This window comes from Maribacter sp. MJ134, assembly GCF_003970695.1.
Classification (GTDB): domain Bacteria; phylum Bacteroidota; class Bacteroidia; order Flavobacteriales; family Flavobacteriaceae; genus Maribacter.
In genome coordinates this window covers 3,633,304-3,863,989 of sequence record NZ_CP034570.1, presented here as the reverse complement: position 1 = coordinate 3,863,989, position 230,686 = coordinate 3,633,304, and the positions used below count along the sequence as shown (strand labels likewise).

The 230,686-nt window shown below is 39.5% G+C and carries 196 protein-coding genes and 1 tRNA gene (2 of these 197 running past the window's edge); 99 read left to right on the top strand and 98 right to left on the bottom strand.

Annotated elements, in window-relative coordinates; genetic code table 11:
- From EJ994_RS16705 to EJ994_RS16680, 6 genes are all read left to right on the top strand, one after another.
- Window positions 1-366 carry the 3' portion of a RagB/SusD family nutrient uptake outer membrane protein gene (locus EJ994_RS16705; protein WP_126593524.1) on the top strand. It extends 1,155 nt beyond the left edge of the window, so 366 of the gene's 1,521 nt are visible here — the last part of the coding sequence; its start codon lies beyond the left edge, outside the window; it ends in the stop codon at window positions 364-366.
- Window positions 367-574: 208 nt separating this feature from the next.
- A complete protein-coding gene (locus EJ994_RS16700; protein WP_099572543.1) occupies window positions 575-1,276 on the top strand; it encodes a FadR/GntR family transcriptional regulator in 702 nt (233 codons plus the stop codon).
- Between the two features lie 228 nt (window positions 1,277-1,504).
- Window positions 1,505-2,800 carry an MFS transporter gene (locus tag EJ994_RS16695; protein ID WP_126593523.1) on the top strand — a complete coding sequence of 432 codons (1,296 nt, stop codon included), beginning with the start codon at window positions 1,505-1,507 and terminating at the stop codon, window positions 2,798-2,800.
- A gap of 22 nt (window positions 2,801-2,822) precedes the next feature.
- Window positions 2,823-3,584: an SDR family NAD(P)-dependent oxidoreductase gene (locus EJ994_RS16690; protein ID WP_126593522.1), complete on the top strand. Its 762-nt coding sequence runs from the start codon at window positions 2,823-2,825 to the stop codon at window positions 3,582-3,584.
- 98 nt (window positions 3,585-3,682) lie between these two features.
- A complete protein-coding gene (locus EJ994_RS16685; protein WP_126593521.1) occupies window positions 3,683-4,723 on the top strand; it encodes a sugar kinase in 1,041 nt (346 codons plus the stop codon).
- 2 nt (window positions 4,724-4,725) lie between these two features.
- The gene (locus EJ994_RS16680) at window positions 4,726-5,394 is read left to right on the top strand and encodes a bifunctional 4-hydroxy-2-oxoglutarate aldolase/2-dehydro-3-deoxy-phosphogluconate aldolase (protein WP_126593520.1); all 669 of its coding nucleotides are present in this window, start codon (window positions 4,726-4,728) and stop codon (window positions 5,392-5,394) included.
- A 202-nt stretch (window positions 5,395-5,596) separates the two neighbouring features.
- On the opposite strand, the gene EJ994_RS17500 is transcribed toward EJ994_RS16680, so the two are convergent.
- The 6 genes from EJ994_RS17500 to EJ994_RS17495 are packed head-to-tail and all read right to left on the bottom strand — an operon-like array spanning window position 5,597 to window position 11,630.
- Window positions 5,597-5,734: a hypothetical protein gene (locus tag EJ994_RS17500; protein ID WP_164721493.1), complete on the bottom strand. Its 138-nt coding sequence runs from the start codon at window positions 5,732-5,734 to the stop codon at window positions 5,597-5,599.
- A gap of 34 nt (window positions 5,735-5,768) precedes the next feature.
- Entirely contained in the window at window positions 5,769-5,981 is a 213-nt protein-coding gene (locus EJ994_RS16675; protein ID WP_126593519.1) for a hypothetical protein, read from the bottom strand.
- 19 nt (window positions 5,982-6,000) lie between these two features.
- A complete protein-coding gene (locus EJ994_RS16670; protein ID WP_126593518.1) occupies window positions 6,001-6,435 on the bottom strand; it encodes a PepSY-like domain-containing protein in 435 nt (144 codons plus the stop codon).
- A gap of 11 nt (window positions 6,436-6,446) precedes the next feature.
- Complete coding sequence (locus EJ994_RS16665) at window positions 6,447-7,655, bottom strand: Pycsar system effector family protein (RefSeq protein ID WP_126593517.1); 1,209 nt, start codon at window positions 7,653-7,655, stop codon at window positions 6,447-6,449.
- A gap of 27 nt (window positions 7,656-7,682) precedes the next feature.
- Entirely contained in the window at window positions 7,683-11,414 is a 3,732-nt protein-coding gene (locus EJ994_RS16660; protein WP_126593516.1) for a metallophosphoesterase, read from the bottom strand.
- Between the two features lie 48 nt (window positions 11,415-11,462).
- Window positions 11,463-11,630, bottom strand: a complete 168-nt coding sequence (locus tag EJ994_RS17495; protein ID WP_164721492.1) for a hypothetical protein — start codon at window positions 11,628-11,630, stop codon at window positions 11,463-11,465.
- Window positions 11,631-11,911: 281 nt separating this feature from the next.
- On the opposite strand from EJ994_RS17495, the gene EJ994_RS16655 reads away from it, so the two are divergent.
- From EJ994_RS16655 to EJ994_RS16645, 3 genes are read left to right on the top strand one after another with little or no spacing between them, the layout of a single operon-like run.
- On the top strand, window positions 11,912-12,244 hold the full coding sequence (locus EJ994_RS16655) for a YtxH domain-containing protein (protein WP_126593515.1): 333 nt from the start codon (window positions 11,912-11,914) through the stop codon (window positions 12,242-12,244).
- Window positions 12,245-12,592 carry a hypothetical protein gene (locus EJ994_RS16650; protein ID WP_126593514.1) on the top strand — a complete coding sequence of 116 codons (348 nt, stop codon included), beginning with the start codon at window positions 12,245-12,247 and terminating at the stop codon, window positions 12,590-12,592.
- Window positions 12,593-12,595: 3 nt separating this feature from the next.
- Window positions 12,596-12,790, top strand: coding sequence for a hypothetical protein (locus EJ994_RS16645; RefSeq protein ID WP_126593513.1), 195 nt, complete (start codon window positions 12,596-12,598; stop codon window positions 12,788-12,790).
- A 10-nt stretch (window positions 12,791-12,800) separates the two neighbouring features.
- Here the strand turns inward: EJ994_RS16645 and EJ994_RS16640 are convergent, their stop codons facing one another.
- The 3 genes from EJ994_RS16640 to EJ994_RS16630 all read right to left on the bottom strand — a co-directional run bounded on the left by EJ994_RS16640 (window position 12,801) and on the right by EJ994_RS16630 (window position 15,221).
- Window positions 12,801-13,847, bottom strand: a complete 1,047-nt coding sequence (locus EJ994_RS16640; RefSeq protein WP_126593512.1) for a helix-turn-helix transcriptional regulator — start codon at window positions 13,845-13,847, stop codon at window positions 12,801-12,803.
- Between the two features lie 173 nt (window positions 13,848-14,020).
- Window positions 14,021-14,512, bottom strand: coding sequence for a Dps family protein (locus EJ994_RS16635; protein ID WP_126593511.1), 492 nt, complete (start codon window positions 14,510-14,512; stop codon window positions 14,021-14,023).
- A gap of 94 nt (window positions 14,513-14,606) precedes the next feature.
- Window positions 14,607-15,221, bottom strand: a complete 615-nt coding sequence (locus tag EJ994_RS16630) for a DUF2652 domain-containing protein (RefSeq protein WP_126593510.1) — start codon at window positions 15,219-15,221, stop codon at window positions 14,607-14,609.
- 289 nt (window positions 15,222-15,510) lie between these two features.
- Between EJ994_RS16630 and EJ994_RS16625 the strand changes: the two genes are divergently transcribed.
- The 3 genes from EJ994_RS16625 (at window position 15,511) to EJ994_RS16615 (ending at window position 18,162) form a co-directional block, all read left to right on the top strand.
- Window positions 15,511-16,092 carry a hypothetical protein gene (locus EJ994_RS16625; protein ID WP_126593509.1) on the top strand — a complete coding sequence of 194 codons (582 nt, stop codon included), beginning with the start codon at window positions 15,511-15,513 and terminating at the stop codon, window positions 16,090-16,092.
- 250 nt (window positions 16,093-16,342) lie between these two features.
- Window positions 16,343-17,281, top strand: coding sequence for a DNA topoisomerase IB (locus EJ994_RS16620; RefSeq protein ID WP_241240811.1), 939 nt, complete (start codon window positions 16,343-16,345; stop codon window positions 17,279-17,281).
- Complete coding sequence (locus EJ994_RS16615; protein ID WP_126593507.1) at window positions 17,278-18,162, top strand: mechanosensitive ion channel family protein; 885 nt, start codon at window positions 17,278-17,280, stop codon at window positions 18,160-18,162. The genes EJ994_RS16620 and EJ994_RS16615 overlap by 4 nt, the downstream gene beginning before the upstream one ends.
- Window positions 18,163-18,194: 32 nt before the next feature.
- On the opposite strand, the gene EJ994_RS16610 is transcribed toward EJ994_RS16615, so the two are convergent.
- Entirely contained in the window at window positions 18,195-18,407 is a 213-nt protein-coding gene (locus EJ994_RS16610) for a DUF2945 domain-containing protein (protein WP_126593756.1), read from the bottom strand.
- 285 nt (window positions 18,408-18,692) lie between these two features.
- Here EJ994_RS16610 and EJ994_RS16605 point away from each other — a divergent pair, with 285 nt between their 5' ends.
- On the top strand, window positions 18,693-18,956 hold the full coding sequence (locus EJ994_RS16605; RefSeq protein WP_126593506.1) for a hypothetical protein: 264 nt from the start codon (window positions 18,693-18,695) through the stop codon (window positions 18,954-18,956).
- Window positions 18,957-19,018: 62 nt separating this feature from the next.
- Window positions 19,019-19,468 (top strand): ferritin-like domain-containing protein, encoded by a 450-nt coding sequence (locus tag EJ994_RS16600; RefSeq protein ID WP_126593505.1) that lies wholly within the window; start codon window positions 19,019-19,021, stop codon window positions 19,466-19,468.
- A 51-nt stretch (window positions 19,469-19,519) separates the two neighbouring features.
- Here EJ994_RS16600 and EJ994_RS16595 read toward each other — a convergent pair whose 3' ends face one another.
- The gene (locus EJ994_RS16595; RefSeq protein WP_126593504.1) at window positions 19,520-20,539 is read right to left on the bottom strand and encodes a helix-turn-helix transcriptional regulator; all 1,020 of its coding nucleotides are present in this window, start codon (window positions 20,537-20,539) and stop codon (window positions 19,520-19,522) included.
- A gap of 224 nt (window positions 20,540-20,763) precedes the next feature.
- Here EJ994_RS16595 and EJ994_RS16590 point away from each other — a divergent pair, with 224 nt between their 5' ends.
- Complete coding sequence (locus EJ994_RS16590) at window positions 20,764-21,456, top strand: SOS response-associated peptidase (protein WP_126593503.1); 693 nt, start codon at window positions 20,764-20,766, stop codon at window positions 21,454-21,456.
- On the opposite strand, the gene EJ994_RS16585 is transcribed toward EJ994_RS16590, so the two are convergent.
- Both EJ994_RS16585 and EJ994_RS16580 read right to left on the bottom strand, forming a co-directional pair.
- Window positions 21,453-22,493, bottom strand: coding sequence for a helix-turn-helix domain-containing protein (locus EJ994_RS16585; protein ID WP_126593502.1), 1,041 nt, complete (start codon window positions 22,491-22,493; stop codon window positions 21,453-21,455). The genes EJ994_RS16590 and EJ994_RS16585 overlap by 4 nt on opposite strands.
- Window positions 22,494-22,648: 155 nt before the next feature.
- Window positions 22,649-23,695 (bottom strand): helix-turn-helix domain-containing protein, encoded by a 1,047-nt coding sequence (locus tag EJ994_RS16580; protein WP_126593501.1) that lies wholly within the window; start codon window positions 23,693-23,695, stop codon window positions 22,649-22,651.
- Between the two features lie 225 nt (window positions 23,696-23,920).
- Between EJ994_RS16580 and EJ994_RS16575 the strand changes: the two genes are divergently transcribed.
- Window positions 23,921-24,082, top strand: a complete 162-nt coding sequence (locus tag EJ994_RS16575; RefSeq protein ID WP_126593500.1) for a DUF1328 family protein — start codon at window positions 23,921-23,923, stop codon at window positions 24,080-24,082.
- Window positions 24,083-24,131: 49 nt separating this feature from the next.
- A complete protein-coding gene (locus EJ994_RS16570; protein WP_126593499.1) occupies window positions 24,132-24,314 on the top strand; it encodes a hypothetical protein in 183 nt (60 codons plus the stop codon).
- Between the two features lie 116 nt (window positions 24,315-24,430).
- Here EJ994_RS16570 and EJ994_RS16565 read toward each other — a convergent pair whose 3' ends face one another.
- The 3 genes from EJ994_RS16565 to EJ994_RS16555 form a co-directional block, all read right to left on the bottom strand.
- A complete protein-coding gene (locus EJ994_RS16565; RefSeq protein WP_126593498.1) occupies window positions 24,431-25,945 on the bottom strand; it encodes a hypothetical protein in 1,515 nt (504 codons plus the stop codon).
- Window positions 25,946-26,011: 66 nt separating this feature from the next.
- Window positions 26,012-26,536, bottom strand: a complete 525-nt coding sequence (locus EJ994_RS16560) for a hypothetical protein (RefSeq protein ID WP_126593497.1) — start codon at window positions 26,534-26,536, stop codon at window positions 26,012-26,014.
- 5 nt (window positions 26,537-26,541) lie between these two features.
- Window positions 26,542-26,946 (bottom strand): arsenate reductase family protein, encoded by a 405-nt coding sequence (locus EJ994_RS16555; protein WP_126593496.1) that lies wholly within the window; start codon window positions 26,944-26,946, stop codon window positions 26,542-26,544.
- Window positions 26,947-27,079: 133 nt separating this feature from the next.
- Here EJ994_RS16555 and cls point away from each other — a divergent pair, with 133 nt between their 5' ends.
- Together cls and EJ994_RS16545 are read left to right on the top strand one after the other, a co-directional pair.
- Complete coding sequence (gene cls, locus EJ994_RS16550) at window positions 27,080-28,504, top strand: cardiolipin synthase (RefSeq protein WP_126593495.1); 1,425 nt, start codon at window positions 27,080-27,082, stop codon at window positions 28,502-28,504.
- Between the two features lie 56 nt (window positions 28,505-28,560).
- On the top strand, window positions 28,561-29,133 hold the full coding sequence (locus EJ994_RS16545) for a hypothetical protein (RefSeq protein WP_126593494.1): 573 nt from the start codon (window positions 28,561-28,563) through the stop codon (window positions 29,131-29,133).
- Between the two features lies 1 nt (window position 29,134).
- On the opposite strand, the gene EJ994_RS16540 is transcribed toward EJ994_RS16545, so the two are convergent.
- Entirely contained in the window at window positions 29,135-30,655 is a 1,521-nt protein-coding gene (locus EJ994_RS16540; RefSeq protein ID WP_126593493.1) for a GH3 auxin-responsive promoter family protein, read from the bottom strand.
- A 219-nt stretch (window positions 30,656-30,874) separates the two neighbouring features.
- On the opposite strand from EJ994_RS16540, the gene EJ994_RS16535 reads away from it, so the two are divergent.
- Window positions 30,875-31,105: a hypothetical protein gene (locus EJ994_RS16535; RefSeq protein ID WP_126593492.1), complete on the top strand. Its 231-nt coding sequence runs from the start codon at window positions 30,875-30,877 to the stop codon at window positions 31,103-31,105.
- A 187-nt stretch (window positions 31,106-31,292) separates the two neighbouring features.
- Complete coding sequence (locus tag EJ994_RS16530; protein ID WP_126593491.1) at window positions 31,293-31,973, top strand: head GIN domain-containing protein; 681 nt, start codon at window positions 31,293-31,295, stop codon at window positions 31,971-31,973.
- Between the two features lie 4 nt (window positions 31,974-31,977).
- On the opposite strand, the gene EJ994_RS16525 is transcribed toward EJ994_RS16530, so the two are convergent.
- The 9 genes from EJ994_RS16525 to EJ994_RS16485 form a co-directional block, all read right to left on the bottom strand.
- Window positions 31,978-32,160, bottom strand: coding sequence for a CPXCG motif-containing cysteine-rich protein (locus tag EJ994_RS16525; RefSeq protein ID WP_126593490.1), 183 nt, complete (start codon window positions 32,158-32,160; stop codon window positions 31,978-31,980).
- 28 nt (window positions 32,161-32,188) lie between these two features.
- Complete coding sequence (locus EJ994_RS16520; RefSeq protein WP_126593489.1) at window positions 32,189-32,860, bottom strand: hypothetical protein; 672 nt, start codon at window positions 32,858-32,860, stop codon at window positions 32,189-32,191.
- Window positions 32,861-32,882: 22 nt separating this feature from the next.
- Window positions 32,883-34,274 carry a TolC family protein gene (locus tag EJ994_RS16515; RefSeq protein WP_126593488.1) on the bottom strand — a complete coding sequence of 464 codons (1,392 nt, stop codon included), beginning with the start codon at window positions 34,272-34,274 and terminating at the stop codon, window positions 32,883-32,885.
- A gap of 1 nt (window position 34,275) precedes the next feature.
- A complete protein-coding gene (locus EJ994_RS16510) occupies window positions 34,276-37,557 on the bottom strand; it encodes an efflux RND transporter permease subunit (RefSeq protein WP_126593487.1) in 3,282 nt (1,093 codons plus the stop codon).
- Window positions 37,557-38,687: an efflux RND transporter periplasmic adaptor subunit gene (locus EJ994_RS16505; protein ID WP_126593486.1), complete on the bottom strand. Its 1,131-nt coding sequence runs from the start codon at window positions 38,685-38,687 to the stop codon at window positions 37,557-37,559. The genes EJ994_RS16510 and EJ994_RS16505 overlap by 1 nt, the downstream gene beginning before the upstream one ends.
- A 9-nt stretch (window positions 38,688-38,696) precedes the next feature.
- Window positions 38,697-39,155 (bottom strand): MarR family winged helix-turn-helix transcriptional regulator, encoded by a 459-nt coding sequence (locus EJ994_RS16500; protein ID WP_126593485.1) that lies wholly within the window; start codon window positions 39,153-39,155, stop codon window positions 38,697-38,699.
- Between the two features lie 141 nt (window positions 39,156-39,296).
- The gene (locus tag EJ994_RS16495) at window positions 39,297-40,178 is read right to left on the bottom strand and encodes a hypothetical protein (RefSeq protein ID WP_126593484.1); all 882 of its coding nucleotides are present in this window, start codon (window positions 40,176-40,178) and stop codon (window positions 39,297-39,299) included.
- A gap of 176 nt (window positions 40,179-40,354) precedes the next feature.
- Window positions 40,355-41,230 carry a hypothetical protein gene (locus EJ994_RS16490; protein ID WP_126593483.1) on the bottom strand — a complete coding sequence of 292 codons (876 nt, stop codon included), beginning with the start codon at window positions 41,228-41,230 and terminating at the stop codon, window positions 40,355-40,357.
- 160 nt (window positions 41,231-41,390) lie between these two features.
- A complete protein-coding gene (locus EJ994_RS16485) occupies window positions 41,391-43,304 on the bottom strand; it encodes an ABC-F family ATP-binding cassette domain-containing protein (protein WP_126593482.1) in 1,914 nt (637 codons plus the stop codon).
- A gap of 123 nt (window positions 43,305-43,427) precedes the next feature.
- Between EJ994_RS16485 and EJ994_RS16480 the strand changes: the two genes are divergently transcribed.
- Window positions 43,428-43,820, top strand: coding sequence for a DUF983 domain-containing protein (locus tag EJ994_RS16480; protein ID WP_126593481.1), 393 nt, complete (start codon window positions 43,428-43,430; stop codon window positions 43,818-43,820).
- 6 nt (window positions 43,821-43,826) lie between these two features.
- On the opposite strand, the gene EJ994_RS16475 is transcribed toward EJ994_RS16480, so the two are convergent.
- The 7 genes from EJ994_RS16475 to topA all read right to left on the bottom strand — a co-directional run bounded on the left by EJ994_RS16475 (window position 43,827) and on the right by topA (window position 53,536).
- Window positions 43,827-44,864: an NAD(P)/FAD-dependent oxidoreductase gene (locus EJ994_RS16475; RefSeq protein ID WP_126593480.1), complete on the bottom strand. Its 1,038-nt coding sequence runs from the start codon at window positions 44,862-44,864 to the stop codon at window positions 43,827-43,829.
- Between the two features lie 81 nt (window positions 44,865-44,945).
- Window positions 44,946-45,833, bottom strand: coding sequence for a gliding motility protein GldN (gldN, locus tag EJ994_RS16470; protein WP_126593479.1), 888 nt, complete (start codon window positions 45,831-45,833; stop codon window positions 44,946-44,948).
- A gap of 60 nt (window positions 45,834-45,893) precedes the next feature.
- Window positions 45,894-47,456, bottom strand: coding sequence for a gliding motility protein GldM (gldM, locus tag EJ994_RS16465; RefSeq protein WP_126593478.1), 1,563 nt, complete (start codon window positions 47,454-47,456; stop codon window positions 45,894-45,896).
- Between the two features lie 52 nt (window positions 47,457-47,508).
- Window positions 47,509-48,162 (bottom strand): gliding motility protein GldL, encoded by a 654-nt coding sequence (gldL, locus tag EJ994_RS16460; protein WP_099572494.1) that lies wholly within the window; start codon window positions 48,160-48,162, stop codon window positions 47,509-47,511.
- Window positions 48,163-48,260: 98 nt separating this feature from the next.
- Complete coding sequence (gene gldK / locus EJ994_RS16455; RefSeq protein ID WP_126593477.1) at window positions 48,261-49,625, bottom strand: gliding motility lipoprotein GldK; 1,365 nt, start codon at window positions 49,623-49,625, stop codon at window positions 48,261-48,263.
- Between the two features lie 122 nt (window positions 49,626-49,747).
- Window positions 49,748-50,905, bottom strand: a complete 1,158-nt coding sequence (locus tag EJ994_RS16450; protein ID WP_099572496.1) for a formimidoylglutamase — start codon at window positions 50,903-50,905, stop codon at window positions 49,748-49,750.
- 132 nt (window positions 50,906-51,037) lie between these two features.
- On the bottom strand, window positions 51,038-53,536 hold the full coding sequence (topA, locus tag EJ994_RS16445; protein WP_126593476.1) for a type I DNA topoisomerase: 2,499 nt from the start codon (window positions 53,534-53,536) through the stop codon (window positions 51,038-51,040).
- A gap of 190 nt (window positions 53,537-53,726) precedes the next feature.
- Here topA and EJ994_RS16440 point away from each other — a divergent pair, with 190 nt between their 5' ends.
- On the top strand, window positions 53,727-56,870 hold the full coding sequence (locus EJ994_RS16440; protein WP_126593475.1) for a WD40/YVTN/BNR-like repeat-containing protein: 3,144 nt from the start codon (window positions 53,727-53,729) through the stop codon (window positions 56,868-56,870).
- Window positions 56,871-56,930: 60 nt separating this feature from the next.
- On the opposite strand, the gene EJ994_RS17665 is transcribed toward EJ994_RS16440, so the two are convergent.
- From EJ994_RS17665 to EJ994_RS16430, 3 genes are all read right to left on the bottom strand, one after another.
- Entirely contained in the window at window positions 56,931-57,386 is a 456-nt protein-coding gene (locus EJ994_RS17665) for an LVIVD repeat-containing protein (RefSeq protein WP_241240810.1), read from the bottom strand.
- Window positions 57,299-58,210 (bottom strand): hypothetical protein, encoded by a 912-nt coding sequence (locus EJ994_RS16435; RefSeq protein ID WP_241240809.1) that lies wholly within the window; start codon window positions 58,208-58,210, stop codon window positions 57,299-57,301. The genes EJ994_RS17665 and EJ994_RS16435 overlap by 88 nt, the downstream gene beginning before the upstream one ends.
- Window positions 58,211-58,284: 74 nt before the next feature.
- Window positions 58,285-59,016: a hypothetical protein gene (locus tag EJ994_RS16430; RefSeq protein WP_126593474.1), complete on the bottom strand. Its 732-nt coding sequence runs from the start codon at window positions 59,014-59,016 to the stop codon at window positions 58,285-58,287.
- A 167-nt stretch (window positions 59,017-59,183) separates the two neighbouring features.
- On the opposite strand from EJ994_RS16430, the gene miaB reads away from it, so the two are divergent.
- The 9 genes from miaB (at window position 59,184) to EJ994_RS16385 (ending at window position 69,633) form a co-directional block, all read left to right on the top strand.
- Window positions 59,184-60,629, top strand: a complete 1,446-nt coding sequence (miaB, locus tag EJ994_RS16425; RefSeq protein ID WP_126593473.1) for a tRNA (N6-isopentenyl adenosine(37)-C2)-methylthiotransferase MiaB — start codon at window positions 59,184-59,186, stop codon at window positions 60,627-60,629.
- 32 nt (window positions 60,630-60,661) lie between these two features.
- Window positions 60,662-61,930: a sigma-54 interaction domain-containing protein gene (locus tag EJ994_RS16420; RefSeq protein ID WP_126593472.1), complete on the top strand. Its 1,269-nt coding sequence runs from the start codon at window positions 60,662-60,664 to the stop codon at window positions 61,928-61,930.
- Between the two features lie 20 nt (window positions 61,931-61,950).
- Window positions 61,951-62,472, top strand: coding sequence for an LptE family protein (locus EJ994_RS16415; RefSeq protein WP_126593471.1), 522 nt, complete (start codon window positions 61,951-61,953; stop codon window positions 62,470-62,472).
- A 97-nt stretch (window positions 62,473-62,569) separates the two neighbouring features.
- The gene (locus EJ994_RS16410; protein WP_126593470.1) at window positions 62,570-63,427 is read left to right on the top strand and encodes a hypothetical protein; all 858 of its coding nucleotides are present in this window, start codon (window positions 62,570-62,572) and stop codon (window positions 63,425-63,427) included.
- A 5-nt stretch (window positions 63,428-63,432) separates the two neighbouring features.
- Window positions 63,433-63,792, top strand: coding sequence for a preprotein translocase subunit SecG (gene secG, locus EJ994_RS16405; RefSeq protein ID WP_099572505.1), 360 nt, complete (start codon window positions 63,433-63,435; stop codon window positions 63,790-63,792).
- Window positions 63,793-63,934: 142 nt separating this feature from the next.
- Complete coding sequence (groES, locus tag EJ994_RS16400; RefSeq protein ID WP_099572506.1) at window positions 63,935-64,213, top strand: co-chaperone GroES; 279 nt, start codon at window positions 63,935-63,937, stop codon at window positions 64,211-64,213.
- Window positions 64,214-64,325: 112 nt separating this feature from the next.
- Window positions 64,326-65,960 carry a chaperonin GroEL gene (groL, locus tag EJ994_RS16395; RefSeq protein WP_126593469.1) on the top strand — a complete coding sequence of 545 codons (1,635 nt, stop codon included), beginning with the start codon at window positions 64,326-64,328 and terminating at the stop codon, window positions 65,958-65,960.
- A 221-nt stretch (window positions 65,961-66,181) separates the two neighbouring features.
- A complete protein-coding gene (locus EJ994_RS16390) occupies window positions 66,182-67,384 on the top strand; it encodes a glycoside hydrolase family 18 protein (protein ID WP_206507155.1) in 1,203 nt (400 codons plus the stop codon).
- Window positions 67,385-67,401: 17 nt separating this feature from the next.
- On the top strand, window positions 67,402-69,633 hold the full coding sequence (locus EJ994_RS16385; RefSeq protein WP_126593468.1) for a DUF4838 domain-containing protein: 2,232 nt from the start codon (window positions 67,402-67,404) through the stop codon (window positions 69,631-69,633).
- 81 nt (window positions 69,634-69,714) lie between these two features.
- On the opposite strand, the gene EJ994_RS16380 is transcribed toward EJ994_RS16385, so the two are convergent.
- The 7 genes from EJ994_RS16380 to EJ994_RS16350 form a co-directional block, all read right to left on the bottom strand.
- A complete protein-coding gene (locus EJ994_RS16380; protein ID WP_126593467.1) occupies window positions 69,715-70,074 on the bottom strand; it encodes a heavy-metal-associated domain-containing protein in 360 nt (119 codons plus the stop codon).
- Between the two features lie 307 nt (window positions 70,075-70,381).
- On the bottom strand, window positions 70,382-72,619 hold the full coding sequence (locus EJ994_RS16375) for a TonB-dependent receptor (protein ID WP_126593466.1): 2,238 nt from the start codon (window positions 72,617-72,619) through the stop codon (window positions 70,382-70,384).
- Between the two features lie 9 nt (window positions 72,620-72,628).
- A complete protein-coding gene (locus tag EJ994_RS16370; protein ID WP_126593465.1) occupies window positions 72,629-73,348 on the bottom strand; it encodes a heavy-metal-associated domain-containing protein in 720 nt (239 codons plus the stop codon).
- Between the two features lie 4 nt (window positions 73,349-73,352).
- Entirely contained in the window at window positions 73,353-74,207 is an 855-nt protein-coding gene (locus tag EJ994_RS16365) for an NHL repeat-containing protein (protein WP_126593464.1), read from the bottom strand.
- Window positions 74,208-74,283: 76 nt separating this feature from the next.
- Entirely contained in the window at window positions 74,284-74,910 is a 627-nt protein-coding gene (locus tag EJ994_RS16360; RefSeq protein ID WP_126593463.1) for a heavy-metal-associated domain-containing protein, read from the bottom strand.
- 67 nt (window positions 74,911-74,977) lie between these two features.
- Window positions 74,978-75,748 carry a hypothetical protein gene (locus EJ994_RS16355; protein WP_126593462.1) on the bottom strand — a complete coding sequence of 257 codons (771 nt, stop codon included), beginning with the start codon at window positions 75,746-75,748 and terminating at the stop codon, window positions 74,978-74,980.
- Between the two features lie 107 nt (window positions 75,749-75,855).
- Window positions 75,856-76,236, bottom strand: coding sequence for an HYC_CC_PP family protein (locus EJ994_RS16350; protein ID WP_410504161.1), 381 nt, complete (start codon window positions 76,234-76,236; stop codon window positions 75,856-75,858).
- Between the two features lie 152 nt (window positions 76,237-76,388).
- On the opposite strand from EJ994_RS16350, the gene EJ994_RS16345 reads away from it, so the two are divergent.
- From EJ994_RS16345 to rodA, 7 genes are all read left to right on the top strand, one after another.
- Window positions 76,389-76,844, top strand: a complete 456-nt coding sequence (locus tag EJ994_RS16345; protein ID WP_126593460.1) for a GAF domain-containing protein — start codon at window positions 76,389-76,391, stop codon at window positions 76,842-76,844.
- A gap of 150 nt (window positions 76,845-76,994) precedes the next feature.
- On the top strand, window positions 76,995-78,527 hold the full coding sequence (gene purH / locus EJ994_RS16340; protein WP_126593459.1) for a bifunctional phosphoribosylaminoimidazolecarboxamide formyltransferase/IMP cyclohydrolase: 1,533 nt from the start codon (window positions 76,995-76,997) through the stop codon (window positions 78,525-78,527).
- Window positions 78,528-78,583: 56 nt separating this feature from the next.
- Entirely contained in the window at window positions 78,584-79,612 is a 1,029-nt protein-coding gene (locus EJ994_RS16335; RefSeq protein WP_126593458.1) for a rod shape-determining protein, read from the top strand.
- 35 nt (window positions 79,613-79,647) lie between these two features.
- A complete protein-coding gene (gene mreC, locus EJ994_RS16330) occupies window positions 79,648-80,472 on the top strand; it encodes a rod shape-determining protein MreC (RefSeq protein ID WP_126593457.1) in 825 nt (274 codons plus the stop codon).
- Entirely contained in the window at window positions 80,462-80,971 is a 510-nt protein-coding gene (locus EJ994_RS16325) for a rod shape-determining protein MreD (protein WP_099575151.1), read from the top strand. Before mreC ends, EJ994_RS16325 begins: the two co-directional genes overlap by 11 nt.
- The gene (gene mrdA, locus EJ994_RS16320; RefSeq protein ID WP_126593456.1) at window positions 80,968-82,836 is read left to right on the top strand and encodes a penicillin-binding protein 2; all 1,869 of its coding nucleotides are present in this window, start codon (window positions 80,968-80,970) and stop codon (window positions 82,834-82,836) included. The genes EJ994_RS16325 and mrdA overlap by 4 nt, the downstream gene beginning before the upstream one ends.
- Entirely contained in the window at window positions 82,826-84,109 is a 1,284-nt protein-coding gene (rodA, locus tag EJ994_RS16315) for a rod shape-determining protein RodA (RefSeq protein ID WP_099575153.1), read from the top strand. Before mrdA ends, rodA begins: the two co-directional genes overlap by 11 nt.
- Here rodA and EJ994_RS16310 read toward each other — a convergent pair.
- Window positions 84,106-84,918 carry a DNA/RNA non-specific endonuclease gene (locus EJ994_RS16310; protein WP_126593455.1) on the bottom strand — a complete coding sequence of 271 codons (813 nt, stop codon included), beginning with the start codon at window positions 84,916-84,918 and terminating at the stop codon, window positions 84,106-84,108. The genes rodA and EJ994_RS16310 overlap by 4 nt on opposite strands.
- Window positions 84,919-85,006: 88 nt before the next feature.
- Between EJ994_RS16310 and msrB the strand changes: the two genes are divergently transcribed.
- Both msrB and msrA read left to right on the top strand, forming a co-directional pair.
- The gene (gene msrB / locus EJ994_RS16305) at window positions 85,007-85,462 is read left to right on the top strand and encodes a peptide-methionine (R)-S-oxide reductase MsrB (RefSeq protein ID WP_099575155.1); all 456 of its coding nucleotides are present in this window, start codon (window positions 85,007-85,009) and stop codon (window positions 85,460-85,462) included.
- Window positions 85,459-85,998, top strand: a complete 540-nt coding sequence (gene msrA / locus EJ994_RS16300; RefSeq protein WP_126593454.1) for a peptide-methionine (S)-S-oxide reductase MsrA — start codon at window positions 85,459-85,461, stop codon at window positions 85,996-85,998. The genes msrB and msrA overlap by 4 nt, the downstream gene beginning before the upstream one ends.
- A 50-nt stretch (window positions 85,999-86,048) precedes the next feature.
- On the opposite strand, the gene EJ994_RS16295 is transcribed toward msrA, so the two are convergent.
- Window positions 86,049-88,199: a carboxy terminal-processing peptidase gene (locus EJ994_RS16295; protein WP_126593453.1), complete on the bottom strand. Its 2,151-nt coding sequence runs from the start codon at window positions 88,197-88,199 to the stop codon at window positions 86,049-86,051.
- A gap of 179 nt (window positions 88,200-88,378) precedes the next feature.
- Between EJ994_RS16295 and surE the strand changes: the two genes are divergently transcribed.
- The 5 genes from surE to EJ994_RS16270 all read left to right on the top strand — a co-directional run bounded on the left by surE (window position 88,379) and on the right by EJ994_RS16270 (window position 93,241).
- Complete coding sequence (surE, locus tag EJ994_RS16290; RefSeq protein WP_126593452.1) at window positions 88,379-89,155, top strand: 5'/3'-nucleotidase SurE; 777 nt, start codon at window positions 88,379-88,381, stop codon at window positions 89,153-89,155.
- Window positions 89,152-89,436 carry a hypothetical protein gene (locus tag EJ994_RS16285; protein WP_099575159.1) on the top strand — a complete coding sequence of 95 codons (285 nt, stop codon included), beginning with the start codon at window positions 89,152-89,154 and terminating at the stop codon, window positions 89,434-89,436. The genes surE and EJ994_RS16285 overlap by 4 nt, the downstream gene beginning before the upstream one ends.
- Window positions 89,436-90,560: a lipid-A-disaccharide synthase gene (gene lpxB, locus EJ994_RS16280; RefSeq protein ID WP_126593451.1), complete on the top strand. Its 1,125-nt coding sequence runs from the start codon at window positions 89,436-89,438 to the stop codon at window positions 90,558-90,560. Before EJ994_RS16285 ends, lpxB begins: the two co-directional genes overlap by 1 nt.
- A gap of 85 nt (window positions 90,561-90,645) precedes the next feature.
- Complete coding sequence (locus tag EJ994_RS16275; RefSeq protein WP_126593450.1) at window positions 90,646-91,212, top strand: C40 family peptidase; 567 nt, start codon at window positions 90,646-90,648, stop codon at window positions 91,210-91,212.
- A gap of 1 nt (window position 91,213) precedes the next feature.
- Complete coding sequence (locus EJ994_RS16270) at window positions 91,214-93,241, top strand: ComEC/Rec2 family competence protein (protein ID WP_126593449.1); 2,028 nt, start codon at window positions 91,214-91,216, stop codon at window positions 93,239-93,241.
- Here the strand turns inward: EJ994_RS16270 and EJ994_RS16265 are convergent.
- A complete protein-coding gene (locus EJ994_RS16265) occupies window positions 93,238-94,800 on the bottom strand; it encodes a peptide MFS transporter (protein WP_164721491.1) in 1,563 nt (520 codons plus the stop codon). The genes EJ994_RS16270 and EJ994_RS16265 overlap by 4 nt on opposite strands.
- 32 nt (window positions 94,801-94,832) lie before the next feature.
- Window positions 94,833-96,998, bottom strand: a complete 2,166-nt coding sequence (locus tag EJ994_RS16260; RefSeq protein WP_126593447.1) for a S9 family peptidase — start codon at window positions 96,996-96,998, stop codon at window positions 94,833-94,835.
- 211 nt (window positions 96,999-97,209) lie between these two features.
- Here EJ994_RS16260 and EJ994_RS16255 point away from each other — a divergent pair, with 211 nt between their 5' ends.
- Window positions 97,210-98,532: a hydroxymethylglutaryl-CoA reductase, degradative gene (locus EJ994_RS16255; RefSeq protein ID WP_126593446.1), complete on the top strand. Its 1,323-nt coding sequence runs from the start codon at window positions 97,210-97,212 to the stop codon at window positions 98,530-98,532.
- Window positions 98,529-99,437: a GYDIA family GHMP kinase gene (locus EJ994_RS16250; protein WP_126593445.1), complete on the top strand. Its 909-nt coding sequence runs from the start codon at window positions 98,529-98,531 to the stop codon at window positions 99,435-99,437. The genes EJ994_RS16255 and EJ994_RS16250 overlap by 4 nt, the downstream gene beginning before the upstream one ends.
- 49 nt (window positions 99,438-99,486) lie before the next feature.
- On the opposite strand, the gene EJ994_RS16245 is transcribed toward EJ994_RS16250, so the two are convergent.
- The 15 genes from EJ994_RS16245 to EJ994_RS16175 all read right to left on the bottom strand — a co-directional run bounded on the left by EJ994_RS16245 (window position 99,487) and on the right by EJ994_RS16175 (window position 118,099).
- A complete protein-coding gene (locus EJ994_RS16245) occupies window positions 99,487-101,607 on the bottom strand; it encodes a peptidylprolyl isomerase (protein ID WP_126593444.1) in 2,121 nt (706 codons plus the stop codon).
- Between the two features lie 91 nt (window positions 101,608-101,698).
- Window positions 101,699-102,985, bottom strand: coding sequence for a hemolysin family protein (locus EJ994_RS16240; protein WP_126593443.1), 1,287 nt, complete (start codon window positions 102,983-102,985; stop codon window positions 101,699-101,701).
- Window positions 102,985-103,191 carry a hypothetical protein gene (locus tag EJ994_RS16235; RefSeq protein ID WP_126593442.1) on the bottom strand — a complete coding sequence of 69 codons (207 nt, stop codon included), beginning with the start codon at window positions 103,189-103,191 and terminating at the stop codon, window positions 102,985-102,987. Before EJ994_RS16235 ends, EJ994_RS16240 begins: the two co-directional genes overlap by 1 nt.
- Complete coding sequence (lptC, locus tag EJ994_RS16230) at window positions 103,184-103,789, bottom strand: LPS export ABC transporter periplasmic protein LptC (protein ID WP_241240808.1); 606 nt, start codon at window positions 103,787-103,789, stop codon at window positions 103,184-103,186. Before lptC ends, EJ994_RS16235 begins: the two co-directional genes overlap by 8 nt.
- 1 nt (window position 103,790) lies before the next feature.
- On the bottom strand, window positions 103,791-105,161 hold the full coding sequence (locus EJ994_RS16225; RefSeq protein WP_164721490.1) for a tetratricopeptide repeat protein: 1,371 nt from the start codon (window positions 105,159-105,161) through the stop codon (window positions 103,791-103,793).
- A 38-nt stretch (window positions 105,162-105,199) separates the two neighbouring features.
- Entirely contained in the window at window positions 105,200-106,486 is a 1,287-nt protein-coding gene (locus EJ994_RS16220) for a hypothetical protein (protein WP_126593441.1), read from the bottom strand.
- Window positions 106,487-107,215 carry a type III pantothenate kinase gene (locus EJ994_RS16215; RefSeq protein WP_126593440.1) on the bottom strand — a complete coding sequence of 243 codons (729 nt, stop codon included), beginning with the start codon at window positions 107,213-107,215 and terminating at the stop codon, window positions 106,487-106,489.
- Window positions 107,216-107,261: 46 nt separating this feature from the next.
- Window positions 107,262-109,013 carry a hypothetical protein gene (locus EJ994_RS16210; RefSeq protein WP_126593439.1) on the bottom strand — a complete coding sequence of 584 codons (1,752 nt, stop codon included), beginning with the start codon at window positions 109,011-109,013 and terminating at the stop codon, window positions 107,262-107,264.
- Entirely contained in the window at window positions 108,991-111,216 is a 2,226-nt protein-coding gene (locus EJ994_RS16205; RefSeq protein WP_126593438.1) for a tryptophan-rich sensory protein, read from the bottom strand. The genes EJ994_RS16210 and EJ994_RS16205 overlap by 23 nt, the downstream gene beginning before the upstream one ends.
- Window positions 111,213-112,496 (bottom strand): BatA domain-containing protein, encoded by a 1,284-nt coding sequence (locus EJ994_RS16200; RefSeq protein ID WP_126593437.1) that lies wholly within the window; start codon window positions 112,494-112,496, stop codon window positions 111,213-111,215. Before EJ994_RS16200 ends, EJ994_RS16205 begins: the two co-directional genes overlap by 4 nt.
- A gap of 2 nt (window positions 112,497-112,498) precedes the next feature.
- Window positions 112,499-113,395, bottom strand: a complete 897-nt coding sequence (locus tag EJ994_RS16195; protein WP_126593436.1) for a DUF58 domain-containing protein — start codon at window positions 113,393-113,395, stop codon at window positions 112,499-112,501.
- A gap of 9 nt (window positions 113,396-113,404) precedes the next feature.
- A complete protein-coding gene (locus EJ994_RS16190; RefSeq protein WP_126593435.1) occupies window positions 113,405-114,400 on the bottom strand; it encodes an AAA family ATPase in 996 nt (331 codons plus the stop codon).
- A 9-nt stretch (window positions 114,401-114,409) separates the two neighbouring features.
- Window positions 114,410-115,030: a DUF4159 domain-containing protein gene (locus tag EJ994_RS16185; protein WP_126593434.1), complete on the bottom strand. Its 621-nt coding sequence runs from the start codon at window positions 115,028-115,030 to the stop codon at window positions 114,410-114,412.
- Between the two features lie 84 nt (window positions 115,031-115,114).
- Window positions 115,115-116,431 (bottom strand): TldD/PmbA family protein, encoded by a 1,317-nt coding sequence (locus tag EJ994_RS16180; protein ID WP_099575179.1) that lies wholly within the window; start codon window positions 116,429-116,431, stop codon window positions 115,115-115,117.
- Between the two features lie 27 nt (window positions 116,432-116,458).
- Entirely contained in the window at window positions 116,459-118,099 is a 1,641-nt protein-coding gene (locus EJ994_RS16175; protein WP_126593433.1) for a TldD/PmbA family protein, read from the bottom strand.
- 502 nt (window positions 118,100-118,601) lie between these two features.
- Here EJ994_RS16175 and EJ994_RS16170 point away from each other — a divergent pair.
- The 3 genes from EJ994_RS16170 (at window position 118,602) to EJ994_RS16160 (ending at window position 119,377) form a co-directional block, all read left to right on the top strand.
- Window positions 118,602-118,674: transfer RNA gene (locus tag EJ994_RS16170), tRNA-Phe, on the top strand.
- Between the two features lie 48 nt (window positions 118,675-118,722).
- Window positions 118,723-119,007: a GIY-YIG nuclease family protein gene (locus tag EJ994_RS16165; protein WP_126593432.1), complete on the top strand. Its 285-nt coding sequence runs from the start codon at window positions 118,723-118,725 to the stop codon at window positions 119,005-119,007.
- Between the two features lie 85 nt (window positions 119,008-119,092).
- Window positions 119,093-119,377, top strand: a complete 285-nt coding sequence (locus EJ994_RS16160) for a GIY-YIG nuclease family protein (protein ID WP_126593431.1) — start codon at window positions 119,093-119,095, stop codon at window positions 119,375-119,377.
- An 88-nt stretch (window positions 119,378-119,465) separates the two neighbouring features.
- Here the strand turns inward: EJ994_RS16160 and EJ994_RS16155 are convergent, their stop codons facing one another.
- Entirely contained in the window at window positions 119,466-121,037 is a 1,572-nt protein-coding gene (locus EJ994_RS16155; protein ID WP_126593430.1) for a glycoside hydrolase family 32 protein, read from the bottom strand.
- An 82-nt stretch (window positions 121,038-121,119) separates the two neighbouring features.
- On the opposite strand from EJ994_RS16155, the gene EJ994_RS16150 reads away from it, so the two are divergent.
- Genes EJ994_RS16150 through EJ994_RS16135 form a run of 4 tightly spaced genes read left to right on the top strand, consistent with a single transcriptional unit; the run spans window position 121,120 to window position 123,899 of the window.
- Window positions 121,120-121,626, top strand: a complete 507-nt coding sequence (locus EJ994_RS16150; RefSeq protein WP_126593429.1) for a rhodanese-like domain-containing protein — start codon at window positions 121,120-121,122, stop codon at window positions 121,624-121,626.
- A 33-nt stretch (window positions 121,627-121,659) separates the two neighbouring features.
- Window positions 121,660-122,340, top strand: a complete 681-nt coding sequence (locus EJ994_RS16145; RefSeq protein ID WP_126593428.1) for a TIGR04282 family arsenosugar biosynthesis glycosyltransferase — start codon at window positions 121,660-121,662, stop codon at window positions 122,338-122,340.
- Window positions 122,333-123,148 carry a purine-nucleoside phosphorylase gene (locus EJ994_RS16140; RefSeq protein ID WP_099574580.1) on the top strand — a complete coding sequence of 272 codons (816 nt, stop codon included), beginning with the start codon at window positions 122,333-122,335 and terminating at the stop codon, window positions 123,146-123,148. The genes EJ994_RS16145 and EJ994_RS16140 overlap by 8 nt, the downstream gene beginning before the upstream one ends.
- 46 nt (window positions 123,149-123,194) lie before the next feature.
- The gene (locus EJ994_RS16135) at window positions 123,195-123,899 is read left to right on the top strand and encodes a TIGR04283 family arsenosugar biosynthesis glycosyltransferase (protein WP_126593427.1); all 705 of its coding nucleotides are present in this window, start codon (window positions 123,195-123,197) and stop codon (window positions 123,897-123,899) included.
- Between the two features lie 3 nt (window positions 123,900-123,902).
- Here the strand turns inward: EJ994_RS16135 and EJ994_RS16130 are convergent, their stop codons facing one another.
- The 7 genes from EJ994_RS16130 to EJ994_RS16100 form a co-directional block, all read right to left on the bottom strand.
- Window positions 123,903-124,931 carry an N-acetylmuramoyl-L-alanine amidase gene (locus EJ994_RS16130; RefSeq protein ID WP_126593426.1) on the bottom strand — a complete coding sequence of 343 codons (1,029 nt, stop codon included), beginning with the start codon at window positions 124,929-124,931 and terminating at the stop codon, window positions 123,903-123,905.
- Between the two features lie 52 nt (window positions 124,932-124,983).
- A complete protein-coding gene (locus tag EJ994_RS16125) occupies window positions 124,984-125,931 on the bottom strand; it encodes a hypothetical protein (RefSeq protein ID WP_126593425.1) in 948 nt (315 codons plus the stop codon).
- 33 nt (window positions 125,932-125,964) lie between these two features.
- Window positions 125,965-127,227 (bottom strand): POTRA domain-containing protein, encoded by a 1,263-nt coding sequence (locus tag EJ994_RS16120; protein WP_126593424.1) that lies wholly within the window; start codon window positions 127,225-127,227, stop codon window positions 125,965-125,967.
- Window positions 127,228-127,297: 70 nt separating this feature from the next.
- On the bottom strand, window positions 127,298-128,014 hold the full coding sequence (locus tag EJ994_RS16115) for a hypothetical protein (protein WP_241240807.1): 717 nt from the start codon (window positions 128,012-128,014) through the stop codon (window positions 127,298-127,300).
- Window positions 128,011-129,018 carry a glycoside hydrolase family 113 gene (locus EJ994_RS16110; RefSeq protein WP_126593423.1) on the bottom strand — a complete coding sequence of 336 codons (1,008 nt, stop codon included), beginning with the start codon at window positions 129,016-129,018 and terminating at the stop codon, window positions 128,011-128,013. The genes EJ994_RS16115 and EJ994_RS16110 overlap by 4 nt, the downstream gene beginning before the upstream one ends.
- A 45-nt stretch (window positions 129,019-129,063) precedes the next feature.
- Complete coding sequence (locus EJ994_RS16105) at window positions 129,064-129,948, bottom strand: hypothetical protein (protein ID WP_126593422.1); 885 nt, start codon at window positions 129,946-129,948, stop codon at window positions 129,064-129,066.
- Between the two features lie 30 nt (window positions 129,949-129,978).
- Window positions 129,979-130,698 (bottom strand): DUF547 domain-containing protein, encoded by a 720-nt coding sequence (locus tag EJ994_RS16100; protein WP_126593421.1) that lies wholly within the window; start codon window positions 130,696-130,698, stop codon window positions 129,979-129,981.
- 282 nt (window positions 130,699-130,980) lie between these two features.
- On the opposite strand from EJ994_RS16100, the gene EJ994_RS16095 reads away from it, so the two are divergent.
- The 20 genes from EJ994_RS16095 (at window position 130,981) to argH (ending at window position 153,011) form a co-directional block, all read left to right on the top strand.
- Window positions 130,981-132,327, top strand: a complete 1,347-nt coding sequence (locus EJ994_RS16095; RefSeq protein WP_126593420.1) for an NAD(P)/FAD-dependent oxidoreductase — start codon at window positions 130,981-130,983, stop codon at window positions 132,325-132,327.
- 12 nt (window positions 132,328-132,339) lie between these two features.
- Window positions 132,340-133,920 (top strand): 4Fe-4S binding protein, encoded by a 1,581-nt coding sequence (locus EJ994_RS16090; RefSeq protein WP_126593419.1) that lies wholly within the window; start codon window positions 132,340-132,342, stop codon window positions 133,918-133,920.
- A 4-nt stretch (window positions 133,921-133,924) separates the two neighbouring features.
- Entirely contained in the window at window positions 133,925-134,410 is a 486-nt protein-coding gene (locus EJ994_RS16085) for a toxin-antitoxin system YwqK family antitoxin (protein WP_126593418.1), read from the top strand.
- Complete coding sequence (locus tag EJ994_RS16080) at window positions 134,410-135,099, top strand: glycosyltransferase family 2 protein (RefSeq protein WP_099574593.1); 690 nt, start codon at window positions 134,410-134,412, stop codon at window positions 135,097-135,099. The genes EJ994_RS16085 and EJ994_RS16080 overlap by 1 nt, the downstream gene beginning before the upstream one ends.
- Window position 135,100: 1 nt before the next feature.
- On the top strand, window positions 135,101-136,585 hold the full coding sequence (locus EJ994_RS16075) for a cellulose synthase family protein (protein ID WP_099574594.1): 1,485 nt from the start codon (window positions 135,101-135,103) through the stop codon (window positions 136,583-136,585).
- Window positions 136,586-136,732: 147 nt separating this feature from the next.
- Complete coding sequence (locus EJ994_RS16070; protein WP_126593417.1) at window positions 136,733-138,382, top strand: ATP-dependent nuclease; 1,650 nt, start codon at window positions 136,733-136,735, stop codon at window positions 138,380-138,382.
- Between the two features lie 265 nt (window positions 138,383-138,647).
- Window positions 138,648-139,145: a hypothetical protein gene (locus EJ994_RS16065; protein ID WP_164721489.1), complete on the top strand. Its 498-nt coding sequence runs from the start codon at window positions 138,648-138,650 to the stop codon at window positions 139,143-139,145.
- Between the two features lie 381 nt (window positions 139,146-139,526).
- Window positions 139,527-140,309 carry an agmatinase gene (gene speB, locus EJ994_RS16060; protein WP_126593415.1) on the top strand — a complete coding sequence of 261 codons (783 nt, stop codon included), beginning with the start codon at window positions 139,527-139,529 and terminating at the stop codon, window positions 140,307-140,309.
- A gap of 55 nt (window positions 140,310-140,364) precedes the next feature.
- Window positions 140,365-141,708 carry a mannosyltransferase gene (locus tag EJ994_RS16055; protein ID WP_126593414.1) on the top strand — a complete coding sequence of 448 codons (1,344 nt, stop codon included), beginning with the start codon at window positions 140,365-140,367 and terminating at the stop codon, window positions 141,706-141,708.
- A 236-nt stretch (window positions 141,709-141,944) separates the two neighbouring features.
- Window positions 141,945-142,562, top strand: coding sequence for a GNAT family N-acetyltransferase (locus EJ994_RS16050; protein WP_126593413.1), 618 nt, complete (start codon window positions 141,945-141,947; stop codon window positions 142,560-142,562).
- Window positions 142,559-143,746, top strand: a complete 1,188-nt coding sequence (gene argG / locus EJ994_RS16045; protein ID WP_126593412.1) for an argininosuccinate synthase — start codon at window positions 142,559-142,561, stop codon at window positions 143,744-143,746. The genes EJ994_RS16050 and argG overlap by 4 nt, the downstream gene beginning before the upstream one ends.
- A 78-nt stretch (window positions 143,747-143,824) precedes the next feature.
- Window positions 143,825-144,799: an N-acetyl-gamma-glutamyl-phosphate reductase gene (gene argC, locus EJ994_RS16040; protein ID WP_126593411.1), complete on the top strand. Its 975-nt coding sequence runs from the start codon at window positions 143,825-143,827 to the stop codon at window positions 144,797-144,799.
- Window positions 144,800-144,904: 105 nt separating this feature from the next.
- Complete coding sequence (proC, locus tag EJ994_RS16035; protein WP_099574601.1) at window positions 144,905-145,699, top strand: pyrroline-5-carboxylate reductase; 795 nt, start codon at window positions 144,905-144,907, stop codon at window positions 145,697-145,699.
- 27 nt (window positions 145,700-145,726) lie between these two features.
- Complete coding sequence (locus tag EJ994_RS16030) at window positions 145,727-146,899, top strand: aspartate aminotransferase family protein (RefSeq protein WP_126593751.1); 1,173 nt, start codon at window positions 145,727-145,729, stop codon at window positions 146,897-146,899.
- Entirely contained in the window at window positions 146,896-148,092 is a 1,197-nt protein-coding gene (locus tag EJ994_RS16025; RefSeq protein ID WP_126593410.1) for a glutamate-5-semialdehyde dehydrogenase, read from the top strand. The genes EJ994_RS16030 and EJ994_RS16025 overlap by 4 nt, the downstream gene beginning before the upstream one ends.
- A gap of 2 nt (window positions 148,093-148,094) precedes the next feature.
- Window positions 148,095-148,859, top strand: coding sequence for a glutamate 5-kinase (proB, locus tag EJ994_RS16020; protein ID WP_126593409.1), 765 nt, complete (start codon window positions 148,095-148,097; stop codon window positions 148,857-148,859).
- The gene (locus tag EJ994_RS16015) at window positions 148,859-149,794 is read left to right on the top strand and encodes an acetylornithine carbamoyltransferase (RefSeq protein WP_126593408.1); all 936 of its coding nucleotides are present in this window, start codon (window positions 148,859-148,861) and stop codon (window positions 149,792-149,794) included. The genes proB and EJ994_RS16015 overlap by 1 nt, the downstream gene beginning before the upstream one ends.
- On the top strand, window positions 149,791-150,570 hold the full coding sequence (gene argB, locus EJ994_RS16010; protein WP_126593407.1) for an acetylglutamate kinase: 780 nt from the start codon (window positions 149,791-149,793) through the stop codon (window positions 150,568-150,570). The genes EJ994_RS16015 and argB overlap by 4 nt, the downstream gene beginning before the upstream one ends.
- 1 nt (window position 150,571) lies before the next feature.
- Window positions 150,572-151,639, top strand: a complete 1,068-nt coding sequence (locus EJ994_RS16005) for a M20 family metallo-hydrolase (RefSeq protein ID WP_126593406.1) — start codon at window positions 150,572-150,574, stop codon at window positions 151,637-151,639.
- 94 nt (window positions 151,640-151,733) lie between these two features.
- Window positions 151,734-153,011 carry an argininosuccinate lyase gene (gene argH / locus EJ994_RS16000; RefSeq protein ID WP_126593405.1) on the top strand — a complete coding sequence of 426 codons (1,278 nt, stop codon included), beginning with the start codon at window positions 151,734-151,736 and terminating at the stop codon, window positions 153,009-153,011.
- Window positions 153,012-153,014: 3 nt separating this feature from the next.
- Here argH and EJ994_RS15995 read toward each other — a convergent pair whose 3' ends face one another.
- The gene (locus EJ994_RS15995; protein ID WP_126593404.1) at window positions 153,015-153,329 is read right to left on the bottom strand and encodes a hypothetical protein; all 315 of its coding nucleotides are present in this window, start codon (window positions 153,327-153,329) and stop codon (window positions 153,015-153,017) included.
- A gap of 150 nt (window positions 153,330-153,479) precedes the next feature.
- On the opposite strand from EJ994_RS15995, the gene EJ994_RS15990 reads away from it, so the two are divergent.
- The 5 genes from EJ994_RS15990 to EJ994_RS15970 all read left to right on the top strand — a co-directional run bounded on the left by EJ994_RS15990 (window position 153,480) and on the right by EJ994_RS15970 (window position 166,733).
- On the top strand, window positions 153,480-155,114 hold the full coding sequence (locus EJ994_RS15990; RefSeq protein WP_126593403.1) for an AraC family transcriptional regulator: 1,635 nt from the start codon (window positions 153,480-153,482) through the stop codon (window positions 155,112-155,114).
- 282 nt (window positions 155,115-155,396) lie between these two features.
- The gene (locus EJ994_RS15985; RefSeq protein ID WP_126593402.1) at window positions 155,397-163,325 is read left to right on the top strand and encodes a BspA family leucine-rich repeat surface protein; all 7,929 of its coding nucleotides are present in this window, start codon (window positions 155,397-155,399) and stop codon (window positions 163,323-163,325) included.
- A 4-nt stretch (window positions 163,326-163,329) separates the two neighbouring features.
- Window positions 163,330-164,259 (top strand): PorP/SprF family type IX secretion system membrane protein, encoded by a 930-nt coding sequence (locus EJ994_RS15980; RefSeq protein ID WP_126593401.1) that lies wholly within the window; start codon window positions 163,330-163,332, stop codon window positions 164,257-164,259.
- Window positions 164,260-164,347: 88 nt separating this feature from the next.
- Window positions 164,348-165,022: a hypothetical protein gene (locus EJ994_RS15975; protein ID WP_126593400.1), complete on the top strand. Its 675-nt coding sequence runs from the start codon at window positions 164,348-164,350 to the stop codon at window positions 165,020-165,022.
- Window positions 165,023-165,143: 121 nt separating this feature from the next.
- Window positions 165,144-166,733 (top strand): M1 family metallopeptidase, encoded by a 1,590-nt coding sequence (locus EJ994_RS15970; protein ID WP_126593399.1) that lies wholly within the window; start codon window positions 165,144-165,146, stop codon window positions 166,731-166,733.
- Window positions 166,734-166,749: 16 nt separating this feature from the next.
- On the opposite strand, the gene EJ994_RS15965 is transcribed toward EJ994_RS15970, so the two are convergent.
- The 6 genes from EJ994_RS15965 to EJ994_RS15940 form a co-directional block, all read right to left on the bottom strand.
- A complete protein-coding gene (locus EJ994_RS15965) occupies window positions 166,750-167,823 on the bottom strand; it encodes a putative zinc-binding metallopeptidase (RefSeq protein WP_126593398.1) in 1,074 nt (357 codons plus the stop codon).
- 39 nt (window positions 167,824-167,862) lie between these two features.
- A complete protein-coding gene (locus tag EJ994_RS15960) occupies window positions 167,863-168,705 on the bottom strand; it encodes a pseudouridine synthase (protein WP_126593397.1) in 843 nt (280 codons plus the stop codon).
- Between the two features lie 64 nt (window positions 168,706-168,769).
- A complete protein-coding gene (locus EJ994_RS15955) occupies window positions 168,770-169,720 on the bottom strand; it encodes a carbon-nitrogen hydrolase family protein (protein ID WP_126593396.1) in 951 nt (316 codons plus the stop codon).
- Window positions 169,720-170,625: a geranylgeranylglycerol-phosphate geranylgeranyltransferase gene (locus EJ994_RS15950; RefSeq protein WP_126593395.1), complete on the bottom strand. Its 906-nt coding sequence runs from the start codon at window positions 170,623-170,625 to the stop codon at window positions 169,720-169,722. Before EJ994_RS15950 ends, EJ994_RS15955 begins: the two co-directional genes overlap by 1 nt.
- Before the next feature lie 14 nt (window positions 170,626-170,639).
- A complete protein-coding gene (locus EJ994_RS15945; protein WP_126593394.1) occupies window positions 170,640-171,578 on the bottom strand; it encodes a mevalonate kinase in 939 nt (312 codons plus the stop codon).
- Between the two features lie 97 nt (window positions 171,579-171,675).
- Window positions 171,676-172,776: a diphosphomevalonate/mevalonate 3,5-bisphosphate decarboxylase family protein gene (locus EJ994_RS15940; protein ID WP_126593393.1), complete on the bottom strand. Its 1,101-nt coding sequence runs from the start codon at window positions 172,774-172,776 to the stop codon at window positions 171,676-171,678.
- 80 nt (window positions 172,777-172,856) lie between these two features.
- Here EJ994_RS15940 and EJ994_RS15935 point away from each other — a divergent pair, with 80 nt between their 5' ends.
- Window positions 172,857-173,330 (top strand): TspO/MBR family protein, encoded by a 474-nt coding sequence (locus tag EJ994_RS15935; protein ID WP_126593392.1) that lies wholly within the window; start codon window positions 172,857-172,859, stop codon window positions 173,328-173,330.
- Between the two features lie 148 nt (window positions 173,331-173,478).
- Here the strand turns inward: EJ994_RS15935 and EJ994_RS15930 are convergent, their stop codons facing one another.
- From EJ994_RS15930 to EJ994_RS15900, 7 genes are all read right to left on the bottom strand, one after another.
- Entirely contained in the window at window positions 173,479-174,018 is a 540-nt protein-coding gene (locus tag EJ994_RS15930) for a DUF1697 domain-containing protein (RefSeq protein ID WP_126593391.1), read from the bottom strand.
- Between the two features lie 2 nt (window positions 174,019-174,020).
- Entirely contained in the window at window positions 174,021-175,286 is a 1,266-nt protein-coding gene (locus EJ994_RS15925; RefSeq protein WP_126593390.1) for an NAD(P)/FAD-dependent oxidoreductase, read from the bottom strand.
- A complete protein-coding gene (locus EJ994_RS15920; protein ID WP_126593389.1) occupies window positions 175,286-176,029 on the bottom strand; it encodes a glycerophosphodiester phosphodiesterase in 744 nt (247 codons plus the stop codon). Before EJ994_RS15920 ends, EJ994_RS15925 begins: the two co-directional genes overlap by 1 nt.
- A gap of 4 nt (window positions 176,030-176,033) precedes the next feature.
- Entirely contained in the window at window positions 176,034-177,905 is a 1,872-nt protein-coding gene (locus EJ994_RS15915; RefSeq protein WP_126593388.1) for an alpha-amylase family glycosyl hydrolase, read from the bottom strand.
- A gap of 11 nt (window positions 177,906-177,916) precedes the next feature.
- A complete protein-coding gene (locus tag EJ994_RS15910) occupies window positions 177,917-180,223 on the bottom strand; it encodes a glycoside hydrolase family 65 protein (RefSeq protein WP_126593387.1) in 2,307 nt (768 codons plus the stop codon).
- A gap of 69 nt (window positions 180,224-180,292) precedes the next feature.
- The gene (gene pgmB, locus EJ994_RS15905; RefSeq protein WP_126593386.1) at window positions 180,293-180,949 is read right to left on the bottom strand and encodes a beta-phosphoglucomutase; all 657 of its coding nucleotides are present in this window, start codon (window positions 180,947-180,949) and stop codon (window positions 180,293-180,295) included.
- Window positions 180,950-180,966: 17 nt separating this feature from the next.
- Window positions 180,967-181,992 (bottom strand): LacI family DNA-binding transcriptional regulator, encoded by a 1,026-nt coding sequence (locus EJ994_RS15900; RefSeq protein WP_126593385.1) that lies wholly within the window; start codon window positions 181,990-181,992, stop codon window positions 180,967-180,969.
- Window positions 181,993-182,357: 365 nt separating this feature from the next.
- On the opposite strand from EJ994_RS15900, the gene EJ994_RS15895 reads away from it, so the two are divergent.
- From EJ994_RS15895 to EJ994_RS15860, 8 genes are all read left to right on the top strand, one after another.
- Entirely contained in the window at window positions 182,358-185,450 is a 3,093-nt protein-coding gene (locus EJ994_RS15895; RefSeq protein WP_126593384.1) for a SusC/RagA family TonB-linked outer membrane protein, read from the top strand.
- Window positions 185,451-185,467: 17 nt separating this feature from the next.
- On the top strand, window positions 185,468-187,021 hold the full coding sequence (locus tag EJ994_RS15890; RefSeq protein ID WP_126593383.1) for a RagB/SusD family nutrient uptake outer membrane protein: 1,554 nt from the start codon (window positions 185,468-185,470) through the stop codon (window positions 187,019-187,021).
- Between the two features lie 310 nt (window positions 187,022-187,331).
- Window positions 187,332-190,547 (top strand): VCBS repeat-containing protein, encoded by a 3,216-nt coding sequence (locus EJ994_RS15885; protein WP_241240806.1) that lies wholly within the window; start codon window positions 187,332-187,334, stop codon window positions 190,545-190,547.
- Complete coding sequence (locus EJ994_RS15880; protein ID WP_126593381.1) at window positions 190,544-193,912, top strand: VCBS repeat-containing protein; 3,369 nt, start codon at window positions 190,544-190,546, stop codon at window positions 193,910-193,912. The genes EJ994_RS15885 and EJ994_RS15880 overlap by 4 nt, the downstream gene beginning before the upstream one ends.
- Window positions 193,902-197,153 carry a CRTAC1 family protein gene (locus tag EJ994_RS15875; protein ID WP_126593380.1) on the top strand — a complete coding sequence of 1,084 codons (3,252 nt, stop codon included), beginning with the start codon at window positions 193,902-193,904 and terminating at the stop codon, window positions 197,151-197,153. The genes EJ994_RS15880 and EJ994_RS15875 overlap by 11 nt, the downstream gene beginning before the upstream one ends.
- Before the next feature lie 6 nt (window positions 197,154-197,159).
- The gene (locus EJ994_RS15870; RefSeq protein ID WP_126593379.1) at window positions 197,160-198,503 is read left to right on the top strand and encodes a vanadium-dependent haloperoxidase; all 1,344 of its coding nucleotides are present in this window, start codon (window positions 197,160-197,162) and stop codon (window positions 198,501-198,503) included.
- A gap of 29 nt (window positions 198,504-198,532) precedes the next feature.
- A complete protein-coding gene (locus EJ994_RS15865) occupies window positions 198,533-199,435 on the top strand; it encodes a GyrI-like domain-containing protein (protein ID WP_126593378.1) in 903 nt (300 codons plus the stop codon).
- Entirely contained in the window at window positions 199,425-200,288 is an 864-nt protein-coding gene (locus tag EJ994_RS15860) for a hypothetical protein (RefSeq protein ID WP_126593377.1), read from the top strand. The genes EJ994_RS15865 and EJ994_RS15860 overlap by 11 nt, the downstream gene beginning before the upstream one ends.
- A gap of 7 nt (window positions 200,289-200,295) precedes the next feature.
- On the opposite strand, the gene EJ994_RS15855 is transcribed toward EJ994_RS15860, so the two are convergent.
- Entirely contained in the window at window positions 200,296-204,000 is a 3,705-nt protein-coding gene (locus EJ994_RS15855) for a metallophosphoesterase (RefSeq protein WP_126593376.1), read from the bottom strand.
- Between the two features lie 55 nt (window positions 204,001-204,055).
- On the opposite strand from EJ994_RS15855, the gene EJ994_RS15850 reads away from it, so the two are divergent.
- Window positions 204,056-205,258 carry a Pycsar system effector family protein gene (locus tag EJ994_RS15850; RefSeq protein WP_126593375.1) on the top strand — a complete coding sequence of 401 codons (1,203 nt, stop codon included), beginning with the start codon at window positions 204,056-204,058 and terminating at the stop codon, window positions 205,256-205,258.
- Between the two features lie 5 nt (window positions 205,259-205,263).
- Here the strand turns inward: EJ994_RS15850 and EJ994_RS15845 are convergent, their stop codons facing one another.
- Window positions 205,264-207,612 (bottom strand): GAF domain-containing protein, encoded by a 2,349-nt coding sequence (locus EJ994_RS15845; RefSeq protein ID WP_410504184.1) that lies wholly within the window; start codon window positions 207,610-207,612, stop codon window positions 205,264-205,266.
- Window positions 207,613-207,751: 139 nt separating this feature from the next.
- Between EJ994_RS15845 and EJ994_RS15840 the strand changes: the two genes are divergently transcribed.
- The 8 genes from EJ994_RS15840 to EJ994_RS15805 all read left to right on the top strand — a co-directional run bounded on the left by EJ994_RS15840 (window position 207,752) and on the right by EJ994_RS15805 (window position 215,059).
- Window positions 207,752-208,651: a metallophosphoesterase family protein gene (locus EJ994_RS15840; RefSeq protein WP_126593373.1), complete on the top strand. Its 900-nt coding sequence runs from the start codon at window positions 207,752-207,754 to the stop codon at window positions 208,649-208,651.
- Between the two features lie 183 nt (window positions 208,652-208,834).
- The gene (gene aqpZ / locus EJ994_RS15835) at window positions 208,835-209,524 is read left to right on the top strand and encodes an aquaporin Z (RefSeq protein ID WP_126593372.1); all 690 of its coding nucleotides are present in this window, start codon (window positions 208,835-208,837) and stop codon (window positions 209,522-209,524) included.
- Between the two features lie 111 nt (window positions 209,525-209,635).
- A complete protein-coding gene (locus tag EJ994_RS15830) occupies window positions 209,636-210,952 on the top strand; it encodes a gluconate:H+ symporter (protein ID WP_126593371.1) in 1,317 nt (438 codons plus the stop codon).
- Between the two features lie 10 nt (window positions 210,953-210,962).
- The gene (locus tag EJ994_RS15825) at window positions 210,963-211,430 is read left to right on the top strand and encodes a RidA family protein (protein WP_099572325.1); all 468 of its coding nucleotides are present in this window, start codon (window positions 210,963-210,965) and stop codon (window positions 211,428-211,430) included.
- A 5-nt stretch (window positions 211,431-211,435) separates the two neighbouring features.
- On the top strand, window positions 211,436-212,548 hold the full coding sequence (locus tag EJ994_RS15820; RefSeq protein ID WP_126593370.1) for a D-TA family PLP-dependent enzyme: 1,113 nt from the start codon (window positions 211,436-211,438) through the stop codon (window positions 212,546-212,548).
- 2 nt (window positions 212,549-212,550) lie between these two features.
- Entirely contained in the window at window positions 212,551-213,615 is a 1,065-nt protein-coding gene (locus tag EJ994_RS15815; RefSeq protein ID WP_126593369.1) for a dipeptidase, read from the top strand.
- Window positions 213,612-214,352 carry an SGNH/GDSL hydrolase family protein gene (locus tag EJ994_RS15810; RefSeq protein WP_126593368.1) on the top strand — a complete coding sequence of 247 codons (741 nt, stop codon included), beginning with the start codon at window positions 213,612-213,614 and terminating at the stop codon, window positions 214,350-214,352. Before EJ994_RS15815 ends, EJ994_RS15810 begins: the two co-directional genes overlap by 4 nt.
- Window positions 214,353-214,414: 62 nt before the next feature.
- A complete protein-coding gene (locus tag EJ994_RS15805; RefSeq protein WP_126593367.1) occupies window positions 214,415-215,059 on the top strand; it encodes a hypothetical protein in 645 nt (214 codons plus the stop codon).
- A 5-nt stretch (window positions 215,060-215,064) separates the two neighbouring features.
- On the opposite strand, the gene EJ994_RS15800 is transcribed toward EJ994_RS15805, so the two are convergent.
- From EJ994_RS15800 to EJ994_RS15785, 4 genes are all read right to left on the bottom strand, one after another.
- Window positions 215,065-217,251, bottom strand: coding sequence for an acylase (locus EJ994_RS15800; protein ID WP_126593366.1), 2,187 nt, complete (start codon window positions 217,249-217,251; stop codon window positions 215,065-215,067).
- Between the two features lie 46 nt (window positions 217,252-217,297).
- Window positions 217,298-218,341: a TPM domain-containing protein gene (locus EJ994_RS15795; RefSeq protein ID WP_126593365.1), complete on the bottom strand. Its 1,044-nt coding sequence runs from the start codon at window positions 218,339-218,341 to the stop codon at window positions 217,298-217,300.
- Window positions 218,342-218,511: 170 nt separating this feature from the next.
- Entirely contained in the window at window positions 218,512-218,820 is a 309-nt protein-coding gene (locus tag EJ994_RS15790) for a PDZ domain-containing protein (protein ID WP_164721488.1), read from the bottom strand.
- A gap of 20 nt (window positions 218,821-218,840) precedes the next feature.
- The gene (locus EJ994_RS15785) at window positions 218,841-219,614 is read right to left on the bottom strand and encodes a S1C family serine protease (protein ID WP_126593363.1); all 774 of its coding nucleotides are present in this window, start codon (window positions 219,612-219,614) and stop codon (window positions 218,841-218,843) included.
- Window positions 219,615-219,825: 211 nt separating this feature from the next.
- Here EJ994_RS15785 and EJ994_RS15780 point away from each other — a divergent pair, with 211 nt between their 5' ends.
- Window positions 219,826-221,565 (top strand): ABC transporter ATP-binding protein, encoded by a 1,740-nt coding sequence (locus tag EJ994_RS15780; protein WP_126593362.1) that lies wholly within the window; start codon window positions 219,826-219,828, stop codon window positions 221,563-221,565.
- Window positions 221,566-221,687: 122 nt separating this feature from the next.
- On the opposite strand, the gene recQ is transcribed toward EJ994_RS15780, so the two are convergent.
- From recQ to EJ994_RS15735, 8 genes are all read right to left on the bottom strand, one after another.
- Window positions 221,688-223,781 (bottom strand): DNA helicase RecQ, encoded by a 2,094-nt coding sequence (recQ, locus tag EJ994_RS15775; protein WP_126593361.1) that lies wholly within the window; start codon window positions 223,779-223,781, stop codon window positions 221,688-221,690.
- 51 nt (window positions 223,782-223,832) lie between these two features.
- On the bottom strand, window positions 223,833-224,165 hold the full coding sequence (locus EJ994_RS15770; RefSeq protein WP_126593360.1) for a 2Fe-2S iron-sulfur cluster-binding protein: 333 nt from the start codon (window positions 224,163-224,165) through the stop codon (window positions 223,833-223,835).
- Between the two features lie 2 nt (window positions 224,166-224,167).
- Window positions 224,168-225,226: an NAD(P)/FAD-dependent oxidoreductase gene (locus tag EJ994_RS15765; protein ID WP_126593359.1), complete on the bottom strand. Its 1,059-nt coding sequence runs from the start codon at window positions 225,224-225,226 to the stop codon at window positions 224,168-224,170.
- Between the two features lie 71 nt (window positions 225,227-225,297).
- The gene (locus tag EJ994_RS15760) at window positions 225,298-225,537 is read right to left on the bottom strand and encodes a NifU family protein (RefSeq protein ID WP_099572464.1); all 240 of its coding nucleotides are present in this window, start codon (window positions 225,535-225,537) and stop codon (window positions 225,298-225,300) included.
- Between the two features lie 11 nt (window positions 225,538-225,548).
- Window positions 225,549-226,688, bottom strand: coding sequence for an Mrp/NBP35 family ATP-binding protein (locus EJ994_RS15755; RefSeq protein ID WP_126593358.1), 1,140 nt, complete (start codon window positions 226,686-226,688; stop codon window positions 225,549-225,551).
- Between the two features lie 373 nt (window positions 226,689-227,061).
- The gene (locus EJ994_RS15745; protein WP_126593357.1) at window positions 227,062-227,727 is read right to left on the bottom strand and encodes an ABC transporter ATP-binding protein; all 666 of its coding nucleotides are present in this window, start codon (window positions 227,725-227,727) and stop codon (window positions 227,062-227,064) included.
- Window positions 227,728-227,747: 20 nt separating this feature from the next.
- Window positions 227,748-230,162 (bottom strand): ABC transporter permease, encoded by a 2,415-nt coding sequence (locus tag EJ994_RS15740; protein ID WP_126593356.1) that lies wholly within the window; start codon window positions 230,160-230,162, stop codon window positions 227,748-227,750.
- 41 nt (window positions 230,163-230,203) lie between these two features.
- Window positions 230,204-230,686, bottom strand: the 3' end of a protein-coding gene (locus EJ994_RS15735; protein ID WP_126593355.1) for an ABC transporter permease. The gene runs 1,878 nt beyond the window's last position; 483 of the gene's 2,361 nt are visible here — the last part of the coding sequence; its start codon lies beyond the right edge, outside the window; its stop codon occupies window positions 230,204-230,206.

Sequence of the window (230,686 nt, the reverse complement as noted above, 5' to 3'; positions counted from 1 at the left end):
TTGATAGCCGCAGAGGCATTGAACGAGACCAGTCCAGGTTCCGGTGAGGCAGCAGGTTATGTGAACAGGGTGCGCGCAAGGGCAAGAGCGGGTAACGGTTCCGCTTTTCCAGAAGATGTAACGGGAGGTATGTCGCAGGGAGACTTTAGGGACATGGTCCTAGAAGAACGCAAATGGGAACTTGCTTTTGAATACAAGAGATGGTACGATATTGCCAGAAGGCAATTGGGTGCAGAAGTATTCGGGGCCTCGGGACTGGAAGGATTAAAGGAAAACTTTGACCCGGGAAGGGACTACCTGTTCCCCATTCTAGCGGACGAACTGGCAAGAAATCCGAACCTTGAACCACAGAACCCAGGATATTAAAAAATTAGTTCTTCAAAACTACTTGAGTTAGTTTTTAAGCATTTTACCGGCTCGTTATCAGGGTCGGTAGAAATGCTCATATTCAAAAACAATTTTACCCTCTATTAAAGACGATTAGAGTATGGGTATTTTTCTTAAGACCGATTAAATTGGCTAATTTTAACAAACCAATCTGGTTAACCAATTTTAAAATGTCCTATAAGAACTTATGAAGATAGAAATACTAACAAGAGGGGAACATCAAGAAATTCAACATAAAATTATTTCTCAGATTAGAGATTTAATGAATTTTAAAAATTTAGAACCTGGGGATAAGCTTCCCTCGGAAAGAATGCTTTCTGAAAAATTTGGAGTAAGTAGAACAAATATTCGAGAAGCAATACAGAAATTAGAGTTTTATGGCTTGGTGTATTCTAAACCTCAAAGTGGAACCTTCGTGGCAGATATTGGTCAAGTTGCCATGAACGGAATGATCGAGGATATTTTGAGATTGGAAGAACCTGACTTTAAATCCTTGGTAGAAACGAGAATATTATTGGAACTCAAAACGGTAAGGCTAGCGGCGCAAAGGCGAACCAGAGCAGATTTAAATCAAATGCAAATGGCCTTGGAAGCATATGCGGAAAAGGTAACTAACGGAGAGGATGCGGTGCAAGAAGATCTTCTCTTCCATTTAGCGATTGCAAAGGCAAGCGGAAACAGCACCATGAATACGTTCATGTTAATTATCACGCCAGAAATCATTACCAATTTTGAAAAGTATCATGTGTGTGACAAAGGATTGGCGTTTCGAGGAATTGAAGAGCACCAAGAAATCTTCGATGCCATTAAGGAACAAAATCCACAGTTGGCGAAAGAAAAAATGAAGATTCATTTTAAAACCTTATATCAGTATTGTTACAATATATAGTGAACTAAAATTGAAATAAAAATCACGCAATTTAATCCTTTCTGTTGAAAAGATGAAGAGTACTAATACGTAGAAATTAACTAAATAAGAATGCATCGGTAATTAGCACTCCGTTAAATTACTTTCAGAAATTCTTAGCTAAATCATAAGTACTTATTAAGGCAAGTTGCTCGGGTACTCGTGTCGTAGAAATTTATCAATGTGCATTATTAAACAAATGAAAAGCCCATGAAAGTTAAAGGTTTAAGATGGTGGATTATCACATTGATTTTTGTGGCGACCGTTATTAATTACATTGATAGAACGGCTTTTGCACTTTTGTGGCCGCAAATGGGTGAAGATTTGGGCATGGATAATTCCGATTACGCCTTAATGCTCAATATCTTCATGGTAACATATGCCCTTAGTAAATTTTTATCCGGAAGATTGTATGACAAAATAGGCACTAGAATCGGTTTTATCCTTTCTATAGTGGTCTGGTCATTAGCTGCGACATTTCATGCGGTGGCTCAGGGAATAGTTTCCTTATCTGCAGTACGCGGAATGCTAGGGCTTGGAGAGGCAGGTTTATGGCCTGGAGCCGTAAAAAGTAACGGAGAATGGTTTCCTGTAAAACAACGAGCACTCGCACAAGGTATTTTTAACTCTGGAGCTTCCATTGGAAATGTCATAGCTCCGGTTATCATAGTTTATTTGTATGCGCAATTTGGATGGAAGTCCACCTATGTAATATTGGGGGTCATAGGTCTGCTTTGGGTAATTCCTTGGTTTATCCTAAACAAATCAAAACCAGAAGACCATCCATGGATTACCGAGGAAGAAAGAAATTTGATACTAAACGACAGGATAGAAAATAATGATGTTGTCGTCGAAGGTGCCAAAAGTCTAAGCGTGACCAAAATACTAAGTTATAAACAACCATGGGGAATATTATTGTGTAGGTTTTTCATTGAACCAATATGGTGGTTTTTTGCCGGTTGGATGCCTATTTATCTCAATTCAAAATTTGGATTAAGCATAGAAGAAATTGGAAAGACTATGTGGATTTCCTACCTAATGGCGGCCGCAGGAGGAATCTTAGGAGGAATGTTCACTGAGGCCATTATAAAACGTACATCCGTTGATGTTGGTAGAAAAGCAAGTATAGTAATAGGGTGTCTTTTAATCATTATAGGCTTTGTTTCCATTATAACGTTCGTCTCCGATTCTAACTACATGACCTTCATATATCTTGCAGGTTTGGCACTCTTCGGGTTCCAATTTGCCATCGGTAATATTCAGACCTTATCCAGCGATTTATTCAAAGGACCCTCTGTAGGCACCTTGGCTGGCTTAGCAGGGACGGTTGCCGCCGTATCTCCAATTATTATGAACTGGTTTATTGGAACTATTACCAAAGGAGGTTCTTATACGCCGGCCTTTGTAGCTATTACCGTATCAGTGGTTTTAGCAGTTCTAGCTATTTTCATCTTAATTAGAAAAATAAAATTAGTAGACACCACAATAGATAGAATAAGAAATTAAAATAGATTAAAATTAATAGCATATGAGTAATAAAGGAAAAGTTGCTGTCGTTACAGGGGCTACAGGAGGAATAGGTTTTGAAGTTGCCAAGAGATTGGGAAAAGATGGGTATACCGTCGTTTTAAACGGTATTGACGATGCAGCAGGAGCTGAAAGATTAAAGGAACTGACCACAGACGGAATTACTGCCGAGTACTTGGGTTTCGATGTAACGGATGATGACGCAGTAAGTACAAACATTAAAGCCATAGGGGAAAAATATGGCAGAATAGATGTACTTGTGAATAACGCAGGCGGTCTCGGCGGCAGGTCAAGATTCGAGGAAATGACAACGGAGTTTTACAGAAAAGTAATGGCACTGAACTTGGATTCTGTATTCTTCGCTTCAAGAGCCGCTATACCTTTCCTTAAGAAAGGGGAACACCCATCGATAATCAACTACACTTCTAACGCAGGTTGGACGGCCGGTGGTCCCGGTGCAGGTATCTATGGTACATCAAAGGCGGGAGTTCATGCCATAACCAGGGCATTGGCCAAAGATTTGGCTGAATACGGTATTCGCGTTAACGCAGTGTCTCCCGGCACGATAGACACTCCTTTCCATGCTCAGATTAAAGCTACAAAACCAGAAGTCTTTGCTTCTTGGGCAAATAATATTCTTTTAGGAAGATTAGGGCAACCGGAAGATGTGGCCGGAGTCATCTCTTTCCTAGCCAGTAAAGATGCTTCCTTCATAACTGCGGAAACTATTCAAATCGGTGGTGGACAAGCACTTGGTATTTAATAACTAATGATTTTAGTACTGCTTTTTTGCCATGTAGGTGTCTATAGAACTAACCGGACTTATGTGGTGAAAGGCAGTTTTAAACTAATATGATTCAAATGAAAAAAGTAGTAACCTTCGGAGAAATAATGCTACGTTTAGCTCCTCCGGGATTTTTAAGATTTTCTCAAACTAATAGTTTTGATGTAGTTTATGGAGGCGGTGAATCTAATGTTGCGGTATCTCTGGCAAATTATGGGGTCCCTGTTGATTTTGTCACAAGACTACCAAAGAATGACATCGGAGAATGTGCATTAATGGAAATGCGGAAGAGAGGCGTTAATACACAGAACATCATTTTTGGAGGAGACCGTCTTGGTATCTATTTTTTAGAAACAGGAGCCGTTAGTAGGGGCAGTAAAGTAGTTTATGACCGCGCACATTCTGCCATATGCGAAATAGAACCTGGAATGATCGATTGGAAGAATGTTTTCAAAGATGCAGGATGGTTTCATTGGACGGGTATCACTCCGGCTATTTCCCAAGGTGCGGCAGATGCGTGTTTGGAAGCGGTAAAAGCGGCCAGTGATATGGGCATAACTATCTCTACAGATTTAAACTACAGGGCTAAACTATGGAATTACGGTGGAGACCGAGAGGCCATAATGACAGAGCTTACCTCCTATTGCGATATTATTTTAGGGAACGAGGAAGATGCTGAAAAACACTTTGGAATACACCCAAAAGGCCTTGATGTGCATAAGCACGGCAGCGAAGTAAAAGCTGAAGCCTTTTTATCCGTATGTAAACAGATGATGAAAAAGTTTCCAAAGGCCAAGAAGGTAATCACGACCTTAAGAGGCTCCATATCGGCATCTCATAATACCTGGGCAGGTGTGCTTTATGATGGGGAGAAAATGTATGAAACGCGTCAATATCAAATTACGGATATCGTTGATAGAGTTGGGGGAGGCGATTCTTTTATGGGGGGATTGATATACGGACTGCTTCATTATCCCGAGGATGACCAAAACGCTTTGGATTTCGCCGTAGCGGCATCCTGTTTAAAACATACGATTAAAGGTGATGCCAATTTGGTAACCGTCGAAGAAGTAAATAAACTAAAAGGAGGGGATGCCTCCGGTAGAGTAGCAAGATAAATATGGCTCAATATTCGAGAATAGAAGTAGCAACCATAATGAAGGAATCGGGTATGGTTCCTTTATTTTATCACCCAGACATCGCATTGGGGAAAAAAGTTTTGAAAGCCTGTTATGATGGTGGCGCACGACTTATGGAATTTACCGCAAGAGGTGACTTTGCCTTTGAGGTTTTTTCCGAACTGAATAAGTACGCTATTGAAAAACTTCCGGGAATGGTTATGGGAGTTGGCTCGATAACCGATGCGGCGGCCGCATCGCTCTTTATGCAGATGGGGGCCAACTTTATCGTAACGCCGTCCCTAAGGGAAGACATCGCAATCGTATGTAACCGTAGGAAGGTCCTATGGTCCCCAGGCTGTGGTTCCCTGACCGAAATAAACCGGGCCGAGGAACTAGGTTGCGAAATTGTAAAACTCTTTCCCGGAGCTATCTATGGCCCTGGTTTTGTAAAAGGCATTAAAGGTCCGCAACCTTGGACAAGCGTCATGCCTACGGGAGGTGTAAGTACGGATGAGGAAAACCTAAAAGCTTGGTTTGGTGCTGGGGTTACCTGTGTTGGCATAGGTTCCAAACTCATAAGTAAAGAAATTCTAGCCAATGAAGACTTTAAGGAGCTTAAAAGAAAAGTAACTGCTACCCTAAAAATTATCAGTAGCATAAGGGCTTAAGTTATTTTGTATAAGTTTAGACCCTTCTTCTATTATTCAGCTTGTGGTATGCCCAACATTGATAGTAAAATACTGGTCATCAATATCCTGATAACGTGCAATCTGGAAAGTCTTTTCTAAAACGTTCTTCAAATCACCAATATACTAGTACCATAAAAACTGCTCGAAAATGGAAAATAAAGTTGGCAGCAACCGCTCAAATTTAAAAGTAGTTGAGCACGTAACCAAAAATCCAATATAGTATCAGGAATACAAAAACAGTTCCGATACAACCGCATTTACCTCCACCAATTTTCTTGGCTCCGTACCCTGCTCCTATAATTTGAATAAGTTTTTTCATTTGATATGTGTTATTTAATCTTGGAAAAGCTTAATTAATTATCGTCGGTTTCTCCATCAAGTTCTTCCTTTACGTCATCGTAAGCGCCTTCTACCTCTTCTGCAGCGCGTTCCACACCGTCCTCTGCCTCCTCCGCTGCCCTTTCAAGAGTACCTTTATCTTCTTTTACTTCTTTTTGTTCCCTACATGCACCCATGAACATGAAAGTGCTTAACGCCATGAATAGGAATAATTTACTAGTTCTCATAATGTTTTCGTTTATTAAATTAATTGATTCTTTTGCCATCGCTTGAAAATTCTAAATCCTTCTTCTTACCGTCAATCTTAATCTCGACGTCATAGAAGGTTCCTTTGGTCGCGTGGTCTACCTTTTCAATTTCAACGATTTTTATATCTTCAAAATCCGCTTCTAAGACCTTTAGAATGGCCTTTGGCAATTCTTTTTTCTTAATGTTCGATTCTGTTTCTATCCACTCACCGTTCGGTGCAAAATCTGCTCGGTAATGTTCCCCATCTTTCTTAAAATGAGATTCAAAATTTCCATTCTTGTCTTTTCTCCAATCCGGGTCGGACTCGTTGGGATATTTACTTTTAAATGACTTTTTTACGGCCTCGGGAGTCTGCCCTTTAGTTTCCGATTGGCATGCCAAAAGAAGACTCATGGTCATAATAGAAAGTACAAATCGTTTGATTAGTTTCATAGTTTTCATTTTTATTCCATGGTGGGTAATTCCAACATGCGTTCAGGACCGTAAAATTTTAGTGCAATCCCAAAAACTAGAACAGAAAGTATCATCCCTATCATAAAAACGGTGTAGGTCCACCGCAAGAGTCTGTACTTTCGCTCCAACACCACACCCAAGTAGTAGAGGTCTTTTGTTAAAGAATCATATATATAATCCCTGTCCTTCACTAACTCTTTCATTGCCCAACTGTATTTTGATAATTCCATCTTATGAAAATTTCCAAAAAATAAGAGGTTCACATTTTTATTGGCGACATCCTCATCTGTAAATTCACCACTAGTTACATTCGGTTTAGTGGCTAAAATGGACATCACCATAGAAACGACGCTAAAAACAATAAATATAAATGTTGGATAGATTAGGTAATCGTTGGAGGGATTATCCAATTTGGGAATCAAATTCGCAAGGGCCAAAGAAATAATAATGGCGTTTACGGAAAGTAATATATTGGCCTTAGTGTCCGCGATATCACTAAGCTTTAAATGATTTCTAAGGGTAACCCTGTACAACGTCTGTATACCTCTGTCCGGTAAATTTCCTTTAAACTTTGCCTTTAAAGTTTCTTTCTTAACCAGCTTCTTACTCTTTTTCTTCGCTTTTACCAGCTTTTTTACGTTCTTATCTTTCTCTTTTTGCCAGTTATCCTTGGCGTAATCCGTATAAAATCTATGTTTTACCCTTAGCAGTCTTATATTTTCTTCTCGCCATTCGTCATTGGAGTATTGTGCTACTCCCAAGAGCGAAAGCTCCTCTCTCAAAAGTTCCGTAGTGGCCATAAAACTTTTTTTCGCGAAATGAGAAGAATCGGCATCCCTGATAATTTCTTCCAATTTGTTTCTAGGTTCATAATCTTTTTTGGTGGCCCTAATTAAATCGCACACCTCATCCATGAAATCGGCATCAACAGCTTCTTGCTCTAGAAACTGTTTGGCCAAGGCGCAGCTGTGCTCCTCGTGGTCATTGATAGACTGTGTATAGCCCAAATCGTGAAACCAGGCTGCAATAAGCAACTTTTGACCATCATCCTCCGTAACCTTCTCCCCTTCTATTAATTTTTTCGCACTGTTAACAACCCGCTGTGTATGTCTTAGATTATGGTAAAGGAACGACCCGTTGGTCTCTGAACTTAACATTTCTACAGCGTATGCTTCTACTTTTGATATGATATCCGACATTGGTTTGTTTTTAGTTAAAAATCGATATTAGATAGCGAGATTGAAACCTACCTGAACCAAGTTACTTTCCCTTGAATTAAAATATCCTATGTTAAAGGTGAGTGCCTTTAAACTACTTATCCATAAACCCGCACCTTGAGAGGTATGCCACACCTTAGAATTTTCGCCCGGTTGCCAAGTGCGACCGTAATCGAACCCACCATAAAGACCAATAGTTACTGGAGATACGGCAGTGATGTAACGCTTTAATCTTAGCTTTAAATCCGAACTTTGATAAAAATAGGATTTTCCCATAAAACGTTCGTCCCTAAAACCTCTGAGCCCGTTGGCCCCTCCCAATGATGGCCGATGATAGAAAAAGACGTCTTTCTCGTTAATAAGCGACTTATATTCTGCTGTAGTACCAAAGACCAATGCTCCTGAAGAAGTAATTTTATGAGTGAATCCTACTTTTAAACTGGCGTAACCAAATGCATTGTCCGCTATCTCCAAATTTGATTTGTATCCCGCCTTAAGTCCTATATAAATGGACTTTGAAGGAAAGTCCTTGGCATCCGCATTATCATAGTATCCGCTTAGTTCTGCCCCGCCATAATTCTGATTCTCAAAGAGTACAGGATTTAAATTATTTCTATTGAACAGCCGTTGATCATTCTCATTTACCCTAAAGGATTCAAACAATCCTCTTAAACGTAGGGTATAATAGGCAATTCCCGCGCTGGCCTTAAACTGTTTTAGGCGAGCCCTATAAAAATCACGGCCTACGTTATCCTCGTTATTAACGGACTCATTACCCAAACCGAAAAAGTTCTTCGCATAACTGTCACTGGTATAATATCCGTTCAATTCAAAATTCCACTTTGGGATTACGTTTGCCCAGACTCCAGTGTATTGCAGCGCTACAGCCTCAAAACCAAAATAGTAATTGGCTTTCAATTGATGTTTCTGTACGAAAGGATTTCCATTTAAACCATTTTTGACGAAAGTATTTGTAGCACCAAGAAAAAACCCGTCATCGGTCCTAAAACCTATGGTCGGTGCAATTGTATTTGTATTGGGTTTAAAGTAACGCCAATGATAGGTATTGGTCTTATAGATATCACTCATTTGTGTTTTGGGCTCCTCCTTTATAAAATCTGACTTTTCATGCTCCCATTCAAAAACCTTAAGCTTGGAAGTATTGTCAATGCTGTAGCTATCCGCTCCGTAGCCACCCACTATCTTTATTTTGGTCTTTGAAGATTCCTGACCAGATAGTTTGTAATCATCATCATCCCCTAAACCATATAACCAAATTTCTTTGGTAATCTTATCCGTGAAAACCCGCTCGTATATTTTTTCGTTCTTCTCGTCGGACAACAGCCGTTTTACAATAACCTTTGTCTTTCCATTTGGCATTCTTTCGACTTCAAAAAGGTCGTCTTTTTCCGTTCCTGTTATCGCCACAACCTTACTGAGATAGTTACCATAATCCCTTGCCTTCTCCGGTAACTGTTGCAGTCTGGCCGTAAGGTTTGACTTTATTTGCTCTGCTGTCTCGTCCTGGACGGACTCAGGTAGTCTCTTGAAAGCCAAATCTATGATTTCCTTGGTAATATTCTCTTGAATTATCCTAGCTTCGCTTTCCCATACTTTGGCATCGTATCTAGTTAATAAGGCCCTATCCATTTTGTGGCCTCCCATGTTCTGCCACTTCACATTATTAATGTTATCGTCAAAGGTTTGCCATCTTCTTGCATTGGGCACAAAAAGCTTAATTAGTTTAAGTGCTGCGCCGTCAAATTTGGCAAAGGCATTATCTCTATCCCTCGGTATGGGCATAAACTCCTTATCTCCGTCTTCTCCTTCGTACTCGATCCATCGCCATTGGTCTTGATGTCTATCCCAATCCCCAATGAGCATATCGAAAATACGGGCCCTGATAAAGTTTTTCTCATCAATGGTATAAGACTCATCGCTTTTAATCTTCTCCAACATATCCGTGGTACTTTCATAATCCGTAACCACTCCGCTATTCGTATCCATGGTACGCCTGTAGCCCTTATAATTCAATTGTTCTTCAGACGGCCGTCTTTCTATAAAGTACAATTCATCACCAAAATCTTCATTGTACTTTCCTAAAGTTTCTTGCTTTGGCACATAAAAGAGTTCTGTATCGGAATGATTGATACCAACGGATTTTGCTAAGGGGTCTATCACCAACTGAATATAGGGGTGTGCTGTAGTAAAGAAATCTGAAATAACTTCTTCCGCCCAGGTATCCATGAAATCGTCTTCCGTATAGGCTACCCCTGGAAGTTTAAATTTCAAGAATTTTAATGCACTTTTCTTTAACGAACGCATTGCATACTGCTTACCGTTCTCATCCTCCAAACGTAAGGAAAAGGATTGGTGCCCACCACCTTCTTTTACTACATTTAGTCCACCGTACAAGGTATCCAAACGAACCACTGGCGCCTCAACAGGTTTTGTGAAATAGCTACGGTAGCGTTCTCCCCATAGAAACTCATAAAATCCGCTTTTGTCCATGTCCTCCGTAAACTCCAGTACTTGGGCGGTAACGGTCTTTTTACTTATTTTGTCAAAGTTAAACTTCTTTCCTGATGGATTTAATGAAGGAAGTACTTCAAAAGATTTGTCCGCACCATTCTCCCTTATAAACGTTACATCGGAAGACCCATCGCTATAATACATTAGTTTCGCAAAACCTCTTTCGCCTTGAGCGAAGTTACCTTGATACTCCAGCGAGCCGCCGATAGCTGTTATCCTATTCTTTCCGAGCTTTGTTGCACTTTTTGAACTTAACGAACCACTTACTATTTGATGTATTCCACCGCCAGAAAGTAATTGAAGATTTTCTTCATGACCTGATAATAGGGTAATTCTGTCATTTGCTTGGGCCAATGCACTTACGGCTATTCTAAGATAATTGTATCTACGAGAGTTCAAATGCTCAGGGTTAAACGCACCCAAATCCATTACGGTATTCCTAACAGTTCCTAGGACAGGTATTGGAGTCATGTGCTGCTTAAATGTCTCATTACCAGCATAAATGCCGTTGCTAAATACAGGATGATGCATAGCAATAACAATGTTCTTACCTTGCCCGTCGTTAATATAACCTTCCAATTCTTCCATGAAGCGCCTTCTGGTAACAATGTCCGAACACTTCCTATTGATATCCACCAGACGGGACCAGTTGGAAACAAACCACTTGGAGTCTATTAGTATTAAATCTAAATCATCGTTTATCACTTGGTGCTCAATGGGGCATCCATTCTCAGGGAAAACGGCAACGTTCTTTACATCCTCCTCTTTCAGGTAATCCTCTACACTTTCCATCTTATTAAGGTCATAACTTTTCCATTCGTTATTGCCAGGAAGAAAAATTGTTTTACCCTTGAACTCTGAAGCCAATGCCAGCTGGTCATCTATTAGCTGTTTATCCTCTTCCCATTTATCTGTAAGCGGAGAAACGTTATCACCCGTAAACAAGAGCGTACTGTTTTCGTTTGCCGAGGATAATTCCTTTTTAAAGGCATCTAATAAATTTTTATTGGAAGTTTCGGAAATATTACCATATCCGCCTGCAACATAAAAAGTATGCATTATTTCTTTTGTGCGCGGAATATTTGTCTGGTCTATATTGGATTGTTCTTTGTAAATGGCACAAGAAATAGGTAGTGTAGTGAGTACTATTAAAATAATTGTCTGGATTTTTGACGCTATAAAATTTACGAATATGGAGCACTTTGTCATATAAAGAATTTCGTTGAACAATAAAGTAAGAGCAAAATAAGAACTGGCTTAATTGAAGGATACTCCAGATAGGACAATGCCTAAAGTGATAAGTACTAGAAAAATAATGATAACCGCAGCACCGACCTTGGTTTTGTTATTTTTCTGAAATATGAACTTTGACGTTTCGTTTTCAGATTCCTTTACAAATTTTGTGTTTTCTTCTCCTTGCTTCATATTATTTTATTTTTTGTGATGAATTTTTATGGCACAATAGGGTACCGAATTTTTTTTTGACCGCATTTCACCTAAACTGTCCTACCGTTAACATGGCGTAATTACAAAATTAATTACAGCGTTTGTGCTTCCTTATTGCATTCCCTTAAAATCTTAACCCTTTTACCAATTGGGGTTTCCGTCAACATTTAAAGTATTTGAGCTAACGAAGCCGAGCAATAAAGCGCAACTTTGTGGTGATAAATGATGAAGGACATCATAGTTAACATTAAATACATGATATGAGTAATAACAGTAATACATTATTAGCAGTAATTGCAGGGTCCGCCATAGGAGCCGCGTTAGGAATTTTATATGCACCCGATAAGGGAACGAATACAAGAAGAAAAATTGCAGACCAAGCGGCCGCTACAAAAGATACTCTTGCAGAAAACGCCATAGACCTAAAAGAAACCGTGGTAAGTAAATTAATTTCAGAAAAAGATACTTTAGACACAAGAATGAACAATCTGGTATCTGACGTAAGCTATAAAACTGAAGACGTCATCACCACATTGGAAAAGAAATTGTCCGAGCTTAAAGCAAAGAACAAAAAATTACAGAAAACGTCATAGATGAGTGTAATTGAATCACTTAACGACACTTCCAACAAAGCTGTTGACACCGGTCAACAGCTTTACGAGAAGACCCGTGAATATTACAAGCTGAAAATATTTCAGCAGTTGGCAATGACTACGGGAATGTTCGGTAAAATGTTCCTCATAGGAAGTCTGCTACTCTTAGCTATGATATTCTTTATGGTTGCAGGTGTTGTTTACTTAGGCCAAGTCCTAGGGAGCGTAGCCTTAGCCTGCATTGTGATGGGAATGTTTCTACTCATAGTAGCTGCCATTACCTTCAAGGTTCGCAAAAGAATCGACAATGCCATAGTGAAAAAACTATCCGTAAAATTTTTCGATTAAGTTATGTACACAAATTTGGAGGAAGTAGAATACGATTTAAAACGCCTTAGTCTTGAGCGAGAAATTGCCTTAGAAGAGATAAAAGGGCTAAAGCAAGATGTTAAAGAAGATTTGAGTCCTTATAGCTGGATGTCTACCGTCATGTCAGCGGTCAAGAAATACGGTATTTTATACCTTATCAGAAAAATAACTAGATAACCTTTGGTTATTACAAGGCTGCCATTTCCAAATTCTGTTTTACATTGGCATGAAACTCACTGGGACTAATCCCGTATTTATTCTTAAAAATTTTAGAAAAATAACTACGGCTACTAAATCCTATGGTATAGACCACTTGGGAAACATTCATATCTGAATTACTTAGGTAGTCCCTGGCTGCCTCTAATCTCGCATGCCTTATGTATTCCGTAACCGTTCTCGCATACAACAGCTTGAATCCTTCCTGTAGTTTAGCCTGTGACAGACCGGATTCTAAAGAAAGTTTATCCAAAGTGTAGTCTTGGGCTACATTCTTCACTATTTTAGTAGCTAGAGACCTTACAATTTTCAACTCACTTCGTAACAATGACGTCGGTGGCAAATCTCCCTTATTATCTTTTTCGTGCTGAGCAATATGAAGGGCCAAGGTCTCATAGACCAGACCCTCTATCTGCATAATCCGAATCATTCCGTTTTTATTTCGCACCTTACGAAAAGCACCAATTTTATCAGCCAGTTTTAAGTTGTAGGAGCCATAATAAGCAAAAGCATTATCATGATCGGTATCTACAAAAACCTCGTAAAGTTTTTTATTAAGAGCATCGACCCCATTAAGGCGCTTATTCAAGAATTTCTTTCTTATTATTTGTATGACATTAATGGCAAGTTTCACATCTTTTGGGAAATAACCGTAATTATGACCTCCATCCCTACTCGTTATAATGACGGACTGAAACTGCTCCAGTGTCTTTATTTCCTTTTCAGTTTGGTATCCAAAACGATGTTTACAGTAACCCTCTAAACAATAGGTAAAATGGATGGGATTGTATTCTGAGGTATCCATTATAAGTGTTACTTCGTCATGAAAGTTAATTTCATATTCTAACAGACTTACCCCCCAATCAAAAGTTATAAAACGAATATTACCAGTAGCATATTTGCTATTTACGGTCAAAGTATATTCTCCCCATCTTTCGGTTATCTTACCTCCAATGACCTCTTGGATTTGCTTTACAGTACCTGCTGTACTTTTTGCTGTAATTTGAATCGTAATCATACCTATTTACCCCAGATATTAAGAAGAAATTATTTCCAACGTAGAAAGGTACATTATTTTAAGATTGAAAATTAAAACTGTTTCAAAAAAAACTGTATGGACAATTATTTTCATTTTATGAGCACAAAAAAAGTCCCGTATGCGGGACTTTTTAGTTTGTTATTTAGGCTGAATTATTTTCCTGCCAATTGGTCGTCTGTATCCTTGCTCCAAGCATTTAGCATCCAACTCACTTTTTCTAAACTACCAATATATGCTCCTATCATATCTATGGTTCCCTCATCGCCAGCATCCTCGGCTTTTTTAATTACTTTGCTTAATTGCCTAAGAATGGTTTCATGGTCTTTTAAAATACTTTTTACCATTTCGTGATCTGTAATCATTGACGATACTTCTTGTACGGAGGCATTTTTCAAATAGGAAGAAAATTTACTTTTGGGATGATGTCTAAGGGTAAGAATACGCTCCGCAATTTCATCTATTTTAATGCGTGCATCACCATACAATTCTTCGAATTTTTCATGAAGGTCGAAGAAATTCTTTCCTAGCACGTTCCAATGAAACCCCCTTAGGTTTTGATAGTATACATGATAATCTGCCAATAAGATGTTCAACTCTTCAATTATTGGTTCTATTTTGTCCGATTTAATATCCAAATAACTCATAATCTTTCTCTTTTTGTTACACCACGAAGTTATGAGAACAAAGTCTTAATGCTTGTCTTAGACCAAAGAGACTTTGACCCATTTAAAAAAGCGACTAGTACTTATCGCTTTCCACTAGTGGTTTTAAATCTATATAGGAATATTTTATCTCACCAACGTGATCGTATATTGTAGAACTCTCCTTTAATCTGGCCCATTCAAAGTCTTCATTCAGATTGTTGCGCTTATAATAATCGGTTAAGCCTTGCGAGAGCAATAAATATTCGTCAATTTCTATATCATTTTTAAGTAGTCTATGAGCGACTATTAAATCCTCTCCAAATAATTTAATACGAGTACCTACCTTAGTCAGTGCCACCTCTGCCCCATAGTGCAATATAATTTTTAATCCTAAAATTTCTGGAATTACAGTTGCATCTTTGCTGTCCCTATATTTTTCTCTAAGTACATCCATCTGTTTATAGAACTCTGTATAAAAATAGACACATTGCTTAATTAAATTTACAAGTGATGGCATCTCACCAGATTTATAGAACAAAACGGCATCGCCCTCAATTTCCGATACTTTTAGCCCTATTTCATTAGAGTAAATTATATTGTTCAATAATGTGGGTATCACTTTGGAGCTCAAATCAAAATCCGTCTCACTCATAAATTCAGTAAAACCACTGATATCCGGAATACAGATTAATGTAGGTAATCCTTTCATAATTTTATCTTTTAGGCAATTTATAAACGATTAGCAATCACAGAATAAAAGTTTCTAGTGGCACTATAAGTATTTCTAGACAATAATCGCCATTGCTCTTTTCGTATTAAGCTGCAATGTACATTGATTATAGGTTTGCAAATACCCTTAAAAAGAAAATTAATACTACGATTAAACCATAAGGGCCTTGATTGCATTTCAGCAAATAATGAAATGGATACAGCAAAGACAAGATTAGCTATGCTATTAGCTTTGCAGCAGACAAAATTTTAACCTAAAATATTAAGAAATGAGAAAATTAATGACCGTTGTTACCATAGCAGCTTTCATAGCTAGCTGTAATGTGAAAAAGGAAGAAAAAGGAGAATTACCCGATTTGGATATTGATGTCACGGCCGATGCCGGAGAATTACCAGAATATGAAGTAAACTGGGCGGACGTGAATGTCGGCACGACCACAAAAACGGTAAAAATACCGAAAGTAGTCATCGTTATGGAAGAGGAAGATGTTGAGGTACCATTCATAGACGTAGATATGCCTGATGGTGATGATGCCGATGTAGAGGAACGCACCATTATGGTGGAAGCAGAGGTTACGGATACCGAGCATACCATTGATATCCGAAAAATTTATGCTTCTGGAGAAAAGCTATTTGTGGTAGCTGAATTGTCCAAAACGGAAAGAAGTATAGGGGATAAAAAAATGCGCGTTTCTGACCAAGTTGTACTCAATGCACCTGATATGGATGTAAAATATTACGTTGTCGGTGAAAAACCAGACCGCATCTTTAATTCAAAATATACCTATGTCTCTGATATGGGCGAATTGGAAGCGGACATGAACGATTACAGTGTCATCTATCAACAATAGATTTCACTAGAGTTGGTTGGTTAGTTTATGGTCCTGATAACTATTTGTCAGGATCATATTTTTGATTAGATAATTTACTTGTACATAAAAACATAAGGCTTTCGACAATACTAAAATCATATATCAATTCATCAATGAACCTGAGGATGCCGTTGCACACCTGAACCTAAAATATGTGCATAAGGATGAGTTACCCATTCTACGCCTAAAAAATGGTAAGACCTTTGAGTATCTTTTTAACAACCGTCCTTTGGCAAAACAAGATGAGCTTCAACGTATTAAGGAACTGGTAATTCCACCAGCTTGGGAAAATGTTCAGATTTCTGATTTGAGCAATGCGCACTTACAGGCTTTTGGATACGATTTAAAAAAACGAATACAATACCGGTATCATCCGCTTTGGTTAAGAATAAGAAATAGGACCAAATTCTATAGAATGTCCGCCTTTGGCAAGGTCTTACCCGAACTAAGATCAAAAGTAGATACGGACCTAGCTCTCCCAGGTTGGCCCAGGAATAAAGTCTTGGCATTAGTGGTAAGACTTATGGAGGAGACACATATTAGGATAGGTAGCAGACAGTACGCCAAAAGAAATAAAACTTACGGCCTCTCTACACTTAGAACCAAACATGTCTCCGTCCATAAAGAGAAAGTCCGATTTAAGTTTACTGGAAAGAAGGGCAAGAAGCACGACATCACACTGAGGAATAAAAAGCTAATTAAACTTGTAAGTAAATGCGAGGAAATCCCTGGTTGGGAGCTATTCCAATTTTTTGATAAGGACGGAAGTAAAACGGCCATAGACAGTGGTATGGTCAATGATTATATACAACAAGCCGTTGGAGACGCCTTTACTGCAAAAGATTTCAGAACTTGGGCAGGAACCGTAATCTTCTTTGACTCACTTAGGTCGTTCCCAAAGACTTGTGATCCTAAAATATTGCATTCCAATACGCTAAGGGCTTACGACGTGGTAGCCAAGGAGCTCGGAAATACAAGAAATGTTTGCCGCAAATATTACGTACACCCGCTACTTCCACTGGAATATGAAAAGGGAAACTTGACTGAAGTTTTCGAGAACGTCGATACAACGACCCATAGTCCCAATCAATCGGCATCAGAAGCCGTTTTGCTGAAGTTAATACAAGAGTATAGTCCATTACAGGATATTAAGAAAAATATAGCATGACAAATCAATTTTCAGAAGCTTGGTCTAGAATGATCGAGAAGTTAGACGCTTGGTTCAACGCTCTTGTGGTAAACTTGCCCAATATCATTATTGCGGTGGTAGTTTTTACCATAAGTCTAATTGTATCGCGATATATAAGCAAGGTGGTCACTAAAATTCTGTCGAACACAAAGCTACAGGCTTCTGTGCGAAGTTTACTTTCCAAAATAGCATCCATAGTAGTGGTCCTTTTGGGCCTCTTTCTGGTATTGGGTATCCTTAACCTAAGTAAGGCCCTGAACACCATTTTGGCGGGTGCAGGTGTAGTTGGCTTGGCCGTAGGCCTAGCATTGCAAGGGGCCTTGGCCAATACCTACTCTGGTATAGTCCTCTCCTTCATAAAGCACATTAAATTTGGAGATTGGATAGAGAGCAATGGTTTTGAAGGCGAAGTAGTAGATTTAGATCTGCGCTCGGTAACCTTAAAACAACCTGATAATAATTTGGTGTACCTCCCTAATAAAATGGTAGTGGAAAACCCTATTAAAAATTACTCTACAACAGCACAGTCCCGAGTTATATTACAATGTGGGGTGGGTTATTCTTCCGATTTAGAGTTTGTGCGAAAATTAGTAAAGAAAACCATTTTAGAAAACTTTGATGCGGTAGAAAATAAGGAGGACATTATTTTCCTTTACCAAGAATTTGGAGACAGCTCCATTAATTTTGAAACTCGATTCTGGATTAATTCCACCTCAGCGTTAGAGGTTGCCAAGGCTAAAACCGATGCTATGATCGCTATCAAAAAAGTGTTCGATACAAACGAAATTAATATCCCGTTCCCAATACGGACGTTAAACCTTCCGGAAAGTCTTAAAATAGAAAAAACCAATTCCAACTAGGAATTGGTCTCGTTATATCAGTTTTTAAAGTGTTAGTCTACGCGTTCTACTTCACTTTCGCTTTTTAGAACATAATCTCCGTCCTCTTGAGAGATATATAGGGCTTTGTCGCCAGAACTGCCATTTCTGGTCACCTCAGTGCCCTTTATAGTCTTTGTCACCTTTGAGCTAAACGTTTCCTCAACAGTGCCTTCTGCACTTCCGTTGCCCCATTTCCACGAAACCTTTGTTCCTTTTCTTATCATAATAATGTACTCGTTAAAATTTGTGTTTCCCATCACATCTAATTTTTGGAGAACTGTGTGATGGGAAAATCATTTTGCAGTGCAAAATGCACAAATTTAGAAACTATGTGAATAACCAACGGTGTAAATATCTTTAAAATAAATATTTTTTTCAAAAACTAAAACCCTCATTTTTAACCCTATCGCTTTTAAAAATTAATCCAAAAGGATATGGGTTAACAGTTACGTTTTTTTGGGCAATCCTTTTCACCATACCGCGGTAATTTTAGCTAAAAACACCAAGCTATGATTACAACAATTCAAATTTTATCAGGTTTAGCCATACTATTAGCTATCGGATTTATAGCGCTCAACTTAAAAAACGCAATATTTGAAAAATCGAATTCAATGATGCAGGTATTTGAGGAAGAGCCCATGGAGGAGTCCTTTATAAGTGTAGACACGGAAGTGCCTCTTGCCAAAGAACCTAAAAATCCTCATGGCATACCTCAACTGAAAGAAAAATTAAGACAGTTCAAGAATAGAAATCGGTTTTACGATATACAATAAGGAGATGCAAATTGACCGGCATCTTTAAAGCAAACGGTCATTCACTTAAAACTTTACCTATTATGAGTACATACACAGAAGAAGTGGGAGAAAAATTAAACGACCTTTTAGAGAAAACCTATGATGCAGAAAAAGGTTTCAAGAAGGCTGCAGAAAATACGGAGCACAGTGCCCTAAAATCCTATTTTCAGGGAAAAGCACAACAGCGTTATGATTTTGGCCATGAGCTAAAATCAGAAATCAAATCCTTTGGACAAGAAGTAGACAAGGGCGATAGCCTAACCGGAAAAGCACACAGAGCATGGATGGACGTTAAAGCGTTGTTTTCTTCTGATAATGAGGAAGCTATGCTAGAAGAGGCCATACGTGGGGAAAAAGCTTCAATAGAGGAATATGACGATGTTCTAGGGGATACGTCCCTACCCTCTACTACATCCGCTATTTTAAGAAATCAAAAAGAGGCTATTGAAAAAGGGCTTTCTACCATTAAATCTTTAGAAGATATTAGCTAAGCAACAGTTATATCATTAACTAAAAAGAAGGTCTTTGTCAAGACCTCCTTTTTAATTTACAATTTGTAACGATTCATTTGTTTTCCTCTTGTACACTTTTGGACTACAACCATATTTCTTTTTAAAGATCTTACAAAAATAGCTTCTACTGGTAAACCCTATGGAGTATACCACCTGAGATATGTTCAAATCCGTAGTTCTTATGAGCTCTTCGGCTTTTTCTAGCCTTACCATTCTTATATATTCGCCTAATGTTTTTGCGTGCATAAATTTAAAACCCAATTGTAATTTAGAAGGCGAAAGTCCCGACTTAGAAGATATGCTGCTTATGCTATGTGGCATTTCAGGATAGTTGCGGATAAAGTCACTAATATCACTTATGGTCTCTAATTCTCTTTTTAGCAAGGAGGTAGAAGGCGAAATTCCCTGTTGAATGTCCTTCTTAAACTGCTCCAGTTGTTTCGCCAATATCATATGACACAGCCCGTGAAAATGAATCAGGGAGGAAACGGAATCTACAAACTTGGCATTTTCCAACTGTTTGATCAATTCCCCAATTTCAAGATTGAATTTTCCGTAGTGAAAGTATCCTAAACGCTTATTATAGGAATTTAATAAGGCGATTAGACCCCTGCCGGACTCAATAGTGTCGTCCTTGTATAAATCAAAGTCTATTTTAATACAATTAAGCACCACGCGCTCCTCCTTTTTAAAAAGAAATTTACTACGGTGATCACGGTCATTAAACAGCACCACGGTTTGCAACTCCTCTAATTTTGTTACCTGTGCCCTTCCTTTGAACTTATGAAAGCAATTGCCCTTTAAACAATAAAACAGATATGCACAATTACTATTATCGGGACCTAGAACTACTTCTTGGTCCTGTCCCAAGGTCAAATCAAACTCCATAGCCATTAGACCCCTGTCCATGGTAACACAATGTATCTGTCCACTGCCTATTTCCGCACTTAATTCTAGGTAAGGAATTGCATTTTTATCGGTAATGGTACCTGATAAATATTCCTTCAAAAGCGATAGCTCTTGTTGCGAAATTTTCTTTCTTGCTTCCATAACAGTTGTTTTAAGGTTGAACACATTGTTATTTTTACCAAAATTAGACTGCTTTTGAGCGGAGGCTTGCCGAAATAGAATAAATGTTTAACAATATCGCTCCTGTAGCACCTATTTGCCCATATGCATTAAACAACTTATTCTTAACGGGTTATAATTTTTACGATATGAAACAATAGCTCATATACAAATTTCCGACCTTGCCACATGTAAAAAGAGAGTAGATGTATTTTAAAATTTCAAATACGGCGAAGCGGGAGCAAATGGAAAAGTGGACGGATACCTCTTTCAAATACCCACATCTTTATGAACCACAAGTGGTTATAAACGGCTTAAACGAGGTATCCATACCTATTATCACTATAGATAAACCAGATGAAATGAATTTAGCCATCTGGGGTATGTTACCAGAGCGGTACGAAGAGGATTGGACTATTTTTCAGAATACCACCAATACGCTAAACCTGCACGAAGCCTCCATGAATTCTGATTTGTGGTATGTTGATGCCCTTAAATATAGAAGATGTCTTATTCCGGTAACCGGGTTCTTTACGTCTTACTTAAGTGAAGGAAAAGCATATCCTTACTATATTAGTCTTAAAAATAATGAACCGTTTTACCTGGCCGGTATTTATAATACGCTAGAGGATGGATTTATTACCTGTTCTTTATTGGTTGGTAAGGCGAACAAATTCATTAAAAAATATCAAAACCTAGTGGACTGTATGCCGTTGATAGTTACACCCAACGAAAAAGACGCTTGGTTAGACAAAAGCATCCCTCTAAAGGATATTAAACAATTTTTAAAAAGCCCGGTAGCTAATAAATATCAAGCAAATCCGATTGCTAAAGAACTGTTCAATAATGATATTACCTACGATAGTATGTTGCTACCCTACCAATATGACAAATCCTAACGATCAATACCTATCTTCCCCACAGATTTTAATTGTTTCCTATAATCCGTAGGTAAAATACCATAAGCATCATTAAAGATTTTAGAGAAGTAACTTCTACTCTTAATACCTATAGCGTATACTATCTCGGAAACCGAAAGATCTGTGTTTTTCAAATAATCCCTAGATATTTCCAATTTTAACTGTCTTACATATTCGTTCACGGTCTTAGAATACAGGACTTTGAAACCAAGTTGTAATTTCTTTGGGCTTAAACCAGATTCCTTTGCAAGCGCTTCTACCGAAAGATGACCGGAAATATTATCCAAAATATATTCGGACAGGGTATTGATTTTTTTAATATCCGCTCTGGAAAGAGCATCCGGCAGTGATTTGTTCGTTTCAAAATCATGATGCTCCAATAATTGAAGTGAAAGAATCAGGTAAATTCTTCCTTCTATGGACAGGGACCTAATGATCCCGTTGTCATGAACATTATCCAGGGCCTTTACCTGATCTTCGATTTTAAGACTAAAACTACCTCCATGCGTGTAAGGGAAACTATTCTCTTCATCATTGAAGACCGACAGCAAAAGCTCGTTCAGATACGTAACGTTATTGTTCTTCTTTTTCAAATAATCCTTGCGTAAAATCCTAATGAAATTCACCTTTAAATCTCTCCCTTTTGGAAAAACAAAGGTCTTCTTAGCATAGCGCTTGGGTGAAATAATGATATTCTGGTACTGTTCAAGGTCTAGGTACTCCTCATTGTCATCTTCACTATATTTGAAGGACCCTTTTGAAATAAAAATGAACTCTATAGGCGATACACTGGTAGTCCTGAATATCAATTTAATATTTTGATGAAAGGTAACGTTGCAATCTAAGAGGGATACGCCCCAATCGAATCCAATATTTCGTATAGTTCCTTTTCCAATCTCATTATCAAACTCTAAAATACGCTCTCCCCACTCCTCTGTCAGCTTTCCTTCTAGGCAAGAATTCAATTGATTTAGAATATGCTCATCCTTTATACTCGTTATTATAATTTCTCGCATTTCTTTGACTATAACACAATTAATTTTTGTGCTACAAAGAAATCCCAATACCTAAAAAGCGATTAACAATATTGAAACGTTAATTAACACTAATGGGCAGTTTTACGACTAAAGAATATGTTAAAAAGCTAAACAAAACATTCTTTTCCAAGGGTTTAAGCAGATTGTGGAGGTTCATTTTTTGGTTGGCTAAGCTTCTTTAGGTATTGTTTTGGGGTCATGGCGTACCGTTCCTTGAAAAGTTTTGAAAAGTAGCTCCTGGAGTTTATTCCTATCTTGTAAGTGATTTCAGTGATATTCAACCCTGTGGTCTCCATTAGATTTTTTGCCATTTCTAATCTAGCATTCTTGATGTATTGATTTACGGACAAACCAAATAAATGCTGAAACCCACTTTGTAAGGTATTCTGGTTTAGACCTACTCTTCTTGCCAGGGCCAAAATATTATCCATATGCTCTAGCTCGGAATTTATGATCTCCGCCGCCGCTTCTATTTTTTCTACAGTGGCCTGTCTTAGAATTTTTCGTTTATCGGGATCGGTAAGATCATCGAGGTACTGCCTCAAGTGATGTGCAAGTATCTCATAACACTTGCCTTCTATAAACACACTTTTGGTAAACCCCGTGTGTTCACACTCGTTACTTTCCTCGATACATTTTGCAATATCCAAACTATAGTGCCCTTTGTAAAAAAATAGATTCACCCCATTTACATCCCTAAAAAGAGCCTCTAGTTCCGCATTCATATCCGGTAAGAAAGATTCTATTTTTTCTTCAAAGCGTTTACGATTGATCTCCAGGTTAAAAAAGCAGATAGGTTCGTTTGCGGGAAGCGTAATAACATTACCATGTCTACTGTTACAACTTAGTATGGCACTCTCCAAATGGCGTATTTCCTGTATTTTTCCCTTACCATCGAATTCGTGCGTAAAAGCGGATTCGCTATTGAAAATAATTTCAAGTGGCTGCACAAGGGACTGGTTAAGCTCAAACCGTACCTCTTCCTTTAATCTCATATCCAAATTAATCATCCCCATGCCGTGAGAAAAGGCAATAGCCTTTATATTGCCCGTGCCAATGTGTTCTGGAATATCAACACACACTTCATTATTCTCTTCTTCATAATCCACACCTAATCGCTTGGCAATGTCCTTTACGACATCCACAACACTAAGTTCTCTGAGCTCTTTTTTGTTTCCCATGTTTTATTAAATACGATAGGTAATATACTATATTTTCGAATGAGTTAGATTGAAAAAATTGATGGAGTTAAAAATAGAGTCTTCTTCCACTATCCTAGTGAAATACAGGTATATGAGTCAATCATTACTGTAATACAACAAAGAAACCAGCCCAAATCCTAGCATCTTTGTATTGTAAATAAGGGGATAGACCCCAAAACACACAAACCTTAAAAACAATTATATATGTTACGTTGGACAATAACTTTTGTAGTATTAGCATTAATCGCCGGAGTATTAGGCTTTGGAGGAATAGCGGCAGGAGCTGCAGGAATCGCAAAAATTTTATTTTTCCTGTTCATTATTCTTTTTATAGTATCCTTATTAAGAGGAAAAAAGGTCTTATAAATCTGAGGCAAGACAATCATAGAAGAACTATTAACTTAAAACCATAAAAATGAAAAGGTCATTATATTTATTTGTACTCACGCTTTTTACCATAGGACTTGCCATGAGTTGCAGGGAAGAAAAGACAGCTGGGGAAAAGATTGAAGATGGAATAGAAGAAGTAGGTGATGGTATTGAAGACGGAGCAGAAGAAGTAGAAGATGCTGTAGAAGACGCCGCAGACGATAATTAAACAATTACACTAGCCTGAATTAAAGGATAAACTATATAGTTTATCCTTTTTTTGTACTGCTACCCGATCCCAGAACCTAAGAGACCAATTTGCATTGGTAATAGATTGTCCAAAAGTTAGCGGTTCTCTTTTTTTCCGTTTCCGGAAAGCACATCTAACATTCCATCCTGCAGAGAAATCCATAAATAGTTGAAAAAAGATTTGTTCTGGTGTCTCTCTACTTTTAAAGTGCCGTATCTATAACCGTTTTCATCTGCTCTGGAACCATCGTCCACAAATAAATTTCCTATGAAGGTAATCAGTTTATTCACCCTTAACTTATCCCGTTCCATAACACTAAACTTAAAATCATGATACCGCATTTTAACGTCTCCAATGGCGTTATGTTCATCTCCATCAATGGTGAAATAAAGATTTTGGATGTCTCCCTCCGTGCGAACCCTTAAATTTGGCTCCAAAAAATCGTTTAAACTAGAGGTATCAAAGTCTAATAGACTCCCTGATGCCAAAAATCGCTGATTAGGATTATTGACGTTAAAAGCCCAATTAAGCGCTAGTCTTCCCTTTCCCATTAGACTACTAACCAATGAAATTTCTAAATCTTTTTCTTGAGAAGAAAAATTGGAAACGTTGGTAATTTGACCACCAACATTCTCAAATCGAAGCTCCCCGGCTTTGGTCTTATGCCTCGCCTCCTCCTCATACACGACCGTACTATTGGAGATAGTGATAGTATCGAGCATTATTCTGAGCGGTAGATTTCGTAATACTTTGGCATATAAAGGTTTGTAGGTCATGTCATCCGGTAAGTTCTTATCCCGAAAAATATCCAAGGACAGACCGTTTATATCAGTATTTGGAACATTTATAAAAAGGCTATCTTTTTCGTAATACAATATTGGCTTTGTCATGTGCAACATGGGAAGTTTTAACTCAATATGGTCCCGTTCAAAACTGATTTGTTTACTTAATTGGTCTTTGGATAATTTTGTATTTAAACTAAGGTCAGTCAAGGTGAACTCTTGATCAGCAAAGGCAGTTTCCTTGATTTTCAATTCTTCGAATTCATTAATTGTACTCCTAAGATTTTTGAAACCATAGTTCAGGGAAGCAAAACGAAATGGAATTTTGGCATTGATTATTTCTGGATAAGTCTCTCCACCAGTTAACTTTAGATGTAAGGAATCTAACTGAAGATTTCTTTTTCCATTGCGCCATTTCGCCTTTACACTGCCGTTTTTTATAAGGATAGTCTCGATGCCAATTGTTTTCAGTAATTGCACATCCTTAATATCATTCTCCGCTACCGCCTCAGACTTTTCAAATACAATTTGCGGTCTACTAAAGATAACCTCAGCAATATCCAACTTTTGATTTACAATCAGATTCCAATAATCAATATCATTAATTTCAACGTCTTCCAAATCTATGGTTAGTGCTCCTGAATGCTGATTTTCTTTCGAAATGGATATCGATGGTGTAGAAAAAAATATACTACCCGTGAAAATATTTACTTCCAAGCCAGAGTAATCAAGGTTAACGTGCCTGGGCAATTTCTTTTCCAATATATCTTCCAGATAAGGTTTTGCTATTAATTGCAGCACAAAAGCGAGCACTAGTGTTGACGACACGATGGGGAATAAAATAGTTCTTATACGCTTTTTCGACATTATACAGTACTTCTGATTTTTACCTATCTATTCATCTTCAGTTTTCGCCAAAGGGTGGTCATCTAGTCCAAGACCTACTATTTTTATAATGTTTACAATGGTATTGTATAGCATTAAGACTACCACAATAAGTGCGGCACTTAGTACACTGGATATGAATAATGAAAGATAATAAACTATACTGAACCAATCATTTGGGAGAGCTTCTGACTGGGTTACTGGCAAATTGAACAATAAAAAGCTGATTAGCGAGCTTACAAAGACCACGGTATCTAGTTTGGCTATTTGTAGAATATGGAGGTAATGGTCCTTCTTTAATTTGGACTTGGCACCGGAACTTATTCCCAATACCGTTAACAACAGGGCAAGAATGGTCGCTGAAGCCAAACCAATGGTATTGCATAAAGTATTGATACCAGAAACAGAGTTTTTAATCAAGGCTTTTGCCTCGTAGCCACTTAATTCACCCAACAGAAAAGTCCCCAAGAGCATGACCATCATTGAAATTACTCCACCCGTTACGGCTCGCTTTGTATACCTGCTTAATTTCATAATACCTAGTTTTTCTCTAGGCCTGCACTATCGGGTTCAATGTACTTCTTAAATGCAGCTGCGGAATCCAAGTTCATGTGATGGTTGCCATTTATTGCAATTGGATTTTTGAGAACTTTGGGATTCTTTTCCAGCAACTGCAACCATGTTTTTTCGTCAAGATCAACACTATCCTCTCCATATTCTGATTTAAAATCAGGATGGTCCTGATCAATTAGCTCCGAAATTTTTTTCTCTAGTCCGTCAGCGATTTCTGCCCATTGTTTTGCGGTGACCTTAGTTTTACTAACATCAACGCCAAGCACTTCTTTTTCCGCTGAGTTTACGTAGGCATTGATCTGTTTACCCAAGGAACTCTCCGAATTATAAAAAAATGTAATTTGTCTACTATCTCTTGCTATGCTTCCCATAATTTGTTTTTATAGCAAACTAAGGGTTAAGAAGGGAATTTATTAACTCTTTTCAAATCAATACTGACCAGAATGCTATTTAAGAAAAATGTATGTCCAAAAAGACCTATATTGGCTTTAGATATCCGTTAACATGAATACTTATATTCTTATTGCATACCTATTAATTTCTGTATGGAGTGCCATAAATATTATATTCTACGGTTCTCGCCCAACTAAAATGGTGAGTTGGATCTTGGCCGTTTTCACCCTACCTTTTGCCGGGGCCTTGTTGTACTACCTCTTCGGTGTAAATAGAAGAAAGTTCAAACTTTTTAAACTGCGTCAGACGGAAAAAAGAAAGCATTATTCCGAAACCTACAAAGAACTTAAAAATGGCAAACATAGCGTTCACGAGTTTAACAGTTCCGCCGATAATAGAATTGCGAATCTCATCCGTAAGAACAGCTACTTTGCCCCCTATGAAGGCAATAAAATTACCTTGCTCAATACTGGCGAGGAAACTTTTAAATCTATCTTCGAAGCTATCGAGCATGCCAAAGAATCCATACATATTCAATATTACATACTAGAACAGGGTGAACTTCTGGACACCTTCTATGAGCTGTTTAAAAAGAAACGAAAAGAAGGAGTTGAAATAAGAATGATCTACGACTCCTTTGGAAGCTCAAAAATGCGAGGAAAGGTGGTCAAGAGATTCAGGGACCTTGGGGTGAAGGCCAGTTCTACGATGCCTATTCGTTTTGGGAATTTATTGTTCACCCTGAACTATAGAAATCATAGAAAAATTATTGTCATCGATGGTAGCATTGGTTTTACGGGTGGTTACAATGTATCCGACAAGTATATAAAACCTATTTCAGATTTAGGCGTTTGGCAAGATTTACATCTTAAAATTGATGGGCCTGCTGTAAATAGCCTTCAACGCGTGTTTGTTAAAGACTTTCATTTTGCCACCAAGGAGAAACTAATGGTAGAGGATGCTTGTTTTCCTAAAATTGCTGTCAAAGGTGAACATGTCGCCCAAATTATCAGCAGCGGCCCGGACTCCAAATATCCTTCTATAATGCAGCAATATTTGGCTATGATCAATGCTGCTGAAAAAAGCATCTGTATTGCCAATCCCTATTTTATACCCGGGGCACCAGTCTTAGAGGCTTTGCGCATTGCCGCGCTAAGTGGAATCGAAGTAAATTTATTGACACCAAAAAAATCTGACTCCCTCTTGGCAAAATATAGCATGTTTTCAAGATTTGAAGAACTGCTTCAAGTAGGGGTAAATATTTACCTGCGCCCAGATTTTTCCCATAGCAAGGTCATTGTAATAGATAATAGAATGGCTTCAGTAGGTTCGGGAAATTTTGACTATAGAAGTTTTGAGCATAATTTTGAAACCAATGCCCTAGTTTATGACAATACAATAGCCAAAACCATTGCAGAATTATTTAAATCACATTGTAAAAAAGAGATACAGTTAGAATATGTTGCTTTTAAAAATAGGCCTATCCTTACAAAGTTCGTAGAAGGCTTGGCTAAATTTTTTAGTCCACTGTTATGACGTATCGTTCAACTGTCCTAGTACTATTTAAACTTTTTTTTACTTTTCTTTTTTCTATGAAAACGCAAGCGCAACACATCATACCCCAAGAAATATACGAAGAAGCAAAGGTTGCTCTTTCTCATTATCCAGAATTGGCAAATACACCCATAGAGTTTAAGTTTAAGAGTAAAATAAGGAAGTCCACAATGCAAGCGCAACCTGTATTTGGACAGCTATTCAAATCCAAGAAAAAGCGTGGATATAAAATATTGATCAGCGAGGAAATAGTCATTAATGAAAAAGTCATAAAAACTGCGGAAATGCCTACTGATATCATGATTGGTTGGCTGGGTCATGAGCTAGGGCATGTGTTGGATTTTAAAGAAAGAAGCGGACTGAATCTAATCGGTTTTGGTATAGGATATCTTTTTTCAAAAAATTACATAAGAGAAGCGGAGCGCAGAGCCGATACTTTTGCGGTAGCTCACGGTATGGAAAAATATATTCTCGCCACTAAAGAATTCATACTCAAAAAAGCCGGACTCTCTAAAAAATATGTGGAGCGCATTAAGGATTTATACCTATCTCCCGAGGAGATAATGACGCTTGTGGAAGAACGCGATTTACCTCTAGAAGGCTCATCGTAGTTTATTGATTAGTTACAAATTCCTCCCATTCGCCAAACTTTTCTTCGCCCATCACCCGCTCCATTTTAACCTGGCCTCCCTTTTTCTTACTTGCATCGTTCCAAGCATAAAAAACTTCAGGATGTACCAAGTGTACCTTAACTCCCTCTAAGGCCTTAGACCGTGCTACCTTATAGTTCTTGTTCGCCTCTTTTAATGCGCTATCGAGGGCCTGAACGACTGTAGCATCGTTCATCTTAGCGGTAGTCCCAAGATACCACGTATGATAGAAACCATCGTCGTACTTTTTAGCGCATAAGGTGTACTCAGGTATAGTACAATTAAACTCCTTTTCCAGATGCTGCACGGCATCATCCATTTTGTTAACGGATAACTGTGAGCCAACCGTGTTCAGGAAAAACTTTGTTCTACCCGTTATCCTAATTTCTGCTCTGGACACATCAGTAAATTCAATTGTGTCCCCTATCATGTAGCGCCATGCGCCCGAAACCGTACTCATGATTAGGACATAATCCTGATTTTCTTCAACATCTGACAGCATTACTGCTGGCGCGTCTTGGATTAGCGAACCATCTTCATTAATATATTCTGCTTTAAAAGGAACGAACTCAAAGAAAATACCATTATCCGTCACAAGTTTCATAGCATCCGTTTCTGGCCTATTTTGAAAAGCGATAAATCCCTCCGAGGCCAAATACGTATCAATAACGGTTATAGGCTTACCCATAAGGGCATTAAAGCTTTTTTCATAGGGTCCAAAAGCTACGCCTCCAGAGGTATAGACTTCAAGATTGGGCCATATTTCATGGATATGGTTTAAACCATGTCCTTTAATGACTTCTTTCAACATTAATTCTATCCAAGAGGGTATTCCGCTAAGTGCGCCGATATCCCAATCGGGTGCCTCTTCTACAATCTTTTTTACTCGCTTATCCCAATCGTCTATTTCTGCAATTTCCTTACCCGGTTTGTAATACCCACGGAACCAAGAAGGAATATTACTAGCACTGATTCCGCTAATCTCGCCTTCCAAATGATCGTCTTTTTCTATTAAGTCCGTAGAGCTCCCTAGCATTAGGATACCTTTTTCAAAAAAATCTGCAGGAATATCAAAGTTACTTAGGGCAAGTACCTGCTTAATTCCGGCATTTTTGATAGCCGTAATCATATCCTCGGTTACAGGGATACGTTTACTGGTCTTTCCCGTGGTACCAGAACTTAGCGCAAAATAATTTGGATTTCCTGGCCAAGTAACATCTTCCTCATCGTCGTGAAGTCTACTCCACCAGCTTTGGTTTATAGAATTATAGTCAAAATAAGGCACCTTCTTTTTAAAAGCTTCATAAGTATTCTCCTCTTTTAGGATGCCATTAAAATTGTAATGTCTTCCAAAATCGGTATCAATCGCTTTTTTTAACAAAGAGGTTAGAACATCTTCCTGCTCTTGTACCGGATTAGAATCTCCAGTGACCCTATCCGCTACATCAATAATTCCTTTAATAAGACTTCCAATAACAGGCATATCAGTGTTTTTATGATTGCTCAAAATTACCATTTGGTAGTTATAGTACTTTACTCTAAAGAAGTAAAGCTTAACTGTAATGAAACCAAAGACTAAAAAGACTGGACTTTAAGCCACTGCAATTAATTGATTAAACCTGATTAAAAAAAGGTATTGGTTTATTAATTATCTCATTACGATTAAAAATTTCTTATATATTTGTTCGTACCAATACCAACCATGACCGAAAATATAAAGTCAATGTTCAGTAAGATGAACGACGAGACAAGAATCGAGGCTATTAAATGCCTTAGAAAAGAGTTTAATCTAGACTCTTCTACGCGTATTAAAAATACATGGCTTATTGGTGGCAGAATACCCCCTGCGTATCAGGAGCGAATAGTACATATATTTCAGGTTTTACTTAGACAACAGACCTTAAAAACACGTGAAATTATAGTGAACTTTTAAATTACACCCCACCTTAAAAATTAAGTATCACATTACTATTGCTCGTGTTGCTCCTACAAAAGGAGCATGTCCAAAATTTCTCATATATCTTTAATAATCGGGCGTACGTACGAAACGGTTTTGAATGCGAAAATTTTATTTATACTTGAGTTAATCTTATCTTGTTAATTCTTTAAATACTAATGAAATGAAAAGCAGGTATCTTTCAATTGGATTATTATTAATATCCGCGGTAGTCTTCGGACAACGCTCCACTACTATTGAACTAGAGGATTTTACGGAATTAAAGGTTTATGATAGAATCATAGTTACGCTGGTTAAAAGTGACGAGAATAAATTGGTCATTACCGGTGATGATAAAGATGAAGTAGAAATTTCCGAAAAGGGTGATTTATTGAAGATAAAGATGGAATTTGATAATTTCCTTGATGGCAATGAAGCCAAAGCAACATTGTTTTACAATCAAGAGCTTAGCTTGATAGATGCCAATGAAAATGCCAAAATCGTATCCAAGGAAACCTACCAAGGAAACAAGACCGATATTAGAGGTCAGGAAGGTGGTGTCATAGACCTCAAATTAGCGGTTGATTATGTTTATGTGCGCGCCATCTCTGGAAGCGAGATTACCCTTACCGGTAAGAGTAACGAGCAAGAAATAGCCGTAAATACGGGTGGCAAAGTCTACAATAAGGAACTCAATACTTCTAATACTACCGTAACGGTCCTAGCTGGCGGAAGGGCCGACATAAAAGCATCTTCAAAGGTTGTAGCCAAAGTAAAAGCGGGCGGCTCTATTTACATATACGGAAATCCTAAAAACATCGAAAAGAATAAGGTCTTTGGGGGTAAAATAAAGGTTATGGACTAACGGCCTATTGTCCTATTTCCATAGCTTCAAATCTCACAAGTTCATTTGCTCGGAAAGCTGGGGTAACCTGTATGGGATTGCAACAAACTTCACAGTCCTCTATATAGGTTTGTTCGTATACCGATGGGTCTAATAACATGGAAACGTTTTCCCAACAGTAGGGACATTGAAAGAAATGTTCGTACATTTTTGGTCTAGATTGTAGTTAGAACAAATCAGGCCTTTTTAAGTACCTTAATCAACTCTTCCAGCGTCATACGCTGTATAATGTTCTCGGCGTTAGCATTAAGAATAACATGTTCTCCCAAACGTAATAGCATCTCTTCTTCCTCCTCCTCTAATTGTAAATCCGATAATGCTCCCTTTACCTCTTCGAGCTTTAAATCAAAACGTTTTCTTAAACTGATGACACCGTTTTCGTTAGACAACCGAAACCCGCTGTAATCTATCAATCTCTTGATTCCGTTGAAAAATTTAAAACCGTTGAACACCAGACTCGCCATAGCAAAATTAATGGCCAATGAAAAGACATTGAAATCGTCTCCATTGACGAACATTGCCACCAGAGACCCAATACCATAGACACCAATAAAAAAGACTGCAATACCAATGATTATGGCCAAAACATCCATAATAACAGCTCTGGTATTCCTCGTCACCACAACACCTTGCTCTGTAAATTGGGCATTGAATCCCAAATCCATTAAATAGTCCAAATTCTTGATTCGATGTAGCTTTTCGCCAATAGCCGATTCCAGTTCACTACTATCAACCGCTGAGTTTCTAGTCGTCAATTCTTTACTCAACACTAACTGAGATTCAAAGGTTAACATCTGATACTGATCCAACACTTCTGTAAGTTCTTTTGTAGTTTTATCGCTATACATTAATTCACGTGTTTGGTGCTACTTAAAATTCTACATTTAACAACTGTCCTGTAAGCTGCAACAACTGAAGCTCCGCCAACTTTGCGTCATACTTGGCCAAATTCTTATTGGTCTGCGCGTTCAATAGATTTATCTGCGCCTGCCTAAATTCTATAGACGTTATTCTTCCCAACTGAAATTGTTCTTTAGAGCGCTCAAAGTTATTTTGATTGGTCAGTACGTTTTGTTCTTGTATTGCATAAATATTAAGTCTGTTCTCATATATGGCCAAGGCATTCTGAATATCCCTATTGACCTGCAATGCTACCTGTTCTTGCAAAATTTCTTGATTCGCATAGGCAATCTTTGCATTCTTGACCCTTACCGTGGTACCACCACCATCGAACAAATTCCAAGTCAACCGTGCGCCCAGCCCAAAACTTCTATCGTTATTTACATTTACCCCGGGAAAGAAAGCGGATGGAGCGTTCTGGTTAAGATTCCAACCATACGAACCGGTCAAATCTAAATTAGGAAGGTAACCTGCCGTGTTGACCTTGATATCATAGGCGTTGATCGCTAAATTTCTTTCGGTCTGTAAAATGGCCACATTATTCAAAGTGGCTTGGGCCACGTAGTCGTCCAACTTTATTTTAGGTATGAACGTAACCAAGGTATCTACCTCGAAGGTTTCGTTTAAATCCTGACTTAAGACAACATTTAAATCGCGCTTTGCGTTTGCCAGCTGCTGTCTCGTATTCAATAAATTTATACTATCGTTAGTGACATCTACCTGAGCGTTTAAAATATCCAGTTTCGTATTTTGCCCGTACTCAAAGGCGTACTCCGACCTCGTAATTCGTTGCTTGGAAATCTCCAGAGCCTCTTGTTGTACGTTTTTGTTTTCGGTTAACCGTGCAATCTCAAAATACACACTGAACATCTGAATCATGGTATTTTCAATGGTCTCCCTTGCCTGCAGACTTGTTAGCTGATATTGCTCCTTAAGTCGCTTAAAATTGTAGAACCTTCCCAATCCGTCAAACAAGGTATAATTGGCCGTTAAACCTGCATTATAGCGTTGTGCTTCGGCCTTGTAAAGATTCGTTGCAGGTCTGGGAACAGGGTTTCCGTCATCGTCCAATAAAGTTTCGCCACTGCTAGGATCTCTAAGAAACTGCCCTGGAAATTCAAACGTAGAATCATCTCTTTGATAATTGGCCCCTGCATTACCCACCAAGGAAGGTAGATAACCCGAGTTTAAAACGCTTTTATTATTCTCTGCTATTTCAACCTCGTTCTTGGCTACCTGGATACCAAAATTATTCTCCAAAGCCTTTACAACGGCCTCTTCCTTGGAAAGCATCGTATCCTGTGCAACAACACCTATTACCGACACTAAAAAAAGTAGGGAACATAGTCGTAATCGTTTCATTCTATTCTTCCTTAAGTTCTTTATTCGTAGCTACTCCGTTACTTTTAGCTTGCAATAAACCGTTAGTACCATGACTTTTTTGACCTTCTAGATGAAGTCCTTCTTTCTTTTCTTTTATAGCACGCTCTACTTCTTCCTTGGTAATTAAATGTCCAGAAGCCAAAAGTCTATTTTTAGATTTTAGATTATTGCTGAACGACAAAAACAACGGTAGCATTAAAAGGGTCAAGAGTGTCGCTATACCTATACCGTATGCAATGGAAATGGCCATAGGTTTTAAAAATTGTGCTTGTCTACTGGTCTCCAACATTAGCGGTGCCAAACCTGCTATCGTGGTGATGGACGTTAAGAAAATTGCCCTAAATCTTGAGCGGCCTGCTTCAAATATGGCATCGTCAAAGGTCATACCTTCCCTAAGGTTGGTATTGAACCTGCCTATGAGCACCAGCCCATCGTTGACCATAATCCCGATAAGGGCGATGATACCTAAAAGGGACAATACATTAATGGGAAAATCGTGAATCCAGTGACCCCAAGCAACGGCCGTAAGGCTAAAAGGGACTAATAGAAGTAACATTAGCGGTTGACTAAAACTTCTAAAAGTAAATGCGATGGTAATGTATATTAAAAGTAATACCGAAAAACCTACTACCTTTAAAGAGGCGGTTAGTTTACCCAGTTCTCTATTTTGCCCCTCGTAGGAAGGGGAGACCGTTGGATATTTTGATAGAATTTCTGGCATAATTACCGTTTGAAGTTCCACCATGATATCGGTAGGACTATCTTTAGGATTTTTCAAATCTGCCGAAACCTGTATTTCCCTTCTTCCTTCCAGCCTATTAATGGCCACATCTCCACGCTCAATCGTATACTCCGCAATCTCTTTTAATGGAACTCTATTTCCACTGGGGGTAACGATTCGCATCTCATCCAAATCAGCTATGGAAGAACGGTTTGCGCGATCATAACGGACCCAAACCCTGATCTCATCCTGTGATCTTTGAAAACGTTGTGCCTGTGTCCCGAAGAAACCGGCCCTTACCTGACTCATGACATTTCTTAAATCCAGTCCAAGCAAATAAGCGTTCTCCCGTAGCTCTAATCTTATTTCCTTAATTCCGGCCGGGTCATTGTCGGCAATATCCTTTAGTAAGGTATTGCTCTCCAAGGCTGCTTTAAGCTCCTTCTTTGCCGCTTTAAGTTCGGTAATGTTGTTACCCAACAACGAAACGGAGACAGGGGAACCACCAAAATTACCGCCTGAGCCATAAATAAGACTCTCTACGCCAATCACCGGACCAACTAGCTCTTGTAGTCTACTGGTCACCAAATCGGCAGCCACGGCATCTGGCCGCTCTTCTCCGGGTAATAAATTTATAGTCAATGTCGCCGTCGAGGAACCGGGACCTGCTCTTCTGATCATATTCTCAAAGAGCACTTTGTCAGTACCCTTTAAATACTTTTCGGTCAATTCTTTGTTAACGATTTCGGCCTTGTCCTCTATCATGGTAATGATAGAATCGGTAATCATTTCATTGGTACCATTGGGCATTTGAAGCTCTACCTGTACCCTATCACTGGCAATTCTAGGAAAAAAGGCGGTCCTGATAATTCCCCCACCTACAGAACCGAAGGTCAGAATCAATGCCACGGCGAAAAAACTGAACATTAGAATTTTGTATTGCATGGCAAAACGTAGCACAGGCGTGTAAAGTTTATCACGCATCCACCCCATAAACTTATCGCCAGATTCGTTTATTACCCTCAACTTGGCAAAGGCCTTACCTAGACCTTTTTTGGGTTTCTCGTTTACGGGCTGCAGCGCCTTGGAATGTGCCAAGTGTGCGGGAAGTATAATCAAGGCCTCAATTAAGGAAACCGCTAGCGTCAATATTACGATAACCGAGACCTCACCAAAAAATTCCCCTATTCTACTGTCCAAGAACAAGAAAATAGAAAATGCAAGGATAGTGGTGATAATAGCCGAAATTATGGGTGGCAGCACTTCCATAGTGCCATCTACCGCTGCTTGAACGGGCGATTTACCCTTTTCATAGTGTTGATAAATATTCTCAGCAATTACAATACCGTCATCAACTAAAATCCCGATTACGATAATCATCCCGAACAAGGAAAGCACATTTATGGTTACATCAAAAAAGCCAGCGAATATGAACATCCCCAAAAAGGCGACAGGCAGCCCAAAAGCAACCCAAAATGCCAAACGCGTATTTAAGAAAAGTGACAAGAATATCAACACCAAAATCATTCCCATGACGGCGTTCTCGGTCAACAATTGCGTACGCTGCACCAGAGTGGTAGAAAGATCGGATACAACATCTAGCTTTACGTTATTATATTTCTGATTGAAATCCTCTACATAGTCTTTTACCTTTTCGGCAGAACTTACTAAATCTTCCGTGTTTGTGCTGGTGATGGTCGTATTAACGGAAAGGTTTCCGTTAAAGTAGGAGGCATTGGGCGTCTCCGAGAAACGGTCTCGAATTATGGCTACATCCTTTAACCTTACCGTAGATCCGTTGGGGTCCGCTCGTACAATAAGATTAGACAGCTCATCCCCATAGTAAGACCTGTTATTGGCTCGTATAAGATATTCTTCCGTATCGGTCTTTATATTACCTCCCGTGACCAAAATATTGGCGTTACCAACGGCTTGCGCCACCTCTGTAAATGAAATACCGTAGGCCAACAGATTATTCTCGTTAACCGCAATTTCTATCTCTTCCTGCGGATAACCCGTAACCTCTATCTGAGAAATACCATCAATTGCCCTTAGATCGTTCTCTATTTGCCTACCAACATTCTTTAGGGTGGCTAAGGGAATATTCTCACCGCTTATGGCAAAGCTTATGGTTTGTCGTATCGCTTCCAGTTTGGAGACAATCAAAGGTTCCATACCCGTGGGGAAAGTTGGTACTCTATCCACGGCGTTCTTGACCTCTAGAAGCATAAAATCGATATCCCTGCCCTTTTCTATTTCTACATTTATGGTACCGCTATTTTCCCGTGAGGTAGACGTTACCCTATCTACACCTTCCAAACCTTTGAGGTTATCTTCTATTTTTAAGACGATACCCTCTTCAATTTCCTGCGGGGAAGCTCCTGGATAGGTTATGGCAATGGAAATGTTCTTAGAATCGGTTAACGGAAAAAATGAAGATTTTAAAGACTTTGCCCCTACGATTCCAAAAATTGCAAAAGCAATGATCACTACGTTTACCGCAACATGATATCTTATGAAATACTCAATTAACTTTCGCATTACCCTTTCGTATTTGCCGGTTGATCCTTAAAAACTTTTACCGCCATACCCGTATATGCCCCAATAAGTGGTTTGGACATAATAGTAGCTCCGTTGGGCACATCTTTCAGGACCACACGCTTATCGGAAAAATAGACAGGTTTTACATTGATGACGTCAAGGACGGAATCTCGTACTACAAAAATCCGATCACCTTCCATAAGTAAACTTCTATCAATTTCTATGGCGTTGTCCTCTTTTCGGGCATCTAGATAAGCTTCTAGATACATTCCCTCCCTTAAATTAGGTTCATTGACCTCTATATAAGCTTTTATGGTCTGTGTAGCTTGGTCTACCCTTCCGTTTATTCTAGAAACTTTTCCCGTATAGGTCTTAGTCTGATCCAAGGTACTCAGTTCCACAGATTCACCTACCTTTAATAAATCCGTATAGGTTTTACTCACGGACACCTCTAGTTCATAGACACCAGGATTGATAAACTCACCTAACTTCTGTCCCGCTCTTACCAAAGAACCCTCCGTAACGGAGGCCTCCGTTAAAATACCGGTAAATGGAGCTGCAATTCTATATTTAGATAAACGCTGCTCCAGATTCTTTACATTGTAATAGTTCGTAAGAATACCCCGCCCAGATATAAAAAAGCGCTCTTTCTCCGAAGTCATTTCAGGGAATGCAGGCGTGCTTTTGGCCATATCAAAATTGTTGAGATAGGTTTGCCATTTTGGAAAATACTCCGGGTAATCCAATCTTAAATCGGGCATGATTGAAGTAAGTTCATTATAGAGGTTACTTTTTGCGGATTGCACACTGGCAGCATATTCCGAAGCATCTATACTGATAATGGTTTCTCCTGCTCGGTAGGCTTGGCCTTCCTTGAACAACTTACTGCCTCTTCTAAAAACTCCTTGTACCTCTGCATAGAGCTCTACACGTTGTTTGGCACTTAGATTTCCGTTGGCGGACACTACTATAGGTACCGTTCCGTTCTTAACCACTTCAGTGAAAACAGTCTTGACCACTTTTCCGGCTTTAGGTCTAAAGCTTTTTTTGCTGTCCACTATTCCTTTTGCCACAAAAAAGGAACCCACGATTAGCAGGATTCCCAGAATAGATAGTATAATCTTTCTCATAGTAAGCGGTTATATCGATTTTAGATTGAAATTATTTTGAACTTTCTTGAGCGTATTTATAATAAGGGCTTTATCTTCTTTATTGATACCTTGCTCCATAACATCAATGACTTCTTGAATTACAGGCCTGGTTTCCGCAAGGATTTTTAATCCTTCTTCGGTTATAAAAATCTCGTTATTCCTTTTGTCCTCTTTACTCTGAACCCTGCGTATATACTTCTTGGACTCCATCTTGGAAATGAGTCTTGCAAGAGAGGACTTATCTCTGTAGGTAAGTGATGCCAGCTCATTTTGATTGATGCCATCTTGTTCGTGCAGCTTCTTTAGGATTACCATTTGTTCCTTGGTCATATCCAGACCATGCCTATCAAAAGCCTCCTGCAAATGGTAATCTACCATTTTGACCGTTCTCCCCAGCCAGGGACCTATTGAGGTTTCAAAATCTATTTTGAAAGTTTCGGCAGACATGGTGCGAAACTAATAAAAAGACATTAGTTGCACATGCAACCAATGTTAAAGTAATCTTAAATATGTTTAAAGGTTGATGTTATTTGCAAAACAAAAAAAGCTCCTATGGAAATAGGAGCTTTTTTCTATCTATTTAAAATATTAGTCCTTTGAATCTTCGAAGGTATTGGTTGCCATCCTCGTTTTAGAGCGGTTCTCTTTTCCAAATTGGATGTTGAGAAATTCGTCATCACTGTCAAATGTGGCCAAGCCTTCTGTTCTTAGATTCTGCAACGACCTGATTGATCTAAAGTTATTTCCCTGTAATTGCACAAACTCAAGATTTGCTAGGCTTGCCGTACTTTGAGGCAAATTGCCTTCAAATTGGTTGTATGAAAGCACCAATTCCTTTAAATTTTGCAACTCACCCAATTCTACATCTATAGCCCCACTCAACTTATTCCCAAACAGTTCAAGACTTTCTAGGTTTTTTAGTTGGGCAATGGATTTGGGTAGTTTCCCTTCAAGGTAATTGCTAGAGAGGTTTAAAATCCTCAAAGTTTCAGCATCACCTATTCCGTTAGGTATGGTACCTTCTAATTGATTATTGAATAGAGAAAGTTCCTCCAAACTCTTGGCACTTACAAAACTTTCAGGTAAACCCCCCGTAAGGGAATTCATCTCTAATCTTATGGATTTTAGCTTGGTCAATGCAAACAATTCTGCTGGAATTTCTCCATTTAGCTTATTGAAAGCCATGTTCAAAACCCTAAGATTCTTTAGATTTTTTATTGAGCTTGGGATTTTTCCCTCCAAACCGTTCTTATGAAGATGTAAGGCCACTACTTGGCCGTTTTCAATAACTACTCCTTGCCACGTTGTTTCACTTTTGGTCAAATCCCATGGGATATCCCATTGCTCACCAGAAGTTTGATCATATATATCTTTTAAAGCCTCTTTTTCAGCTTTTGAAGTTTGTCCCTCTAGGGAAAATGCGCAAATCATTAAAATGATAAGCAGGTACCGTTCAATAAATCCTTTCATAATATAATTAATTAACCCTTAGAACTAACTACAATAATCAAATAAATTCATCTTCTTTCTTAAGGGTATTACCCTACACTAACGTAAAAACTTTCAATTTATGATATGAATCTAAAAAAGAGGTACGATTAAATACCTCTTTTTTTCACCAAACTAACTAAAAGTGTAAACTACTCTTACTCATCTATATCTTCGAACTTTGTGTCTGCCATTCTGGTTTTCTCAAAGTTTATCTCTTTAAACTCTATTTTTCTATCGTCCCTGTCATAATCAAAAACCAAGAACGATCTGGTCTCTAACATTTCTAGATTTTTGAAAGAATCGAATTTATTATTCTGAATTTGAAAAACTTCTAAACTAGCCAATTGACCGAATTCCTCGGGAATATCCCCGTTTAAACTATTGTTGGCCAATACTAATTCCTTCAGGTTACTAAGTTTGCCCATCTCTCTGGGTATTGCACCTTCTAAAGTATTTTCAAAAAGGCCTAAAGTTTCTAACTGGGTCAGTTCTCCTAAGGAATTAGGAATTGAACCTTTCAAGGCATTACTGGATAAATTCAATACTTTTAATCCTTTGATATTACCAATACTTTCAGGAATTGTGCCGGACAAAAAATTATTGAAAACGGATAGTTCTTCCAAACTTACCAGATTACCGATTCCTGACGGAATAGCCCCTTTTATCCTGTTCATCTCTAACCTAAGAACCCTTAACCTAGAAAGCTTTGCGATTTGTTCCGGTAATTCTCCGGTCAATGAATTAAAAGCAAGATTTAGAATGGTTAAATTTTCCAAACCACTAATATCACCGGGGATGGCGCCCATTAGATTATTTCTAAAAAGATTAACCTCTACCACTTTATTATCCCTCACCTTAACGCCGTACCATTCCGAAACGGGAGCCTTTAAGTCCCATTTTTTCACCCAATGCATTCCATTGGTACTATTATAAAGACCAATTAAGGCCTTCTTCTCCTTTTTTGATACTTCTGCAATACAAACATTGCAAACTAGCATTGACATAAATAAGAGTGCGTACAGGTTTTTCATTGAAAATCGTTTTTAGCGTTAATTCTGACTTTACTAAGAATTATCCTACAAATTAATACTAATAACGATGAAAAATCAAAATTTATCGTTGAACGACATTGCTTTGTTGTGAAAGTGCCTGAAATTGTGGTGTACGGTCGTTTGTTGTTGGTGAAACTTTTTAGAGCGCTATCGTCTCTAATTCATTTGTAAGCTTTTCCCATTCTGTCATAAGTTTTTCAAGAGTATCTTTTTTAGCTTGATACGTATCAAAAAAGTTATTTTCCGCTATGGTTTCATCATAGTTCATCAACAAATTATGGTCAATGGTCTTTATATCTTTTTCCAAATCGGCAATTTTGGATTCCGTAGTACTAATTCTGTTCTTTAGACTCTTTACTTTCTTTTGATTTTCAAAAGAGTTATTCTTCTTAACAGCTTTTGGAATGACCGCTCCAGTATCTTTCTTTTCGATACTTCTGAAATTCTCTACTTTTCGCTGCTCCAGATAAAAATCTACATCTCCAAGATATTCTTTAATCTTTCGGTCCTTAAACTCATACACCTTGTTGGTTAGGCCTTGCAGAAAATCCCTATCATGCGACACCAATATTAGGGTTCCTTCAAAATTTTGGCAGGCCTGCTTCAGTACATTTTTGGACTTAATATCCAAATGATTGGTAGGTTCATCCATCACCAAGACGTTGAAAGGCTGTAAAAGCATTTTAGCAAGCGCTAATCTATTACGTTCCCCTCCGGATAACACCTTAACATATTTTTCTACCTCATCCCCTCTAAAGAGAAAAGAACCCAGAATATCCCTCACCTTGCTCCTGTTGGACTCGTTCGCGGCATCTATCATGGTATCCAAGATGGTCTTATTACCATCTAGATATTCTGCCTGATTTTGTGCAAAATATCCTATCTGTACATTATGTCCCAGCTTTAAATGCCCTTCGTAGTCCAGCTCCTTGACAATGATTTTTGCCAAGGTAGATTTGCCCTGTCCGTTCTGACCTACAAATGCTGTTTTACTGTCGCGCTCAATGAGTAAGCTTATATCCTCTAACACATGTTTATCTCCATAGCTCTTAGATAATTCTTCCATTTCTACGACCACCTTACCTGGGGTTACAGAAATAGGAAACCTGAGGTTCATAACACTGTTGTCGTCCTCATCTACTTCTATGCGTTCTATTTTATCCAGTTTTTTGATTAGGGACTGGGCCATGGATGCCTTTGTACTCTTTGCCCTGAACTTCTCTATTAACCGTTCTGCCTGCTGAATTTCTTTTTCTTGGTTCTTTTGAGCGTTCAACTGTTGTTGTTTCATCTCGTTTCTTAAAACCAGGTATTTCGAGTAAGGTTTGTTATAATCGTAAATACGTCCTAAGGATATTTCAATGGTCCTATTGGTAACATTATCCAGAAACATTTTATCATGGGATACGATCATGACCGCACCGGAGTAATTATTAAGAAATTGCTCAAACCATATAATGGACTCAATATCCAAATGGTTCGTAGGCTCATCTAGCAATAGCACATCGTTACTTTGCAATAATAATTTGGCCAGCTCTATACGCATGCGCCATCCTCCTGAAAACGTTTCCGTTTTTTTATCGAAATCTTCGGCCTTGAAACCTAGACCCAGTAATATTTTCTCCGTCTCACCTTGATAATTATATCCACCTAAAATCTCATAATGCTGGGTAATGTCACTTAAATCTACAATAAGCTGATTGTAGGATTCACTTTCATAATCGGTTCGTTCCGCAAGCTGAATATTAATATCGTCCAGCTTTTGCTCTAGGGCCTTGATTTCTTCAAAAGCTTGATAAGCCTCTTCTAATACGTTCCTCCCTTGAACAAAATCTATATCCTGCCTTAAGAACCCTATTTTAATATCTTTTTCTATTGCAATGGTCCCTGTATCCAAAGCCATGTCTCCCGATAGTAGTTTTAGGAGTGTTGATTTACCGGCCCCATTTTTACCCACTAAGCCTACTCTATTTCCTGCATTTAAGCGAAATGAAATTTCCTCGAATAAATATTCACCTCCAAAAGAAACAGAAAGGTTATGAATGTTCAGCATAATATTATTATAGTTCTGAGGCTCACTTCAAATTAAAATGGTTGTCATTTCAAAATAGGAATAAGACCGTTATTGCGCAGGTAAAACTACCCGTAATCTTTATCTTTGTGTAAAGTTTTGCAAATGTTAAAAAAAGGAAACAAACTCTACAGTATTTTAACAGGAAGTTGTCCCAAATGCCAGCAAGAAAGTATGTATGTTCATAAAAACCCATACAAACCAGGACATCTCTTTAAAATGAGAGAACGATGCGGTCATTGCGATACTAAATACAAGATAGAGCCCTCTTTCTTTTATGGTGCTATGTACGTAAGTTATGGCGTAGGAATTGCTTTTGCCGTAGCAGCATTTGTAATTGCCAAATTATTTATAGGTGCATCGTTGATGAACACCTTTATTGCCATTGTAGCCACATTAGTTGTTTTCATGCCCGTAATCATTAGGCTATCGAGAAATATTTGGATCAATATATTTATGAAATATGACCCAACGGCCGTAGACGCTACTAAAGCGTAAAATGTCTTAGTGAAATCGTTGAATATCCATCTCCTTGTTTAACGGCGTTCCGTTTTCTATATAATCATAGAGCCCCATTGCCGCCCAAGGTCCTATTAAAATTCCGTGAGAACCAAAACCGTTCAAGATATGTAATCTCGGATGCAATGGGTGTCTCCCCACCAATGGTCTCCTATCTTTTACCGTAGGCCTAACTCCTGCTACATGACCCACTATTTCATAATCACAGGTCAGCACTTTTTCCAACTTTTCTACAAGTTCTTTTTTAGCAGTATCCGTGGCATCATTGGACTTATCCGTTCTGTTGTAATTTGCTCCTACCTTATAAAGGTCACTACCCAAGGGTATAATAAATATTGATGACTTAATGGCGTTCGTTTCCTTGAGCTCCTTTGATTTAATGATCAAATATTCTCCTTTTGACCCTTGTAGCGGCAGCGTATTAAAAAATGGATTTTTTGCCAAACCATATCCTTCTGCAAAAACAATATGCTTTGCTTTGAAGCCCTTGTAGGCTACATAACCATCTTTGAACTCTAACTCTTCGTGAAGAAACGATTCCTTTTTTATAAGGTCTTTATTTAAAAGATATTGGGTGTAACCTTCAATGAAGGTTTTGGTATCTATTCTACCCGTTCGCAAGACACGACCGTAGCCTAACGGAGCGTTTATTGAAGTATTCTCGTTAGGAACCAAGGTCAATGACAGGTAGGATTTTAAGTTTTCCTTATCCGCAGCTTCGAACCAGAGATTTTGTTCTTCCGTACCGTGAAACCTTCTTAGGACTGGAAGCGTTTGGTCAAAGCTAATATCCAAATTTTCTTCTATCTCCCTATAAAACCTATTTGCAATTTCTAGTTGTTCCGTTACCTTCCAAGAAAGGGTGAATCTTTTTAGAATAACGGGATTATATAGACCGCCCGCAACAAGTGAAGCCTGTTGAGAGTTGTCATTATAACAAATAAAAGTTTTAGAATTCTTTCTTAGCGTTTCGCAGAATGATATTCCGGCCAAGCCCAGTCCTACGACAATGTAATCTAACATGCTACAAAGGTAGCTAATAACAAAAAAGCTTCGATACATGTACCGAAGCTTTTAATTATTCTTGAATTGGAATTTCTTTACCTAATATGCCCACATATCTTGCTCCCTGTCTCGGATAACCTCTTTGATGCGTTTTGCTTCTAACAATTGAAACAAGGCATTGTCGGCGATATAATCTTTAACCTCACGGTCACCATGCACATTATCTTCTTTATAGATAACAGCATTGAACCTTCTTGCATTCAACAACATATCAAAAGATATGGGTTGTGCGGAATTACGCTGGTTAAATACTTTGGCCTCATGCAGTACTTCACGCGCATCCGGGTACCATACCCAGAACAATTCTACTTTATCAGGATTTTCATCATCGATAAAGTTGACATCTGGCGCAACTGGTGCAATACCCAACAAACGATACTTAAGTTCGCCTTGGCGCTTGTCAAAATACCAAATACCTTTGATACGGTACTCTTCAATTTCAGCAGCAGTGATGTCCCTACGAGCAATAAACTCTTCAGAAACGGCCTCACCGGCGTTCATTTGTTCGTATCCAAAATCCAAAGTATCTGTTTTGGACAGTGCTGCGGTCAAATCACCAAAATTTCTCTTTTCGGTAAAATAAGAATCCGCATAAGCATCTAACTTTCCATTTTTGATATTCTTCATCAACACATGATATAAAGATCTTCTGTCAGAACCTATATCAATGGTATCCGTTGGATAGTATAGCGGAAAATTCACACGCTCGTCTAAATCTATAGTTTCCCATAGCGTTTTAGACCAGAGAATATCCCTGTCATCCACATAACCATAGGCTAAAGGAGCATCATTATCTACCTCCTTTTGAGCATCGGTTCTTACACCGACATCCTGTGGCTTTTTAGCGTTCAAGATATTCGCTTGGGCCATTATAGAAGCAGGTAATAAAACTACTGCTCCCACTATTAAAACATTTTTCCAATTCATGTTTGTTTCACTTTAAAATTAACCGAGCAGACATAGCTGCTCGGTATCCTTCAATTCGTATTAATTAGTTATCTCTATAACTACTGGAGATACTTTCTTCAACTTGTAACTTTTGTTATTAGTGATATAAGCGTTCACATCAAAAATCTGAACCACATCACCTCTTTTAGCACGCTTAAGTGCCGATTTTGCTCTAGAATCCAACTTATTACCTTTAACGCTAATCGTTGGTTGACCAGGAACTTTAAATTTAAATCCGCTTACCGCTAAGTTTAAATCAAAGTCAAAATCATCTAACTGAGCACTAATCGTAGCAATCTCAACATTTCTTCTTGGAAGTTTAATGCTACCGGCTTGCTTACTTACCGTACCTTCTGGTCTAGGAATATCCTTAATTCTAAATTTTGTATTAAAAGGACCAACTTTAGTACCTTCACTTGTAGTTCCAGATGCAGTAATAGTCACTTCTCGACCTTTTCCTGGTATCATAGTATAACTACTTCCCTGACGCCTCTTCAAACCAGTTGCACTAGCATTTACTTTGCTATCAGCTATTCCTGGTATGGATATAGACATTGGGTTAGCCACACCACGATAAACAACGTTCATCTTGTCTGCTGCTATCAACGCAGCGTTGGGCTTAGAAATCGTTGCAAAGGAATTCTCTACAGGAACTTCAACTTCTTCACCATCTTGTTTGAAATAGATATTACCAACAATTTGATGGTCACCTGGTCTTCCTGCACCAATCAGCATTTTAACGCCACCCGCTTCAAGTTTGTAATCCTTCCCATCTACTAGTTTTCTACCGTCTAAAGTTAACTCAGCTCTTACTGGAGTAGATGATTTATCCGTCTTACTGATGATAATTTTTCCGTCATACTTCTCACCGCTATAGAAAGCTGATTTGCTAGCTTTAAGTGATGTAGCAAAGTTTGATAGGGAAACCTGACTGGTCAATTCACCTGCCAACATTGATTTTAAAGCGGCTTCTTCAGTAATCTTAACATCGGCTTGAAGCGCTGTTAATTTAGCCAAAGATGCAACTAGAGGATAACCCTCGTAGTGATAGTTGATCCAATCTTGCTTTGTACCGTCTCTCTTTTCTACCTTACCGTTCTCATCTCCTGTCTGGAAACGATCAATAACGGATTGCTTAAGTGCCGGTGGTACTATTGCAGCTACTTGATCACGGTAACCTGTTAGGTTACTCATGAACTTTTTACCTTCCTCGGACAAGTTATCTCCTTGAAAAAGTGTTTGGTCCAAGTAATCTGAATTATCCATACGAGCGTAGTCCGTAGCATCTTCCAACCCTTCTTTCATGCCTGTCTTAAGGCCTTCCAAATAGTCATAATACTCTTGGGACATTGCTTTTATCTTCTGTGCATTTTGATACAGCTTGTCATACTTTGCCGCATCTTCAGATGCCTTAGTTCCAAGACTTTCCAAGAACGCATTGTTACTTGCTGTTGTCTGTTCGTTAGAAGTCTCTAGCTTTTCGTTCATAATACCGAATGCCGCTAGCACTTCTTTACTCATATTTAATGCCAACATCGCGATGAAGATCAAATACATAAGGTTGATCATCTTCTGACGTGGTGTTGCTTTTCCTCCTGCCATGGTTTCTAAATTAGATTTTAATTAATAATTTGGGTTTGGTTAAAATCCAATTTTAGTTTTTGCTCATTGCAGATAACATTCCACCGTAAACACCATTCAAAGAAGAAAGGTTGGTAGATAAGGAAGCCATCTGATCTTTAAGTGCACTTGCATTTTGCACAACTTCTTCGTTAACGGAAGCTTGTTTGCTAGCACTTTCTAATTGTACTTTGTAAAGGCTGTTCAAAGATTCCATCTGAGCGGCAGCGTGTACCATTTCTTCAGAATACTTCTTAGTAGATTCCATTGCATCTACAGTAGGAGCAATTCCTTTAGCCGCACCTTCAAAATTCTTGATACTAGAACCAAGACTTTCCATAAGGTTAGCGTCTACACCAGCTTCTTTTAACATGTTATCCAATTTAGCGGATAAAGATGCCTCTGCTTCTTTAATTTCAGCAGCTTCGTTGCTCTTCTTACCAGTGGAAGCACCACCTTGTAATTCTGGGTATACTAAAGACCAATCGTACTCATCGTCTACAGGCTCAAATGCACTAATAGCGAAAATAAGGGCCTCCGTAATAAGACCTACTGCTAATAAAAGACCACCTGTTAAGGGTCCAAATTCCCAGTGAAGGATTTTAAATAATGCACCAATAATTACTACAGATGCTCCAAGGCCATAGGCCATGTTAAATAATTTCTTTGTTGATTTTGACTGTGCCATGATTTAATTTTAATTTAAGGTTTAATACTAAAGATTTGGTTAAAAAATTGATTTGAAATTTGTGTTGAAAATTAACTTGTTTACTATCATATGATTATTTATTGGGTTGAATCTTCTTCACCCATATAGTCCTGTACTGTTCTAAAACCGATATAACTTCTTGCTGAATCCGAATACTCATAGTCCCTTGTACTTACTTGTAGAAAGTATGCTACATCTTTCCAAGAACCGCCTCTAATTACTTTACGTGTATTACTCTGGTCACCACCGTTAGGGTTCATGGTTGAAACATAGTCGTATGCACTAGGATCATAACTTGAGTTTGTCCACTCAGAAACGTTTCCGGCCATATTGTAAAGGTTAAAGTCGTTTGGTTCATAGGATTTGGCTTCTACGGTGTAAAGCGCTGCATCCGCTGCATAATCCCCACGTTGTGGTTTAAAGTTTGCCATGAAACAACCTGTATCAGAAATTACATAAGGTCCACCCCACGGGTACGTACCCCCTTCGATACCACCTCTGGCGGCATATTCCCATTCTGCCTCAGTTGGCAATCTAAATTGATTTACGAACTGCTTGCCTTTACTCTTCTGATCATCATTCTTGAACTTTGTTCTCCAATTACAGAACGCTTTAGCTTGCTCCCAGGATATTCCCACTACGGGATATTCGCTGTAAGCATCATGCCAGAAATAATCGTTGTGCATTGGTTCGTTGTAAGAATATTCAAAATCCCTGATCCACACTGTGGTATCTGGATATATCTCCAATTCCTCTGTACGGATAAAGTCTTTTCTACTTTTGTTTCCTTTAGTGGATGCTCTAGCAGCTGCTTCGATATCCATCCAACTGTATTTATATTTAAGTTTGGTAACATCGATGCTTCGTTGCCCATTGTAGGACTCCTCTTCCGGAATATATAACGAATCCATTACCTCAGCATAATATTCGTCTGGATAATCAGAAGTATCCCAAATAAGATTTTCATCCTTATTTAAAGCTCTTCCCTCGTATCCAGTCTCGCCCATACCAGAGTAATTATCCAACATGTATTTATCGTAAACAGATGATTTGGTCGTATCCGCATCTTTAAATGCAAAATCACCAATACCACCTTCTTCCGGGCCAATACCAAGTTCATCAGCCAAAATGGCCAATCTCGTTCTTGTAATGGAATCTTTTACCCATTCTACGAACTGCCTGTATTCGCTGTTGGTTATTTCGGTATCGTCCATGTAAAAAGAACGTACCGTTACTGTTTTTGTTGGAGCGTTCAAAACCTTGGCTTGGTCTTCTTCACTTTTACCCATGATATAAGAACCTCTTGGGATAAGTTCCATTCCATATGGTTTTTCCGGATACCATTTTTTTCCTTGGACTCCGACTAGCTCTCCTTTTGTTTTGGACCCACAACTCGTGAGCAAAAAAACAAACGCTATAGATGACAACAATAGCTTCTTCATACTTTAGGTTAAATTTCGATTTTGGTTATAACTGCAAATACAATTGTTTATTCTAACTTCTAAAACTACATTTTGAATAAATTATTGTACTAAAGCTATATTCCTTAATAAAATATTTTTATTTAGTTAAAGCCTTTTTTGTAAGCTTTAAACCACCTCTCAGGAATGTTCTGATCACATGCATCTAAATAATCCTCTTCGGTGCATGGTAATAACGCAGGTGTGTTTGCTTTAGTATGTGAAGTAAAAATAGATGGCACTTCTACCCACCATCTTTCTGTTAAGTGACTTTTGAAGAAAACAAGCTCTTCCGCATCTGTAGGCACGGTGTACTTGGTAAAGTCATCTGTTTTAGAATACGGAGATTCTTTTATTCTATAGGTTGTTCCTTCTATGAAATACCAAATGATCTGTGCAATAAGTTGTTGGGACTGTACATTATTCTCCATTTCATATATGCCGAACAGGGAAACTTTGTCACTGATACCGGCATATCTGGATATGGCACAAATCTCCCGACCAGTGAAACCATTGGGAGAAAAATTGGCCGACAGGCTTATTTCACTAGCTTTTATGGCCCTGACATCAATGCCCACCATATGGGCATTTCTAAGTACCGGTTCCGCAAGAGAAAGATTGTTTGCTATATCTCCCAACCTGTAGGCATCAAAAAACAAACGTTCCATTAAATCTACCTCCTCCTGAGCATTAAAATAGCTTTGGTAGCCAATATTGGAAAAATTGAAGAGATTATTGGGCTTGTCCGTAATAATCTTACTCATGTAGGAATGCGAAGATATTAACTCGTCCTCTATTCCAAAATCAAAACGGCTATCCACGGCCACAAGGTTGATCATATCCTTGATTCCGTCAAAAGCTCTATAGGCCGGGTAACAGATATCCTGTGTGGCACCAAGGATAATAGGAATTACATTTTCTTCTAACAGTTCCGCTACTATTTCCTTAACTACAAAATACGTATCCTCAACGGATTCTCCTTCCTCTATATCTCCAAGATCTACCAAAGTGGCGTTCCAGTTTCCAAGTAGTAGTTTATAGAACTGCATCCTAATGCCGGACACATCTAATTTTTCTAGTTTTTTCTCAAATGCGTTCCTAGACTCCCTAACGCCTAAAATTGCTACGGTAGCATTGGCCAGCACCGGCAAACCATCTTTAACAGTATGTATGTGTGTATTTCTCCCTATTGCCTGCGGGGGTAACAATTCGCAATGCGCCAAAACTTTATCTGCTACAGGAACTAAAAAATCAAAGGCCATTATGAGGTTTAGGGTTTAGGGTTTAGGGTTTAGGGTTTAGGGAGAATAGTGCTAAACTCACAAATAAACTTATCCTCTTTTTACCTATTACTATTTTCTGATTGTTATCTACTTTCTGCATAGTACTACTACCTACTTCTTTTTCGCTTTTGCCTTTGGTTTAGCTTTCGCCTTTTTTTTCGGGGTCTTTTTTTCTATTAATGCGGAAGCTTCTTTCAATGTCATTTTGGTTGCATCAACTGTTTTAGCAAGCTCTACTTTAATTTTTCCTTTAATAATATTGTGCCTACCCCATCTTGCCTTCTCTATACGAATACCTTCTTCTTCCCAGTTCTGTACAACTTTATCAATCTCTTTTTGCTTTTTCACTTCAATCAACTCTACGATATCATCGTAGGACAGATTATCAAAATCGTACTTCTTATTAACGTTAATGAACATTCCGTCCCATTTAATAAAAGGACCAAAACGACCTGTACCTTTTTGCACATCTTTACCCTCATACTGCGCTATTGGTGCATCTGCCTTTTGTTTTGCTACAATCAACTCTACTGCACGGTCCATATCGATTTCCATAGGATCATCACTTTTCTCCATGGAAATAAACTTCTTGCCAAATTTCACATAAGGACCAAAACGCCCAACGTTGGCTTCCACCTCTTCCCCCTCGTAAACCCCTAATTTTCGTGGCAGTTTAAAAAGGTCCATTGCTTCTTCATAGGTAATCGTATTCAAGGACTGGTCTGGCAACAGACTTGCAAAAGTGGGCTTCTCCTCATCGTCTACGGTACCCACTTGTACCATAGGACCAAATCTCCCCAAACGTACGGAAACCTGTTTTCCTGTCTTAGGGTCTTTCCCAAGAATACGCTCGCCGCTGGCACGATCCGCATTTTCCTCTACATCCAACACATTAGGGTGAAAATCTTTATAGAAGCTTTTCATCATTTTTTTCCAGTCCTCTTCGCCTGAAGCAATCTCATCAAAATCTTCCTCTACCTGTGCCGTAAAATTGTAATCCAAGATATTGGCGAAATTGGCCACCAAGAAATCCGTTACAATCATGCCGATGTCCGTTGGCACCATCTTACCTTTATCCGACCCTACGTTTTCTGAAAGATTTTTGACTTTAATGTTATCGGACTCCAATAGTAATTGTACGTATTTCCGCTCCTTACCTTCTATAGTTCCTTTCTCAACATAGCCTCTGTTAAGAATAGTAGAAATGGTGGGGGCATACGTAGATGGTCTTCCTATACCTAATTCTTCTAGCTTCTTTACCAATGATGCTTCGGTAAAGCGATAGGGTGCCCTAGAAAACCTTTCTGTCGCGGTTATGAATATGTTTTGCAAGGCCTCCCCAACCTTCATTGCTGGCAACATGCCCTCCTGCTCTTCAGCAAGGTCCTCCTCATCAACACCTTCCATATACACTTTTAGGAAACCATCAAACTTTATAACCTCTCCGTTAGCCGTAAATTCCTCCGGATGCTTGCTTGCCTTTATCTTCACATTGGTACGTTCCAATTCGGCATCACTCATCTGAGAAGCAATAGTTCTTTTCCAGATAAGGTCGTATAATTTAGATTGGTCCCGTTCCAAGGAAGGGGATTGATTCTCTAAATTGGTAGGTCTCACCGCTTCATGTGCCTCCTGAGCTCCTTTTGATTTTCCAGTGAAGCTTCTGACCTTACTATATTTTTCCCCATAGTTTTTTACGATAGCATCTTTGGCACCGTTCACCGCTTCCTTAGAGAGGTTCACACTATCGGTTCTCATATAGGTAATGAGTCCGGCCTCATATAAACGCTGCGCTACCTGCATTGTTCTTCCTACGGAAAAGTATAGTTTTCGCGAGGCCTCTTGTTGCAACGTTGATGTGGTAAAAGGTGCGGAGGGTGATTTTTTAGCTGGTTTCTTATCCAGTTTACTTACCGAAAAATCAGCACCAATATTCTTTTCCAAAAACGTTTGTGCTTCTTCTTTGGAAGCGAATGTCTTACCCAATTTGGCCGAAAAACTGCTTCCCGAGCTTGTTTTAAATTCTGCCGCTATTCTAAAGGAAGCTTCTGGAGTAAAAGCTTCGATACTTCTTTCTCGCTCAACAATAAGTCTTACTGCAACAGATTGAACTCTACCCGCAGATAGTCCGGGCTTTATTTTTTTCCACAATACAGGAGATAACTGGTATCCTACCAAACGGTCCAACACCCTACGGGCCTGTTGCGCATTTACCAAGTTATAGTTTATCTCCCTTGGATTCTCAATAGCTTTCTGGATTGCTGCTTTGGTTACAGAGTTAAAGACTATTCGTTTGGTCTTCTTTTTATCCAGACCAAGCTCTTCTGCCAGATGCCAAGATATAGCTTCCCCTTCACGGTCCTCATCACTCGCTAGCCATATAACTTCGGCTTTCTTTGCTAAATCCTTTAATTTTTTGACCAAGGCTTTTTTGTCCTTGTCCACAATATACTTCGGCTCAAAATCATTGTCCACATCTACACCCAATTCCTTCGACGGTAAATCTGCAATATGACCAAAGCTAGATTCCACCTTAAAATCTTTTCCAAGGAACTTTTCAATAGTCTTCGCTTTCGCGGGAGACTCAACAATTACCAAATTCTTAGCCATGCAGTAGTATATTTTGAGCAACAAAAGTAGTTGAATTTTTTAATTTCCTGCTATGACCTTATGATATGGCGTCATATTTAAAATTAAATAACTCCTGAATTGACCTTATAACCGAAAAGTGAAATTTACTGTTATACCGAGCAAAAAGCATATAATATCCTTATTTTTAAAGCACACTAGATTTTACAAAATGAAAAAAACTATCACGTATCTAACACTGAGCATACTTGTCTTAGCGGCAATACCATTAAATGCACAACGAAATAAGAAAACCTCCAATACCTTGGTCTTCGATGAATCTTTATATAATGGTATCGAATGGCGTTTGGTAGGACCGTTTAGGGGAGGTAGAGCAGGTACCGCTACAGGTGTGCCAAATGACCCAAACCTATATTATATGGGCACTGCAGGTGGCGGTGTTTGGAAAACTACGGATGCCGGTAGCACTTGGAGCTGTATTTCCGATGGGTATTTTGGTGGCTCTATAGGGGCTGTGGCCGTCGCGGAGTCCGACCCCAATGTAATATATGTAGGAGAAGGAGAGCAGACTTTAAGAGGTAATGTTTCTTTAGGAAATGGGGTGTGGAAAAGTGTTGACGCCGGAGAAAGCTGGACTTTCATTGGTCTCAAAGGCACCGAACACATCTCCCGTATTAGGATTCACCCCACAAACCCAGACATTGTTTATGTGGCTGCAATTGGTAATTTATGGAAACCCAATAACGAGCGTGGCGTTTTTCGCAGTATTGATGGCGGAAACAACTGGGAAAAAATACTATTCGAAAGTGAAAAAGCAGGTGCGGGAGACTTAATCCTTGACCCCAACAATCCAAGAATACTTTACGCCGCCACTTGGGAAATGAAACGTAACGGCTACCGGATGGATAGTGGCGGACCTGATAGCAAAATATACAAAAGTACGGACAGCGGAGATTCATGGACAGATATATCAAAGTTTGAAGGCCTACCCAAAGGGCCATGGGGAATTGTAGGGATAACAGTGTCTCCTTTAGACTCGGATAGAGTTTGGGCTATTATTGAAGCAGAGGAAGGTGGATTATACAGATCTGATGACGCAGGAAAAACATGGGAGAAAATCAATGAAAATAGAGCACTGCGCCAACGCGCTTGGTACTATAGCCGTATCTACGCGGATACGCAGAATAAGGACAAGGTCTATGTCATGAACGTTAGTTATGGGGTATCTACGGACGGAGGAAAAACATTTACTTTAAAAAATGCTCCTCATGGAGACCATCACGATTTATGGATAGACCCTAATAACAATAACCGTATGGTTATTGCTGACGATGGGGGCGCTCAGATATCTAATGATGGGGGAGATAACTGGACCACCTATCACAACCAACCAACAGCTCAGTTTTACAGGGTAACTACGGACAACTCTTTCCCATATCGTATTTATGGTGCGCAACAGGACAATAGTACCGTACGCATAGCGCATCGGGTTTCCGGTTCCACTATCGGAGAGCGTGATTGGGAACCCACAGCCGGAGGTGAGAGTGCGCACCTTGCGCCAGATCCAGAAAACAACGAAATTGTTTATGGGGGAACTTACAAAGGCTATATGATGAGACAAGACCATAGTGTGGACCAAACCAGGTCCATTAACGTATGGCCAGATAACCCGGCGGGGTCCGGAGCAGAAGTTATGAAATACCGTTTTAATTGGAACTTTCCCGTTAAGTTCAGCATACATGACCCCAACAGACTTTTCGTAGGGTCCAATTTTTTACATGAAACCACAAACGAAGGACAATCTTGGAAAACCATCTCGCCAGACCTTACAAGAGGCCTTCCCGAAACGATAAAATCTTCGGGTGGACCCATTACACAAGATAATACAGGAGCAGAATTCTATTCGAACCTATTCGCTATTAATGAATCTCCTTTGGAAGAAGGAGTCATTTGGGTAGGTAGTGATGATGGACTTATACATATAACCAAAGACAATGGCACAACTTGGGAAAATATTACACCTCCTGTTGGAATGAGCCCAAAACTAAATATGATCAATTGTATAGACCCAAGCCCTTTTTCAAAAGGCACGGCATATGTCGCAGCAACTTCCTACAAGTTTGGCGACTATACGCCTTACCTCTATAAAACATCTGATTATGGCAAAACTTGGAAGGTGATTACCAATGGTATTAAAAGTAATCATTATACAAGAGCAATTAGATCGGACAAAACTAAGAAAGGTCTTTTATACGCAGGTACGGAATGGGGTATGTATGTCTCTTTTGACGATGGCTTAAACTGGAATTCCTTTCAATTAAATTTACCTGTAACGGCTATCAGAGATCTTCATGTTCGAGACAATGATTTAATTGCGGCCACCCATGGTAGAAGTTTTTGGATGATCGATGATTTAACCCCATTACATCAGCTTTCAAAAGAAATGGCTATAAATGATTTTCACTTGTACAAACCAGATACTGCTTACAGAATGCAACAATCACAGGGATGGGGACCATCAAATACCAAACTGGAAGGCCAGAATCATCCAGATGGCGCCATTATCAACTACTATGTTAAAGACAGTAAAAAGACGGATACCGTTACGATTGATATTTTGGAGATGGATGGATCGTTAATTCAATCATTTTCAAATCACGCAAAGCAGGACAAGTTAAATCCTGCATCAACCAAATCCCTAGAAGTGAAAAGCGGAGGGAATAGACTTATCTGGAATATGCGCTATCCCGGTTACAGAACCTTTAAAGGTATGGTCTTTTATTCTTCACCGAACAGAGGCCCAAAAGCCGTACCTGGCCCGTATAAAGTAAGGCTCAACTATAACGGATCAACTTCAGAAGAAACGTTTACCATTGTAAAGGACCCTAGGCTACCGAATTCAGCATCGGACTACAAAAAACAGTTCGACTTTTTAATAGCTGTCAGAAATGAAGTTTCAAGGGCTAATGACGCCATAACCACAATCCGTGCGGTAAAGGAAGACTTAAACTACTTGAACAAGAAAGCAATTGGCAACGAAGACCTTAAAAATCTGCTTAGCGAGTTTGAAACGAAGATGACCGTAATTGAGAACAACATTCATATGACCAAAAACCAAAGTAGACAAGATCCTCTGAACTATGGAATCCGCATAAACAATAGATTGGCGTTTTTACTTGCGGACTCTCAACGTGGAGACTATCCACCTACCGATCAATCCTTAGCTTTCTTTGATGAAGTAACAAGGGAGTTAAATACGGAAATCAATGACTTAAATGAATTGCTGGATACTTATATCACTACAATAAACGAGAAGGTCACGAAAAATAAAATCAAGATGATTTCGCTCAAATAAATAACAGAATTGACAAAAAAAAGGCCGCTACGAAGCGGCCTTTTTTTTGATGTTATATCTCTAATTCAGCTCAAAAGTGCTAATTAGTTCTATATTATTTTCCACATAGTCATACTGATATAATATTTGCTCACCGATCATCAACAAGGAACCATCTAAAGGAATAACATCATAGGCGAAAATATCTTCAAAATGATCTATCTCGGTTACGTTTGGTGCATCACTTTTGTCAAAAACTTTTAGCCCTGCTTCCCCATCACATACAAAAAGCCTATCTCCTTTAATTCCTAGACCATTGGGACCGCTCATGGGATATATTACCTTTAATTCCGGATTTGCCAAATCAGAAACATCTACCACGTACAAACCACTGTCCGTATTTCCGCAAAAGTTCCCTCCTTTTAAAGTTACATAAGCGTAATCTCCATCTACGACCACCGGGTCGCATGCCGTGCCATGTCTAAATTCTGAAATAAAAGTAGGTTTTTGTGGCTCTGTAATATCATAGATATACATGCCCTGTCTACCTCCAATGAAAAGCACATCGCCTTGATTAAAAATTGTTTCATATCCCAAGCGACCTGCACATCCTCAAGTGTTTCCGGGTTGGCTACATCGGTAATGTCGAAAATATTGATATTACTATAATCTACCACATACAGATAATCACCAACTATCTTGAATCTGGCCAAGGAACCTCCTTGCCCTACAGATCTTCCAAGTCCACTATCGGAAGACGTGGTGTTGGCCAAAGAAGAATCCTCATAATAGCCCCCTCCATATCTGCTTTCATATTCAGAAACCAATCTTCTTTCCGTTGTAACAGTCCAACCCACTATCGCATCTTTTTGATAGTCGTAATTGCCATAATCATAAAAGTCTGCAGTAGGATATTCAAGGTCCGTTGCCCAGATACCCCCATTTTCGTAAATCGCATTTACAATACGATTGGAAACTTTAATGTCATTAATATTAGCTATATCAAAAATCACTAGATCTCCATAACTATCGGCATATAACTTGTCGTCCTTCACTGAAATATCATAATTTCCTTCTAACTTGATAAATGCAATACGCTCCGGAGCCGTAGGATTACTATTATCAATGACATGAAAACCACGATTTACATCGTTTACAAAAATGTAACTTCTGTACGTGTATATTTTTCCAGAAGAAATAATCGGTTCGGGTTCCGTCACAGAAACGGCTTGTGCCTTGAATTGTGCCACATCCATGGTAAGTGGTCTAGCTACTTGATAATCCTCATAGGCATCCTCGTTGTCACAGGAAACCAGAAAACCAACAGCAACCAAAACCAGTAAAAAAGCTTTCTTTCTCATTTTACACTATTTATTGGGTTATACCTTTAAGACGTGGCAACCGTCTTTTAGTTGCGTAGATTTCCATGGTAAAATTATTCGTTTAATGAATCGAAGCCAACACCATACTTATATATATAATACGTTGGTATTTTAGAAAGCATGGCAGTAAATAGCACTCCCACGCAAAAGAGGATAATGCCTAATTCTGCAACGATACCCATAACAATGAGAAGACCAAAAATAACGAGCCAGTTTTTATTTCCTAAAGCAAAACTAGCTTTTACAGTATCCATGGCGTTAAGCTCTTCATTAAAGGCCAAAAAGGCGGGGAACAGCGACATAGGCACTATTACATATAAAATGCCCAAACCACATAAGAGACTGCCCAACAAACTTAACCCAAGCATTATAAGGGCTACTATTACGATTTTCCCCAAACGCCCATCCTTGAAAAAGTAAAAGTAATCTTCACTCACTACTTCATTATTATCCTTCTGCCTACATATCCTAAGAAATGCAGCATTTAGCGCAATACCAAAAGTCATTACCCCAACCAAAAAAACAGGCATTAGTAGCACCATGGCCACAACAACCATCGGGGGCATTTCTTCGTTGCGTAACATATCCGGGTCAGTAATCCCTGCGGCGATCATAGGAATATAGATCATGATATAAAATGGCAGAATGGTGACCAGCGTTAACAAGAGCGTAATAAAACCTTGAAGCCATACTTTTTTAAAAAGTGCTATGGATTCACTAAATATTAACCCAAATTCCAAGGGTGGCTTTTCTGTTATTTTTTGGTCTAAGGTCTCTAAACTCATGTTGGTAGTTTAATTTAAATAAATTTAAGCATCTTAGTTCAAAGCTTAAAATTACACTAAATAAACTGCCAACTTGTCACATTTTTGAATATAGTATTATCTTTGTTATCCGCTACGTCTAAACGACACATTTAAAAGTACAGGGACGTAGAAGAAGTTTGGCATATATGGAGAAGACAATAGATGAAACTAAACAGGGTACAACATTAAAGCTTGAAAATTCGGTGCAGAACGGCCGTAAACTTTTTATTGAAAGTTATGGCTGTGCGATGAATTTTTCCGACAGTGAAATTGTTGCATCCATCTTGGCAAAAGAAGGCTTCAATACTACCCAAACCCTTGCCGATGCAGATTTGGTTTTGGTAAACACCTGCTCTATAAGGGATAAGGCAGAACAGACCATAAGAAAGCGATTAACGGAATATAATGCCGCAAAAAAATTACGCCCCCATTTAAAAGTGGGCGTTCTGGGCTGTATGGCAGAACGCTTAAAGGATAAATTGCTAGATGAGGAAAAAATAGTGGACATGGTGGTGGGGCCGGACGCCTACAAAGACCTTCCCAATCTGATCAAGGAAGTTGATTCTGGCCGGGACGCTGTAAATGTTATCCTTTCCAAGGACGAAACTTATGGAGATATCGCTCCCGTACGTTTAAATTCAAACGGTGTTACTGCTTTCGTATCCATTACAAGAGGATGTGATAACATGTGTACCTTTTGTGTTGTTCCGTTTACCAGAGGAAGGGAGCGTAGTCGCGACCCACAATCCATTCTTGCAGAAATTGCAACATTATGGGATAAAGGCTTCAAGGAAATTACCCTTCTTGGTCAAAATGTGGATAGTTATTTGTGGTACGGCGGAGGACTCAAAAAAGGTTTTGAAAAGGCAACCAAAATGCAGAAAGCCACAGCGGTGAGATTTGCTAGATTATTGGAAATGGTAGCGCAAGCGCATCCTAAAATGCGTATTCGTTTCTCAACATCCAACCCACAGGACATGACTTTGGACGTTATTGAAACCATGGCAAAATTTGATAACATTTGTAATCATGTGCATTTGCCCGTACAAAGTGGCAGTAATCGTATTCTAAAAGAAATGAACCGGCTTCATACTATCGAAGAATACTTTGAACTGGTAGACAATATCAGAAAAATCATACCAGACTGCAGTATATCGCAAGATATCATAGTTGGATTTCCTACGGAGACGGAAGAAGACCATCAGGACACTTTAAAGGCTTTGGATTATGTAAAGTACGATTTCGGTTATATGTACGCCTATTCTGAAAGACCCGGCACCATGGCGGGAAGAAAGATGGAAGACGATGTCCCTGCCCCGGTCAAGAAAAGAAGGCTATCCGAGATTATTGCCCTACAACGGGAACATTGCCGGTTTAGAACGGAAAAACATCTCGGAAAGATACAGGAAGTCCTCATTGAAGGTACTTCAAAAAAATCCGAAAACGAATGGATGGGAAGAAATTCACAAAGCACCGTAGTAGTTTTTCCAAAGGAAAATTATAAGGTGGGAGATTTTGTGAATATAAAGATTAATGATTGTACATCGGCAACACTGATTGGAGAAGCAGTAGGTTATTCCGATAATAATTAAAAGGAATACCCATGACTCTAATAGACTAATAAATGGAGAGTATACAAAACATAAAACAACGGTTTGAGATTATTGGCCAAGACCCAAAGCTGAATAGGGCTTTGGAAAAAGCCATTCAGGTAGCGCCAACGGACATTTCAGTTCTAGTTACCGGGGAAAGCGGTGTAGGAAAGGAATCCATTCCTAAGATCATACACTCCCTTTCACATAGAAAGCATGCAAAATATATTGCGGTAAACTGTGGCGCCATACCGGAAGGAACGATTGATAGTGAACTTTTTGGGCACGAAAAAGGGGCCTTCACAGGAGCTACCCAGACAAGAAGCGGTTATTTTGAAGTCGCTGACGGAGGTACTATTTTTCTAGATGAGGTAGGCGAACTACCACTTACAACCCAGGTTAGACTCCTACGTGTATTGGAAAATGGAGAATTTTTAAAGGTAGGTTCTTCGCAAGTACAAAAGACCGATGTACGAATCGTTGCCGCTACCAACGTAAATATGTTCGAAGCCATAAAAAAAGAAAAGTTCAGGGAAGACCTTTACTATCGTCTGAGCACTGTGGAAATAAATATTCCGCCTTTGCGTGAAAGACAGGAAGATATTCACCTGCTGTTCAGAAAGTTTGCTTCGGACTTTGGCCAAAAGTATAAAATGCCTACTATTAGGTTAGACGAGAACGCTGTAGCACTATTACTTAAATACAGGTGGCCGGGAAACATAAGACAACTCAGAAACATAGCTGAACAGATTTCCGTCCTTGAGGAGGGCAGGGCAATTTCTGGCGCTACACTGCATAGTTATTTGCCCAACAGTCAAGGGAATAATTTGCCTGCGGTAGTGAACAGTTCAAAGTCGGAGAGCGACTTTAGTAACGAACGAGAAATTCTTTACAAGGTTCTTTTTGACATGAAGGGGGACCTAAACGACCTGAAGAAACTGACCATGGAGCTTTTAAAGAACAACGATTCTCAAAAAGTCCAAGAGGAAAACGAAAATCTAATCCGCAAGATATACGGGGAAGAGGACGAAGAAATCGAGACTCAAGAAACAACCTCACTCAATGTGTTACAATTACCGGAACCAGCAATTGAAAAGCCATATGCGCCCGTAGCGCAAGAAGACAAATATCATTTTGCGGAGGAAATCGAAGAAGAGGAAACCCTATCTTTACAGGAAAAAGAAATTGAACTGATCAAGAAATCACTTGAGAGAAATAAGGGAAAAAGAAAAGCGGCCGCCTCCGAACTCGGAATTTCAGAACGTACCTTGTACAGAAAGATAAAACAGTACGACCTTTAAGGGTTTTCAAAATAGTATCGATGAAAAAACAAATTTCCATTTACACCCTTTTCCTATCCATCTTATTATTGAACGGATGCGGCATCTATAATTTTACAGGTGGTAATGTGGGGACAGCAACTACATTTCAGGTAAACTACTTTCAAAATTACGCTACGCAAAGTCCCGGTTCTACTTTTGAACCCGGAATGGATAGGGATTTTACCTTGGCACTTCAAGACCGTATCCTGAACCAAACAAGCCTGGATTTGGTAAACAACGGAGATGCAGATTTACTGTACGAAGGCGAAATAACGGAATATAGAATTTCTCCCATGACCGCTACCGCCCAACAGACCGCTGCCCAGAACAGGTTGTCCGTTAGGGTTAAATGTAGATTTTACAATAATACCAAGGAAGATGCCGATTTTGACCAAAGCTTTTCCTTCTTTTTTGACTACCCAGCGGACGCACAACTTGCCGCAGTGAAAAGCGAAGCACACGAAGTTATTTTTGAACGAATCACCCAAGATATTTTCAACGCTTCACTTGCAGATTGGTAAATAAAAACGTAAACCACTAAATCAAGGAATATAAATGTTACAAATCCTTAAGAGCATAGATTAACTTTAATTAGGATTTGACACTTGAACTTTTAAAATGAAAGTCTCCGATTTTACCTATTTTTTGGAACACCCTAATAAGGTGGTAGACCCGTTGCAGACAAAACAGCTGGAAGACATTTTAGAGGAGTACCCCTATTTTCAATCGGCCAGAGCACTACATTTAAAAGGACTTAAAAACCTTAATAGCTACAAATACAACAAGGCACTTAAGATTACCGCTGCCTACACAACGGACAGAGACGTTCTTTTTGATTTTATAACCTCCAAAGATTTCTTACATGATGATACTTTCAACAAACAGGTTATTACAGAAGAAGTATTAAAGAAGGAAGAGAAACCTCTTATCGAGGACTCAGCCGATAAACCGCTACCTCAGGACAAAAACGATGCAGAGCAAATATTAGACCCCGCACTTTTTAAGGCGAAAGAGAAACCTAAAAACGAAGCGGATACCTTAGAAATAGGAAAACCGCTGCCGTTTGACAAAAAAGAAAAGTATTCGTTTACGGAATGGCTACAATTAACGGCAAAGAAACCAATAGTCAGAAACCAATTGCCAGCCAAAGAACTCCCGGAAGAGAAAACTGAGGAAGAAGTCTTGAAAAAAGATGAAAAGCAAAGTAAGTTCGATAGAATAGATACGTTTATAGCCACTAATCCTAAAATAGTTCCCAAAGACAATATTCCACAGTCAGCCGCTGTTGCCAATTCTTCTAAATTAGACAAGAACGAACTAATGACAGAGACGCTTGCCAGGGTTTATTTAGAACAGAAAAAGTATAAAAATGCCATCCAAGCTTACAAAATTTTAAGTTTGAAATATCCGGAAAAAAGTGGTTTCTTTGCAGACCGAATTAAAGCGGTAGAAAAAATTAAACGCGAAAATAGCTAAGTATAATGAGTACATTTTCAATATTCCTGATTCTAATTATCATCGTTTGCTTTTTGCTTGTCTTGGTAATTATGGTGCAAAACCCTAAAGGTGGAGGCTTATCTTCCTCTTTTGGCGGTGGCGGCAACCAAGTTGTTGGTGGTGTTAAAAAGACAGGAGACTTTTTAGACAAAAGCACATGGACCCTTGCAGGGCTATTGGTTCTTTTGATATTAGCATCTAACATTGCACTCAAAGGTAATTTTGGTGACGCTGATTCTAAATTATTACAAGGAGACGATATTGAAACGGTTGTTCCAGAAACCTTACCCGAAGAAGTGACACCGGAAGTAACTCCCGATACTACTCCTACGGATAGTATATAAAACAGTGTACAATAGAATTGTATAGATGCCAGCTTGTCACTAAGCTGGCATTTTTTCATTAAATATGTCAGGTTTTGTGCAATGGCATAATTTCTGACTATTAATCGTCAAACTAAAAAATCAATTATAAATTCATACTATTATGGCTAAAGTTAATATTAAACCACTGGCAGACAGAGTTCTTATAGAACCTATGGCAGCTGAAACCAAAACGGCTTCAGGAATCTACATTCCGGACACCGCAAAAGAAAAACCACAAAAAGGTAAAGTAGTTGCTGTTGGACCTGGAACAAAAGATGAAAAAGTCACGGTCAAGGTAGGAGATACCGTTCTTTACGGAAAATACGCTGGAACGGAGTTGAAATTAGAAGGCACGGATTACTTGATGATGCGCGAAAGCGACATCTTGGCTATTATCTAAAAATAAATCTAGGCTTCTGGCTATTAGCCTATAGCCTCAACTACAAATTAATTCACTAATTAAAATACTAGCCCAAGGCAATCAGCCAAAAGGCTAAAAACTAAAACACAAAATGGCAAAAGACATAAAATTTGATATCGACGCAAGAGATGGCCTCAAGAGAGGAGTCGATGCATTGGCTAATGCAGTGAAGGTAACTTTAGGACCTAAAGGAAGAAACGTAATCATCAGCAAATCTTTTGGTGCACCACAAGTAACCAAAGATGGTGTAACGGTAGCGAAAGAAATTGAGCTTGCGGACGCTTTGGAGAATATGGGCGCACAAATGGTAAAAGAAGTTGCTTCTAAAACCAACGATTTGGCAGGTGACGGTACTACTACCGCAACTGTTTTAGCACAGGCTATCGTTAAGGAAGGACTTAAGAATGTGGCAGCAGGTGCTAACCCAATGGATTTAAAGAGAGGTATAGACAAAGCTGTTGAGGCTATCGTTACCGATTTATCAAAACAATCTAAAAAAGTAGGTGATTCTTCAGAAAAGATAAAGCAAGTTGCTTCTATCTCTGCGAACAATGACGATACCATTGGCGATTTAATAGCTCAGGCTTTTGGAAAAGTTGGTAAAGAGGGTGTCATCACTGTTGAAGAAGCTAAAGGAACGGATACTTATGTAGACGTTGTTGAAGGTATGCAATTTGACAGAGGCTACCTTTCTCCTTACTTCGTTACGGACTCTGAAAAAATGGTAGCGGAATTGGAAAGCCCGTATATCTTGTTATTCGACAAGAAAATATCTTCCATGAAAGATTTGCTTCCAGTTTTAGAGCCGGTAGCGCAATCTGGAAAACCGCTTTTGATTATCGCAGAAGATGTTGATGGTGAAGCCTTAGCTACTTTGGTAGTTAACAAACTAAGAGGTTCTCTAAAAATTGCCGCTGTAAAAGCTCCAGGCTTTGGTGATCGCAGAAAAGCAATGTTAGAGGATATCGCTATCCTAACAGGTGGTACCGTTATTTCTGAGGAAAGAGGGTTCTCTTTGGACAATACCACTATTGATATGTTGGGTACTTGTGAGAAGGTACAAATAGACAAAGACAATACAACCGTAGTAAATGGCGGTGGTGTTGCAAAGGATATCAAAACGAGAGTAAATCAAATTAAATCTCAGATTGAAACAACAACATCTGATTACGATAAGGAAAAACTACAAGAGCGTTTAGCCAAGTTGGCTGGTGGTGTTGCTGTTCTTTATGTGGGTGCTGCTTCCGAGGTAGAAATGAAAGAGAAAAAAGACCGTGTTGATGATGCGCTACATGCAACAAGAGCTGCTGTAGAAGAAGGTATCGTTGCCGGTGGTGGTGTCGCCTTGGTAAGAGCTAAAGCCGTTTTGACCAAAGTCGCTACAGAAAATGAAGATGAAGCCACAGGTTTACAGATCGTTGCGCGCGCTATTGAAGCACCGTTAAGAACCATTGTTTCTAACGCGGGTGGTGAAGGCTCTGTTGTAATCGCTAAAATTCTTGAAGGAAAAGGTGATTACGGATACGATGCCAAATCTGAAAAATACGTTGAAATGATGAAGGCTGGTATTATAGATCCTAAGAAAGTAACTAGAGTTGCATTAGAGAATGCTGCTTCGGTCTCTGGTATGATCTTAACTACCGAATGTGCTTTAACGGACATTAAAGAAGATGCTCCTGCAATGCCGCCTATGGGCGGTGGTGGCGGAATGCCAGGTATGATGTAGTGGTGATTCGCCACGGGCGAAATAGTAGCCCGTTTGCGAATAGCTATATAACTATTTTATTCAAAACCCCCTTTTGGAAATTCCAAAAGGGGGTTTTTTATGGTTATGATGATTATTATAGCTAAAACGTTGTTATTAATACTTTCCCAGTTGTTTTTGGTCTATAAATTTCTCTTAAACAAGAAAAATTATTTAGCTTTTACCTGCTTAAACCACTATACATGAAACACATACGATTACACATTGCCTTTTTAGTCCCAGTGCTCATTGCCATAGCACTACTATCCTTTGCCAAACCCGAAAAAAAAGACCCTATTGTAGTTATGGCATATTATGTTCCGGAAAAAAATTATAACCCAGAACAACTCCCGTTAAATCAGTTGACACATATTATATTTTCCTTCACCAACGTTATTGACGGGGAAATGAAATTTGGAAATTCAGAAGCAGGAGAAAAACTTGCACAACTTGTTGAAGAACGTAAAAAATATCCACATTTAAAGGTTATGATTGCCTGTGGTGGCTGGGGAGCGGATGGCTTTTCGGACATGGCTTCAACTAAAGAGAACCGCGCTAAATTCATAAATAGTGCTGTAGCCTTTAATAGAAAATATGAATTGGATGGCTTGGATATTGATTGGGAATATCCTGCTATACCGGCCGCGGGTACTGGGGCAAGACCAGAAGATAAGCAGAACTTTACTTTACTCATGAAGGAGCTGCGGGAAGCGCTAGACGTTTTGGAAAGAGAGCAGACCCTTACGTTCGCATCCGCAGGATGGAAAAGATACTATGACAATATAGAACTCTCCGAAGTGATGCGGTATGCAGACTTTATGAACGTAATGACATACGACCAGATAGGTGGCAATTCCCCATATACAGGACATCATACCGCCCTTGGCCTTATTCGGGACGATGATGTCAAAGAAACCCCGTTCTGGAATTATGTAAAAGAACGGAGAGCCGAGTCAAATAAAGGAGCCGCTAATTATGGCCCTAGATCAGTTGAGAGAATTATTAACTTTTGCATAGAAAAGGGTGTTAAACCCGAACAACTGGTGATTGGGGCTGCCTTTTACGGAAGAGCTTGGAAAGGAGTTCCGTCTACAAATAATGGCCTTTATCAACCCAATACAGGAACCCATATCGGTTGGAGCGCTTATGCTCAAATAAGAAGTGAATTTGAAACAGATGTGAACTATAAGAGATATTGGGACCCCGTAGCCAAAGCGCCATACCTGTATAGTGCTCAAGACGAAATTTTTATAACATACGACGATACGGTTTCCGTACGACTCAAAACGGCATACGCACTAAAAAAGAATTTGGGCGGCATCATGTTTTGGGAACTTGGTAATGATACCAAGGATGAAGACAGCTTATTAAAGTCCATATACCAGGCTTCATCACAAGAACGATAGCTTAAATTTTTAGTTTTATGAAGCGCATAGCACGTATTGTAATAGCAATAGCAACCTTATTGCTGACTTCTTGCTCTACCGAGGAACTGGTGTTGACGGAAAACGGTACAACTGTCTATGAAATAGTTCATTTGAATTCCGCCTCTGAAACTGCTTACAAAGCGGCTAGTAGTTTACAGGAATATATCTCAAAAATAAGTGGCGTTGCCATTCCTCTGGTTAGCGAAGATTCGCAAACCTTGAACACCCCAAAAATCTATGTCGGAAATATTAATGATGACAACCTAAAAGCACAGGAAATCCGTATCGTAACCAAAGAAAAGAATCTTTACATTAATGGTGGTTCTGACGAAGCTATCACTAACGCGGTATTCGTATTCTTGGAAAACTATATGGGTTGCAAATGGTACGCTCCCGATGCAGCTTACATACCAGTTTCCAAAACTGTTTTACTAGATGCTATCAATTATAGCTACACACCGGATATCGTTACCCGTACCGTACACTCTAGACTTTTTTATGAGAACAACGAATTTGCAAAACAGCATAAAGTGACCACGGAGGCCTTCCCCTATTATGTTCCCGAAGCAAAAGTCCACACCTTTCATCGATTTATACCAGAGGAAGTATTCTATAAACCTCATCCAGAGTATTATGCGCTGCGCGGGGATAAAAGACTCCCTACTCAATTGTGTTTGACCAATCCCGCCGTCTTGGAAATCATAACCGATTCTGTTTCGGCATTATTCAACAGAAATCCAAAAGCATCCGTGATTTCAGTAAGTCAAGACGATAACCAGCAATACTGCCAGTGTAAAAATTGTAGCGCCATTGATAGCGTAGAAGGTAGTCCATCCGGCACCATGATTCGTTTTGCCAACCAAATAGCCAAGGCTTTTCCTGAAAAAACAATTTCTACCCTCGCCTATCAGCACACAAGAAAACCGCCCAAAACGGCTCCTTTGGAAAATGTATTGATAACGCTTTGTAGCATTGAATGTGACCGAAGCGAAAGTATAGCCAAAAACTGCACGGATTTTGCTGCCGATTTAAAGGGATGGAGCACCCTTACGGATAATATAAGAATTTGGGACTATACGACTCAGTTCACCAACTTTCTGGCACCGTTCCCCAATATGCACACCTTGCAGCCCAACATTCAATTGTTTCGCGATAATAACGCCAAATGGGTTTTTGAACAGCACAGCAACAATCCAAGCGAGCTTTTTGAGTTACGCTCCTATATTACAGCAAAACTTCTTTGGAACCTTGACCTAGATTTTGATGCCCTTTTAACAGAGTTTACACATGGATATTACGGAGATGCAGGTCCCTTTATCAAAGAATATGTACAACTCATACACTCAAAAATCAAGGAAGAGGATAATTTTTTCTTGTTTTTATACGGAGACCCTTCTGAAGCTTTTTCTTCATACTTAAATCCGGACCTACTTCAAAAATATATGGCGCTATTTGATGCGGGCGAAAACGCCGTAACCGATAAACCAGAACTATTGAATAGAGTGAAAAAGGCGCGAATGAGCATTGATTTTGCGATTTTAGAAGCTAGTAGAAAAAATTTAACCCCAGAACTTAGTCTAACCAAGTTTAAAGAGGATGGAACGCTATTCACGAATCCCAAAGTTGCGGTTCTATTGGATAATTTCACGAATACCGCTAAGAAAAACAATATTACCTTAATGAATGAAATGGGATTTACGGTAAGTGAATATGGCATAAATTACCTATCCGCCCTAGAAATCGCTAAACGAAAAAACAAGGCCAAAGGAAAAAAAGTGGTCTCCATTACGCCTCCCAAAAAGTATGCAGATGAAAATCCGCAGGTATTGACGGATGCAGCTCTTGGAGGCAGTAGCTTTTATGCCAACTGGCTCGGCTATGAAGGAAATGACCTAGAAATTGTGGTAGACTTAGAGAAAGCCCAGACTATAAATACCCTATCTATGGCTTTCTTGCAGGTAACCAATCATGTGGTGTTTTTTCCTGGTAGTGTTCAATATTATGGCTCATTGGACAATGAAAAATTCAAGCTTCTAGGCACCATTAAAAACCCAGAACCCTTAACCAAAAGTAGCAAGGTGAACGATATTCATTATTTTGACCTTGAAATAGAACCAAAAAACTTCAGATACATCAAGGTGAAAGCGAAAAATACAGCGACACCCTATTGGCATCACGCGGCCGGTTTACCTTCTTGGGTTTTTGCGGATGAAATAATTATCGATTAATACATATTTGAATCTGTCTGATTTCTTAAATAAAAACCGCACTGATTACTCAGTGCGGTTTTTAAATAATTTTATATCTACCTAATTATGCTTACCACTATCATCCGAACTATCCTCACGATATTTACAACAGGGATGCACACCATCGTAGGCCTCTTGCGTGGCTTTTAATTCTTTGGTGTCATGGCCAACAGCAACTAAAGCCGCCTTCACTTGCATTGGGTCTGTTTTGCGCTCATCTATGATTAATGACAACTCATGAGAAGGAATATCCCACATGGCATATTTTACCCCTTTAACCCCTAAGGCCGCCTTTTCTATACGCGTTTTGCACATATCACATTTACCATCTACCTCCATAGTGAGTTTTTTGTTCTTTTCTTGAGCAAAAGTAACCCCTGTTACTAATACCATTAATACGGCTAAAACTATTTTTTTCATGCTATATCTATTTTTACTTTTAATTTAATCTCTAATATTTACACCTCCCTCAATCCCTCCTCATTAGGAGGGAGGCCTTTACTTTTTAAGTTGAACCTAACTACCTCTCGAAAGCACTTTGACTAACCCAAGTCTGATCTTTAGCCCGATAAAATCCTTCTGCAAAACTCAACTTAATAAGTCACAAATCAACCCCTATGTCTTCCTCACCCTGAACCGAGCGTTGGAGCCAAAATATTTTACATTTTTACTTCTTCACTTTTTACAAATTAACAAGCTCAACCCAAAAGACAACCTTCTGGGGCTTTTAGGGGACCTTAAACCGAAATCCGACATAAAACATTCTTCCCATAATGGGTGCGAACACTATACTTGTATCAAAATTCTCGCCAAAAGGGTTATCCGCACCCAAAACAGGGTTACTTTGTCTAAAATTAGTCAAATTTTCGCCACCTAGATAGACTTCAAATCTGTCGGAAAAGACTTTAGTGGCTTGAGCATTCATTAAACTATATCCTTCCGCCGTATCGCCTAGTCGAAATTGTGGTGGGTTTTCATCGGTATTTGGCAAACGTTGCTCTCCTAAGGTATGTACCGTATAATCAAACTTCCACTGCGCACCATTATCCTTTATGTTGGTTTGGTAACCCATATTGACAAAAAATCGGTGCTGTGCCTGTAACGGTTTTTGAAGGGTTCCACTTCTATAGTCCGTTTGCACATCGTAATATTTATAGGCCAAACGTACCTCTAGATTCTTTAGGACTTCTTGGTTTACCTCTACCTGAAAGCTATCCGCATAACTTTTCCCCTCTAAATTATAAAAAGAAACTGCTCTAGGATTCTCCCAATCTACTACCACCTGATTTATAAAATCGGTCTTATAATAGTCTAACGTAATATTTCCTTTTCGGTTCAAAAACAAAAAACCCTGTAAAAAGCTTACACCATAGTTCCATGCGTCCTCGGGGTCAAGGCCATAAACACTTCCTTCTGTATCCAATAGCTGAATTTGTCTTGAAGAGCCGAACAACTGTTGGTTCTCCGCAAAAATATTGGCCGCTCTCCTACCTCTACCAAAAGAAGCCCTTAAGCTTCCTAGTTCCCACGGTGTATAGCGCATGTGCAGCCGTGGAGTGACGAAAGTGCCTAAGCGATTATGGGTATCTACCCGAAGACCTGCGGTGAGACTAAGCTTTTCCAGATTTTCATAACTGTATTCAAAAAAGACCCCTCCGGAGGTGTCATCCCTTCCAAAATCTTGCGTATTTACCAATTCATCATAGGTATCATGGGCGAATGTAAGCCCGGTTTTAAATTTACTTCGTGTGTCGCCTATAATCGAATTGAAAATAAGGTTGGAGTAGATACTATTGTGGTTAATGTCATACCGATTAAATCCGTAGTAAGATTCCTGTTGATGATTGCTATACGAGGCTTGAAAACCAAAACTTTGAAAAGGTAGCTCAGGGAAAACATACCCAAGTTTAACGGAGGAATCAAACCTACGGGTATCTATTTCGCTCCCCCATGCATTGGTGGTAAACCTATCGGTATCAGGGTCAAAAACTACCTCGCCCACTTGTTTTTCATCGTTCAAAAAGCGAAAATTAACAAAGCTCACCCAGCCTGTTTCCGGATTTTGATATTGCCAGCGGTTCATAATATTTATCTGTTCCACTAAAGGAGCATCTAAAAAACCATCGTCATTCCTGTCTTCTTTCTGAGTTCTTAAGTTTCCATGGACGTACAATCCTGTACTCCACTTATCCGAAAGCTTGTGATTACTATGGGTATTTAATTCCAAACGTCCATTTCTATTGGCATATCCATTCACAAAGAAGGCCCTATCCGTTAAAGGCTTCACTAGTTCGGTATTTATTTGCCCCGAAATACTCTCATAACCGTTTACCACACTCCCGGCTCCTTTGGTAATCTGTATACTCTCTACCCATGTGCCCGGAGTAAATGTGAGTCCATACGCTTGGGATGCTCCACGTACCATAGGAATATTCTCCTGTGTAATTAACAAGTATGGACTTGTAAGTCCCAACATTTGAATTTGTTTGGTACCTGTTAAGGCATCTGAGAAGTTCACGTCAATAGCGGGATTGGTCTCAAAACTCTCGGATAGGTTACAGCATGCCGCTTTTAAAAGCTCGGCACTATTTACGGTTATCACATTCTGAGCACTGAAATATGCCTTCTCTACCGCATCTCGTTCTTGTTGCACAATTACCTCATCCAGTTGATTGGAAGGACTTAAAAAGTGATTTATCCTTTGCGCATTTGTAATGATAAGCGTATCGCTTTTATAACCCACATAACTGATTATTAATTTGTTATAGGCCTTGGAATAGGGAATACTAAAAATTCCCTCATCATTGGTTATGGTTCCGGTCTGAGAGTTCATCCAATATACATTTGCTCCGGACAAAACCTTATTTTGGTCTCCGCTCCGTTCCATAACCACACCTTCTAAGGTAGCTTGTGACACGGCGATAAGCGGTATGCATATCAAAAAAACAAAAATATACTGCTTCATAATTCCCTTTTAAACTAGTTGTAACAGCATAGCAAAAGCCATTACCAACATAATGGCATTTTCAATAAAGGTTGCTTCGGTCATCGGCAATTTTAAGGCCGTTCCCAAACAGGCACAACGAATGCTTTTTTTATCCAGCAGACTTTTGGTGACCCCAACGGTGGTAATTCCTAAAATAAGTATCGTTACCACTAAAGCTATGGGTATTTGTAAACGCATTAAGAACAACAATCCTAAAGCCAACTCAATAAACGGATACACCCAACCGTAGGCTGGAAGTATTTTTGCGAGGGGATCATACATGCGAAAGCTATCCGGAAAGCCTTTTAAATCGAGTAACTTAAAAAAACTGAACACGATATAGAACAGCCCCATAAAATCCAACATGGCCTCAGAAGTACTCCATGCTTTAAAATTCAATAAAAAGGCAGCGGCAAACAAATAGGCAAAAATGAGCAATAGGGGTTTTAACTGCTGTAATTTCGATTTCTCTTCTTCTTGCGCCAATGGGTCCGTGGTGAGTTTTCCCTTTTTAGAAATGGTATATTTTTCTGGCAAGGCCGATTTAAGTGTATCGAGGTCAATATGTACTCTCATTTCAACAACGGCCTCCGAGGTTTCCAGATTTACCGCCACATTTTCAACACCGTTAATTTCCGACAGGTATTTACTGACCGATGCCACGCAGCCATTGCAGGTCATTCCTGTTACTGTATAGGTATGTTTCATATTTCTATTCTTTGTTTTCTTGAGCCCCCTTTGGTTGGGTCACTTCTGCAAAATCAAACACATTGATTTCACCATTTCTATAGTTGATTACATAAAGTTGCGCATTAAAAATCATTAAATCGGTGGCCTTTTCAATATGCTCTGAGATTTCCTGTTGCAAGTTCCCATCATGGTCAAAAATGAGTATGCGGTCATTTTCAAAATCGGTCACGAACACCTCGGTGTCAGACACGAAAATACCCGTTGCGGCGTTCATCTTTTGATCTTGGCCCATAATCTTTACAAAGTTCCCCTTTTTGTCAAAAGCTTGAACCCTATTGTTATAAGCATCGGCCACCCAAATTAAGGAATCGGTGATTTGCACATCGGTTGGGTAATAGAATTCACCCTTAGCTTTACCTTCTTTTCCAAAGGATATCCAGTTGTTCCCGTCGGAATATAAAATTCTATTACTGTAGAAATCGGCTATCGCTTTCTCTCTTCCTAATACAGAAACACCCGCTGGTGCATCCAAACTATCCGTTAGACTAAGCACTCCACGCTCTCCGGACCTCAACATAACAATGTTATCCGCTCCGTATTGCGGAATGTAAATGGTTTCCTCAGCAGCATCAATATGCATAGGTCTTTCCAAAGAATCTATAGTTTGTTCAATATTGCCTTCTCCATCTATTTGAACCAAACGATTATGGTCTCCATCGGAAAGCCATAGCTTACCGTTTAGCTCGGTAATGCCAATTGGGTTTACTTCATTTAGCTGGATAGACTTCGCAAGGACCCATTCTTTTGGGAGCGACTCTTTTTGTTTACAAGAGATTACCAAAAGTGCTCCGAATAGTACTATGTATATATATTTCATTACTTAATTTTTAGTAGTTACGGCGCGATCCAAAAGGAAATTGGACAGTACTGACCGCGCCGATAACTTTATCTTCTTATTTGCCTATCCTATCATAATGACAGCAAGCAGGTAACTGGTCATATGTTCCTTTTTCCGCCTTATAATTTTTAGTATCGTGGCCCGCTTTTGCAATCGCCTTTTCTATTTCTGACAGTGTTGTTGCACCCGCGTCAAAGGACACCTGCATCATTTTGGTATCCTTGTCCCAAGAAATATCAGAAACTCCGGCTACACCTTTGGCCGCCTCGCTAATCCGTGCCTCGCACATACCGCAATTACCCACGACCATGAGTTTTTTGGTCACAGTCCCTTCCGTTTTAGCGGAGAGCGACTGTTTTTCCGACGCTTCAATCGTACCATCTGCTCGCTCTATTTTGGTAGTTATTGGGGTATACCCCGCTTTTTCTACCTGTTGTTGAACAGCAACCAAGGTCAGTTCTTTTTCCGCTGGATAAGCAAAACTGAAATCTCCAGTCTCAATATCAATCTTTACCTGTTTAATACCCTTGAACTCCTTGAACTTTTTCTCTAGTCCGTAAGCGCAAAAAGGACAACCAAGGCCGTCTACCTGCACCATAAATTTATCCATCGCTTTTTGAGCATTTGCTCCAAACACGGTCATCATCCCGACGACCAATGCTACTATTATTGTTTTTTTCATTTTTGTGTTTTTTAATAATTTAAATTCATCAACTTTATATGGTAATTAGGCCCTTTGGCGGTGCCAATTAAAATGTAAATCGACCTCCAAAAAATATGCTGTATCGCAGGTTTCTACCCACTTCAAAATCACTCACCAAAGGCACTTGAATCGCCAGCTCAAACGTAGTCGCCTTTCTTGCATATTGTATGCCTTGCGCATATAACAACTGATACCAATCTCTTTCTACTAGCCAAGAATTGGTATATTCAAAAAAGAGGTTCACTTGCTTGTTGGGATACTGTGGTTTTAAAAGTGGTAGTCCAAATCCTAATTTATAGCGGAACTCGTCCAAAGTACCATCGGGCACTGCATTGTAGCCGAACTCATTGGATATACCGTATTTTAGGGTTTCATATCCCGCAACGATACCGTAATACCCAGCATACTTGCCCGTACTTAATTCCATTAAATCTAGCTCTTCTCCCGTGGGCAAAGTCTGTACCGTCTTGGCTGATATTCTAAGAGTCTTGCCCGTGGCATCTTTTCGAAAAAATTGATATTTTCCTATTATTTTGATATCGGCCAGAGCACTGCCACTTGCCTGGTTATCGATATCATAATTCAAATAAGGAATATCTACACCTATTGAGGAGTTCGATGTTGGCAGGTAACGCATCATTAGCGGTACATAAACAAATGAACCTCGCTCCGTGTTTCGTAATTCCGTTAATGTTCTAGCGGTAAAACTGCCCGCCCCGAGCATAATTGGTTTATCAGCGGTTATTGGCGGACCCTGAGCTGCTGAGAATACTGCGGACAGTATGGATAAGGCTACTAACCTAAGTTTATATTTCATGAATGTTTAATTTGATGTTAACCCAGATCATTGGGTGCTTTTGTTTATTTCCATCCTAGGCTGACCTAGCAGGGTAAATCCAAAATATCCTCTAGCGAGGAATCACATCAAATTAAAAAAGTTTCGTCAAGTAACTGTATGTCCCTGACCAGAAGTGGTGGTGGGTAATACTCGTTTATATTCGTTTGCTGTTCACTACTAGAGAACAACGCAACGTAGGCCTTCGCAAAAACTGCGATAAAGACCTGCTGGTCTAAAGTAATATCGTTAAAAGAAATGTTGAGATCATCTTGACCTTGAATCGTCAGGATTTCCTCACCACAACAGTGGTTTTCATCAGAGTCTTCCTCCATCATCAGCATCGCTGCTTCCATACCACAATCCTGAGCCTTTGAGAATAAAGCAACATCCATTACACGACCCATACACGTGTGCTTTTCAATAGTCCATGAGACTGTTGAAAACAATACTAACACCGCCATGACCACGGACCATATGTGATGAGCTACACTTTTCACTCTACAAAGATACTATTTTAGAATTTTGGTTAATAGTACTTAACGAATTTTTAAGGCTGTTCTTATTGTTAGTTTCCTTTTAAAAATCGACTTTTGATTTAGATTATTGAAAATAAGAGACCATGTTAGATTCCCTGAGACCTAAAATAAAGAGCATCATCCACTCCAACCAAGAAACAGATACCAAGCTCCAAGAGATCTGTAATCTCCTTCAAGAAAGTGTTCCACATTATGACTGGGTAGGGTTTTATTTTAGGAATGGTGACAAAGAAGAATTAAAGTTAGGTCCCTATACGGGAGAACCAACGGACCACACGATTATACCGTTCGGGAAAGGAATATGCGGACAAGTGGCGGTCAGTAACGAAAATTTTGTTGTGCCTAATGTGCAAGCGCAAGACAACTATATTGCTTGCAGCCTTACCGTAAAATCAGAAATCGTTGTTCCGCTCTTCGTAAACGGTGAAAATATTGGTCAGATAGATATTGATTCCAATACACCCGACCCGTTTACAAAGGAAGATGAACGGTTCTTAGAATTCGTAAATGAAGAATTGACGAAGATTATGGAGCACTAGTATGGTAATTTAAACGCATACGGCTACGGAAATAGGACACAACCTCTTAACCGTTCAAAACTTTAGCCTATTTGTTGATAACCTCGCTGTTGTACTTCTCTTAAAAAAATTACTTTTGTGTGCTTAAATTACTAATCACAAGCACTACCCATGAGCACTGTTAAAAAAGCGACTTCTGCCTTAATTTCCGTTTTTCATAAAGACGGATTGGAACCCATAGTAAAAAAATTCAAGGAACTTGGCATTACCATCTATTCTACCGGTGGCACGGAGAAATTCATTAAGGACCTGGGCATAGACGTTGTTCCTGTAGAAGATGTCACCAGTTATCCCTCCATTCTAGGCGGTCGCGTTAAAACCTTACACCCAAAGGTATTTGGCGGTATCCTCAATCGACAGGACAATGATGGTGATGTTGCGCAATTAGCAGAATTCGATATTCCACAATTGGATATCGTAATCGTAGATTTATATCCCTTTGAGAAAACCGTTGCAAGTGGTGCCTCTGAACAGGACATCATAGAAAAAATAGATATTGGAGGTATCTCTCTAATACGTGCTGCCGCAAAAAACTTTAAAGACGTCATGTGCGTGTCTTCTATGGAAGATTATTCAGAATTCCTCGAAGTCATTTCTAAGGATAACGGAAATACCACGTTGGACGATAGAAAGCGTTTTGCCGCAAAATCCTTCAACGTTTCCTCGCACTATGATACGGCTATATTCAATTATTTTAACCAGCACCATGATATCGCCGCACTTAAGGTCAGTGAGACCAACGGAAAGGTATTGCGTTATGGAGAAAATCCGCATCAGAAAGGATTTTTCTTTGGAGATTTTGATGCCATGTTCTCCAAACTTCACGGCAAAGAACTCTCTTATAATAACTTGTTGGATGTTGATGCCGCTGTAAACCTTATGGGAGAATTTAAAAATGAAGCCCCAACCTTTGCCATTTTAAAACATAATAACGCATGTGGATTAGCGCAACGCAGTACACTTCACCAGGCTTACGTGGATGCTCTGGCCGGCGACCCGGTTTCTGCCTTTGGTGGAGTATTGATAAGCAATAAAGAAATTGATAAAGCCACGGCGGAGGAAATCCATAAATTATTTTGCGAAGTTGTTATTGCACCAAGCTATACAGCGGACGCCCTGGAAATACTTAAAGGCAAGAAGAACAGGATTATACTAGTTCAGAACGAAACCACTATGCCGGAAATGCTGGTAAGAACTTGTTTAAACGGCATGTTGCTTCAGGAGAAAGACCATAAGACAGATGCTATTGCAGATTTAAGCTATGCAACGGACACCAAGCCAAGCGAGCAAGAACTTGATGATTTACTGTTCGCTTCAAAATTATGTAAGCATACAAAGTCTAACACCATTGTGCTGACAAAGAACAAGCAACTGTGTGCTAGTGGTACGGGACAAACTTCGCGAGTAGATGCCCTGAACCAAGCCATACACAAAGCGCAATCCTTTAAATTTGACCTAAACGGTGCCGTAATGGCCAGTGATGCATTCTTCCCATTCCCTGATTGTGTTGAGATTGCAGGCCAAGCAGGAATTACAAGTGTTATACAACCGGGGGGCTCTATCAAGGACCAGTTGAGTGTGGATTATTGTAATGCGAACGGAATTTCAATGGTGATGACGGGCACCCGTCATTTTAAGCATTAATTTTACTACTTTTGTCGATGAAATGCACCCCTTAATCCATAACCAAACAAATTTATATGGGATTTTTTGATTTCTTGACTGAAGAGATAGCCATAGATTTAGGAACGGCGAACACGCTTATCATCCATAATGACAAGGTCGTAGTAGATAGCCCTTCTATCGTTGCTCGTGATAGAATTACAGGTAAAATTATCGCAGTTGGTAAGGAAGCCAACATGATGCAAGGAAAAACCCATGAAAATATAAAGACCATTCGTCCTTTAAAGGATGGGGTAATTGCCGATTTTGATGCATCTGAAAAGATGATCAACATGTTCATTAAAAATATCCCGGCATTAAAGAAAAAATGGTTCCCGCCTGCCTTGCGCATGGTCATCTGTATCCCATCTGGTATAACGGAAGTAGAAATGCGTGCGGTAAAAGAATCAGCGGAGCGCGTAAACGGCAAAGAAGTATATCTTATTCACGAGCCCATGGCAGCGGCCATTGGTATTGGTCTTGACATTATGCAGCCCAAAGGAAATATGATCGTAGATATAGGTGGTGGTACCACGGAAATTGCAGTAATTGCCTTAGGTGGTATTGTTTGTGATAAGTCGGTCAAGATTGCAGGTGACGTTTTCACCAATGATATTATCTACTACATGCGTACGCAGCATAACCTGTATGTGGGTGAAAGTACTGCGGAGGCAATTAAAATTGAAATTGGTTCGGCGACGGAAGACCTACAATCTCCCCCGGACGAAAAATCGGTTCAAGGACGAGATTTACTAACGGGTAAACCCAAACAAGTACAGATTTCTTATCGGGAAATCGCAAAAGCACTGGACAAATCTATTTTGCGCGTGGAAGACGCGGTAATGGAAACCCTATCGCAAACTCCACCAGAATTGGCAGCGGATATCTACAATACAGGAATTTATTTGGCCGGGGGTGGTTCTATGCTGCGTGGCCTGGACAGAAGGTTATCTCAAAAAACGGACCTGCCCGTATACATTGCAGAAGATCCTTTAAGAGCCGTAGTTCGTGGTACAGGAATAGCATTGAAAAACCTAGAACGATACAAGAGTATCTTGATCAAGTAATTTTTGAGTACTTCAATTTGAAAACGTAAAAGTGAATGCAGCAGATTATAAATTTTCTGATTCGGTATAAAACGTTCTTACTTTATGCCTTTCTGCTCTTTATTTCCTTGGTTTTCACTTTTCAATCGCATTCCTATCACCAGTCTAAATTTCTAAATTCCGCTAACTATTTTTCGGGCAGTATTTATGAGGCTTCCAATAATATCACCGCTTATTTTAACCTTCGCGAAGAGAACCGTAATCTCGTAAGGGAAAATGAATTACTAAGATTTCAACTTTATAACAAGCAAGAGGGCATCACCCCAATAACGGATTCCTTACTGAATAGCTATACCGTAGTACAGGGTACCATAGTAAAGAACAGCTTTTCCGACCAAAGAAACTATATCACCATAAACAAAGGTCGCTTAGATAGTGTAAAACAAGATATGGGCGTAATTACGGACAAGGGTATTCTGGGGATTATAGAGAATACATCTAAGAACTATGCCACGGTGCAGAGTATATTGAACGAAAAATCGAATATCAATGCTAAGATTAAAAATTCCAACCATTTTGGTTCGTTGGTCTGGAATACCAAAGACTATAACACCGTTCAGTTGATAGATATTCCCAGACTGGTTCAGTTAACGATTGGGGATACTATAGTAACCGGTGCAATGAGTAGTATCTTTCCTGAAAACATTCCCATTGGCACGATAAAGAAATTTGATTTGGACACGTCAAAGAGTTTTTATTTTATTGATGTGGCCTTATTTAACGACATGACCAATTTGAAACATGTATATGTTATTCAAAATTTGAATAGGAAAGAAGTTTTAGAACTGGAAACAGAAACACGAACAACCAATGATCAGTAGTTCCTTTTTTATAAATATCCTAAGGTTCATCTTGCTGATTTTGGTACAGGTGCTCGTATTCAACAGATTAAATTTCTTTGGCTTCATCAACCCCATGATTTATATTCTGTTCATCTATTGGTATCCGATAAAGGAAAACAGAACCACTTTTTTAATCATAAGTTTTATCCTTGGTTTTCTGATAGATATCTTTTCCGATACCTTGGCCATTAATGCAGCTGCCACAATTACCATAGCCTATTTAAGACCTACAATTATGCGGTTCGTATTCGGTGTAAACTATGAATTTCAAAGTTTTAAATTAAACAACAGTACCAAGGCACAACAATTTACTTTTTTGGCGTTATTAATTGTAATACATCATGTTGTATTCTTTACTTTAGAAATTTTTAGTTTTGCCAATAGTCTCTTAATCATACAAAAAACGTTTGCTATAGGCCTTGCTTCTTTGATATTGGGTCTATTGTTCAGCACCTTGTTTAGCACTAAGAAAGAATGAGGAAAATACTTTTATCATCAATTATCGTCATCATAGGAATTACCTTCCTTAGCAGACTTTCCTACCTTCAAATTTTCAGTTTTTCACCAGATCAAGTTTTAGAAGACCCTGCCATCAAGGCAATATACGATTACCCTGAACGTGGTTATATTTACGACAGAAATGGGGAGCTTTTGGTCGGTAACGACCCAGCTTATGATGTCATGGTCATACCCAGAGAGGTCAAAGCTCTTGATACACTAGAATTTTGCGGATTAATAGGGGTTGATAAGGAAAAATTCAAGGAAAAGCTTAGAAAAGCTAGAGTATATTCCCCGAGACTGCCATCGGTCTTGGTTCCACAATTATCAAAAGAAGATTACGCAAGACTTCAAGAAAAGATGCGTAAGTACAAAGGATTCTACATCCAAAAAAGGTCCTTACGTTATTATGATACGCCTAGCGCTGCCAATGTACTGGGTTATATTAGCGAAGTCAATGAAGGGGATTTGGCAAAAAACAAATACTACGTTCAAGGAGAACTAAAGGGGAGAACCGGTGTTGAACGCTACTATGAAGATCTCTTGCGCGGACGAAAGGGAGTTCAGTATATTCAAAAAGACAGATTCAATAGAGATATTGGCCCCTATAAAAATGGAGCATTGGACACACTTCCAGAGCAGGGCAAACAAATTAGTATTACACTTGACAAAAAGCTTCAAGAGTACGGAGAGCGTCTAATGAACGGTAAAAGAGGTGGCATTGTAGCCATTGAACCCGCCACCGGCGAGATACTTTCCATGATATCCGGCCCTACCTATGACCCTGCACTTTTGGTCGGACGGGAACGCTCTAAAAACTATACCAAACTTTATAACGACACTATAGCGAACCCTACTTGGGACCGATCAATTCATGCCCAACAACCCCCCGGGTCGCCATTCAAGACGCTAAACGCACTTATTGCGTTACAAGAAGGTGTTATGGACGAGTCCTCTACCATTCGCTGTTACAATGGGTTTTATGTCGGAAAAAAGAAAAGAGGTTGTCATTGCGGCGGAGGTCTTCGCAATATGAACAGTGGAATCTATCAATCTTGCAATGCTTATTTCGCAGGTACCTTTAGGAAGATTTTTGAAAAGTTCGATACCACCGATGAAGGAATGGACGTATGGGAAAAGCATATGAAGAGTTTCGGTTTGGGCAATTACCTTGGCTATGACCTTCCTTTTGGACAGAAAGGAAGAATCCCTAGTAAAGAGTATTATGATAAATGGTACGGAGATAATCGATGGAGCTCTTCTTTCATCATATCAAATTCCATAGGGCAAGGAGAAATCTTGGCTACTCCGGTACAACTGGCCAATATGACTGCGGCCATCGCAAATAAAGGCCATTATTTTACGCCGCATATCCTTAAAAAAATACAAGGAAAAGATATTAGCGACCCCAAATACACAGAACCTAAAAGGACAACTATAGATCGAAAACATTTTGACCCGATCATTCAGGGAATGGCCGATGTTTACAAAAAAGGAACGGCCAGATGGGTACAAGTACCAGGTATTAATATTGCGGGGAAAACGGGTACGGCAGAGAATTTTACAAAAATAGACGGCGTACGAACCCAACTTACGGACCATTCGGTGTTCGTGGCTTTTGCTCCAGTCGAAAATCCTAAGATAGCGATTGCAGTGTATATAGAAAATGGGTATTACGGCTCGCGTTATGCAGGACACATCGCCTCCTTAATGATTGAAAAATATATCAAGGGAACCATTACAAGAACCGACTTGGAAAAGAAAATGCTAGACAAAACTTTAGAACATGAATATGCGAAGCCCTACAGCGGTGAAGAGTTCAAGATAAACGAGTATGTCTGGTAGAAGTATCCTTAAACGAATAGATTGGCTTACGGTATTTATCTACTTTTCATTGGTGCTTATAGGCTGGTCCAACATTTACTCTAGCACCTTTACCGAAACACAGGACACACTTTTTGATTTTAGCACCTTACATGGAAAACAGCTTTTTTTTATTGGCGTAAGCTTAGTGGCCATTTTGGTAATCATGGCCTTGGAAGTGAATTTCTACGAACGTTTTTCCAGTGTTTTCTATCTATTTTCCATAGTCTCACTTTTAGGACTCTTCGTCTTTGGAAAGACCATCGCCGGAGCTACCTCTTGGTACAGTTTGGGATTTATGAATTTTCAACCCTCAGAGCTAGCGAAGATTACGACCGCCCTTGCTCTCGCTAAGTATTTAAGCGATATCCAAACGGATATTAAACGAAGAAAGGACCAACTCTATGCCCTATTAATTATACTTATCCCGGCGTTGCTCATCATTCCGCAACCGGACCCGGGAAGCGCGCTCGTATTCTTTGCCCTGGTCTTTGTTATATTTAGAGAAGGACTACCGTTATTTTATCTCGGAATCGGTTTTTTCGCCATTCTTATTTTTGTAACCACGCTCATGTTCGGAACCATTTGGGTTACCATTGGGCTAGCCTTGCTCCTAGTACTTCTGTTCGCATTAAAACGAAAGAGCTTTAAAGTTCCTATTTTTCCTTTGGTCATCGTGACCACAATCACAATACTGTTTTCGCTCTCCGTCAATTTTGTTTTCAACAATGTATTCGAACAACGTCACCGCGATCGTTTTAGCCTCTGGCTGCGACTAGAAAAAGACCCGGCCAAACTAGAACAGATTCGTAAAACAATTGGCTATAACACCTACCAGTCAGAAAAAGCCATCGAGTCTGGAGGCTTCTTTGGTAAGGGATTTCTAGAAGGAACAAGAACTAAAGGAGACTTTGTACCCGAGCAACATACCGATTATATTTTTAGTACCGTTGGGGAAGAATGGGGCTTCATTGGCACGGCTACTGTAATCATACTTTTCTCCATTTTATTTTTAAGATTGATTTCCTTGGCGGAGCGACAAAAAAACGATTTCTCTAGAATGTACGGATATGGTGTCATTTCAGTACTTCTTATCCACTATTTTATAAATATTGGAATGGTCATAGGTGTGCTGCCTACCATTGGAATTCCTTTGCCCTTTTTCAGTTACGGTGGGTCTGGTTTATTATTCTTTACCATTCTATTGTTCATATTTCTTAAGCTAGACACCAATAGATTAAAGGAAAGCTTTTAAAACTTCCAGTTTTTCAAGCGTACTCTAGATTCCATCACGGCCTGCTGCTCAACCGGTAGTTCTTTAAAGAAATCAATTCCGGTTCTCATTTCTATAGCATCAATGGTAACCGCAAAATTAGATAGTGGTGTTGTTTGTTCTTCATTCGGTAAGATAAACCCGACAGCCTCTAATTGATCCGGGCTTCCCTTTGCTACAATCTTATAAAAATACCTCGGAACCGCTACGTCTTCATCACCAATCTCATCCAAGCCATCCTCCAACACACCTCCAGTTATTATATATAATTTCCCGTATCTTTTTGCCCAAGACCTCGTCATCATTTCTAATCTATTCCAAACACCTGCGTTGAAATCCCTGTCCTGCGGACTTATGTTGCTGGTATAGAAAGTCTCGTTATAGGCCTGTTCTGAAAACCTACGGTCACCGGCAGGGACCAAGTGCCCACGATCATAACCGGAGCCTTTGTAGTTCTTCCAATCGGCTGATTTCGATTTTACCCATGGATCTTCAATAAAATAAGGTCTTTTTCTATCGTCATACGTCAAATGTTCTTTGTTCAAGACATAAGCCACCCATTCTGCCTGTTCAAAAGGCTCGTTATAGGACAAGGAAAAATAAGAATGGTGCACTATTTCATCTGTTGTAGAGCTAGGCAACAGGTTTTCAGGAAAATTCGCTTCTTTGAGAGCTTCTTTGCTTGTAGAATAGGTGCCGGGTGTATAAAAGTTTTCAAAAAGCCAAAAACCTACTACGCAAACAAGGATTAAAATTGAGTAAATAGTTCTATTTTTAGTATCAAATCTCATCGTCCGAATATAGCTTAATTTTGTAAGAAGCAATGTACTAAAACGACTAAGAAACTATAGAACAACTTTAAAGAAAGGAAGGAAAATTATGACTTTAACATGGAAAGATGTTATTCATTTCTCAGTGAACGGAAACCCTGTTCCTGATAAGAGAGTTGAGAAAACCGAGAGTGAATGGAAACAGATCTTAACTCCTGAACAATTTAGGATTACCCGAAAAAAAGGTACGGAAGCACCGCATACCGGAGCACTTTGTAGCGTACATGATGCAGGCAAATACGAATGTATCTGCTGTAATACGCCACTTTTTGATTCTACCATAAAGTTCGAATCCGGGACGGGATGGCCCAGTTTTACGCAACCGATAAAAGCCAACTCCATAAAATATATAAAGGATGTTAGTTTTGGAATGATACGGGTAGAGGTACTTTGCAATACTTGTGATGCCCATCTTGGCCACGTTTTTCCAGACGGACCGGAACCAAGTGGACTCCGCTATTGTATAAATTCTGAATCCCTAAAAATTACGAAAGAAGCTAAATGAAAAGCAATATAGAAGTTATAACCGTAGGTGGTGGATGTTTTTGGTGCACCGAGGCGGTTTTTCAAGAAGTAAAAGGTGTTGAAAAGGTAGTATCTGGATATACGGGTGGAAACGCTCCCGGTAAACCAACGTACAGAGAAATCTGTTCCGGTTTAACGGGGCATGCAGAGGTTGTGCAAGTAAGCTTTGATGCCTCCGTAATATCACTTTCGGATATCCTCATCATATTCATGACCACGCACGATCCTACTACGCTCAATAGACAAGGAGCGGATGCCGGAACGCAGTATCGTTCCGTAATTTACTATAAAAACGATAGGCAAAAGGAAACGGCCAATGCGGTAATTAAAGAACTAAACCCTTATTATGATAATTCTATAGTAACCGAGGTAAGTCCTTTAGGTATTTTTTATGATGCGGAAGAAGCCCATCAGAATTACTACAGAAATAATACATCCCAGGGCTATTGCCAAGTAGTCATTAACCCTAAGCTTTCTAAGCTACGAAAGCTACATGCGGACAAGTTGAAGGCGTAAAGAAAAAAGCCGCTCTATGAGCGGCTTTTTTTATATGTTATGGCATTGCACTAGCCCTTTACACTAGCTAATTTTCCGTTTTGTATGTTCTTTATATTGTTCATTTTTAAATCTTGTAATACATTTACGGCTTCCTCTACATAAACATCCTTTGCTAGGTTCTTATGCCAACGGTTTCTCTTTTCCCTGAGAACAGAATCTTTTGTAAACAAAGCTTCTTCATACTTCAGTGATTTAAAGGTAAGTTTAGAATCGTACTCGGAAAGACTCTTAAAGTAATTTGATTTTTCCTTGTCTTTAGATTTCTCTTCCTTGTAGGTTTCATAGTTCAAAGAAATCTCCGTTTCTTCCTGCTCCGCCTTAAGCCATTGTGCATTTTCCTCTATAAGTTTAATCTGGGCATTTGCAGCCATTCGCTTTTTACTATTCGCTATGGTCTGGTCATAATCGATATAGCCGTCCCATATTTCATATTCTGCAGGTGTAATCTTATCCCATTTTAAAGGATTTGACTGGTCTCTTTCTCCTAAATCTATATAACTGTACTTATCCGGAACCACGACGTCACTCTTAACGCCCTCTAGCTGTGTAGAACCTCCGTTAATACGATAAAACTTTTGCGTAGTTAATTTAATGGCTCCTAAATCTCCATGCTCGTTACTACGTACGATATTATCCAAAGGAATAACATTCTGTACGGTACCTTTACCAAAAGTTTGTTTGCTACCTATAACCACTGCGCGCTTATAATCTTGCATCGCTGCGGCCAATATTTCAGAAGCCGAGGCAGATAGTTCATTAACCAGTATTACAAGTGGGCCATCCCACTGAATTCTTTCATCTTTATCCTCGTACACATCTTTTTCCTTACTACTTGATCTTACCTGTACCACCGGACCCGATTTAATGAACAAACCGGCCATTTCAACTACAGTTTTTAAAGAACCTCCCCCATTATCCCGTAAGTCCAAGATAAGACCTTCTGCACCTTCTTGCTTTAAACGCTCTACCTCTTTGGCAACGTCCGAAGCCGCATTTCTCTCACTATAGTCTTCAAAATCTACATAAAATTTAGGCAGATTAATCAGTCCAAATTTTTCATCACCTCTAATAATATTGGCCGATTTCGCGTAAGATTCCTCTAACTCTACCACATCTCTGGTCAACGAAACCTCTTCCAAAGAACCGTCTACCTTTCTCACCGTAAGGTCAACAATCGTTCCCTGCGCACCTTTTATCAATTTAATGGCATCATCCAAACGCATTCCAACAATATTGATCGGCTCTTCTCCGTTCTGACCCACTTTTAATATCTGATCGCCCACTTCTAATCTGGCATCTCGCCACACTGGGCCGCCAGAAATAATTTCTACAATCTTAGCTCCTTCCGGTTTTTTTTGAAGTCTGGCTCCAATACCTTCAAACTTACCGGACATGTTCATATCAAACTTTTCCTTATCGTCCGGTGCAAAGTAGAAGGTATGCGGGTCAAATTCGTCCACTATAGTATTGATGTACTGTACAAACCAATCTTTACGGTCCAAATCTGCAATAAAATCGAAAAACTCGTCTAAAGTAGACTCTGTAGATTCCCGTGATTCTTTTTCTGCTTCTTCTGGAGAATGGGCTTTGTGATCATGATCGTCAAAAGCACCGTCGGCATTATCTTTCTCAGCATGTGCAACTTTAGAATCATAAGTTCCTAAAGTGGCATACTTCAACTGTTTTCTCCATCGTTCTTTTAATTCGGCTTTATTGGCGACAAAGTCTTCGTTTTCATATTTAATACTGATGCTTTCGTCCTGGTTATAATCGAAAGGGGTCTTTAGCACTTCTTTGTAGATTTCCTTTGCATCGTCCATGCGTTCAAGCAATCTATCGTAGACCATGTTGAAGAAAGTAATATCCGTATTTTTGATTTGATCGTCTATTTGAAACTTGTATTGCTCAAATTCCTTGATATCCGTCGCTAGAAAATAACGTTTTGTAGGGTCGATGACATCTATAAAATCCTCAAAGACATTAGCCGAAAAATCATCGTTGATACTTTTTGGCTCGTAGTGCCCTTTTTCTAAGACATAGGTTATAAGGTCTAACAATAGTTTATCCTTATCGTCATTCTCAAAAGTTTTATTGGTAAAGCTGCAAGAAGCAACCGCTATGAGCATTACTACTAAAACGTAGGCTAAATTTCTTTTCATAAAACTATCTTTTTTATTCCTTTTCAAAATCCTGAAATTAAAGCGTTAGAACGCGTCAGAATTCTCTAAGATAAAGAAAAAACCATGCCAATTATGGGACATGGGATTAATTTTTTGTTAAACGACTAAATCGAACAATCTTATTTAAAAACGTATTTTTACGTCATAAAGTATGTTTCATGAAAAAACCTTTGATACTGGTTACGAACGATGATGGAATAACCGCTCCGGGCCTTAGGTCATTGGTCTTGCTTATGAAAGAAATTGGGGATGTTGTGGTGGTTGCCCCCGACAGTCCGCAATCTGGAATGGGACATGCAATTACGTTGGACAGCACGCTTTATGCCACGAAGATGAGTTCCGATTTTGGAGCATCAGGAGTTGAGGAATATAGCTGTAGCGGCACACCCGCAGACTGCGTAAAACTAGCACTGCAGGAGCTCTTGGAAAGAAAACCTGACATCTGTGTAAGTGGCATAAACCATGGAGCCAACTCCTCTATAAACGTGATATATTCCGGAACTATGAGCGCTGCTATCGAGGCAGGTATCGAAGGAGTACCGGCCATTGGTTTTTCGCTATGCGATTACAGTTGGGACGCAGATTTCTCACAAGCCAAAGCATTTATTACAAACATCGTAAAAGAAGCCCTTGACCACGGCATACCAAAAGACGTAGTGCTCAACGTAAATATTCCTCGGTTAAAAACAGAGGAAATTAAAGGCGTTAAAATATGTAGACAGGCCAAAGCAAATTGGAAAGAAAAATTCGATAAAAGAACCAACCCCATGGGCAGGGATTATTATTGGCTCACAGGAGAGTTTGAATTATTGGACAAAGGGGAGGACACGGACGAGTGGGCCTTAGCCAACGGTTACGTCTCTTTAGTTCCTACACAATTTGACCTCACCGCTCACCACGCCATACAAGCTATAAACAACTGGAATTTAAAATGAACACTAAGAAAGAACTGCTCATAGGCTTTGCCGTAGGACTTATAGCCAATACGATTGGAACACTGTTGTATATACTCCTGTTTTCTGATCTGAGCATCACAGAAACCTATAATGCGGCAATAGCTCAAGGTCATGTGGGTAGTCTGCTTGCATTGGGCGCTATTTTGAACCTAGTGGCATTCTTTGGATTCTTAAGGATTAAAAGAGACCAACGCGCTAAAGGCGTATTGATCGCAACGCTGCTTACGGCGTTATTGATTCTCTACTATAAGATTTTCTAATGAAGTATTATATTATTGCTGGGGAAGCATCGGGTGACCTTCATGGTGCTAATCTTATCAAAGAATTGAGGCTCCAAGATAAGGATGCGAACATACGCTGCTGGGGAGGTGATTTGATGCAGAATGCCGGTGGAACCTTGGTCAAGCATTACAAGGAAATGGCCTTTATGGGCTTCTTGGAAGTACTATTGAACCTAAATTCAATTTTTAAGAACATTACATCCTGCAAGGAAGATATTCTTAATTTTAGTCCCGATATCCTAATCTTCATCGATTATTCCGGATTTAATCTTAGAATCGCTAAATGGGCGAAAGAAAACGGACTCAAAACCAATTATTATATTTCTCCCCAAATTTGGGCTTCAAGAGAAGGACGCATAGAAAATATAAAAAGGGATATTGATGCCATGCACGTGATTTTACCCTTTGAGAAGGATTTTTACGAAAACAAACATAATTTTCCAGTGAATTTTGTAGGCCACCCGTTATTGGATGCTATTGCTAATAGGCCAATACTCGATGAAGCACGTTTTAGACAAGAACATCAGTTACATCCAAACAAACCCATTGTAGCGCTACTACCGGGTAGCCGTAAACAAGAGGTGCAAAAAATGCTGCAGGTGATGCTATCACTTTCCGATGATTTTAAAGACTATGAATTTGTTATTGCCGGCGCACCTAGTTTGGACAGAACCTTCTATACCTCTTTCTTAGCTGACGAGAACGTGAAGTACGTACAGAGCAAAACCTACGATTTATTGTCGTTAGCCCATGCAGCGCTTGTTACGAGTGGTACGGCAACCTTAGAAACCGCTTTGTTCAATGTACCCCAAGTGGTGTGCTACAAAGCCAATTGGATATCTTATCAAATCGCAAAACGAATCATTACACTAGAGTACATTTCTTTGGTAAACCTTATCATGGGAGCGGAAATCGTAAAAGAATTGATACAGGACAAGCTCACGAAAGTTAACTTAAAAAATGAATTGAATCTCATCCTGTCCGGACCTAAAAGGGAAAAACAGATTAACGCCTACCAGCTATTAAGTCAAAAATTAGGAGGGCACGGAGCCAGTAAAAAGGCTGCTTCATTAATCATTTCCAACGCAAAACGAGAAGGGTGATTTAAACAATTACCCTCCGTATTTAAGCGCTTACAAAATAATTCTATAATTTTGATGTTCAAGTACTAGAGCACACTTGAACCCTATGCGACCATTTATCTGTATTTTTTTAGTGCTATGTTTAGCCAGTTGCGGAAGTGGCAAAAACAGCAAAACCATCGCACAGAAGCGCAAAATTTCTGTTGCTGCGGCGGATAATGCGCGGCGCGGAAACTCCTATTCCCCTAAGCCCCGTAAAGCTGTAGAAGTAACGAATAGCACCAGTTTGTCCAAAGCGGACAAGGTCATCAATACTGCTCTAACTTTTTCCGGAGTGCGGTACAAGTTCGGAGGTACCACCCAAAAAGGAATGGATTGTTCCGGCTTGCTCTACGTTTCCTTTGGGAAGCACGATATACAACTTCCAAGAACTTCCATACACATGGCAGAAGAAGGTAAAAAAATCAGGATCCGGGATGTGGAAAAAGGAGATTTACTGTTCTTTAAGACCAACAGGCGAGCTAAAAGAATTAATCATGTAGGTATGGTCGTAGCCGTTGAGAACAATGAAATTAAATTCATACATGCTTCTTCCTCTAGAGGAGTAACCGTTTCTTCCTTAAGGGAAGGTTTCTGGAATCAAGCTTTTGTAAAAGCTACTCGAATACTCTAGGATGAAGTTATTCGCGTTCGTTCCCGTAAAATTAGCGCTACTTCTCATTATCGGAATACTTATCGGTCGGTATTTTACGTTTGACATCAGTTGGACTCTTGGCTGTACCTTAGCCCTCATCATTACACTAAGTTTATATTATACTTTAACCAAACAACTAACTTCTACCCTATTCGGTAGTATTGCCGCGGCTACCACGATTGCATTAGGAACACTTACCTACCAACAGGCGCAACCCATAAATAATAGCGCACACTACAGCAAAGCTGCTTTTGAAAACAATGGCCCGTGGCAACTTAAAATAAAGGAGGTGCTGAAACCCTCTTCTTTCTCTCAACGATATATTGCCACGGTCAACAGCTTGGACCGTAATCTGGTCTCGGGGAAAATATTGCTCAATAAAAAGATGGACACTACCGCGCTTACGCTCCATGTTGATGATGAGCTTTGGGTGTACACCCGACCTATTGCCATTGGACCTCCATTAAATCCGCATCAATTTGATTATAAGCGGTATTTGGAACATATGGGCATCTACCATCAGTTGAACTTAAATACAACAAATTATATAAAAAGTAAGACCCACACTAGTACTGTTTATGGCCTGGCGGCCAAAGCAAGATTACATATTGTTGAGAAATTAAAAGAGCAGAATTTTGGAGCCGATGAACTCGGTGTTATCCAGGCATTATTACTTGGACAGCGTTCTGATTTATCTGAAGAAACCTATGATAATTATAAGAAAGCGGGTGCTGTACATATCCTTGCAGTTTCGGGATTACATATTGGGATATTGTTATTGTTAATTCAATTTTTGCTTAGTCCGTTAAGAACCTTGCCGAAAGGCAATATCGTTATCCTCGTCCTTTCTGTTGTGCTCCTTTGGGGATTTGCGTTTCTGGCCGGACTTTCCGCTTCAATTATAAGAGCATGTACCATGTTCAGCTTTATCGCCTACGCCCTCTCTTTGAACAGACCTAGTAACACCTCTAATATTCTTTCGCTCTCTTTGTTCTTTATACTACTATTCATAAACCCCAACCTACTGTTCCATATCGGATTTCAAATGAGCTACGCGGCCGTTTTTGCCATTGTTTGGATATATCCATTGCTACAAAAACTATGGTTTCCCAAACATAAAATAGTCCGTTATTTTTGGCAATTACTCTCGGTGAGTTTAGCCGCGCAGCTAGGTGTGCTGCCAATCAGTCTTTACTATTTTCATCAGTTCCCGGGTTTATTCTTTATTTCCAACCTACTTATCGTTCCCGTACTCGGAGCAATACTGGCTATCGGTATCTTAGTGATTTTACTCTCGCTTAATAACGCGCTACCGGATTGGTTGGTGTGGCTATTTAATAAACTTATCCTATGGATGAATACGGTAGTTGATTTGGTCGCGCAACAGGAGGCTTTTATCTTCAAGTCCATTCCCTTTGATCATATACAACTCGTTATTGGCTACATCGTCATTCTACTTATGATAGGTCTGTTGTCCAAGGTTACTTTTAAAAGATTGTCATTCTTTTTATTCGGCATTCTAGGCTTTCAACTTTGGACAATGTATGCTGATTACAATGCCAGCAAACAAAAGGACATTCTATTATTGCATCAAACTAGAAACACAGTTCTTATCCAAAGAAATGGTCGTTATTTGAACGTGTGGAGTAAGGACTCCCTAAAATCAAAGAACATCCTCACTAATTTCGAGGTACAGGAACGCATCTACAGAACAACGCACGATACACTGCGCCAAGCCTATCTTGCGGATAACCAGTCTTTCTTAATAATCGATAGCTTAGGCATATTTCCTGCAGCTAAAGAAAAAAATATTATACTATTGACCGATTCGCCAAAAATTAATTTGGAACGTCTGATACGGGATACACGACCAAAACTGATATTGGTGGACGGTAGCAATTACAAGAGTTACGTAGCCCGTTGGAAAAATACGTGTAAAAAAGCAAAACTCCCATTTCACTATACGGGTGAAATGGGAGCTTATTCTTTTATTTCCGAACCCTATTAGTGGTCAGATAGCTCAAAACCTTCGGTTTCATCGTCATGAATAACGGTTTCCTTATCCTCCGCCCCATGTGTAAGTCGTTTTAGAGGTTTCAATAGTAGTATCACTAAAAGTCCAAAAAGGACTGCAAAAACGAACAATCCTCCAAATACTTTAAATTCACCTGCCTGTACAGAGCTTTCGCCAATGACTCCCGCCACTTTGTTGCCCAATCCCGTGGCCGCCCAATAAACACCCATCATTAGGGCCATATACCTTGCCGGTGCCAACTTGGTAAAGAAGGATAAAGAAACAGGGGACAGGCACAACTCGCCCAAGGTGTGAAACAGATACGCCAATACTAGCCAATACATGGCCGAACTGCCATTGGCCTCGTACTGCATAGACGCAAATACCATATAAACAAAACCGATGCCCATAATAATAACACCGACCGCCATCTTAAATATAGAAGAAGCCTCTTTGCCCTTAAGTTTTCTTTTAGCCCAAAAATTGGCCACCAGTACGGCAAAGAGAATTATAAATCCAGCATTTGCCCCTTGAAACCAAGCCGCAGGTACTTCCCATCCCATAAGCATTCTATTTGTCTTTTCTTCAGCGTACAAATTCATTAATCCGCCCATTTGCTCAAATGACCCCCAAAAAACGACCACCATCAACAGGGATATCAACAATACTAAATACCTATCCTTTTCCACTTGGCCGTTCAAATTCTTATAGATCATCATCATTAATCCCGTTACTAGCGTCAATACAATAAACAAGGCTCCGTAACCCCAATGGTCCGGTCCTTCGAATGTAAATCCGGCATAGATGGACAAGGCCAATAACACCACTACAATTCCTAATTGTAAGGGCGACTTCAATAATTGAGAAAAAAGTGTCGCAAGACTAATATCTGATGACTTTTCTTCGACCGTTGGTTCGTTGCCCACATGGGTCAAGAAACGCTGTCCGTACAGATAAACTACTAGGCCAAGCAACATTCCAATACCTGCTAGGCCAAAACCATAGTGCCATCCATATAAGGCAGCCACTAACCCTACGGAAAGTGACGCTGTAAATGAACCTAAATTGATGCCAACATAAAATATACTAAACCCTTTATCCCTTCTAATGTCATTCTGTTTGTACAACCCGCCTACCATAGTGGAGATATTGGGTTTCAACATTCCAACACCTAAAATAACTAAGCCTAGACCTGTATAGTAAGCCCATATCGCATCTATAGCCAATACGCCATGACCAGCTGTTAAAAGAATCGCGCCAATGGTCACGGCTTTTTTTTGTCCTATTAATCTATCTGCAATAAAACCGCCGGGGATACTCATCAAATAAACCAACATGGTATACCAACCATATAGGGCAAGAGCCTCTGTCGTCGTCCAGCCCAAACCACTCTGCGGGTCATTTTCCAAAGTTTGCGCGGTCATATATAGCGTAAGCAATGCGCGCATGCCATAATAGGAAAAACGCTCCCACATTTCTGTAAAAAAGAGAACATATAATCCTACGGGATGTCCAAAAAGCTCTCTTTGATGTGCCGGTTTTGTACTTGTCATAATTGGGTTGGTTTAGTTATCGTATTTCTTGTTTAAAGATTTGATTTCAAAAAGTTAGTCATTTTATTGAACAGATGTATACGGGTGTTACCTCCGTAGATACCGTGGTTTTTATCTGGATAGATACCCCACTCAAATTGTTTGTTCGCCTGTATCAAGGCCTCTACCATACGCATCGTATTTTGCACATGTACATTATCATCCCCGGAACCATGAATGAGCAAGTACTTCCCTTTTAACAGTTCAGGATAATTAAAAGGAGAATTGTCATCATAACCGCTTGGGTTTTCCGCTGGGGTTCTCATAAAACGCTCTGTATATATGGTATCATAAAAACGCCAAGAAGTTACAGGTGCTACGGCAATAGCCATTTCAAAAGTATCGTTACCCTTTAAAATACAATTGGTGGCCATGTGCCCTCCAAAACTCCATCCCCAAATCCCGGTTCGGTTCTCGTCGATATAATCTAACTCGCTCAACTTTTTTGCCGCGGCTATTTGGTCTTCAGTTTCATACTTAACAAGGTTCAAATAGGTGACCTTTTTAAAATCACTTCCCTTAAATCCTGTTCCTCTTCCATCTACGCATGCAATGATATATCCTTCGGATACCAATTTTTGGTGCCAATAATCGTTTGCCCTCATCCAGCTATTGGATACATTCTGAGAGCCCGGGCCGCTATATTGATACATGAACAACGGATATTTTTTTGACGGGTCAAAATCCTTTGGTTTGATCATGTACATGTTCAGGTCATTTCCATTGATAGAAATTGTGCCGAACTCTTTTGGACTAATGGCATAAGCACTTAACTTCTTTAAAAGTGCGGTATTATCCTTGATGTCCTTTATTTTTTTACCGGTCAATGCTTTGTGTAGCGTATATATCGGTGGTGTAGTGGCGCTGGAATACGTATTTATGAAATAGGTGAAGTCCGCACTAAATGAAGCCGAGTTGCTTCCGCTCTCCGTTGCCAGCTCTTTTTTGCCCTTCCCATTACTTTCCACACTATAAATACCGCGGTTAATGGAACCGTTCTCCGTGGATTGATAGTAGATTTTATCTTCGTTCTGGTCATAACCATAATATCGGGTTACTTCCCAGTTTCCGCTTGTTACTTGATTCATTAATTCTCCATTGGAATTATAGAGGTAAATGTGATTCCACCCATCCTTTTCGCTCGTCCAGATAAAACTATCATCTGCCAAAAAAGTAAGGTTATCGTGAATGTCCACATAGGCCTTATCTTTCTCCTCTAACAAAGTAGAGACCGTATTGGTACGCGTATCCACCAAATGTAATTTCAAATGATTTTGATGTCTATTGATAGTTTGAACGCTTAAGGAGTTGGCGTCGTTCATCCATTTAATGCGTGGCACGTAGTAAGCATCACCTAAGTTAATGTCCGAGATTTCATTACTGACCACATCAAACATATGCAAACTTACCTTTGCATTGTCCTCCCCTGCTTTTGGGTATTTAAATACGTGTTGCCTTGGATATTTCTCCGTTCCGTAAACATCCATGGAGAATTGAGGAACATTGGTTTCATCAAACCGTAGAAATGCAATCTTAGAACTATTGGCATTCCATTCAAAAGCTCTCACAAAAGAAAATTCTTCTTCATAAACCCAATCCGTCACCCCATTGATAATTTTATTTTTTACACCATCCGTAGTAACCTGCTTTGTTGTACCGGACTGTAAATCCATTAAAAAAAGATTGTTGTTCAACACATAAGCCACATGTTTTCCGTCAGGGGACAAAGTTGGCTCCTGAATTTTGGCATCGCTTATCTTCGTTAAACTTTTTGTATTACTATCATAAATGTAAAAAACACCCAAGGTAGATCTCCTAAAAATAGATTCTACCTCAGTGGCCAAGAGTATTTTAGACTCATCATCACTGAACTGATAGGAGGAAAATTTTTGAATCCCCTCTAAAGAGGCCGAAGAAACTAAGGTCTCCACCTTTTTCAAGGTTTTGTAATCGTATTTATCAATGCTCGTATTTCCGGTCACGGCATCAACATTCAACACGGTATATTGTTCTCCGTTATTTAAAGAACGTAAAACATCTAATCCTTCGGTTTTAAATTCATTGCTATAAATTGCCTCGATAGAAATTTGCTTTTCCTGAGACAGGATGCTCATCTGAAAACTCAAAAAAAAGAGGGCTACAACGTATAATTTATACATAAGAAGTTGAAATTTGTTAAATCTTTCAAGTTTACTACTATTTCTGCTAAAAACAGCAAATTGTTTAAAAAAGAACCCAATTTTAACGCAGGTTTAGCTCCAATTTAGTTCTGACCAATATGCTTATCTTTACCTCTAAATACGGAGCAAATAACCTATAATTTAGTTGGAGCTTTTTAAAGAAGTAACACGAAATACAAACCATATATCCATGCCAAAACCAATAGCTGGTTTCTCCAAACTTTCCAAACAAGAAAAAATAGATTGGATCGTATCCAATTACACTCAAAATCCCCATGAAGCCGAACAGATTATCCGTAGTTATTGGAATACGGACGAAAAATTACAACAACTGCATGATGAGTTCATTGAAAATACCATTACCAACTTATATGTTCCGTTAGGAATTGCACCCAACTTTTTAATCAATGATAATCTTCTGGCCATTCCAATGGCCATTGAGGAAAGTTCTGTCGTTGCCGCCGCCAGTAAAGCTGCTAAATTTTGGCTTTCCAAGGGAGGATTCAAAACCGAAGTATTAGGAACGGAAAAGGTAGGGCAAGTACATTTTATATTTAAAGGCGATACTGCCAAATTGGAACTGTTCTTTAAAAAAATAAAACCGAAATTTTATACGGCTACCGAAAATTTAACCGCCAGTATGGCCAATCGTGGTGGTGGTATTTCTAATATAGAATTAAGGGACAAAACAGGAGATCTAGCCAACTATTACCAATTACATTGCACCTTTGAGACCAAAGATGCCATGGGAGCTAACTTTATCAATAGTTGTTTGGAACAGTTTGCAAGCACTTTAAAAAGTGAGGCTTTGGACTATAGTTTGTTCTCTGAAGAGGAAAGACAGCTAGAAGTGATCATGAGCATACTCTCCAATTACGTACCCAATTGTTTGGTAAAAGCCGAAGTAAGCTGCCCCGTTTCCGAGTTGAACCTTTCTAAAGAAATATCACCTGAACAGTTTGCCGAAAAAATGGTCAGGGCGGTACAGATTGCTAAAGTGGAACCCTATAGGGCAGTTACCCACAATAAAGGAATCATGAACGGTATCGATGCCGTCGTATTGGCAACTGGAAACGATTTTAGGGCAGTAGAGGCAGGTGTACATGCCTATGCCGCTAAGGACGGAAGCTATAGTAGTCTTACCCATGCCAGCGTTGAAGACGGTATTTTTAGATTTTGGATTGAATTACCTCTAGCGCTGGGTACCGTAGGCGGATTAACCAAACTTCATCCTATGGTTAAATTAAACCTTCAGCTGCTTAACGACCCGTCCGTAGAAGAACTGATGCAAGTCATAGCTGTTGCCGGTTTGGCACAAAATTTTGCCGCAGTAAGCTCTTTGGTCACTACTGGAATTCAAAAAGGACATATGAAAATGCACTTGATGAATATTCTGAACCAACAGCATGCAACGGAACCTGAAAAAATTGCTGCTATCGAACATTTTAAAACCCATACCATAACGCATCGTAGTGTTATTGATTTCTTAACCGGTCTAAGAAACCAATCATGACCAAGGAATTCTACAGTAACGGGAAACTACTATTGTCCGGCGAATACGCCATTTTAGATGGCGCAGAGGGCTGGGCAATTCCAACTAAATATGGTCAGTACCTAAAGGTTAACGAAACCAATACCAGAACACTTTCATGGCGTAGCATTGATGCGGACGGTACGGTTTGGTTCACAGGGTCGTACACCCTAAAAGATTTTAAGGAAATTGCTTCTACCAACGAAGAAATTTCTAAAAACCTTATTCATATACTCAATGAAATACGCAAGCTAGAACCAAATTTCCTTACTAATACCGAAGGTTGTAAAGTCCAGACTGAGCTCACTTTTCCGAGGGTTTGGGGTCTAGGTACCTCATCAACATTGATAGCGAACTTAAGTTCATGGGCCAAGGTTGACCCGTACACATTACTATCAAAAACCTTTGGCGGAAGCGCATACGATATTGCCTGTGCGCAAAATGACGGACCCATTATTTTTCAATTAAAAGATAAAGTACCGATCATTACCAACATAGATACCACCCCACCCTTTACAAAAGCACTTTTTTTCATTTATCTGAACCAGAAAAAGAACAGTAGGGAGGCCATAGCGGCCTACCGGAGTTTAAAAAGCGATAAAGCGAAATTGACCCAAGACATAAGTGAACTTACTAGAAAAATGATTTCATCACAAAACCTTAGGGACTTTGAAGAATTGCTAAACGCACATGAAAGAAGGCTTTCGCGGGTATTACAAACTACCCCAATAAAGGAAAAACTGTTTAAAGACTATCAAGGAAGTATCAAGAGTTTAGGCGCTTGGGGAGGTGATTTTATATTGGCAACAGGAAACGAGGAAACACCTGAGTACTTTAAATCAAAAGGGTATTCTGTTGTATTGCCCTTTTCCAAAATGATACTATAAAAAAGTCTCCGCTTGGGGAGACTTTTTAAAATGGTAAAACTATATTTTCCTAGTAGAATGTAGCTCTTTTATCCTCAATCTCAGCAGCTTCTTTTAAGGCCGTATATACTGCGGTATTCACTCTTGAGGCCGCATTGTTCTTTAGTGTATTGGCATAGGTACTGTAGTTCTCCAATTTTGGAGCTTCCGTTCTTTTTGTTACCTCTACCATAAAGATTCCTGAATTTCCTTCCAATAGTTCAGAAGTTTCCCCTTGTGCCATACCATACGCCGTACCTACTACCGCAGGTTCACTACCTGCTCCTGGTATTGTAGGTGTTTTTACACTTAGCGCAGATGCAGTGGACACTGTAACGTTATTATCCTTCGCGATAGCCTCCATTGTTTTACCTGCATTTGCAGCCATAATCTGTGCCGCCTTACGCTCTTTTCTAATAATAGGCAGTACCGTTGCAGAAGCGTCCTCTGCAGCCATTAGGCCTTCTTTATAGCTTCCTGTCAATTGTACCACAGCATATCCATTATTGATATTGAAACGTTTAATATCACCAACCTCGGTTTCATTATTAAAGGCCCATTGCACAATATTCCTTTGCGACCCCAAACCTGGAAGGTTCTCATCCAATTGCTTTATTTTGTTGACTGGTCTCACTAGATACTCGCTATCCTTTGCTATTTTGGAAAAACCACTTTCATCCGCTATTGTTTCCATTTCAAATTTGGTAGCGTCCGTAAATAAGGTATTGATAGTCTCTTCCGAAGCAACTATCTCTCTTGATAAGGTTGCCAGTTGAACAATATCTTCCTTATCGTCTACACGGATTACATGAAACCCAAAGTCCGTTTCCACTAGGCCAATAGTGCCAACAGCATTATTAAAGGCAAAATCATTGAATTTAGGAACCATAGTCCCCTCTTGAAAGTATCCCAAATCTCCTCCGTTTGGTGCCGATGGTCCATCAGAATTATCTCTGGCCAATTCTGAGAAGACAACACCCGATTTTTTAGCTTCGGCCAAAAGCTCTTTTGCTTTTTTCTCCGCCTCTTCCTTTGTTCTCTTAATTTCTGGATTAGCTCTCGTAGCCCCTTCGTAGGTCAACAATATATGACTGGCCTTAACGGAACCGTTAGCTCTTCTGCCCATCATCTTAGAAATCTGATAGGACCCACGCTCTTTATAGGGACCGTAAATCTCTCCAACCTTCAGGGTCATCAATGTGTCGGCAATACTGGAAGGAAGATTCTTTTTCGCCCTGTATACCGTATCAAACTTCGTATCGGAATAGCGATCTAGAAAAGCGGCCATATCCGTAGTATTTCTAAATCCTCTTATCGTGTCGTTCCTATCCGTTTTTGAATTGTACTCAACGGAGTCGTCCAACAACTTCATTAAATCCGCTTTTACGGCAGCATCATCCGCATCTGAAGGTTTTTCTTCAAAATACACGAATTGAATATCCCTTGCCGCATCCTGCTTAAAATCTTCTTTGTGTTCACTAATGTAGGCGGAGATTTCACTTTTAGTGACATTTATTGTGCTATCGGGAATTGAAGTATAAGGGACACGCACGTATTTTAAGTCAATTTTCTCGTTGGCCAATTTGTAATCTAATTCACCTTCTTTTAAGGTAGCACCTACACCTGCTTTAACCAAATTGAAATATTTTTGCTCCTTCGCCATCTGAATAATCTCCTGCTCCGTTTGCAACCATACCTCGTACTGTGCAGGATTATTCACTTTCCAGTCCATTACAGTTTGTTTGAACCTATTTGGGTCAAATATTCCGTTCTCATTTTGAAATTCAGGATTCTGGGCGTATCCGGTAGTTCTTAAAAAGTCAACTATTTGATCCTGCTCAATGCCTATTCCTAAATCCTCAAACTGCTCACTAAGGATACTGGCACGAACTTCCCTATCCCAAACTTGATTCATTACCTGCAGCGAAGTCGTTGTAGGACCTACTCTTCTTGAGGCGGACTCTACCTTTTGTCTAAAATCATCTATGGAAATTTCATTCCCGTTTATTTCCGCCACGGAAGAACCTACTTTTTCTCCTCCTCCAAAATTACTACTTGTAAATACTCCAGAAATAACGAATGCAAAGAGTGCAAGACCGATAATGAGTATTAAAACCGTAGTTCGTTTTCTTATATTTTCTAAAACTGCCATTCTATCGAAAAATTAAAATCAGTTGGCGAAATTACCATTTTTAATTGAAATAATAAAAACTAAAACACTTGCAATGATTGTGATAAGCGCATTAAACTTCCTCGAGAATTTCCATGGAAACCAAATCTATTTTGGTATTAGAAACTTCCAATATGGTAAACTTGAAATTCTCAATTAAAATCTCTACATCCTTTTCTGGGATTTCCCCTACTTGATGCACAATAAGCCCGCCCAGCGTCTCATATTCGTCAAGGTTGGGCAAGTTAAGCTTATAATTTTCATTGATAGCATCTACCTCTAATCTTGCGGAGAACAGGAAGTGCGTCTCGTCTATCTGTTCTTCCCTTAGATCAGTACTGTCATGTTCGTCCTCAATTTCCCCGAAGAGCTCCTCAACAATATCCTCCACGGTCATTAAACCACTAGTTCCGCCGTATTCGTCCAAAACCAAGGCCATACTTTTCCGCTTCTTAATAAGTGTGTTCAATATATCTTGAATAAGCATAGTTTCCGGGACAAACTCTACCGGCAGCAAAATACTCTTTATTGTTTTTGGCTTTTTGAACAACTCGTACGAATGTATATACCCGATGATATCGTCCACGGTTTCCTTGTACACTAAAATTTTCGAAAAACCTGTTTCCGTAAAAATCTTTGCCAAATTCTTAGGAGTTTCGTGCATCTCCACGGCCATTATTTCGGTTCTTGGAACCATTACCTCCCTAGCTTTTACGGCAGAGAACTCCAATGCATTCTGGAATATCTGAATTTCGGAATCCACCTCGTCTTCTTCCTTTACCGTTTCCATTTGTTCCGTGATATAGTCGCCAAGCTCAATCTTACTGAACGCAAGCTGCACCTCATCCCCCGGAGTCCTAAAGACATATTTTAAAATGAAGTCCGAAACCGCAATCACGAAATCCGAAATCAAGGAAAAAAATATATAAAATATGTATGCGGGAATCGCAAGTAGTTTTAAAAGGCTATTGGCATAAATCTGAAATAAGACCTTAGGTAGAAATTCTGCCGTTATCAAGATGACGAATGTGGAAATAACCGTTTGTGTCAGAAGACTGAAATCGGTTACCAGGGTCTTTATAACTGTATTTGAAGTAGGAATCCCAGCAAACCATTCCATAAGCAACTCTCCCATAAAAAGCCCATACACCACCAAGGCTACGTTATTGCCAATAAGCATTGTAGCAATGAACTTAGAGGGTTTTTTTGTGAGCCTTGTCAGTACCTTGGCCAGAAAACCTTCTTGCTTTTTCTCAATTTCAATATGTATTTTATTGGCCGAAAAAAAGGCGATTTCCATACCTGAAAAAAAGGCGGAAAATAGTAGCGAGACTATAATGATCAGTACGGAGCTATCCACTATTCGTTTTTAGAATCGTTCTGTCTTTTTTCAAACTTTTTGCGATAGGTTCTTCTAAAGAAAAACATCGCCGTAGAAATAACGGCAAAGAATAGGAATATATAAGCCATTGACCTGTCACTGTTCCAATCGGTAAAAATGCGGTAAGCAGAAAATACGGCCACAATGAGGTATAAATATTCCGTGTATCTTAAAATTTTAATCATCTTCACTTTCTTTAATGAGCATTAGCCCGTACGTTTTGTGTGCGTTTAAAAAGCTTAGGTCCTTTTTAATATCCATTCCTTCTCCATCCATCACCGTTCCATCTTCAGGATTGGTAAACTTAAACTTTTCCTGTGTAAAAGCCCACTCGTTACCTCTATCGTAATAGAGTTGGGGAGTTTCCAATTCTTTACCGTCATGCCCCTTGATCATAACATTGCCCTGTAAATCTACTATGGTCGTTGCCCCATAATATATTCCATAATCGGCCTCAATAGTGGTCTTTTCGTTTTTTTCGTTGAAAATCTCCACAAGCAGACCTTCAGGAAAAGTTTGATAGGGAAAAATCAAATTTTCGAAATCATTTCTAACCGGCCCTGAAAGGACGGCCAAAACCTCGGAAGAACCATTATCCTCGGCACCTATCTTCTCTGGAATTTCTGTATAAGTGAGGACAAAATTCTTGGCTATCCCTTGGGGATAAATTTCTTTCTTCGCTTCCTCTCCTACGCGCTTGTAATTATCCTGACAGCACAAAAAAAGCATTGCCATGGAAACCACGGCAATGCCCTTAAAAATATCTAGGATATATGTTATCATTTTACAAATTAGGAACTTTTACGCTTCCTCCTACCCAGCAAGAAAATGTTACCGTTTTACCGGCCATTGAGGAACTAAATATCATTTCCTTACTTGGCGCCTTTGCGTTATAACTTGCCGCTGCTTGGCTAGCCCTACCTCGTAACGAAGGGTCTACACGACCGGCCCTGTTCGCCATATCCGCTGCTTTCCAGTAAATAGCTCTCTTCTCAAAAGGTGTACTTCCACAGGCATTGGCACTACCGGCATACAAACTAGCAATTAACAAATAAGCTTTGCCGTTCGCAGGGTTGGCATCTATTGCCTTCTGAGCATAACTTCTTGCCGTAGACATGCTACCTCTTCTATATATTGTAGCCACTTTATAAGCAATATTGGATTTTTTCTTAGCATCGGTCTCTAACTCCAAAGCTTTGTTGAAATCAGCAACTGCTCCGCTTGTATCTCCACTCTTAGATTTTAACGAACCTAAATAAACATACACGTCTGCGGATGGGTCCAATTCTGCCTGTACCTCCACCATGGTTTTAAATAACGGATCGTCCGTACATTCTTTGCTGAACATTCTTCCCACGGCACTCTTTACCCATTTCACATCATTCTTTCTAGACTCGAAATTCTTCTGATATAGTGGAATTAAGTTCTCGCAATCTGCAAGCTTACCTAATTTAGAATCTATACTACCAGCAATCTTACCATAGTTTTCAGAATAAGAATTGTAAGATTTTAATCTCCTTTTCTCCTTTGATGTCAACGTACCGGCCTCTTCCTTTGGCAACAGGGTAGCAATTCTGTCCGTGAGTTTGTCATTTTCTTCATCAATCTTACTCGTTACCTCATCATACACATCAAAAACTTCCTGCAATTCTTTTTGACCGGCATTGTGCAAGTCAACCAGACTAGAGAAATAAAGATAAAGTGCTTTAGGGTTCTTAAAGTTTGCCTTGTCCTCCGTAAAAGGCATACTCAGACCTGCATATACCCCGGCATCATCCATCATCTTATTATCGTACTGCAACAAGACCTTGTCAATTTCTGTTTCCGCCATATTGGTCTTACTGGAAAAATATTTCATTTTATCGTCGTAAAGACCCATTAAATCTTTGATAAAACCATCTTTTTCAGCTCCTGAAGCTTTATCGATTTTATGCTTTAAGATACGTTCTCCATAAACATATATAGCGTTATTGAGCTGTGGACATGTTTCATAGACCTTTTTGAAAGGCTCATATGCCGCATCGTAGTTTTTGACTTTTGCGTGTTCCGAAAATATGGACAGATTAGTCATACATTCAGGATTTTGAGCCTGTGCATTACTTACCCCCATCATTCCTAAGAACATAATTGCCGTGAAGTAAAGTTTCATTTTCATCTTGCTTATTTTAAAGTGGTTAATGTACTAAATTTTTATCAATTTATTTTTCGTTTACGGAACCAAAAATCGTTTAAGGAAAGTCCTACGTTAATTTTAAAGTAGCTTTCTTCTATTAGATTTGCTCTTGTTGTTCCCCTTCTTCCGGCTTCAAAACCGATGTTAAGGTTAGAGTAACTTTGTCCCAATGGTAGTCCTAATCCAAAAGTTATGCCAAAGTTATTTATATCCACATCGTTCACCACCATTCCGGTCTTGTCCAAACGCAGCCCGGCGCGGTATGTAATTCTTTTTAAGTAGCTTGAAAAAGAACTGCGGTCCGGGGTGTAAAATCCTCCAAAAGCAAAAGAACTTGCATCTTTATAATCGATATTACCTATTCCCAAGAATGAATTTTCAAAAGAGCTTAAACCTTGAAAGCTATATTCTGCCCCCAAAAACCACTTTAAGTCCTCACCGTATCCCAATCCTAGGGTCGTGGTGGTCGGTATTTTTAATTCTGTATTTCTGAGGTTCAGCGCATCGAGGTTAACGTTTACCTCCTCAATATTTCCACCAGTCGCAACAGAAAAAGAACCGATACGCCTATCGTTCTTGGCCACTAGGTTTCCTTGCGTATTTATTCTCGCAGATGCGTGGAGGGTATATTTATCCTTTATCGTTGGAGTATAGTTGATCGCATAATTAAAATCAAAACCATTTACCCGGGACGTTCGCCGGTCAAACGTGCCAAATTGAACATCTTCTATTTGTTGTAGACGTTCACTTTCCAAAGTTCCATAATTAAAATTGGCGGTAACCCCAATACTAAAATCCTTGATGAATTGATATCCAATAGAATAGAAAACCCTATTAAGTCCGCCCTCGCCACTAAAAACGTTGGTAAGCGGCTGGGAACCACTTTGTCTTTCATCGACCAAATTGTAACCTACGGAAGAATAGGGCATAATTCCAAAACCCATACCCAATCCTTTACCTAGACTAAAACCAAGTGCCAAATAATCTACATTGGTCACAGAACTACTTTGCTCTTCCGTGAAACTTTTTAGTCTTAGCTGTCTGTTCGAAATACCTACGGTATAATTAACCAGACCTACCTTGTTATTCTGTTCTAGACCTAATTCCCCGTATGCTGCAGGATTTTGTAGATTTATATGAATGCTATCCGTAAAGACACCCATACCACCCATCATTTGATTCTCTACCGTACTTGTAGTTCTTAAATCACCGATACCGAAAACCGAATAGGGAGAAACCGTACCATCTTGAGCGTACAAACCAACCGTGGCGAAGCACACAATTGCAATTACAATTTTTTTGATCATCTAATGCTTGTTGTATTCCAGCAAATAATTAAGTCCTTTCAAGAGGAATTTGGAATCCGCAAAGATGGTATTTTTTAGTCGTTTAGACAAAAATTGCGCATCACCCCCTGTTAAAATAACTGTTAAATCTTTAAAACGGGAACCATATTGATGGACAACACCACTAATTTCCTGGGTAAGCCCATTAACAACCCCACTGTGCATACTGCTATTGGTAGCGTTCCCGATAAAGTCTATAATCTCCTCTTTTTCTAATAAAGGAAGATTTGCAGTTTGCTCGTGCATTGCCTTATAGCGCATCTGTAAACCGGGTGAAATTGCGCCACCCAGGTACTCATCAAAATCATTGATAATATCATACGTAACGCAAGTGCCCGCGTCGATGACAAGCGTATTTCGATGCGGATTATGATAATATGCTGCAGTTATAAGAGCAATACGATCAATACCTAAGGTATGCGGTGTTGCGTAACTATTTTTAAAAGGAACCTTAGACTTATGCGATAGAACGTGCACTTTCGCAAACAAGGAGAGTACAGCAAGATCTTTCTTATTCAATTCTCCCACCGTGGAAATAATAGCCCGGTTAATCTTAGGGTAGGATTTAAAAATTTCCTTCACCTTGTCAACGAATCGGTCGTATGTGAAGGATTCATCAAATAGTAGTTTTCCTTTATTAAAAACCGCAAATTTTACAAATGTATTTCCCTGATCTATTATCAAATTCATTTTACAAAGGTATAAAGGGAAAAGAACAATGTACAATCACATAATTTCAATCCCATAATTTTGGTGTAAGCCATAGATAACCCATACAACAAATGAAAACAAGAAGATACCAAAGCCTTGAAACCGATAGATAGATTTCCTTTTTTAACGTCTTCTTTTCTCCTTGATTAAAAAAACGTTTGTTCTCAGCTATAGAGTTCGCTGAGGCCAAGGCGTTCCACTTCGAAGTATCCATTACGAAATAGTTCATTGCTATAGTAGTATCCAACTGAAGATTTAAGCTATCCCAACCTTTCTGTTGTGGATATAGGGTTCCTTGCCACTTATCGTCAAGATTAATATGCTTTATCAACGGAATAGCATAACCAGAACTATGTTGCACTTGAGGCCTGTCCTTCTTAGTTCTCACTCCGAATTCAAAAGGTCTATTTACAAAAACTATCTCATCCGAGACATCGAAAATTGCCGCTGGTTCCGTTTTTTTAGAAATTCCGTTTAAGATAGATGACCAAATTTCTTTATACATATCGTTTTTTCCCCTCAAGACCAATTCATAGGAATTTTTTATTAAGCTAGTTCCAATAACACCTTTTCCCATTACGATACGTTTTGCGTAATCCCCAATGAGCGATTCATTTAAACTTGCAATATGGAACCTGTACGGGTGTTTTTCGATTGTATTTTTAGGCCATCCGGGCAGCGAAAGCTTTTCCTTTCCATCTGGCGAAGCATTAAAGTCTACCAAAGTATTCCTTGCCTTGAACAAGCCATTGTTTGGCTGCACAAAAACCCCTAAACCCTCCTGTGACATGCTATTGGCCACAATTCTTTCAGCACTTCGGGTTAATGCCAAGAAAGTTTCCGTATCCAGGATTAAAACATCAAAGGAAGCCAATGACTTTTCGGTAAACCCATAGATTGGCTCGCGTTTTGTATTGAAATACTCAAACTTGTACTTGCCACTAGTAATCTTACTTCTTACCACCAATTCGTGACCCGCTTCGGATAGATAGTTTTTTAGGTATTTTGTCTCAAAAGATGGGAACTGATTAACGATAAGTACTCTTAACACCTCTTTACCCGCTACTACAACTGGCAGCGGGTCCTTATGAATTGGGCTACCAACACTATCCGTTTCTACAAGCTGATACACAAATTTTCCTTCGGTCTTCAACTTCGCTTTTAAGGTGAATCCCTGTCTGCTGTCGCTTTTTAAAACAGTGGAATCAAGGCTTTCTCCTGCGGTACCCTGTAACAGCAACTTAGTGCCTGAGTTTGGCTCGTTATACATCCCCTGCACAATCAATTCCGTTCCAACACTACTTTCCTTGGGATAGTTTAATTTTACAATGCCGCTGGGAAACTGGCCCTCTAGATAGTCTACGGAAATGTCATCAAGTTGCCAATAATCATATGCGGCCACACCGTGCCCCAAAATAAATAATTCGTTCACTGAAGCTAGTGCCTCCTTTAGATTTTTCCCTGGAACGTAGTCGATTTCTTTTATGAACTGTTCCTGATTTTTTAGACTATCTAATCGAGTTTGACGAAATCCTTCCGTAAGCAATACCGCTTTCCCTTGAACTTCCTTTGCCCATGTTGGGTTAAGAAACATGAACAGTAGCGCAACCAGCCCTATCAAAGCTACGATACTATTGATGAAAAAAATACGATTAAAGCGTCCCGTCCATTCTTTCCAAATAAAGAGTAGCACTAGAACAAACATCACTAGAAGGGAGAGCCAAAGCCATTTTTCGTTTATAAATTGAATAGCGCTATTCATTGTTCTCCAGAGCATCTAACATTAATTCATTCAGCCTACTGCTGTAACTATCACCTTTAACAGGCTCCGCAGACAAATTGGGTAAGGCTTGCACCAAGCCTTTTTGAATTGCCTTTAAATCTTCTTCATTGCTGTTCTGGGCTTCGGAAAGCAACTTTAACCCTTGTAATGTGTTTAAATACTTACTTGGCTCTTTTATCGCCAAAAGAGCCAACTCCTCGCCGGCCTTTTGAAAAATTTCCCTATCCGTTGGCTGAAGCGAAACTTTTGTGGTCCGTAAAAGCTCCAGTCTTTCAATGGCCCTATTCATAAAAATATAGGGAAATTTCTTTTCCAAGTCCGCCTGTTTGCTAGAACTCTTAACTTCACCTAATTCGCCGGACAAGCGCTTACTTTCCTTGATCGGCGGAGGGTCAAAACCGATGCGATGCACATAAATACGGGCGCTGTTCTTTATTTCTTGAATCAGTTTTAGTGCTTTGTATTGGTAGGGTAGCGATTTCTCTGGCTCAAACAAGCGTAGGTACAACTCAGCATCCCACATTTCTGCCATGGCCTGTTTCAATTTACTTTTCAACGACTGTGCGAACAAGGTAGATGCTTCCGGGTCTTCATGATTATGAACATAAGCCTCCAAGGGATCTTCTTCCTGATCTTGACTTTCTTCGTGATCATGCTCATGATCGTGTTCTTCTTCCGCCACTAAATTGTGTTCATTATCCGAATCGTGCTTGTGGGAATAGGAGGCCAGAGGGTCTTCGGAATCTGTATCCGCCATAGTATTGGTCGTGGGAGCTACAGGTCCTTCGGTTTCATCACCCATAAATTTACCATACTTTAACCGAAGTGCTTTTTGGTCAAAACCCAACTCGTTACTCTTAAAATTATATTCTTTTTTTTCTAGCTTGCTTTCATCAGCAATTAGTTTTTCCGTATCGATAATCAATTGACGTTGACTTCTAAAATAATCTGGCATCAAGTCCGCACCCATGGTCCCTTCCACCGCAAAACCATCCTTAACCGTATCCCTTATTACCGAAAAAAAAGTTTCGGTTCTTGTGCTATTTGGTTTTGGGCTTTTGATATCAGTAGCTTCCACATAGAAATAAAGCTCATCTCCCGGCTCCATTTTTAGTGTTCTCAAATCCAGTTTTTTCTTCAGTAAAGAAGAGGTTGAAGCTTTTTTAAAGAAGTTGTCAAATGACAATCGCTCTTCCCTGAACTTAACGGACTCCCCCTTACCCTTACTCACCGTTGCTATAATCGCTACCTCAGTAAGACCAAAATCATCTTTTACATGAGCCGTAAACTCCAATAGCTGCGGTTCGGCAAAATCAAAAGATGTAAACGGTTGTAACCCTGTAATGTTAATTGATGGCGCTTCATCCTTATACACTTCAAGAGCGTACAAATCCGATATGTACCTATTTTCCAAAGTGTCTAAAAACTTAAGATTATAAAAACTAGAATTTTCAGCATTCCTAAGGGCAACGTAGGACGTATTTCTTTTTGACATGGATACGTTATCGGTGCCAAATTGCAACCAGGACGCCTTTATTTTTTGATTGTAATCTACACGCCACTTTACGGTCGACCCTTCCAAAGCCTTAATATTCATATCCGAAGTCACCAGCCGCCTTTTGTTGGTGTATTCAGGGTAATCTATGATGATTGCTTGCTTATTGATTTTGGGCGGAACAATCGCTACGGTTGCGGTATCCAAAGCTGTAATCACTATGTCATCTTTTTGCGTGGTCTGCGGTATTTGAGTTTTGGGGTTTTCCAATGCCCCATTAAAATAGCAGAACATTACTAATCCAGAACAACACAAGGTAATTAATGCACCTAGTCCAACCCTATTTTTAATATAAATGGATTTTTTATTGGATTTTAGGGTTTGGGCTATTTTGGATTGTTGAATTTTGGCCAGAAGGGTCAATTCTTCTTCAGGTCGTAACAGTAATGAGGCGCTATTTTCTAACACCCTCAAACTAGCATCCAAATGACTACAGATATCGGTTAAGCCATAATTCCATGGTTGGTAGTATAATGCTCCAATAAGACCTGCCACTACAAAGGCCGAAAGCGCTATCACCAAAGAAACCGATAATAGATAGGCAATCATCGCAAAACTTAAGGCAAGAAAGGCTATTTCCATGAACCGATATACCCGCCATTTCAGCAGTATTTTTTTCAGTATGTGCTGTGCTTCCATCATTGACTCCTTAATTTAGAAAGTACCCGTTCTACTACTAAAACCATTATGGCCAGCAACCAAAACCATGGTTCTAGAGCACTTTTTTTTACCTCAATTTCGCTCGTTAAACGTTCCGAATCCAATGGCACCAGTTCCTCGCTAGCCAAAACTCGCTTATCCAAGGAGGCGATCTTTTCTGTTAACTCAGGACTTGGAGAAATAATTTCCAGTAAGTTTTCTGCCAATTTACCCTCAAGGGTATTGGTAATAGACAGTCTTTCCGTTAAAAAGTAACTCTTGGCTTTATTACCCTTTGAAATTAACTGACCTGAAAGACTATCCGGCTTAAACATGAGATAGTTATTATCTGTTTTTGGAGGGAAATTACTTTTCAGCCAAATCAAAAAATCAAAGTCAGATACGGAGGATTCGGCTTCGTCTTTAAAGGCTTTAATAGTCATGGGGCGTTTCGCATAGGTTGAAACAGCGTCCAAGGCTGCCATCATATATTGCGCATCACGCGAAAAATCGGAATCATAAAACAATCCTATACCCAAGGTGTCTTTTCTCCATAGTTCTACCGTACTGCTCTTACCATTCTCCTCCAGTTGAAGGCTATCGCCCAATAATTGAGCAGACCTATTTTTATTTGCTGATAGGGGAATTTTTTGAATGTCTGTATAGCTATTATTACCCAACACACGAACTAAGTCCACATCCTCTTCTGTTTTATAGGCTCCAATAATCGTATCTAAGGTCGATTCTTGGTTCATCACCACCCAATTGATTGTAGGGGACATCTTGGGCCGTATTCCTCGTATCCCAGAAATTCGGGACTCCGAGAATATCACTATACTATCCGATGGAAAGTCCTTCAAAGATTGTACAAGCTGCCAATAGTTAGGTCGGGTATTCGGTATTTCATCGGTATCCAGGGAAGGAAAATCAGTAGAAAACAATCGAAATGATGCTTGGGGTCTACTTTCCAAAAGGGATTTCATCTTATTACTCTGCAGCAGCGAAGGCTCAATAAAATAGGTTAATGCTTCTCTAGGCATTGGAGACTGCATAGTGGGCCCTGAAATGGCCAATACCAGTAAACCCAGCAATAGCATTCGCAACAGCAACAATGCGTATTCGTTGAGCTTCAGCTTTTTGGTCTGTGTAGTTTCTTGAGCCTCTAAAAATTGAATACTTCCTACTTTAATGGTCTTGACCTCTCCCTTGTTCAAAAGATGAACTATCAAAGGCACTAAAAGACCAAGCAGTCCCCATAAATATGTTGGGTGTAGAAAACTCATAATTAATTTAAACGCATTCGTTTTTTCAGAAATAGTTGCAAAGCCTCCTCCATGGGACTGTCCAAACGAAAAACCTCATGCCCAATGGTATTACTTAAGAAGAAATTTTTAGTCTTTACCAAAGCGGCCTCCATCTCTTTTAGATACTGCACTTTGCTGTTTTTCGCATTCACCTTTACACGTTTTCCTGTTTCCAAATCTTCAAATACCAGTGCTCCCGTATAATTGAATTCCAATTCGTTTTTTCCTAAAACCTGAAGTACTACCACCTCGTTTCTTGAAGTCTTTAGCGATTGAATCCATTTGGTCAACTCCCCATTTTGCTCGTACATGTCCGTAATTACGAACAATAATTCCTTCTGACCGCCGTGATGAATCTCCGTAACGGAATTCCTATCCGATGGCCAATTACCACCTCCTTCAATCTTTATAAGCTCGTGCAGTAAGCGATTGTAATGTTGTTTGTGGGATGTGGGATGCAATGCTCGCAAACGGCTATTGTTCAATGAAAAAAGACCTGTGGCATCTCCTTGTTTATGGGAAATGTGTGCTAATGAAGCTACCAAAACCCTTACGTAGTCCATTTTGGACAGCCCTTTTTCCTCATGCAACATGGATGCGCTTGCGTCTACAATGAATTTAACAGCTACCTGAGTATCTATCTCGGATTCCTTGATATAAAACCGACCCGACCTTGCCAACATTTTCCAGTCCAACAAACGCATATCGTCCCCTGGCTGATAACCCCGGTATTGACTGAATTCCAGCCCAGGACCTACCCGCTTGCTTTGATGCGCACCCGACAAATAACCCTCTACAATGACCCTTGCTATAAGTGACAAGCCAGATACACTGTTGATGATTTTTGGTTGAAATAATTGTCTATAATCCTGTTTCACCTTTTTCGATTATGAACGCGAATTTTCCAATAGTTTTTCAGTAACCTTATCAGAAGTTATCCCCTCTGCTTCTGCCCTAAAGTTCACAATAACCCTATGGCGTAACACAGGAAAGGCGACCTTCTTTAAATCCTCTTCCGTTACCGCTAGTCTTCCATCCTGTAATGCCCGTGCTTTGGCCGTTAAAATCATAGCCTGCCCGGCACGGGGTCCCGCACCCCAACTTACCCATTCCTTGACAAAGGTATCTGTCGTCGTTTCTGGTCTAGTAGCCCTCACAATTTTATTGACATAATCGATTAAATCGTCACTTATGGGAACGTCCCGCACCAATTGCTGTAGCTTTATGATATCTTCCCCTCCCAGCACTTTTTCTATAACCGCTTTCTTTGAACCCGTGGTGTTCTTCAAGATGGCAGCTTCTTCTTTGGCAGTAGGGTATCCTATTTTAATATAGAACAAAAAACGGTCCTGTTGGGCTTCCGGTAAGGCAAAAGTACCCGATTGCTCAATGGGGTTCTGGGTGGCTAAAATAAAAAATGGTCTAGCCATGGGATAGGTTTCCCCGGAGTAGGTCACTTCAAATTCCTGCATGGCCTCAAGTAATGCTGCCTGGGTTTTTGGAGGAGTTCTATTAATTTCATCCGCCAGGATGATATTCGCAAAAATTGGCCCCTTATTAAATTTGAAGAATTTCTTCCCGGAACTATGGTCATCTTCTAAAATCTCCGTACCAATGATATCCGAAGGCATAAGGTCTGGCGTAAACTGAATTCTATTGAATTTTAAATCTATGGCTTGTGAAAGGGTTCGTATCAATAGGGTTTTTGCAAGACCCGGCACTCCTTCCAATAAGGCGTGGCCACCTGCTAAAAAAGTGATCAGCAAATGCTCAATCGTCTCTTCCTGCCCCACAATGACCTTCGCAATCTCTTTTTTTAGCAAAGAAAGTTTATCGGTCAGTTCATTTATTTCTTGTTCTGCTTTCAGCAGTTTGTTATCCATATGAATACTTTAAGAAGTTAATGCATACATCACGATATTCACTCCAAATCGTGTATTGTCTATTTTATACCAACGTTTGTTTCTAAAATCATAATCCCATTCGCATCCATAATCCTTATTGCTGTAGAGTACGCCGACCCTACCATTTACCTCAATTGCCTTTAAATACTCATGGACGAGGTCATCTCCCCAACCGTTCAGCTCTTGGGACGTGGTTGGCGGGCCATCCTCAAATTCAAAAAAAATGGAATACAGTTCATGGTCATTGGGTAATTTCTTTAACCTGCTATTCCCAAATATTTCTTCCATCTGACGTTCAAAGGATTTGGCAAAAAGTCCATCGATGTCATGGTTGCAATCGTCAACAAAAACAAAGCCCCCGTTGTTCACATACTTTTCAAAGTTCTCTCTTTCCTTTTTTGTGAACTGCACTAGTTTGTGACCGGACAGGTAACAGAAGGGACACTTAAAAATGGCATCGCTCGCCAAGGGCACGATATTCTCTACCGTATTGACCTTTAAAGTGGTGTACTCCACCAAAGAATTCAAAAGATTGGAGGGCATTCGCTGATCTACATCCCAATCCCCGGATTCATACTGTAGCCTAGTAAAGAAAAAATTTGTGCTCAAGAGGGTACCATTCTAATTTTATTATAACGAAAAAACCGGTTGCAACAGACATCAGCTACAACCAGTTTATTTACGTATTTCACGTTAAACCGCGTCCGATAAACTCGTAAAAGTGAAGTCCCTTATTTTCATGTATGGTATAAGATTACCGTTGATGCGCACTTGTTTGCCAAGTGTCTCCAAGTTGTTCAACATGATTATTGGACTCTCATTAAATCTAAAGTTCTTAACAGGATACTTGATTTCTCCGTTTTCAATATAGAAAGTCCCATCTCTTGTTAATCCCGTATAGAGCAGGGTTTGCGGATCTACGGTTCTGATGTACCATAAACGCGTTACCAAAATTCCCTTTTTTGTGCTTTTAATCAAATCCTCAAGAGAGGCGTCTCCTCCGCCCATAATGAGATTATCCGGGTAAGGTATAGGGTCTACCCCTTTTTGCTGGGCCCAGTACCTACTATAGGCCAAATTCTTTACGACTCCGTTTTCTATCCAAGAAGTTTTCTTTAAAGCTTGTCCCGAACCGTTCCAAGTACCGGTGGGTACTTCTGGATGAAGGGGGTCTGACCAAAGATTCACGCGTTCGTCCACAATTTTCTCCCCTATCTTGGTTCCGCCTCCTTCTTTGGACATAAAACTACGGCCTTCGTCGGCAGTTCTGGCATCTATGGAATAGCCCAGATTAGTGATTAGATTTTCCGCTGCGGCCGGTTCCAAAATCACGGTATATTTTCCCGGCTCTATGGCCTTGGCCTCTTTGGAAAGTACCGCCTTATCAATTGCTGTTTTCGATGCTTCCGAAGCATCGAACTTGGCAATATCGTTATAGTCTCTAGAAACCCATCCAGACCCTGTACCATCATTACTGCGCATGGTCACCGTAAAATCTACGTTGGAATATTTGTTATAGGCAAATAAACCTTTAGAATTGAGCATGGCGCTAAACCCGTAAGAATCGTCCAAAAATCCCGCTGCGGTTACATCGTTGGCTATTGCCGGTTGTATACTGTCATTCGCAACGGTAGCTCTATATTCTGGTGAAATATTTGCCGTTGCTTCTACGTAATTTATTGCCTCATCATAGGTTTGTTGCTCCAAAGGTTCCATGAATTCTGGATTCTCCGGAGATAATTTCGCTAACTCCTCTGCCCGTTTGACTACTTTTTCTAAAGAGACATCATCAAATTCGTCTATGGTTGCCGTCCCGGACTTTTTACCATAACTGGATTGCACCACCAAGGTTTGGTTAGATCGGTGCCCGGAGGTGGAGACGGAATTCCGTGCGTAACGTATGTTACCACTTTCACTTCCGCTCAAGTTTATTTCGCAAGTATCAGCCGTGGAAAAACGCAATGCTTTCTCCATTATTTTTCTAGCTTCTTCTTCTGTATATATTGCCATTTTAGTATTTTTTGTTGGGTGAATTGCTTAGATGCTACGACCTGTATTGATTACATTGATATCGTTAAACCTAGTGGTAGAACTACCATGGGATACCGCACTTATCTGTGATGGCTGTCCTTTACCGTCAAAGAAGGAACCGAACATCCTGTAATCGCTTTCATCACAAATCTTTGCGCAGGAGTTCCAGAACTCTTGCGTGTTGGACTGATATGCCACATCATTAAGCATACCCACTATTTTACCATCTTTAATTTCATAGAAAACAGTACCTCCAAACTGGAAGTTATACCGTTGTTGGTCGATAGAGTAAGAGCCTCTCCCGGCAATATAGATTCCTTTTTCAACATCTTTTATCATTTCGGAAATGGAATATTTTTCTTTACCCGGCTCTAATGATACATTGGGCATTCTTTGGAATTGCACATCGTTCCAACTTTGGGCATAACAACATCCATGGGATTCATTCTGGCCAATAATGTTCACTTGATCACGAATGGCCTGATAATTTACCAATGTTCCGTTCCTGACTAAATCCCACTGTTTGCATTTTACTCCTTCATCATCATAACCAACAGCACCAAGACTACCCTCCATGGTTTTGTCGGCAACGAGGTTTACAATATCGCTACCGTAGTTAAAGTCACCGGATTTCCACTTGTCCAACGTAGCAAAACTTGTACCCGCGTAGTTTGCTTCGTAACCGAGCACCCTGTCCAGTTCCAAAGGATGCCCAACAGATTCATGAATCGTTAACCCTAAATGGTTAGGCTCTAAGACCAAATCATATTTCCCAGGGTCTACTGATTTCGCGGTAAGCATTTGTGTTGCCTGTTTAGCGGCCTGTACCGCATCCTCCACAATATCATAACTCTTTCTATACAGAGTGATTCCTGCCGGACCTTCCAGTTTTTCGGAAGCCAGACCGTCCATATATTCATAACCCATACCCATCGGGGCACTCATGGCCTGTCTAGTCTTGAACTTGCCCGCTTCCCTATCGACCGCAGTAACGCCGAAAGTAGGCCATATACGGTGTACGTCCTGGTCTATGTAAGAACCGTCCGTTGAAGCAAAATACTTTTGCTCGTTCACCATGAACAACGCAGAGTTTACAAAATTGGCACCATTATTCATAGCGGCCGCGTTTGCATTTAAAAGTAAATCTACTTTCTCGGAAACCGGAACCTCTTTAAAATCTTTTTGAATAGGCGTTTTCCAAGATACTTCACCATGCGCTTGCACGGGAGCCAATTTTACGGGCTCTGTCTGAATCTTAGAATTTGCCTTTGCAATAGCTACAGCCTGTTGTGTCGCTTTTTTGATACCATCCTCAGTAACACTGTTCGTGGAGGCAAAACCCCAAGTCCCGTTAGCGATGACCCGTATACCGATTCCAAAGGATTCTGTATTAACCACATTTTGTACCTTGTCCTCTCTTGTAAAGACATATTGGTTCAAGTATCTACCTATTCTAGCATCCGCATAGGTGGCCCCCATCGATTTTGCGGTATTGAGTGCTACATCTGCCATGCGTTTCTTAACTATAACATCCATGCCTGGCTCCAGCAGTGCTTCTGCCTGAATGTTATTTCCCATCAAACTAGCTGGCACCAAGAGTGAGGCTGCGCCCATTCCCGATAATTGTACAAAGTCTCTTCTTTTCATCTAGTGTTATTAAGTTATTGCCCCCTTGTCCTTTTAAAACATAGCTTAAAGCGACTAGGGAGTGTTCGTTAGTTCTAGTCAGCATTCAAAAAATAGTGGATACCGTGTCTTTTTTTAATGACTCGCCCTAAAATAGCGAATTAAATAGATAAGCACCTCGGGCATTTAGATTTTATTAAGAAGATTTTATGAAAAAACAATGGTGTTACATTTGTGCTCGCATCAACTCTTATTCGTCATGCGAACAGTATATTAACTTTTTCGTCACTAGGTTAATTTTTAATTTGAAGTATGGGAAGAGCTTAAAACAAAAAAACACAAGGCTTTTTTCGTGATTTTGTTTGTATATCGTAAAATTGAAATTATATTTGCAGCCGCTTATAGCGACACGGTGCCTTAGCTCAGTTGTTGAGTCCCGAAGCATCGGGAGACAAAAAATCCATGTGCTTGGCATTACCAAAAGCCAAGAAGTTAAATAGAAAATTGAAATATTGATAATAATGGTGCCTTAGCTCAGTTGGTAGAGCAATGGACTGAAAATCCATGTGTCCCTGGTTCGATTCCTGGAGGCACCACAACTAATCCTCGCAATAGCGGGGATTTTTTGTTTATATTTTTTCCAAATGCATTACCTGTACATTCTTTACAGCGAGAAAATAAGCAGATACTATATCGGGGAATCTCCGGATATAGTAAATAGGTTAGAACAACACAATGCTCATTATTTTAAAAAAGCATTTACAAAAGCGGCGGGCGATTGGGAAATTGTAGTTTCGATGCAATTAAAAAGTAGGAAAGATGCAATCTATCTTGAAAAATTCATTAAACGAATGAAAAGCAAAACCTTCATTCAGAAGATTGTAAAGGACAATGACATTCTATTGGATATCCTAAATAAAAAACCATAGCTCTGGTTCCCCCGAAGCGTCGGGGCTGGAGGCACCACAACTAATCCTCGCAATAGCGGGGATTTTTTGTTTATATTTTTTCCAAATGCATTACCTGTACATTCTTTACAGCGAGAAAATAAGCAGATACTATATCGGGGAATCTCCAGATATAGTAAATAGGTTAGAACAACATAATGCTCATTATTTTAAAAAATCATTTACAAAAGCGGCGGACGATTGGCAAATTGTAGTTTCGATGCAATTAAACAGTAGGAAAGATGCAATCTATCTTGAAAAATTCATTAAACGAATGAAAAGCAAAACCTTCATTCAGAAGATTGTAAAGGACACCGACATTCTATTGGATATCCTAAGTAAAAAACCATAGCCTTGGTTCCCCCGAAGTGTCGGGGCTGGAGGCACCACAACTAATCCTCGCAATTGCGGGGATTTTTTGTTTACGGTCATTATGACAACTAATCCCATATTCGCTTCACCTTATTTTCGCTAAGGCTATTTAACCGTAAGCTATCCGTTGATAGGTTCTTCACCTCCAAAATCGTAAAGGAATCTCTTGGGAATATTTGGTTCGTCATTACGTACTGCCCTTTGTTTACAAAAAGCTCAATAGAAGATTTATCCAGGAGTATCCTAAACTCCACCTCATCCTCGGGTAAATTAGGAACGAACATGGTCTGGGGACCTAAGGCAAAATTAGCGGCAAAATCCGTTACACCAGATGCGGTGCGGTCAAACATTATTTTACCGTCAGCACCATTTAGGGTAATTACCACGCTATCCCCTAGCTCATTTTTTAGACGCATTTGAAACGCTCTTGCAGAAGTATTAAAGCGGATCTCCGACTGGTTGTTATGCTGTAACTCCATCGTTTCCGTTTGGCTCGGACCTACTGTGAAATCTACTTCTTTTGAGCCTTTTTTCACAATGGCGTCCAAGGCTGCCAACGGATAATTTATAAGCTCGTAGACATCGTTGTTCTTTTGCAAGGACAATTTTCTTGGCATCGTCATGGCACTACGCCATTTTTCGGTAGGGGTATCGCGAGCGTAGTCCCAGTTGCTCATCCAACCTATAAAAATACGTTCGTTATTCGGGGTGTTGTTGTACGTTACACCAGCGTAGTTATCCCTTCCTAAATCTAGCCATTTGCTTGCTACTTGATTCGTCGTAAAGGTCTCCCCATCAAAATCACCCACAAAGTATTGCGTTCCGCTTCCTCCGTTCGGGGCACCTGGATTGATGCTGATCAACAACACCCATTTTTCCTCTGCCGACCCTTCTACTTTTAGAGGAAACATATCCGGACATTCCCAAACTCCGCCATGCGCTCCTTTATCCTTTCCAAATTCGCTCACCTGGTTCCATTTTTTTAGGTCAGGCGAATTCCAAACCTGCATATGGTCCCCGGCCACCAAAAGCATTGTCCACAATTGTAATTGCTCGTTCCAGAATACCTTAGGGTCCCTAAAATCCTTGATGCCGTTATTACCTATGACAGGATTACCCTCGTACTTGGTCCAACTATCACCATTATCCAAGCTATAAGCAATGCCCTGTGTCTGAAAATCTTTTCTGCCCGCTTTTTCTCCCGCCATTAAATGATAGGTGAAAATGGCCACTAAAGGTGGTGTGTCCGCAGTTCCGAAACCCGAAGTATTATCCACGTCCACTACGGCACTACCGGAAAATATTAGGCCGTTGTCGTCCGGATATAAGGCTATGGGCTTATGCTTCCAATGCATCATATCCTTGCTTACGGCATGGCCCCAATGCATAGGCCCCCAAACCGTACTATCGGGATAGTACTGATAGAACAAATGATAGGTCCCGTCTTGGTAAACGAGTCCATTAGGATCGTTCATCCATTTTTCCTCTGGCGTAAAATGGTACTGTGGGCGATACGCTTCCGTATAGTAGGATTCTTTCTTTGACACCTCATTTTTCAAAAGCTTATCAGTATTATCCTTACAGGAAAAAATTACCAGTGGAAGTATAAGAACGAGAGTATTGATGTACTTAATTTTCATTTTTTAAACATTTATTTGGCTTTTGCACTGATGGTAAAGCACCTCTAAAATAGTACCTTTACAAAACTAAAGTAATGATTTAATGAAACCTTTTCTTACGTTCCTTTCTATTTTATTGTTTGGCCACAGCATTTGGTCGCAGGATAAGCTGGACCGAACACTGAAAAAATTCAATAAGGAGTCGGTTCCCTACATCTATACCAACGATCTGGCATCTGCTGAGGGAACCATACTTTTAGATACACGCAAAAAAGAAGAATACCAGGTAAGCCACTTAAAAAATGCCATTTGGGTAGGTCACAAAGAATTTGACGAGGATAGGGTACGTTCAAAAATACCGGACAAGGAAGCTACTATCGTTGTCTACTGTTCCATTGGGGTACGTTCAGAAAATATAGGCGAAAAACTTATGGATATGGGCTACCGCAACGTAAAGAATCTCTACGGAGGTATTTTTGATTGGAAAAATACGAATCGTCCCGTTTATAATCTCAACAATCAAAAGACCGATAGCGTTCACGCTTTTAGTAAGCATTGGGGGAAATTATTGACCAAAGGCATCAAGGTCTATGACAAGACCAAAGAGTGAATCGATTTAAAAAACTATAAATACCAGTTATTTTTGGGAATACTACAAACTAAAAAAGAAGTGAAAGATGAAAAAACCGTTGATTTTCATCTCGTTAATTCAAAAAATCTCCTGCTTATATTCACGCGAAATCCAGAGCTGGGAAAATGCAAAACAAGACTTGCAGCTAAGGTAGGTGATAATGCCGCTCTGGAAATCTATAAATTTCTTTTAGGACATACGGCGAGCATCACCAAAAACCTTTATGCCACCAAGGCCGTTTATTATTCCGAGGAAATCTGGGAAAATGATATTTGGGACCCTACTATCTTTGATAAAAAATTACAAGAGGGAGCAACTTTAGGCGAACGCATGGCGAACGCATTTAAAGATGGATTCGAAAAAGGGTTTGAGCGTATACTAGTCATTGGAAGTGACATGCACGACCTTAACCAACAAGATCTTGAAGAAGCCTTTAAAGCTTTAGAAAAAAACGATTACGTGGTAGGGCCCGCGTTGGATGGTGGCTACTATCTTCTGGGAATGAAAAAATATAAAGATGCGCTTTTTAATGCTAAGGATTGGGGAACGGAAACCGTTTTGGAGGCTACCTTGAAGGATTTAAAGGAAGAACGTTTGCAATTACTTTCAGAAAAGAACGATGTAGACCATTATGAAGATATTAAAGACATTAAGGCTTTTGCGCCTTATTTAAAACATATGAAAAATGACTAAGAAACAATTACAGGAATCCGTTGATTATCTTATTAACAAGGGTTTTGATGCCCCAGAATTTGGAATTGTATTGGGAACTGGATTGGGTAGGCTAGTAGATGAGATTCAGGAGCCTATAGAGGCGCATTACAATCATATCCCGTTTTTTCCATTGGCCACTGTTGAATTTCATACCGGCAAACTGGTTTTTGGTACCATTGAAGGTAAAAAAGTAGTGGTAATGCAAGGTCGCTTTCATTTATACGAGGGTTATGATTTTCTGGATATTACCTATCCCATACGCGTTATGCATATGCTGGGCATAAAAAAACTCTTCATTTCCAATGCCGCTGGGGCAATTAACCTGGATTTTAAAAAGGGAGATATTATGCTCATTGAAGATCACATTAACCTGCAAGGTGGTTCGCCCCTAGCATTTAAGAACGTAGCGGAGTTCGGGGAACGTTTTACAGACATGTCGGAGCCTTATGATTTGGAAATGCGCGAAAAATTGGAAAATATCGCCGTTACACATAACATATCCTTAAAGAAAGGTGTCTACGCATCGGTTGTTGGGCCTCAGTTAGAGACAAAGGCAGAGTATCGGATGCTTAAAATTTTAGGTTCGGATGCCGTGGGCATGAGTACCGTTCCGGAAGTAATAGTGGCCAATCACTTGGGTCTGCCCATTGTAGCGGTCTCCGTATTGACCGATGAATGTGACCCTGATAATCTGAAACCCGTGGATATCGGGGAGATTATTGCCATTGCCGGCGAAACAGAACCTAAAATGGTAAAATTATTCAGCGAATTGATAAAACAACTGTAAGGTTAGCACTGTTTGTACCACTACTAGCACAATCAGTTTGTTTTAAATGACCATACAATTCCCACAAATCAGTATTATAATCCCAGTTCTTAATGAAGAGGATTATATAAAAAAAGTGCTGCTGAGTATTAAAAATAATACCTCTTCAAACCAAGTAAAGGAAGTACTGGTCATTGATGGGGGTAGTGAAGATACTACCGTAAAAGAAGCCACGAAAGCGGGCGCCAGAGTAATTTCAACCTCAAAAGGGAGAGCTTTACAGATGAACGTCGGAGCTGCGATTGCCACAGGTGATATCTTGTATTTTTTACATGTAGATACCTTACCGCCCAAAGATTTTGATCTAGAAATTTTGCAAGCCTATACCGAAGGTTTTAAAGTGGGTTGTTTTCGTATGAAATTTGATACTACCCACCTATTTTTAGATATTTTTGCTTGGTTTACGCGCTTAAATACACAGATATGTCGTGGTGGAGACCAATCGCTATTTATCCTCAAAACCTTATTTGAAAAAGCCAATGGATTTAACGAGTCCTATAGAATATATGAGGACAACGAATTCATTAGAAGAATCTATAAAATGGCTTATTTTAAAGTGCTTAACAACACGGTGACCACCTCTTCTAGAAGATATGACAAAAAGGGCATATTGGCCTTACAATGGCATTTTGGAATGATACACCTAAAACACTTCTTTGGCGCAGGACCCGATACGCTCCATCGGTATTACGTAAAACACATCGCCCTATAAAAGTTACTCTTGTTCAAAGTCTTGTAGCACGCCCTCGGAAATCCATTTTGCCAATGCCTGCCTATTATCCGATACCAAAATTCTTTTCTGGTCTTTCTGGTTCTTGATATTCCCTATTTCTATAAACGTCATTGCCGGATGTGTTTTCTTTACCAAATAAAGGGAAGTTCTATCTTCAAATGTACCCGAATAGGTTCGGTTAGGTTGATATTTTTTATACTTCTTTTGAAATGTCCGATGAATATTTTCCGCCAATTTTTTACCGTTCTTACTTTTCTCGTGATGATAGAAAAAGACATCGATATTTTGACCTTGACTTCTACTATCTATATGGGTAACAATTAGGCGTTGGTATTTGCCCTTATTCTTTTTGTAAAGCTTATTGATGATTTCTACCCGCTGTTTTAAGCGCGCTACTTGGTTTAAGGGAATCTTTTTATCAGGATAAGCAACCTCATCTCTATCTATTTCCAAAATACGCTCATCCCGTATACCATCATTCTCATCTCTAATAATAATATAAACCTGAGCGCCATGGGCCATTAACTCTCTGGCCAACCGTAACGTAATGTCATAGGCGTACTCATCTTCAGAAATAGATTTTCCTTTATATACGGCCATAGCGCCGGGGTCTGGGCCACCATGTCCGGAAACCAAATAATAGACAGCTCCTTTGAGCCTTTCGCTTTTGGACAGCACCTTTTCGTGTTTTTCTCCAAAAATGGAAACGGTCATTGCTTCAATTTCTTTTATTTTCTTGGTCTGTTCCTGTATGGAATCTACGACAGGTACCGTGTCCAAAATTACTCTTGGAACAAGGTAATCTCGCCCTTCATATAAGTGAACGCTATCCCTTAAGTTGTCTATATTCAGCTGAATAAACGATTCGTACGCCTCGTACGGATTTATTCCTTGTTTTCTTAGCAAGGACAAGACCCCATCCCCTTTTTCCGCAGTAACGGTCTTCAAGGAATCTTGAGCAAGTAGATTGCCAGAAAGGAGCAGAAAAATACCGATGTAAAACGTTTTCATTGTAACTACATTAAACAAAGTTCATGCCGCACTAAAAGGAACAAGATTTGCATTAACCACCACTGCTATTCTGGGCATAATCCTTAGCTATACCTTCCATAATCATCTTGGCCAAATAGGTTTTCCCTGCTTTTACCTCAATACCCTTTTCAAGGGCTTTTTTTCCACTATCCAATGAAAGTATCGTTACTGGAGCTAAGATGTTCTTAGCAAGGTAAATACCAATCTCATCATCAAAGATGGAGATGCCTTTTTTTACGTCCGTTCTCTTCGCAGCATACTTTTTGATACTCTTTTGCAAATTACCGGCCAGTGCAAGACCCTCTTTACTTGAACTATAATGACTCACATTAACGGCGTAATTCCTAGCACTTCCGTTCAATTCTTGTAGTACTAGTACGCGTTGATAACTCCCGTTATTCATTAAATACTTCTTATTTATGACCCCGGAATACTCCCCTAACTCCAATAAACCAAAATCTTTATCTACGGCCTCCTTACTAGGATTATCCGTGTTTGATGCATCTTCCAAAATATAAACTTTAGCACTCCTTACCAACAACTCTTTGGCCAGTTGAATAATGAAATTATTAGAGCGCTCCGAAATATCCCCATCGCTTAAATTAGGTGAATACATAATGTAATAAACCGAATGTTTTAGGGTGCTATCCTTAACTGCCAATTTGGATAGCTCCTTATCGAAAATAGGCTTTTCTATCTGCTCGTTAACAACTATTCTAGTGCCCCTATTTTTAAAAGAATCCGGAGCATCCGGTAAGAGATATTTTTTACCGTTGATCAATTCACTGCCATTGCGAATATGTTCCTCGTTTAACTTGTAGAATTCTTCGTAATGTGTAGCGGGATCCATACCGGCGTTTCTCAATATAGAAAAGATACCGTCTCCTTTTTTTGCCATAACGGTATCGATTCCTACTTGACCGGAAAGACCATTAAAAGCAAATAATGCTATGATAAATAGAAATAGTCTAAGGCGCATAGTAATGGTTTCGTGTTCCAGTAACAAATATCATTAAAAATACTGCCCTATGCCAAAAACAATACCTCTATCTCCGTCTTTTGTAATACCATATCCATAATCAATCCTAAAGATGGCATTGAAAATTCTTTTGTGCATAAAACGTAGTCCTGCTCCTGGGTAAATCCTTATATTTTGATTGTCACTAAAATCCCCGAAATCACCACCTGGATTTCGCCAAGAGCCGCCATCGATAAAGACATTACTCTGCAAGACAAACCAATCTTTATCTATCAACGTATGTCTATATTCCGTATTTATGACAATGGCCCCCGTACCTCTGTCAATTGTATTCCCGACACCTCTAATATTCAAATTATTATCTACCGTGAAGGGTGCAAATGGGGTATCTACGTTACTGGCAAGACCTAGGCGAAGACGGCTTGCCCAATTGCCCTTTTCACCAACGCGGTGGTAGTAGGAAAAATCATTAAAGCCAATCCAAAAATCAGGGAGATTGTTATCCGTACTCCCAACATACTGAAGATTTAGACTGCTCTTGAAACCGGAGAGGTATTGATAATGGTAGTTGACGTTATCAAAATTATAAATAAGCTTAAAAAGATGTTTATCTACGGATAGCTCTTGTGGGACTCCAGGACTAGTGGCACCGAACAGGTAATCATAATCTTCCGTAAAGAAACTTATACCTAACTCTAATCTGTTTTTAAAATTCACTTCATAAAGCCCTAAAACTTCAAAACCCTCGTTATTGTAGCGGTAATCTGCCGTATCGTTATCAAAAAATACAGGTTCCTGCGTGGTAAAACTATTGTAATTGAGCGCCAAGCCAAACTTATTACTGAACAGATAGGGTGCCCTAAAGCTTAGTCCGTAAGAATTAAAAATATCATATTGATAAAAGCCTCCCAAGGTGATGTTCCTACCAAAAAGATTGAACTCTTGGAGCCCTACCCTAAAGGCGAAATCGTCATTCGCGGAACTGAACAGATTAGCAAAAGGTATGAGTGTAAAGTTTTCTTCTATGCCGTAAGTAACGCTATAATTGCCTCCAACAGCAGGAAAAACTTGATAGTATGCATGCGATATGGAGGGAAGCCTTTTGAGACGGGTCATATCTTTCTCTAGGAGTGTGGAGTCCAAAACCATCCCCTCTCTTAATTCTACCAAATTCTTGACAAAAGAAGGTTTTGTTCTTTTGGTCCCTTGGATTTTTATATCCTGCACTATTCCTTCCTGTGCGTTCAGAAACGGACAAAGAAGCAACAGAAAATATATTACATATCTGGTAATCATTGAACTATGGCTAGATTACAAAAATAGGGCTTAGTTCCTTGAAAAGTATCACAACGCCAACCGAATGTAATTAGGGTGTAAAATTTCTTGTGGAAAATAGATTCACCCAATTATCCTCACTTACGGCTAATAGTGTAATACCATAGGTGAGACCAGGCTGCAGACTGTCCGGTGTTTTCGGTGTAATATTCAGCACCACATTGTCCAATTCGTAAAATCTAAAGAATCTATCAAAGGTGTAGGTTCCGGAAATGAGATTATTATCAGCGTCCGTAATCACTTGAAAATATATCTTGGTATCGTTGTAAAGGCCGTCTTCCCAACTAATCAAAGGATTTATTGTATGAGACTCCACACTTACATTGGTAGCAATATACTCCGTAGGTTTGCTTTTGTTCTTTATTCGGATAGGGTTGGATAAATGTATTTTTCCATCTTCCTCAAAACTCACAATTACCCATTTTTCTTGATTAATCGCAACTTCAAACTTCTGTAAAAAACCATTGAAAACATCTAGTAGCGGTGAAACCTTTATTTGATATGCGTCAAAATCCGTTTTCTCTATACCCTCATCAATCGCTTCAAAGTATTGAATGTTGGTTGCGCCCGGTCTAGGGTATAGAAAAACGCTTACCAAATCGTCATTCGGATTACTTGCCGCACAGGCTATTACATTATCCACAACAATTTCTTTAGTGCCAATAAAAGAAGATAGGGAACTGTTTTCTGGTAAATCGTCCGAACAGGATAGCAATAAACCAATACCTAATACAAGAATTCTTTTCAATTTTTAAAGGCTTTATAATGATTTCCAATGACCTCTTGCGCCGGTTTGTTCTGCGGAGTAAACCGGTTATCCAATGCCCCACCGGATGTGTCATGTTTTATGAACCATTTCCACACATACCCACCGGCGAACCAATCTTCTGACCAAAATTCATTGAATATGGCCTCTTTTGCATTTGCTTGAGCCACCAAGTTTACGTTGTCTTCATTATTGTCTACCATCCAAGGTTTTTTGGCAGTGTAGTCCATACTGCGGTAACCAAACTCCGTAAAAAGCACTTGTTTATCATTGGCCAAGGATACCTCCGATATCTTCTCTTTCCATGGTTGCCACCCTTGCTGCAACCCCTTAACTGTTGGGGTCTTTGCATCCGACAGGGGAAAATAGGCATCAATCCCTATATAATCCAGTTCTTTCCAAAACGGCGTTCTTTTATACTCGTCCCAATTGGCTGCATAGGTTAACTTACCTTTATAGATAGCTCGTACTTTCTTTATCAATCCTAACCAATAATCCGGTCTACTCTCAACAAATTTTTCCAGTTCCGTACCTATACAAAGAATAGGTACCGATGTTTCTTCAGCCAAGGCCGCATAATTCAAAATGAACTTATCGTAAGAGTTTTCCAATTTCTTCCAATTTTCTTCGGTTTCCATCATTATGGTACCCGTAAACTCTCCCCTCCACACCCAAATTTGAGGTTTTAACATTACCGTTATTCCGTTCTTTTGTAAGAGCGCTATGTACTGCTTGGCACCTTCACTGGTTTCTCCGAACCATTGCCTATCCGTATCAAAAATAATTTCGGGACTTGCAATTTCCCGCATAAAACCGAAGGGCATCACGGCGGCACTGTTGGCATGTATATTAAGCACCTCGTCTACTTGTGCCTGAGTAGCCTTATCCCTGGAAGCAACGAAGCTTACCCCGTTTATTTTCTCCTGAGCATCACTGGTGCAAGAGAATTGTATAAAGCAAATGAAAAGGAGTCCTAATTTTCTCATGATAGAATATTACGACTCCTAATTTAGTTTTTTTAAGGGGTTATTTTAAAAAATACCTCGTAATCCTATGTTAAAGGTTTCACCTAGACCTGTATTACTTCCTCGTACAAAATTGGTGTATAAAACTTCCACATTCAATGCTTTGGTCAATTGGTATTTAGCACCTCCGCCGACAGCGGTAAAATCTTGAGCAAAATCATTTCCTAGATCTAAACGCTGAGAATGTTGGGCTAAAGCAAGAACCGTAAATTTAGAACTTGGGAAATAACTGATAAAGACCCCCGGATTTATATTTAAACTATTATTTGCAAAGCTTTCATCTTGGTCTCCGAAATTAAGCTCTGTTGTCAATTCTGTGAATAATTGCCATTTGTTTCCGGGGAAGGTGTAATCGTAAAATAAGCGATTCTGCCAAACAAAACCGTTCTGCTCCAAGAATACGCCATTTTCAGTTTCATTATCTATCAATGGTATAAAGAGTGAACTTTGAATTGAAAAATTACTGACAGAAGCAAAAGGCACAAACTTAATAGATGGGGCAAAAGCCGTTAGACCTGAACGGGAATTATCGTCACCACTGAAGCTAAACACATCTAAAGCACCCCTTTCATCATTCTGTGAACTAATTACGTTAGAACGCAACCTCGCGATAAAACCTAGATTTACTCTGTTGTTACGTCCTACTCCGGTATAGAATTCAAAGGTAGAAGTGAAAAATGATTGTCTAGGCTCCTCACCATCCGTAAATGTACTTTCCGTTTGCGTGTAAAGGTTGTTGAACCATTTGATATCAACTTGACCTTTACCTATTAATTTAGAGGGTGTGTACTGTTGAATATTACTTTTTTGCTGTAAACTGTCTTGCGAAACTCCGTTAAAAAAAGCCAATAGGGTTCCTGCAAGAAATAAATTTCTTTTTAATGATTTCATTACTAGTTATTTAAGTTGTTATTTATTGTTTTATTTGACCTCGTTCAAGGTCCAATCGTATGGATAATAGGACACTCTACTCTTGTCCGGAAGTTGTTCTGTTCTGTAGGCATTGATAAAGTCTACCAAATCCGAGCCATTTTGCTCAAAATCACCCTTATACCATTCAAATATTTGGGAAACTTGAACCTTGTTCTTGTTAACACGGATAAAGTTATTATCATTTAGTGCCTTTACTGTCTGCTTTTGCAACTGCGCATCTAACGTTGACGGTTGGTAGGCAGAATTAATTATTGGTGGACAACCCAAACCTGCGCAAACGAGCACAAAGTGAAATCTAGCTTCGGTAGGAAAATTGGCCCTGAGCAATTTATTTTCTATATCGTTCAAGGTGATGTTCTCCCCACCTACCTCATGCTTTTTCTTGTCAAAGAACCCGTTGACGTCCAAGGGAGATTTTAATGGATGGTTTCTTACAATACCATCTATGACCAACAAATTGTAGGTGTTTATCCAAAAAGCTTGGTAATTCTTTGCATCGGTCTTGGAAACAGAAATTTTCTTTGCATTAGCTAAAAGTGACGCTAGGACATCAGGATTGTTTTTTATCGCTTTATAATTTACACGACCGTTCTTAACATGTTCTTTTAAGAAACTATCTGTGCTGGCGAAGTAGCTATTTAAATCTTGGGCGTTGACACTGGCCAAGAAAAATAGGCTTATACTTAGGATGGTTATTGTATTTTTCATTTTAGTTGTTTTATAAATTGATTAGCATTTTCCACTAGGTCGAAACTATTTTAACATCCCTACAGTACTATCAGTTTTTTATGAATATTTTAAGAGTTTAAAGAATTGATACCTTAACATATTGACCAAGATGAATTTACCTAATCTTATGACAAAATTTTGTCATGTTCAGGAATACCTGTTAAATAATTCTCCGTTCTAAAATTTATAATCTTTCTAAATAAAGATGCTTTGTTAAGTTATTATCTTTAAGCACGACACAACAACCAACAAAACCAATTTATGGAACATATTGTTATTATCGGCAACGGTATTTCAGGGGTAACCGTAGCGCGCCACATTAGAAAACTCTCCGACAAAAAAATTACTATCATATCTGCCGAAACGGACTATTTTTTCTCCCGTACGGCTCTCATGTATATCTATATGGGGCATATGAAATTTGAGCACACCCAACCTTACGAAAATTGGTTCTGGAAAAAGAATAGAATTGAGCTGGTTAAAGGTTATGTAAAGCACGTACATACCGGTGCAAATAAGGTAGAACTGGCAGATGGTACCGCTATTGATTATGATAAATTGGTTATCGCCACAGGTTCTAAACCGAATAAATTTGGATGGTCAGGTCAGGATTTAGAAGGTGTACAAGGACTTTACTCCAAACAGGATTTGGATAATCTTGAAAAATTCGCTCCAGACAAAGAAACCTGCAAAAGAGCCGTCATCGTTGGCGGTGGACTCATAGGCATAGAGATGGCAGAAATGCTCCGTAGCCGTAAAATACCCGTAACTTTCTTGGTACGAGAAGACAGCTTTTGGAACGGCGTACTGCCTTCAGGTGAATCTGCCTTGATCAACGAACACATACAGGAACATCACATAGATTTACGCCTAGGCACTAATCTTGTTGAAATTTTGTCCGACGAAAATGGAAGGGCGAAAGCGGTGGTAACGGATAAAGGAGATACCATTGCCTGTGACGTAGTAGGCTTAACGGCGGGAGTTTCTCCTAATATAGACTTCTTAAAGGAATCCGATATTGAATTAGGACGAGGTGTAAAGGTGAACCGTTTGCTGGAAACCAGTGCCAAAAACGTTTATGCTATCGGAGATTGTGCCGAACAGCACGAGGCTATTGGCAACAGAAGACCAATAGAAGCAGTTTGGTATACAGGAAGGATGATGGGCGAAACTTTAGCGCAAACACTTTGCGGTAATCCAACGGAATACAAACCGGGACATTGGTTCAACTCTGCCAAATTTCTAGATGTGGAGTACCAAACCTATGGTTGGGTATTTAGCGAACGGGGAATGAAGGAGTACGAACAACACTTCCATTGGCGCCATAGCAAAGAAAAAATATGCATTACCGTAGCCTTCCATAAAGAGTCTAAATTATTCTTAGGCATAAATACATTTGGGATACGCATGCGCCACGAGATTTTTGACAAATGGCTTACCGAAGAAAGGAGCGTGGATTATGTTATGGAGTATTTAAAGGATGCGAATTTTGATCCTGAATTCTACAAACAATATGAGGGTGAGATAGTGGCCAAATACAACTCGGAATTTGGAACCAGTATAAACCCAAAAAAGAAAAGTTGGAAACGAATTTTCAGTAACGCTTAACCCATCGAAAGAATGAAAACAATAAAAAATATAGGGCTTGTCATTTTTTTGATTGGATTGGCCATTTTTACCGTATTACCTGTAATAGGAACCTACAAGATATCAAGTACCGATTTTAGTGAATTCGTAAACGAAAAAGGCATAAAAAGCGATTTGTTCATTTCGGATTTAGAAAAAAATGTTGTCAATCAATCCTTTGATGGCATGTTGGCCTTTGCGCCTATAATCACCGATGCCTTAGAAAAAGCAAATGCGCAACACCGCAAGAACAAAGAATACAAAAAAGTCATTTACACCAAACCCCATGACATGGCTGCCCAACTTGGAAAAAAAGCGGGTAGCGGTTTCATTGTAGAGAACAAGGGATTAATGTGGTTCCTTACTTTTGGATTAGGAATTATAGGAGCTTTACTCTTTATACTCCCCAATGTGGTACTATTAGGTCAAAAAGGAATTAAGAACGATGGTATCTACCATGAGAGCAGCACAAACAAAGGTTGGGTTGCGTGGCTGGTGTTTATCTTTCTCGTAGGTTTCTACCTTATTCTTTACTTCCGCTCAGAATATGCGGTAAACTGGACGTATCTGGTAGACCCTATCAGTGAAAGCCTTAGCGGTAACCCTGCGGGACATTGGTTTGTATACGGCTTTATGTATTGTGTGGTTATGACCGTTATGGCCGTGCGCATGTACATTAAGTACCGTCATAACATCTACCAAATAGTTCGGACGACCTCTGTACTGTTTTTTCAGATTGTATTCGCCTTTTTAATTCCTGAAATCATGGTAAGACTTCAAATGCCGTATTATGATTTTAAAAATGCCTTCCCGCTAGATTATGATTTCTTCTTTCAGTGGAACCTAAAATCGCTCATCAACAGCGGCGGTATTGGTATGTTCATTTTATTCTGGGGTATTATCCTTACCCTGGTCATTGTTCCTGTCATGGTATACTTTTTTGGAAAAAGATGGTACTGCTCGTGGGTTTGTGGTTGTGGTGGACTGGCAGAAACCCTGGGCGACCCATATAGACAGCACTCTAGCAAATCTTTATTTTCTTGGAAAGTTGAACGTTGGTTGATTCACAGTGTATTGTTATTCGCTTTGGTCATGACGGGAATGACCCTGTACAGCTTCTTTTCAGAAACGGGCACCGTGTTGGGCTTCAAAACATCGGGAGTACAAAATACTTACAGCTTGTTGATAGGTTCCGTATTCGCCGGTGTAATCGGTACGGGCTTCTATCCTATTTTTGGAAATAGGGTGTGGTGTAGATTCGGTTGTCCTTTAGCTGCTTATCTCGGTTTTGTACAACGTTTTAAATCACGTTTCAGAATTACTACCAATGGTGGTCAATGTATTTCTTGTGGAAACTGTTCTACCTACTGCGAACAGGGTATAGATGTAAGGGCCTATGCGCAAAAGGGCGAGAATATAGTCCGTTCTAGTTGTGTGGGCTGTGGAGTTTGTTCGGCCGTATGTCCACGTGGTGTACTAAAACTGGAAAACGGTCCGGAAGAAGGTCGCATTAATCCAACACAAGTCCTGTTAGGAAATGACCCCGATTTGATGGAATTGGTAAATAAAAAATAGTGCTATGTCCCCTAAATCATTCATTGTAGTAGTTTTTTTATTGGTCGTTTGTTCTTCCTACGCACAGGAAAAAACCTATAGTAAAACCTATCACCCTAACGGAAAATTAGCTTCGGAAGGGTGGTTGCGCTATAACGTTCCCACAGATTATTGGAAATTCTATCATGAAAATGGAAGAATTGCAGAGCAAGGAAGTTATAAATATGGCAAGAGAGATAGTTATTGGTATTTTTTCGACGAATACCGGGTACGTACCCAAGAGGGGCACTACCAAAATGGCGAAAAAGTGAATTGGTGGTTATTTTATGACAGTAAAGGGCGCATTAATCACAAATGCCAGTTGAGCAAAGGTGTAAAAAATGGGTACTGTCTTAAATATAGTGATGAGAAGCTTACTTCTGCTGAAAAATATAGCAATGGAAAAAAAATCAAGGAATGGACTAGCTTTGGCGCTTTTACCAAAGAGAACAGTTTATCCGATTTGAAATAATGACCCAAATTAAAGTAATTATCCCCGCCTTTAATGAAGCAGATTCTATTGCCAAAGTAATTAACGAGCTTCCTGAATCCGTAGCTGAAATTATTGTTGTGAACAACAATTCTACGGACCATACCATCCAAAATGCACAAAACGCTGGAGCAACGGTACTTACGGAAGAACAAAAAGGCTATGGTTATGCCTGCCTCCGTGGACTGGATTATGTTGCACAACAGTCCAAACAACCGGATATCATCGTATTTATTGATGGAGACTATTCTGATTATCCTGAAGAGTTGGATAAGGTAGTGGCCCCAATTTTGGAAGATGATATCGATTTTGTAGTCGGGGCAAGAAGAAAAAAATTGCGAGAAGAAGGATCCATGACACCGCAACAGGTTTTTGGCAACTGGTTGGCCACATTTCTGATGCGCCTGTTCTTTAGGGCAAATTTTACGGATTTAGGTCCTTTTAGAGCCATTAAATACGAAAAGCTCAAGGAATTGGAAATGCAAGACAAGACCTATGGGTGGACTGTAGAAATGCAATTGAAAGTTTTGCGAAAAAAAATGACATATACCGAAGTACCAGTACGTTACAAGAAAAGAATTGGTGTTTCAAAGGTGTCCGGAACGGTAAAAGGTAGTATATTTGCGGGCATTAAAATATTGGGTTGGATTTTTAAATACAGTATAAAATAATATGGGACTTACTATTTCTTACATCATTATTGCAATTTACAGTATTTCGCTGCTATTGATTTTCTTTTATAGCCTAGCTCAACTGAATCTTTTGGTGAATTATTTAAGTCAGAAAAGACAAAACCAGACCGCTCCCAAATACAACTTACTAGATCCAAAGGAGATTCCCTTCGTGACCATACAGCTTCCCGTTTACAACGAGGAATATGTCATGGAACGACTTTTAGAGAACATCGCAAAAATAGAATACCCAAAAAGTAAATTGGAAATTCAGGTGTTGGACGATTCCACGGACGACTCCGTTATCGACACGGCAAAAAGCATTAAGGCGCTGAAAGAAACCGGACTGGATATTCAGCACATACGCCGAGAAAATAGAACAGGTTTTAAAGCAGGTGCTTTAAAGGAAGGTCTAAAAATAGCGAAAGGAGATTTTATTGCCATATTCGATGCAGATTTTCTTCCATCGGCAGATTGGCTAAAGAAAACGGTGGTATACTTTAAGGACGAAGAAATAGGTGTGGTACAAACACGCTGGGGTCATATCAACAGAGAGTACTCTACGCTAACGAGGATTCAGGCTTTTGCCTTGGATGCGCACTTTACCCTAGAACAAGTAGGGCGTAATGCCAAAGGACACTTCATCAATTTTAACGGTACTGCAGGTATCTGGAGAAAAGACTGTATTATAGACGCGGGTAACTGGGAAGGTGACACCTTAACGGAAGACCTTGATTTAAGCTACCGCGCACAATTAAAAAATTGGAAATTCAAATATTTAGAGGATGTAGAAACTCCGGCAGAACTTCCTGTGGTCATCAGCGCGGCACGTTCGCAACAGTTCCGTTGGAACAAGGGCGGTGCGGAGAACTTTAGAAAAACGGTCTGGAGCGTTATTACCGCAAAGAATATTCCGTTCAAAACGAAGTTTCATGGGGTCATGCACTTGTTGAACAGTTCCATGTTCCTTTGTGTTTTTATCGTGGCCTTATTAAGTATACCCATGCTCTACATAAAGAACATGTACGGTCATTTAGGATGGGTTTTTGAAGCTACGAGCTTCTTTATCGTAAGTACCATTATTCTTTTTGTCTGCTATTGGTTTACCTATAAAAGTATTCAGGGAAGCAGTTTTGATAATTTTGTGGACTACATTAAACTGTTCTTCACTTTTTTCTCGGTAGCCTTAGGGTTTTCGTTACACAATTCCATTGCCGTGCTAGAGGGGCATATGGGCAAGCGAAGTGAGTTTGTACGTACCCCAAAATTCAATATCAATAACCTTACGGAAAGCTGGAAAGGCAACAAGTATTTGGCTAAAAAACTATCGCCCAATATGATTTTGGAATTTGCACTTATGGTCTATTTCCTATTTGGGATGTATAGTGCCATACCGTTGAACGACTTTGGTCTGTTCCCCTTTCACTTTATGTTGTTCTTGGGATTCTCTTTTGTATTCTTTAAGTCCTTGACGGCACGAGCCTAAATAGAAATACGTTTAAAAAATTATAAAGGATAGCCGAAACCGCTATCCTTTTTTGATGGCCGTAATCTTAAGTTTGGTATCTTGTTGGTGAAATAGGTATAAACGTGCCTAGGTGCGTTTATACAATTGTTGGCATAATTTAAGAAAATGAATCTACAAGGATTTGGAATTAGTAATTATAGAAGTTTCGATGAAAACGGAATTTACCTCAGCAATCTAAAAAAGATTAATGTAATTATTGGAAAAAATAATTGTGGTAAATCAAACGTTCTTCGGTTTTTACAAACTCTTAATTTCAACATCAAAGATTTAAATAAATTTCCTAATGATATTCAAAATCAACATCGTAGAAGCGGACAACAATCGACATTAAATCTTCGTATAAAAGGGGAAGAATTACCTGTTGACAAAAATAAAATGCGACCATATTTAAATTTTGACTACGACAATTTTCTTTCAGAGTACCATAGTTTAAGTATCTCTTTAAATTCTCAACAAATTGAACTTCCAAAATTCTTTGAAAAACTAAGCCAACAACAGTTGGTACCTTTTCAAACCCAGTATTCCTCTGCTGGTCGGGTTCAATTAATAAATACTATAAAGCAACAGTGGATAAGGACAATAATTAGTAAAATTCAATCCACATTTGAGGACTTAATTTATATACCTCATTTAAGAGTAATTAAAGAGGCTCATTCGTATGGAGACTCTAACTCTTCGATAAATGGTTCGAACATAATCAGTAAAATGTTTGAAATGCAAAACCCAGTTATTGGAGACGAAAAATCAAAAGAAAAATTCAATTTAATTCAAACTTTTGTTTGTGACTTAATAAATAAACCAGACCTACAAATTGAAATTCCTCACACAAAGGAGGAAATAGTATTAACCATTGATGGTAATAGGCTACCTCTTGAATCTTTCGGTACTGGAATTCATCAATTGGTGATAATGTGTAGCACTTTAGTAATTCATGAGAATTCTATAGTTTGTATTGAAGAGCCAGAAATTCATCTCCATCCTGAATTGCAAAGAAAATTCATTAAGTTTTTAGGCAAAACAAAGAATACATATTTTATAACAACTCATTCTAATATTTTCCTTGACTCTAGATATAATACGTCCATTTATCACGTAATAAATGATGGTGTCAAATCATCAATTTATAACGCTAACAGGACAGCAAAAACATTTTCAATTCTAAACGACTTAGGTTACCATTCAAGTGATATTTTACAAGCTAACGGAATAATTTGGGTCGAAGGACCAAGCGATAGAACCTACATACTAAAATGGATTGAACTTTTAGATAAAACATTAATTGAAGGATTGCATTTTTCAATAATGTTTTATGGAGGTAGATTGCTTTCCCACTTATCATTTCATAGTGAACATATCATTTCAGAGCTTATTCCACTTTTAAAACTAAATAGAAATGCTTTCGTTGTTATGGATAGAGATGGATTTTCTAACCAGTCAAAAATTAATTCTACAAAATCTAGGATAAAACAAGAATTAGGAGATAGAAATTCTTGGGTTACAAAAGGAAGAGAAATAGAGAACTATCTAACCTCAAAAACAATTAAAAGTTGGCTAGGAATTGAAAAAATGAGAATTGACTCAAATAAGAAACTAGAAGATATAATTGCCAAGGTAAGCACAAAAAAATATGCATCGGCAAAAAGTAGATTTTCGTCTGAAATAGTAAAACATATAGAGATAGTTGATTTAGATATCCTAGATTTAAAATTGAAAATAAATCAATTGGTGAAAAAGATAAAGACGTGGAATGAATAAAAGCTGTGGCTATCGATTTATAACCGAAATTACGGTGATTCGACTACCCTTCGACAAACTCAAGACAGGCTCAGGCGAATCCACTCGGAATTACGAGCGCCAGCGCCAAACCGAAAATTAAGGCATACTAACCCCTAACTGACGGTATAAAAGACTGTTGGCGGTAATTTAAGAATTCGTTTACTAACTCAACACGCCATTTGACTCATTACATCTTTTATAAGTAAAACACCCATATTAAATTGCAAATGGATTGAAATAATCGATGTTGAAAAAAACTATAATTCTAAACCTAATAATTATCCTTTTCGTTTCATGTTCACCAAAAACACTGACTGGACTTTATCGGACTAATTTCTCTACATACGGTCGATTTGGAAAAGCACTAACGCTACGATGTGACAGTACTTTTGTGATTGACTCAAATAGGGAGTTTAAAAATATTAGCTCTTATGGTAATTGGGAGGTCAAAAACCGCTTATTAGTAGTAAATTTTAGAACAGTTAAGTATCCTAAAATTGAGGATGACCAAACTAATTACTATCATATCAAAAGAAATAAGCTGACGTCAGTTTTTCCAATATCAAAAGAAGAGTATTTGGACTTAATAACTAAAATCGAAGAAAATGGCCTAAAGGACAGTCTGAAAATTGGTAGTTACAGAAAGTTCAAGAGAAAGAGAGGAAAAACATTTAAAAATTTTCAAGGGAAAATGGGCAAACAGTTCTTTAAGAAAGTGGAAAATATAGAATGTGAAGATTAAAACTACTGGCAACAAAAGTAACCGTTGCGCAAGTCCTTAATTCTAAAAGACACAATACTATTTGAGCCGCTCTAAGAGGCTTTTTTATTACTCAATCAGTATGGGAAGGTGAATTTTTGAAGCCTTATAAAGGTTAAGATATATCTTGAACTGCGTCTTTTACAAAGACCTTAAAAGCAAGCATTTCCGCTCCACTTTATCTCGTTCTTGGGATTTTGTATGCTTTAAATCGTTAACGATAAGGGCTTAAAATCTTACCCGCAACTATATACTGTTGAGAGGGACGACAAGAAATTGTTGTCCGTTTTTTGTTGACCTGAATTACCAATCTGGCTTATCGTTTAGTATCTTGCTTTTGAGCATTAATCAAGTTAAAATTCCATGACCAAAATCAATATCCAAGGGCTGGAGTGGGATAAAAAATCTTCCTTTCAGCAAGGTCCCGCCAAAGCACCGGCACTCATACGTAAGGCATTGTATTCCGACTCCATGAATTTGTATGCGGAAAATGGAATTTCCATTGAAAATGAAAGCGTCACGGATAAAGGGGATTTTAAAATTGATGATTATTTTGGTATTGAAAACATTACCCAAAATCACCTAGCATCGGGCGCTAAACTACTTAGTTTTGGAGGAGACCATTCCGTTACCTTCCCTATTATAAAAGCTTTTCATCAGCATTATCCCAAACTGGATATCCTACATATAGATGCCCATGCCGATTTATATCACGATTATGAAGGAGATCCTTACTCCCATGCTTGCCCTTTTGCCCGTATCATGGAAAAAGGTTTTGCAGTAAACTTGGTTCAAGTGGGCATACGAACCTTAAACCCGCACCAAGCGGAACAGGCAACCAAGTTTGGCGTTGAAATTCACGAAATGCGAAATTTAGACCTGACTAAGATTCCTAAATTCGACAATCCGCTTTATATTTCATTGGACATGGATGGTTTTGACCCAGCCTATGCGCCGGGTGTTTCACATCATGAACCGGGTGGCCTATCTTCCCGGCAAGTCATTAATCTCATCCAAAATATAGAGGCTACAGTTGTGGGTGCCGATATCGTGGAATATAACCCGGACAGGGACGTGAATGACATGACCGCCTACTTAGCGGCTAAAATGGCAAAGGAGCTTCTCGCCAAGATGAGGATAAAATAGGTTTTCTTTCCGTTTAAAAACCACTACATTAGTCAGAACAATCAACCTATAAAAAATGTCCAATAGCTTAATTACATATGTGAAACTTCACAAGGTTTCGCTAGTGTTGGCTTTTTTAAGCATTGCATTCTATTACACCTTTGCCTATCATCTAGAGCGAACAGATTTCATAAAATTAGTAACGCTCTTCGCGGCACTGTTTTTCCTCTGCTTTAAGCTCATCCAGTTTGAAAAATGGAACTTTCGGTTTCTATTGATCATTGGTATACTTTCCAGATTGGTCTTTCTTTTAACGGAACCCAATTTATCCCAAGATTTCTATCGTTTTATATGGGACGGGGAACTGGTAAGTAATTTCCTAAATCCTTATTTAAACGTTCCCGATACACTGATCGGGCAATCGGATTTGGTCATTGCCAATGCACAGCAACTACATGACGGCATGGGTAGTCTAAGTGCTCGGCATTTCAGCAATTACCCCCCTTTGAATCAACTATTCTTTGCTATTGCCGCTATCCTTGGTGGAAAGAGTATTTTAGGTTCCATAGTCGCTTTACGCGGAATTGTTATACTGGCGGACATTGGAATTTTTTACTTTGGGCGGAAACTATTAAAAAATCTCAATCGCTCTCCACACCTTATATTTTGGTATTTCTTAAACCCCTTGGTCATTATAGAGCTTACGGGCAACCTCCATTTTGAGGGGGCGATGCTTTTCTTCTTCGTGTGGGCCATGTACCTACTTTCCGTAAACAAATGGCAATGGGCGGGTGTGGTTCTTGCCTGTTCCATATCGGTAAAATTGGTCCCCTTGTTATTTTTACCGTTGTTCTTAAAACATTTCAATTTTAAGAAAAGTCTCTTATTTTATTCGATTATAGGAGCTACTTCCCTAGTATTATTTGCGCCATTCTATTCTTCGGAATTCATACATAATTACTCGAAAACCATAGGGCTCTGGTTCTCTAATTTTGAATTCAATGCGGGCCTATACAATGGCATAAAAAAAATAGCGATTCAGTTTGAGGCCAAACCATGGGAACTGATCAAGACTTATGGTAAACTAACGCCAATTCTTACGATAGCCATTGTACTCCTATTTACTTTTCTGAGAAAGAATCAGAACTTAACGGTCCTACTTTCTTCCATGCTATGGATATTGACCTTGTACTATTTTATCTCGCCAACCGTGCATCCTTGGTATGTGATTTTTTTGGTGACCCTGACCATATTTACCCCATATCGCTTCGCTTTGTTATGGTCCGCCGTAGTAGTTTTGAGCTATTTTGCCTATTCCCGGACCGATTTTAAAGAGAGTTTATGGTTGCTTGCCATTGAGTATCTTTCGGTATATGCCTATTTGATTTATGAAATCATTACACATCGTAACAAAAAGTGAAGTTTTTGTAAAATTATTCCTTCGCTTTAGGATAATTCAATATTAATTGTACATTTGAAGTGTAATGAAAACAAAAGCATACATAACTTCTTCTCACTGGACCTTGGTTCCGGTACGTTCTTTTGTTCCCGTTCGCCGTCGCCCGTAAGGGTACTACAGAACTTATGGAAATAGGTGAGTCCATTTCCGCACAAACACAATCATATTTATTTTTTATCCTTTAAAAGCCAATAGCAATGAAACTAGTTGTTGCTAACGAATCACATTTTAAATACGCCCATATCATCTCCGATACTATTGGAGAGTCTGCCAAAGTGCGCGGTACGGGTATCGCAAAGCGAACTCCGGAGTATATTCAGAAAAAGCTTCAGAACGGTAATGCCGTCATTGCCCTGGACGGGGAAACTTTTGCCGGCTTCTGTTATATAGAAGTATGGGGTCATGAAAAATTCGTTGCTAATTCCGGACTTATCGTTCATCCTGATTATAGAGGTCAAGGACTTGCGAAAAAAATTAAGCAACGCATCTTCGATTTAAGTAGAACCAAATTTCCGGATTCCAAAATATTCGGTATTACTACTGGTTTGGCGGTAATGAAAATCAACTATGAGTTGGGTTACAAGCCGGTAACCTTCTCTGAACTAACGGACGACCCCGAGTTTTGGAAAGGCTGCCAAACCTGCAAGAATTTTGATATTCTTACCAGGACGGAACAAAAAATGTGCCTTTGCACAGGAATGTTGCACGACCCAAATGCCCAACCTGCAACAAAAAAAGACAACGTAAACAGTAAGGCCTTTACAAGGCTAAAAAGCATAAAAGAGCAATTGCTCTTAAAAAAGAAAACAAAATGAGTAAACTAGTTTTAGCATACAGTGGTGGTTTGGATACTTCTTACTGCGCAAAATATTTATCACAGGAAAAAGGATATGAAGTGCATGCGGTAAGTGTAAATACCGGTGGCTTTTCTGCGGAAGAAATTAAAAGTATCGAAGAGAAAGCATTGCAATTGGGAGCCACTTCCTATACATCTATCGATGCCGTGAAGACATTTTACGAAAAGGTGGTGAAGTACCTCATCTTCGGGAATGTCCTAAAGAATAACACCTACCCATTATCCGTTAGTGCCGAGCGAATTGTACAGGCAATTGAAATCGTAAATTATGCCAAGAAAATAGGTGCGAGCCATATAGCACATGGTAGTACTGGTGCCGGTAATGACCAGGTACGTTTTGATATGATTTTCCAGATTATTGCGCCAGAAATAACTATTATCACCCCTATTCGTGACAATAAATTGTCGCGTGAAGCGGAAATCGCCTATTTAAAAGAAAACGGAGTGGATTACCCATGGGAAAAAGCGAAATACTCCATAAATAAGGGTCTTTGGGGGACCTCGGTTGGCGGTGAGGAAACACTTACTTCGGAAAAGCCATTGCCCGATACCGCTTATCCCAGTCAGTTACAAGAAAAAGAACCCTCTAAAGTAAAACTCTCTTTTGAGAACGGAGAATTGGTGGCTATTGATGGTCAAAAAGACAATCCCGTCGCAAATATTGAAAAGTTAGAAGTAATAGCCTCTAAATATGCAATTGGCAGGGATATTCACGTAGGTGATACGATAATTGGCATTAAAGGTCGGGTCGGTTTTGAAGCTGCAGCGGCACTTATTATTATAAAAGCGCATCATTTATTGGAAAAACATACACTATCGAAATGGCAACAATTTCAAAAAGAACAGCAAGGTAATTTCTACGGAATGTTATTACATGAAGGTAATTATTTAGACCCGGTAATGCGAAACATAGAAGCTTTTTTAACCGATACGCAAAAAACCGTTTCTGGCGATGTTTTCGTGGGCTTGTATCCGTTCCAGTTCAGATTACACGGTATTTCATCAGCACATGATTTGATGAATGCCTCTTTTGGCAGCTATGGTGAAATGAATAAAGGCTGGACGGCCGATGAAGCCAAGGGCTTTATTAAAATACAGTCCAATGCCAGTAAAATTTACAACTACGTCAACGATAATCTATAATTCAAATCTATACTAGTTTCCCTCCTATAAAGGAGGGATAAAGGGAGGTGTAAAACGCATCACAATTAAATTCTAAACATGATCAAAGCAGGTATTATAGGCGGTTCAGGATATACAGGAGGTGAACTCTTGCGAATACTGTTGCATCATCCGGCAACGGAAATAGATTTTGTATTTAGCACGACTAGGGCAGGAAAGAAAATAACGAGTGCACACCCAGATCTACTGGGCCTTACCGAAATGGAATTTACAGGAAATGTAAATCTGAACGTAGATATCGTTTTTCTTTGTCTTGGACATGGAAACTCAACGAAATTCCTAAAAGAAAATCAATTTTCAACGTCGACCAAGATTATCGATTTAAGTAATGATTTTAGGTTACAGGCCGATGCCAATTTTGATGGAAAACAATTTGTCTACGGCCTCCCTGAACTTCATAGGTCTTCCATAGAAAATGCCAATTATATTGCCAACCCGGGCTGTTTTGCAACGGCGATTCAATTAGCACTGTTACCGCTGGCCAAAGCCAAAAAGCTAAATGATGCCGTGCACATCAATGCGGTAACGGGGAGTACCGGAGCAGGTGTGAGTCCGTCTGCTACATCGCATTTTAGCTGGCGGAATAACAATGTAAGCTGGTACAAACCTTTTACCCATCAGCATTTAGGAGAAATAAACGAGAGTTTAAAATCGCTACAAGCAAATACGTCGGACCTTTTCTTCCTTCCCAATAGAGGGAATTTTACTAGGGGAATCTTGGCCACGGCTTATACCATTTTTGATGGTAGTTTAGAAGATGCACAGCTACTTTATAAAGATTTTTATAAGAATGCCATGTTCACACAAGTAGCTGATGAACCCATACATTTAAAACAAGTGGTAAATACAAATCAATGCCACATTCACTTACACAAACATGAAGGCACATTGTTAATTACATCGGCCATTGATAATTTATTAAAAGGCGCATCAGGACAAGCGGTGCAGAACATGAACTTGATTTTTGGACTAGAAGAGGATTTAGGACTGAACTTGAAAGCAGGTGTTTTTTAAAAGCTCAAAGTCGTGAATACTGTTTCCCTCCTAGAAAGGAGGGACTAAGGGAGGTGTAACAACACTTAAATAAAGAACGCAAGGAAAAATAACATAAAAGGGGAAATGAAAATAGCAATCATAGGAGCAGGAAATTTAGGCTTATCCATAGCCAAAGGAATTTTAAATAGTAACGGAGCTACCAGCATGTTCCTCACAAAGAGAAATCTTAAGGACATTCAGGATTTTGAGAAGTATGGTAATGTAACCGTTACTACGGATAACAGAGCTGCTGTACGTAATTCGGATATTCTGATTTTTGCCGTACAACCCGGGCATTTTGCCAACATATTGGAGGACGTAAAGGATCTGCTTGAAGAAAATCATGTGGTAATTTCTGCCATTACGGGTTTCAGTATCGATAAGATTGAAAAACTAATCGGCGCCCAACATTATATCATTCGTAGTATGCCGAATACCGCTATTTCCGTTGGGCAGTCCATGACCTGCATCTGTAGCAATGAAATGGGTAAAAAGCGAATAGAATTGGCCAAGGCCATCTTTAACCGTATGGGGCACACTATGGAAATTCCCGAAACACAGATGCAAGCGGCAACCGTTATTTGTGCAAGCGGTATCGCTTTCTGGATGCGCTTGATAAGGGCTACCACGCAGGGCGCCATACAATTGGGCTTTGATGCTAAAGAAGCACAAGAACTGGCCATGCATACCTGTAACGGTGCGGCAAATTTGCTTATTGAATCCGGTAATCATCCAGAAGAAGAAATTGATAGGGTTACCACACCCATGGGCTGCACTATTCAGGGACTGAACGAAATGGAACATCAAGGATTAAGCTCTTCGTTGATTCAAGGAATCGTCGCCTCATTCGATAAGATCACAGAATTTAAAACAAAGTAAGATTCGCTATAAGTTAAAGCTAAAATGATGAAGTTATTTGATGTATATCCACTCTACGACGTGACTCCCGTTTCCGCAAAAGGAATTGTGGTTACCGATGACAAAGGTCAAGAGTATTTGGATTTCTATGGAGGTCATGCCGTAATTTCCATAGGACACGCACATCCGCACTATATTAAGCGTTTAAAGGACCAATTGGATAAAATAGGATTTTATAGCAATGCCGTTCAAAATCCTTTACAAGTAACACTTGCCACCAAATTAGGAGAACTTTCTGGCTGCGAAGATTATAATTTATTCTTGTGTAATTCTGGTGCGGAAGCTAATGAAAATGCCTTGAAAATGGCATCCTTCCAAACAGGAAAATCGAGGGTAATCGCTTTTAAAAATGGTTTTCACGGGCGTACCTCGGCGGCTGTGGCCGCAACGGATAACGTGGCCATCAACGCTCCCTTGAACAAACAGCAAAAAGTGACCATTCTCCCTTTGAACGACATCGATTCCTTTAAGACAGAAGTTGAAAAAGGAGATGTATGTGGCGTAATCATCGAAGCCATTCAAGGGGTTGGCGGTTTAGATGAGCCTACTACGGAATTCTACCAGAAGATAGCGGAGCTGTGCAAGAAAAATAGTGTTGTTCTCATTGCGGACGAGGTGCAGTCCGGTTTTGGAAGAAGCGGAAAATTCTTTGGTTTTCAACACCACATTTCGACTACGCTAAATGCAAGTCTGGATACTGAGCGAAGCCGAAATATGCAACCTGATATTATTAGTATAGCCAAAGGAATGGGGAATGGATTTCCCGTAGGTGGTGTACTTATACATAAAAGCATCGAAGCAAAATATGGTCTCTTGGGTACTACCTTTGGTGGCAATCATCTCGCCTGTGTTGCCACGATGGCCGTATTAGAGGTTTTAGAAAAGGATAATCTTATAGCAAATGCAGCAGCATTGGGAGACTACTTCAACAAGAAAGCAGCTGAGATTCCACAAGTAAAACGGGTTAAAGGACGAGGATTGATGTTAGGATTGGAATTCGGTTTCGAAGTTTCCGAACTGCGAAAAAAACTCATTTACAATCAGAAACTATTTACGGGTGGGGCCAAAGACAAGCATGTGCTTCGTATTCTGCCTGCGCTTACTATTACCAAAGCACATATCGATATATTTTTCAACGCCCTTAAAGCTGAATTAAAGTGAATACGCAACTGAACATTAAACAGCGAAACGCCGTCCTAATTTCAATGACCGACCTCATTGAAGAAAACAGGGAAGTCATTCTAGCTGCGAACAAGACCGATTTAAATAGTTATTCCGGTGACGATATTTCTATGCGCGATAGACTAAAGGTAGACCACGGTAAGATTGATGGGATGCTTTTATCCTTGAGGCAATTGGCCGCGGAACCAGACCCCTTAGGAATTGAACGATTTGCCACCACCCATGAAAACGGGATGACCATTAGTAATAAAACAGCACCTTTCGGCACTATTCTTATCATCTATGAGTCTAGGCCCGATGTTACTATTGAAGCTGCGGGAATCGCATTTAAATCTGGGAATAAAATTTTATTAAAAGGAGGAAAGGAGTCCCTGAACAGTAATTTGGTATTAGTGGGGCTATGGCATAGGGCGCTACAAGAGCATAATTGTGCTACCGATTGGGTAACTTATCTACAATTTGACCGAACCCAAACGCAGGCCTTTCTGGAGAAGCCTTCACAAAAGCTGGATTTAATTGTTCCACGGGGTGGAGAAAAATTGATAGCTTTTGTAAAACAGCACGCTACCTGTCCGGTTATCGTAAGCGGACGTGGAAACAACTTTGTGTATGTTGCCGCCGAAGCCGATTTACAAATGGCTTTGGATGTAATTATTAATGCCAAGGCTACAAAAATATCGGCCTGTAATGCTCTAGACAAAGTTTTAATTGCTAGAGACCTACCGAGAAAACAGGAGTTTCTACAACTCTTGGTACAGCAGTTAAAAAAACATGAAGTAACCATACTAACGGACCATAAATTAAAGGGATTGGAAGGCACCACCGAAATGGAAAACGAATCGGTTTGGCATGAAGAATTCTTGGACTATAAAATGGTTATTGGTCAGGTTCCGGACGTCAACGAAGCCATAGCACTCATAAACACCTATAGCGGTGGCCACTCCGCAGCAATCATAACAGCGAACAACGAGACGGCAGCAAATTTTATGAACAACGTGGATTGCGCTGCGGTATATCATAATGCCTCTACACGTTTTACGGATGGGGGGCAGTTTGGACTAGGGGGTGAGTTGGCCATTAGCACGGACAAATTGCACCAAAGAGGACCTATTGGCCTACAACATTTAGTGACCAACAAATGGTACGTAAAGGGTAACGGACAAACGAGGTAACGATGGCTAAGAAAAGAATATTACTGAAAATCGGCTCCAATACCTTGACAAAGGAAACGAATCAAATATCCCGTGGAAAAATCGAGGATATTGGTCGGCAGATTGCCAAGCTTAAGGATGATTATGAATTTATCATTGTAAGTTCCGGAGCTATCGCCGCTGCAAAACAGTTTGTAAAGCTAGAACACAATGGAGAAGAAATTAATATAAAACAAGCCTTGGCTGCCATTGGTCAACCTCACTTAATGCGAATTTTCCAAGAAAATTTTAGGGAACTGGGCTTATTTACATCACAGTGTTTGTTATCCTATTCCGATTTTGAAAAACCAGAATCGCAGGAGAATATCAAGAACACCATAAATGTTTTGGTCGCCAATAATTTTATTCCCATTATTAACGAAAATGATACGGTTTCTACAGATGAAATTCAGTTCGGGGACAACGACAAGCTCGCTGCTTTAACGGCCGCTTTGTTGCAAGTAGACTTGCTACTAATTGCCACCAACACCAATGGTATTTACAAAAAAACCTCTATAGAAAATGGGCATCCAATGACCATTGCAACAGTTGCTAATATTGATGATCTTAAGAATGAAATTAGTTTGGAGAAATCTTCACATGGTACTGGTGGAATGCATTCCAAGATACAAGCTGCAACGATAGCTAAAGAGGCAGCCATAGAAACATGGATCATTAATGGATTAAATGACAATTTTATAACGGATGCGCTTCAAGGCGTTTCTAGCCATACCAAAATATTAAGTTGATGAAAAATTATATTTCCGTAAACGATATTGATAATCTTTCTGAATGGGTAAACAACGCTCGCAGTCTTAAAACAGACCCGTTTGCACACAAGAACCTAGGTCAGGGAAAAACCATTTGCCTATTATTCTTCAACAATAGTTTAAGAACGCGCTTAAGCACTCAAAAAGCGGCTATGAATCTTGGTATGGAAGTCATGGTCATGAATTTTGGAAGTGAAGGTTGGCAGTTAGAATTTGATGACGGCGCGGTTATGGACCAAGGAAAATCAGAACACATTAAAGAAGCGGCAAAGGTAGTTTCTCAGTTCTGCGATATCGTTGCAATTAGGGCTTTTGCATCTTTGACCGATAAAGAAAAAGACGAGGCGGAAGTAGTTTTGAATGGGTTCGTCAAACACGCATCTATCCCTGTGGTAAATATGGAAAGTTCCGTTGGGCATCCCCTACAGGCGCTGGCCGATGCTATAACCTTAGCAGAGCATAACATGAAAGCTAAACCGAAAGTAGTGCTTTCTTGGGCACCACACCCAAAAGCATTACCACATGCAGTAGCAAATTCCTTTGTTGAAATGATGCACTTGCAAGATGCGGATTTTGTAATAACACATCCTGAAGGCTATGAGCTGGACCCCCAAATCACCAAAAACGTTCAAGTGGAATACGACCAGGAAAAGGCTTGTGAAAATGCCGACTTTATCTACGTAAAAAACTGGAGCAGTTATTCGGACTATGGTAAAGTTTTAAATCAAGATTCAAATTGGATGATGACCCAGGAAAAACTGGGAAGTGCCAAATTTATGCATTGTTTGCCCGTTCGGAGGAATGTAGTGGTTGAGGATACCGTTTTAGACAACAATCAGTCGTTGGTTATTGAACAAGCTAACAATAGAACCTTTGCAGCACAGGTAGTGTTGAAAAAGATTTTGGACTCATGAAACAAAAACTATCCGTCATAAAAATCGGTGGTAATGTCATCGAAAATAAAGTGGAACTTTCAAAGTTCTTACAACTTTTTGCAGGCCTGGACGGACTCAAAATTTTAGTCCACGGTGGCGGAAAACTAGCTACCCAATTGGCAACTAAATTAGGTGTTGAATCCAAAATGGTCGGTGGTAGGCGTATTACGGATGCTGAGACTTTGGAGGTCATCACCATGGTTTACGCTGGATTAACCAATAAGAGTATCGTAGCGCAATTACAAGCTAACGATTGCAATGCCATTGGATTGAGTGGAGCTGATGGTAATGTCATCCAAGCACACAAACGTCCCGTAAAAAAAATCGATTTTGGTTTTGTAGGTGATATTGATAGTGTAAATAGTACTATGCTCACAAAACTTTTAGATACCGGTTTAACACCAGTATTTTGTGCGATGACCCATGATGGTAACGGGCAATTATTGAATACGAACGCTGACACCATAGCCTCCGAACTAGCCATTGGTATGAGCGAACTGTACGAAACCACCCTTTATTACTGCTTTGAAAAGAAGGGGGTTTTGATGGATGTTGCAGATGACGATTCCGTCGTAGAACATATCGATTTGGGAACATACCAACGGCTTTTAAAAGACAACATTATTGCGGACGGGATGCTTCCCAAACTAGAAAATTGTTTTCATGCCTTGAACAAAAATGTGAGTAAAGTATGTATCGGACATCCCGCTATGTTGTACTCGGAAAATGAACTTTTTACAACGATTACCTTATAAAATGGAACAGACAGTTTTGACCCAAAAGGCCATTGATTTATTGATGAAATTGATCGCTATAGAATCGTTCTCTGGTGAAGAAGACAAGACAGCCGATGCCATAGAAAATTGGTTTCGAAACTTTGACATCCCCTTTGAACGTATTCATAATAATGTCTTTGCTAAAAACAAACATTGGGACGATGCAAAACCAACCCTGCTTTTAAACTCGCACCATGACACCGTAAAACCGAACCAGGCCTATACCAAAGACCCTTTTCATCCACATATCGAGGATGGTAAATTGTACGGATTAGGAAGTAACGATGCTGGTGGCTGCTTGGTCTCGCTTATCGCTACGTTCACCCATTTCTATGCATCAGAAGACCTTAATCATAATATTTTGATGGTAGCTTCCATGGAAGAGGAAAATGCCGGCAAACATAGCTTAAGAGGATTGCTCCCTAGTTTACCCAAGATTGATGTGGCCATCGTTGGCGAACCAACGCTAATGAACTTGGCTATTGCCGAAAAAGGTTTGGTCGTTCTTGATGCAGTTGTAAAAGGAACGCCCTCGCACGCCGCGCACCCTAATGATAACAATGCTATTTACAATACTATTGAAGTCTTGGAATGGTTCAAGAACTATAGATTCGATAAAACCTCTGAAGCCCTTGGTGATGTTAAAATGACCGTTACCCAAATCAATGCAGGTAACCAGCATAATGTAGTACCCTCGCAGGTAGAACTGGTGATCGATGTTCGCGTAAACGATGCTTATACCAACAAAGATATAGCTGACTTACTTAAGGCGGAAGCTCCATGTGAAATTAAAGAGAGAGGGTTAAAACTAAACTCCTCCAAAATTGACAAAGACCATCCTTTGGTGCAGTCGGGCATCGCTTTGGGTAGAACCACTTACGGTTCCCCTACCCTTTCGGACCAAGCGGCACTGACTTGTCAGTCCTTAAAATTAGGTCCGGGGGATAGTACGCGCTCCCATTCCGCAGATGAGTATATTTACATATCGGAAATTGAAGAAGGTATCGACTTGTATATTAAAATACTAGAAGGATTTTTAGCCCCCTAGCCCCCAAAAGGGGGAATATCGTGGGAGACCTATGAAAAGTTCAACTGCCATTCCGAGCGCAGTCGAGAACTTATAAAAACGAAAATAAAATACTATGAAACTCTGGGATAAGGGATTTAGCACGGATAAAAAAATAGATCATTTCACGGTAGGCAATGACAGGGAGCTTGATTTACACTTGGCAAAGTATGATGTTATTGCCTCAACGGCCCATGCCAAAATGTTGGGGAAAATTGGCTTGTTATCAGATAAGGAAACCAACGACTTGGTTAATGAACTGCATCTTATTGGAATTTCCATCGAAAAAAATGAGTTCGTCATAGAAGATTCTTTTGAGGATATGCACTCCAAAATTGAATATCTATTAACGGAAAAGTTAGGAGATACTGGCAAGAAAATACATACCGCACGTTCTAGAAACGACCAAGTTTTAGTGGCGATGCATTTGTATTTAAAGGATGAACTTTCAGAAATAAAAGCACAAACTAAAGGTTTGTTCGATGTGCTGATGCTGCTTGCAGAGCGTCATAAAAAAGTACTTTTACCTGGTTATACCCATTTACAAATTGCCATGCCTTCTTCCTTTGGACTTTGGTTTTCGGCCTATGCGGAGAGTTTGATTGATGATCTATATTTCATTGATGCAGCGTACAAAGTAGCGGACCAGAACCCTTTGGGTAGTGCGGCCGGTTACGGAAGTTCTTTTCCCGTGGACAGAACGTTCACCACAGAGGAAATGGGTTTTAAGACCATGAAATATAATGTAGTAGCCGCCCAAATGGGAAGGGGAAAAGTAGAAAAAGCTACCGCATTCGGAATGGCGAACATTGCCGCGACCCTCTCCAAAATGGCCATGGATATTTGTTTATATATGAGTCAGAACTTCAACTTTATTTCGTTTCCCAATGAATTAACCACGGGGTCCAGTATAATGCCGCATAAAAAGAATCCGGATGTTTTTGAACTGGTAAGAGGTAAATGCAATAAACTACAGGCCATCCCCAACCAGCTCACCCTAGTCATTAATAATTTGCCCAGTGGCTATCACAGGGACTTGCAATTGGTAAAAGAAATTATTGTTCCTGCGATTCAGGACATGAAGGCATGTTTGGAGATTCTAACATTCAGTCTAAAAGAGATAAAAGTGAATGACGGCATTCTAGAAGACCCGAAATACGATTACCTCTTTAGTGTGGACACCTTAAATGAATTGGTACAAAACGGCATGCCTTTTCGTGATGCCTATAAAAAAATGGGACAGGAAATAGAAGCTGGGACTTTCTCCCCAAAGCGTGATATTGAACATACACATGAGGGCAGTTTGGGCAATTTGTGTTTGGAGGAAATCAGGAAAAAAATGGATGCCCTATAAAACCTATTCTAAAACTTCAACCTCATCCCTTACTTCTACTTCAAACTCTTTGGGATAAAAAACTTTCCACAAAATGAAAAGGATCGGCAAGGATATCGCAGCCATAAATGCAAGCTTATACATAGTCTGTACTCCTTTAATAGACCACAATTGTAAGATGAAGGCAGCAAAACATCCCAAACAAATTATCCCGCAGCTAATAGTGGAAAAGAAGGTTCCCAAGCCATCTGGTCCCGCATCTGCATAAAAGAGCAAATAATAACAGAGGGCTGCGAAGAATAAGGTCAACATCGCTAAAATCCAAGTAATAGGCTTCATCCTTTAATATTAATTAGCAAGTGAATAAATTTAAAAACTAAGCTTTAAATCCTTTCACGGTTTTCGGGGTGTTTTTTATCACAATTTACGCTTAGTTTCGTGGAAATTACTATAAAGTTTGGAATTCATGGAATCGCCATATATATTTAAATGTTAACCATTACTTATTTCTACGTGTACAAAATTCTGCCACTAATCTTCATAGTGTTCCTTATGACCTATGGCCATTCGCAAGAGTTTTCTAATCAAAAAGATTCTTTGGCCGTGGCAAGAGTTAACCACTACATGAGCAAGCTGCAGTTGGAATACAAAGATGGTAATTATGCGAGGCACAAGTTGTATAGTGACTCCCTTTATACAATAGCTAAAGAAAAAAATCTACCAAAGTTTCAGATTTTGGGAATGGTAAACCAAGCCGTATTTCACAATAATAGTGGCGAGCAGGAAAAATCCATACGTTTATATAGAGATGCACTAACCTTAGCAGAAGACATACCAGAAGACTATAGAACAAAAATTATTGTTTTGGTTAATTTAGGCAATGTGTACACTAATATTGAATCGCATGAAAAGGCCATTGCTATCATGAACGAAGTCCTCTCGATGTTAGACAATCATGAGGACAATCCAAAAATAAGGGCCGCGGCCTATAACGGACTGGCCAATAATCATGAAAGTCTTGGGGAAACAGAAACATCCTTAAGCTTCCATTTAAAGTCTAAAAAATTAGGCGAAGACATTGAAAATGAATCTATTGTGGTTACCGCGCTGAGCAATATAAGCGATACTTACCTGAGACTGGAAGAATATGAAAAAGCTAGAGAACATATTAATAATGCCCTTTCCATTCCCTACGCCCAAAAACCCACCAAGCAAAGAGCCTGGCTACTTTTAAACCGGGGAATAGCAGAACAACACATAGGGAGTAACACCAACGCTATAACATACTTTATAGAAGCCAAGGAATTAGCAGTGGCCAAGGGATTACCTGAAATTGAAATGGAAGCCTACGACCATTTGGTTACGGCTTATGAAAAAAACAACGATTTAGAGAATAAGCGTGTGGCTTATGAAAAATTCTTGAGCCTACAGAACAGTATTTTGGAAAACCGCCAAAGCGCTACAAAGATGGATTTGAAACAAGATATCGCGGCCAGGGACAACATCATAAAATCAAAAGAATCCATTATTACCAAATTACTGGAAAACAAAAACAGACTGCTTCTTTGGAGTATCGCTATTGCCTGTATCTTAGGGATAGTCTCTTTTTCTTTCTTTCTGAACAAAAAAAAGTATCAAAGAGAACGAGAGCTACTGCAAGAACAATTTGCCTCCCTGAGGAATAATTATCAGTACAAGTCTGACAATACCATTTTAGAAGATGTTGAACCGAGTATAACGAGAACACCGGGTTATAAAAATTCTTCCTTGACCGAGGAAGACTTTGCAAAGTACAAGGCGCTGTTATTACATCATATGACAACGGAGAAACCCTATCTAAACAATGAACTATCCCAGTCCGATTTAGCCAATGAACTAGGAATAAGCAGTCATCATTTATCCGAAATTCTGAACAGTGGGTTCAATCAGAATTTCTATAATTTCATAAACTCCTATAGAGTTTTGGAAGCACAAAAACTTATGGATAACGACACCACCAAAGAGTTTAAAATTTTGGCCTTTGCTTTTGATGCTGGTTTTAAAAGCAAGACTTCCTTCAACAGGGTTTTTAAAAACCATACGGGATTAACCCCTTCAGAATATAGGAAAAAAACAAAGTCTTAGCCACTAAATACGAGCATTTGAGCAAAATCGAGTACCACTCGGGCGAGTGGTACGTTCTCTAATACTATCAATCTTTTTACTCCGTTAGATACTGGAATATTGAATTTGTATTAAAATACATTCTTGATTCGGGTATCATCATATTTAAACCTTTTCACGGTTTACCGTGTAGCGCCTCACCCCTATTAAGGATAGTTTTACAACAAATTAAACCGAATCAGGTCATGGTAAAGAATATTACACCTGATAGGGACGTTGAAAAAGAACCCCAAACCAAAAAAAATGCTTAAAAAATTACTCTTTCTACTTTTCCTGATTCATGGAACGGCCATTTTCTCGCAGTCCTTTACATCTGTTTGGAATACTAATAATACTAGTACGCAGTCCCCAGCTAACAATGAGGTTACAATTCCTACAAACCCGGTTTTTACTTCATATGATTATACGGTAGAATGGGGAGATGGTACAATAGATAACAACGTTACTGGTGATATCACGCACACCTACGCCGCACCTGGCACTTATACCATTTTAATAAGTGGTGATTTTCCTGCTATTTATTTTAATGATATTGATACAGGAGACAAACTTAAAATCGTTGAAATTTTAGATTGGGGAACAATTCAGTGGCAAAGCATGGAGAATGCTTTCTTCGGGTGCGCAAATTTAAATTTCGATGCCATCAATGCTCCAGACCTTTCCCAGGCAACTACATTACAGAACATGTTTAGGGATTGCTTCAGCTTTAACGGAATTGTTAATAATTGGGATATTAGCAACATCACCGACATTTCAGGGTTGTTCTATAATGCGAGAATTTTCAATAGACCTTTAGACAATTGGAACACCGCAGCGGTTACTAAAATGTCAGGGACATTTTACTATGCACAAGATTTTAATGAACCCTTGGATAATTGGAATACAGCTTCTGTGACGGACATGTCCTTAATGTTTTATTATGCGAGAGATTTCAATCAAAATATCAATAATTGGAACGTTACTCAAGTTACTGATATGTCCAGTATGTTCCAGTATGCAAATAGGTTCAATTTTCCTTTAAACAATTGGGATGTAAGTAATGTGACAAACATGCGCAGCATGTTTTATAGTTCGGACTTCAATCAACCTATCGGTAATTGGAACGTTAGCAATGTCACCAATATGTCAGGCATGTTCAATAGTTCACGTTTCAATCAACCTATCGGTAATTGGAACGTATCTTCAGTTACTGATATCTCGGCCATGTTTCAAAGAAATAGGACTTTTAATCAACCCTTAAATAATTGGAATGTTAGCAATGTGACGAATATGGCTAGTGTTTTCGATGGGTTTTATTGGGATCAAGTCTACAATCTTCCTCTCAATAATTGGGATGTAAGTAATGTGACCAAAATGAGCTATATGTTTAGGGATAACTCTGCCTTTAATCAAGATATAAGTGGGTGGAACGTTAGCAATGTCACCAATATGCAGGGTATGTTCAGCGAAACACCGGTATTTAATCAAAATATAAGTACTTGGGACATAGGTAGTGTTACCAATATGTCAGCTATGTTTAGTAGAGCTCTGGCTTTTAATCAGCCTTTAGACAATTGGGATATGACCAATGTAGAAAATATCTCATCCATGTTCAGCAGAACACAAGACTTTAATCAACCCTTACCAACATGGAATCTTACTAACATTACAAATCTTTCCAACCTATTTAGTCAGGCCTCGTCTTTTAATCAAGACATAAGTGGATGGAATACGGGATCAATCACTAATATGTCCGGTGTATTTAACCAAGCAGCATCCTTTGACCAAGATTTGAGTCCTTGGGATGTTTCTGCGGTTACCAACATGAACAATATGCTATCCAATAGTGGACTTTCACAAGAAAACTACGACAATACGCTTATCGGATGGTCTGGCCAAACCGTAAATTCAGGAATCAATCTAGGGGCAACAGGTCTTCAATACTGTGATGCGCTAAACCAAAGACAAAGCTTAATAGATGATGATGGTTGGAATATTACTGGAGATAGTGTGAACTGTTCTTATGTTTTATGTACTACTATTACCATGCCCCACGCAAGTGATACGGCCACTCCTGCAAATAGCGATATTCGTTGGGACCCCGCACCTAACGCTACAGGTTATTATATTACTTTGGAAATAGAACGAGGAGGAGTACGAAGCTATGTAAATATAAATGGTAATCCTGCGAATAATTATGATGTAGGTAATGTTGTCGGTTTGGGTTTCTCCAATGAATTTGACACTGGAGACATTGTTTTTGTAACCGTTGTTCCTTATAACGATGACGGCCCAGCTTCGGGTTGTCAAGAAATCAGCTTTACAGTGGTAGAAAGTTGGGTAAATAGTCCTGATGCCTTTAAACTAACTTATGATACCACATTACAGGAAGGAACTACAACGACCCCGGCAAATCAACTTTTAATTCAAACACAATCAGGTTTTACCTATGATTACAATATTGACTGGGGAGATGGACAGTATGACAATAATGTAACCGGCAATATTACACATACTTATCTAACACCGGGTATCTATACGGTAAGTATCATCGGAACCTTCCCAAGCCCAAGACATAATCAATCAAGTGGCGATGCTTACAAATTGTTGTCTATTGACCAATGGGGAACGCAAGTGTGGGGAAGTATGAACAATGCTTTTGCAGGCTGCGAAAACATGGAATATAATGCGACTGACGTTCCTAATCTTTCCAATGTTGAGGACATGAGTAGTATGTTCATAGTATGCCCATTATTTAATGGCGCTATAAATAATTGGGATGTAAGTAATGTTACAAATATGTATGGAATGTTCGGTGTTGCCTCAATATTCAATCAACCACTAGATACCTGGGATGTAAGCAACGTTACCAATATGAACTTCATGTTTGCAGGGGCTTCCGAATTTAATCAGAATATTAATAGTTGGGATACCGGTAGCGTAACAGACTTTTCTAGAATGTTTAGGCAAGCAACGGTATTCAATCAACCGTTGAACAATTGGGACGTAAGTAGTGCTATCAATATGTCTTCAATGTTCGAATCTACTGAAGAATTTGACCAGCCTTTGAATAATTGGAACGTTGAAAATGTTGAAAATATGGCCTCCATGTTTAACAGGGCAGAAGCTTTCAACCAAAATATAGATAGTTGGAATGTTGCAAATGTAACTAGCACCGCCAGCATGTTTAGTTCGGCAACCGTATTCAATCAACCTTTAAATTCTTGGGATTTTTCGGCAGTAATAAATACGGGTTCCATGTTCAGGTCTGCTGCTGCATTTAATCAACCATTAAACAACTGGAATGTAAGTTCGGTTAACAACATGTCGAGTATGTTCAGTTCAACTGCTAGTTTTAATCAGAATATAGATAGTTGGAATGTTACTAATGTGACTAATATGGCATCCATGTTTAGTTATGCATCCGCATTTAACCAACCTTTAAATAGTTGGGATGTTAATTCCGTAGTAAATATGTCTAGCATGTTCAGAGGAGCAGAAGTCTTTGACCAACCTTTGAACAATTGGGATGTAAGCGCAGTAGCCACAACGCTCAGTATGTTCGAAAATGCTGCGGTATTTAATCAACCCCTAAACGCTTGGAATGTAAGCTCTGTTACTTTAATGGAATCTATGTTTGAAGGTGCATCTCTTTTCAACCAGCCCCTTAATAACTGGAATGTATCTGTGGTTACCAATTTTGAAGCTATGTTCAAAGATGCCGAGGTATTTAATGAACCATTGAATAATTGGAATACCGGAGAAGCACTAACCATGTCTGAAATGTTCCATGGAGCAACAGCTTTCAACCAAGAATTAGACACTTGGAATACTTCATTTGTTACTACTATGGAAGCTATGTTTGAAGATGCAACCAACTTCAATCAACCTTTAAATTCTTGGAACGTGGCTTCGGTTACTACCATGAAAGATATGTTCAACGGTGCAACCTCATTCAACGCCGATATTGGTGCATGGAATGTTAGGGGTGTAACCACCATGGAATATATGTTTAACGAAGCTTCCGCATTTGACCAAAGTTTAAATAACTGGCGCGTAGCCGGTGTTACTGATATGGACTATATGTTCAGAGAGGCAACAGCATACAACCAAGCCATGAACTTATGGAATTTAGGAAATGTAAGTATGCGCTCGGCTTTCTACAACGCAACAGCCTTAAACCAGAATTTAGGTGATTGGGATGTTAGTGGAGTTACCGATATGCGAGATATGCTTGATAATACCGCTCTGATTCGCGAAAATTATGACAACACTTTAATCGCCTGGTCAGAACAGACCTTGACAAGCGGAATTACTCTTGGTGCCGAAGGTTTACCCTATTGCGATGCTCAAGAAGAAAGACAATCAATGATTGACACATTTGGCTGGTCATTTAATTTAGATGTACGTGATTGTCCAATTCCAGAATGTACTATACTAGCCTCACCGCTAAATGGTGATACAGAGGTTCCCGTAAACACTAATATCACTTGGGAACCTGCTCTGTTTGCGCAAGGATATCGATTGACCGTAGGAACAACTCCTGGAGGCAACGATATTGAAAACAATACAACGGTAACCAACGAAACTTCATTTGAATTCGCTTCAGACTTTAATACGGGAGATACTATCTATGTTACCATTATTCCGTTTAATGATGAAGGAGATGCCGTGGGACCTTGTACGGAAGAAAGCTTTACCATTTCCAGCGACCCAGCGACTATCCCTGCTTGTACATCCTTAACGGAACCTTTAAACAATGCAAATGATGTATTGGTGTCCACAGATTTAAGTTGGAATCCAATTTCAAATGCTGATGGTTATAGACTAACGGTAGGAACCTCATCAGGAGGTGCCGACATACTGAATAACGAGGATGTTGGAAATATCACTACATATGAATTTGCAACAGACCTTCCTGAAGACAGTGATATTTTCGTAACTATCATTCCTTACAACGATGAGGGCGATGCCACGGTATGTGTTGAAGAACGTTTTCGTACAGAGCTAATTCCGGTACCTCCTACTTGTACTAATTTGATCAGTCCTGCGAACAACGCTACCGAGGTTCCCTTTGATACGGATATCTCTTGGCAAGCAGAACCTACCGCAACGGGATATTTGGTTATCATTGGCATAACCTCTGGAGGTATAGAAGTGGTGAATAATGTTGATGTTGGCAATCAGACAACTTATGATATACCTACGGACCTTCAGGAAGACAGAGTACATTATGTAACAATTATTCCCTATAACGACGAAGGTGATGCCACAGGTTGTATCGAAGAATCTTTTAGAACTGCCGATGCCACCAGCCCACCATCCTGTACCTCGCTAACACTACCCGTAATTAATGCAACAGGCGTTTCCGTAGACACAAATCTTGCATGGACGGCAACGAACAGAACAACGGGATACAAAATAGCCGTTGGCACAACGGACGGTGGTACCGAAATTTTTACCGATGATATAGGTAATGTAACCACTTACGACCTTCCCACAGACCTACCGGAGAGCACGCTTATTTACGTCACTATAACTCCTTACAACGAAAATGGCGATGCAGTTGGATGTACCTCTGAAAGTTTTACGACAGATGGCCCTCCATTATGTACGACGCTAAGTGCCCCTGCGGACCTAGCAACAGATATTCCCGTAGATACCAATATACAATGGAATGCAAGTACCAATACGGATGGTTATAGGATTACTGTTTCTGGAAGTATAAGTACAGCCAATAACGTCACCAATTTAGACGTGTCATCAGGAACCTCTTATAATTTTCCAAATAATTTTGAAAGGGGAGAAACCGTTACGGTAACTATTGTACCTTATAATAGCGTGGGTCAAGCTTCAGGTTGTACCTCGGAAAGTTTTACCATTATTCCACCGCCGGTACCAGATTGTACCACGCTACTGAGTGCTACTACTAATGTAGCCCTTCAACCGACCATCGAGTGGAATGCAAGTACAGGTGCCGATGGTTATAAATTAACGGTTTTGGCGAGTACAAGTACGGCAAATAACACAACCGAACTGGATATTCCATCAGGGACCACATACACCTTTGGCAATGACTTTGAACAAGGCGAAACAGTGGATATTACCATTGTACCTTATAATGCTCAGGGAGATGCTATTGGATGTACGGGTGAGACCATAACCATAAGACCTATCCCAACATGTACGAGCTTGATTACACCTGGGAATGGCACAGTGGATGTACCTGTTGATACTGATATATCATGGACCGTGGTCAGCGATGCGACCGGCTATAAACTAACTGTTTCCGGTATTACTAGTAGCGCAAACAATCTTACGGATGAACTGATAACTTCAGGAAATACCTATGATTTTCCAAATGATTTTGAGCAAGGCGAAATAGTTACCGTTACCGTTGTTCCCTATAACGAAAGTGGTGATGCCATCAACTGTTCCTCAGAGAGCTTTACAATTAAACCAGTACCTACTTGTACGAGTTTGAGTGCTCCCACCAATGGTGCTATTGATATAGCGGTGGATACGGATATTACATGGAATGCTGTGAGCGATGCTAATGGATACCGTGTTTCCGTCAACGCGAGCACAAGTACGGCCAACAACGGAACCTTTGATGTAACAACAGGGACCAGTTTTGATTTCTTGAACGATTTTGAACAAGGAGAAACTGTAACCGTTACCATTACGCCATACAATGAAGTAGGTGATGCGATCGGGTGTATCTCGGAAAGTTTTACCATTAAATCGGTGCCATTATGTACCACACTTTCTGCACCGACCAACAACGAAATTGACGTACCTGTGGACACCGATATTACTTGGAATGCAATTACTGATGCAAACGGATACCGTGTTTCGGTCAACGCAAGTGTCAGTACCGCAAATAACGGAACCTTTGATGTAACCACCGGAACCAGTTTTGATTTCTTGAACGATTTTGAACAAGGAGAAACCGTAACCGTTACTGTTACACCATACAATGAAGTAGGTGATGCCATTGGTTGTACCTCGGAAAGTTTTACGATAAAATCAATTCCATTATGTACAAATTTGATTACACCAGCAGATGGAGACGTGGTTGCCCAAGCTAGGGATATTACTTGGAATGAGATCGCCGATGCTGATGGTTATAAATTGACAATAACCGGAAGCAGTACATCAATAAATAATATAACGGACTTTGAATTTACCGGAACCACCTATGTTTTTCCAAATGACTTTACACAAGGAGAAGTGGTAACTGTTACCATCATCCCTTTTAATGAGGTGGGTGACGCTATTGGATGTTCTTCGGAAAGCTTTACCATACGACCCGTACCCACATGTACGAATCTAGTTTCGCCTTTAAATAATACTGGCCAAGTCTCGGTAATGACAGATATCTCTTGGAATCCAAGTTTTGATGCGGATGGTTATCGGATTTCCGTGGGCACTTCCCCGAACGGAACGGATATCGCAAATAATGAAGACACGGCTTCTTTGACGAGTTATACGTTTGCGAACGACTTACCATCGGAAACCATTATTTATGTAACCATTGTTCCGTACAATACCTCAGGTGATGCTGTAGGTTGTACTTCAGAGAGTTTTGAAACCGAAGTTATCGTTCCTGAATGTGCCGTGCTGTCCAGCCCGTCTAACGGTGAAGAGAATGTGCCCTTGGAAAGCACTATAAATTGGGATGAAGTCGAAAAAACGGACGGTTACCGTATTACTATGGGGACTACTCCCGGAGGAAATGATATTGTTGATAATCTGGACCTAGGTCAAGAAACAAGTTATACTCACGGAGAAGAATTTCCTTTCGATACTGAAATTTTCGTTACCATAACACCTTATAATTCGGCAGGTGATGCTGAGGGATGTGAACAACAATCGTTTACAACGCTTATTCCTGAGGACGAAACAAAATATGGTTTCTCTCCAAACGGAGACGGTATCAACGACCATTGGCAAATTGAAAATATTGAGTATTACCCACAAAATACGGTTACCATTTACAACAGATGGGGAGATATGGTCTTTACCATTGACGATTACGACAATCAGAACAATGTCTTCCGAGGTACTGCCAATAACAAGACCAAAATGGGTGCGGGAGAGCTGCCCAGTGGTACCTACTTCTTCAACATCCAAATCGATGGCCAGACTATTCTTAGAAAAACACAAGGATTCCTTGTTATAAAGCGATAAAACCATGAAACCTATAACAAAGAACATCGCTATAATTGCGGCAATACTTTTCATGTCCGTATGCGAGACAAAAGCACAACAGACCCCGACCTTCTCGGAATACAACTATAACCCCTATCTGGTGAACTCGGCCTTCGCCGGGCTGACCCCAAGTGCGGAGATAAACCTGAGCAACTCCGGCTTCTTCAATCAGATAGAGGGCAGTCCCAGAAGTTTTGCGCTCAGTGTACACAGTCCCTTCAACAGGGGGAAAATCGGTCTGGGGGCAGGCTTCATCAGGGACGAGATAGGCGTTACCACCTCTACCAGTGCATTTGCCACATACTCCTACAAGATATTCTTCGACACCAAGAGCAACAGGCCCTATTGGCAAATATACACGCCCAACTCCCTATCCTTTGCAATCTCGCCCGGTGTACAACAGTTTCAGGACAACCTTACACAGCTGGGCATCATGGGCGACCCGAACTTTGCGCAGGACATCAACGCTACCATTCCCACCATCGGTGTGGGCATACTCTTGAACCTTGCCAATTTCTATGTGGGACTTTCAACACCTAACGTACTAGGGGACGCCCTGGCATCCAATGACGAGAACCTGGACCTGAGCAGTCCCTACTACGGCTATCTGGGATACCGGTTCTTCTCCAACCGCTTCGAGGAACTCATGGTCAAACCCAACGTACTGGTCAAATACGAGAACGGTGCGCCCTTGGAGGTAGACCTGAACCTTGCGGTAAGTTTTAAGAACAAGTTCGAAATCGGAACCGGGTACAGGACAAATTCCTCCATCAACCTTTTGGCGGGAATATACCTCTTCAAGAACATCAGGGCCATCTACAACTACAACCTTACCCTGAACGATTCGCCTTTAGGAAACACGCACGGTATCGTGGTGAGCTACCTTTTCGGCGATGGGTATGCGAGGGATTGATTGGCCTTTCTTAATTGACAAAACAAATATATTTCAAATGAGGTTCTGGTTATGAAACTCCGTGAGTGCATTTAATTTATACATGATTATGCAACGTATTTCGACATTTTTATTTAACCGATCACCAAGGGAGTTGGCCTTTTATTTTATACTTGGTCCCATGCTATTGTTCTTCACCTATACCCTATTCAGTATCGGTTATAGCTACGTTACAGGTAACGAGGCCACAGGTCATACATTACCTAATATCTTCATCGCCTTGTTTTTGGTATGCTTATTACCGATAGTACTGGGCATACTTTTCTGGTTTACAAGTGTGGTGTTTTCCGCAGAGACCTCTAATTTAGGACTACCACGGCAGGGGTTTATTATTGCTTTAGCTGTATTTCTTATTTATCTAGTGTACCAAATAAGTGGGCCCTTAATCCAAACTGTTCCGGAAGATTATAAATATATATTTTATGCCTTGAATGAATTTACGGCGTTCGGGGGTATACTCATAGCCTACCCAATCATTTGTCACTATACCGCTCGGGCAATTGTTGTGAAAAAAAAGAACAAACCAGTCAATTTCGTCAACGCTCTACCCTATACCCTTGTGCTGATTTTTGGAACAATCTTAAGTATTCCCTTCTTCCATGGCTATTTTAGTAATAAAGCATCAACCAACAAACAGCTCATCGGTATCTATGTTATTGCATTTGGCCTATTTGTATTCCTCCTAATTATTGGTTTTATAGCTTCCATAATAGGATTGATATAGCAACCTATAATGGTGATAAAACAATTATTGGCACTATCCTCACACTCCATTGTGATACCTTAGGCTCTTACTAACTATCAATTAGATTATGATTAAATTGCTGATTAAATCATCTCTTTAAATGAATAGCTCTATAACAAAATTTATATCAATCTTTATCTTATTAATTATAACTGCCGATGCTTACGCTCAGGACACCTACAAGAGGAATACCTCCGTTGATGTTAAATCGTACGTTTTTGATCTTACCTTAAGTGATGATTCCAACGAGATTATAGGTGAAACTTCCGTAACCATAAACCAATTAGAAGAAGGTTCATTTGCTCTAGACCTCATCGCTAAAATTAAGGATTATGGGATGAACGTTTCTGGTGTTACCGAAGCAGGGAGGTTGGTAGATTATACCTATATCGATAATAAAATTAAGATTAATCCGTCGGCAACGGACAAGAAGGAAAGAACATTCACTATAAATTACCAAGGTGTTCCGGAAAGAGGATTGGTCATCGATACCACCAAGTTTGGGCAGCGTTCTTTTTTTGGTGACAATTGGCCCAATCTGGCCAGACATTGGTTGCCGTCCGTAGATCATCCTTATGATAAAGCGTCGGTAGAATTTAGAATTACGGCACCCTCGCATTACGATGTAGTGGCCACAGGCGAAAAAATAGAAGAGAGTAATCTAGGAGACGGCATGAAATTTACGGTTTACCATGAACCTGCACCGGTAGCTATGAAAGTGGTCACTATTGGCGTTACTAGATTCGCGAGCAGACAACTGAAAGATGTTTACGACATTCCGGTATCGGCATGGGTGTATCCTGAAAACAGGTTAGCGGGTTTTAACGATTATGCCGTGGCCTCTAAAGTGCTGAAATATTTTATTGATAACATAGGGCCTTATTCTTATGCGAAACTTGCCAATATGCAAGCTAAGACCCAATGGGGCGGTTTGGAGAACGCTGGTAACATTGCCTACTTTGAAAACTCGGTCACCGGCAAAAATGAAGTCGAAGGACTTATCGCGCATGAAGTAGCCCACCAGTGGTTCGGTAATTCCGCCAGCGAAAATGATTGGAACCATGTGTGGTTGAGCGAGGGATTTGCAACCTACTTTGCCATACTGTATCAAGAATCGGTTTATGGCGACGAAACACGCAAAAAGGAACTGGCTTTGGATAAAAAGCAGATTATTGAATACTACCAAAAAAATCCGTCGCCCATAGTGGACCCCTCCATTAAAGATCCCTTAAAAGTATTAAGCACAAACACTTATCAAAAAGGGGGATGGGTCTTGAATATGCTCCGTCATCAATTAGGGAACGACGTATTCTGGAATGGCATTCAATCTTATTATAAGAAATATCAAAATTCTAATGCGATGACCTCGGATTTTCAAAAATCTATGGAGGAAGTTTCAGGACAAGATTTATCAGGCTTTTTTGAACAATGGATATTTACAAAAGGATACCCAGAACTTCAATGGGATTGGAACTATGCCAACGGGAAACTGAGCATTACCATTCATCAACTACAGGAACATCACAGCTTTGATTTTCCATTGGAGATCGGCATCGTAACCGGAAAGGAAACCAAGATTGAAACACTACAGGTTACCAAAACAAAAGAAGAGTTTATAATTCCTTCACCAAAACGACCTGAAACCATTGAACTAGACCCTAATCTTTGGTTGTTATTCGAGGAACAATAAATCTAAGTGGTTTACATCAAACCGTAAGACGATTCTTTTTAAGAAGTTTGTGTATGAATTCCATCTTCCTAATTACAGGTTTGGAAATAACGAAAGGGTAAACGTCTGCAATACCCATGGAGCGGTTCATGCTGTTTATAGCAGAGAATAAGGGAATAGCCTTCCCTACTATTTTTTTAAAACTTGATTCCTCATAGGGATCAACTATAGATTTCATCCTTAGATGTTTTTTATCTTTTAAATTCGGCTCTATTTTAATTCCAAAGTAATGGGCCGTTTCCACGGTATCCAAAAGATGTAGGTAGTGCGCCCAAGTCTCTGCCCAATCCTCCCAAGGATGCGAGGAAGAATATTTACTAATAAAATTCTTTCGCCATTTTTTTTGAGGTCCGTTTTTATAATAATTTTGAAGAGCGTCTCCATAAGATGTACGCTCATCACCAAATAATTCCCTAAAATCACTCAGCACTTCCTCATTAGAATATACAAGTAATTCCCAATAATAATGTCCTATCTCATGGCGAAAATGACCTATGAGCGTTCTATAGCGCTCATTCATTTCCCGTTTCATTTGCTCCCGTAATACTGAATCTGCCTCGGAAAGAAGAATAGTAACTACCCCATTGGCATGGCCGGTCATTAAGTTTTTGCCGTTGTCCCCAGCATCTTTTCGGGATAGAAAGTCAAAGCAAAAGCCTGTTTTGGGGTGTGCTAACTTACTTTGAACGGGTAATCGTAGTTTTTGAAGTTGAAATATAAGCCTGTGCTTCGCTACTTCTATCCTTCTCCATTTTTTCAGGTTTTTTTTAATTCCTATGTCCGGTATTGTCCTATTCAGTCTACAAGCCGTACAAAAACCAGTTGCATCGGTATCCGGAACCAGCCAGTTACAAACATTATAAACATAGTTTTTACACCGAACAAAGTTTTGCAAGCCATCTGCGGGGCTTTGCCATTGTTTTAAATTAGGTGGTAATGCTAACAAATCAAAAGTGGTATCTAAGTAACCCAAATGATAACCACATTGTTCGCACTTATCATTTTCAAAAAACACAGGATTATTACAATTTTCACATTGGAATAACTTCATAGTTATTAGTTAAGAAAAATGCTTATGAAAAACTTAAGACTACTTGATCATTTTTAAATTGACCAGCTCTTGTTCCGTTAGAAAACGCCAGTGGCCTCTAGGCAAGTCTTTTTTTGTGAGTCCGCCATAAACCACGCGGTCCAGTTTTATTACTTTATAATCTAACTCCTCAAAAAGTCGTTCTACAATTTTACCTCTGGAGCTAAAAATTTCAATACCGACCTCTCGTTTGGGCGCATTATTTATAAAACTAATATCCTGAACGCGAACAGCCTTGTCTTCCACGGTTACACCTTCTTGAATTTTTTTAAGATCCGCACTTCTCAAATCCCTATCAAGAACAAGGTGGTATATTTTACGTATTCCGTTAATAGGACTCTTTAATCTTTTCTTTAAATCACCATCATTGGTAAAGACCAAAAGACCTGTATGCTCTTTGTCCAATTTATCGACCGGCAACAGTTTAGACTTGGAAGCGTTGGATATTAGTCCGGAAACATGACGTTTGCCTTTCTCATCACGCACGGTAGTAGAAAAATCCTTTGGCTTGTTTAGCAGTACGTATTCTTTTTTTACGGGATTCAACAAACGCCCATCGAACTTTACCTCATCCTCTAGCTTTACCTTGTAACCCATTTCGGTAATAGGTTTACCGTTCACGGTAATATTACCGGCCGCTATATAAATATCGGCGTCCCTACGTGAGCATACACCGGAGTTAGCTACATATTTATTTAACCGTATAGCGTTAAGGTCAGAAGGTTGTTTGGGTGCCGTAGTTTTTTTGATAGGCGCATTACCACGGGCGTAACTCTTCTTCCTAAAGTTACCTCCTTGTCTTCCCGATGCTTTTCTACCCTTATTAGAATCTTCCCTACTCATGATGCGAATTTAGTTGCAAAGGTAGGAAAATGGATTGCCGCCTTAGCAATACTACCTAACTAAATCAATCTTCGAATTCGACCGTAGATTGGCGTTCACGATTTACGGTAAGTTTGGTGACATCTGGTCTAGAGTAATGCCCAACGGCATCAAAATTCTGCCGTTCTTCGTAGACACGATTAAAATCCAATTCATGATAAATCAATCCTTCTTCATGTAACACCGGCTCAACGATCCATTCCCCATCAGGGCCAGCAATACACGAACCTCCGTTTGCCAATATTTTAGGTGCCTTTTCTAGAATGGTATTAAGATGCAGCGTGTCCTCCGGAAAATCGGTTTTAGACATTAAGGAAGAAACTGAAATTACATAACTTCTAGACTCCCGTGCAATGAACCTTGTAATATCTTTTGTATTATGCTCACTCCCGGGCCAAACGGCTACATGTAAATTTTCTCCCTGCCCATAAAGTGCGGTTCTGGGAAGCGGCATCCAGTTTTCCCAACAGTTTAAACCGCCCACCGTAAATTGTTTTAGTGCGTGTACCTGTAGTCCGTTTCCATCACCCGGCGCCCATGTGAGTCGTTCGTCATAAGTGGGCTGCAACTTTCTATGGACCGATTTTATGGCCCCCTGCTGGTCTATATATACTAAGGAGGCATAGATACTATGGCCTCCGCGATTTTGAGCACGTTCCATCATCCCTAGATAAATGGCAATATTGTTTTCTTTTGCAAGGGTTTGTACCGTTTCTAATTCTCCCGCCTCTATCTGTACGGAATTTCTAACATAATGTGCATGGAGTTCTTTATTTATTTTCTTATCCCAGGATGCGCCCTCTGTTAAGGCTAACCAAAACGGATAACCGGGTAGCAAGGCTTCCCCGAAGACTACGAGTTCTGCTTTTTCTTTTGCGGCCTCTTTTATAGTGGCCTCTATTTTCTCCAAGGTAGCTTTTTTATTAAGCCAAACCGGAGCAATTTGAGCCAATGCTACTTTTAATATATGTTCCATTATAAAATCCGATTTAAAACCAAATCAATATCGATTAAAAGAATACTAAAAACACCTGCAACAATAATCAACTTCAAAATATTATGTAACCAGACGTAATGCTTTTTGGTCGTAGCTTTTAGCAATAATAACAGAAAGAGTAACAAAAGAGCCACACAAACTGCAAAATAATAATGCATATAGCCAATATCGAACTTAAAGATAAGAAGCAATGATGGTATCAGCGTCAATAGAATTAAGGCCGCTATTAAGAATTTAGAGGTTCTAACACCATAAATAATGGGAATTGTTCTATAGTTCTGAGCCAAATCTCCAGAAATATTCTCCAAATCCTTTATCATCTCCCGTGATAGTATCAGCAGAAATAGGAAAACGGCATGAACAAAAATTACATTTTCAAAATTCTTGTAGTATACAAAAACAGCAAAAAAAGGTGTAATAGCAAGGGTTGCAGAGACAAAATTTCCGACAAAGGGCACTTTTTTTAGCTTATGAGAATAGAACCAGATACCGAAGATGTAGGCCGAGAAGAACAATACGGCCCTAAAAGAAACATAGCTCGCCGCGAATACCGCAAGAAAGTTCAATACAAAGTAGGTGGTTAATTTAAAACGCTGACTCACCAGCCTATCCAACATACTCTTCCTGGGTTTGTTGATCAGGTCCTTTTCGGCATCGTAAAAATTATTAATGATATAGCCGCTTGCGATGACTAAGGTAGAAGCCAAGACGATGACCAAGAGATTGATGTCCAAAATAACCCTGCCTAGCGGTAATTTTGGTGCCAGTATATAAATGGAAGCTAAATACTGCGCTAGGGCTATAATCAGAACGTTATAACCACGTACCACAGAAAACAGACTCAACACTTTAAGAAGTAAGAGTTTGTTTTTTCTACTAAACATGGAATGGATGCGTCCTAGAAGTTGTAAACCACCTCTAATTTATAGTCTTTTAATGCCTTCTTGGCCTTGGCCAAATCTTCTGTAAAACCAAGGATGTAACCGCCGCCGCCAGAACCACATAATTTTAAGTAATATTCGTTACTGTCTATGCCCTGTTTCCACAGTTCGTGAAACTTAGCGGGAATCATAGGTTTAAAGTTATCCAAAACTACGTTTGACAACTGTTTCAGATTTCCAAAAAGGGATTTTACATTACCATTGACAAAATCTTCTACGCAGGCATCGGTATGTTTTATAAACTGATTTTTAAGCATATTCCTAAAACCTTCACTCTTCATCTGTTCCATAAAAAGCTGCACCATCGGAGCGGTCTCACCGGTTGACCCACTATCCAAAAGAAAAACGGCCCCTTTACCTTTCGCATTTTGCGTAGGAATACTGGTAGACTCTATGTTATCTTTTGAATTAATAAGTATAGGTAAGCTAAGGTAACTGTTCAAGGGGTCTAAGCCAGATGATTTTCCGTGGAAAAAAGATTCCATATTCCCAAAAATCGTTTTTAGCTTAAGTAATTTTTTCCTGGTAAGATTTTCTAATACCGTAATCTTATCATTGGCATATTTATCATAAATAGCGGCTACCAAAGCACCACTACTACCTACTCCGTAACCTTGAGGTATAGAACTGTCAAAATACATGCCTTTGGCAATATCTTCCTTTAACTCCTTTACATTAAAAGACACCAACTCTGGTTGTTCTTTTGTAAGCTTATCTAAATACTCGGCAAAACGGCTCAGCGCCATATTGGATTGTTGCGCTTTCTCCGATGTATTATCGTCCATTTTCAGGGCTCCCTTGAAAAAATTATAAGGTATAGAAAGTCCTTTGGAGTCCTTAATAATTCCATACTCTCCAAAAAGAAGTATTTTAGAGTAAAATAATGGTCCTTTCATTCTTGATATCTAAAATAATAACTAAATATAATCAACTATTCTAAATTAGTTGAACAAATCGGTTAAACGGTTCAACAAAGAACGTAAATTCTTGTTTTTAATTATCCAAGCCTACGTTTATTCTTTTGGCTCCAAAACCAATTCTATCACAAATATACTGTTGGTTTTGACAGTATACAACTAACTCATTCTTAATAAATTGATAGACTTCTTCTTTTTCGTTTTCGGGATATAAAACATGAACATTAGCGCCAGCATCCAAGGTAAAGCAAACGTGTGTACCAGAACGTTCCCGAAACGACCAGATTTTATTTATAATCTCTAAAGTATTCGGTTTCATTAAAATAAAATAAGGATGGCTTGTCATCATCATGGCATGTAGGGTAAGTGCTTCGCTCTCTACAATTTTAATGAATTCCTTAAGGTCTCCCTCCTTAAAGACCGACTTGAGTTTTGTTAAATTCTCATGGGCCTGTGCAAAGCGTTGACGAGCAAATGGATGATTGTGCATTAAATCATGACCTACCGTACTGCTTACCTGTTTTTCTCCTTTGTCCACCAAAAGGATGGTGTCGTGATAGTTCCTGAATATTTTATGTACCTCGTAGGGATACTTTATGCCGTATAAGTCGGAGCTTCCATCCGTATCGGTATGGTTTCCCCATTGCACGATATCTCCCTGAATACTTCTACAGGCACTACCTGAACCTAATCGGGACAAAAACGATGCTTTTTGCACAAAATGAGCGTCTGATATTTCTGGATTCAGTTCTTTCTCTATTTCCATTAAGCAAAGTGCAAGCGCAGACATACCGCTTGCGGATGAGGCGATACCGCTGCTATGGGGAAAAGAATTGGAAGTTTCAATTACAAAATGATAGTCCAACAAAAACGGTACATAGTTTACAATACGACTAAAAAAAGTCGTAATCTTAGGAGTAAAGCTAGGTTTTGGCTTTCCTTCAAAAATTAAATCAAAAGAAAAGCTCGTTGCCCGTTTTTCCAGTTTACTGTAAGTAAGAATGGTTTTGGTGGCACAGGCATCTAGGGTGAAACTAATGGACGGGTTCGCCGGAATCTGATTCTCCTTCTTTCCCCAGTACTTCACTAAAGCTATATTACTCGGGGATTTAAAACCAACTACACCTTCTTCTTTTAAATTGTGATATGCTGAAGGCACAAAATCTTTTTCGGTCATTAAAACAGTATTTGCGCAAAGATAGTTTTTAGCTACATCAATTGAAATAATTCCTTATTTTAGACCTAAACTGCTCAGCATTGAAAAAGAAACTAGTCTATATCGTTATCTCCGTTACCCTTTGCCTAGTTATTGGGTTTCTTGCCAGTTTTGCAACGCAGAGCTCTGTTAATGACTGGTATTTAACCCTGAACAAACCAAGTTTTAATCCGCCCAATTGGATATTTGCACCAGTTTGGACCACACTTTACATACTCATGGGCATCGCTGCGGGATGGGTCTGGGGAAAGGGTTTCCACCATAAATATGTAAAAACGGGACTTTATCATTTTGGTTTTCAGTTATTGTTAAATGCTCTGTGGAGTATCGTATTTTTTGGACTCAAAAGTCCGTTTTATGCACTTTGGGTAATCATTGCACTCTTGATTATGCTTATTTTAACCATTAAATGGTTTAAAGTAGTGAGCAAGTTGGCGGCCATTTTATTGATTCCTTATCTATTATGGGTATGTTTTGCCACGCTCCTTAACTATAAAATATGGGAGCTTAATTGATGGTCGGTGGGCAGTAGGCAGTAGGTAGTAGGTAGTAGGTAGTAGGTAGTAGGTAGTAGGTAGTAGGTAGTAGGTAGTAGGTAGTAGGTAGTAGGTAGTAGGTAAAAAATACTATTTTCTTGTTCCTAAAAGTAAAGAAAGATTTTTTTTAGGAGGCCAGTTCCAAAAGCTTGTTCATGGTGCGGTAGTTCCTTGCTGTGGCGGTAACTCTCAATTTGCGTTCTATAAGGTTGTTGTTCAACTTTGCGTTGCCATATCCCTTTTTACAAAGAAGATACACGCAGCTATCGGAAATCTTGAATTCTTCATTCGGGTAGGTAACCGATTCAAAAGAACGTATCTGTTCCCCCGACGGAACATCAAAAAGGAGTGTAAAATAAACGCTGTTAGTTTCTAAATATTCTGAAGTTGTAAAGGGGTTATCATCTATGATTTTTTGAACTTCATCAAGAGATTTTACTAAAGTCGGAACTCTAAAACCGAAACTATCCTCAATGGTCTTTTTAATGATTTGCTCTAATTCGCTGACGGATTTCTCTGGGCATTTAAATACAATATTACCGCTCTGAATATATGTTCTTACCTCATGAAAACCAGTAACATCCAGCACTTCCCTAAGTTTTGCCATGGGTACTTTCTTGTGACCTCCAACATTGATTCCTCTTAAAAAAGCGATATACTTCTCCATATTTATTCGTCATTCGCTAATTCAGCAATTATTCCTTGTGCCGCCATATAGCCCGAGGTCCAAGCATTCTGAAAATTAAAGCCTCCGGTGATGGCGTCTATATTCATTATTTCTCCAGCGAAATACAGATTAGGAATTACTTTACTCTCATAGGTCTTAAAGTTGATTTCCTTTAAATCAATGCCGCCGGCAGTAACAAACTCTTCTTTAAAGGTGCTCTTGCCAGTAACCTGATAAATTCCGTTGGTTAATTGCTCCGCCAAATTTTGAAGCTGTATTTTAGAGACATCTGGCCATGTGTCCGAATCAGCTATCCCAGACGCCCGTACTAGATTTACCCACAACCTCTTGGGGATATCTACTACTTTTGTTCGTAAAACTGTTTTACGTTCTACTTTTTTTACCTCCATGAACAGTCCCAAAAGTCCCTCCTTATGATACTCTGGAACCCAGTTGACCTGAATCTTAAAATTATAGTTGTAGTTTTTTAAAATTCTGGCACCCCACGCGGATAGTTTTAAGATGGCCGGTCCACTCATTCCCCAGTGTGTTATGAGTAAAGGGCCTTCCGAGGTAAGTACGGCCTCTCTATTTTTCTTGCCGTATAAGTTTCCCTTTCCCGTACTGCTTTCCAAAACATGAACCTCAGCAGCAGTACTTAAGCCAGGAATATCGGCAATTCTTTTATCCTGTATGTTAAACGTGAACAAAGAGGGTACAGGAGTGATAATGGTATGACCTAAATTACCTAACAGGTCCCATACTTTAGGGTTACTTCCCGTGGCCATAATAATTTTCTTGGATTTGAAACTGGCATTTTTAGTCTTTACCAGCCAATGCTCTTTTTCTGCCGTGATGCCTACTACTGGACTCTTATAATTTATAGCTACCCCTAATCGCTTTGCTTCGGACAAAAAACAGTCAATGATGGTCTGTGAAGAATCCGTTACCGGAAACATACGGCCATCCTCTTCTATCTTCAATGCAATTCCTCTTTCTTCAAAGAAAGTGATGGTATCTCCGCTGGCGTAGGTATGAAAAGGACCTAAAAGTTCTTTCTCTCCTCTGGGATAGTTCTTGGAAAGTTCTTTTGGGTCAAACTCGGCATGGGTAACATTACAACGGCCACCTCCGGAAACTTTTACTTTCGAAAGCACTTCATTCCCCCTTTCGAGTATGGCCACCTTGTTTTTAGGAAGGTGTTCAGCGACATGGAGTGCTGCATAGAAACCTGCCGCACCACCACCAACTATGAGAACATCATACATTACTGAACCCTTTCCGGGAAATTGGTAATAATCCCGTCTACGCTAATTCGCTTCATGGCATCTATATCAGCGGGTTCATTAACCGTCCATGTATATATTTTAAACCCGGCATCTCGTATTTCGTTAACAACTTCTAAATCCAGGTTTTTGAAATAGGGATTTATGGCTACCGCATTAAGTTCCTTCGCTATGGGAATGGCATCAATAGGATTTTCCTCTGTCAGAACCGCTATCGCTACCTCATCATTCAGTTTACGCATAGTGCGTAACTCTTCCCAATTGAAACTAGAAATGATAAAATTTTCAGGAGACCAATTCTTTTGTTTGATGTAATAATCCATAATAAAGTTTACCCTGTCCGACGTATTCGCCCCCTTTAACTCAATATTAAGGGCCACTTTATTGTCTATCAACTTCAATACATCTTGAAGCATGGGTATCTTATGTCCTCCATCCAGGGTTAACCTTTTTAAATCGTAGATATTATATTCTTCTATTTTTCCTGGGCCATTGGTAAGCCTATCTACCATTTCATCGTGAAACACGACAATCTCACCACTGGAAATTTGGAAGACATCGATCTCTATCATGTCTACCCCCAAATCCAGTGCTTTTTGAATAGATGCTAAACTATTTTCAGTTTCATGACCCATTGCTCCCCTATGACCAATTACCAAAGGTTTTTTCATATCGCAAGCCGTTATTAGAATGAATACTGCTAAAATTGAAATCTTTTTAAACATTTTTCTAATTTTTCAATTCAAAAATATAAGATTCTAATGGATTTAAATGCACATCGATATTTCCTACACCATCTACAACCCTTAATTCTTGGCTGAAACCGTACAGACCGTCCACTAGTTTATAAGTTCCGTTCTTCAATTTCCATTCGCTAATTATTTCCGATGGAATCTTAAGTTGAAAAGTATGATTTTCGTGCGCGTCAAAATTAGATACCACTACCAATTTTTCCTTCTCACTCCAACGCACATAGGACAGCACCCGGTGATTATAATTGTCCGTATGCTCCTTATTGTAGAAATGTATCTCACGATATTTTCCCATAAGGGCTTCACTTTCTATAGTGAAGTTCAGTAGACGCTTGTAAAAATCTCGTAGTTCCTTTTCTGCATCACTTAACTGACCCCCATCGAACTTTTTTTCATTGACCCATCTCTGAAAATGGGGTACACCGATATAATCAAAAATCGAGGTTCTCGTTGGGCTGCCAAAACCAGCGTTTTCCGCTCCAGGTTCCCCCACTTCCTGACCAAAGTAAATCATGGTAGGCGATGTGCTAATGGTGGCGGAAACTACCATGGCCGGTTTAGCCGTTTTAGCCTCGCCCACAAAATCCGGACTAGCAATGCGCTGCTCATCATGGTTCTCTAAAAAATGAAGCATATGATGCTCTATATCTTCCAAACCTTTTTGAACAACGGGTATATGATCCGTCCACCCGTAGCCTTTCATAATGTGCTTTATACTATCGTAAAGTTCTACCTTGTCATATAGATAATCCATTTTACCTTTTTTAATATAGGCTCTATATAGGTCAGGATTATATACCTCTGCCATAAGAAAAGCATTCGGATTCTTCATTTTTATGCTAGAGTTCATGTAGCTCCAAAACTCAACCGGCACCATTTCGGCCATGTCATATCTAAAGCCATCTACTCCAAAATCTAACCAGTACAACGCAATATCCCTGAATTTTATCCAAGAACTTGGAACCGATTTTTCCTTCCAAAACGCAGCGTGTTCCGCGATTCCCTTTTGTGCAAAGTCCTCTGGAAGCGAATCAAAATCATAAGAGCCATCTGGGCGCACCCCGTAGTTAATCCGTACCGTTTCATACCAATCGTTCATATCTGGCTGTGCCAGTCTAGAGCCATTCCCTGTCCATTTGGCCGGCACTTCGGTATATTTGGAATCTGCCAAGCGATGTTCTTCTCCGCCTAAAGGCAAATAACCATCCTTCCATTCGGGAACCTTAAATTCTTCCCCTGGAATATAATAAAAGTTATTATCTCGGTGGTACTCCAAGGTGGTATCGTCGTTGGCTCCAAAATCGGTTACCCCGGTAGGATTGGTTTTTCCCTCGTAACCTCTGGCAACATGGTTTGGAACAATATCTATGATAACCTTCATACCGGTGGCATGTGTACGGGTTACCAAGTTTTTAAATTCCTGAAGCCTATTACCGGGGTCTACGGCCAAGTCAGGATTAACGTTATAATAATCCTTAACGGCATATGGTGAACCCGCCCTTCCCTTGACTACATCCGGGTCATCGTTAGAAATACCGATGGCGGTATAATCATTTATAACTGCATGATGCGGAACACCGGTATACCACATATGTGTAATTCCCAGCTCCTTGATTTCTTGCAACGCATGAAGGGAAAAGTCATCAAACTTACCTACCCCGTTCTCCTCAATGGTTCCCCAAGGCTTGTTGTTCGTATTGTTATTACCAAATAGCCTTGTAAAAACCTGGTAAACAACCACTTTATTTTTTCTTTCCATTTTTTGATGCAAGGGTTTTTGAATTTCGTTTTTACAGGATGTACTGGCCAAGGCCACCAGACAAAAGAAAATAAAAATGGTTTGGCGCATGGGTCAGCGGATTATACCGATATTGTATTGCCAGGTATCAGCTCTACCCTTTTACCATTTACACGTATGGACATTTCGGTATCTCCATTAAGCTCAAAAGTGGTTTCCTTGTCCGTTACGCGTACCTTAATGATTCTATTTCTAAAATTAACATTAAAAGCATAGGCCTTCCACTGCTTTGGAATTTGAGGATAGAAAGACAACTTATCATCTACAACGCGCATCCCTCCAAAACCTTCTACAATACTCATCCAAGTACCTGCCATTGAGGTAATGTGTAAGCCCTCTTCCACCTCCTTGTTATAGTCATCCAAATCAAGTCTTGAAGTTCTCAGATAAAAAGTGTACGCCTGCTCCATTCTACCCAGCTTGGCCGCTTGTATACTATGCACACATGGCGATAGCGAAGATTCATGAACCGTAAACGGCTCATAAAAATCAAAGTGCTTTTCTAATGATTCTGTTGAAAAATCAGCCTCAAAAAGATAAAATCCCTGAAGTACATCTGCCTGTTTGATGTACGGAGAACGTAAAATTCTATCCCAGCTCCATTTCTGGTTGATGGGTCGGTCCTGTTTTGACAGATCCTTCACCTCAACTAACTCCTTGTCCAAAAACCCGTCTTGTTGTAGGAATATCCCATATTTTTCAGAAAATGGAAAGTATATATTATCGGCTACTTTTTTCCAATTTTCAAGCTCCCTATCATTTAATTTCGTCTTTCCCATGATACGCTTATAATCGTCCGCGTATCCATCTTTGACCCTACCTATTTGTTCCAAGGTGTAATCTATGCACCACTTGGCCAAATAATTGGTGTACCAGTTATTATTGACGTTGTTCTCATATTCGTTGGGTCCTGTTACCCCTAACATAACGTACTTTTGCTTGTCCTCGGAAAAGCTCACCCTTTGATGCCAAAATCTTGAAATACCGATCAATACCTCTAGACCCATTTCTGGTATATAACTATAGTCTCCTGTATATCTGTAATAGTTATAGATTGCAAAGGCTATGGCCCCGTTTCTATGTATTTCTTCAAAAGTTATTTCCCACTCGTTATGGCATTCCTCTCCGTTCATGGTAACCATAGGATATAACGCCGCACCGTTTACAAACCCTAGCTTTTGCGCATTCTCTATGGCCTTATCCAAGTGATTGTATCTGTACTTTAGTAATTTACGCGCAACTTTATCATCTTTAGTAGCCATATAGAAAGGAAGACAATAAGCTTCTGTGTCCCAATAGGTGCTACCGCCATATTTCTCTCCGGTAAATCCTTTTGGCCCTATATTCAATCTTGAATCTGTTCCGAGATAGGTCTGGTTCAATTGAAAGATATTAAAACGTATGCCCTGTTGGGCTTTTACATCTCCTTCGATAACAATATCGCTCATCACCCAAATCCGCGCCCAAGCTTGTTTTTGTTTTTCCAACAAGGCATTAAAACCGAGTTGGGAAACTTCAATAAGCACTTCCTTTGCGGCAGCGACCAATTTTGATGTCTTATGATTCGTAGAAACAGTATAACCACCAAATTTATGCAATGCTACCGTCTCGCCCATTTTCACCTTTTGCTTAAAGGTTTGGCTTACCCGTAAATCTTCTTTAACATTATGGGGTTCAACAACACTTATACTGCCATTATAAAATAGGTGCGACTGCATAAAGGTACAGGTCGCAAAATTTGTCTTCATCGTATGTGCCTCAATAAAAGCTTGGTTTCCTTCGGAAGAAACTCCTGTAGTGTTCCAGAACTTATCATCCCAATTACTATCTTCATTGGTAATGCTGCTATCCAAATAAGATTCCAATACTACTTCAGCATCCGAAGAAAGCACTGTAATGGCATACTTTATTGCCCCTACCTCATCTATATCCAAACTTAGAAATCTAATGGCTTCTACCCCTATCTTGATATCGTTAGGTAGGGTGGCAACGAACTCCCTCTTGTAATAACCCTCTTTCATGTTGAGCTCCCTTCGGTAATCCGAAACGTTCTTACAGGTATTCAAATCCAACGTTTCCCCGTTCACACTTACATTTATTCCAATCCAATTGGGAGCATTCAATACTTTGGCAAAATACTCAGGATAGCCATTTTTCCACCATCCCACACGTGTCTTATCCGGATAATAAACACCTGCAATATAACTTCCTTGAAATGTGTCTCCCGTGTACGTTTCTTCAAAATTGGCCCTTTGCCCCATTGCGCCGTTGCCAATACTAAATAAGCTTTCTGAAGATTTCACCTGTTCTTTGTCAAAACCTTCTTCTATGATAGACCAATTATCGGCCTTTATATAATCTTGATTCATTCCTACAATTTATAATGAACATTTATCCTATAAATGGTATGTTCTAATAATTCAAATTTACGATGGGGTTTATGAACGCAAAAGTTTTGATAAGAAATCAGTATCGATTTCCGTAAAATCATTGAAATTATACTTCGACTCTGACAACACCTTTTGATCACCTATACCAATACTTATCATATGCGCGGCATTCGCAGCTTGGATACCGGCAACGGCATCTTCGAAGACCACACATTTATTAGAAGGAACCCCTAAATTTTCTGCAGCAATCAAAAATACTTCCGGGTCCGGTTTTGCTTTGGTTACATTATTACCATCCACAATACTATCAAAGAAAGGCAATAATTTTACTTTTTCTAAAATTGGCCTAGCGTTCTTGCTTGCGGATCCCAAGGCGATAGGAATATGATTATCTTTTAAAAAATTCAATACCCTTGGGACATCGGGCAGCACCTCTGACTCGTCCATGTTTTCTATATAGGCCAGGTAGTCCACATTCTTATCTACCATCCATGCATCAAATTGTTCTTGAGATGCTGTTACGTTTCCAATTTCTAGCAAAATCTCAAGACATCGCTTTCTACTGACCCCTTTGAACATTTCGTTCTGTTCCTTGGTAAATTCAAAACCAAGTTCATTGGCCAGTTTTTTCCAAGCTAGATAATGATATTTGGCCGTATCCACTATTACACCATCTAAATCGAAAATAAATCCAATTTTTTGCATCTTTTCTTCTTTGTAAATTAATTGATTGTTGACTCCCTTTTAATAATCGTAGCAGAAATAACTTCGGTGCAAAAGGGTTCTTCTACCTCTTCATTATCGCTTTCTACCCTATCTATTAAAAGTTTAGCGGCCACCTCTCCCATTTTATCCCCATGTTGAGCAATGGTTGTCAAAGTAGGTTTGGAGTATTTAGACAAAATCCCATCTGTAAAACCGATAAAAGATATATCCTCTGGAATTCTTTTCCCCATGCATTGTACTATACCCATACAGTGGATAGCAAAAATTTCATTTACACAAAGTACAGCATTTACATCCGCAGTAGAAAAGAAGTTCCTGATAGTTTGCTCATCCAAGTCTTCATAAGGCAATGTAAGCACCAAATCCTTATTGAACACTAGTCCGTTTTGTTCTAAAGCCTTTACATACCCTTTTCCGCGACTAGCACTTACATTAAAATAAGCATCCGTAGTTACTAATGCTATTTTCTTTCTGCCTGTCTTAATAAAGGAGTCCACGGCTTCAAAGGCAATACTCTCATCGTTTAATATGACCTTATCACAAGCTACCTCATCCGTAACCCTATCGAATAATACCAATGGAATCCCCTGCTCTGTTACTTCTTTCAAGTGATTAAAATCGGCTTTCTTCTGCGTTCCTGCGGATAGCGACATAATAAAGCCATCAATGCTGCCGTTGGCGAGCATTTCCATATTTATTACCTCCTTGTCGAAAGATTCGTCCGATACACATACAATAACATTGTAACCACGCTTATTGGCATATTTTTCTATTCCCCTAAAGACGGTAGTAAAGAAATGATGTACGATATCCGGAATAACAACACCAATGTTCTTTGTTCTTTTATTCTTTAAACTGATAGCAATGTTATTGGGCTTATAATTATAAAGTTTAGCGAAGGCCTGAACCTTATCCTTGGTATCTCTACTTATCTCATGGCTATTCTTGAGTGCTTTGGAAACGGTTGAAATTGAAACGTCCAACTCTCTGGCGATATGTTTTAAAGTTATTTTTCTTTTCAAACCAAAGATTTTAAATGGTAAGTAACCCTACTAATAAAATTGAATATAATTATTAATGAGTTTAAAATTACTCGTTTTTGAATTCAATTTTCCTCGAGGTTGAAAATAATCAAAAGCTTGTAAAATTCAGAAAATTAAAATTGTTTATATTTACAAAAAAATCGCAATTTCTTAAATTAGCTATACCTAAACTGTCAAATGAGTAATTTAAAGGGCCCTCCCTTATTAAACTACTAATTGAGAAAAGTTATTAACACGAAAACGGTTTCGTTGTTTTCAAACATATGGGTAATACTGTTTTAACGACAATTTTACATATTTTTAACTCTTGAAATTTAATTAACTCAACTTAAAACTAATTTTTTATGAAGATTACGCTACTAAAAAGTCTGTTTGCTATCGGGGCATTTCTATCCTTTAGTATAGCGCAGGCGCAGGAAGTAACCGGAACGGTTTCAGATGCTAGTGGACCTTTGCCAGGTGCTAGTGTTATTGAGAAGGGAACTACTAACGGTACTCAAACCGATTTTGATGGAAATTACTCCATTGAAGTTGGTAGCGATGCTGTATTAGTCGTTAGCTACATTGGCTATAAGACTACTGAAGTTGCTGTCAACGGGCAGTCAAGTATTAACTTCACCCTAGAGGAAGATGCACAGGCTTTGGAAGAAGTTGTAATAATAGGATACGGTACTACCACTGTTAAGGATGCAACCGGTTCTGTAGTTTCAGTTACTGCAGAAGATTTTAATGGCGGTGTCATCGCTTCGCCAGAACAATTAATCCAAGGTAAGACTGCAGGTGTTCAAATTACACAGAGTAGTGGTGCTCCAGGGGCAGGCATTAACTTTAACATTAGAGGTACAAGTTCTGTACGTTCTAACAACAATCCTTTATTTGTTGTTGATGGTGTTCCACTTTCCGGTGGTGACACATCTGCCAACTCTCAGGATCTAGGTGCAGGTACCAGCGGATCAACTAACCCGCTAAGTTTCCTTAACCCTTCGGATATCGAAAGCATCAGTGTATTAAAAGATGCCTCCGCGACGGCCATTTATGGGTCAAGAGGTGCCAATGGTGTTGTTATCATAACTACTAAAAGTGGTAAAACTGGAAAAGGTGTTTTTGAATTCAATTCTTCTCTAAGTATTGCCTCACCAGCAAATTCCTATGATTTACTAGGAAGAGACGATTACTTAAACGCCATTGATTCTTTTGGTGGAGATAGAGCAGCTGCAGACAGAGGGGCCAATACAAACTGGCAAGATGTTGTTACGAGAACCGTAGCGTCACAAAACCAAAACCTTGCATGGTCTAAAAACTATGGTAAAGGAAATATAAGAACTACGTTTGGATACGGAAAACAATTTGGTGTAGTTGAAAACTCTTCTTTAGAAAGAACTACACTTCGTGTAAACTGGAATCACAGGTTCTTGAATGACAAGTTAAACATACAAGTATCGGCTACAGGTTCAAGCATTGGTGATGAACAGCCGCTTATATCAGGAAGTGCTGGTTTCCAGGGAGATTTATTAGGAGCAGCGTACGCTGCCAACCCAACTTGGCCCAATAGCGCTAGTTTTGACCCTGGCAACCTATTGAATCCTGCCAACTTATTGGCAGAGTACCAGAGTTTTAGTGTAACCGACAGGGCTTTACTAAATGCATCTGCAGCTTACGATATTACTCCGGAATTAACGGCTAAAGTAAACGTTGGTTATGACTATTCAGAGTCTACTAGGAGATCAGCGCTATCCAGAGATATTGTTGGTCTTACCAATGGTACCGCTGGTAATGGCCGTGGTGCCGTTAATGACCTTAACTTAGAAAGCAAATTGTTAGAGGTAACCTTGAACTATAAGAAGGAATTTGAAAATTCTAATTTAGATGTATTATTGGGTTATTCTTTCCAAGATTTTGGAACAAGTGGAAGAAATGTAACTGGCTGGGGCTATAGTACTGGTGATTTGAACGCTATGGGTAGAGACTTAGAAGCTTCTGCTGATGCTATTGAAGCATCTATTTCAGGTGATTATCAACAATACGGAATTGGGACTGGTCAATCTCAGGTATTTGTCAACAGGCTAACCCCTTCCGCTGCTACCGAAAATGTGGCATTACCTTTTGGAGGAATTAAAGTAAGGTCTTTATTTACGGATACTTTTGACAACACGGATGAACTACAATCGTTCTTCACTAGGATTCAGTATTCTCTTGCGGACAAGTATCTATTTACGGCTACGGTTAGAGCGGATGGCTCTTCTAGATTTGGTTCTGACAACCAATATGGTATATTCCCTTCTGGAGCAATTGCCTGGAAAATTCATGAAGAAGATTTCATCGGGGATGCCATTTCAACACTTAAATTACGTGCAGGTGGTGGTATCACAGGTAATCAAGATGGTTTAGGTTTTGGTAACTTTGTTCGTAGAGAACGTTTCGGTGGTGCTCCTATCCAAAATGACGGTATAATCAATATCCCTGGAACGAATGCAGTGGCTTTTGCCAATCCAGGATTAAAATGGGAAGAAACTTTAAACTATGGCGTTGGGCTAGATTTTGGATTTAACAATGATCGTTTTTCCGGTAGCATAGATGTTTACCGAAACGAGACAACCGATTTATTGTTGAATGTGCAAGCCGCACAGCCGTCACCACAACCTTTCTTTTTCCAAAACTTGGATGCAACAGTACTTAACCAAGGTATAGAATTGGCTGTTGCTTATGATATTATAAGGTCTGAAGATTTCAATTTTGATGCGTCCTTCAATGTTGCTTACAACGAAAATGAAATTCAGGATTTTGACGGACTTATCCAAGCGGGTACTATTAGAGGTCAAGGTCTTACAGGAGCGTTTGCACAAATTTTAGCGGGCAACCAACCGTTATTCTCTTACTTCCTTAGGGATTTCCAAGGATTCGATGCTAACGGTCAACCCATAGGTGATACGCAAAGTTTCGTAGGTGAAGATGCCTTACCAGATGTAACTGGTGGTTTCTCCATGAATGTTTCTTACAAGAACTGGGATTTTTCTACTTATCTAGCTGGTCAGTTTGGTTTTTCAGTATACAATAACACAGAGAACGCGTTCTTTACCGCTGGTTCTATCCAGAACGGTAGAAACGTTACTCAAAATGTTATTGGAAACGGAGAATCTGGTACTGCAGCCGCCTCAGTATCTACGCGTTTCTTAGAAAAAGGAGATTTTGTAAGATTACAAAATGCTTCTTTAGGTTACAATATCCCAATGTCCGGAGAGGGATTATTTAAAAGTCTTAGATTAAATTTAACTGGCCAAAATCTATTCCTTATCACCGATTACAGCGGTTTAGATCCAGAAGTAAGTTCCGCACCTGCTAATAATGACCTATTAAATGGTATACCAACAGCGGGAATCGATTTAACAGCCTATCCAAATCCTAGAACTTTCACACTGGGAATTAATGCTACGTTTTAATTAAAAAAAAGAAAATCATGAAAAGAAGTCAAATCAAAAATTTAATGCTTACTGCCTTTTCCGCAGCATTTGTACTATCCTGTACAGATTTGGAAATAGAAGGCACAGATTCAATTATTTCAACAGATAGTGGCACACAGTTTAGTGGTGTTGCAGACGTTGAGGGTTCATTGGATAACATTTACAACGGTATCAACCGTTTGGGAGATCAAGCTAACTATTTTGCTCTCCAAGAAGTAGCCACTGATGAAGCCTTAGTACCAACAAGAGGTACTGACTGGGGAGATAATGGGATATGGAGAACACTTCATAACCATACCTGGGATCCCGCGCACCAATTTGTTCTGAACACTTGGAACAATTGGAACCAAACAGTTTTCCAAGCTTCTGAAGTTGCTGACCCGCTTAGTAATGGATCAGCAGAACAAGTTGCTCAAGCTAAATTCGTAAGAGCTTTCGCCATGTGGATTGTTATGGACAACTGGGGGCAAGTTCCTTTTAGACAACCTAACGAAGGTCCAGAAATAGACCCTACCGTGTTAACAAGAACCGAGGCGCTTGACTTTATCCTTACCGACTTGGATGATGCTATTGCAGGACTTCCTACCGTAGCTGCCATGGATATGGATAATTTACAAAGAGGAACAAAAGCATCTGCTCGTTTCTTGAAGGCCAGAGTTTTATTGAATGCGCATATTTATAACGGCTCAGGAACTCCTGACTCTGGTGATATGAATGAGGTAATTTCTTTAGTGGATGCTATCGCAGCAGATGGTTTTGCCTTACAGGACGGATATTTTGATATATTCACCGAGGCTGCCGATACAGAGACTATCTGGTGGATTCCTACCGGTGTTGGTAACAGAATCTGGAACGGTATGCACTACAACATTAATTCACCTGACAACGAAGGTGGTGGTTGGAACGGTTTTACCACATTAGCTGAATTTTACGATCTTTTTGAAGGTGATCCAAACTCAAATACAGTTGGTTCAGGACAGGAAGAAAGAAGAGGTTTTGTGCCCGATGCTTCTAACGCCGATGAGACCAATTTAGGTATAGGTTACGGATTCCTTATAGGACAGCAGTTCAATGAGGACGGAACTAAATTAAAAACAAGACCGGGACAGGATTTAGTATTTACTAGAGATTTCCCAGGATTAGTAGGTAATGGTGAAGCAACTGGAATACGAACTATTAAATATCACCCAGTAAATGGAGGTTTTACAGCTCACGAATTGGTCTTTCGTTATGCAGATGCTCATTTAATGAAAGCTGAAGCTATGCTTAGAAGTGGTGGTGATGCTACTGCCATGGTCAACGAACTACGTACGTTACGTGATGCCGCTCCATTAGGTAGTGTTTCAGAACAAAACCTAATTGATGAAAGAGGTAGAGAATTATATGTAGAGTTTGTAAGAAGAACGGATTTAATACGTTTTGGTCAATTCACAAAAGACTGGCAGTTTAAAGATGCTGCTGCAATTGGTGATGAGAACAGAAATCTTTATCCTATCCCATCTAACGCAATTCTTTCTAATCCAAATTTAGTGCAGAATCCAGGATATTAATCCTTTTATATTTAAGTGTTTAAAAAGAGACCGCTCTGTGAGCGGTCTCTTTTACTTTAAGAGCACTAAATTTAATACAAGAATAGGGTTTCAATGGGTAGATACCCTATTGAAAGTCCTGAACAAACTTCAATAGAGATGCCTCTAAATTCATAATATTAACATCTTATAACAATCCTAATTGTACAAATAATTTCCGTTTTAAGTATCTTGCAAGGCTATGTTTTTTAGATTGATGAAAAGGATTGTTTTAGTGATGCTACTCAGTATAACCGCTTTATTCAACTCCTGTAAGCAGGAAGAACCAAAGATGTTTACTAAAGTCGATTCTAATCATAGTAATATTACTTTCACTAATACACTGATGTCTTCCGCAGAACTTAATATCCTGAACTATATCTACTATTACAATGGTGCTGGATTAGCCGCAGCAGATTTCAATAACGACGGACTCCAGGATCTTTATTTTGTGTCCAATGAAAATGAAGACGAACTATTCCTTAACGAAGGAGCACTACAATTTAAATCCGCCACATTAGCCTCTGGTATAGAGAATAAAAGCGGCTGGACGACCGGGGTAACCGTAGTGGATATCAATAATGATGACCTCTTAGATATTTATTTGTGTAAAGTTTCCGGATATCAAAATCTAAAAGGACATAACTTACTTTACGTAAATCAAGGTATTGTAGACGGAGTACCTGAATTCAAAGAAATGTCTGCATCTTACGGCTTAAATTTTTCTGGCTTCTCCACACAAAGTGCATTTTTAGATTACGATTTAGATGGGGATTTAGACATGTATCTGATGAATCATTCCGTACACCCTAACTTAAATTACGCCAATGGCAACGAAAGAACTAAACAGAACGAGGTTAGTGGCGATAAGCTGTTCGAAAATAAAGAAGGTTACTTTGTAGACGTAAGTGCTTCAGCTAATATTTATGAAGGTAAAATCGGTTATGGTCTTGGCATCTCCATAAGTGATGTTAACAATGATTCCTATCCCGATATTTATGTAGGTAACGATTTTTTTGAAAATGACTATCTCTACCTTAACAACGGGGATAAAACTTTTACGGAATCGATTTCAAAAGACTATAAGAATTTGGGGCATACTACCCATTTTTCCATGGGAAATGGTATTGCAGACATCAACAATGATGCGCTTACCGATATCGTTTCCTTAGATATGTTGCCTGAAGATTTAGAAACCTATAAATCCTCTGGGACCGAATTTAGCTATCCTAACTATACTAATTATCTTAAGAACGGTTATGCGCCCCAGTTTATGCAGAACACATTGCATTTAAATACAGGCCATGGTAAATTCAGTGAAATTGCCTCACTAGCCAACATAAGCGCTACCGAATGGTCCTGGGGAACACTTCTAGCAGATTTTGACAATGACGGATTCAAGGATATCTTTATTACGAACGGCATAAAAGGTGCATCCAATGATATGGACTTCATCAACTTTATAGCCAATGATAATATTCAAAAAAATCTTGCCGATGGTGTTGGTAAACAAGAAATGGAATTCATTCAGAAAATGCCTGAGAAAAAAGTTTCCAATTACTTTTTTAAAAATAATGGGGATTTGACATTTGCCGATGTTTCAAAAACTTGGTATACGCCTGAAAAATCGTTCAGCAATGGAACGGTTTATAGTGACCTGGACAACGATGGCGACTTGGATATAGTAACAAACAACGTCAATGGGGAAGCCTTCATACTCGAAAATAAAGGAAACGAGATAAATCTTAAGAACTATATCAAAATACGTTTTAAAGGACGGAAAACTAATAATTTCGGTATTGGGGCAACGGTTTTCATTTATGCAGAAAATACGGTTCAAAAGTATGAGAACTACACTACTAAAGGATATTTATCCTCGGTGCATCCTTCACTTCACATAGGACTCGGAGCGTTAAATCGTATCGATTCTGTTCTGATACAATGGCCTACGGGATTCCTCGAAACTTTGAAAGATGTATCAGCAAATCAAGAAATAACAGTGGATTATGAAAATGCCGTAAACGGCAACGTTACCGGGAAAACTCTTTCAGAGTATTCCTCAAATAATCAAACGGTAAATTTTCATCACAAAGACGGTAATTCCATTGAATTCTATAGGGATCCTTTAATACCCTATGCCAATACTAACGAAGGTCCTTCCGTGAGTGTCGAAGACATCAATTCAGATGGTTTAGAGGATATCTTCGTAGGAGGTGCAAAACAGCAAGCCTCTGCCCTATTTATTCAAAATAATAAAGGTGAATTTATACCACAACAGCCCGAGCTTTTTAATGAGGATAAGGTGAACGAAGATATAGACCAGCATTTTTTTGATGCTAATGGTGATGGGTTAACAGATTTATTGGTAGTCAGCGCCGGAAATGAATTCAAGAAAGGCCCACCTTTGCGCCCCAGATTGTACATAAATAAAAGTGGACAGTTTACAAAGGACACGACTGCCTTTAGAAATATTGAAATCAATGCGTCCGCCGTGAAATCTTGGGATATGGACAACGATGGTGATTTGGATATCCTCATTACTTCCGATGCCGTACCGTGGGAATTTGGCCTTAGCCCCAAACAATATATATTTCAGAACGACGGTGCAGGAAACTTCTCCGATGTTACCGAAAAAAAATCGTTAGCACTTAATGATTTGGGAAATGTAAAAGATGTGGCCATCTTAGATTTGGACAATAATGGCTTTGAAGACCTCATATTTGTAGGACACTGGATGCCTATTACCATTTTTATGAACGATGGTGAGGACTTAACCAAAAAAGTAGACTCCACATTAGCCAATTCAAACGGACTTTGGAATGCCATTGAAGTTGACGATTTGGATCATGATGGAGATATAGATTTAGTAGTTGGCAACTGGGGAGAGAACAGTAAACTAAAAGCTTCTTTTCAAAAGCCTTTAAACCTCTACAAAGCGGATATCGATAAAAATGGGAGTATGGAAACCATCGTGTCCTATTATCACAAAAATACGGAGACCGTACTGGCATCTAAGGATGAACTAGCGAAACAAATCCCCTCTTTGAACAAAAAATATCTTTCTTATGCTGACTTTGCCAAGGCAGGCTTTAATGAACTTTTTCCGGAAGATATACTAGAAACTGGCTTTCAGAAATCGGTTTACGAATTATCTACTTGTTACTTTGAAAACCTAGGAAATGGAAAATTCAAAAAACATCCATTACCAAAAATAGCTCAAGTCTCCACAGTACATGATATATTCATTGAAAATAATCCCAGAAAATCTATAATCCTTGTAGGTAACAATTATGAAATTAGCACCCAACTAGGTAGGATGGATGCCTCCCATGGTCTAATTTTGTATCCCTCAACAGAAGACGTTTTTAAAACGCAAGACTATAACTATTTAGGAGTTTCAGGGGCAGCGAGAAGTATTGAAAAAATTAAAATCAAGAACAAAGAAAACTACGTCATATCTAGAAATAACGATAGCCTATTTTTTGTTTCAAAAGAACGCTTAAAATGAAAAAGAATTTTATCATACAACGGTTTACGTTGACTATAGCCTTGATGGTATTTTTTATGGCCTGCAAAGATAATACCACGTCGGATATCGAAAAATCGATACCCAAAAAGGAAACTTTATTCACCCTATTATCTTCAGAGGACACAGGTATTTCTTTTGTGAACGAAGTAGAGAACAGCAAAGCGTTCAATATATTCAAATACAGAAATTTCTACAATGGTGGCGGTGTTGCACTAGGTGATATTAACAATGACGGGTTGACGGATGTTTTTCTGACCGGAAACAAGGAGCCTAACAAGCTTTACTTGAACAAAGGCAATTTAAAATTTGAGGATGTATCTGAATCAGCTGGTATCAAAGGAAACAAACCTTGGTCTACAGGTGTAGTAATGGCGGATATAAACAATGACGGTCTGCTAGATATCTACGTGAGTAATGCAGGTAACATGGAGGGGAATAATCATGATAACGACCTGTACATAAACAATGGAGACCTCACTTTTACCGAAAGTGCGGCCGAATATAATCTTGCGGAGACAGGTTTCTCTACACACGCTTCCTTTTTTGATTATGATAAAGACGGGGATTTGGATGCCTATATTCTTAACAACAGTAATATACCCGTAAGTAGTTTGGGCTATGCAGAACAACGAGACGTTAGAGCGCAAGATTGGGAGGGCGTTCCTGCTATTTTTAGAGGCGTAGGAGATATGTTGCTGCGTAACGATAATGGTAAATTTGTAGATGTGAGTGAGGAATCCGGAATCTATGGGAGTCTTATCGGTTTTGGCCTTGGTGTCATGGTTACGGATATTAACCAGGATTCATATCCGGATATTTACGTATCTAACGACTTCTACGAAAGAGATTACCTATATATCAACAATCAAGATGGTACGTTCCGTGAAGAAATCCAACAGTGGACCAATCATTTAAGTCTTTCCGCTATGGGTATAGACATGGCGGATATTAACAATGATGGCCTTACCGATATTTTTATAACGGATATGCTTCCCGAACCGGACCAGAGAGTAAAATCCGTGATGGAATTTGAAAGCTACAATGTTTTTAAGTTAAAACAGAGTAAAGACTTTCATCAACAATACATTCAAAACACACTTCAACTTAACAATGGAAATGGCTCATTCTCCGAAATAGCCTATTACAGCGGTGTTGAAGCTACAGATTGGAGTTGGGCAGGACTCCTTTTTGATATGGATAATGATGGACTTAAGGACATCTATATTACAAACGGTATCAACCATGATTTAACGGACTTGGATTTTGTTGATTTCTTCGCCAATGAAATCATTCAAAAAATGGCACTGACCGGGAGAAAAGAATCCATAGATTCCATAATCAATAAAATGCCCGTAACGCCACTACCCAATTACGCCTATAGAAACAACGGCGATATCACTTTTAGTAATGCCAATAAGGATTGGGGCTTTGAAATTCCCAGTAGGTCCAACGGTGCGGCATACGGTGATCTGGACAATGACGGGGACTTGGACCTAGTAGTGAACAATGTAAACATGGAAACCTTTGTTTATAGAAATAATACCGAACGCCTAAAAAACCATAACTATCTTAAACTAGATTTTAAAGGAGCGGATGGTAATAGGTTCGGTATTGGCACCGTGGTAAAACTTTATTTTAAAGACCAGATTATCAATCAGACCGTAATGCCTTCAAGAGGCTTTCAGTCCTCTATAGAATACCCAATGACGATAGGTCTTGGAAATGAAACCAAGATAGATTCCATCCGAGTAATCTGGCCAGATGATGCTACTCAAAAATTACAGGACCTTACCGTAAATGAAACACTGGTGTTGGACCATAAGGATGCTAAGGACAGTTATAAGGTCTTAACTCCTAAGACATTAAATCCATTGTTAGAGGAAGTAAACAATAGTTCACTAATAGCCCACAAAGAAAATAATTATAACGACTTTGATAACGAAGGGCTTATATACCACTCCCTGGCCCAAGAGGGTCCTGGTGTTGCTGTAGGAGACGTAAATGGAGACGGTAACGATGATATCTTTATTGGCGGCGCCAAAGACCAGACAGCAAGTTTGTACCTGCACAGCGGCAATGGAAAACTTAAAAAGCCTATTACTTCCTTTTTTGAAAAGGACGCTAGTTTTGAAGATACCGCAGCTACTTTTTTCGATGCCGATAACGATGGGGACTTGGATTTAATAGTAGGTAGTGGTGGTAACGAAATTGGCATGCAGAACACCTACGGAACAAGACTTTATCTAAACGACGGCCGAGGGAAGTTCAAGCCATCTGGTATTAACCTACCATCTGCGAATAAAAATGTAGCCGTAATCACTGCTACGGATTTTAACGGTGACGGCCACGTGGATGTTTTTGTAGGATCTAGAAGTGTTGTAGGAACCTATGGCGTAGACCCTAATCATCTATTATTGGGCAATAATGGCGATGGTACCTTCTCCGATATTACCGAAAAGTCTGCCTATGACCTAAGAAACGCCGGTATGATTACCGACGCAAAATGGGCGGATATTGATGGAGACAACAAGAAAGACCTTATTACGGTATCTGATTGGGGAACACCAAAAATATTTAAAAACTCTGGCCGTAGACTAAGTAAGCAAACCACAAGCCTAGATAGTTTAAATGGTTGGTGGGGAGCTATAAAAGCGGAGGATTTAGATAACGATGGTGATTTGGACTTGGTTTTAGGAAACTCTGGAAGCAACTTACATTACAAACCAAAAAAGGGTCAGCCAATGAAAATGTGGGTGAATGATTTTGATAATGATGGTACCATTGAACAGATCATTACACAAAACTATAATAATGGAGACTATCCGCTACATCAGAAGAAAGATTTGACCGGTCAAATATTAGCCTTGAAAAAAGAGAACATCAAGGCATCGGAATATGCCAAGAAAACCATTGACGAACTTTTCTCTGAAGATGTTATTTCTAACACCATTGTACGAGAAGCGTCCATTTCAGAATCAGTAATCGCTATCAATGACGGTAATGGTCAGTATCGCATTAAGGTTTTACCCCCTCAGGTTCAATTCTCCTGTATATGCGGTATTGAATGTACAGACGTAAACCAAGATGGCATGGTAGACCTGATTATGGCCGGTAACAATTTCGAATTTAAACCTCAATTTTCAAGATTAGATGCTAATTATGGGAATGTGCTATTAGGTGACGGTCAGTTAGGCTTTAATTGGCAGAATTATGATACAAGCGGTTTTTTCATAAGAGATGAAGTGAAGCATTTGGAATTATTCAAGGACAAAGCCGGAAATTCATTTTTGATTGCCGCCGTAAACGACAAGCAACCTAAAATTTACAGTTTAAATGAAAAGTAAACTTATAGGATTGTCTATAATCTTTTGGGCTATTGGCTGTAGTGATCAAAAAGGTGATGTATTCCAAAAGCGTACGGCAGAAGAAACAGGAATACATTTTTCCAATGACCTGAAGGAATCCAACGACTTGAACATTCTCGATTACCTCTATTTTTATAATGGTGGAGGCGTAGCCATTGGGGATATCAACAATGATGAACTACCGGATATATTCTTTTCTGGAAACCAAGTTGCTAATAAACTATACCTCAATAAGGGAAATTTTTTATTTGAGGATATCTCCGAAAAAGCCGGAGTTGCCGGAAAAAGCAGTTGGAATACAGGTGCTGTCATGGGAGATGTTAATGGAGACGGTCTTTTAGACATTTACGTCTGCGCCGTGGTAGGTTTAAATGGTTTCAACGGTCATAATGAATTATTTATAAATCAAGGCGATGGTACTTTTAGTGAAGAATCGGGAAAATATGGTCTCGATTTTGAATCTTACAGCTCGTCTGCGGCTTTTCTGGATTATGATTTGGATGGCGATTTGGATATGTATCTGTTAAACCATGCCGTACATACTCCAGAATCCTTTGGAAAAGCGGACCTTAGATACGAAAGAAACTATGAAACGGGAGATAAATTATTACGAAACGATGATGGAAAATTTACCGATGTAAGTGAAGATGCAGGAATTTACGGCGGTATTAACGGGTACGGCTTAGGCATAGCCGTTTCAGATTTTAATAACGACGGTTATCCGGATTTATTCATTGGTAATGATTTTCATGAAGATGATTACTATTATCTAAATAATGGCGACGGTACTTTTAAAGAATCGCTCAGAGATTATTTTGGACATACTTCAAGATTTTCTATGGGGAGTGATGTGGCCGACTTAAATCATGACGGTCTCCCGGACCTCATTTCTTTAGATATGTTACCGTTTGATGAAAAGGTGCTGAAATCTTCTGAGGGTGATGACAATATACAGGTTCAGCGACTTAGAACGGGTACATATGGGTACCATTATCAATTTACGCGCAATATGCTCTATCTAAATCAGCCAGGCGGGCAATTTAGAGAGACCGCCTTACAAAGTGGTGTTGCAGCGACAGATTGGAGTTGGAGTGCACTTTTTGCCGACTATGACCAAGATGGAGAACAAGACCTGTTTATAAGTAACGGCATTCCTAAACGGCCAAACGATTTAGATTACATCAATTTTGTATCCAATGACAATATTAAAAATAAAATAAATAACACTAATCTCGTAGACCAAAAAGCTTTGGAACTCATGCCTTCTGGTGCCGTATCAAATCGTATTTTTAAAGGTAATTCCAGTCTGCTTTTTGATGACAAATCCGATGTCTGGATTCCTAAAGACACCTTGGTTTCGGGGGCAACGGCCTATGCTGATTTGGATAATGACGGAGATTTGGATTTAGTGACAAACAATTTGAATACCCATCCTACCATCCTTGAAAACAGAACCAACGAGAAGGCAAATTATTTAAAACTGGGCCTACAATATAAGGGTAAAAACAAGTTTGGTATTGGCACAAAGGTAGTTTCATATACCGACGGTAAACAACAATTTAAAGAACTGTTCACGGTAAGAGGCTTTCAGTCTTCATCACAACCCATTATTCATTTTGGATATGGTAATAGATCAGTGGTTGATTCCCTTAAAATTATTTGGCCGGACAAGACCTTCCAAGTATTAAGAGACTTAGATGTAAATCAAACGCTCAAAGTAACTTATGGCAATACATTGGCCTATGATTACGGTTCGTCCATTGCTAATAAAACGACACTTTTCAAAAAAGTACCTAATCGGTTGGGTATAAATTTTACGCATAAGGAAGATGCCTATACAGACTTTAATCGCCAGAAGCTCATTCCCTATCAAATATCCGATAGAGGTCCGGCTACCAGTATTGGAGACATGAACAATGATGGAAAAACCGATATTTTCTTCGGAGGCTCTAAATACATCCCCTCTCAAATCTTTATCCAAGGAGACAGCTTGTTTCGATCAGCGAATATGAATACCATTCAGAAAGATTCCATCAAAGAAGATGTGGTTGCTGTTTTAGTCGATTTCGACGGCAATACTACAAATGATCTCTTTATAGGGACGGGTGGTGCCGATTTTTACAATAAAATGGCCCCGTTGACAAATTCATATTATTCCCTCAAAGATTCCATTTACAGTGCGTCACCGATAGCACCAACCTATGAAAACGCATCTGTACTTATTCCTATGGATTATGATCAAGATGGTGATTTAGATCTTTTTGTAGGTAACCAATCTATTTCTGCCGATTTTGGGAGGTCTCCAAATTCCTATCTCTTAAACAATACCAATGGCACCTTGGTTATGGATACAAAAAATATTTTCAAGGAACTGGGAATGCTTACGGATGGTATTGCAGATGATGTTGATGGTGATGGTGATTTAGATCTAGTCTTAACGGGAGAATGGATGCAGCCTATGTTTTTCCGAAACGATATGGGTGAATTTAAAGCCTTTGAACCCTTAAAGGAAAAAAATCTAAAAGGTTTATGGCAAAGTATAGTAGCTTTTGATATCGATAAAGATGGTGATAAAGACTACCTTCTAGGCAACTGGGGAGCAAATTCTAAGTTTCAGGCGAGCTATAAACATCCTATGCGTATGTATTATGGAGATTTTGATGCCAACGGAGCAACAGAAACAATTGTTACCGTCTTCAAAGATGATGCATACTATCCCTTGGATGGACTTAACGAACTTGCCGGGCAAATGGTGTCGCTGAGAAAAAAATTCACTTCCTACACCTCTTTTGGTGGTAAGGATATCACGGAAATTCTGGATGAAAAATCATTGAAGGAAGCTAAAATCCTAGAGGTAGCTGTGTTAAAATCTGGATACTTAAGGAATGATAATGGGTCATTTTCATTTATTCCTTTTAATTTTGACCTTCAAACTGCTCCAATGACGGATTTCTTGGTTTATGATTTTGATGATAACGGAGAAGAAGAAGTATTAGCTGCAGGAAATTATTTTGGCGTAAAACCATATCATGGAAGGTATGATTCCTTTTCGGGAGCCTTGATTAAGACCAGTACGGAAATTACTCTGGGCAATACGCTAGGACTGGATTTTATGTCAAAATCAGTAAGACACTTAAATATTATTGAATTTAAGGGTGCACCTTACCTTATGGTCACCATGAACAATGCAGATGCGCAAGTCTATAAAATAGAAAACTAAAAAATAATGAACAGAATTATTCCTTTTATTCTCTTAAGCATGCTATTCAGTTCCTGTACGCAGGAAAAAGAGAACATTAAAGTTGACTCGGAAGATTTACACGTAGTTGTAGATAAAGTTACACAGATTATGATTCATGATATCTTCTCGCCTCCTGTGGCGAGTAGAATTTTTGCGTATCCTAATGTTGCGGGTTATGAGATTATAGCTCAAGTTAATCCTGAATATCAATCGTTGGCGGGACAATTAAAAGAACTGACGCCCGTACCTGTTATAGATACGGCATCCGGTGTAAATCCAAAATTAGCCGCTATAATAGCACATATGGACATCAGCAAAGCCTTAATTTTCTCCGAAGACAAGTTTGAAGTATTGCAAGACAGCCTTTACGAGAAATGGTCCTCTACCAACAACGAAGAGTTCGAGATTTCCAAAACTTATGGTCTTAAGGTTGCCGAGCATATTAAGGAATGGATGAGTAAGGACAACTATAGCCAGACCAGAACAATGCCCAAGTTCACTGTTAATACCGACGACACCTCTAGATGGCAACCAACGCCACCGGCCTATATGGATGGTATAGAACCGCACTGGAACAAGATAAGACCATTTTTCCTAGATTCGGCAGCGCAATACAAGCCTTTACCACCACCTCCTTTTTCAATGGAGAAAGACTCCGATTTTTACAAAGAATTACAGGAAGTGTATGATATCAGCAATGAAATTACGGCTAATGGCGATGATTCAGAAGAAGTAGAAATAGCTAAATTCTGGGATTGTAATCCTTATGTATCCGTTACTCGAGGGCATCTCATGTTCGCTACCAAAAAAATTACTCCGGGAGCGCATTGGATCGGGATTACCAAAATTGCCAGTAGAAAAACGAAAAGTGATTTTGATGATACGCTATTTGCCTACACCAAAACATCCATGGCCATTGCTGATGCCTTTATAAGCTGTTGGGACGAAAAGTACAGGAGTAACCTTATACGCCCGGAAACACTAATTAACGCCCATATAGACGATAGTTGGAAACCCATACTGCAGACGCCCCCGTTCCCAGAGTACACCAGCGGGCATAGCGTAGTCTCCGGTGCAGCAGGCACAGTGCTGACCGATATTTTTGGTGATAATTTTAATTTTGTGGATGATACGGAAGTACCTTACGGACTTCCTACCCGGACATTTGAATCCTTTAACAAGGCCGCGGATGAAGCCGCCATAAGTAGAATGTACGGTGGAATCCACTACAGGGCCGCGGTTGAAGTTGGTGTTGGCCAAGGTAGAAAAATAGGCGCTCTACTTCTAGACAAAGTAGGAATGAGAAAAGATAAATTAGCATCTAACTAGTGCTAAGGCCATTGCCTAATTCATCCCTTATGAAAAAAACAATTCTCACAGTCTTTGGGATACTTTTGATTATCGCAGTCTGGTATTTCTTTATTAAATCTCATGATTACCAAGTAAACTTTACGATTAAGGCGCTACCCGGTACCATTAATCAATCGGTGAAGACATGGAACAGACAGCTAAATTCAGAGTTTCCCATTGTGCAATCTAGCCTAACAGAGTTCCAGCAAAAATTAAAGTTCTCGGATTCAGTGCATACGTATAATTGGAATATTAGTATGCTCAACGATAGTGTATCTAAAGTAAAGATTTATGCGCGAGATGATATACATAGTTATACCAATAAGCTACTCATTCCTTTTGTAGATACCGACTTTGAAAAGAGGACAAGAAAATCCATTCTAGATTTTAGCGGCAAACTCAAAGAACATCTGAATAAATTTAAAGTTACAATTGTCGGTGAAGAAGATTTGAAAAGTACTTTCTGTGCATACATTCAGGTCAAGGGCACACAGTACGAAAAAGCTAACGGAATGATGTTGAATTATCCGTTATTAGACGGTATCCTAAGTGAGAACAAGGTACAGCTAAATGGAATGCCCTTTGTAGAGGTGGTAGATTGGAACATGAGCAATGATAGTATTACCTATAACTTTTGTTATCCCATAGTGCGTTCCGAAAATCTTCCTGTGTATCCTGAATTGAAATACAAACGTTTTTTTGGAAAAAAGGCTTTAAAAGCTATATACAATGGCAATTATATTACTTCTGACCGAGCTTGGTATGCTCTACTGAAATATGCAAGGAACGAAAACATAAGTATAAAGGAAACGCCAATCGAATATTTTTTCAATAACCCCAATATGGGCGGTAATGAATTAGAATGGAAAGCAGAGGTTTACCTCCCAATTGAAGAAACTTATGAAGACTAGAGCATTCTTTTTTCTAGCATTGCTAACTATTTTTTGTGGATGCAACAATTACGGGCAATTGGTCTATGTTGCCGATTTGCCCGGCAATCTAGAAGAAAACTCTGGAATAGTATCCATAAAAGATTCTACGGTTTGGGTAGTTGAGGACAATGGTAATAAAGATGAACTTTACAAACTAAATTTTAAGGGGGATATTGTCAAATCATTTAAGGTGAAAAATGCCAAAAATAATGACTGGGAAGATTTAACCAAGGACGCTTTGAACAACGTCTATATTGCCGATATAGGAAATAATAATAACGATAGAAAAGACTTGGTCATTTACAAGGTCCCGAACCCGGAGGATGAACCAGGAGATAAGATTGACGCAGAAAAAATTAAATTTTATTATCCAGAACAAAAGAAATTCCCTCCTAAAAAATCAGAGCGATTATATGATGCTGAAGCTATTTTTCATAGAAATGGCAAGTTATTCATTGTTACTAAAAACAGGACGGACCCCTTTAATGGAAAAGCCCTTATCTACACGGTTCCTGACTCAAAAGGTAAATATGAGGCAAAGTTAGTAGGTACTATAAAGGTATGCGAAGACTGGAAAACTTGCCAAATAACTTCTATTGACATATCACCTGACGGAAAAAAGATAGTTGCCCTGAGTTACGGAAAACTATTCCTGTTCACCGATTTTCTTTTAGACGATTTCGCTACGGGAACTGTAAAGGAAATAGATCTAGAGACCAGAAACCAATTAGAGTCCGTTTGTTTCTTGAACGAACAAACCTTGCTTTTATCCGATGAAGTTTCGCATGGTAACGGTGGAAATCTGTACCGTTACATATTACCGGAAAAATAGGTCAATGTTAGAAAGCGAAACCTAGTCCAAAGGTAAATCTTGCCCCGTCTACGCTATTGAAAACCGCGAGATTTATGTTTAAAATATCTGACCCATTTAGGAAGAAACCGCCACCGTACGAAGTGTGCCAGCGGTTAGAACCCATATTTGGAAACCAAACCCGTCCGTAATCGTAACCAGCAAATAATCCAAGAGAAGCTGGTAAAATCCTTGTCCGCATTTTTCGAAGACTAAAACGAATATCGGTATTTTGATAATAAGCCGTTTTACCCGTAAAACGTTGGTTTCTAAATCCCCTAAGACCATCTATACCCCCGATACTAGCCCCTTGATAGAATTGATAACCGTTCCCTATATTAAAATGCCCTTTCCATTTGGTAGCCAACACCAATCTTCCATTAGGTGTCAATTTATAATCAAAAGATATACTAGGAATCACGTAACCATAGTTCTCCCCTTCTAAACTAACATTATCCTTGAATCCAAATTGTAGCGAAGTAGCCATCCCCATAGTTGGGAAACCTGCGTTATCCCTATTTTCATAGGTATATTCTCCATGTACACCGACAAAATCGTTCTGGGTTTCTTCTCCATTCTGTTGGTAAAAGGTATTCACAAAACGGTCTTCCGTTTCTTCTACTTCTATAGATTCATACGAGAGTCCCGCTTTAAATTTAGCCCCCAACTGGCCCCGCCACACCAAAGAAGGTGTAAATTCAAAATTTTGAATCCTTACCCTATTGAAATCAAAATCGTCATTCAGGTTTTCCGTGTTATTTCCAAATCCGAAAAAATTAACTGCGAAATTCGGGCTTGTGAACCTAGTTTTTATTTCCAAGTTCCAATTCTCGAACAATTCAGCAAATTCGCCTGTGTACCCAAGGTCAAAGCCGTTGGTAGCAAAATAATACGAAGCCCCTATCGTGTGCTGTTGTGTAAAAGGGTTTTGCCTGAACCCATTATAAGTATAGGTGTTTAAAAATCCAATTCTAATACCATCATCAGGGTTAAACCCAATAGTGGGCAACAGTTGATTGGCGCTACTACGAATGTTCAATGGTCTGTAGGTATTTACATTGTAATCATCGGTCAACTTAACTTTAGCTCCTTTAACCTTTTTAAGGGTGTTTGACTTGCTTTTGTAATCGTATATGGCAATACCCTTACCATTATTTACCTCATAAATATCATTATTCTGTCCACCGATAAGCCGTACTTTGATTCCACCATGGCCAGCTGTATTATTTACTTCAAAAATATCATCATCGTCCAGGCCATAGACCCAAATCTCTTTGGTATTATCCGTATGATATATTTTCTCGAAAAACTTCTTTTTCTTTTCACCATCAATATTCCTAAAAGCTTTTATCTCGGTTCTATTTTGGTCTAATCGATTAATTTCGAACCAATCATCCTTATCCGTTCCGGTGACCACACTATACTTGTTCAAAATATTAAAATAAGCATCTGAAGTCTCTATGATTTTTGATAATCTTGCCTTGAGGGTACGTTTTATCATGGTAATGGTTTCGTCCCTTACTTCATCAGGAAAGGCCAAAAAGGCCTCATCAATAGCACTATCCGTTAAATTATCCTTTAGATATTTCGCCTGTGTTCTCCATTGTTCCTTGGTTGTCCCTGATAAAAGGGCCAAGTCTAGCACATAGGTCTTTGGAGAAGAATTAAAGCCTTTTACACTCCTGATTTCTTCGTTAAAACCCTCCATGAGACGTAGGCCAGGTATAATCCTTGTAGCAACATTCATGAAAGCACCATCGCCCATTTTAGAAAATGCCTGATCCCGATCTCTGGGAACAGGTCTATAGATAATTCTATTTTTCTCCTTGAATTCCGCCCATCGCCATTGATCTACGTGTCTGTCCCAGTCACCAATGACCATATCAAAAAGTCGCGCTCGGATATATGCTTCCCGGTCTACTCCGTATTTCTCATCATCCCTTAAATCTTCTAACATGGAATCTGTACTTTTAAGCTCATTTGAGAAACCAAAACTTTTTAAATCTCCATGTCCGTCACCCGCATGTTCTTCTATCATGTACAACTCATCACCAAAACTGGTGTTAAAACTCCCTAAAGCATTCTGTTTCGGGATGTAGTACAACACGGGATTGGTATGGTAAATTCCCACAGCATCGGACAATTTTCCTATGGTAAAAGGAGCATAAGGGTGGGATCCTGTATAAAAATCCTCGAGCAGTTCTTGGGTATAGGTTTCCTTTAAATCATCAAGCAAATAATTGTCCTGGAAAACCATGGATTGCAGGTATAGTTCTGCACTTTTTCTTAGTGCGCGCATCACATATTCCTTTCCGTCTTTATCGCGTAACCGCAAAGATTTAGACTGGTGTCCACCTCCTTTTTTAACTGGAACGAGTCCTCCATATAAGGTATCCAATAAAACCGTTGGTGCACTGACCTTAGTCCCGTAATATTTTCGATATCGTTCTCCCCAAATGGATTTAAAGAAATTGCTCTTATCTATTTCTTCCTCTTTATAGACCGACGATTTTACCTGCGTCGGAAACGAGTTGGGATAATTTAATTCCAGTTCTGGATTATCTGGTGGTAAAACGGCGGAGGTGTATAAAAACTCTTCTTGGTCATTCTCATCTACTCCGTAAAACCGTACGCGAGAAGAACCGTCCCCATAAACTTCCAAGGTTGCATAACCCATATGGCCTGTTGAGAATTTGCTACCGTTCAATAATTTAGTTGCCCCTTTTTTAGCTCCGGAACCACTGACTATTTGCGGTGTGTTCTTCTCAACGATATACTGTAGGGTGTGTTCATGTCCTGCAGTGAAAATAACCTTATCCGAGTATTGCGCTAAGGTGGTTACCCTATTAATTAAATCTCGATATCTTTTGTTCTGTAAATCGGCAATGGAGGCACCAGAAGTTATTCTCAAGACATTGATAAATGTTCCTAGAACAGGCACGGGAACCGGTAATTTTTTAGGATAAAATTGTTTTTTAAAGGAAAATTGGCCTCCATGTGGCCCATAGCTAGACATAGGATGGTGCATTGCTATAATGGTTGTCTTACCCCTATGGTCTTTAATGGCATCCTCTAGTTCCAAAAAGAATTTTGCCCTACTTTTTATTTCACACTTGTCATTAATATCCGGTCTTTTGTCCCAATTGGTCAAATACCATTCTGTATCCAGAACAATAAGGGCCACTTTATCACTGATCTCAACGGTCTCAATGGGGCACCCGTTTTGCGGCAAAAATGCATCCTTATCACCCAAGGCTTTCTGAATATACTTTTCCTCTCGCTCCAAACCTATTAATCCTTCAGTATACCAATCATGGTTTCCGGGAATAAAGATGGGTTTACCCCTATAATTCTCTAATGTCTTTAATTGCGCATCTAAATGGCTTTTGGCTTCCCTGTAGGCAATTGTAGAATCTTTGGGATCAGGCAGACCTGCAGGATAGATATTGTCTCCCAAAAATATTGCCGTACTGTTCTCGTTTGCTGCGTCCAGTCTTTCCTTAAAAATTTTCAGGGCAGGATTCATTCCCCCAATGGGCGATAGCCCAGCGTCACCAATGAGATAAAAAGTATGCGCAACCTTCTTATTATCACTGATATCCTGTGCATCTTTCTGGTCTACATATTTAGACTTGTATGTAGCACAACCCGTAAAAAAAAAGACGAGTAAGAGATAAGCGTAAAATTTTTTCATATAGATGACCTTATGTCCAAATTTTCGTAATTTGGATACTTCTAATTACATATGTATGTCAGGTATCCTAAAGAAAACTGAAGGTTTCGTTGTAAATTTATTGACGAACGAACTAAATCCCAATTATCTTTATCACAATCTAAGGCATACCCAACGCGTTGTTAAAAGTACTAAAGAATTATTGAACTCGTGTTCTCTATCGGACACGGAAAAAGAGGCTATTGAAATAGCTGCTTGGTTGCATGATACCGGTTACACAAAGGGAAGTGAAAAGCACGAGGAGCGAAGTTGTGAAATTGCGAAAGCTTTTTTAACGAAAGAAAATTACGACCCTAAATTGATAGCAGAAATCGGAAATTGTATTATGGCCACCGTAAGGTATGCGGAACCAAAGACCCTTCATGAAAAGATTCTCAGGGATGCCGATGCTTCTCACTTTGCTCAAAAAAGTTATCTAGAAACGTCAGACTTACTTCGAGAAGAACTAAGACTTTTGGGCATCGCAGATTATAATCATAAAGAATGGTTGGACGCAAATATTAAAATGTTCCGAACAGAACATCGCTTTTATACCGATTATGCAAAAGAGAATTGGCAAGCGGGAAAAGATAAAAATCTAAGGCGTCTTATAAAGGATAAAAAATCCGAAAAGGAAATTGCAAAAAAAGAGGCGCTCAAGGCAAAATACAAAAGCGAAAGTCCTGACCGTGGTATTCAAACCTTGTTCAGGGTAACTTTAAAGAACCATATTACCCTAAGTGATATTGCCGATACGAAGGCAAATATTCTATTATCCGTTAATGCAATAATTATTTCCTTAGCACTATCTAACCTTATTCCCAAACTGGACAATCCGTCTAATACCTATCTAATTTATCCAACGGTAATTTTTATCGTTTTTAGTGTAGTTTCGATGGTTTTAGCCGTTCTAGCGACTAGACCAAACGTAACCAGCGGACAGTTTTCCAAACAAGATGTAAAGGATAAAAAAGTAAACCTCCTGTTCTTTGGCAACTTTCACAAAATGAAGTTAGACGAGTATGAATGGGCCATTAATGAACTCGTAAAGGACAAGGAATACATATACTCCTCATTAACAAAGGATTTATATTTCTTGGGACTGGTGTTGAACAGAAAATATAAAATTCTACGATGGACCTATACCATATTCATGATAGGTATGATCATATCGGTTATTGCTTTTGCCGTTGCCTTTAAATTTTTTGGTCCGGATAGAGTATCAAATTTATTACCCTAAAAGGGTTACTCTTTCAAGGTATCCATTAAATCCTGGTAGGTATAAGTCTTCTCAGGAGTTTCATTAGATTTGTAGAGAATTTCTGCCCTAATGGCCTTTAATCCAGATACACCCTGTAATCCTTCTAATTCTACGATTTCAACATTATCCGTAAAATACCCTTTAGACTTAAGGAACTTGATATAGCGCAGGTATTCTAATTCATCTTTTTTCTGCGAGTATACTATGGCCATTTTGCCTGTTTCCGTCAGACGATTATTAGTCCCCTTTATGAACGATTTATCAATTCGTTTTTTAATGACCTCATACCGCGCATTGTAAGTACCATCCACATCAAACTGCTTTTCATCCATACGAAAGCGTATAGAAAGAGAGGTATTATAAACAAGTATCAAAGATGTGGCATCCAATGGTACGGACAACTCTGGTTTTAACGCATAATGGGTGTTCTCCATTTCACACATCACCTGCAGCTGCCATAGCCTTAAATTATTCAAATACAGCGGATTAAAATCTTGCTTACCGGAAATAGAGGCACCAATGTACATATTATGCTCAACACCGTCCGTTTTATAACGTTCAAAATAATGAGGAAACATCTCTTGGGCGACTTCCTGTTTTTTATCTATAACCGAGGCTAATTTTTTATTGATGAGCATTACACTCTCATCGTAATTTTTTCTATGGTCATAATAGGATTCCGTACCCATATCAATATTGGCCTCATAAGCAAGAATATGCTTTGAGATGTCCTTGTCCGATTTTTTAAGATGACTAAATACCGGAACGATTTCTTCCTTCACAAAATCAAAAATAGCCTGTTCGCTATTAGTATATAACATCTCCTTAATACTCTCCAAATGGTTGTCTACACGAAACATTAGCTCCTCGTAAATCGGAAGTTTATACTTCTTGAGTACATTTTCCAAAACCTCGTTTATTTGAGAGAGTTGAATCATTAAATCTCGCTGAATGGCAACGTTTCTGGCCTTTGAAGAATCTTTTATATCAATCTGCCCATACAAGGGATATACTTCCTTAAATACGATTTCCTTAAATGAGGGCTGCCTACCTTCTAACTGATCTTTTATAAAATATTTTGCTTCTTCTTGAAATCTCCAATAGACAGAAGAGTGCACGGAGGTACATTCGTTCTGTATGATGGCATCAATCAGGTTCTCCTCCTCAACTTTAGACCTCACCACAGCAGAGACGATATATGGCATTACATCATCTAGCTTTTTGGCATTGACTCCATTAAGAACATTTCGCTTGGTAGAAACTACTTCTAAAACACCCAGTAATTCCCCATTGAATGCAATGGGTGCAAAAATTGCACTTTTTATTCCTTGTTTTTCCAAGCCCCCGTACGGATCCATACCATTATATTTTTCATGGTACTTGGATACATCTGCCACAGCAAAATACGTATTGTCCTGAATTAGTTTACTATACGATTGTTGGCATAAAGCTTCATTACAAACTTTGGCATCCTGACCATTTAGAATAAAGCTTGAGACGCCCTTCCCGTAGACAGGCTCAAATTGATCGTCCTTGGAGTTATAGGTTACAAAACCGACCTTAATATTAGGTAATTTGAAGAACGATCGGAACGTCTCCTGCAAATCGTTCATAAAATTATCGCTACCGCGTTTATCACTGGCAATAAGTTCTGATTTTATCTCAGAAATTGAATGCTCGGCTGTAACATCGAACATATTGGAAATAACAAATCCTTTGGATATAAAACTTTCTGGCGGTATTTTCTCCATCCATAGTTTTAAATCGTTAGGATTTTCTAAAAGTTCATCAACGTCTTCTTGTTCTATCTTTTTTGCTTTCTTCGTGGGAATCAACTCCAGGAAATCTGCATTGTACAGAATCCGATAATGATGCATTACGCCAGTGGCATCAGGAATATCATAGAAAAAAGGTCTACTGAAATCTAAGTGAAAGCCGTAATGAAAATTGAGGATTACAATACAACCCATAATATAATCAATACCCTCCTCCTGATTTCTAATTTTTGGCTCAAAACCAGGACCGGCCTCATTGATTATTTTCTGAAACCGCTTAGATGAATTAAAGAATATATCATAATAGGGTAAAGAAGCTGCTTTTATCTCATTTGTACTTAGAACAGGTGAAAAGCTATCCTGAAGTATAAGACCGATCACATCCTTATGCTCTTCCAATAAGGCAATGTCCTGAAAACCATCCCTTAGTTCGTGATAAGGTTCTTGAGCTTTTAGAATTTCCTTGGCACGTGTCGCTAAAATTCTATCTTCACTTTCCTGCATTTCATCATAATGCCTAAGTAGCTTATCAAAACTAATTAGCGGTTTCATCGGCATTATTTTATCCTTACCCTTCATCATACCTATATTTGTCTTCTAAACACTAATAAAATTACAAAACTAAACGTAGTTTTATGTTAAAAGTTTCATAGTCAGATATCTTTTCTTTTTCTGATAACTATAAAAAAATCGCCAAATGTCGTCAGCACATAGACTTTCAAGAGCCTACACCACCGCTAAACGTATCATGTTCGACGATAGCTCTAAGTTCATCCTTTTTAGTGATTGTCATCGCGGCGACAACAGTTTTGCAGATGATTTTGCCAATAATAGAAACATCTATTTTCATGCCTTAAACCACTACTATAACGAGGGTTTTCAATATTGTGAATTAGGCGATGGTGACGAACTCTGGGAAAACGTTTATTTTGAATCAATTTTCGAGGCGCATAAAAACGTCTTCAAACTTTTAAGAAAATACCACTTGGATAAACGGTTGCACATGATATGGGGCAATCATGATATGGTATATAAAGATAAAACCTATGTGGACAAGCACCTGTCCAGTTATTTTGAACCTATAGATGATACCGACAAAGAACTTTTTGAAGGAATCACCTATAACGAAGCCATAGTCCTAAAGCATAGCACTACCGGACAAGAGCTTTTTTTAGCTCATGGTCACCAAGCCGATTGGTGGAACTATAGATTTTGGCGCTGGGGACGCTTTCTTGTCCGCGTACTCTGGAAACCACTACAAGTTTGGGGCATCGCAGACCCCACTAGTCCGGCTAAAAATTACACAGAACTAATTAAATTGGAGCGTAGGATCAAACGTTGGATTCTAAAGAACAACCTACTCATTACCATCGTAGGCCACACCCATAGACCGCGCTTTCCCGAGCCGGGCGACATTCCTTTTTTTAACGACGGTAGCTGCGTACACCCAAGAAGCATAACTGGAATAGAGATTGAAAATGGCCAGATTTCACTTATCAAATGGCATATAGAAACCTCTGTGGACGGAACCTTAAAAGTAGTTCGAGTGCTACTAGAAGGACCTCAGAAACTATTAGATTATCAGGAGAAAGCGTAACAATACCTATTTACAAATACCGACAAAAAAGATTGGCCAGCCCTCTAATTTTCTAGTATAACAGGAAGTATGATAATAATAAAGTCTCTGATTATGTGACTTTTATGACATTGACGTTTCTAAAACCTAAACATGGTTTTCATCTCTATATAGATGAAGTATTACTAACCTAAACTTTAAGAAATGAAAAAATTAGCAGCAGAATTTATTGGTACCCTCTGGCTTGTATTAGGCGGGTGTGGAAGTGCGGTATTGGCCGCAGGGTTTCCAGAATTGGGAATTGGTTTTGTGGGAGTTTCCCTAGCATTTGGTCTCACCGTTATCACCATGGCTTACGCCATAGGACATATCTCTGGTTGCCACCTTAATCCAGCAGTATCTATTGGGCTATGGGTCGGTGGGCGCTTTGAAGGTAAGGATGTAGTCCCTTATATCTTATCCCAGGTTATGGGCGGTATTGCAGGAGCAGCGATTTTATATATGATCGCTACTGGAAAAGCTGGGTTTGAAATAGGAGGCTTTGCAGCCAACGGTTATGGGGAACACTCTCCCGGCGGCTACGGAATGACCTCGGCCTTGATAACAGAAATTGTACTGACTTTCATTTTTCTATTCGTCATACTCGGGTCTACCTATACGAAGGCACCTAGAGGTTTTGCCGGTCTGGCCATCGGTCTCTGTTTAACACTGATACACTTGATAAGTATTCCCGTAACGAACACCTCTGTGAACCCTGCCAGAAGTACTAGTCAGGCATTGTTTGCCGGTGATTGGGCTATTGGACAATTGTGGCTCTTTTGGCTTGCACCAATTGTTGGAGCTGTTATTGCCGGATTGGTATATAAATTTCTATCTCCAGAAGTAACGGATTAAGTTTTCCAAACTACAGTTTTTTGCGCATCCTATTTTTTAAAAGAATAGAGATGCGCAATTTTTTTTGTGGTATATTAGAAGCACTAACCATCAACCAATGAAAATCTTTTTATGCCTCTACTTATTGTAATATTCGGGATAGTGCTTCTTTTTATTTTGATTACCCGTTTTAAATTGAATCCCTTTATAACCTTTATTATAGTTTCTTTATTCGTAGGCATCGCCGAAGGTATGGAGCCCGTTTCCGTTGTTGCGTCCATACAAAAAGGCATAGGTAGTATTTTAGGGTTTTTGGTCATTATTTTGGGCTTGGGCGCCATGCTAGGCAAATTAGTTGCCGACAGCGGTGCCGCCCAAAAAATCACGACAAAGCTTGTGGAAAAATTCGGCAAAAAAAACATACAATGGGCTGTTGTTTTGACCGGTTTTATTGTAGGCATACCAATGTTCTACTCCGTGGGTTTCGTTATTTTAATTCCATTGGTCTTTACCATTGCGGCAACAACAGGCTTGCCCTTGTTATACGTAGGCTTACCCATGTTAGCCTCCCTTTCCGTTACCCATGGTTACTTGCCTCCGCACCCTGCACCCACGGCCATTGCAGCAACATTTAATGCAGATATCGGAAAGACCTTGCTGTATGGAATTATCGTTGCCATTCCTGCAATTATTGTTGCGGGGCCGCTATTATCCAGGACTATAAGGAATATTGAAGCCACACCACTCAAGGAGTTTTTAAACCCGATTATACTTAAAGATGAGGAAATGCCAAGTACTGGTGTTAGCATTTTTACAGCCTTACTTCCCGTTATTTTAATCGCAATCGCGGCCTTAGCGGAATTAATGCTCCCAGTAGATAATGGAATCTCAAAAATAATCGTATTCCTAGGGAATCCGGTTATAGCTATGCTCATATCGGTTTTGGTCGCCATTTACACCTTAGGACTAGCAAGGGGAAAAAAGATGAAAGAGGTTATGGACTCTGTAGCAAGTGCTATTACGGGAATTACCATGGTGCTCTTGATCATTGCCGGAGCAGGTGCCTTAAAACAGGTTTTGATCGATAGTGGTGTAAGCGAATATATTGGTGAAATGCTAAAAGGTTCTTCCGTATCACCTCTAATTTTAGCCTGGCTTATAGCCACCGTAATTCGGGTTTGTGTTGGTTCTGCAACAGTTGCAGGCCTAACCGCTGCCGGGATTGTACTTCCCTTGATCAGTGGTACCGATGTAAGCCCTGAACTAATGGTCCTAGCTATTGGTTCTGGAAGTTTAATGCTCTCCCACGTAAATGATAGTGGTTTTTGGCTGTACAAAGAATATTTTAACCTATCGGTAAAAGACACCTTAAAAACATGGACGGTTATGGAAACTACCGTGGGGATTATGGGATTGGTGGGCGTACTAATTTTGAACTTATTTATATAAAACAATCACTATGGCTCAAAAACCTTCAGAAAAACTTAAAGAACTTGGATTGGTCTTACCTCCTGCCCCTCCACCAGCCGGACTATACAAACCTGTTCTAGTGGTAGATAATTTTCTATATATTTCTGGTCAGGGACCTATGCTTAACGATGGTACGCTCTATACGGGGCGTGTTGGTGATAACCTCACTTTGGAAGAGGGTAAGCAAGCCGCACATCATGTTGCACTAACCATGCTCGCTACGATTACCACCCATTTTGGTGATGTCGATAGGATTAAAAGGTTGGTTAAAACCCTTGGCATGGTCAATTGTACACCAGACTTTAGCAAACAACCTCTAGTAATAAATGGGTTTAGTGAATTAATGTCGGATGTTTTTGGACCTGAAAATGGTGTAGGGGTAAGAAGTGCCGTCGGTATGATGCTACCTGATCAGGTTGCCGTTGAAATAGAGGCCATGTTTGAACTTCACAAATAAGACAGATGAATCAAGAGCAGTGGTACCAACTAAAAAGTCATAAACATATTATCTCGCCCGCTTTGCTAGTCTACCCGGAAAGGATACAACAGAATATTCAGACCATGATCAACATGGCGGGAGGCACCGAGAACCTTAGACCGCATATAAAGACCCATAAGTGTGCCGAAATTATTAAGCTCCAAATGGCGCAAGGCATTGAAAAGTTTAAATGCGCTACCATTGCTGAAGCGGAACTATTGGCCAGCTGTAATGCGCCTGATATCGTATTGGCCATGCAACCTGTTGGTGTTAATTTAAACCGCTTTGTTTCGCTGATAAAAAAATTTCCAAAGCTAAAATTCGCTACTCTAGTCGATAATAGGGCCACCAGTAATACAATGGCAGCCGTTGCGGAGAAAAACAACGTAACCATAGCCTTATATATCGATTTGAACACAGGTATGAACCGAACGGGAATCATACCTTCTTCGGAAGCTTTTGATCTATACAAGAGCATTTCTAAGCATTCTTCCCTATCCATTCAAGGATTGCATGTGTATGACGGACATATAAGAAATCCTGACCCAGTAGCTCGCAAGATAGATTGTGATGCTGCTTTTGAAAAAGTGTTGGCCCTCAAAACACAGCTTATTTCTGCAGGATTGCCTAAACCAACGGTAATTGCCGGCGGATCACCCTCCTTTCCTTTTCATTGTAAAAGAACTAATGTAGTGGCAAGTCCTGGCACTACCCTGCTTTGGGATTGCGGCTACGGAGACCTGTTTCCCGAAATGGAATTCCTTCCAGCTGCGGTTCTGTTCACAAGGATTATAAGCAAACCAAAAGCAGGTATTCTTTGTTTTGATTTAGGTCACAAATCCATAGCTCCTGAAATGGCTTTCCCTAGAATGCAATTTTTAACCTTGGACCATGGCAAACAAATTAGCCAATCGGAAGAACATCTGGTTATGGAATATGACGACCTAAAAGTGTTAGAAGTCGGAGAACCCCACTATGCCATACCTAAACATATTTGTCCTACAGTTGCAAAGTACGAGTCGCTATTGGTCGTAAGAGATGGTAAGGTTTCCGAAGAATGGAAAGTGGCCGCAAGGAATCAAAAAATTTCAATATAAGTATGTTCATTTTCGATGCCCACCTAGACCTATCCATGAATGCCATGGAATGGAACCGTGACCTTCGATGGTCCGTAGCGGAAATAAGAGAAAGTGAACAGGGCATGACGGACAAACCTGATCGCGAAAAAAACACCGTATCTTTTGATGCCATGCGAAAAGGTAATATTGGACTTTGCGTTGCCACCCAGATTGCCCGTTACGTAAAACCAAAAAACACCTTACCTGGTTGGAATTCTCCACAACAGGCATGGGCCCAAACGCAGGGGCAACTGTCATGGTACAAATCCATGGAAGATGACGGATGGCTTAGGCAAATTACCAATAAAAGAGAACTGAACGCTCATTTAGAAAATTGGCAGAAGAACAAAAAAAATACTCCAATTGGATATATCCTAAGTCTAGAGGGAGCAGATTCCATTATCAATCTAGATTATTTGGAAAAATCATATGAACAAGGTCTACGTGCGATAGGCCCTGCACATTACGGACCGGGAACCTATGCCTTTGGAACGGATTCCATAGGTGGAATTGGCGTTAAGGGTAAGGAACTTCTAAAAAAAATTGAAAAACTTAATTTAATTCTCGATGCTACACATTTGTGCGACCAGAGTTTTTGGGAAACTATGAAAGTCTACGAAGGCCCAATCTGGGCAAGCCATAATAATTGTAGAAAATTCGTGAATCACAACCGTCAATTTTCGGACGAACAACTATTAGAATTAATTGATAGAAAAGCGGTCATTGGAACTGCTTTGGATGCTTGGATGATGGTTCCCAACTGGCAACGTGGAAAATCTACCCCAGAAAAAATGGGTGTAACACTAGAACATATGGTGCAGAACATTGATCATATTTGTCAACTAGCGGGAAACTCTTTGCACGTTGGTATTGGTACCGATTTAGATGGCGGATTCGGAAAAGAACAAGCTCCAATGGATTTAGATACGATTGCAGATTTACAGAACATTCCCGTATTATTGACCAAAAAAGGATATGATTCCGATGATATTTCTAATATTATGAATCGTAATTTTATTAATTTCCTACGGCATACTTGGACATGAACAGACGACAATTCGTAACTATAAGTTCTTTGGGCGCGTTGGGTACTTTACTTCTCAACTGTACAGAATCAAAGAAAATACTTCTTAAAAAGAATTATACTATCGCCTGTTTAGGTGATAGTATTACAGCTACACAAGATGGATATGTTCAACTACTTCAAAATTACGTGGATACGAACCACAAAAGCTTAAACATTAGGTTCCTGAATTGGGGAAAAAGCAGCGAAACAATTACCGGACTTACCGAAAAAAACCACTCCGGACCGAGACCCTATTTATTTGAAAGACTGGACGGGCTACTTAATAGTACCCATGTAGATATCATCTTATTCTGCTACGGCATTAATTGCGGTATTTACGGAGCTCCTTCACCCAAATTATTCGATGGTTATACCATAGGCATCTACTCCTTCTTGGAAAAGATAAAATTAAAGGGAACCAAAGCCATTCTTTTAACGCCACCACCACTTGCATTGAAAGCAGCACCCATCTCCCCTAACTCAGGGCAAACGGATTATGGTTATACCAATCCATATCCAAAATACGAGAGCGAAGTATTGCTAAAATTCTGTGAAATCATAAAAGGTGTCCAACATTCAAATAGCTTAGGTGCCATAGACATTCATACACCATTACTAAGACATCAAGAGACATGTTATGACCAAGACCCTATACACCCGAATTCGGCAGGACATCAACTGATTATGGACACCGTTGTCGATCATTTAACAATTTAACAAGCCCTTAAGTCCCTATGGCAGGGTATTTGTTATCTTTATTTGATTTTTACAGGTAATCGATGATTAAAAATATACTCTTTTTTGCTTTATGCTTTTGTGCTTTTACCGTAGTTCATGCGCAATCGGATATTCCTACCCAGAAACCCTTGAAAATTGAGGCGATAAAAAAGGCGGACCCGAAGGGCACCACCAAAACCGGGCCGGTACTAAATATTCCATCGGTTATAAAAGAACAACCGGAACTGGATTATAAAAAACCTAAACCAGTTAAAATGATTCCGGATGAGGAACTGGTGCAAGCAGGAACCGGTCTTAAAATAGACCCGCGTATAGGACCTGGAGAACGACTTGGAGGCTCTGGAGAATACTTTGCCGATCAATATTTAGGTGACGTTAAGAGTAATGGTAAATTTATAGGTGTTGTTTGTAGAGATCACGAATATGTTGATGGAGACCGGGTTAAAATTTGGGTCAACGATATGGTCGTAGAACCGAACATGTTGCTTACCGGAGCCTTTAAAGGTGTTAATGTAGACTTACAAAAAGGTTTTAACAAACTAGATTTCGAAGCTTTGAACCATGGTTCTTCAGCGCCCAACACTGCGCAAGTAGATGTTTACGATGATACGGGACAACTCATCTATTCCAATAAATGGTTGCTATCTTCGGGCTCTAAGGCCACTTTAATCGTCACGAAAGAATAAGACTATTATCTCTTTCCTGGCCTATATGTTTCTTTTGCCCTTTTTAATACATCACCCCTGTAATATAACGCATCCTTCCAGTCTACATTAATATATTTTTGGATTTGATCATCAAAATGTGGCGAATTAGGATTTCCACTTTGCCCTCCCGCTAAAATCGTTTTGGCTTTAACCTTATCTCCAAATTCGACCGCAGCAACAAAACTATTGCCTCGGGTGCCGTAGATTTTCTTTGCTCCCTCTGTTTCGTAACGAGCACCATAAGCGGCTAGAGCTCCCCATCTACCAGAAGCAAAACCAACGGCAAGGCTAGGTTTATCATCATCAAACTGCTGTTGTATATCGCCATTTAGACGTTGGTATCTATTTACTTCTCCCCAAGGAAGTTTCCAAGTTCCAAAATCCGTAATTAAGTGGTCTATAACCGTCTCGAATATTCTAAGCTTTTCGCCGTTAGGAGATAAACTTCCCCAATATTGCACTCTTTCCATAGGGATTAACCCTTCAGGATAACTTCCTTCTTTATAATACTGAGTACCATAAAAGTGCGCCAGGGTCATTGCGACAGATTCCTTTGAGGTTTTAAAATCCCAATCGGCCAATTCCGCTATCGCCTCCTGTAGTTTAGGGTTTCTATCATCATGCATATAATAAGCTTTTATGAGCCCGGGTATTAGCGCTTTAAAGGCGGGCAAATATGGGTCGTGTGCAAGTTCAATTAACGAATCCAAGGTGTATCCCTCTGTATCCTTTAAAAGACTTACGGCATGAATACCCCTAAAATTTTCTTGGTCACGTGACATATAATAGGGATAGTCCTCCTTTTTAGGACTAAACTCCAATGCCGAAGTATAGGGTGTAGAATTACAATTTTGTATCCATCCATTTTCAGGGTTGAGCACCAGAATATTCTCCTCTACCGTATGTAAACCTTGCCAATCCGTTTTGGGGTCCCAACCCTCCACAGGCCGTGAATAGTCAAAACTCACATCGCGCTTGGGAATAAAATTACCATGGAAATAGGCAATGTTCCCCTCAGCGTCTGCATAGACGGTATTGTTACTGGAATTGGTGCGTATGTCCATCATTTCACGGAAACCTTTGTAGCCCTCTTTTTTGGTACGCACAAAAGACTGCTCTAAGGCCTTTACGGGCTCCCACATCATCGCAGAAGCGGTCCATTTACCATCTTCCATATGGGTAATGGGTCCGTGGTGCGTGCGATAGGCAGGAAATTTCTTTTCTTTTAACCCTTCACCACTCTTATATTTTAAAGTGATTTCTGAAACTTCAACAGGTCGTAATTCTTCGCCATATTGATAAAGGATTTTCCCCTCTAAGCTTGTAATGTTTTCCTTGAACTCGTCCATCACATCGGTATAGGTAGATGTGTGCATCCATCCCGTTTTCTCGTTAAAGCCTTGGTACACGAAAAATTGACCCCAAGTTACCGCGCCATAAGCATTTAATCCTTCCTCTGAAACCACGTGGACTTCCCCTCTAAAATAGAAGGAAGTATGCGGATTAATCAAGAGCATTGCGTTGCCGGATTGGGTTAAATCTCCAGAAATAGCTATACCATTAGAACCTTGTGGTTCGGCCATTTCCTCTTCCTTTTCAATGGCCATAATTTCCGACTCTGGTATTTCCATGTTCCCCTCATAAAAGGCCTTTATTTCGCTAGTTCTTATGCGCTCAATATCGCCACCAATACTCCCTTCACTAAAATACATGGGCATCCAGGGCTCAAATCTTGTTAGTAATTTAGGTTTCACTTCTGGGTGGGTGTGCAGGTAATAATTAACCCCGTCCGCAAACGCATCACATAATTTCTTTAACCAATCCGGGCTCTTTTCATAATTGGCTTTTGCCTCGTCCTCCGTCATGAAAAGTTTTGCCCGTAAATCACTGTACAACGCTTCATCACCTTCTACCTCCGCCAAGCGACCTGTGGCCCAGATGTAATTTTGCTCTACACGATTAAAATCATCCTCACATTGCGCATATAGCAATCCAAAAACGGCGTCGGCATCCGTTTTGCCATAAATGTGCGGAACTCCATAATCATCCCTAATAATTTCAATGGTCTGGGCTTGTTTTTCCCATCTTTCACTTTCCGTCAAAGGTTTCGTTTCAGAGGTACAGGACGTGAACAGTAGAACGGATAAAAAGATGAGCACAATAGATTTCATATGGATTAATTTTTAAGCGAATGAAGATACGGTAATTGGTCTGAAATTACCAACTTCCACTAGCACCACCTCCGCCAGAACTACCACCGCCTCCAGAGAAACCACTAGAACTGCTGCCTGACGAGCTAGAGCCAAAAGAATGGGTTCCTGAAGATGAAAAGGTTTTTCTGTAATAGGTTTTGTCGTTCTTAATCAAGGAAAGTTCAAAAACATCTTTCCCAAAAAATTTAATTTTAAAAAAAGCAATGAGCGTGGCTATCCCGAAGAAGGGGATCAGCAGTAATAACAACATTTCCGGGTGCTCAAAAAGTAACGCTCTAGGTAAAAATTCTTCCTTATATATTGATATAAAAACCACTAGAGGAACCGCCATAAACACCAGTCCGAAAAGCGCAGATAAAGACACTCCTAAAATCATGAACAATCCGGGAATCAATCCTAATTTGCCAATTAAAATCCCCCTGAGAACCTCCACCAAACTTTTATATGATTTAAAGAAAAAGAACCCCCCAAAACCGACAAATAACAATAAAAACAAGAATAAAAATCCGTAGCCTATGCGCCTGTCTCTTTTTTCGTCATTTTCAATTTCAGCTTTAAACTCTTCCAGTGCCTCAGGTTCTTGCAAAAACGAAATTAATTGGTCAGTTGCCTCAGAAATACCTTTGTAATACCGCTCTTCCTTGAAATGGGGAATCATCGTATTCCTAATGATACGGGATGCGACCGCATCTGTAATATAGGGTTCTAGTCCGTAACCCACTTCTATACGCACTTCCCTATCGTGTTCTGCGAATAAAATAAGTAAACCATTATCCTTCCCCTGTTGTCCTAGTCTATTTTCATTAAAAAGCCCGTTCGCATAGGTTTCTATGGTCTCAAAACCTAAACGCTCTATAGTGACCACGACTAATTGATTGGTTGTACCCGATTCAAAATCGGTAAGCCTATTTTTTAATTCCAGTAATTCATTTGCATTGAAAATGGCCGCGCTATCGGTCACAATTTCTTGCAACGCCATGTATTGCTGTTGTGCACCAAGCGCTAATGAAAAGAAGAGTAAAAATGACGCAAGTGTTTTTTTAAACATCGGAATCAATGGAATAAATAGATTGAAAATGAATCTTTTCCAAAGATAGTACACTTCTCACTGTGTTGAGTTAACTGTTCAGAAACGAGCTTTAGGGAATTTGTTTTAATCTGGAACCGGCCAAGAAGAGAGCCAAAACGCTCTATTTCCCATATTTGCTAAGAGCAATTCTAATTGATAGTCAAAAAATTCTTGCGTACCTCGGAAGCATCAACTGTAACCATATGCTCTTTTCCCTCCCGCAAATAGCTAACCGCAATTTTCTCTTTGTTCACCAACAATTTTTTTACCCCTTCCAAACAGCCTACGTGGCAGGTCTCCTGTGGTCCTATCTTCAATATGATATCACCACCAAAGAGCATTTCCTTACCGCCAATATTAGCAGGTATATAACCACCCCGAATGCCCGCAGCACTAGCTGGGCTGGACTTGGCAACTTTTTGTACTAGAAGCCCTCCAGTAAGATTCAGATTAAACAACTTGGCCAGCTCGTCCGACTTTAAAAAACCCCTTCAATACCAATCCAAGGCCTATCTTCAAAGGACAACAAGGATTTAACCGTATTACTTGTTACGGCCATGCCTATACCTTGAAAACCACCTGAAACGGTCAAAATACTAGATGCGATACCCACTACTTCTCCGTTAGAATTGAAAAGGGGTCCACCACTATTCCCAGAATTAATGGCTGCATCCGTTTGAATGAATTCAATATTTACAGTCCCGTCATAAAGCGTATTGAAGTTCCGAAACGCCGATACGATACCCGATGAAAATGAATTTTCCATACCGTAAGGACTACCAATGGCATACACGTTCTGACCTACGGCCATGGTATCGGAATCGCCAAAAGTGGCATGGGAAAGGGAACTGTCCGGCACATCTAGCTTCAAAAGTGCAATATCTGCAGATTTTTCACTGAAAAGCAAGGTTGCTTTGCGCAATTTCCCATCTTGTGTCTTAATACTTATGGAAGAAGACCCATCTACCACATGAGCTGCGGTAAGTATATGACAATCAGACGAAATTAGGACTCCGGAGCCAAGTCCCTTGTTCTGTACCGGGCCGGTTTGCGTAAAAGAGTTTGAGGTGGTGTAAATAGTAACCACCGAAGCAATAACTTCATTGTACAACTTAGCAACGCTTGTTTCCTGAGCCGAAAGATTTTTAGGGAATGTTCTTTTTTTTGCCGGTGCGTGGTGACCCTCTTGCGCCATAAGCGCGGTAAGGCTAAACGAAAACAGTAGGGCAAGTACTTTTGTTGTTTTTTTCATGTCTATGGTTGTTCTAGTTGGTTACATATTCCGTTTGGTCGTAAGCCACCCATCTAAACTAACGGACCCACTTGCATTTATTTTTTCAAATACCCCTCTTATGACTATTACACCTTTATAAATTCAAATTCTTTTTCAATAATACCTACCTTTATACGCTGTTTTCAATATCTCATAAAACTTCGAACGGACTCCTACTAAAACTGAATTAATGCCCGAAAAAAAAGTTAGTATTCTTACCGCGTTCAAAACCATTATTTGGCCCAGACGAAAGTTAGTTTTCCTTGGACTGGTATTAATTGTAATTAGTAAAGCGGCGAGTTTCGTAGCGCCAGTATCTCTTCGCTATTTTTTGGACGACATTGTACCCAATAAAGATTATGACCTTCTCAAAATACTAGTAGCCATAGTTATATTTTCTTTTTTCGTACAAGGTCTTATGTCTTTTCTTTTGACCAAGGTCCTCAGCATACAAGCACAATATATGATTTCCGAGCTTAGGGCACAGGTACAGAAACAGGTACTCTCATTACCCATTCGATTTTTTGACAATACAAAATCAGGGGCTTTGGTCTCAAGGATTATGAGCGATGTTGAAGGTGTTCGAAACCTAATTGGAACTGGATTGGTGCAGTTAGTGGGCGGAACCATTACGGCAATCGTATCACTAATACTTTTATTGAGAATAAGTCCGGGTATGACATTGCTTACTTTTATTCCTCTTGTTTTATTTGCCATAATCGCTTTAAAAGCTTTTAAAATTATCCGTCCCGTTTTTCGTGACCGAGGTAAAATAAATGCGGAAGTCAAAGGACGATTAACCGAAACTCTTGGCGGAATACGGGTAATCAAAGGATTTAATGCAGAAGCGCAAGAAGCAAAGGTATTCGAAAAAGGTGTTGACAAATTATACCGGAACGTAAAAAAGAGTTTAACCGCTACTGCTGTAATGACAAGTTCGTCCACGTTTCTTTTAGGCTTGGCCACAACAGGAATAATGATGGGATATGGTGGCTATAAAATGATGGAAGGAGAATTAACGACGGGGCAATATTTTGAATTTACCTTTTTATTGGCGCTGATGATTGCCCCAATCGTACAGATGAGTAATATTGGTAGTCAGTTAACGGAAGCATTGGCAGGTCTTGACCGGACAGAAGAACTGATGAACGAAGTATCCGAAGCAAACGAAAAAGAGCGTACCGTTCAGCTTTCAAATATTCATGGTGATATGTCTTTTGAAGATGTTTCATTTGCTTATGAAGAAGATAAGGATGTGCTGCACAATATTAGTTTTAAGGTAAAGTCAGGGGATGTCATAGCTTTGGTAGGCAGTTCGGGGTCAGGTAAATCCACTATTGCCGGTTTGGCAGCTACTTTTTTGAACCCGGATTCAGGCAAGATTACAGTAGACGGGATTGATATGGCAAAGGTAGATTTGACCAGTTTTCGTCAGTTTTTAGGTGTTGTATTGCAAGATGATTTCTTATTTGAGGGTACCATAAAAGATAATATCCTTTTCCCCAGACCCAATGCCTCTGAAGAAGAGTTACAAGCAGCAGTAAAAGCAGCATACGTAGATGAGTTTACGGACCGGTTTGATGATGGTTTGGAAACCCTGATCGGCGAACGCGGTGTAAAACTTTCTGGTGGACAACGCCAGCGTATCGCCATTGCCCGTGCAGTATTGGCAAATCCAAAAATTCTAATTCTTGATGAAGCGACTTCCAATCTAGATACAGAGAGTGAAGCGTTGATACAAAAAAGTTTGGCCGCACTAACCGAAGGAAGAACCACTTTTGTAATTGCCCACCGTTTGAGCACCATTCGGAAAGCGAACCAAATTCTGGTTATAGAGAATGGAAAAATAGCGGAGCAGGGAACCCATGATGAATTAATAGCTACTGAGGGTAGGTATTATAATCTGTTCACGTATCAGGCGAGGATATAAACTTGGTTGTTGGTTTTTCGTTGTCCGTGGTAAAGTCTTATTAGAAGTTTTACATTTTCATTCTAATATTCAATGTAATTAAAGTTCAAGTGAAAAGTTAAAAATAATTTTGTGCGCGACCCTTATTCATCCAACAAATACAATCCTATCTTCAATTTCCAATAGGGTATTTTTTCTTCAAAATATTCAACAAAGGCTTTGAGACTTTCTACGCCTTCTAAATCTTCTTTGGCATCGGCTATGCTATCCAATTCTTCCGCTGTTAAAAATTGATGTAAATCAATTGATTTGCCTTCCATGTTTGCTTTTACCAGATGTCCATAGACCGTATTTTCAGAAATAGCCCTTTGCTCGGCAATTTCAGCGATGGACAAGCCTTCTTTAAATAGTTGTAAAGACTTCAGATGTGTTGCCACTTTTGATTTCTTACTCGGCGCATGTGCTGCGATTTCTTTTAAAAAAATGGCAGCATATTTTTCCAGCTTAGCCTGCCCTACCCCAGAAACTTGCAGAAACTCCGTTTCATTCTTAGGTAATTTTAACTCCATATCCTTTAAACTGGCATCGCCAAAAATTACGTAGGCAGGAACTCCTTCCGCTGTGGCAATCTCATGACGTAAGACCCTAAGTTTTTCGAAAAGCCCTGTTTTGGAACTACGCGCCTTTAATTCTCGTTTTGGCCTATCAGCTACTTTTTGCAATGTCGCCAATTGTACTTCTTTCTTATTGTAAAGCACTTCTTTAGCTAACGGAGTAAGTCCTAATCTAGCTCCTTCTTTAAAATTGATATGTAATACCCCCTTATTTAATAGTTGTATGACATATTGCTGCAAGTCTTGCCAAGAAATATCCTTAACGGCCCCGTAGGTCTTAATGTTTTGATAACCTTTCTCAAGAACTTGGGCATTTTGAGCTCCCCTTAGCACATCAATAACGACGCCCATGGGCTCTCGTTCCCTTAAACGGGCAACCGCAGAACAAATTTTCTGCGCCAATACCGTAGCATCAAAATATGCAGGCGGCTGCTTACAGATATCACAATTGCCACAGCCCTCTGTAACCTGTTCACCAAAATAATTGAGCAACGCTATTCTACGACAACTTAGGGCTTCTGCAAATTGTTGCATTCGTTCTAGTTTTGCATATTCCACAGTTGCATTTTCACTAGTGAAGATAAACCGACGCAGTTGCGCAACATCACCAAAACTATAGAATAATAAGGCATGAGCGGGAAGTCCGTCTCGCCCTCCGCGGCCAATCTCCTGATAATATCCCTCGATATTTTTGGGAAGGTTGTAGTGTATCACCCAACGTACATTACTTTTGTCAATACCCATTCCAAAAGCAATGGTAGCGACTACAATAGGTGTTTTATCCGTTATAAAATCCTCTTGGGCTTCATTACGCTCCTCAGCGGACATGCCAGCATGATAGGCCTGTACCTTGAAACCTGAGGCAACCAGTTTAGCCGCGATAGTCTCCGTACTTTTTCTGCTCAGGCAATAAATAATACCACTTTCATTGGGCCGCTCCTGCAGAAATTCGAGAATATGACGTATCCGGTCTTGAGCGGGTTTTACCTCTAAAAATATGTTAGGCCTATTGAATGAGGCCAAGTGTTGTTCTGCTTCCGGAACATTAAGTTGATCCACTATATCTTCTTGTGTGGTCTTGTCCGCCGTTGCCGTTAGGGCTATGATGGGAACGTTCGAAAATCGCTTCTTTAGGCCACCAAGTTGCGTATAGGCAGGTCTAAAATCATGCCCCCAAGAAGAGATGCAATGCGCTTCATCTATGGCAAAGATGCTTATGGGTATGGTTTCCAAAACGCCGTGTACAAATCCTAAACTTTCCGGTGCTATATAGAATAGTTTTAATTGCCCTTCCTTCAGTTGTTTAAATATGGCTTGCTGTGTTTCCTCGGTTTGTGAACTATTATAATAAGCGGCTGAAATACCATTGGCTTTGAGCACATCTACCTGATCTTTCATTAAGGCAATTAACGGACTTATCACTATTGCCGTGCCTTCTAGTGCCAATGCGGTCAACTGATAGCATAAAGATTTGCCGCCACCTGTGGGCATAATGGCCAAGACATCTTTTTTGGCCATGACGTCCTGAATAATCGCCAATTGATTCGGTTTAAAATTGTCGTATCCGAAATGTGTCTTTAGTAATGGTAGTAAAGTACTTTCTTTATTGACTGTCATCGCCATAAAAGTAGGTAATGCAAATGAGTTTTAACAAAGGAAATATAGTGTTGAGGTCTAAGATTCCTCTGGAGCCAACACTACCTCTAGCCCAGCCATATCTTCAGTTATGTGAAGTTGACAACCTAATCGGGAATTTTCCTCTACGTTAAAAGCCTCAGCAAGCATGGCCTCTTCATCATCGGACTTCTCTGGAAGCTCATGATTAGATTCTATGTAACACTGACAGGAAGCGCACATGGCCATACCACCACATATGCCTATGGTACCTTCTGGAGCAAGTTCATACGAACGCACTACTTCCATAAGGTTCATGTTCATATCGGTCGGGGCATCAATTTCGTGAAGAACGCCTTCTCTATCCGTAATCTTGATCTTTATATCTGTCATTACTAATCTATCGCTTTTACTACCGCTTTTGGAGCTTCTTTTTTACTACCATCGAATCCAGTAACACCTCCGACCGTAGTATATTTCATTACGTACTTTTTATCTGGATAAATTCGTTGATAGGCACTCTGGCACATTAACGTTGCTTCATGAAAACCACAAAGTATCAATTTTAATTTGCCTGGATATGTATTTACGTCCCCTATGGCATAAACACCGGGAATATTGGTTTGGTAATCCAAAGTATTATCCACCTTTATGGCATTTTTTTCAATCTCTAGACCCCAGTCCCCTATTGGTCCTAATTTTGGTGACAGTCCAAACAAGGGAATAAAATTATCTACTTCTAGAGTAATTAGGTCTTCTGAATCACTTTTTTTAATACTGACAGATTGCAGTTTACTTTCTCCATATAAGCCAACAATCTCCGCAGGTGTAATCAGGTCTATTTTACCCTCATTCTTAAGATGCTGTACTTTTTCGACGGAATCCAAAGCGCCCCTGAATTCACTGCGACGGTGAACCAATGTTACTTTTTTGGCCACATCGGCCAAGAAGATGCTCCAATCCAGGGCAGAATCTCCACCACCGGCAATGACCACTTTTTTATCCCTATAGACTTCCGGATCCTTAATGATGTAAGCGATACCGTTATCCTCGTACTTTGTCAAATTTTCTAAAAGTGGCTTCCTAGGTTCAAAACTACCTAGTCCCCCGGCAATGGCCACTATTGGCGCATGATGCTTTGTACCCTTGTTGGTGGTAACGATAAATGTTCCGTCCGCTAACTTTTCAATCGTTTGTGCACGTTCTCCTAAAGTAAAACCTGGTTGAAAAGGTTTTATTTGTTCCATAAGATTATCTACCAAATCTCCTGCCAGCACCTCTGGAAAACCAGGAATATCGTAGATAGGTTTTTTAGGATATATTTCAGAACATTGACCGCCCGCTTGTGGCAAGGCATCGATAAGATGACATTTTAATTGTAATAAACCTGCTTCAAAAACGGCAAAAAGACCCGTGGGGCCCGCTCCAATTATCAGTATGTCTGTTTTAATCATTGGTAAAGTAATTAATGGCTCGTAAAATTAACGGATAGGTAAGTCAACTATATATGATTTATATCAGTAAACTAGCTTACATTAATTACTTCTTCTATTTGGGGCGCATATTTCTTGATGGTCATTTCTACGCCACTCTTTAGCGTCATTTGATTTACTGAGCAACCAACACAAGCACCTTCTAATTTCACTTTTACAGAATTGTCGTTATCAATGGAAATTAAAGAAATATCGCCACCATCGCTCTGTAAGAAAGGGCGGATTTCTTCCAACGCTCTTTCCACATTACTTCTTAGTTCATCTGCGGTCATTGTTGCCATAGCTACTTCTTTTTAACAGCGGCACAACCCGCCATTGTTGTTATTTTAATCGCCTCAGTCGGCGGTATATCCTTATTTCTTCTTACTACTTCCTGTACTACGTTCTTGGTAATCTCCTCAAAGGCACTTTCAATAGCTGTTGCTGTCTGTAAAGCTGCTGGGCGACCTACGTCACCAGCTTCCCGGATACTCTGTACCAAAGGAATTTCGCCCAAAAAAGGAACCTTTAAATCTTCTGACAGATGTTTAGCGCCTTCCTTACCAAATATATAATATTTATTATCAGGAAGTTCTGCAGGAGTAAAATAGGCCATATTCTCTACTATCCCTAAGACAGGTACATTAATGGAATCCTGTTGAAACATGGCTACACCCTTACGTGCATCTGCCAGTGCTACTTCTTGTGGTGTACTTACGACTACCGCACCTGTTACGGGCATTGCCTGCATAATACTCAAATGAATATCTCCGGTACCTGGTGGTAAGTCCAACAACATAAAATCTATCTCTCCCCAATGCGCATCAAAAATCATTTGATTTAATGCTTTGGACGCCATGGGGCCTCTCCATATCACCGCCTGGTCTCGCTGTGTGAAAAATCCTATAGAAAGTAATTTTACGCCATAACTTTCTACTGGTTTCATCTTCGATTTGCCGTTTATGGTTACCGCAAGGGGCTTTTCCTGGGCAACATCAAACATGATGGGCATAGAAGGACCATAGATATCCGCATCCAATAAACCTACCTTAAAACCCATTTTTGCCAGTGTTACGGCTAAATTGGCGGTAACCGTAGATTTCCCTACACCTCCTTTACCAGAGGCTACGGCAATAATATTTTGAATACCCGGCAAGGGTTTTCCCTTTATCTCATTGGTCTTTGGTTTCGCCGGAGCGTCTACTTTAATATTTATTTTAATCTTCGCCTTTTCATAGACCTCTTTGTGTATTATTTTGAGTATCTCTACTTCGGTCTTTTTTCTGGCCTGTAAACTTGGATTAGCAATGGTTATATCAATCTCCACCTCATCACCAAAAATCTGTATGTTCTTTATGGCGCCACTCTCTACCATATTCTGACCTTCACCAGGAACGGTAATTTGCTCTAATGCCTTTAAAATATCCTTTTTATCTAACTTCATTATGTATACTCATTCTAAACAACAAAGATAGTCGTTAACGGCGAGAATAAGAAGCTGTAGGATTGAAATGTAGTATGTTACAATAGGCTATGTTGATGGTCGATTCCCGACTACGCTCAGGACAAGGGTTGATGGTTGATGGTTGATGGTTGATGGTTGATGGTTGATGGTTGATGGTTGATGGTTGATGGTTGATGGTTGATGGTTGATGGTTGATGGTTGATGGTTGATGGTTGATGGTTGATGGTTGATGGTTGATGGTTGATGGTTGATGGTTGATGGTTGATGGTTGATGGTTGATGGTAAGAAAATTAAAAAATATGATGATTTATCCTAATTTTTAGAAATTTAGGACAAATCACCGCATCTGCATCTAAACCTTCCGTCCGTCTAATAAATCTATAATACGAGTTCCATAGGCGGCATTCTTTTCGGAGTGGGTTACTTGTATAATCGTAACTCCATCTTCCTCGTTCAACTTTTTAAATAATGACATGATTTCCTCACTTTGTTGGGAATTCAGGTTACCGGTTGGTTCATCCGCCAGGATCAATTTAGGATTGGCAATTAAAGCTCTTGCCACACCGACCAATTGCTGTTGTCCTCCACTCAACTGGGCCGGAAAAAGGTCTTTTTTACCAACAATATTAAAACGGTCTAACATATCTGCCACCATAGCCTTTCGTTCTGCGCCTTTATACTTTTTGTATAATAAGGGCATTTCTAAATTTTCCTGTACCGTTAATTCATCTAGCAAATGGTACGATTGAAATACAAAACCAATATATTCTTTGTACAGGTTTGCCCTATGTTTTTCTTTTAAGGTATGTACGGACTCCTCCAAAAAATGATATTCTCCCTCATCAAAACCATCTAGCATACCTATCACGTTTAGCAAGGTAGATTTGCCGGAACCCGAAGGCCCCATAACCGAAATAAACTCTCCTTCTTTAACCTCTAGATTAATGTCTTTTAACAAAAAAATACGTTGGCCTCCTGAATTGACCCACTTAAAAATATTGTTTAATTGTAGTAGCATGATTTTATTTTAATTGTTTCTTATTCATCTCTTAAACTTCGTACCGGGTTTTGCATAGCAGCAGTAATTGTTCTACTTCCTACGGTAAAAAAAGCTATGGCCATTGCCAATATTCCTGCTATTGCAAAAAACCAGACATTCAATTCTATTTTGTTCTCATAATTTTCCAACCATCCTCGTAAAAACCACCAAGCAATGGGTGTTGCAATCACGAATGAAATTAAAACTAACTGTAAAAAGTCTTTAGTCAGCAATACGGTTATAGAGGAAACGCTAGCCCCTAATACCTTTCGCACACCAATCTCCTTAGTTCGTTGTGCCACGATGAGCAAGGACATGGCAAATAGACCAATACAACTTAGAGCAATTGCCAGAATAGAGCCACTGGTAATCATGGTCGCCATCTTTTTTTCCCTAACAAAAGTATTGTCAATATTCTCGTCTAAAAACGAACCTAGAAATGCTGCGTTCGGCTCAATTTTCTTCCAAGCCGCCTCTACAGCATCAAAGGTTTTGGCCATGTTCACCGGGGCTACCTTAACAAAAGCGTAGGACAGACCGGATTCCCTATCCAGAAAGAATGTCAAGGGCGCTATAGCCTTTGAGATATCCTGAAAATTATAATCCTTTACGACCCCGATTATGGGAGACCTAAGACTTTCACTCATGGGCAATGAGGCGGTTAAAGGGTCTGTTTCCCCAATTTCTTTTGCCATACGCTCATTGATGATAACGGCTTGGGTATCCCCGGGATAATTCTTATCAAAAGAACGTCCTGCAATCAACTCTAGCCCTAAAGTTTCAAAATAATCATAATCCACGGTTAACGCATGGGTACGCACTCCTTTTCCCTTATAATCAAAGCCCCATACACTGGTAGATTGACTACCATCTTTTCCTCTTCCCAAATTATTGTCAGAAGCAGAAACCCCAAGAACATTAGGGTTTCCGGCGAGTTCTTCTCTTAATAATTGAACTGCATCATAAGGATTCTTTTTGCCATCTATGGGAAAGGAAAGCACCTGTTCCTTATCAAATCCTAAATCCTTATTCCGCATATAGTCTACTTGGCTCCACAATACCAAAGTCCCGCTAATGAGTAAAATAGCAATACCGAACTGTACTACCATAAGTACATTACGAACACGGTTACTACCAGAAGTTTCCAATTTTCCTTTCAAAGATTGAATGGTACCCAAACGACTTAACAATAAAGCCGGATACCCTCCTACTACTAGTGTAATAACAAAAACTACCAGAAAAAAACCGATAATAATCGTAGGTGACATCAGCATTTCAAATGAAATAGCCGTCCTGAAGATGGTCCTGAATTCATCTATCAATAAAAAGCTAAGTGCGGCACCTATGGCCACGGATATTAAAAACACGAGGAGACTTTCACTCCAAAATTGAAAGAACAACTGCATCTTTTGGGCCCCTAGCGTTTTTCGCATCCCAATTTCTCGGAGACGTTGTGCACTTTTGGCAATACTCATATTGATAAAGTTTACGCTAGCAATGAACAATATTAGAAATGCCACGCCAAGAATTAAAAAGGGAACAGCGCGACTTACTTCTGCAAACCCTTTTCCAAAACTTGTAAATCTAATATCCTTTAAAGGAAGTAATCTAATTTGAAAAAACTGACCTGCCTCGTTAGGTACCGCACCATCCCGCTTTAGTCGCTCAGAATTGCTACTGTAATGTAGTTGGGTAAGAGGAAGCGTATTATTCTCAAACTGCTGTACGGAGATTTCAGGCTGTAGTTGCATATAAACAGCGTGGTATTGAGCGTTCCAAGTTTCTATGCTATTAGCATAGCCTTCGTGATTTTCAAAGGGTATGGCAATATCAAATTCCAATGTATTCTGATTTTCGTGATTACCGATTACCGCTGATACCGTGAAGGGTTCCTCAACACCATCAATTAAAATAGCAACGGTTTTTCCAACGGCTTCTTCCGCTCCAAATAGGGCATTGGCTGTATTTTCAGTAACTACGACCGAATTCTTTTCTTGAAGCGGATTATCTTTATTCCCCTTTAGCACCGGAAATGTGAACATATCAAAAAATGCACTGTCTAACCACGCAGCATCAAAATTAATCTCCTTTTCCTTGTAAAGTGTCAAGGCCTCCTGTTCAAGAAAACGGGTGATATTCGCCACTCCAGGAACCTCTTCTTTTAAAGCACTCGCTAAAGGTGCTGGCTGACTTGTTGTTGCTTCTGGTCCTTTTGGCGCTTGTACAACGGTATAAACCTGATAGATATCGTCACCGTTCTCGTGGAAGTTATTGTACCCTAAATCAAAAAACGCTGCCATCGATAAGAGAATAGCGACTCCAAAAGCCACGGAAAGCCCAAGTACGTTGATAAGGGTAAAGGTCTTATCCTTTACTAAATTTCTCCAGGTAATTTTCAAATAGTTCTTGAACATGTTTTATTCGATTTTTTGATTGATGTTTATTGAAGGTTACACTATTCGTCTCTCAAAGAGTCTACGGGATTTACAACGGCCGCCTTTACTGCTTGATAACTTACTGTTACGAAAGCTATGGCCAAGGCTAAAACTCCCGCCAGGGCAAAAGTCCACCAAGAAATGTGTATCCTAAAGGCAAATTCCTGTAGCCATTTACTCATTAGATACCAAGAAACAGGTACGCCCAATACAATAGAAATTAAGACCAGTTTTAGAAAGTCTATCGAAAGAAGCGTTGTTATGCTCTGAACCGATGCTCCCAATACCTTACGAACACCTATTTCCTTAATTCGGTTCTCAGCCATATAGCTAGCCAGACCAAACAAACCTAAACATGATATAAATATGGTCAACAGTGCAGATAGATTTGCTAGGGTTTGGGTCCTTTTCTCATCCGCGAACTTGTATGCATATTGCTGATCTACAAATTCATAATTGAAAGGATATTCCGGATTAAACTTTTTAAATATGTTTTCTATTTT

Excerpts from the sequence above, each read along its gene's own strand:
- EJ994_RS16700 (WP_099572543.1), top strand. The coding sequence starts at position 575 with ATGAAGATAGAAATACTAACAAGAGGGGAACATCAAGAAATTCAACAT.
- EJ994_RS16695 (WP_126593523.1), top strand. The coding sequence starts at position 1,505 with ATGAAAGTTAAAGGTTTAAGATGGTGGATTATCACATTGATTTTTGTG.
- EJ994_RS16690 (WP_126593522.1), top strand. The coding sequence starts at position 2,823 with ATGAGTAATAAAGGAAAAGTTGCTGTCGTTACAGGGGCTACAGGAGGA.
- EJ994_RS16685 (WP_126593521.1), top strand. The coding sequence starts at position 3,683 with ATGAAAAAAGTAGTAACCTTCGGAGAAATAATGCTACGTTTAGCTCCT.
- EJ994_RS16680 (WP_126593520.1), top strand. The coding sequence starts at position 4,726 with ATGGCTCAATATTCGAGAATAGAAGTAGCAACCATAATGAAGGAATCG.
- EJ994_RS17500 (WP_164721493.1), bottom strand. The coding sequence starts at position 5,734 with ATGAAAAAACTTATTCAAATTATAGGAGCAGGGTACGGAGCCAAGAAA.
- EJ994_RS16675 (WP_126593519.1), bottom strand. The coding sequence starts at position 5,981 with ATGAGAACTAGTAAATTATTCCTATTCATGGCGTTAAGCACTTTCATG.
- EJ994_RS16670 (WP_126593518.1), bottom strand. The coding sequence starts at position 6,435 with ATGAAACTAATCAAACGATTTGTACTTTCTATTATGACCATGAGTCTT.
- EJ994_RS16665 (WP_126593517.1), bottom strand. The coding sequence starts at position 7,655 with ATGTCGGATATCATATCAAAAGTAGAAGCATACGCTGTAGAAATGTTA.
- EJ994_RS16660 (WP_126593516.1), bottom strand. The coding sequence starts at position 11,414 with ATGACAAAGTGCTCCATATTCGTAAATTTTATAGCGTCAAAAATCCAG.
- EJ994_RS17495 (WP_164721492.1), bottom strand. The coding sequence starts at position 11,630 with ATGAAGCAAGGAGAAGAAAACACAAAATTTGTAAAGGAATCTGAAAAC.
- EJ994_RS16655 (WP_126593515.1), top strand. The coding sequence starts at position 11,912 with ATGAGTAATAACAGTAATACATTATTAGCAGTAATTGCAGGGTCCGCC.
- EJ994_RS16650 (WP_126593514.1), top strand. The coding sequence starts at position 12,245 with ATGAGTGTAATTGAATCACTTAACGACACTTCCAACAAAGCTGTTGAC.
- EJ994_RS16645 (WP_126593513.1), top strand. The coding sequence starts at position 12,596 with ATGTACACAAATTTGGAGGAAGTAGAATACGATTTAAAACGCCTTAGT.
- EJ994_RS16640 (WP_126593512.1), bottom strand. The coding sequence starts at position 13,847 with ATGATTACGATTCAAATTACAGCAAAAAGTACAGCAGGTACTGTAAAG.
- EJ994_RS16635 (WP_126593511.1), bottom strand. The coding sequence starts at position 14,512 with ATGAGTTATTTGGATATTAAATCGGACAAAATAGAACCAATAATTGAA.
- EJ994_RS16630 (WP_126593510.1), bottom strand. The coding sequence starts at position 15,221 with ATGAAAGGATTACCTACATTAATCTGTATTCCGGATATCAGTGGTTTT.
- EJ994_RS16625 (WP_126593509.1), top strand. The coding sequence starts at position 15,511 with ATGAGAAAATTAATGACCGTTGTTACCATAGCAGCTTTCATAGCTAGC.
- EJ994_RS16615 (WP_126593507.1), top strand. The coding sequence starts at position 17,278 with ATGACAAATCAATTTTCAGAAGCTTGGTCTAGAATGATCGAGAAGTTA.
- EJ994_RS16610 (WP_126593756.1), bottom strand. The coding sequence starts at position 18,407 with ATGATAAGAAAAGGAACAAAGGTTTCGTGGAAATGGGGCAACGGAAGT.
- EJ994_RS16605 (WP_126593506.1), top strand. The coding sequence starts at position 18,693 with ATGATTACAACAATTCAAATTTTATCAGGTTTAGCCATACTATTAGCT.
- EJ994_RS16600 (WP_126593505.1), top strand. The coding sequence starts at position 19,019 with ATGAGTACATACACAGAAGAAGTGGGAGAAAAATTAAACGACCTTTTA.
- EJ994_RS16595 (WP_126593504.1), bottom strand. The coding sequence starts at position 20,539 with ATGGAAGCAAGAAAGAAAATTTCGCAACAAGAGCTATCGCTTTTGAAG.
- EJ994_RS16590 (WP_126593503.1), top strand. The coding sequence starts at position 20,764 with ATGTATTTTAAAATTTCAAATACGGCGAAGCGGGAGCAAATGGAAAAG.
- EJ994_RS16585 (WP_126593502.1), bottom strand. The coding sequence starts at position 22,493 with ATGCGAGAAATTATAATAACGAGTATAAAGGATGAGCATATTCTAAAT.
- EJ994_RS16580 (WP_126593501.1), bottom strand. The coding sequence starts at position 23,695 with ATGGGAAACAAAAAAGAGCTCAGAGAACTTAGTGTTGTGGATGTCGTA.
- EJ994_RS16575 (WP_126593500.1), top strand. The coding sequence starts at position 23,921 with ATGTTACGTTGGACAATAACTTTTGTAGTATTAGCATTAATCGCCGGA.
- EJ994_RS16570 (WP_126593499.1), top strand. The coding sequence starts at position 24,132 with ATGAAAAGGTCATTATATTTATTTGTACTCACGCTTTTTACCATAGGA.
- EJ994_RS16560 (WP_126593497.1), bottom strand. The coding sequence starts at position 26,536 with ATGAAATTAAGCAGGTATACAAAGCGAGCCGTAACGGGTGGAGTAATT.
- EJ994_RS16555 (WP_126593496.1), bottom strand. The coding sequence starts at position 26,946 with ATGGGAAGCATAGCAAGAGATAGTAGACAAATTACATTTTTTTATAAT.
- cls (WP_126593495.1), top strand. The coding sequence starts at position 27,080 with ATGAATACTTATATTCTTATTGCATACCTATTAATTTCTGTATGGAGT.
- EJ994_RS16545 (WP_126593494.1), top strand. The coding sequence starts at position 28,561 with ATGAAAACGCAAGCGCAACACATCATACCCCAAGAAATATACGAAGAA.
- EJ994_RS16540 (WP_126593493.1), bottom strand. The coding sequence starts at position 30,655 with ATGCCTGTTATTGGAAGTCTTATTAAAGGAATTATTGATGTAGCGGAT.
- EJ994_RS16535 (WP_126593492.1), top strand. The coding sequence starts at position 30,875 with ATGACCGAAAATATAAAGTCAATGTTCAGTAAGATGAACGACGAGACA.
- EJ994_RS16530 (WP_126593491.1), top strand. The coding sequence starts at position 31,293 with ATGAAAAGCAGGTATCTTTCAATTGGATTATTATTAATATCCGCGGTA.
- EJ994_RS16525 (WP_126593490.1), bottom strand. The coding sequence starts at position 32,160 with ATGTACGAACATTTCTTTCAATGTCCCTACTGTTGGGAAAACGTTTCC.
- EJ994_RS16520 (WP_126593489.1), bottom strand. The coding sequence starts at position 32,860 with ATGTATAGCGATAAAACTACAAAAGAACTTACAGAAGTGTTGGATCAG.
- EJ994_RS16515 (WP_126593488.1), bottom strand. The coding sequence starts at position 34,274 with ATGAAACGATTACGACTATGTTCCCTACTTTTTTTAGTGTCGGTAATA.
- EJ994_RS16510 (WP_126593487.1), bottom strand. The coding sequence starts at position 37,557 with ATGCGAAAGTTAATTGAGTATTTCATAAGATATCATGTTGCGGTAAAC.
- EJ994_RS16505 (WP_126593486.1), bottom strand. The coding sequence starts at position 38,687 with ATGAGAAAGATTATACTATCTATTCTGGGAATCCTGCTAATCGTGGGT.
- EJ994_RS16500 (WP_126593485.1), bottom strand. The coding sequence starts at position 39,155 with ATGTCTGCCGAAACTTTCAAAATAGATTTTGAAACCTCAATAGGTCCC.
- EJ994_RS16495 (WP_126593484.1), bottom strand. The coding sequence starts at position 40,178 with ATGAAAGGATTTATTGAACGGTACCTGCTTATCATTTTAATGATTTGC.
- EJ994_RS16490 (WP_126593483.1), bottom strand. The coding sequence starts at position 41,230 with ATGAAAAACCTGTACGCACTCTTATTTATGTCAATGCTAGTTTGCAAT.
- EJ994_RS16485 (WP_126593482.1), bottom strand. The coding sequence starts at position 43,304 with ATGCTGAACATTCATAACCTTTCTGTTTCTTTTGGAGGTGAATATTTA.
- EJ994_RS16480 (WP_126593481.1), top strand. The coding sequence starts at position 43,428 with ATGTTAAAAAAAGGAAACAAACTCTACAGTATTTTAACAGGAAGTTGT.
- EJ994_RS16475 (WP_126593480.1), bottom strand. The coding sequence starts at position 44,864 with ATGTTAGATTACATTGTCGTAGGACTGGGCTTGGCCGGAATATCATTC.
- gldN (WP_126593479.1), bottom strand. The coding sequence starts at position 45,833 with ATGAATTGGAAAAATGTTTTAATAGTGGGAGCAGTAGTTTTATTACCT.
- gldM (WP_126593478.1), bottom strand. The coding sequence starts at position 47,456 with ATGGCAGGAGGAAAAGCAACACCACGTCAGAAGATGATCAACCTTATG.
- gldL (WP_099572494.1), bottom strand. The coding sequence starts at position 48,162 with ATGGCACAGTCAAAATCAACAAAGAAATTATTTAACATGGCCTATGGC.
- gldK (WP_126593477.1), bottom strand. The coding sequence starts at position 49,625 with ATGAAGAAGCTATTGTTGTCATCTATAGCGTTTGTTTTTTTGCTCACG.
- EJ994_RS16450 (WP_099572496.1), bottom strand. The coding sequence starts at position 50,905 with ATGGCCTTTGATTTTTTAGTTCCTGTAGCAGATAAAGTTTTGGCGCAT.
- topA (WP_126593476.1), bottom strand. The coding sequence starts at position 53,536 with ATGGCTAAGAATTTGGTAATTGTTGAGTCTCCCGCGAAAGCGAAGACT.
- EJ994_RS16440 (WP_126593475.1), top strand. The coding sequence starts at position 53,727 with ATGAAAAAAACTATCACGTATCTAACACTGAGCATACTTGTCTTAGCG.
- EJ994_RS17665 (WP_241240810.1), bottom strand. The coding sequence starts at position 57,386 with ATGTATATCTATGATATTACAGAGCCACAAAAACCTACTTTTATTTCA.
- EJ994_RS16435 (WP_241240809.1), bottom strand. The coding sequence starts at position 58,210 with ATGAGAAAGAAAGCTTTTTTACTGGTTTTGGTTGCTGTTGGTTTTCTG.
- EJ994_RS16430 (WP_126593474.1), bottom strand. The coding sequence starts at position 59,016 with ATGAGTTTAGAGACCTTAGACCAAAAAATAACAGAAAAGCCACCCTTG.
- miaB (WP_126593473.1), top strand. The coding sequence starts at position 59,184 with ATGGAGAAGACAATAGATGAAACTAAACAGGGTACAACATTAAAGCTT.
- EJ994_RS16420 (WP_126593472.1), top strand. The coding sequence starts at position 60,662 with ATGGAGAGTATACAAAACATAAAACAACGGTTTGAGATTATTGGCCAA.
- EJ994_RS16415 (WP_126593471.1), top strand. The coding sequence starts at position 61,951 with ATGAAAAAACAAATTTCCATTTACACCCTTTTCCTATCCATCTTATTA.
- EJ994_RS16410 (WP_126593470.1), top strand. The coding sequence starts at position 62,570 with ATGAAAGTCTCCGATTTTACCTATTTTTTGGAACACCCTAATAAGGTG.
- secG (WP_099572505.1), top strand. The coding sequence starts at position 63,433 with ATGAGTACATTTTCAATATTCCTGATTCTAATTATCATCGTTTGCTTT.
- groES (WP_099572506.1), top strand. The coding sequence starts at position 63,935 with ATGGCTAAAGTTAATATTAAACCACTGGCAGACAGAGTTCTTATAGAA.
- groL (WP_126593469.1), top strand. The coding sequence starts at position 64,326 with ATGGCAAAAGACATAAAATTTGATATCGACGCAAGAGATGGCCTCAAG.
- EJ994_RS16390 (WP_206507155.1), top strand. The coding sequence starts at position 66,182 with ATGAAACACATACGATTACACATTGCCTTTTTAGTCCCAGTGCTCATT.
- EJ994_RS16385 (WP_126593468.1), top strand. The coding sequence starts at position 67,402 with ATGAAGCGCATAGCACGTATTGTAATAGCAATAGCAACCTTATTGCTG.
- EJ994_RS16380 (WP_126593467.1), bottom strand. The coding sequence starts at position 70,074 with ATGAAAAAAATAGTTTTAGCCGTATTAATGGTATTAGTAACAGGGGTT.
- EJ994_RS16375 (WP_126593466.1), bottom strand. The coding sequence starts at position 72,619 with ATGAAGCAGTATATTTTTGTTTTTTTGATATGCATACCGCTTATCGCC.
- EJ994_RS16370 (WP_126593465.1), bottom strand. The coding sequence starts at position 73,348 with ATGAAACATACCTATACAGTAACAGGAATGACCTGCAATGGCTGCGTG.
- EJ994_RS16365 (WP_126593464.1), bottom strand. The coding sequence starts at position 74,207 with ATGAAATATATATACATAGTACTATTCGGAGCACTTTTGGTAATCTCT.
- EJ994_RS16360 (WP_126593463.1), bottom strand. The coding sequence starts at position 74,910 with ATGAAAAAAACAATAATAGTAGCATTGGTCGTCGGGATGATGACCGTG.
- EJ994_RS16355 (WP_126593462.1), bottom strand. The coding sequence starts at position 75,748 with ATGAAATATAAACTTAGGTTAGTAGCCTTATCCATACTGTCCGCAGTA.
- EJ994_RS16345 (WP_126593460.1), top strand. The coding sequence starts at position 76,389 with ATGTTAGATTCCCTGAGACCTAAAATAAAGAGCATCATCCACTCCAAC.
- purH (WP_126593459.1), top strand. The coding sequence starts at position 76,995 with ATGAGCACTGTTAAAAAAGCGACTTCTGCCTTAATTTCCGTTTTTCAT.
- EJ994_RS16335 (WP_126593458.1), top strand. The coding sequence starts at position 78,584 with ATGGGATTTTTTGATTTCTTGACTGAAGAGATAGCCATAGATTTAGGA.
- mreC (WP_126593457.1), top strand. The coding sequence starts at position 79,648 with ATGCAGCAGATTATAAATTTTCTGATTCGGTATAAAACGTTCTTACTT.
- EJ994_RS16325 (WP_099575151.1), top strand. The coding sequence starts at position 80,462 with ATGATCAGTAGTTCCTTTTTTATAAATATCCTAAGGTTCATCTTGCTG.
- mrdA (WP_126593456.1), top strand. The coding sequence starts at position 80,968 with ATGAGGAAAATACTTTTATCATCAATTATCGTCATCATAGGAATTACC.
- rodA (WP_099575153.1), top strand. The coding sequence starts at position 82,826 with ATGTCTGGTAGAAGTATCCTTAAACGAATAGATTGGCTTACGGTATTT.
- EJ994_RS16310 (WP_126593455.1), bottom strand. The coding sequence starts at position 84,918 with ATGAGATTTGATACTAAAAATAGAACTATTTACTCAATTTTAATCCTT.
- msrB (WP_099575155.1), top strand. The coding sequence starts at position 85,007 with ATGACTTTAACATGGAAAGATGTTATTCATTTCTCAGTGAACGGAAAC.
- msrA (WP_126593454.1), top strand. The coding sequence starts at position 85,459 with ATGAAAAGCAATATAGAAGTTATAACCGTAGGTGGTGGATGTTTTTGG.
- EJ994_RS16295 (WP_126593453.1), bottom strand. The coding sequence starts at position 88,199 with ATGAAAAGAAATTTAGCCTACGTTTTAGTAGTAATGCTCATAGCGGTT.
- surE (WP_126593452.1), top strand. The coding sequence starts at position 88,379 with ATGAAAAAACCTTTGATACTGGTTACGAACGATGATGGAATAACCGCT.
- EJ994_RS16285 (WP_099575159.1), top strand. The coding sequence starts at position 89,152 with ATGAACACTAAGAAAGAACTGCTCATAGGCTTTGCCGTAGGACTTATA.
- lpxB (WP_126593451.1), top strand. The coding sequence starts at position 89,436 with ATGAAGTATTATATTATTGCTGGGGAAGCATCGGGTGACCTTCATGGT.
- EJ994_RS16275 (WP_126593450.1), top strand. The coding sequence starts at position 90,646 with ATGCGACCATTTATCTGTATTTTTTTAGTGCTATGTTTAGCCAGTTGC.
- EJ994_RS16270 (WP_126593449.1), top strand. The coding sequence starts at position 91,214 with ATGAAGTTATTCGCGTTCGTTCCCGTAAAATTAGCGCTACTTCTCATT.
- EJ994_RS16265 (WP_164721491.1), bottom strand. The coding sequence starts at position 94,800 with ATGACAAGTACAAAACCGGCACATCAAAGAGAGCTTTTTGGACATCCC.
- EJ994_RS16260 (WP_126593447.1), bottom strand. The coding sequence starts at position 96,998 with ATGTATAAATTATACGTTGTAGCCCTCTTTTTTTTGAGTTTTCAGATG.
- EJ994_RS16255 (WP_126593446.1), top strand. The coding sequence starts at position 97,210 with ATGCCAAAACCAATAGCTGGTTTCTCCAAACTTTCCAAACAAGAAAAA.
- EJ994_RS16250 (WP_126593445.1), top strand. The coding sequence starts at position 98,529 with ATGACCAAGGAATTCTACAGTAACGGGAAACTACTATTGTCCGGCGAA.
- EJ994_RS16245 (WP_126593444.1), bottom strand. The coding sequence starts at position 101,607 with ATGGCAGTTTTAGAAAATATAAGAAAACGAACTACGGTTTTAATACTC.
- EJ994_RS16235 (WP_126593442.1), bottom strand. The coding sequence starts at position 103,191 with ATGATTAAAATTTTAAGATACACGGAATATTTATACCTCATTGTGGCC.
- lptC (WP_241240808.1), bottom strand. The coding sequence starts at position 103,789 with ATGATAACATATATCCTAGATATTTTTAAGGGCATTGCCGTGGTTTCC.
- EJ994_RS16225 (WP_164721490.1), bottom strand. The coding sequence starts at position 105,161 with ATGAAAATGAAACTTTACTTCACGGCAATTATGTTCTTAGGAATGATG.
- EJ994_RS16220 (WP_126593441.1), bottom strand. The coding sequence starts at position 106,486 with ATGATCAAAAAAATTGTAATTGCAATTGTGTGCTTCGCCACGGTTGGT.
- EJ994_RS16215 (WP_126593440.1), bottom strand. The coding sequence starts at position 107,215 with ATGAATTTGATAATAGATCAGGGAAATACATTTGTAAAATTTGCGGTT.
- EJ994_RS16210 (WP_126593439.1), bottom strand. The coding sequence starts at position 109,013 with ATGCTCTGGAGAACAATGAATAGCGCTATTCAATTTATAAACGAAAAA.
- EJ994_RS16205 (WP_126593438.1), bottom strand. The coding sequence starts at position 111,216 with ATGATGGAAGCACAGCACATACTGAAAAAAATACTGCTGAAATGGCGG.
- EJ994_RS16200 (WP_126593437.1), bottom strand. The coding sequence starts at position 112,496 with ATGAGTTTTCTACACCCAACATATTTATGGGGACTGCTTGGTCTTTTA.
- EJ994_RS16190 (WP_126593435.1), bottom strand. The coding sequence starts at position 114,400 with ATGGATAACAAACTGCTGAAAGCAGAACAAGAAATAAATGAACTGACC.
- EJ994_RS16180 (WP_099575179.1), bottom strand. The coding sequence starts at position 116,431 with ATGGCAATATATACAGAAGAAGAAGCTAGAAAAATAATGGAGAAAGCA.
- EJ994_RS16175 (WP_126593433.1), bottom strand. The coding sequence starts at position 118,099 with ATGAAAAGAAGAGACTTTGTACAATTATCGGGAATGGGCGCAGCCTCA.
- EJ994_RS16165 (WP_126593432.1), top strand. The coding sequence starts at position 118,723 with ATGCATTACCTGTACATTCTTTACAGCGAGAAAATAAGCAGATACTAT.
- EJ994_RS16160 (WP_126593431.1), top strand. The coding sequence starts at position 119,093 with ATGCATTACCTGTACATTCTTTACAGCGAGAAAATAAGCAGATACTAT.
- EJ994_RS16155 (WP_126593430.1), bottom strand. The coding sequence starts at position 121,037 with ATGAAAATTAAGTACATCAATACTCTCGTTCTTATACTTCCACTGGTA.
- EJ994_RS16150 (WP_126593429.1), top strand. The coding sequence starts at position 121,120 with ATGAAACCTTTTCTTACGTTCCTTTCTATTTTATTGTTTGGCCACAGC.
- EJ994_RS16140 (WP_099574580.1), top strand. The coding sequence starts at position 122,333 with ATGACTAAGAAACAATTACAGGAATCCGTTGATTATCTTATTAACAAG.
- EJ994_RS16135 (WP_126593427.1), top strand. The coding sequence starts at position 123,195 with ATGACCATACAATTCCCACAAATCAGTATTATAATCCCAGTTCTTAAT.
- EJ994_RS16130 (WP_126593426.1), bottom strand. The coding sequence starts at position 124,931 with ATGAAAACGTTTTACATCGGTATTTTTCTGCTCCTTTCTGGCAATCTA.
- EJ994_RS16125 (WP_126593425.1), bottom strand. The coding sequence starts at position 125,931 with ATGCGCCTTAGACTATTTCTATTTATCATAGCATTATTTGCTTTTAAT.
- EJ994_RS16120 (WP_126593424.1), bottom strand. The coding sequence starts at position 127,227 with ATGATTACCAGATATGTAATATATTTTCTGTTGCTTCTTTGTCCGTTT.
- EJ994_RS16110 (WP_126593423.1), bottom strand. The coding sequence starts at position 129,018 with ATGAGAAAATTAGGACTCCTTTTCATTTGCTTTATACAATTCTCTTGC.
- EJ994_RS16105 (WP_126593422.1), bottom strand. The coding sequence starts at position 129,948 with ATGAAATCATTAAAAAGAAATTTATTTCTTGCAGGAACCCTATTGGCT.
- EJ994_RS16100 (WP_126593421.1), bottom strand. The coding sequence starts at position 130,698 with ATGAAAAATACAATAACCATCCTAAGTATAAGCCTATTTTTCTTGGCC.
- EJ994_RS16095 (WP_126593420.1), top strand. The coding sequence starts at position 130,981 with ATGGAACATATTGTTATTATCGGCAACGGTATTTCAGGGGTAACCGTA.
- EJ994_RS16090 (WP_126593419.1), top strand. The coding sequence starts at position 132,340 with ATGAAAACAATAAAAAATATAGGGCTTGTCATTTTTTTGATTGGATTG.
- EJ994_RS16085 (WP_126593418.1), top strand. The coding sequence starts at position 133,925 with ATGTCCCCTAAATCATTCATTGTAGTAGTTTTTTTATTGGTCGTTTGT.
- EJ994_RS16080 (WP_099574593.1), top strand. The coding sequence starts at position 134,410 with ATGACCCAAATTAAAGTAATTATCCCCGCCTTTAATGAAGCAGATTCT.
- EJ994_RS16075 (WP_099574594.1), top strand. The coding sequence starts at position 135,101 with ATGGGACTTACTATTTCTTACATCATTATTGCAATTTACAGTATTTCG.
- EJ994_RS16070 (WP_126593417.1), top strand. The coding sequence starts at position 136,733 with ATGAATCTACAAGGATTTGGAATTAGTAATTATAGAAGTTTCGATGAA.
- EJ994_RS16065 (WP_164721489.1), top strand. The coding sequence starts at position 138,648 with ATGTTGAAAAAAACTATAATTCTAAACCTAATAATTATCCTTTTCGTT.
- speB (WP_126593415.1), top strand. The coding sequence starts at position 139,527 with ATGACCAAAATCAATATCCAAGGGCTGGAGTGGGATAAAAAATCTTCC.
- EJ994_RS16055 (WP_126593414.1), top strand. The coding sequence starts at position 140,365 with ATGTCCAATAGCTTAATTACATATGTGAAACTTCACAAGGTTTCGCTA.
- EJ994_RS16050 (WP_126593413.1), top strand. The coding sequence starts at position 141,945 with ATGAAACTAGTTGTTGCTAACGAATCACATTTTAAATACGCCCATATC.
- argG (WP_126593412.1), top strand. The coding sequence starts at position 142,559 with ATGAGTAAACTAGTTTTAGCATACAGTGGTGGTTTGGATACTTCTTAC.
- argC (WP_126593411.1), top strand. The coding sequence starts at position 143,825 with ATGATCAAAGCAGGTATTATAGGCGGTTCAGGATATACAGGAGGTGAA.
- proC (WP_099574601.1), top strand. The coding sequence starts at position 144,905 with ATGAAAATAGCAATCATAGGAGCAGGAAATTTAGGCTTATCCATAGCC.
- EJ994_RS16030 (WP_126593751.1), top strand. The coding sequence starts at position 145,727 with ATGAAGTTATTTGATGTATATCCACTCTACGACGTGACTCCCGTTTCC.
- proB (WP_126593409.1), top strand. The coding sequence starts at position 148,095 with ATGGCTAAGAAAAGAATATTACTGAAAATCGGCTCCAATACCTTGACA.
- EJ994_RS16015 (WP_126593408.1), top strand. The coding sequence starts at position 148,859 with ATGAAAAATTATATTTCCGTAAACGATATTGATAATCTTTCTGAATGG.
- argB (WP_126593407.1), top strand. The coding sequence starts at position 149,791 with ATGAAACAAAAACTATCCGTCATAAAAATCGGTGGTAATGTCATCGAA.
- EJ994_RS16005 (WP_126593406.1), top strand. The coding sequence starts at position 150,572 with ATGGAACAGACAGTTTTGACCCAAAAGGCCATTGATTTATTGATGAAA.
- argH (WP_126593405.1), top strand. The coding sequence starts at position 151,734 with ATGAAACTCTGGGATAAGGGATTTAGCACGGATAAAAAAATAGATCAT.
- EJ994_RS15995 (WP_126593404.1), bottom strand. The coding sequence starts at position 153,329 with ATGAAGCCTATTACTTGGATTTTAGCGATGTTGACCTTATTCTTCGCA.
- EJ994_RS15990 (WP_126593403.1), top strand. The coding sequence starts at position 153,480 with ATGTTAACCATTACTTATTTCTACGTGTACAAAATTCTGCCACTAATC.
- EJ994_RS15985 (WP_126593402.1), top strand. The coding sequence starts at position 155,397 with ATGCTTAAAAAATTACTCTTTCTACTTTTCCTGATTCATGGAACGGCC.
- EJ994_RS15980 (WP_126593401.1), top strand. The coding sequence starts at position 163,330 with ATGAAACCTATAACAAAGAACATCGCTATAATTGCGGCAATACTTTTC.
- EJ994_RS15975 (WP_126593400.1), top strand. The coding sequence starts at position 164,348 with ATGCAACGTATTTCGACATTTTTATTTAACCGATCACCAAGGGAGTTG.
- EJ994_RS15970 (WP_126593399.1), top strand. The coding sequence starts at position 165,144 with ATGAATAGCTCTATAACAAAATTTATATCAATCTTTATCTTATTAATT.
- EJ994_RS15965 (WP_126593398.1), bottom strand. The coding sequence starts at position 167,823 with ATGAAGTTATTCCAATGTGAAAATTGTAATAATCCTGTGTTTTTTGAA.
- EJ994_RS15960 (WP_126593397.1), bottom strand. The coding sequence starts at position 168,705 with ATGAGTAGGGAAGATTCTAATAAGGGTAGAAAAGCATCGGGAAGACAA.
- EJ994_RS15955 (WP_126593396.1), bottom strand. The coding sequence starts at position 169,720 with ATGGAACATATATTAAAAGTAGCATTGGCTCAAATTGCTCCGGTTTGG.
- EJ994_RS15950 (WP_126593395.1), bottom strand. The coding sequence starts at position 170,625 with ATGTTTAGTAGAAAAAACAAACTCTTACTTCTTAAAGTGTTGAGTCTG.
- EJ994_RS15945 (WP_126593394.1), bottom strand. The coding sequence starts at position 171,578 with ATGAAAGGACCATTATTTTACTCTAAAATACTTCTTTTTGGAGAGTAT.
- EJ994_RS15940 (WP_126593393.1), bottom strand. The coding sequence starts at position 172,776 with ATGACCGAAAAAGATTTTGTGCCTTCAGCATATCACAATTTAAAAGAA.
- EJ994_RS15930 (WP_126593391.1), bottom strand. The coding sequence starts at position 174,018 with ATGGAGAAGTATATCGCTTTTTTAAGAGGAATCAATGTTGGAGGTCAC.
- EJ994_RS15925 (WP_126593390.1), bottom strand. The coding sequence starts at position 175,286 with ATGTATGATGTTCTCATAGTTGGTGGTGGTGCGGCAGGTTTCTATGCA.
- EJ994_RS15920 (WP_126593389.1), bottom strand. The coding sequence starts at position 176,029 with ATGTTTAAAAAGATTTCAATTTTAGCAGTATTCATTCTAATAACGGCT.
- EJ994_RS15915 (WP_126593388.1), bottom strand. The coding sequence starts at position 177,905 with ATGCGCCAAACCATTTTTATTTTCTTTTGTCTGGTGGCCTTGGCCAGT.
- EJ994_RS15910 (WP_126593387.1), bottom strand. The coding sequence starts at position 180,223 with ATGAATCAAGATTATATAAAGGCCGATAATTGGTCTATCATAGAAGAA.
- pgmB (WP_126593386.1), bottom strand. The coding sequence starts at position 180,949 with ATGCAAAAAATTGGATTTATTTTCGATTTAGATGGTGTAATAGTGGAT.
- EJ994_RS15895 (WP_126593384.1), top strand. The coding sequence starts at position 182,358 with ATGAAGATTACGCTACTAAAAAGTCTGTTTGCTATCGGGGCATTTCTA.
- EJ994_RS15890 (WP_126593383.1), top strand. The coding sequence starts at position 185,468 with ATGAAAAGAAGTCAAATCAAAAATTTAATGCTTACTGCCTTTTCCGCA.
- EJ994_RS15885 (WP_241240806.1), top strand. The coding sequence starts at position 187,332 with ATGTTTACTAAAGTCGATTCTAATCATAGTAATATTACTTTCACTAAT.
- EJ994_RS15880 (WP_126593381.1), top strand. The coding sequence starts at position 190,544 with ATGAAAAAGAATTTTATCATACAACGGTTTACGTTGACTATAGCCTTG.
- EJ994_RS15875 (WP_126593380.1), top strand. The coding sequence starts at position 193,902 with ATGAAAAGTAAACTTATAGGATTGTCTATAATCTTTTGGGCTATTGGC.
- EJ994_RS15870 (WP_126593379.1), top strand. The coding sequence starts at position 197,160 with ATGAACAGAATTATTCCTTTTATTCTCTTAAGCATGCTATTCAGTTCC.
- EJ994_RS15865 (WP_126593378.1), top strand. The coding sequence starts at position 198,533 with ATGAAAAAAACAATTCTCACAGTCTTTGGGATACTTTTGATTATCGCA.
- EJ994_RS15860 (WP_126593377.1), top strand. The coding sequence starts at position 199,425 with ATGAAGACTAGAGCATTCTTTTTTCTAGCATTGCTAACTATTTTTTGT.
- EJ994_RS15855 (WP_126593376.1), bottom strand. The coding sequence starts at position 204,000 with ATGAAAAAATTTTACGCTTATCTCTTACTCGTCTTTTTTTTTACGGGT.
- EJ994_RS15850 (WP_126593375.1), top strand. The coding sequence starts at position 204,056 with ATGTCAGGTATCCTAAAGAAAACTGAAGGTTTCGTTGTAAATTTATTG.
- EJ994_RS15845 (WP_410504184.1), bottom strand. The coding sequence starts at position 207,612 with ATGCCGATGAAACCGCTAATTAGTTTTGATAAGCTACTTAGGCATTAT.
- EJ994_RS15840 (WP_126593373.1), top strand. The coding sequence starts at position 207,752 with ATGTCGTCAGCACATAGACTTTCAAGAGCCTACACCACCGCTAAACGT.
- aqpZ (WP_126593372.1), top strand. The coding sequence starts at position 208,835 with ATGAAAAAATTAGCAGCAGAATTTATTGGTACCCTCTGGCTTGTATTA.
- EJ994_RS15830 (WP_126593371.1), top strand. The coding sequence starts at position 209,636 with ATGCCTCTACTTATTGTAATATTCGGGATAGTGCTTCTTTTTATTTTG.
- EJ994_RS15825 (WP_099572325.1), top strand. The coding sequence starts at position 210,963 with ATGGCTCAAAAACCTTCAGAAAAACTTAAAGAACTTGGATTGGTCTTA.
- EJ994_RS15820 (WP_126593370.1), top strand. The coding sequence starts at position 211,436 with ATGAATCAAGAGCAGTGGTACCAACTAAAAAGTCATAAACATATTATC.
- EJ994_RS15815 (WP_126593369.1), top strand. The coding sequence starts at position 212,551 with ATGTTCATTTTCGATGCCCACCTAGACCTATCCATGAATGCCATGGAA.
- EJ994_RS15810 (WP_126593368.1), top strand. The coding sequence starts at position 213,612 with ATGAACAGACGACAATTCGTAACTATAAGTTCTTTGGGCGCGTTGGGT.
- EJ994_RS15805 (WP_126593367.1), top strand. The coding sequence starts at position 214,415 with ATGATTAAAAATATACTCTTTTTTGCTTTATGCTTTTGTGCTTTTACC.
- EJ994_RS15800 (WP_126593366.1), bottom strand. The coding sequence starts at position 217,251 with ATGAAATCTATTGTGCTCATCTTTTTATCCGTTCTACTGTTCACGTCC.
- EJ994_RS15795 (WP_126593365.1), bottom strand. The coding sequence starts at position 218,341 with ATGTTTAAAAAAACACTTGCGTCATTTTTACTCTTCTTTTCATTAGCG.
- EJ994_RS15785 (WP_126593363.1), bottom strand. The coding sequence starts at position 219,614 with ATGAAAAAAACAACAAAAGTACTTGCCCTACTGTTTTCGTTTAGCCTT.
- EJ994_RS15780 (WP_126593362.1), top strand. The coding sequence starts at position 219,826 with ATGCCCGAAAAAAAAGTTAGTATTCTTACCGCGTTCAAAACCATTATT.
- recQ (WP_126593361.1), bottom strand. The coding sequence starts at position 223,781 with ATGGCGATGACAGTCAATAAAGAAAGTACTTTACTACCATTACTAAAG.
- EJ994_RS15770 (WP_126593360.1), bottom strand. The coding sequence starts at position 224,165 with ATGACAGATATAAAGATCAAGATTACGGATAGAGAAGGCGTTCTTCAC.
- EJ994_RS15765 (WP_126593359.1), bottom strand. The coding sequence starts at position 225,226 with ATGATTAAAACAGACATACTGATAATTGGAGCGGGCCCCACGGGTCTT.
- EJ994_RS15760 (WP_099572464.1), bottom strand. The coding sequence starts at position 225,537 with ATGACCGCAGATGAACTAAGAAGTAATGTGGAAAGAGCGTTGGAAGAA.
- EJ994_RS15755 (WP_126593358.1), bottom strand. The coding sequence starts at position 226,688 with ATGAAGTTAGATAAAAAGGATATTTTAAAGGCATTAGAGCAAATTACC.
- EJ994_RS15745 (WP_126593357.1), bottom strand. The coding sequence starts at position 227,727 with ATGCTACTACAATTAAACAATATTTTTAAGTGGGTCAATTCAGGAGGC.
- EJ994_RS15740 (WP_126593356.1), bottom strand. The coding sequence starts at position 230,162 with ATGTTCAAGAACTATTTGAAAATTACCTGGAGAAATTTAGTAAAGGAT.